The organism is Streptomyces sp. NPDC001843, from assembly GCF_042891955.1.
Taxonomy (GTDB): domain Bacteria; phylum Actinomycetota; class Actinomycetes; order Streptomycetales; family Streptomycetaceae; genus Streptomyces.
In genome coordinates, this window is the sequence record NZ_JBIATQ010000003.1 from 448,135 (window position 1) to 627,454 (window position 179,320).

Sequence of the window (179,320 nt, forward strand, 5' to 3'; positions counted from 1 at the left end):
AGACCGGCATGGTCGTCGGCACCCCGCAGTACCTGTCGCCGGAGCAGGCGCTGGGCCGGGGCGTGGACGCCCGCTCGGACCTGTATTCGGTCGGGATCATGCTGTTCCAGCTGGTCACCGGTCAGCTGCCGTTCAACGCCGACTCACCCCTGGCGATCGCGTACGCGCATGTGCAGGAGGAGCCGGTGGCCCCCTCCTCGATCAACCGTTCACTGCCGCCCGCGGTGGACGCGCTGGTCGCCCGCGCACTGAAGAAGAACCCGAACGAGCGGTTCCCGACCGCCGAGTCCATGCGCGACGAGTGCCTGCGTGTCGCCGCCTCCCTGCCGTCGGCCGCGCCGAGCATCGTGCCGGGCGCCGCTCCTGGACAGAGCGGCGCGGGCGTCGGCTCCGCGGTGTTCCCGCCGGTCGACCAGGCGGCCCCGGCGGCCCCCGGGCCCGTGCAGACCCCCTACCAGCCGGCTCCCGCCCCGAGCCCCTACGGCGCCCCGTCGTACGGCTATCCGCAGCAGGGCGGCTACCAGACCCCGCCCCCGGTGGGGTACGGGCAGCAGGCGCCCGCGACGCCGCCGCCGTACGACATCACGCCCCGGACCGCCGTGCAGCCCTCCGGGCCGGGCGGCGGCAAGGGCAACCGGCCGGTGATCATCGGCTCGGTCGCGGTGTCCCTGCTCGCGGTGGTCGGCCTGGTCGTCGCGCTGGTCGTGAACGGGGGCGGCAGCGACGACGACGCCAAGGGCGGCGGCTCCGGCTCCTCGGCCTCGGCCTCGCCGTCCCAGGCCTCGGGTCACCGCGGTCCGGACACCTCGAAGACGGTCGAGACCAGCGAGTGCACGGAGCCGGAGGAGTCGTACAACGACCCGGACAAGGTCCAGGTCCCGGACTTCAAGTTCAAGTACATCCAGTCGGTCAAAGAGTGCTTCCAGGCCGCGGGCTGGCAGATGAAGGAAGTCACGGTCGACGAGAACACCTACGGCCAGGGCGCGGTCATGGGGCAGTTCCCGACCGCCGGCACGGACGTCGACCCGAAGGACATGCCGACGATCGAGATCAGGGTGTCGACCGGCAACCCGCCCACCGGCTGAGCCCCGGCACGGCGAAGGGCCCGGCCTCCTGGCCGGGCCCTTCGCGGTGCGGACTCCTGCAGGCGGGGCGTGGGCGACCTACAGGTACGGGCCGCCGGTTCGGCCGCCGCCACGGGCCTCCTCGCCGCCGTCCAGGCTCACGCCGGGCGGGAGCGCGCGGCGCATCTGCTCCAGCTGGGCGCGCGCGGCCATCTGCTGCGCGAACAGGGTCGTCTGGATCCCGTGGAAGAGCCCCTCCAGCCAGCCCACCAACTGGGCCTGCGCAATACGCAGTTCCGCGTCGCTGGGGGTCGCCTCGTCGGTGAACGGCAGGGAGAGCCGCTCGAGCTCCTCGACGAGCTCCGGGGCCAGACCGTCCTCCAGCTCCTTCACCGAGCTCGCGTGGATCTCCTTGAGCCGGACCCGGCTGGCCTCGTCCAGAGGCGCCACCCGGACCTCCTCCAGCAGCTGCTTGATCATGCTGCCGATCCGCATGACCTTGGCCGGCTGCTCCACCTGCTCCGTCACCGGGGTCTCGCGGGAGTCGTCATCCCCACCACCGCCACCGAGTGCCATTCCGTCCTGGCCCACGACCAGGATCTGAGGGTTCTCCGGCGACCTATCGTTCCTCGGCATCTCCATGCCGCCATTCTCTCGCACGCCTGCACCTCACCACCGTGGTGCCCTCCCATGGAGCTGATCCACCCTTTAGACCCGTCGGCTCAATCCGGAATGCCGGGTTGGCAGGTGAATGTGACGCTTGTTCGCGACGGTCTTGCCGACTGGGCTCCGGGAGGTCACCGACGTGACTCCATGGCTGCGCTTCACATTCCGCGTGGCACCACTGCCGCTGCTCCTCGCCGCGGTCGTCCTGCTGTACGGCGCCACCGCGTCGCACGGCGCCGGGCCCACGCCCTCGGCCTCGGCCACGCGCTCCCCCAGCCCCTCGTCCTCCCCCTCCGCCAGTCCGTCCCGGGCCGGCAGCCGGGCCGGTGAAGGGCGCCAGCGGCCCGGACGACCGGAGGCGCCCGCCGTGGAGTTCGAGGGGGACGACGACACGACCTCCGTCCCGCAGGACACCGCTCAGGAAGACCCGGACGCGCAGGACGAGGCGGGCGACGAGGCGGGGGACACGCAGGAGCCGCCGGACGGCGGTGCGGACACCGCCGCCGCCTCCCAGTCTCCCGGGGATGCCGGTCTGGTCCCCTCCTCGCCGTCGTCGCGGCCCGGGGGCCGGACCGTCGCCGGCGGCGAGGACACCGTCGAGCCCCTGGTCCGGATCCTGCCGCTGGGCAGCGGCCTGGTCCTCATCGGGCTGGGGCTGGGGCTGGGGCTCCTGGGACTGCGGGTACGGCGCGATTAGGGCCCGTGCGGTCCTGGTTCCTGCCCGGTCAGGGCGTCACGAGCAGCACCTTGCCCATGTGGCCGCTCGCCTCCACCACCCGGTGCGCCTCGGCCGCCTCGGACATCGGCAGTTCGCGGTCGATGACGGGTCGGACATGGCCCCCGCCGAACAGCGGCCAGACGTGCTCGCGCACGGCGGCGACGATGGCCGCCTTCTCGTCGAGCGGGCGGGCCCGCAGTGAGGTGGCGCTGATCGCGGCCCGCTTGGTGAGCAGCGCGCCGAGGTTCAGCTCGCCCTTGGCGCCGCCCTGCAGGCCGATGACGGCGAGCCGGCCGTTGACGGCGAGGGCCTTGACGTTGCGGTCCAGGTACTTGGCGCCCATGTTGTCGAGGATGACGTCGGCACCCGCGCCGCCGGTGGCCTTCTTGACCTCGGCGACGAAATCCTGCTCCCGGTAGTTGATGAGGATGTCGGCGCCGAGCTCGGCGCAGAAGTCCAGCTTCTCCTTGGTGCCGGCCGTGACGGCGACCTTCGCGCCGACCGCCTTGGCGAGCTGGATCGCCATCGTGCCGATGCCGCTGGAACCGCCGTGCACGAGCAGCGTCTCGCCCGGGCGCAGATGGGCGACCATGAAGACGTTCGACCAGACCGTGCAAACCACCTCGGGCAGCGCGGCGGCCTGCTTCAGGCCGATGCCCTCGGGCAGGGGCAGCAGCTGCCCGGCCGGGACGACGACCTGCTCGGCGTAGCCGCCGCCCGCGAGCAGCGCACACACCTCGTCGCCGACCGACCAGCCACCGACGCCGGGCCCCAGCGCCGCGATCCGGCCGGAGCACTCCAGGCCCGGGTACACGGGCGCACCGGGAGGCGGATCGTAGTGGCCCTGCCGCTGCAGGATGTCCGCACGGTTGACGGCGCCGGCCACCACCTCGACCAGCACTTCGCCCTCTCCGGGCACCGGATCGGGGACTTCGTCCCACACCAGCGCCTCGGGCCCACCAGGTTCGGGAATCGTGATCGCATGCATAGCGGCGACGCTACTCCTCGCACCGGCCCCCGCCCGGTCCGGCCCGCGCAGTCGCGGTCGGCGCCGGCAGGACCCGCTGTTTCACGTGAAACACACCCCGATTCCGGCGGCCGCCCACGGCAGATCGAGCAGCTCCGTCTCCTGGTCCTGCCGTGCCCCGCCCGGGGGTACGACGGCGAGCGCGTCGGCGGCCGCGACGCCGCGCAGCATCGCCGGGCCGTTGTAGTGCAGCGGCACGGCGTGATCGCCGCGCAGCACGACGGGGATGAGCCGGGTGTCGTGCGGGTGGCCGTGCACCGTGTCCCGCAACGGCAGCGTGTAGGGCTCGGGGGCCGGGCGCGCGGCGAGGGTGCGCAGCAGTGGTTCGGCGAGCGTGAGCAGGCCGGAGACGGCCGCGAGGGGGTTGCCGGGCAGGCCGACGAGGTGCTGCCCCTCCTTGATGCGGGCCAGCAGCATGGGATGGCCGGGGCGCACCTCGACGCCGTCGACGAGGAGTTCGGCACCGATGCGGCGCAGCGTGGGGTGGACGTGGTCGACGGGGCCGGAGGCGGTGCCGCCGGTGGTCACGATGAGGTCGGCGTCGCAGGAGGTGACGGCCCTGTGCAGGGCCTTGGCGTCGTCGCCGAGCCGGCGCACCCGGGTGACCTCGGCGCCGAGGGCGCGCAGCCATGGCGGCAGCATCGGGCCGAGCGCGTCACGGATGAGCCCGTCGTGCGGAATGCCCTTGTCGAGCAGCTCGTCGCCGAGGACGAGGATCTCGGCGCTGGGGCGGGGAACGGCGGTGAGGGTGTCGTATCCGGCGGCGGCGGCCAGCCCCAGGACGGCGGGGGTGACCAGGGTGCCGACGGGCAGCAGTTGGTCGCCGCTGCGGCATTCCTGGCCGCGCGGGCGGATGTCCTGGCCGTGGTGCATTTCGCGCGTGGGGTGCAGCCGTCCCTTGGCGTCGGTGCGGCCGTGCTCGCTGCGCAGTACGGCGGTGGTGTCCGGCGGGATGCGGGCGCCGGTGGCGATCCGTACCGCCTCTCCGTCCGTCAGCGGCTCCGGCGGTGTGTGCCCGGCCAGGACGCCCTCCTCCCGGACGTGCCAGGGGCCCGGTCCCGCGACGGCCCAGCCATCCATCGCGGAGGTGTCGAAGGAGGGCAGGTCGGTGAGGGCGGTGAGAGGGGCGGCCAGTGCCAGGCCGAGAGCGTCCGCCAGGGAGACGGAGACCGGGGGGCGGCGGCCGCCTGTCCGGGCGGCGCGGGCGGCGGTCTCACGGGCCCGGTTCCAGGGAACGGCCTTGCGGTGACGGTCGTCGGTGGTGCGGCCGTCCTGGGCCGCGGGTGCGGGGGACTGGCCGCCGGGGGTGCGGTCGCCCTTGGCGGGACCGTTGTCTTCGCGGGGTTCCCTCACGAGGGCGAGCGCCTCCTCGACGTCGAGGTCGTCCGTTTCCTCGGCGTTCTCGGCGTTCCCGGCCCGCGTCGCGCGGGCGGTCATCCGGCGTCCGGGCCGGGGGCGGGCTGGGCGGGACTGTTCTCTTCCTCCCAGCGCAGGGCCAGCGCCGCGGCCTTGCGGGCGGCCTCGGCGACCGCTTCGGGGCCTCCCTCTCCCTGGGCGGCGGCATAGCCGACGAGGAAGGTGGTCAGCGGTGCGGCGGGCCGGGCCACGCCGTGCGCGGCGTCACGGGCGAGGTCGAGCAGGACGCCGGTGTCGACGTCCAGGTCGATGCCCAGCTCGTCCTTGACTGCGGAGATCCATTCATCCAACACGTGTCCATGCTCCCTGATCCGTGCCCTGGCGGCGGCGATGTCGTCCCAGGTGTCGCAGTCGAAGGAGGCGACCGGGTCCGGGACGCGGGTGAGTTCCAGCGCGCCGGTCAGCCGGCGCAGGGGCAGCCCGGCGAGACCGCCGTGGGCGCTCTTGAGGGCCGTCAGCTCGCGGCGCAGGACGGCCGTTCGGTACGCGGCCACGAGCGGCTGGTCACGGCCGTCCGCGTCGGTGAGCAGCGCGCCGTCAGCCGTGGTGGTGCGCAGGGCGGCCAGCAGCCGCCGCACCGTGGGCGTTTCGAGGAACGGCAGGTCGGCGGAGAGAACGACGAGGTGCTCGGCCGTGGTGTGCCGCAGCCCTGCGTCGAGCGCGGCCACCGGCCCGCCGCCGGGGGGTTCCTCGCGGGCCCACCGCACCGGCCGGGCGGTGGGGCGGGGGTCGGCCACGACCACGGTCACGGCGGCGTCGGCGCAGGCCGCGAGCACCCGGTCGAGCAGCGGGCGCCCCCCGACCCGCACAGCCGGCTTGTCGGCCCCGCCGAGCCGCCGGGCGGCCCCACCGGCGAGCACGACGGCGTCGTACGGCCCGGGGGGCCCGGCGGTGTCGTACGGCCCGGCGGCGGGGGCGTTGTCGGTCACTCCCCGAGTATGTCCCGTGCGTCCCTTCTTCCGGAGGTCCTGTCCGTCACAGGGTGCGCAGCAGCATCGCGGGCTGTTCCACGCAGTCCGCCACGTACCTCAGGAAGCCGCCGGCCGTGCCGCCGTCGCACACCCGGTGGTCGAAGGTGAGCGAGAGCTGGACGACCTGCCGCACCGCCAGCTCGCCCTCGTGCACCCAGGGCTTGGGCACGATACGGCCGACGCCGAGCATGGCAGCCTCGGGATGGTTGATGATCGGCGTGGAGCCGTCGACGCCGAACACTCCGTAGTTGTTCAGCGTGAAGGTCCCGCCGGTGAGTTCACCGGGTGTCAGCGTCCCGGCACGGCCCGCCTCGGTCAGCCGGGCGAACTCGGCGCTGAGGGACTCGGCGTCGCGCGTGTGGGCGTCCCGGACGACGGGCACCACCAGCCCGCGATCGGTCTGCGCGGCGAACCCGATGTGGACCTGCTCCAGCTGGACGACCTCGCGGGCGCCCGTGTCGACGTAGGAGTTCAGCTCGGGGTAGCGGGCGAGGGCCGCGGTGCAGATCCGGGCGAGCAGCGCGAGCAGGGAGATCTTCGGCCCCGTGCCCGCGTTCATCGCGGCGCGCGCCCGCATGAGTTCGGTCGCGTCCGCGTCGACCCAGCAGGTGGCGTCCGGGATCTCCCGACGGCTGCGGGAGAGCTTGTCGGCGACGGCACCGCGAACCCCCTTGAGAGGGGTGCGGACGCCGTCACGGACGGAGGAGACCCGGGTGGGCGATTCCTCCGCCACGGGGGCGGCGGGGGCGGCCTTGGTCCGCAGGGCGTTCTCGACATCGGCTCGCAGGATCAGCCCGTCGGGCCCGGATCCGGGCAGCTTGCGCAGGTCCAGGCCGTTGTCGCGGGCCAGCCGGCGCACCAGCGGGGAGATCACGGGGACCGGTCCCTCGACCGGCTCGGGGCCGACGGGGACGGGGGCGGCGGTGGCGAGAGGCTCCGGGTCGGAGTTCCTGGCCTTCCCGCCGGCCGTGACGACCGGCCGCACCCTGCGGCGCCGCGCCGGTGCCTCCGAAGTGCCGTAGCCGACCAGGACGTTGCCCGAGCCACCGCTGTTCGCGCCGTCGGCCGGGGGCCCGCCGTCGGCCGGGGTCCCCACGGCAACCGTCAACAGCGGCGCCCCCACGGGCAGTTCCGTGCCCTCCTCGCCGAAGCGGGCGGTGACCACGCCGCCGTACGGGCAGGGAACCTCGACCATCGCCTTGGCCGTCTCGACCTCGACGACCGGCTGGTCGACGGCGACGAGGTCTCCGACCTCCACAAGCCAACGTACGATCTCTGCCTCGGTCAGCCCCTCCCCGAGGTCGGGCAGCTTGAACTCCAGGCTGTGCATATGAGAAGCGTGTGCCATCAGCCCTCGGCCTCCCACTGCAGACGCGCCACGGCGTCCAGGATCCGGTCGACGCCGGGCAGGTGGTGCCGCTCCAGCATGGGCGGCGGGTAGGGGACGTCGAACCCGGCCACGCGCAGCACCGGTGCCTCCAGGTGGTGGAAGCAGCGTTCCGTGACGCGGGCCGCGATCTCCCCGCCCGGTCCGCCGAACCCGCCGGACTCGTGCACCACGACCGCGCGCCCGGTGCGCCGTACCGACGCGGCGACCGTCTCGTCGTCGAACGGCACCAGGGAGCGAAGGTCGACGACTTCGAGGTCCCAGCCCTCGGCCCGGGCCGCCTCGGCGGCCTCGAGGCAGACGGGCACGGACGGCCCGTAGGTGATGAGCGTGGCGCTCTGGCCCGCGCGCCGCACCACCGCGCGGCCGATCGGCCCGACGCTCTGCGGGTCCTCGGGGTTCCAGGAGTCCTTCGACCAGTACAGCCGCTTGGGTTCGAGGAAGAGCACCGGGTCGTCCGAGGCGATGGCCTCGCGCAGCAGCCCATAGGCGTCGGCGACGGTGGCGGGCGTGACGACATGCAGCCCCGGAGTCGCCATGTAGTACGCCTCGGAGGAGTCGCTGTGGTGCTCGACGCCGCCGATGCCGCCGCCGTAGGGGACGCGAACGGTGATCGGCAGGGGCATCCGGCCGCGGGTACGGTTTCGCATCCGCGAGACATGGCTGACCAACTGCTCGAACGCGGGGTACGCGAACGCGTCGAACTGCATCTCCACGACCGGGCGCAGCCCGTACATGGCCATGCCGACGGCCGTGCCGAGGATGCCCGCCTCGGCCAGCGGGGTGTCCGCGCAGCGGTCCTCGCCGAACTCCTTGGCGAGCCCGTCGGTGACCCGGAAGACCCCGCCGAGGGCGCCGACGTCCTCGCCCATGACGTGCACGGCGGGATCGGCGGCCATCGCGTCGCGCAGCGCGCGCGTGAGGGCCTGCGCCATGGTGGCGGGCTTGACGGCGACGGTGGTCATCGGTCACCGCCTTCCTGCTCGGCGTCCAGCTCGGCCCGCAGCAGGTCGCGCTGCTCCCGCAGTTGCGGAGTGGGCTCGGCGTACACGTGGGCGAACAGGTCCATGGGGTCCAGTTCCGGGTCACGGTTCATGCGTTCGCGCAGGTCGGCGGCCATCGCCTCGGCGTCCTCGCGTACGGCCCGGATGCCGTCCTCGTCGAGCAGGCCACGGGTGGTGAGCTCGCGTTCCAGCAGTTGGACCGGGTCGTGTTCGCGCCAGGCCGCCACCTCGGCGTCGCCGCGGTAGCGGGTGGCGTCGTCGGCGTTGGTGTGGGCGTCGATGCGGTACGTCACCGCCTCCACGAGCGTGGGACCGCCGCCCGCGCGCGCGTGCCGCACGGCGTCGCTGAGGACCTCGTGCACGGCGACCGCGTCGTTGCCGTCGACCAGGCGGCCCGGCATGCCGTACCCGATCGCCTTGTGGGCCAGGGAGGGCGCCGCGGTCTGCTTGGCGAGCGGTACCGAGATGGCGAAGCCGTTGTTCTGGACGAGGAAGACGACCGGGGCCTGCCAGACTGCGGCGAAGTTCAGCGCCTCGTGGAAGTCGCCCTCGCTGGTGCCGCCGTCGCCGACCAGGGCGAGCGCGACCACGTCGTCGCCCTTGAGCCGGGCGGCGTGCGCGAGGCCGACGGCGTGCGGGAGCTGGGTGGCGAGGGGGGTGCACAGCGGGGCGACGCGGTGCTCGTAGGGGTCGTAGCCGGTGTGCCAGTCGCCGCGCAGCAGGGTGAGGGCCTCGACGGGGTCGACGCCGCGGACCACGGCGGCCAGCGTGTCGCGGTAGCTCGGGAAGAGCCAGTCCTGTTCCCGCAGGGCGAGCGCGGCGGCGACCTCGCAGGCCTCCTGCCCGGTGCTGGAGGGGTAGACGGCGAGTCGGCCCTGCTTGGTGAGTGCGGTGGCCTGCGTGTTGTACCGCCGGCCTCGCACCAGGTGGGCGTAGAGCAGACGCAGCAGTTCCGGGTCGGTCTCGGCGGCGGCCCCGGTGCCGAGGACGCGGTAGGGCTCGGCGTCGGGCAGCAGCGGCGCGGGGTCCGTACGGGGCTGCCAGGCGGGCGGCGGCGATGGCCGGTACGCGCCTCGCTGCTCCATGACCGTCATGACGGCACCTCCTCGTGCGAGCTCGGGAGGCGCATCGGCTGTGACCCGCCTCACCTACCGATTGTTCGGTCGTCGGCACATTTTGGCTACAGGGCCCCCGAGGCTGTGGACAAACGGTTCTCCACAGCCTGCAATGAACGCAGGGCGTCCACGACGGGAAGGTGGGGGGACATGGCATCTGAACAAATGGCCTCAGGCCCGGAGTCCGATGCCGTCCTGCCGCCACCGCGTCCGCTGGACGCCGTCGACCAGGACATCCTGCGGATGCTCCAGGCGGACGGCCGCGCCTCGATACGGTCCGTCGCCGAGCGCGTCCACGTCTCCCGCGCCAACGCGTACGCGCGGATCAACCGCCTCATCGAGGACGGGGTGATCCGGGGTTTCGGCGCGCGCGTCGACCACGAGCGGGCGGGCCACGGCACGTCGGCGTACATCACCCTGAAGATCGTGCAGAACACCTGGCGCACCGTGCGCGAGCAGCTCAGGCAGCTGCCGGGCGCCTCGCACATCGCACTGGTGGGAGGCGACTTCGACGTTCTGCTCCTGGTGCACACGCCCGACAACAGGGCCCTGCGCGAGCTGGTGCTCACCCGGCTCCAGGCCATCCCGGAGGTGCTCAGCACCCGCACCCTGCTGGTGTTCGAGGAAGAGGACCTGGAGCCGGAGGGCTGACCCGGCGGGCCCGGGTGTCAGCGCTCGCTGCGCAGCCCCGAGAAGACCAGCCGCACCACCGCGTCGGACACCTCGCGCGCGCCCATGCCGTGCCCGTCGGGGCGGTACCACTCCACGATCGAGTTGATCATCCCGAAGACCAGCCGGGTCGCCAGGCGCACCTCCACGTCGCCGCGCACGTCCCCGTCGTTCGCGGCCGCCTTGAGCAGGTCGGCCACCCGGTGGTCGAAGTCGCGCCGCCGCTCCAGCGCCCAGCGCTCGGTGGCGGTGTTCCCGCGCACACGCAGCAGCAGCGTCACGTACGGCAGCTCGGCCAGCAGCACCTCGACCATGCGCCGGACGACGTGCTCCAGGCGGTCCGCGGGCCGCCCCTCGCGCGCGTGCTCCTCGTCGAGGATCCCGAAGAGGCCGTCCAGCGCCCGGCTGACGGCGCGGCGCAGCAGCTCCTCCTTGCCGGTCACGTGGTGGTAGATCGACGACTTGGAGATGCCGGCCGCCTTGGACAGGTGCTCCATGGAGGTGCCGTCGTAACCGCGCTCGTTGAAGACCCCCACGGCGACCGAGAGCAGGGTCTCGGGGGTGTACGGGTCGCGTTTGGCGGTGGTCATCACGCGCCCTCCCGCTTCTCGGTGGCGTACGCGTGCCGGTAGAGCGCGAGGGACGGTGCGTAGCGTCCGGAGGGGTCGCGCAGGTGCAGGTCGTCCAGCAGGTCGTAGGCCCAGCCGCGGCCGAGCCTGCGGCTCCACTCGAAGGGGCCGAGAGGGTAGTTGACGCCCAGGCACATCGCCGTGTCGATGTCCTCCTCGGTGGCCACGCCCTTGGCGACGGCGTCGTGCGCGAGGTCGACGATCCGGGCGACCGTACGGGCGACGATCATGCCGGGGACGTCACCGATGAGGCTGACGTCCTTGCCGAGCGCCTGGAAGAGGCCGGTGGCCTCCCTCAGGGTCTGCGGCGAGGTGTCCTGGGAGGCGGACAGGGCGACGCGGGTGGCGCGGCGGTAGTCGAGGGCGAGGTCGAAGTAGACGACGTCGCGGAACTCGACTGAGGTCTGCCCGTCGGCGAGCACCAGCTGGCCGCCGCTGGGCAGGAGCAGACGGGTGCCGTGGTCCTCGTCCTCCTCGCGGACCTGGATACCCGCCTCGCGGATCAGGGTGAGCAGCTCGGCCGCCGGGCCCAGGCCGCCCTCGGCGACCACGTAGGTGGGTGCCTGCTCCTTCTCGGCGGTGTGCGGCTCGGGACGCTCGGCGCCGTCGGCGTAGTCGTACCAGCCGTGCCCGGTCTTGCGGCCCAGCCGGCCGGACTCGACCAGGCGGCGCTGGGCGAGCGAGGGCGTGAACCGGACGTCCTGGAAGAAGGACTGCCACACGGAGTGCGTGACGGACTCGTTGACGTCCTGACCGATGAGGTCCGTCAGCTCGAAGGCGCCCATCCGGAAACCGCCGCACTCGCGCAGGACCGCGTCGATGGTCGCCGGGTCGGCGGCCTGGGCCTCCAGGACCGCGAACGCCTCCGCGTAGAACGGGCGGGCGATGCGGTTGACGATGAAGCCCGGGGTGTCGGCACAGGCCACCGGGGTCTTGCCCCAGGCGCGGGCGGTCTCGTACGCGCGCGTGGCCGAGGTGACGTCGGTGGCGAACCCGGAGACGACCTCCACCAGCGGCAGCAGCGGGGCGGGGTTGAAGAAGTGCAGGCCCACGAAACGCCCGGCGACCCGCAGCGCGCCGCCGATGGCCGTCACCGACAGGGAGGAGGTGTTGGTGGCGAGCAGGCAGTCCTCGGCGACGATGCCCTCCAGCTCGCGGAAGAGCTCCTGCTTGACGTCCAGCCGTTCCAGGACCGCTTCGACGACCAGGGTGCAGTCGGCGAGTTCGGCGAGGCTTCCGGCCGGCCGGAGCCGGTCGCGGGCGGCGTCCCGTTCGGCGCCGGTGAGCCGGCCCTTCGCCACGAGCCGGTCCAGACGCGCGCCGATCGCGGCGGCCGCCTCCTGGGCACGCCCGGGGACGGCGTCGTACAGCCGCACGGGTTGGCCCGCCACCAGCGCGACCTGGGCTATGCCCTGGCCCATGGTGCCGGCGCCGACCACGGCCACGGGGCTGCTGAGGTCGAGTGCTGTCATGGGCGCGATCCTCCCGCACGGGGTTTTCCACAGATGCGGCGGACCCCCTTGTCCCGACCGATCGTTCGGTTACTCTAACTCTGTCCGGCTGTTCCTGCCCATGGTTCTGCTGTTTCTGCCCAGGTCATGAGCTCGACGGAGAGCTCTTGAGACGAGGAGTTGGTCCCGCATGGCCGCCGAACTGAACGCGCACGATCTGATCGCCAAGCACCGGCCCACCCTCGACCAGGCGCTGAAGGCGATCCGCACCCGCGCGTACTGGTCCCCCCACCCCGAGCACCCGAAGGCGTACGGCGAGAACGGCAGCCTGGACGCGGCGGCGGGCAAGGCCGCCTTCGACGCCGTCCTGGGCAGCCGCATCGACCTCGGCCAGCCCGGCACGGACGACTGGGTGGGCGGCGAGGTCTCCCCCTACGGCATCGAGCTGGGCGTCACCTACCCGCACGCGGACGCCGACACCCTGCTGCCCGCCATGCGGGCCGGGCAGGGGGCGTGGCGGGACGCGGGCGCGGAGACCAGGGCCGTGGTCTGCCTGGAGATCCTCAAGCGGATCAGCGACCGGACGCACGAGTTCGCGCACGCGGTCATGCACACCTCCGGCCAGGCGTTCATGATGGCGTTCCAGGCGGGCGGCCCGCACGCCCAGGACCGCGGCCTGGAGGCGGTGGCGTACGCCTACGCGGAGCAGGTGCGCACCCCCGACACCGCGGAGTGGACCAAGCCGCAGGGCAAGCGCGACCCGCTGGTGCTCACCAAGCACTTCACGCCGGTCCCGCGCGGCGTCGCGCTGCTCATCGGCTGCAACACCTTCCCGACCTGGAACGGCTACCCGGGCCTGTTCGCCTCCCTGGCCACCGGCAACGCGGTCCTGGTCAAGCCTCACCCGCGCGCGGTACTGCCGCTCGCACTCACCGTCCAGGTCGCCCGCCAGGTGCTCGCCGAGACCGGCTTCGACCCGAACCTGGTCGCCCTGGCCGCGGAACGCCCCGGCGAGGGCATCGCCAAGACGCTGGCCACCCGCCCCGAGATCCGGATCATCGACTACACGGGCTCGACGGCGTTCGGCGACTGGCTCGAGGCCAACGCCCGCCAGGCGCAGGTGTACACCGAGAAGGCCGGCGTCAACACGGTGATCGTGGAGTCGACGGACGACTACAAGGGGATGCTCTCCAACCTGGCGTTCTCGTTGTCCCTGTACAGCGGCCAGATGTGCACCACCCCGCAGAACCTGCTCGTCCCGCGCGACGGCATCCGCACCGACCAGGGCCCCAAGACCTACGACGAGGTGGTCGCCGACCTCGCCCGCGCGGTCGACGGCCTGCTCGGGGACGACGCGCGGGCGAACGCCCTGCTCGGCGCGATCGTGAACCCGGACGTGAAGGCCCGTCTGGAGGCCGCGGCGGACCTCGGCGAGGTCGCTCTCGCCTCCCGCGAGGTCACCAACCCCGAATTCCCGGGGGCGGTCGTACGCACCCCGGTGATCGTCAAGCTGGACGGCGCGCGGAAATATTGGGAGGGGGCTGACGACGAGGCCGCCTACATGAGCGAGTGCTTCGGCCCCGTCTCCTTCGCCGTCGCCGTCGACTCGGCGACGGACGCGGTGGAACTGCTGCGGCGCACGGTCCGCGAGAAGGGCGCGATGACGGTCGGCGCGTACACCACCGACCAGGAGGTGGAGCACGCGATCGAGGAGGTGTGTCTGGACGAGGCCGCCCAGCTCTCCCTCAACCTCACCGGCGGGGTGTACGTCAACCAGACGGCCGCCTTCTCCGACTTCCACGGGTCGGGCGGCAACCCGTCGGCCAACGCCGCCCTGTGCGACGGAGCCTTCGTCGCGAACCGCTTCCGGGTGGTGGAGATCCGCCGCGAGGCGTAGGGCCTGATCTGGCCGGATCCGGCTCAGGCCGGTGCGCCCCCGGTGGCGCTCCAGTGGTACAGCGTCATGGCCACACTGGTCGCGAGGTTGTAGCTGGAGACCTGGGGGCGCATCGGCAGGGACACCAGGTGGTCGGTGCGGGCGCGCAGCTCGGCGGACAGGCCGCTGCGCTCCGAGCCGAAGGCGAGCACCGCGTCGTCCGGCAGCTTCAGGCCCCGGATGTCCTCGCCCTCCGGGTCGAGGGAGAACAGCGGCCCGGACGGCAGCTCGGGCACGGCCAGCCGTTCCACGGCGGTCGCGAAGTGCAGCCCCGCCCCGCCGCGCACGACCGTGGGGTGCCAGGGGTCGAGCGTGCCTGTGGTGACGACCCCGGTCGCCCCGAAGCCGGCGGCCAGCCGGATCACGGCGCCCGCGTTGCCCAGGTTGCGCGGGTTGTCGAGCACCACGACGGGCGCGCGGCGCGGGGCGTGCGCCAGCTTCTCCAGGTTGGCCGCACGGGACGGCCGTACGGCCAGGGCGGCCACGGCGGTGGGGTGCGGCCTCGGCACGAGGGACGCGTACACCGCCTCCGGCACCTCCGTCAGGAGCGTGTCCAGCGTGTCACGGACGTCCGGGGCCAGCTCGCCGGCGAGGGCGAGCGCCGCCGGCCGGTCCGTGGTGACCGCGACCGGCACCTCGGCCGCGAAGCGCACCGCGTGCTTGAGGGCGTGGAAGCCGTCGAGCAGGACACAGTCGGCGGCGCGCTCACGCCAGCGGGTCAGCGGGTCGGTCATGCCCCGAAGCCTACGTGGGCGGACTCGTGGCCCTCCGGGGAGCGTGGCGGAGGCAGGTGGCGGCCACCGCGCCGGGGCAGCCGCCCACGCGCTCGTGCCGCCCAGCCGCCGAGCCGGCGCAGGAACGACGTCGGCAGGAACACCGAGTCCGCGGCGATCATCGCCAGCGAGAAGAAGGGCAGCCCGAGAACGACCGCGATCACGGCGTGCTCGGTCATCATCGCGGCCAGCAGAACGTTCTTCACCCGCCGGTTGAACAGCGTGAACGGGAAGGCGACCTGCACGACGACCGTCCCGTAGGTGACCAGCATGACCAGGGTGCCGTTGGCCGACAGCAGGTCGGCGAGGGCCGGCCAGGGCGAGAAGTACTCCAGGTGCAGCGGGTAGTAGACGGCGGTGCCGTCCTGCCAGCGCGAGCCCTGGATCTTGTACCAGCCTGCCGTGGCGTAGATCAGGCACGCCTCCGCCATGATCACGAAGAGGGCACCGTTGTGCACGATGTTCGCGATCACGTCCAGCAGGATCCGGGGCTCCTGCGAGCGCGCCCTGCGCCCCACCGCCCACCACAGCCCCTGCGCCAGCCACACCGTCCACAGCAGCACGGGGACGAGCAGGGCGCTGTTCAGTCGGCCCACCACGGTCACCCCGGCCAGCGCGAGACCGAGCACCGCCCACAGGAGGGGGCCCGTCCGGTCGGCGACCCGCTCCCCACGCGCGCGTGCGGCCGCCGCACGCTCCTCCCGCCGGGCGTCCAGGGACCACACCCGGCCGCAGCGGGTGAACACCAGGTAGATGGACATCAGATGCAGGACGTTGTCGCCGCCGTCGCCCACGAAGACGCTGCGGTTCTGCAGCGAGAGCACGCCGACCATGAACAGCACGGACGCCGTACGGGTGCGCCAGCCCAGCAGGAGCAGGGCGCTCACCACGACGGCGAGCACGTAGAACACCTCGAACCAGGCCCGGCCGTCGGTCCACATCAGGGCCGTGAAGGCACCGTTGTCCGAGGTCAGCCTGTGGGCCATGGCCCAGCTCCAGGGACCGTCCGGGCCATAGAGCTGCTCCCGGTGGGGGAACTCGCGCAGCAGGAACAGCAGCCAGGTCCCGGCGAAGCCGATGCGGATCACGGCCGACTGGTAGAGGCCGAGGGGCGACTCGGTGACCCGGGAGATTCCGCGGGAGACCGACAGCACGAGACGGTTCACCGCACGCCCCCGGCGGTCTCGTCCCGCGTCACCGTCCACCAGGGCAGCAGCCGGTAGAAGGGCTTGTCGGAGGCCTGTTCACGGCTCCACGAGGGCGGCGGCACGTCGGTCGTGCGGGAGCGGACCTGTACGCGCCGGACGACGCCCTCTCCTGCGCCGTCCTCGGTGTACAGGCGCCTGACCACGATCCGGCGCAGGTACTCCTCGGAGAGGGAGCCGCGCAGGCCCACCGGGCGGTTGTCGGAGCCGTGCGTGGCGAGGAAGAAGTCCCAGGCCCGGCGCAGTTCGTTCTGCTCCGTGTGGCTGGGCAGCAGACTGCCGTCTATCGCCTCACCGTCCTGGGCCGACAGGTCGTACCAACCGGTGGTCGTCACGGTGCCGTCCGCCGCCCGCAGCTCCGCGCGGACCTCCACCGCTATGTTCTGCTGCAGCGGGTTGGGGGCGAACAGCTTCCAGTTCTGCTCGAACTCCGGGTAGATCCACTCGTCTATCGCCTTGCCGTGCTGCTTCGTCACCGTGTTCGCCGGTGCGACGTGCAGGAACACCATCCCGAGATGCACGCAGGCGGTCACCGCGACGACCGCGAGCGCCAGGGCGGCACCGACCTGGTAGCGGGGGGAGAGCGCGGCGACACCGGTGCGGGGGGTGACGGGGGCGGGGCCGGGGCGGCCGGGGTGATCTTCGACAGGGCCGGGACGGTCGGCACGGTCCTCGGCAGGGCCGGGACGGTCGGCACGGTCCTCGACGGGGCCGTCCGTGGTGTCCGGACCGGGCCGGGGGCGCGTCCTGTCCGACCCGTCCGGCCCCGGCGGGGCCGTCGAGTCCTCGTCGTGCGCGTCCATTCCGCCCCGTTCCCAGATCACCGGCCGAAGTCGCCGGCCGTCCCGCCACGGGCAGGCCACCGCCACGGGCGGGCCGGATCGGCCCACGAGCCCCGCACATGTCCGCGGCGCTCGCACGGAACGGTACTCAGCCTCACCCGTCCGGCGCAGCCCCGAGGCACAGCCGATGCGGTGCCGTACGGCGGAGGAGAGGGTGGCGAGCAAGGTACGGGCGAGGTTGTCCACAGGCTGTGGGTCCGGTTTTCCACAGCGGTTGACACCTCGCGGCAGCTCACCTCACCATTGAATCGCACGGACCGAACGATCGGTCGGGACAGTGTCCCAGCAGAGCCCGAGGTCAGGGGGACCGCATGGCGACAGCAGCCGCCCAGCGCACAGCCACCGGGGCGCAGCACGCCCAGGACACCGCCGACACGGCGGCGTACGAGCGCGCCTTCGAGGCCGCCGTGGCAGCGGACGAGCGCATCGAGCCCCGCGACTGGATGCCCGACGCCTACCGCGCGACGCTCGTCAGGCAGATCGCCCAGCACGCCCACTCCGAGATCATCGGCATGCAGCCGGAGGCCAACTGGATCACGCGCGCTCCCTCACTGCGCCGCAAGGCCATCCTCATGGCCAAGGTCCAGGACGAGGCGGGCCACGGCCTGTACCTGTACAGCGCGGCCGAGACCCTCGGCACCAGCCGGGAGGAACTCCTCGACAAGCTGCACAGCGGCCGCCAGAAGTACTCCTCGATCTTCAACTACCCCACCCTGACCTGGGCCGACGTCGGCGCGATCGGCTGGCTGGTGGACGGCGCCGCCATCACCAACCAGGTGCCGCTGTGCCGCTGCTCGTACGGCCCGTACGCACGCGCGATGGTCCGCATCTGCAAGGAGGAGTCCTTCCACCAGCGCCAGGGGTACGAGCTGCTGCTCGCCCTCAGCCGCGGCACTCCGGAGCAGCACGCGATGGCGCAGGACGCGGTGAACCGCTGGTGGTGGCCGTCCCTGATGATGTTCGGCCCGCCCGACGAGGCCTCGCGGCACTCCGCGCAGTCGATGGCGTGGAAGATCAAGCGTCACTCCAACGACGAGCTGCGCCAGCGCTTCGTCGACATCTGCGTCCCGCAGGCCGAGTCGCTGGGCCTCAGCCTGCCCGACCCGGACCTGAGGTGGAACGAGGAGCGCGGGCACCACGACTTCGGCGCGATCGACTGGACGGAGTTCCAGGAGGTCCTCAAGGGCAACGGCCCGTGCAACGAACAGCGGATCACCCAGCGCCGCCGGGCACACGACGAGGGCGCGTGGGTGCGGGAGGCGGCCGCGGCGTACGCGGCCAAGCACACCGGCGAGCAGACCGGTGGGACAGGAGCGAGCCGAGCATGACCCCTACCGACTGGCCCCTGTGGGAGGTCTTCGTGCGCTCCCGCCGCGGGCTCTCCCACACCCACGCCGGCAGCCTGCACGCACCGGACGCGGAGCTGGCCCTGCGCAACGCCCGCGACCTGTACACCCGGCGCGGCGAGGGCGTCTCCATATGGGTCGTCCCCGCGTCCGCGATCACGGCGTCCTCCCCCGACGAGAAGGACCCGTTCTTCGAACCCGCCGCCGACAAGCCGTACCGGCACCCCACGTTCTACGAGATCCCGGAAGGGGTGAAGCACCTGTGACGACGACCGCCGTGCCCCTGACGGCCGCCCTCGCCCTCGGCGACGACGCCCTGGTGCTCTCGCACCGCCTGGGCGAGTGGGCAGGACACGCGCCCGTCCTGGAGGAGGAGGTCGCCCTCGCCAACATCGCGCTGGACCTGCTGGGACAGGCCCGAGTGCTGCTGTCGATGGTCGGCGACGAGGACGAACTGGCCTTTCTGCGCGAGGAGCGCGCCTTCACCAACCTCCAGCTCGTGGAGCAGCCGAACGGCGACTTCGCCCACACCATCGCCCGCCAGCTCTACTTCTCCACCTACCAGCACCTGCTCCATGCCGAACTGGCCACCGGGGACGGTCCGTTCGCCCCGCTCGCGGCGAAGGCCGTCAAGGAGGTCGCCTACCACCGCGACCACGCCGAGCAGTGGACCCTGCGGCTCGGCGACGGCACCGAGGCCGGCCACGAGCGGATGCGGCGGGCGTGCGAGGCGCTGTGGCGGTTCACCGGCGAGATGTTCCAGCCCGTGGAGGGCCTGGAGGCGGACTGGGCGGGACTGGAGACGGCCTGGCTGGAGTCCATCGGGGACGTGCTGCGCCGGGCCACCCTGACGGTCCCCGAGGGGCCGCGGACCGGGGCGTGGTCGGCGGGCGCGGGCCGGCAGGGCCTGCACACCGAGCTGTTCGGGCGGATGCTCGCGGAGATGCAGCACCTGCACCGCAGCCATCCGGGGGCGTCATGGTGACGGCGGCGACTGTCCTCGAGACCGAGCTGCTCCGCATCGCGGGCTCGGTCCCCGACCCCGAGCTGCCCGTCCTCACCCTTCAGGAACTGGGCGTGGTGCGCGCGGTGCGCGTGCGCGGCACGGACGCCGTCGACGTCGAGCTGACACCGACCTACACCGGCTGCCCGGCGATCGAGGCGATGTCCCTGGACATAGAGCAGGCACTGCGCGCACACGGCATGCGCGAGGTCAGCGTCCGGACGGTGCTCACGCCCGCCTGGTCGACCGACGACATCACCGACGAAGGGCGGCGCAAGCTACGGGAGTTCGGGATAGCACCCCCACGGGTGCGCCGGGACGCCGGACCGGTCGCCGTGGCCCTGGGGCCGACCCGCACCCTCGTCGGCGAACCCGCCGCGACCGACGGACCCGAGCCCGTGCGCTGCCCGCACTGCGGATCCGCCGACACCGAGCTGCTGAGCCGGTTCTCCTCCACCGCCTGCAAGGCACTGCGGCGCTGTCTGGCCTGCCGGGAACCGTTCGACCACTTCAAGGAGCTCTGAATGGCCCGCTTCCACCCGCTCCCGGTGGCCGCGGTCGACCGGCTCACCGACGACTCCGTGGCCCTCACCTTCACCGTCCCGCCGGAGCTGCGCGAGGAGTACCGGTACGTGCCGGGCCAGCATCTCGCGTTGCGGCGCCGGGCCGACGGGGTCGAGACCCGGCGGACGTACTCGATCTGCTCACCGGCACCCGAGCCCGGCGGCGAGGGGCCGCGCACCCTGCGGGTCGGGGTGCGGCTGGTCGAGGGCGGGGCGTTCTCGTCGTACGCGCTGAAGGAGGTGAACGTCGGGGACGAACTGGAGGTGATGACCCCGGCCGGGCGATTCACCCTGGAGCCCGCTCCCGGTCTGTACGCGGCGGTCGTGGGCGGCAGCGGCATCACCCCGGTGCTGTCGATCGTCTCCACGCTGCTGGCCCGCGAGCCCCGCGCCCGGTTCTGCCTGATACGCGGTGACCGCACGGCCGCCTCCACCATGTTCCTGGAGGAGGTCGCCGACCTGAAGGACCGGTACCCCGAGCGGCTGCAGCTGGTGACCGTGCTGTCCCGGGAGGAACAGCAGGCGGGGCTGCCGTCCGGGCGGCTGGACCGGGAACGGCTGACAGGGCTGCTGCCGGCGCTGCTGCCGGTGGACGAGGTGGCGGGCTGGTTCCTGTGCGGGCCCTACGGGCTGGTGCAGGGCGCGGAGCGGGCGTTGCGGGAGCTCGGGGTGGAGCGGGCCCGTATCCACGAGGAGATCTTTCACGTGGACGCCGGTGCGGCACCGGCGACGGTCACCGTGGCCCCGGCGCACAGCACCGTGACCGCCCGGCTCGACGGGCGTGGCGGCACCTGGCCGGTCCAGGACGGCGAGTCCCTCCTGGAGACGGTGCTGCGCAACCGCCCCGACGCGCCGTACGCGTGCAAGGGCGGGGTGTGCGGTACGTGTCGGGCCTTCCTGGTGTCGGGCGAGGTGCGCATGGACCGCAACTTCGCACTGGAGGCGGAGGAGACGGAGGCCGGATATGTGCTGGCCTGTCAGTCGCATCCCGTGACGGAGAAGGTCGAACTGGACTTCGACCGCTGAAGCACCGCTCCTCGCCCACCGTTCTCCTCCCACCGCTCACCTCGCGCCGTTCCCTTCGCACCGTTCCCTTCTTCTAGAACCTGTTCTATCTTGACGGACCGTCAGGTCAGCACCGCCGGACGGGCGGATCCGCCAGGAGGACAGGACCGTGGACTTCACCTTCACCGAGGAGCAGCTGGCGGCGGCCGAGGCGGCCAGGGGGGTGTTCGCCGGCGTCGCGCCGGACGAGGTGCCGAGCCCGGCGCTCACCACGGGCGCCGTGGCCGAGGACTTCGACCGGGCGCTGTGGTCCAGGCTCGCCGACGCCGACCTGCTGAGCCTGCTGCTCGACCCCGGGTACGGCGGCGCGGACCTGGACGCCATCGCCCTGTGCCTCGTGCTGCGGGAGTCCGCGAAGGTGCTGGCCCGGGTGCCGCTGTTGGAGAGCAGTGCCGCGGCGGCTGCCGTACAGGCCTACGGCGGCGAGGAGCTGCGGGCCGGGCTGCTGCCGCGCGCCGGTCGGGGCGAGCTCGTACTCACCGTCGCCGCGCACGGCCGCACCGGTCATGACCCGGCCGAACTCGCCGTGACGGCACGGCGGGACGGCGACGGCTGGGTACTGGAGGGGGTGCAGACGGCGGTGCCGTGGGCGTACGGCGCGGACCTCGTCGTCGTGCCGGCGCACACCGAAGCCGACCGGACCGTCCTCGCGCTGGTCCCCCTCGGCCACGACGGCGTCGTGCTCGCCGAGCAGGTCTCCACCAGCGGGGAGCGGCTGGGCGAGCTGCGTCTGCAGTCCGCGCGGATCGCGGCCGGGGACATCATCGACACCGACGGCGCCTGGGAGTGGCTGCGCGCGCTGCTGACCACGGGGACGTGCGCGCTCGCGCTCGGGCTGGGCGAGCGGGTGCTCAGGATGACCAGCGACTACACCGGCAAGCGGGAGCAGTTCGGCCACCCGATCGCGACCTTCCAGGCGGTAGCGGTGCAGGCCGCCGACCGGTACATCGACCTGCGGGCCATGGAGGCCACACTGTGGCAGGCCGCGTGGCGCATCGCCTCCGGGGCGCCGGGAGCGCTGCCCGCCGCGGGGGACGTCGCCGTGGCGAAGATCTGGGCGGCGGACGGCGTACGGCGGGTCGTGCAGACCGCGCAGCACCTGCACGGCGGATTCGGCGCCGACACCGACTACCCCCTGCACCGGTACCACGCCTGGGCCAAGCAGCTTGAGCTGTCACTCGGCCCGGCGGCGGCGTACGAGGAGACACTGGGGGACCTGCTGGCGGCCCATCCCCTGGGCTGACCGCCCGACCCGACGCCGAGGCCCCCGGCGCCAGGCTACAGAACGTGCCCGGGCTGTCCCTGGTCGGTGACGACGGGACGGCCCGCGGCCGCCCAGACCTGCATACCGCCGTCCACGTTCACCGCGTCGATGCCCTGCTGGACCAGGTACATCGTGACCTGGGCCGAACGACCGCCGGAGCGGCAGATCACGTTCACCCGGCCGTCCTGCGGGGCCGCCTCGGTCAGCTCCCCGTACCGCGCCACGAACTCACTGATGGGGATGTGCAACGCCCCCTCGGCGTGACCCGCCTGCCACTCGTCGTCCTCACGGACGTCCAGCAGGAAGTCGCCGTCCTTGAGGTCCGTGACCCCGACCGTGGGCACACCAGCTGAGAAACTCATGTTCCAGACGCTACCCGAAGAGGCTCGCGGGACCGGCCGGGCTACCCCTGCGCCAGCAGCTCCGCCAGCTCCGCCTCGCGCTCCGCCACGTCCCTGCGGAGCTTCTCGGCGATCTCCTCCAGGAGGGCGTCGGGGTCGTCGGGGGCCAGGCGGAGCATGGAGGCGATCGCGCTGTCCTCCAGTTCACGGGCGACCATGGTGAGCAGTTCCTTGCGCTGCGCCAGCCACTCCAGGCGGGCGTACAGCTCCTCGGCGTGGCTCGGGAGCTGCTCGGCCAGGGCGGGTCCCGCGGCCCACTCCTCGGCCAGCTCCCGCAGCAGTGCTTCGTCGCCGCGGGCGTAGGCGGCGTTGACGCGGGTGATGAACTCCTCGCGCCGCGCCCGCTCGGGCTCCTCCTGCGCGAGGTCCGGGTGGGCCTTGCGGGCGAGTTCCCGGTAGAGCTTGCGGGCCTCCTCGCTGGGGCGGACCCGCTGCGGGGGCCGTACCTCCTGCCCGGTGAGCATCGCCGCGGCCTCCGGGAACAGACCGTGGCCGTCCATCCAGCCGTGCAGCAGTTCCTCGACGCCCGGGATGGGCATCACCCGGGCCCGCGCCTCCTCGGCCCGCCGTAGGTCCTCGGGGTCACCCGTGCGGGCGGCCCTGGCCTCGGCGATCTGCGCCTCGAGCTCCTCGAGCCGGGCGTACACCGGGCCGAGACGCTGCTCGTGCAGCCGGGAGAAGTTCTCGACCTCGACGCGGAAGGTCTCCACCGCGATCTCGAACTCGATCAGGGCCTGCTCGGCGGCCCTCACGGCCCTCTCCAGCCGCTCCTCGGGCCGGGACGGCTGGGACTGCTCAGCTTCCGGGGTCGTCACCCGACCAGCGTAGGCCACCGGGACCCGCGTCCGATCCCGGCGCCCGGCCGGCCCCGGACGGCACCCCTGACGTGCCTCACACTCCCAGCTCCGCCGCGATCCGCCCCGACCGCACCGCCGCGACCAGATCAGCGTGGTCCGCCTCCGTGCGGTCGGCGTAGGCGACGGCGAACGCGGCCATCGCCTCGTCCAGTTCCTCGTTCTTGCCGCAGTACCCGGCGATCAACCGGGGATCTGCGCTGTGGGAATGGGCGCGGGCCAGCAGGGCGCCGGTCATACGGCCGTAGTCGTCGACCTGGTCGGCGGCGAGCGCGGCGGGATCGACGCTGCCCTTGCGGTTGCGGAACTGCCGTACCTGGAAGGGCCGGCCGTCGACCGTCGTCCAGCCCAGCAGGATGTCGCTGACCACCTGCATGCGCTTCTGCCCCAGTACCACCCGGCGTCCCTCGTGGCCGGGGGACGGCGTCTCGAAACCGGCCGTCACCAGGTGCGGGACCAGCGCGGAGGGGCGGGCCTCCTTCACCTGCAGGACCAGTGGTTCACCGCGGTGGTCCAGGAGCAGCACGACGTACGACCGGGTGCCCACGCTGCCCGTGCCGACGACCCGGAACGCCACGTCGTGCACCGCGTGCCGGGACAGCAGCGGAAGCCGGTCCTCGGAGAGGGTCGTGACGTAATCCTCCAGGGACGCCGCCACCGCCGCAGCCTCCGCGTCCGGTATGCGGCGCAGCACCGGCGGCGCGTCGACGAAGCGGCGCCCGCCGCCCTCGACGGCCTCGGTCGACTTGGCCGCGAACCGCCCGCTGGTGTTTGCCCGCGCCTTCTCCGAGACCCGCTCCAGCGTGCCGAGCAGATCATGCGCGTCCGTGTGCGAGACGAGTTCCTCGTCGGCGATGGCGTTCCAGGCGTCCAGCACCGGCAACTTGGCGAGCAGTCGCATGGTGCGGCGGTAGGCGCCCACCGCGCCGTGCGCCGCCTGACGGCACATGTCCTCGTCGGCGCCCGCCTCCCGGCCCGCCAGCACCAGTGAGGCGGCGAGCCGCTTGAGGTCCCACTCCCAGGGGCCGTGCACCGTCTCGTCGAAGTCGTTGAGGTCGATGACCAGACCACCGCGCGCGTCGCCGTACAGGCCGAAGTTGGCCGCGTGCGCGTCACCGCATATCTGGGTGCCTATGCGGGTCGTGGGCGTGCGGGCCAGGTCGTACGCCATGAGCCCGGCCGAGCCGCGCAGGAAGGCGAACGGTGTCGCCGCCATCCTGCCGACCCGGATCGGCGTGAGCTCGGGGATCCGGCCGCGGCTCGACTCCTCCACGGCGCTCACCGCGTCCGGGCGGGATCCGTCGAGGTCGAGGGTGCTGTGCGCGCCGCGCGGCACGCCTGCCCGCAGCGCCTTGCCCTCCTGCTTCGGTGAACCCTGCGGCGGCCAGTCGGCGAATCCGCGCACCCGGGGCAGCCGACGCACCTCTCCGGTGCCCGCCCCCGCTCCGGTGCCCGCTCCCGTGTCCGCCCCCGTTCCGGTGTCCGTCCCCGCCACTGCAGCACCGGTCTCGGTCATAGCGACCGCCTCCCCCGAACCACTCTCATGAACATCAACGTCTGCAGACCGTACAGCCGGTGGCGGAAACGCGTCAGACCCTGTGGACAACCGCCCGCCTGTGGAAAACCGCCGGTCGGACCGCCGGGGCGGCACGGGGTGCCTTCACCCGCGCAGATACGCCAGCACCGCCAGCACCCTGCGGTGCGTCTCCTCCGCGGGCGGGAGGTCCAGCTTGGTGAGGATGCTGCCGATGTGCTTGCCGACGGCCGCCTCGGAGACCACCAGGTGCCGGGCGATCGAACTGTTCGACCTGCCCTCGGCGACGAGCGCGAGCACCTCCCGTTCGCGTGGAGTGAGCCGTTGCAGCGGGTCCCGGCGCCGGCGCAGCAACTGCCGTACGACCTCGGGGTCCACCACGGTGCCGCCGGACGCGACGTCCTTCAGCGCGGAGACGAACTCCTCGACCTCTCCGACGCGGTCCTTGAGCAGGTAGCCGACGCCGGTTCCGTCGCCGGAGTCGAGCAGTTCGGAGGCGTATGCCCGCTGCACGTACTGGCTCAGCACGAGGACGGGCAGCGTGGGCCGGTGCGCGCGCAGCCGGACCGCCGCGTGCAGGCCCTCGTCCTGGAATCCGGGAGGCATGCGGACGTCCGTCACCACGATGTCCGGGCCGTGCTCCGCCACCGCGGCGACGAGGGACTCCGCGTCACCGACGGCCGCCGCGACCTCGTGACCGAACCGGGTGAGCAGACCGGTCAGGCCCTCCCGCAGCAGCACGCTGTCCTCGGCCAGCACTACGCGCAGCGCTCGGCCCTCTCCCGGGGAGTGTGGGGCCGGCAGGGTTCGCAAGGAATCTCCACGTGCAGCAGGGTCGGTCCGCCCACCGGGCTGGACAGGGAGAGTGTGCCATCCAGGACCGACACCCGGTCCGCGAGTCCGGTCAGCCCGCTGCCCCGGCCGGCCTCGGCGCCGCCCCGGCCGTCGTCGTGCACCCGCAGGACCAGCCGTCCGGCGCGGTGCCCGCCGCTCACGCGCGCGTGCGTGGCCGCGCTGTGCCGGTCGACGTTGGCGAGGGCCTCGCACACCACGAAGTACGCGGCCGCCTCCACCGGTTGGGGCAGCCGTCCGGGCAGTTCCAGGTCCACGTCGACGGGGATCGCGCACCGGTCCGCCGCGTCGGCGACGGCGGCCTCGAGACCGTAGTCGGCCAGGACCTTGGGATGGATGCCGTGGATCAGCTCCCGGAGTTCGGCGAGCGCGGTGCCCGCTTCGGTGTGGGCCTTGGCGAGTTGGTCGGCCAGTGGACCGGGCGGAGCGTCCAGGCGGGCCAGACCGAGCGTCATCTTCAGGGCCACCAGGCGCTGTTGGGCCCCGTCGTGCAGATCCCGCTCGATGCGCCGCCGCTCCGCCTCGAAGGCGTCCACCAACCGCGCGCGTGAACGGGTGAGTTCGGTCACCGTGTCACTCGGCGCCGGGGACAGCAGCAGCCGGGCCAGCGCGGCCCGGGCACCCGCCGCGGCCCCCAGCGCATAGCCGCCCGCGGCCAGCAGCACCAGCCCGAGCAGAGCCACCGCGGACGCCTCGGGCCAGCCGGTCACCGTCCACTGCTTGAGCACCTTCGTCTCGCGCCCCTCGCCGACCGTGGCCATCAGCAGCGGAGTGGCGACCAGGGACAGCGGGCCGCCCAGGACGAGCGAGACCATGAGGGCGTCGACCGGCCACAGCAGGCCCGCGAACAGCAGCGTGTACCCGAGCTCCCGCCACGTGGCCCGCTCCCGCAACCGCGTCAGCAGCCAGGCCCGCAAACCAGTGGCCGCGGGCGCCCGGTGCGGGTCGGCGACGGGCACGGCATCGACCAGACGCAGCCTGCGCCGCTCCACCGCCGCCACCGGGACACCGGCGAGGGCGGCCGCGAGCAACAGCGGCAGCCCCACGAGGGCCACGGCCAGGGCAGCGCCGGTCACCGCCGTCACCACGAGCACGGCGAGGGTGACGGCGCCGGTCACCGCACCGGAGAGCAGGTAGCCGGCCGAGCGCCACGGCCAGGCCGACAGCGGGAAGCCGGGCCGGGTCATGGCCTGCCACACGTTGCTCACGTTCCTGGGCGGCTGCATGCGGATCACCGTAGGAGACCGGGGCGGGCCCGGCCATCCGGCCAGGCAGGGGGGTCGGGGTATGCCTGGCCCTACCCCGGGTCTCGGTCCTGCCGCACTGCGCCGAGGGGACCCCGGACGGTTTGGTGGAGCCACCGACTCACGGAAGCACCGGCTCACGAAGCCACCGACCGGCGACGACCCCAGGGGGACCGATGACCACCGACACGATCAGACTGCACGCCGTCAGCAGGCGCTACCGGACGGGCGACGAAGTGGTGACCGCGCTCGACGGGGTCAGCCTCGGCTTCCCGCGCGGCACCTTCACAGCCGTCATGGGCCCCTCCGGCTCGGGCAAGTCCACGCTGCTGCAGTGCGCGGCGGGTCTCGACCGGCCCACCTCCGGGTCGGTGACGGTCGGCGGGACCGAGCTCGCGGGGCTGAGCGACAGACGGCTGACCCTGTTGCGACGCGACCGCATCGGGTTCGTCTTCCAGGCGTTCAACCTGTTGCCGTCCCTGACCGCCGAGCAGAACGTGGCCCTCCCCCTGCGCCTGGCCGGCCGCCGCCCCTCCCACGCGCGCGTGCGTGAGGCCCTCGACCGGGTCGGGCTCGCCGACCGCGCCCGGCACCGCCCGGCCGAACTGTCCGGCGGACAGCAGCAGCGCGTCGCCCTGGCCCGTGCCCTCATCACCCGCCCCGAGGTGGTCTTCGGCGACGAACCGACCGGCGCCCTCGACTCCCGCGCCGGCCTCGAGGTGCTCCGCCTGCTGCGCGACATGGTCGACCAGGAGGGCCGGACGGTGGTCATGGTCACCCACGACCCGGTCGCCGCCTCCTGCGCGGACCGCGTGGTCTTCCTCGTCGACGGCCGCCTCACCGGCGAACTGGGCGGCGCCGACGCGGGCCGGATCGCCGCGCACCTGACCGGACTGGAGGCCGCAGCGTGCTGACCCTCGCCATGAACACCCTGCGCACCCGTCGGGCCGCGTTCACCGGCAGCTTCCTCGCCCTCTTCCTCGGCGTCACGCTGCTCACCATGACGGGCCTCACCCTCGCCGCGTCCCTGCACGCACCGCGCCGCGCCCCCGAGCGGTTCGCCGCCGCACCGGTCGTGGTCAAGGGAGCGGACACCCTGCGCATGCCCACCCCGGCCGGTGAACGGGTGCTCGCACTCGCCCGGCCGCGTCCCGTCCCCGCGCCGACCGTCACCCGGCTGAAGCGGCTGGGAACCGTCGTCGAGGACCGCTCGTTCCCCGTGGGAGCGGACAGCGGCCCCGGCGACCTGGTCGGCCATCCCTGGTCCACGGCCGCGTTCGCCCCGTACACCCTCGACGCGGGCCGCCCGCCCCGTGCCGCGGACGAGGTCGTCGTCAGCGGCGGCTGGGCACGTCCGGGCGAGCGCGTCCGCACCGGCCACGGCACCGTCCGGGTCGTGGGAACCGCCACCGCGCCCCACGACTTCGAGCACGCCGTCTTCTACACCGACGGCCGAGCCGCCCAACTGTCCCCGGCCAGCACCCAGTTGGTCGTCGACGCGACCCCGTCAGCCGTACATGAGGTAGTAAAAGCCACAGAAGCCACAAACGGCCCGGAAGACGCCCACGGCACGGACGGCACGCACCTCCAGGTCCTCACCGGCGACGCCCGCCGTCTCGCCGACGCCGATCCCGGCCGGGACCGTGAGGCCCTCACCGCGCTGAACGCCCTGTTCGGCACGGCCGGCGGGGTCACGGCGTTCGTGTCGGTGTTCGTGGTGGCGTCCACCTTCGCCTTCTGTGTCGCCCTGCGGCGCCGGGAGTTCGGGCTGCTGCGCGCCGTCGGGGCGACCGCCGGGCAGATCCGCCGGACGGTGCTCGCCGAGGCCCTGACGGTCGGCGTGCTCGCCTCGGCGGCCGGCTGCGCGGCCGGTGCGTACGCGGCTCCGTGGCTCGCCGGACGGGTCGTCGCCGAGGGACTCGCCCCGCCCTGGTTCACCGTCGGCGGCAGCGTGTGGCCGTACCACCTGGGCTTCTGGACGGGCCTGCTGGTCGCGGTCGGCGGGGCACTGGCAGCCGCCTGGCGGGCAGGACGGACCGGGCCGCTCCAGGCGCTGCGCGAGGCGTCCGTGGAAGGCCGGGCGATGACGCCGGGCCGCTGGCTGTGCGGTACGGCGCTGCTGCTGACGGCTGCCGTGACGCTGTGCCTGGTTCTGGTCGGCGACCCGGGCGGGCTGCTGCACCGCAAGTCGTACGTGAGCCGCCCCATGCTGCTGATCACCGCGGTGGCCCTGCTCGCGCCCGCCGTGGTGCGTCCCCTGGTGCGCGCGCTGGTCCGGCTGCCCGGCGTAACCGGCCTGCTGGTTCGGCAGAGCGCGGCCGCCGGTGTGCGGCGCACCGCCGCGGTCGCCGCCCCGGTGCTGGTCACGGTGGCCCTCGCCGGCTCGCTGCTGGGCGCCACCGAGACGCTCGACGCGACGAAGGCCGCCGAGATCCGCGCCCGGACGACCGCCACCTTCGTGATCACCCCGGGGACCGACGCCTCATCCGGCGGACCGGCCGACGGACCGACCCGCGAACCGGCCGACAGATCGACCGTCGGACCGACCACCGGCGCCGGCTTCGACGCGGCGACGCTGCGCCGCCTGCGCGCGGTGCCGGGCGCCCGCCTGACGACGATCTCCTCCAGCGCGGTGTACGTCCTCGAGGACGGCGTGGCCCTGATCAGGTCCGAGGCCCGCGCCGCCGACCCGGCACGGCTGGCGTCCACCACCCGGTTGCCGCTGGCCGCCGGACGCACCACCGACCTCGACGACGACTCGATCATCGTCAACCAGGAGTGGCGGCGGCACACCGTCGGGCAGCTCGTCCGCGTCCGGCTCGGCGACGGCACCCCGCGAGCCCTGCGGATCGCCGCCGTCATGACCACCGGCACCGGCGACAACGGCGTCTACGTCACCCCGCGCAACGCCCCCGGCGCACCGGTCGACCGCGTCGACGTCGCCCTCGCGCCCGGCGCCGACGCGCACACCGTGGCCACGGCACTGCGCACGGCCGTACGCGCCTCGGGCGGCCGGGTGCTGACCAGGGAGCAGTGGCTGCGGGCGACCGGTCCGGGCACCGACCGCACCACCCGCCTCGGACTCCTGCTGGTCCTTGGCATCGCCCTGCTGTACACCGCCGTCTCGGTGGCCAACACCGCGGTGCTGGCGGCCTCGGACCGGCGGCGTGACCTGGCCCTCCTGCGCCTGTCGGGGGCGACCCGGGCACAGGTGCTGCGGCTGGTCGCGGTGGAGGCCCTGGCGGTGGTCGCGGTCGGCACCCTGCTCGGGCTGCTGGTCACCGCACTCAACCTCGGGGCGCTCGGCGCCGCCCTGCACCTGCTGTCGGCCCCGGCCGCCCCGCGCCTGCCGTGGACCGCCCTCGGCACCACCACGGCCGCCTGCGCGCTGCTCACGGTGACGGCCTCCGTCGTACCGGCCGCACGCACACTGCGACCCCACACGACACGCACGCCGCGCCCCCGCATGGCCTGAGAGACTCGTCACACCGCGCGACGACCCAAGAAACGACTACGGGCCCACCGTGATGATCACGATGGGCCCGTAGCCACTGTGCGCGAGGGGGGAGTTGAACCCCCACGCCCTTGCGGGCACTGGAACCTGAATCCAGCGCGTCTGCCTATTCCGCCACCCGCGCATTGGGTGTGTCTTCCGGCTCCGGCCCCTGCGGGCCGTTCCCCTTCCGACACCCAGAACATTAGCACGTCGTACGGGGCGGATTCACATCCCTTCCATCCGCCCGGCCTGCGGGCGACGCCACCCGCGCCCCGGCCGCCGGCCGCCGCGCACGTATCAAGGAGTACCTGTTCACGTATCAACCTCGTACCGGTCCGGGCCGTCTCCCCAAGAGGCGGACCGGGTCCACAGCCGGGTGCGGGACACTGGCCTTCACACACCTCTACGATCCTTGACAAGAGGAGTTCGAAGGGGAGGCGCCCGGGGAACCGGCTCTTTGCCGGGCGCGTGGATACGATCAGTAAGCAGTACCAGGCAACGCAGCACGGCAAGCAGCACACAAGCAGCACGGCAAGACAGGACGACAGCGACGGAGGAGGTGCCCCATGGGAGTCCTGAAGAAGTTCGAGCAGCGCCTCGAAGGTCTGGTCAACGGCACCTTCGCCAAGGTGTTCAAGTCCGAGGTCCAGCCCGTGGAGATCGCCGGTGCGCTCCAGCGGGAGTGCGACAACAACGCCACCATCTGGAACCGCGAGCGGACCGTCGTACCCAACGACTTCATCGTGGAACTGAGCGCGCCGGACTACGAGCGCCTCAGCCCCTACTCCGGCCAGCTCGGCGACGAGCTCGCCGGCATGGTGCGCGACTACGCCAAGCAGCAGCGTTACACCTTCATGGGACCGATCAAGGTCAACCTGGAGAAGGCCGACGACCTCGACACCGGCCTGTACCGGGTGCGCAGCCGCACCCTCGCCTCCTCCAGCAGCCAGCAGTCCCCCTCGGCACCCGCCGCCCCCGCCGCGTCCCCGCCCACCGGACGGCCCGGCCAGGGCGCCCCCGGCGGCTACGGCTACCCGCCCGCCGCCGCCCCGCCCATGCCCGCCGCCCCGCCCCCCGGCGCCCGCCCGGGCGGATACGGCTACCCGCAGCCCGCCACCCAGCGGCCCGCGGCCGCCCCGATGAGCGGCGGACGCACCCGCTACTGGATCGAGATCAACGGCACCCGCCATCAGATCTCCCGCCCGACGCTCGTGCTGGGCCGCAGCACCGAAGCCGACGTGCGGATCGACGACCCCGGCGTCTCCCGCCGGCACTGCGAGATCCGGACCGGAACGCCCTCGACGATCCAGGATCTCGGCTCCACCAACGGCATCGTGGTGGACGGGCAGCACACCACCCGCGCTACGCTCCGCGACGGCTCGCGGATCGTCGTGGGCAGTACCACCATCATTTACCGGCAAGCCGAAGGGTGAAGCGGGGGCAATGTCAGAGCTGACCCTCACGGTCATGCGGCTGGGTTTCCTGGCCGTACTGTGGCTGTTCGTGATCGTGGCCGTGCAGGTCATCCGCAGCGACCTGTTCGGTACGCGCGTCACCCAGCGCGGAGCGCGCCGGGAGGCCGCGCGCCCGCAGCAGGCCGCGGCCCGGCAGCAGGCCGCGCCCCCGCAGCAGCGCGGCCAGCAGGCCGGCGGCCGGCAGCGCCGCAACGCCCCCTCCAAGCTGGTCGTCACCGAGGGGACCCTGACCGGCACCACCGTCGCGCTCCAGGGCCAGACCGTCACCCTGGGCCGCGCCCACGACTCCACGATCGTGCTGGACGACGACTACGCCTCCAGCCGCCATGCCAGGATCTACCCGGACCGCGACGGCCAGTGGATCGTCGAGGACCTCGGCTCCACCAACGGCACCTATCTGGACCGGTCCCGGCTGACGACTCCCACGCCGATCCCGCTGGGCGCGCCGATCCGCATCGGCAAGACCGTCATCGAGCTGCGGAAGTAGTGCTACATCATGACTGAGCGCGAGCGGAGCGAGCACGCAGCGGCGGACCGCACCACGGCCCCCGGCGCGCTCCCGACCGGAGGGTGGGCAGTGTGGCTCGACACGACCGGCTGTACCCGGAGCCGACAGGCGAGGTGCGCATGAGTCTGTCACTGCGCTTCGCCGCCGGATCGCACAGAGGCATGATCCGGGAGGGCAACGAGGACTCCGGTTACGCCGGTCCGCGCCTGCTCGCCATCGCCGACGGCATGGGCGGCCAGGCCGCCGGCGAGGTCGCCTCCTCCGAGGTCATCTCCACCCTGGTCACGCTCGACGACGACGTTCCCGGCTCCGACATCCTCACCTCCCTCGGCGCCGCCGTGCAGCGCGCCAACGACCAGCTGCGCTCCATGGTCGAGGAGGACCCTCAGCTCGAGGGCATGGGCACCACCCTGACCGCCCTGCTGTGGACCGGTCAGCGGCTCGGTCTCGTCCACGTCGGCGACTCCCGCGCCTACCTGCTGCGCGACGGCGTCCTCACCCAGATCACCCAGGACCACACCTGGGTCCAGCGCCTCGTCGACGAGGGCCGGATCACCGAGGAAGAGGCCACCACCCACCCGCAGCGGTCCCTGCTCATGCGGGCGCTCGGCAGCGGCGACCACGTCGAGCCCGACCTGTCCATCCGCGAGGTCCGGGCCGGCGACCGCTACCTGATCTGCTCCGACGGCCTCTCCGGCGTCGTCTCCCACCAGACGATGGAAGAGACCCTCGCCAGCTACCAGGGCCCGCAGGAGACCGTGCAGGAGCTGATCCAGCTCGCCCTGCGCGGCGGCGGCCCCGACAACATCACCGTCATCATCGCCGACGTCCTGGACCTGGACACCGGAGACACCCTCGCCGCACAGCTGTCCGACACCCCCGTCGTGGTCGGCGCCGTCGCCGAGAACCAGCACCACCTGCACGACAACGGCATCATGCAGACCCCGGCCGGCCGCGCCTCCGGCCTCGGCCGCCAGGGCCACGGCCAGGGCGGCGGCGAGTTCGGCCCGCCCGGCAGCGGCGACACCACCGGCTACATCCCGGGCGGCAGCTTCGGCGACTACACCGACGACGACTTCACCAAGCCCCGCAAGGGCCGCAGATGGCTCAAGCGGTCCCTGTACGGCACCCTCGCCCTCGCCGTCATCGGCGGCGGCCTCTACGGCGGCTACCGCTGGACCCAGACGCAGTACTACGTGGGCACCAAGGACGAGCACGTGGCGCTGTACCGGGGCATCAGCCAGGACCTGGCCTGGGTGTCGCTGTCGAAGGTGGAGAAGGACCACCCCGAGATCGAACTCAAGTACCTGCCGCCCTACCAGCAGAAGCAGGTCAAGAACACGATCGCGGAGGGCGGCCTGAAGGACGCCCAGTCGAAGATCGGCGAACTGTCCGTGCAGGCCTCCGCGTGCAAGAAGGAAGCCGAGCGCCAGACGGCCGCGAACAAGAGCAACTCCAAGACCGGCCAGGACAAGGCTTCGGGCACCACGGGAACCACCAACACCTCCTTCACGTCCAAGGCCTCGCCGACACCGAACCCGTCGGGCACGACGCCGTCCCCTTCGAATTCGAAGTCTCCGTCCACGACCCCGTCCGCGACCCCCAGCCCCGGCCCCACCCTCTCGGAGGATGAGCAGAAGGTCGTCTCGCTGTGCGGTAAGCAGTAGGCAAGCCGTGAGAGGCCCCGTCACACGATGAGCACTACCAACCAGTCGACGCACCACACGTCCACGATCGGCGCGATCGGCGCCCCCAGCCGCCGCAACACCGAACTGGCGCTCCTGGTCTTCGCCGTCGCCATCCCGGTGTTCGCCTACGCCAACGTGGGCCTGGCCATCAACGACCAGGTACCCGCGGGCCTGCTGAGCTACGGCCTCGGCCTCGGCCTGCTGGCCGGCGTCGCCCACCTCGTCGTCAGGAAGTTCGCCCCGTACGCGGACCCGCTGATGCTGCCGGTGGCCACCCTGCTGAACGGACTCGGCCTGGTCGTCATCTGGCGCCTGGACCAGTCCAAACTGCTGCAGCAGATCAACGTCGCGGGCGGCAAGGCGACCAACCAGCTGATCTACACCGCCCTGGGCATCGCGCTCTTCGTCGCCGTGCTGGTCTTCCTCAAGGACCACCGCACCCTGCAGCGCTACACCTACATCTCCATGGTCGGCGCGCTCGTACTGCTACTGCTCCCGCTGGTACCCGGCCTCGCCTACCCCGTGTACGGCGCGAAGATCTGGATCCACATCGGCAGCTTCACCATCCAGCCCGGCGAGTTCGCCAAGATCGTCCTGGCGGTCTTCTTCTCCGGCTACCTGATGGTCAAGCGGGACGCCCTCGCGCTCGCCAGCCGCCGTTTCATGGGTCTCTACCTGCCGCGCGGCCGCGACCTCGGCCCGATCCTGGTCGTCTGGTTCATCTCGATCCTCATCCTGGTCTTCGAGACCGACCTCGGCACCTCGCTGCTGTTCTTCGGCATGTTCGTGATCATGCTGTACGTCGCCACCGAGCGGACCAGCTGGATCGTCTTCGGTCTGCTGATGTCCGCGGCCGGCGCGGTCGGCGTGGCCAGCTTCGAGCCGCACATCCAGGTCCGCGTGCAGGCCTGGCTGAACCCGATGCACGAGTACCTGCTCAGCCGCACCCCGGGCGTCACCGGAACCCACTCCGACCAGCTCCAGCAGGCCCTGTGGGCGTTCGGCTCCGGCGGCACCCTCGGCACCGGCCTCGGCCAGGGCCACTCCGAGCTCATCCGCTTCGCCGCCAACTCCGACTTCATCCTCGCCACCTTCGGCGAGGAACTCGGCCTCGCCGGCATCATGGCGATCCTCCTGCTCTACGGCCTGATCGTGGAGCGCGGCGTACGCACCGCCCTCGCCGCCCGCGACCCCTTCGGCAAGCTGCTCGCCGTCGGCCTGTCCGGCGCCTTCGCGCTGCAGGTCTTCGTGGTGGCCGGCGGCGTGATGGGCCTGATCCCGCTGACCGGTATGACGATGCCGTTCCTGGCGTACGGCGGCTCCTCCGTCATCGCCAACTGGGCGCTCATCGGCGTACTGATCCGCATCAGCGACACCGCCAGACGACCGGCGCCCGCCCCCGCCAGCAACCCCGACGCCGAGATGACCCAGGTGGTCCGCCCGTCATGAACAAACCCCTGCGCCGGATCGCGATCTTCTGCGGCCTCCTCATCCTCACCCTCCTCATCCGGGACAACTGGCTGCAGTACGTCAGGGCCGACAGCCTCAAGAACGACACCAACAACCGCCGCGTCACCATCGCCCGCTACGCCACCCCGCGCGGCGACATCATCGTCGACGGCGACCCCATCACCGGGTCCACGGAGACGAAGAACAACGACCTGAAGTACAAGCGCACCTACAAGAACGGCCCCATGTGGGCGCCGGTCACCGGGTTCGCCTCCCAGGCCTTCGGCGCCACCCAGCTGGAGTCCATCGACGACGGCATCCTCACCGGCGACGACGACCGGCTCTTCTTCCGCAAGACCCTCGACATGATCACGGGCAAGCAGCAGCAGGGCGGAAACGTCGTCACCACCCTCAACGCCGCCGCTCAGAAGGCCGCGTACAACGGACTCAAGGCACAGGGCGGCAAGGGCGCCGTGGTCGCGCTCGAACCCTCCACCGGCAAGATCCTGGCCCTGGCCTCCTACCCGTCGTACGACCCGTCGTCCTTCGCGGGCAACAGCGACGCCGACGCCAAGGCCTGGAAGAGCCTGCTGAAGAAGAACAACCCCAACGACCCGATGCAGAACCGCGCGCTGCGCGAGACATACCCGCCGGGCTCCACCTTCAAGGTGGTCACCGCGGCGGCCGCGCTGGAGAACGGGTTGTACAAGTCGGCCGACGAGAACACCGACTCGCCGCTGCCGTACATCATGCCGGGCACCACGACCCCGCTGAAGAACGAGGGCAACATCCCCTGCAAGAACGCCACCCTGCGCGTGGCGCTGAAGGTGTCCTGCAACTCCGTCTTCGGCAAGATCGGCGCCGACCTCGGCAACGACAAGATGCTGGCCGAGGCGAAGAAGTTCGGCTTCGACGCCGAGCAGTTCACCCCGGTCCGCTCCAACGCCTCGGTGTTCTCCGACAAGATGGACCGGTCGCAGACCGCGCTGTCCTCGATCGGCCAGTTCAACACCGCCGCGACCCCGCTCCAGATGGCCATGGTCGCCTCCGCCGTCGCCAACGACGGCAAGCTGATGAAGCCGTACATGGTCGACGAACTGGAGTCCTCCGGCCTCGACCCGGTCGCCAAGACCGAACCGGAGGAGCTCAGCCGGCCCCTGACTCCGAAGAACGCGCAGATCCTGCAGTCCATGATGGAGACGGTCGTCAAGGAGGGCACCGGCCAGAAGGCGCAGATCGGCGGCGGTGTCACCGTGGGCGGCAAGACCGGTACCGCCCAGCACGGCGTCGAGAACAGCGCGAACCCGTACGCGTGGTTCATCTCCTACGCCAAGCTCGCCGACGGCAGCTCGCCGGTCGCCGTGGCCACGGTGATCGAGGACGACCAGGCAAACCGTGAGGACATCTCCGGCGGCGGCCTCGCGGCGCCGATCGCGAAGAGCGTGATGGAGGCGGTCATCAACTCCAAGAAGTGACTCCGCTCACGTCCCCCTCACATCGGTGCACGTTGCGATACCGGTCCTGTATCGGGTGACGGGCTTGGCCAGGTCACACAAAGCGAGCCGGGTACGGTAGGCCCGGACGACAGCCTCCGGCTGCACACACATGTGACGGCCGGGACCGACGGAGAGGGCTGGTAGGGAACTATGGAAGAGCCGCGTCGCCTCGGCGGCCGGTACGAGCTGGGCCAGGTGCTCGGCCGTGGTGGCATGGCCGAGGTCTACCTCGCTCATGACACGCGCCTCGGCCGCACCGTGGCGGTGAAGACGCTGCGCGCGGACCTCGCGCGCGACCCGTCCTTCCAGGCCCGGTTCCGCCGGGAGGCCCAGTCGGCCGCCTCACTCAACCATCCCGCGATCGTCGCGGTCTACGACACGGGCGAGGACTACATCGACGGGGTCTCGATCCCGTACATCGTGATGGAGTACGTCGACGGCTCCACGCTCCGTGAGCTTCTTCACAGCGGCCGCAAGCTGCTGCCGGAGCGGTCGATGGAGATGACCATCGGCATCCTCCAGGGCCTGGAGTACGCCCACCGCAGCGGCATCGTCCACCGCGACATCAAGCCGGCGAACGTCATGCTCACGCGCAACGGCCAGGTCAAGGTGATGGACTTCGGCATCGCCCGCGCCATGGGCGACTCCGGCATGACCATGACCCAGACGGCAGCGGTCATCGGCACCGCCCAGTACCTGTCGCCCGAGCAGGCCAAGGGCGAGCAGGTCGACGCCCGCTCGGACCTCTATTCGACCGGGTGTCTCCTCTACGAGCTGTTGACGGTCCGCCCGCCCTTCGTCGGCGACTCCCCCGTGGCCGTCGCCTACCAGCACGTCCGCGAGGAACCGCAGCCGCCGAGCGTCTTCGACCCCGAGATCACGCCCGAGATGGACGCGATCGTCCTCAAGGCCCTGGTCAAGGACCCCGACTACCGCTACCAGTCGGCCGACGAGATGCGCGCCGACATCGAGGCCTGCCTCGACGGCCAGCCCGTCGCGGCCACGGCGGCGCTGGGCTCGGTGGGCTACGGCGGCTACCCCGACGACCAGCCGACCACGGCCCTGCGCTCCGAAGCGGGCGCCGGCGCCACGACCATGCTGCCGCCGATGAACCCGGACGACGGCGGCTTCGGCTACGACGACCGCCCGGACCGGCGCCGCCAGCCGAAGAAGAACAACACCTCCACCATCCTGCTCGTCGTGGCGGGCATCCTGGTGCTGGTGGGCGCGATCCTGATCGGGAAGTACGCGTTCCCCGGGCACAACGCGGGTGACGAGACCTTCCCGGCTCCGAACTTCGTGGACCACACGCAGTCCGAAGCGGAAAGCATGGCCCAGAACCGCGACCTGAAGGTCTCGATCACCAAGAAGGCCTGCGGCAAACCGGCGAAGACGGTCTGCGCCCAGAACCCGACCGAGGGCACGGACGTGAAGAAGGGCGACACCGTCACCCTGACCGTGTCGACGGGCACGCCGAAGGTCCAGGTGCCGGACGTCCGCGGCATCCAGTTCGACCAGGCCGAGGCCCAGCTCAAGGAGAAGGGCTTCGAAGTCGACAAGAAGGTCGTGGTGTCCACCCAGCCCCCGGGCATCGTCACCGCCCAGAATCCGAAGGGCGGCACGACGCAGCAGAAGGGCACGACGATCACCCTCACCGTGGCCAAGGCCGAGGCGAAGGCGACCGTCCCCGACGCCACCGGCAAGTCCTGCGACGAGGCCAAGGCCCTGATGGCGTCCAACAACCTGGTCGGCAACTGCACCGACGTGGAGACCGACGACCAGTCCAAGGTCGACAAGGTCATCGCTACCGACCCGGCAGCCGGCACCCAGCTCAGCAAGAACTCCCCGGTGCAGATCCAGATCGGCAAGGCCAAGCAGAACCAGCAGACGCCGGTGCCGGACGTACGCGGGCAGAACGTGAAGCAGGCCAGGGAGACGTTGCAGAAGGCCGGGTTCACCAATATCCAGTTCGCCAACGGCAGCGACCAGAGCGACACGGCGATCGTCGTCAACCAAAACCCGCAGGGGAATTCCCAGGTGGGAGACCCCGGCAACACTCCGATCACCCTGCAGACCGTCGGCTTCGGCAACGGCAACAACGACGGTGGGAACAACGGCGGAAACAACGACGGCGGAAACAACGTCTTCGGCGGTGTGACCGGCTGACGTCCTGCCCGGCTCCACATCGTGCTCCTCGCCGACCGGTTCGGTGGGGAGCACGATGCTCACTCGTACGAGTCCGGCAGCAGCACCATCACCTGCGTCTGGAACCCGGCCGACACGACGGGCATGTCCGCCGACGGCAAGGTCGAGTACGACATCGCCGATGACGGAAAAGACCCGGTCGCCTTGCACCCTGGCCCGGGACACCGCCGCCGACCTGACCGGCACCGGCTGACCACGACCCGCTGACCACGGTCAGCCGGCGAACATACGAATGGCCCTGCGGACCGCTCCGCAGGGCCGTTCGCGGCTTGCACAGTGCTAGCCGCGCAGTTCCTTCGGCGGTGTCCGCTTGCCGTCCACCTTGTCCACGCGGACCAGTTCCCCCCACACCACGTACCGGTACCGGGACGTGAACACCGGCGTGCACGTCGTCAGGGTGATGTAGTGGCCGCGCTTCGTGACGCCCGACTCCTTCGGGACCGAGGTCAGGACCTTGACGTTGTACTTCGAGGTCTCCGGGAGGATGTCGAAGACCTTGTAGACGTACCACTTGTCCTTCGTCTCGAAGACGATCGGGTCGCCCACCCTCACCTTGTCGATGTTGTGGAACTTGGCGCCGTGGCCGTCACGGTGGGCCGCGAGGGCGAAATTGCCCGTCTTGCCGGAGGTCGGGAGCGTGGCCTTGACCGGGTCCGTGTAGTAGCCGGCCACACCGTCGTTCAGCACGTCCGTCGACGTGCCCTTCTCCACCAGGACCTCGCCGTTCCTCATCGCCGGGACGTGCAGGAAACCGATGCCGTCCTTGGTGTCCAGCGCCCCGGGCCCACCGGCGTTCGACGAGCCGTGGGCCCAGTCGTCACGGACCTTGTCGGCCTGCTTGTGCGCCGTGCGGTCGGCGACGACGTTCGTCCACCACAGGGAGTAGACGACGAAGAGGCCGAGCACCAGGCCCGCCGTGATGAGGAGTTCACCGAAGAAGCTGACCGCCATCGCGATCCGGCCCGTTCGCCGGCGCCGGGGAGTGCGCGCCGCCTCGGGCGCATCCGTGTGTGCTTCGGTGTCGTCGGCGGTCGCTGCCACTGTTCATCTGCCCTTACTCGACGAGCGCATCCGGCTTGCCCTTGCTGCGCGGCCGTTCCTCGACCATCTTGCCCCAGACGATCAGCCGGTACTTGCTGGTGAACTCCGGCGTGCACGTGGTCAGGGTTATGTAGCGGCCCGGCCCGGTGAAACCCGAGCCCTTCGGGATGGGATCCAGCACACTCGTGTTCGAGGGGGCCGTCACGGGCAGCATCGAGGTCATCTTGTAGACGTAGTAGGTGTCCTGCGTCTCCACGACCACCGCGTCACCCTTCTGCAGCCGGTTGATGTACCGGAAGGGCTCACCGTGCGTGTTGCGGTGGGCGGCCAGGCCGAAGTTGCCCGTCTTCGCGCTCGGCATCGCCGTCTTCAGCGCACCCTCGCCGTAGTGGCCCACCATGCCCTTGTCGAGCACCTTCTTGTTGCTGACGCCCTCCGCTATCGGCGCCACCACGTCCAGCTTGGGGATGTGCAGGATGGCGAAGCCCTGCCCCGGCTCGAAGGTCCCCGGGGCGCGCTTGCCGCTCGCCCAGTCCTGCTGGAGGGTGTCCGCCTCCTTGCCGGCCTGAGCGTGCGCACGCACGTTCGTCCACCACAGTTGGTAGGTGACGAACAGCAGCATCACCACGCCGGTGGTGATGAACACCTCGCCGATCACCCGGCTCGCGACGACGGCAGCGCCCGGTTTACGGGCCTTGGCCGCCCGCCGGGCCTCGACACGTGACAGCGGCGTCCCGGTCTTCGGCTCCTCCGGCGGCTCCTCCACGGCCTCCCGAGCGGCGCTATGGCGCCCACCACGACGCTTGGCGGCCTTTCTGCGGGCCGCCCGGCCACCGGACCGGGTTCGTGTGGCAGAAGTGGCGTAAGAGGCCTCAGAAGCCCGCCGGGGCAGCGGATCCGGTATCCGCAGCGCCATCGTCTCCTCGTCGACGGGACGCGGATACGGCTCCTCGTGCGCCCCCGGCCCGTACCAGTCCCCACGCGCACCGGAAGCCTCGTACGACTGATCCCCGTACGAGGCATCGGTCTCGCGCTCCGGGCGCAGCGCGGTCACGCCGTGGCCCTGCCCACCACCGGGGCGAGCCCCGCCGACCTGGCCACGGCCCCCTGGTCGCCGCACTCCGCCAGCCAGTTGGCCAGCATCCGGTGGCCGTGCTCGGTGAGCACCGACTCGGGATGGAACTGCACACCCTCGACGGGCAGTTCACGGTGGCGCAGCCCCATGATGATGCCGTCCTGCGTACGGGCGGTCACCTGGAGCTCGGTCGGCACCGTCGCCGGCTCGGCCGCCAGGGAGTGGTAGCGGGTCGCCGTGAACGGGGACGGCAGCCCCGCGAAGACACCCCGTCCCTCGTGCTCCACCAGCGAGGTCTTGCCGTGCAGCAGCTCCGGCGCGCGGTCCACCACACCGCCGTACGCCACCTGCATCGACTGCATGCCCAGACAGACACCGAACACCGGGACACCCGTCGAGGCGCAGTGCCGGACCATGTCCACGCACACCCCCGCCTCCTCCGGAGTTCCCGGTCCCGGCGACAGCAGCACCCCGTCGAAACCGTCCTGGGCGTGGGCCGTCGACACCTCGTCGTTGCGCAGCACCTCGCACTCGGCGCCCAGCTGGTACAGGTACTGGACCAGGTTGAAGACGAAGCTGTCGTAGTTGTCGACGACGAGAATCCGCGCACTCACTGGTTGTCCACCGTCACATCGTTGAAGGGCAGCAGCGGCTCGGCCCAGGGGAAGACGTACTGGAAGAGCACGTAGACCACGGCCAGCACCAGCAACAGTGAGATCAGCGCCTTCACCCACGCGCTTCCCGGCAGATGCCGCCAGATCCAGCCGTACATGCCGTCCCTTCCGTTCCACCCACGGCACCAGACTCACGCCGTACCTCACCAGACTAACGGCGCAGAGCCTTCGGTCTGCCTGCCTCCACAGGCTGTGTGGAGTCCAGGTGCGCCCAGACGATCAGCCGGTGACTGTGCCCCCATTCGGGATCGCACGTGGTCAGTGTCAGATACCGTCCCGGACGCGTGTACCCGGACTTACGTGGCACAGGGTCGATCACTTCAACATCACTCGGGACGGTTTTGTAAGGCCCTTTGTCGATCCGATACGTGAACCAGGTGGTTCCGTCCGTCAGCACGACCGCGTCCCCGGGCCGCAGCTCGGGAAAGTCCTTGAAGGGGTCGCCGTACGTACGCCGGTGACCCGCGACGGCGAAGTTGCCCTCCTGACCCAGCCGCGCGGTGCGCCCGTAGTGGGCGAGCCCCTTCTTCAGCACGTCCGTGCCGGTGCCCTCGAGCACGGGCTTGTTCCACGTGAAACCGAGCCGGGGGATGTACATGATCGCGAAGGGCTTGCCGTACGTGTAGGCCGCGGGTTTCGCGGGAGCGCGGGACGCGGGAGCACGGGAGCCTGAAGCCGACGCGGGGTTCGTGGGATGCACGGCCCCCTGCGACCACTGCCGCTGCAGCTGGTCGATCTGGTCGTTCATCACCCTGTCGGCCTTGACGCCGGTCCAGAACAGCACGTAGACCACGAACAGCACGATCAGGGTGCCCACGGTGATGCAGAGCTCGCTGACGGTCCTGACGATCACGCGCACCGGCGGCTCCTGGAGGGGGCACCTACTTCACGGGCTTCGCGTAGTGCAGGTCCACTGTGCCCGAGTAGCCCGGCAGAGTCACCGTCCCGTCCTCGGTGACTTTCCAGCCGAGGCCGTAGACGTTCACGTACACCATGTAGGTCTGGATCGCCTGGGAGTCCGACAGCGCCTGCTCCAGCTTCGTCGGATCTCCGACCGCCGTGATCTTGTACGGCGGCGAGTAGACCTGGCCCTGGAGGATCAGGGTGTTGCCCACGCAGCGCACCGCGCTGGTGGAGATCAGCCGCTGGTCCATGACCTTGATGCCCTTGGCCCCGCCCTGCCACAGGGCGTTCACCACGGCCTGCAGGTCCTGCTGGTGGATGACCAGGTAGTCGGGCTGAGGCTCGGGATAGCCGGGGAGCTTGGCGGTGGCGTTCGGCGGGGCGTCGTTGAGCGTGACCGTGATCGCCTTGCCCTTGAGCTTCTCCGTCCCCGCGTTCTTCTCCAGCCCGGAGAGCTTCTCGTCCTGCGCCTTGGTGCTGCCGTCGTCCCGCTCGGCCAGCGACTCGACGTCGTCCCGCAGGGCCGCGTTGGACTCGTCCAGCCCCTTGTTCTTGTGGCTGCGCTCCTGGATGAGGTCCGACAGCTTCAGCAAGGAGGAGTCCGTGCGGATGTCCGTGCCCTTGGCCGTGTCGAAGCTGGTGAAGAAGATCAGCCCGGCGAGGGCGAAGACCGCCGCGGTCAGGACCCGCACCGGCCGGAAACGGGAACCTCGCGCAGGCGGGACAGGGGGGACGATGGTGGCAGGCGGGACAGGGGCGTCGGGGCCGCCAGCGGTGGAACCCGTTGATCCCGTCCCGGGAGAGTCGGCAGAATTGCTCAACGTACCCTTATCTCCTTCGGCGCCGCGGAAGCACTACGCTAACGGACGCCCGGGGGAGCGCTCAGTGTGCCCTTGTACGCTGCCCCGGAGCCCGACCCAGCCACCTGCGCGGCCACGCAGCGCATCGACAGGAGAGACCCTCGTGCCGAAGTCACGTATCCGCAAGAAGGCCGACTACACGCCGCCGCCGTCGAAGCAGGCCACGGCCATCAAGCTGACCAACCGGGCCTGGGTCGCGCCCGTCATGTTGGCGATGTTCCTCATCGGCCTGGCCTGGATCGTCGTCTTCTACGTGACGGACGGGTCCCTGCCGATCGACAAGCTGGACAACTGGAACATCGTGGTCGGCTTCGGCTTCATCGCCGCGGGGTTCGGCGTCTCCACGCAGTGGAAGTAGCGCCTGCTTCCCGGTGAACGCAGCTCTGCCCAGGGTTATCCGTTGAGTTATCCACAGCCCCTGTCCACACGCTGGGGATAGAAAACGACGATCTGTGGATAACCCGTCGGACGTTGACGCCGGTACGACTGCCCTACTACCCGACGACCACACTCACGCCCCCTGTCTGACCTGGGAAAACTCACCTGAGCGGCAGGGGGCGCAGCTGTGTCCGCACCCTGTGCACCAGATCCACCACAGACTGTGGACAACGGTTCGGTATCAGGTGAGCTGAGCGGTCCTGACCAGCGTCAGCAGCACCACGACGGCCAGCACGAGCGCGCAGCTGCCGTACTGGATCAAGGCGCGCCGTCGGCGTGGGGCGTGAACCATGGCGTAACCGCATGCGAGGCCTGCCACGAGGCCGCCGATGTGGGCCTGCCAGGCGATGTTCATGCCCGGGTTGAAGGTGAAGACGAGGTTGATCACCAGCAGGGCGACGATCGGCCGCATGTCGTAGTTGAGCCGGCGCATCAGCACGGCGGTCGCACCGAAGAGGCCGAAGATCGCGCCGGAGGCGCCGAGCGAGGCCTGGTTGGGCTCGGCGATGAGATACGTGAGTGCGCTGCCGGCCAGTCCCGAGGTGAAGTAGAGGGCCAGGTAGCGGGCGCGGCCGAGGGCGGCCTCCAGAGGTGCTCCGATCCACCACAGGCTGAGCATGTTGAACAGGATGTGGATGTAGCCGCCGTGCAGGAACATGGCGGTCACGAGTCGGTACCACTGCCCCTGGGCGATGCCCTCGACGGAGCCGAGCAACGGTACATAGGCCTGGCCCAGGAGTTCGAACCGGTCGGTGAACCGGTTCCCGACGGACATCTGCACCAGGTACACGGCCAGGTTCAGGCCGATCAGCAGCTTGGTGACCAGCCGGGGGTCCGCGGTGACCGTGCCTCCGGCGAGGGTGCGGGGCCGGGAGGCGGACGGCGCCGGGCCCGTGCCGGAACCGCCGCGGACGCAGTCGGGGCACTGGAAGCCCACGGAGGCGCTGACCATGCACTCGGGGCAGATGGGGCGCTCGCACCGGGTGCAGCGGATGCCGGTCTCGCGATCCGGGTGCCGGTAGCACACGGGCACGCTCGCGGCGGCCTGCGCGCTGCCTGCGGCCTCCTGGTCCATGGGAGTCACCTCGGTCGTCTCGTGGCCACTGCGCCACCCCGCTCATCCTTACGGACGAGCGGGACTATTGGTTCCCCGGCCCGTCTCAGCCCTGGCGTCGCTCGATGACGACGGACTCGATGACGACGTCGTTGACCGGCCGGTCGTTGGGCTTGGTGGTGGGGACCGCGGCGATGGCGTCCACGACCTTCTGGCCGGCCGGGTCGGCGACCTCGCCGAAGATGGTGTGCTTGCGGTTCAGCCAGGTCGTCGGGGAGACGGTGATGAAGAACTGCGAGCCGTTGGTGCCGGGTCCGGCGTTGGCCATGGCGAGGAGGTAGGGCTTGTTGAAGGACAGGTCCGGGTGGAACTCGTCCTCGAACTCGTATCCGGGGCCGCCGATGCCGCTGCCGAGCGGGTCGCCGCCCTGGATCATGAAGCCGCTGATCACCCGGTGGAAGATCGTGCCGTCGTAGAGCTTGTCCTGGCTCGTCACGCCGGTGGCCGGGTGCTTCCACTCCCGCTCGCCCTGGGCGAGCTCGACGAAGTTCCTGACCGTCTTCGGCGCGTGGTTCGGGAAGAGCCGGACCTCGATGTCGCCGTGGTTGGTCTTCAGGGTGGCGTAGAGCTGCTCGGCCACGATCTGCCTTCCGTTGTCTTCCTGTGACCCCCTGATCCTTGCACGCTCCGGGCCGTGCGTGGTCCGACGGTGTCGTATGGGCGCGAATCGTTCCGGCACGGGCGCGCGCGACGGCGATCCGTGGCATTGTCGGCATTGTCGACGACAGGCGCTTGTTGCCCAGTATTCACCCGTTATGCATGCGGGGCACGGGGCGTGAGCGGTTCAGGGCGGCACCCGTATGCCCGTCCTCGCATGCCGCATGTCCCACCGACAGGCATGATCCGTAAAAGGGTGGAAAGTCGAAATACCGTACGCCACCGAGGAGGAGGAACCCGTGACCCGCATCGACAGCGTGCGCGCCGCGACCGGCTCGGCGAAGGACAGCGTGCTGCACGCCGCGGAAGTGGTGGCGCCCTACGCCGACACGGCCAAGGAGCGTGCCGCGCACTACGCGCAGGAGGCACGTGTACGGCTCGCGCCCAAGGTGACGCAGGCCGCCGGACAGGCCCGCGCCCAGTACGACGCCCGTCTCGCACCCCGGCTGGAAGTGGCCCGTACGCAGGCCATGTCCCATGTCCCACCGAAGGTCGACCAGGCGGCCCACCAAGCGGCCGTCCGGACCCGCAAGGCCGCTCGGCAGGCCGCCGACTACTCGCGGCCGAGGATCGAGCAGGCGGTGGCGGCCGCCGGGCCGGTACGCGACGAGGCCGCCGCGCGGGGTGCCGCCGCGCTGGCCGCGCTGCGCGGCCAGGTGACGCCGAAGGAGATCCAGAAGCTGGCCCGCAAGCACCGAAGGCGGGCCAGGGCGGGGCGCCTGGCCAAGGCACTGGCCGTGGTGGGCGCCGTGGCCGGCGGTGCCTTCGCCGCCTGGAAGTGGTGGGACAAGCAGGCCAACCCCGACTGGCTGGTGGAGCCGCCCGCCGCGACGGAGGTGCCCGAGTCGGGCCGACTGTCGTCGGTCGACGGCAGCGGTGAGGCCCCGCTCGACCCCGAGGTCCAGGCCAAAGCGGCCAAGGACGCCGAGGAGGACGCGGCGGACCGCGACGAGCGCGGCTGACGCCGCGCCGCCGGAGCCAGCGCCGCAGTCAGCGTCGGCGTCGGCGAAAACAGTGGGGCCGGAGACCCTGGTCTCCCGCCCCACTGTTTTTTCGCAAACATCTGCAAATCGCCGCAAACAGTGCGTATCGCCGCCGGGTGAGCCGTGGTGAGCCGCATCGGCCGCGAATACTGCCCGGAGAGGCACGGCGAGGGGCCGGTCCGGTGCCCGGACGGCTCCTGGACACGTGCCCGGCCGTACATCGCGCACCCAGCGCGGCCCGCGCACGCGAAAGCCCCTCCGATCTGCTGAGTCGCAGGCCGGAGGGGCTTTTGTGCTGTGGAGCCTAGGGGAGTCGAACCCCTGACATCTGCCATGCAAAGACAGCGCTCTACCAACTGAGCTAAGGCCCCGAATGCAGGCATCCCCCGGAAGAATCACACACCGGAGGGCGCCGCAGACCAGAGTACCGGGTCACCCCCGGGATCTCGCAAAAAAGTTGGGGTCCCCGTCGGCGACCACGCTCCGTAAGATGCCCCTCGTGGTTCGCTACAGCGAACCCACGTTCAGGGGAAGCGATGGGGAGACGCAATGGACGCCGCACAGCAGGAAGCCACCGCAAGAGCGCGGGAGCTGCAGCGGAACTGGTACGGGGAGCCGTTGGGGGCGCTCTTCCGTAAGCTCATCGACGATCTTGGTCTCAACCAGGCTCGTCTCGCGGCGGTTCTCGGACTGTCCGCGCCGATGCTGTCGCAGCTGATGAGCGGTCAGCGCGCGAAGATCGGCAATCCGGCGGTCGTCCAGCGGGTACAGCTGCTGCAGGACCTGGCGGGGCAGGTCGCCGACGGCAGTGTCAGCGCCGCGGAGGCGACCGAGCGGATGGACGAGATCAAGAAGTCCCAGGGGGGATCGGTGCTCAGCAACACCACGCAGACGACGAGCAGTTCGGGCGCGCCCACGGTGAAGCGGGTGGTCCGCGAGATCCAGTCGCTGCTGCGCTCGGTGGCCGCAGCCGGCGACATCATCGACGCCGCCGACACCCTGGCCCCGAGCCATCCGGAACTCGCGGAGTTCCTGCGGGTGTACGGCGCCGGCCGCACCTCCGACGCGGTGGCGCACTACCAGTCCCACCAGAGCTGATTCCACGGCCCGGGGAGGGGTCGTAGCTCTCGTCACGGGGGAAGCACGTCACGGGGGAAGCACGTCACGGGGGAAGCGCGTCACGGGGGAAGCGCACGGGGGCCGCAGGGGGAGGAGCGACGGACGGTCATGGGTGAGATCTTCGCCGGGCGGTACGAACTGGTCGACCCGATCGGACGCGGCGGAGTGGGCGCGGTCTGGCGTGCCTGGGACCAACGCCGTCGCCGTTACGTGGCCGCCAAGGTGCTGCAGCAGCGCGACGCCCACTCCCTCCTGCGCTTCGTGCGGGAGCAGGCCCTGCGGATCGACCACCCTCATGTGCTCGCTCCGGCGAGCTGGGCCGCGGACGACGACAAGGTCCTGTTCACCATGGACCTGGTCGCCGGCGGCTCACTGGTCCACCTGGTCGGGGACTACGGTCCCCTGCCGCCGCGGTTCGTCTGCACGCTCCTCGACCAACTTCTGGCCGGCCTGGCCGCGGTGCACGCCGAAGGGGTGATCCACCGGGACATCAAGCCCGCCAACATCCTTCTGGAGGCCACCGGTACCGGCCGTCCCCGGCTCCGCCTGTCCGACTTCGGCATCGCGATGCGGCTGGGCGAGCCGCGGCTGACGGAGACCAACCTCGTGGTGGGGACGCCCGGTTACCTCGCGCCGGAGCAGATGCTCGGCGCCGAACCGGACTTCCCCGCCGACCTGTTCGCCGTCGGCCTGGTCGCCCTGTACCTGCTCGAGGGCGCCAAGCCCGACGCGAAGGCCCTCATCCAGTACTTCGTGGAACACGGCACGCCCGCCGCGCCCAAAGGCGTTCCCGAGCCGTTGTGGCAGGTCGTGGCCGCCCTGCTGCAGCCGGACCCACAAGCCCGCTTCCGGACCGCCACGGGGGCGCGCAAGGCCCTCGTCGCCGCCGCGGAACTCCTGCCGGAGCCCGGCCCCGACGACGAACTGATCGAGATCTTCGACCAACTCGGCCCGTTGCCCCCGGGGTTCGGTCCGCGGGGGCCGTCGGGGGCGGGCTCGAAGCCGGGGGCGGACGAAGGCGCGTACACGGACGGGGAGCACGAGGGTACGAGCACGGGCGCGGGTCCGACGGACCGATCCGTCTCGGACACCGGCAGCTTCCGCCTGCCGCCCCCGCAGCATCCGCCGACGCGGACGCCCACGCCGACGCCGCCACAGGCGCCCATGCCCACGCCCACACCCACGACACAAAGCCACAGCCCCGCGCACGCCTCCCCGTACGCCCCGTACGCCCCGTCGGCCCCCTCGCCGTCGTACGCCGAGTCGGCGCCCCCGTACGCCCCGGGGCACCCGCCGACCCCCACCGCTCCGTACACCGCCCAAGTCCCCCACGTGCCCCAGGTCCCCCAGGTCCCCCGGGCCACGCGTGCCGCACACGCCGCACAGCCCCGGCGTCGGCCCGGGCCCACGCGGAGCGTCGTCGTCCCGGTCCTGCTGCTGGCGCTAGCCTGCTACGCGGTCGGGTTCTGGGCGCTGGCCCGCGTCTGAGCCGCGGCCCTGCGCCGGGCGGTCAGGGTCCACAGCCCGAGGCCTGTCAGCAGCAGCGTCCCGGCGCCGATGCCGCCGGCGGCGAGGGCCTTCATGGCGGTACCACTCCCGGGGGCCTCGCCCGTGATCGCGGCCTCCCGGTCGCCGGCGGTGACTTCGAAGAGCTTCGCGGGTTCGGACTGCCCGGCGTAGCCGGGGCCGGCGTGCGGTGTGCCCTCGACGCGGACGCGCAGTGTCAGCTCGTACGGCCCGTCGCCGAAGGTGGCGGCGACCTGTCCGCCCAGATGGACGGCGAGGTAGTAGTACCCGGCGAAGCGCATGGCGTTGACCTGGCCGCTCACGGCGTACCGGTTGGCGTACTCGACGGGCGGCAGGGGGTCGAGGGCGGCCGCCGTCTGGCGGCCGGTGTAGCCGTCCGCCGCGTCGGCGACGTCACCGCGGACGGGGTTGTACAGCGCCAGGCCGAGGGCGCCGGTCACATAGCCGTGCCCGGCGGTGGTGTTGCCGAGCTCGGCAGTGGCGTACAGCTGCTGGCCCCAGTCGACGGGGACCTTGTAGAAGAGGGTCTGGCCCGGCCGCACACGGGTGCCCCAGACGCCCTGTCCGAGGGACCGCGCACCGGCGAAGCCCGCGCCGCCGGTGCGCTCCTTGCGGGTGCCGGTGAGGGGCTCGGGGGAGGCGGAGTCCCAGTCCTCGGGTGCCGCGGTGCCGTCGGCCTTGGCTCTGGGTGGCTCGGTGACCGGGGCGATCTCGAGGCCCCATGCCTCGGTGGAGGACGCGCCGCCGGACCCGGATCCGGACCCGGACTTGGACCCGGAAGCGGTCGCGTCGAGGCGTTCGACGACCACGTAGTACGGACCCGCGCCCTGGCACTGCGTCCTGCCCGCCTCGCGCATGCCCAGCGCGGTGACGGGATGCGGGCTCAGGCCGCCGCCGAAGCGGGCGGAGGCGTAGGAGCAGGAGGTGCCGTGGGTGTCCTGCACCGACACGGTGATGCCGTCGGTGGCCGCGACGGTCGCGTCGGACGGGGGTACGGCGGTGACGGGGACGTAGGCGGTGTCCGGGGCGGTGAGGTCGATGCGGTAGTAGAGCGTGGCCTTCCTCGCCAGGGAGCTGCGGTAGGTCCGGCCGGGCTCGAGCTGTTCGGCGTCGGTGGTCCTCGCCGTGCCCTTCACGGACCGGGCCCCCGGGGCGAACGCGTAGCCGCCCGGCGACCCGGTCGCGGTGCCGTCGGCGGCCGCGACGCCCGGCAGGCCGGTCACCGCGCCGATCAGGGCCGTGGTGACGGCGAACCGTACCGCCGTCCGCCACCACGCCGTAGGCCACCGTCCCGTCCCCATGCCCGCCCCCTCGCGCTTGTACCGGACCGTCGCCCATCCTGCAACACGAAACCCCGACCGCGAGGGCGGTCGGGGCCTGCTCAGATTTCGGTGTTTCCGGTACTCACGAACCCGTGGGCACGGAGTCAGTCGCCTCCGTCCACAGATCCTGCTCGGCGCGATCCGCCTGGATCTGGCGGTACACGAGGAGCCCGCCGATGGCGGCCAGTGCGACCAGGAGAAGCTTCTTCACCGCGCGACCTCGTCTTTCGTTGACGTAGGGGACCTCTGGCGCCCGACTATACACACCGACCGATATCGATCGGTGACCTACATCCGGACCCCAACTTCGGTCCACGTGAGAACAATTTCTTTCTCTTACGCCCATCCGAGTGGTGTTCATCTGAACATCGCCGCGCCACGGGCGTCGGTCCACCACTTCGCGGCCCTCATACACATGATGAGCAAAGTACGCAAATCGCCCGACCCGAAAGTGAGGGGACCATGGCCGGCAACAGGGTCATGAAGCTGTGGACCGTCATCGTGACCGCCTTCCTCGCGCTGTGCACGGCGCTCGGATTCGTCACGGCGGCCACCGCCGCGGCCGCACCGCGGACCGAGGAACCGTGCAGCAGCCCCGCTGTCCAGGTGGCGGCCCAGCTGCTGACCCCCTGGTCCCGGTTGTACGCCGCGTCACTGCCCCCCACGATGAAGCAGCGCATCCAGGCCGAAGCCCACGGCAAGTCCCCCGGCTGCCGCCGCCGTCCCGTCCCCGACCACGAGGCGTCCGCCCCGTCCGAGCACACGGCCCCGCTGCAGACCTGACGCCCCCGGGCGGCACCCCGGCGACACATCGACACAACGGCGAGTTTGCGTACAGCACCCGCACAGAGAGACCCCCGACCGGCAGAACCGGTCGGGGGTCTCGTCGTATGCCACCGGACCTGCCACTGTCAGTAACGGCACTGCTCACTGTCCGTCGCCGGCATCACGACGCTTGGCGAACCCTCCACCCCGGATCTGAAGCACCGCGCCGAGCACGACGAGCCCCTGCGGCTGCCGGTCAGGGTCAACACGCCTAGGACTACGACAAAGCAGCCGGAGCCCAACATGATCCACGCCGACATGGCATCCCTCCGCAGGAAGCCTGTTTCGCTATGCCTGGCTGATCAGCACGCCAACAGCACACAGGGCGAATGCAAGCCCCATCAGGCTCTTCTTCCCGCTGCGGCTGGAAGCCTGCCGCTGGAGTTCCCGCGCACCGAGCGCCGCTCCGCAGAGCAGGAGAGTGCCGGCAACGACGCGTCTGATCACTTGCACGGGCACCCGCTCAACCCTTCACCGAGGTCTGCAGCGCTCACGGTACAGGCGGCCGACGAACGTTGCCCCCTGCACGCCTCCTGACGATTGGTGTCAACCGTGGGTGCCAAAAGACCCCCGGCCCTGTGGACCGGGGGTCTTTCTGCTGGTGGGGCTAACAGGATTTGAACCTGTGGCCTCATCCTTATCAGGGATGCGCTCTAACCAACTGAGCTATAGCCCCGCCGCGCTCTGCGGAGTGTGTCCCGCGCGCTGACTCCTGAAGATTAGCGCACGACCGGGGCAGTCCCAAAATCGGTTGTCGGGGGACCGTCAGCCGAGGTGGGACAGCGGATGGAAGGGGCGGATCACTCGTCCTCGGCGAGGGTCAGCTCGATACCACCGACGAAGCCCGCGGAGAGGTTGTAGATGAACGCGCCGAGCGTGGCGAGGGCGGTGGCCAGGACGACGTCGATGACCGCGATGATCGTGGCGAACGTCAGGACGTGCGGCAGCGAGAGGAAGGCCTGCAGGTCGAAGCCGCTGGACTCGGTGGAGCCGGTGGCCTCCGAGATCTGGCCGCCTACCGTCGAGAAGACGCCCATCGCGTCCAGGACCATCCACAGCACCGCGGACGCGACGACCGTGCAGATGCCGATCGCGATGGAGAGCAGGAAGCTGACCTTCATCACCGACCACGGGTCGGCCTTCGCCACCCGCAGCCGCGCCTTCCGCGTGCGGGGCGCCGTGCGCGCCGCTCCGGCACCGGCACCGGTGCGCGGACGGCGTACGGCCGCTCCGGTCGCCCCGGCGCCCTGTGCGGGGTAGGCCTGCGGCGGGTGGTACGGGCCGGAGGGCTGCTGAGGCTTTCGTTCCCCGGGCAGCGGCGAGGCCGCCTCGGGCGCCGGCTGGGCGTCACGGCCTCTGGTGTCCGACACGGTTCCCCCCTGGGATCCACGGGAGTCGGGCGAGGACGAGTCCGCCGCGGACGGCTTGACCGCTTTCAGATTGGTGGTCTGCGGATCCGACTGCGCGGCGCTCGCGGCGGAGCCACGGCCGCCGCCGCCCGTTTCCGTACCCGTGGAGGTACCGGCCGACCCGGCGCCCGTGGCTCCGCTCACGATGACTCACTCCTCGTGCTACTCGTCCGAGGGCGCCTCACCCTCGTCCGTGCCGGTGGTCGCGGCACCCTCGGCGGTCTCGTCGACGGCCACGTCGCCGTCGACCTCCTCCGCCTCGCGCCCCGCCTCGGCGTTACGAGCGATACCGACGACGGCATCGCGCTTGCCCAGGTTGATCAGTTGGACGCCCATGGTGTCACGGCCCGTCTCCCTGACCTCGTTGACTCGCGTACGAATCACACCGCCGGAGAGGGTGATGGCGAGGATCTCGTCGTTCTCCTCGACCACCAGCGCGCCCACGAGCGAACCGCGGTCCTCCACGATCTTGGCGGCCTTGATACCGAGGCCGCCGCGACCCTGGACGCGGTACTCGTCGACGCGGGTCCGCTTCGCGTACCCGCCGTCCGTGGCAGTGAACACGAACGTACCGGGTCGAACAACATTCATCGAGAGCAGCTCGTCGCCCTCGCGGAAACTCATCCCCTTGACACCCGAGGTGGCGCGGCCCATGGGGCGCAGGGTTTCGTCCGAGGCGGTGAACCTGATCGACTGCGCCTTCTTGCTGATCAGCAGCAGATCGTCGTCGGACGAGACGAGCTCGGCTCCGATCAGTTCGTCGTCGGAACCGTCCTCGCGCTCCCGCAGATTGATCGCGATGACACCGCCGGAGCGGGGCGAATCGTAATCCTTCAGAGGCGTCTTCTTGACCAGGCCGGCCTTGGTGGCCAGCACCAGGTACGGCGCCGCCTCGTAGTCCCGGATCGCGAGGATCTCGGCGATCGCCTCGTCCGGCTGGAAGGCGAGGAGGTTGGCGACGTGCTGTCCGCGCGCGTCCCGGCCGGCGTCGGGCAGCTCGTACGCCTTCGCCCGGTACACCCGGCCCTTGTTGGTGAAGAACAGCAGCCAGTGGTGCGTGGTCGAGACGAAGAAGTGGTCGACGATGTCGTCTTCCTTCAGCTTCGTGCCGCGCACGCCCTTGCCGCCGCGCTTCTGCGCCCGGTAGTCGTCCGTCTTCGTCCGCTTGACGTAGCCGCCGCGCGAGACGGTGACGACGATGTCCTCCTCGGCGATCAGGTCCTCGATGGACATGTCGCCGTCGTAGGGCACCAGCATGGTCTTGCGGTCGTCGCCGTACTTCTCGACGATCGCGGTCAGCTCCTCGCTGACGATGCCGCGCTGACGGACCGGGGAGGCGAGGATCTGGTTGTACTCGTTGATCTTCGCCTGGAGTTCGTCGTGCTCCTGGACGATCTTCTGGCGCTCCAGGGCGGCCAGTCGGCGCAGCTGCATCTCGAGGATGGCGTTGGCCTGGATCTCGTCGATCTCCAGGAGCTCCATCAGGCCGCCGCGCGCGACCTCGACGGTCTCACTGCGCCGGATCAGCGCGATGACCTCGTCGATGGCGTCCAGGGCCTTCAGCAGGCCCCGCAGGATGTGTGCCCGCTCCTCGGCCTTGCGCAGCCTGAAGCGCGTACGGCGGACGATGACCTCGATCTGGTGCGTCACCCAGTGACGAATGAAGGCGTCCAGCGACAGCGTCCGCGGCACACCGTCGACCAGGGCCAGCATGTTGGCGCCGAAGTTCGTCTGCAGGTCGGTGTGCTTGTAGAGGTTGTTCAGCACGACCTTGGCGACCGCGTCCCGCTTGAGCACGATGACCAGGCGCTGGCCCGTGCGCGACGACGTCTCGTCGCGGACGTCCGCGATCCCGCCGACCTTGCCGTCCTTCACCAGGTCGGCGATCTTCTGCGCGAGGTTGTCGGGGTTCACCTGGTACGGCAGCTCCGTGACCACCAGACACTGGCGGTTCTGGATCTCCTCGACCTCGACCACCGCGCGCATGGTGATCGAACCGCGGCCCGTCCGGTAGGCCTCCTCGATGCCCTTGCGGCCGACGACGAGCGCGCCGGTCGGGAAGTCCGGGCCCTTGATGCGCTCCATGAGCGCGTCCAGGAGCTCCTCGTGCGAGGCCTCCGGGTTCTCCAGGTACCACTGGGCGCCGGCCGCGACCTCGCGCAGGTTGTGCGGCGGGATGTTGGTCGCCATGCCGACCGCGATGCCGGCCGAGCCGTTGATCAGCAGGTTCGGGAAGCGGGCCGGCAGGACGGTCGGCTCCTGGGAGCGGCCGTCGTAGTTGTCCGTGAAGTCGACGGTCTCCTCGTCGATGTCACGGACCATCTCCATCGACAGCGGCGCCATCTTGCACTCGGTGTAGCGCATCGCCGCCGCCGGGTCGTTGCCCGGGGAGCCGAAGTTGCCGTTGGAGTCCACCAGCGGCATCCGCATCGCCCACGGCTGGGCGAGACGGACCAGGGCGTCGTAGATCGAGGAGTCGCCGTGGGGGTGGTAGTTGCCCATCACGTCGCCGACGACACGGGCGCACTTGTAGAAGCCGCGCTCGGGGCGGTAGCCGCCGTCGTACATGGCGTACAGGACGCGGCGGTGGACGGGCTTGAGACCGTCGCGGACGTCGGGCAGCGCACGGGACACGATGACGGACATCGCGTAGTCCAGGTACGAGCGCTGCATCTCCGTCTCGAGCCCGACGGGCTCGACGCGCATCGCGACTTCGCCGCCCTCTTCGGGGGTGACGGGAGTGTTCTCGTCGGCCATTGCTGGTGAGGATCCTTCCTGGTGCGGTCAGCTGAGACCGACTCAGATGTCGAGGAAGCGGACGTCCTTGGCGTTGCGCTGGATGAACTGGCGGCGGGCCTCCACGTCCTCGCCCATGAGGACCGAGAACAGGTCGTCGGCCTGGGCGGCGTCGTCGAGGGTGACCTGGCCGAGGACCCGGTGCTCCTGGTCCATCGTGGTCACGCGCAGCTCCTCGGCGTTCATCTCGCCGAGACCCTTGAAGCGCTGGATCGAGTCCTCGCGGACGCGCTTGCCGCGCTGCCGGCCCATCTCGATCAGCGCGTCGCGCTCACGGTCGGAGTACGCGTACTCGGTGTCGTCCCGGCCCCACTTGATCTTGTAGAGCGGCGGGCGGGAGAGGTACACGTGCCCGGCCTCGACCAGCGGCCGCATGAAGCGGAACAGGAAGGTCAACAGCAGGGTGCTGATGTGCTGGCCGTCGACGTCGGCGTCCGCCATCAGGATGATCTTGTGATAGCGGAGCTTCTCGATGTCGAAGTCCTCGTGCACGCCCGTGCCGAAGGCCGAGATCAGCGCCTGAATCTCCTGGTTCTGCAGGATCTTGTCGATCCTGGCCTTCTCGACGTTGAGGATCTTGCCGCGGATCGGAAGGATCGCCTGGTACTCCGGGTTGCGGCCGGACTTGGCCGAGCCGCCGGCGGAGTCACCCTCGACGATGAAGATCTCGCACTTGGTCGGGTCGTTCGACTGGCAGTCGGAGAGCTTGCCCGGCAGCGAGGCCGACTCCAGCAGACCCTTGCGGCGCGTCAGATCACGGGCCTTGCGGGCCGCCACGCGCGCGGTGGCCGCCTGAATGCCCTTGCGGATGATGTCCGCGGCCTCGACCGGGTTGCGGTCCAGCCAGTCGTTGAGGTGCTCGTAGACCGCCCGCTGCACGAAGGTCTTCGCCTCCGTGTTGCCCAGCTTGGTCTTGGTCTGGCCCTCGAACTGCGGCTCGCTCAGCTTGACCGAGATGATCGCCGTCAGACCCTCGCGGATGTCGTCACCCGTGAGGTTGTCGTCCTTGTCGCGCAGCAGCTTCTTGTCCCGCGCGTACTTGTTGATCAGCGAGGTCAGCGCCGCACGGAAGCCCTCCTCGTGCGTACCGCCCTCATGGGTGTGGATGATGTTGGCGAAGGAGTACACGCCCTCGCTGTAACCGCTGTTCCACTGCATCGCGACCTCGAGGGACAGGCTCTTGTCCTTGTCCTCGGCCTCCAGGTCGATGACCGTGGGGTGCACCAGGTCACCCTTGCGGGAGTTGAGGTACTTCACGAAGTCGACGATGCCGCCCTCGTAGTGGTACGTGACGGTCTTGACCTCGTCCTTCTCGTCGGTGCCCGCCTCGTCCGCACCGGTGACGGCCTTCGCCGACTCGCGCTCGTCGGTGAGCTTGATGGTCAAGCCCTTGTTGAGGAACGCCATCTCCTGGAAGCGCCGCGAGAGCGTCTCGAAGGAGTACTCGGTGGTCTCGAAGATGTCCGGGTCGGCCCAGAAGGTCACCGAGGTGCCGGTCGCCTCGATCGCCTCGTGCTTGGCGAGCGGGGCCGTGGGGACGCCCATCTTGTAGTCCTGCGTCCAGCGGTGGCCGTCCGTCCTGACCTCGACGGACACCTTCGACGACAGGGCGTTCACGACGGAGACGCCGACGCCGTGCAGACCGCCGGAGACCGCGTAACCGCCGCCGCCGAACTTGCCGCCCGCGTGCAGCACGGTCAGCACGACCTCCACGGCCGGCTTCCCCTCGGAGGGCACGATGCCCACCGGGATGCCACGGCCGTTGTCGACGACACGCACACCGCCGTCGGCCAGGATCGTCACGTCGATGGTGTCCGCGTGCCCGGCCAGCGCCTCGTCGACGGAGTTGTCGACCACCTCGTACACGAGGTGGTGCAGGCCGCGCTCCCCGGTCGAGCCGATGTACATACCGGGTCGCTTGCGGACCGCGTCCAGACCCTCGAGGACGGTGATGGCGCTGGCGTCGTACGAGGCCGTGACCTCCCCGTTCGAGGAGGTCGCCGGGCCGTTCGCGCCCGCGTCGGTGGACGGGATGTTCTCGTTGGGGTTGCCGGAATCGGCCACGAAGCGCCCTTTCTGGCACTGGCACAGCACGAGCCGGGCTCCTGTAGGTGCCCCCTCTGGGAGGGTTGCCGGAGCGGCTGCGGCATGTTGCGTTGGTCAAGCCCTGATCAGCGTTGCTCAGCTTTTCCCGGACGGTCCCCACGTTCGGGGCGGGATTGTCTTCCAGTCTACCGGTAGCGCCGACAGTGATGGGGGTTTGCCGGTACCTGAGTCCGCATGTGCCGCCCTCAACCGGTCTCGCCCGGGTCCCGATATACGGAAGGGGGCTCCAAGAGGCTCACAGCGGCACTCAGCGCTTCGGGGCGTCAACCCGTCGCTACTCCCCGGCCAGCCCAGGATTCGCAAGAGCGTGCGGGGAGCGTCCCGCCCGGCGCCGAACCGCCGCAACGCACCCGCAGCGGGCCCCCGTGACCTTCTGGTGTGAGTTCCGTCACCCGTAGGTGTCACCGGGTCCCGTGCTGCCCGGGGCACGCAGCGGACCATAGCGACGGGTGGGTCCACCGGGCCCGTACACCTTGATCAACCGGACCGCGCCATGCCCGAGATCCTCATTGAGACGGGCCACCAGCGTCGGCCCCAGCAGACGCAGATTCGTCGCCCAGGCCGTGGAGTCGCAGCGCACGACCAGTACCCGCTCGTCCTCGTCGTACTTCTCCGGAACGCAGTGCTTGGCCACGTCCTCGCCGACGATCTGCGGCCAGCGGCCCATGACACCGCCCACCGCCGCCGGAGTCTCCCAGCCCCGCTCGGTGATCAGCCGGTTGATCGCCGCGCCCAGCGCCATCGGATCACGGCCGTCCGCGCGCGCGCCGGAACGCAGACCGCCGCGCCGCGCCTGCTTCTTCTGCTGCGCCGCGTCACCACGCGCGCGTGCCTGCTCCTTCGCCGCGCGCAGCGCCACGCGCGCGAGATCGACACCCGAAGGCTCGCGCCCCTTCTCGCTCGCCTTCTCGGCGCCCTGCTGCGGACCCTTCTCGGAGCCGGGACCCTCGGTGCTCATACGCGCTCCACCGTCCCCCCGGACACGGCGTACCGGGCGCCCGCCAGCACATGCGGTACGTCGTCGTCGACCGCGGCCGTCACCAGCACCTGCTCACCCGGCGCGACCAGCTCGGCCAGACGCTCACGCCGCCGGGCGTCCAACTCGGCGAAGACGTCGTCGAGGACCAGCACCGGCTCATTGCCCTCCGCGCGCAGCAGGTCGTACGACGCCAGACGCAACGCCAGCGCGAAGGACCAGGACTCGCCGTGGGAGGCGTACCCCTTGGCGGGCAGCTCACCGAGCTTGAGAACCAGATCGTCCCGGTGCGGGCCCACGAGAGTGACACCCCGCTCGATCTCCTGCGTACGGGCGTCCGCCAGGGCCGCCATCAACTGCGCGTACAGATCCTCACGCGTGTGCGCCTCACCGGGCGCCGACGGCTTGTACTCCAGGGCGACCGGGCCACCGCCCGGAGCCAGCTGCTCGTACGCCTTGTCGGCCAACGGCCGGACCGCGGCGATCAGATCCAGCCGCTGGGCCAGCAACTCGGCGCCGGCCCGCGCCAGATGCTGGTCCCACACGTCCAGCGTGGACAGGTCCATCGAGCGACCACCGTGCCGACGGGCCAGCGCCGCCGACTTCAACAGCGTGTTGCGCTGCTTGAGCACCCGCTCGTAGTCGGAGCGCACCCCCGCCATGCGCGGAGAACGCGCGGTGATCATCTCGTCCAGGAAGCGGCGCCGCTCCCCGGGATCGCCCTTGACCAGGGCGAGGTCCTCGGGCGCGAACAGCACGGTCCGTACGATCCCCAGCACGTCCCGCGGCCTGACCTGCGAGGACCGGTTGATGCGGGCCCGGTTGGCCCGGCCGGGGTTCAGCTCCAGCTCGACCAGCTGCTGCCGCTCGCCCTGCCGGACCTGCGCGCGGACGACCGCGCGATCGGCGCCCATCCGCACCAGGGGCGCGTCGGAGGCGACACGGTGGCTGCCGAGCGTGGCCAGGTACCCGACCGCCTCCACGAGGTTCGTCTTGCCCTGTCCGTTCGGGCCGACGAAGGCCGTGACACCCGGGTCGAGCGGGACCTCGGCCCGGGCGTACGAGCGGAAGTCGGCCAGCGACAGGTGCGTGACGTGCATGGTCGTTCGCCGACCTCCCCCAGGGTTGTGGATCGCCGTGCGACCCTGTGGACAACTTCTTCGGTCTCCGTCGCTTTCCTCGGCCTTCGCCGAGCCCGCGCTACGGCTTCTTCTCGACCGCGTGGCCACCGAACTGGTTGCGCAGCGCGGCGACCATCTTCATCTGCGGCGAGTCCTCCTGACGGGAGGAGAACCGCGCGAACAGGGACGCGGTGATCGCCGGCAGCGGCACCGCGTTGTCGATGGCGGCTTCCACGGTCCAGCGCCCCTCGCCCGAGTCCTGTGCGTAACCCCGCAGCCCGGCCAGGTGCTCGTCCTCGTCGAGGGCGTTCACCGCTAGGTCGAGCAGCCAGGAACGGATGACCGTGCCCTCCTGCCAGGAGCGGAACACCTCGCGGACGTTCTCCACGGAGTGGACCTTCTCCAGCAGCTCCCAGCCCTCGGCGTAGGCCTGCATCATCGCGTACTCGATGCCGTTGTGGACCATCTTGGCGAAGTGCCCGGCACCCACCTTGCCCGCGTGCACCGCACCGGAGTCGCCCTCCGGCTTGAGCGCGTCGAAGACCGGCTGCACCTTGGCGACGTTCTCGGCGTCGCCGCCGTACATCAGCGCATAGCCGTTCTCCAGGCCCCAGACGCCGCCGGAGACCCCGCAGTCGACGAAGCCTATGCCCTTGGCGGCCAGCTCCTCGGCGTGCCTCTCGTCGTCCGTCCAGCGGGAGTTGCCGCCGTCCACGACCACGTCGCCGGGCTCCAGCAGCTCGGCGAGCCGGTCGATCGTCGACTGGGTGGGGGCACCGGCCGGGACCATCACCCAGACCACGCGCGGGCCCGAAAGCTTGCCCACAAGCTCTTCCAGGCTGTGGACATCCGCGAGGTCAGCGTTGCGGTCGTATCCGACGACGGTGTGGCCCGCGCGGCGGATCCGCTCGCGCATGTTGCCGCCCATCTTGCCGAGGCCGACGAGACCGAGCTCCATCAGTTGTGTTCCTTAGGTCGCTGTGTGGCGTGAGAGGCACTGTCGTACCTGTGTCCGAGCCTAAACCCGGACTCTCCCGCACAGCTGTGGGCATACGCGCTCATTCGTATGCCCTCACCTGCAGCTTTAGCCGTCGCACACGCGCGGTCGGCCGCAGCCTCAGCCGCTGAGCCGCACCGGCATGATCAGGTACTTGTAGGCCTCGTCCGCCTCGGCGTCCACCGCCGGCTTGCCGCTGAGCAGGGCGGGCTTGGTGGACGTCGTGAACGACAGCTGGGCCACCGGGGAGTCGATCGCGCTCAGGCCGTCCAGCAGGAAGGTCGGGTTGAAGGCGATGGAGATGTCGTCGCCCTCGAGCTGGGCGTCGACCCTTTCCACAGCCTGTGCGTCGTCGCTGGAGCCCGCCTCCAGGATGAGCACGCCCTGCTCGAAGCTGAGCCGCACCGGGGTGTTCCGCTCGGCGACCAGGGCAACACGCTTGACGGCCTCCACGAACGGGGCGGTCTCAATCACCGCGACGGAGTTGAACTCGGTCGGGAACAGCGTGCGGTACTTCGGGAGGTCGCCCTCCAGCAGGCGGGTCGTCGTACGGCGGCCGGCGCCCTCGAAACCGATCAGGCCCTCGCCCGCGCCCGACCCGGCCAGCGCCAGGATGACGTTGTCGCCGCTGGTCAGCGCCTTGGCGGTGTCCTGGAGCGTCTTGGCGGGGACCAGGGCCACCGCGGAGACGTCAGGGCTCTCCGGCTTCCACAGGAACTCGCGGACCGCGAAGCGGTAGCGGTCGGTGGAGGCCAGCGTCACCGTGTCGCCCTCGATCTCGATGCGCACACCGGTGAGCACGGGCAGTGTGTCGTCACGGCCGGCGGCGATGGCGACCTGCTGCACCGCGGAGGCGAAGACCTCGCCGGGGACCGTGCCGGTCGCGTTCGGCATCTGGGGCAGCGCCGGGTACTCCTCCACAGGCAGTGTGTGGAGGGTGAACCGGGAGGAGCCGCAGACCACGGTCGCCCGTACACCGTCTGTGGAGATCTCCACCGGGCGGTTGGGCAGGGCGCGGGAGATGTCGGCGAGCAGACGGCCCGAGACGAGGACCGTGCCCTCCTCCTCGACCTCCGCCTCGACGGACACCCGCGCGGAGACCTCGTAGTCGAAGCTGGACAGGCTCAGCTGGCCTTCCTCCGCCCTCAGCAGCAGGCCGGCGAGGACAGGCGCCGGCGGACGGGCCGGGAGGCTGCGTGCCGCCCAGGCCACTGCCTCCGCGAGTACGTCGCGTTCCACCCGGATCTTCACCGTAAGCCGCCTCCTGCTGCTGTTGCCTCTGAGTCCTCCGACTCGGTGTCACAGCCCACTGCGACGGGAAGGACACCGGGGACCAGTCTGACGCACCGCACTGACAGTAGGTGCCTGTCGGGGTCAAGTCGCTCCGAGGGGCAGCCGGGCTCGAGACGGCGAGTTGTGCACAGGCCCCGCTTCGAAACGGATTTCCCGCTCTCTCTAGTCGGGAGTAGTAGTAGGGCCTGTGGATACCGTGGATAACCACGTTTTCCCAGCTCAGAGGCTGGATTTTGTCCACTGGTCCTGTGGGTGACACCGGTGGACAACCGAGGCGTTCTGTGGAGAACAGAAAGTTCTGCACACAGCACCCACAGCCCGAGGCCGGTTCTCCCCAGCTGCGTCCCCAGATTTACCCACGTTTCCCACACCCCAATCCAGCACCTTGGTGTGACGGCTTTCACTCGAGGCGGTGATCGGGGGCGTCGCGTTGCCGAACAGTGGACAGCGATGTGGAGAAGCTGCCGATCGCTGGGGACAACGGCACCCAACCTGTGGGTTGCCGGTGGACAACTTCGTGCACAGCCTGTGGGTCCCCGCTTCGTCCACAGCCTGTGGAGATCCTTCGTCCACGGATCCACAGGGGCATGAGCTGGGCTGATGCCCTTTCAACCGCACAGCCTGTGGATGGTTTCGGGACAACTCCACGGTCCCCAGGATGTGGACGCAAGAAAGTGGCCCAATCTGTGGAAGGAGGCCGTAACCCGGCCGGTAATCGAACAGAGGATGGCCGCGCCATGACGAAGGGCGCCCCCGGGATCTGCCTCCCGGGGGCGCCCTCGGTGCCGTCGTACGGCTGCGTCAGCCGTTCTTGATGCGGTTGGTCAGCTCCGTCACCTGGTTGTAGATGGAGCGGCGCTCGGCCATCAGCGCGCGGATCTTGCGGTCGGCGTGCATGACGGTCGTGTGGTCGCGGCCACCGAACTGCGCGCCGATCTTCGGCAGCGACAGGTCGGTGAGCTCACGGCACAGGTACATGGCGATCTGGCGGGCGGTGACGAGCGCGCGGCCGCGCGAGGTCCCGCACAGGTCTTCCACCGTCAGCCCGAAGTAGTCGGCCGTCGCCGCCATGATCGCCGTCGCGGTGATCTCGGGGGCCGAGTCCTCGCCGCCGGGGATCAGGTCCTTCAGGACGATCTCCGTCAGGCCCAGGTCCACCGGCTGCCGGTTGAGCGAGGCGAACGCGGTCACCCGGATCAGCGCGCCCTCCAGCTCCCGGATGTTGCGGGAGATCCGGGAGGCGATGAACTCCAGCACCTCCGGCGGGGCGTTGAGCTGCTCCTGCACCGCCTTCTTGCGCAGGATCGCGATGCGCGTCTCCAGCTCGGGCGGCTGGACGTCGGTGATCAGGCCCCACTCGAAACGGTTCCGCAGCCGGTCCTCCAGCGTGACCAGCTGCTTGGGCGGCCGGTCGCTGGACAGCACGATCTGCTTGTTGGCGTTGTGGAGCGTGTTGAAGGTGTGGAAGAACTCCTCCTGCGTCGACTCCTTGTCCGCCAGGAACTGGATGTCGTCGACGAGGAGGATGTCCATCTCGCGGTAGCGCTTGCGGAAGCTGTCGCCCTTGCCGTCGCGGATCGAGTTGATGAACTCGTTGGTGAACTCCTCGGAGCTCACGTACCGCACGCGTGTGCCCGGGTAGAGGCTGCGGGCGTAGTGCCCGATCGCGTGCAGCAGGTGTGTCTTGCCGAGCCCGGACTCCCCGTAGATGAAGAGGGGGTTGTACGCCTTCGCCGGCGCCTCGGCGACGGCCACCGCGGCCGCGTGTGCGAAGCGGTTGGAGGCGCCGATGACGAAGGTGTCGAAGAGGTACTTCGGGTTCAGGCGCGCGGTCGGCTCGCCTGGGCCGGTCGCCGGTGCGGGCTGCGCGGCCAGCGGGCCGGGGGCGCCGGTCGTGGGCAGGTTCGGGCCCACGGGGCCGCCGCGGTGCACGTGGCCGGCGCCGGCCGGCGGCTCGGGCCGCTCACGGCGGGCGGGGTCGCGCTGGTCGTAGTCGACCCGGGAGGGGTCGTATTCGGAGCGCGGCTTGTCGTAGTCCGGGCGTGCCTGCTCGTAGTCGGAGCGCGGCTTGTCGTAGTCGGAGCGCGGCTTGTCGTACGACGCCTCATAGGACGGCTCGTAGGACGGGCGGTCCATCGCCTGGGGACGGTAGTCCTGCGGCGGGGTGCCGTAGGAGTCGCGGTGCGGCTCTGCGTAGGAGTCTCGTTTCGGCTCACCGTACGGGTCGCGGCGCGACTCCCCGTACGAGTCCTGCGACGGCGACGCGTACGGGTCCCGCTCGGGAAAGCCGAGGCGCTGTTGCTGCCAGCCGTACTCGTCGTGGGACGGGCGTGGCCAGGCGCCGGGCTCGGGTCGCTGGTACTCGGACGGGTAGGCGGGCCGGGCCGTGGGCAGCTGCTCGTCGGCCCGATGGCGGCCGTATCCCTCGTACTGTCCGGTGGGGAGCTCGGGCTCCTCGTAGCGCGGCTGCGGCTGGGCGGGGGGCGCGGGCAGGGCCGGGGGGTCGCCCGCGGAGTCGTCCACGGTGATCGCGATCCGGATCGGGCGGCCGCACTCGCGGCTCAGGGTCTCGCTGACGATCGGGGCGAGCCGCCCCTCCAGTACGCCCTTCGCGAATTCGTTCGGTACGGCGAGCAGGGCGGTGTCCGCGACCAGCGCGAGCGGCTGGCAGCGCCGGATCCAGTGCTCGTCCTTGGTCTCCACGCCCTGGCCGCGGCCCTCTCCGAGGAGCTGCTCAAGTACTCGTGGCCACACTGCGGCAAGATCGGCAGGTACGTCAGCCACAGGGACACGCTCTCTCACAGGTCCCACGAACGTGTGGTCACGGGACGGATCGGGATGTAAATCGGCGGGGCGGGGGACAAAGGAACGAATCGGAGTCCAGTCACGGTAGTCAGGGCGGCGGGTACGGTTCAAGTTGTTGTCCCCAGCCTGTGGATAGTGTCTCTGCGTGACTCCCGGTTTGACCGGATGGCCCAGCCCCGCGTACCGTAACCAGGTCGAGTTGTCGATGGCTGCTGCCGCCTGCCTCCGATGGGCACAGATCGCTGAAGGTGATCGGGAAGCGGTGCACTCGGGCGTGATGCGAGCTACTAGCTACTCGTGGGCGCACGGTGACAGCCAGGACGGCACCCCGCCACTACCGATTTCTTCTGGAGCCCCCGAGTGAGCAAGCGCACCTTCCAGCCGAACAACCGTCGTCGCGCGAAGACCCACGGCTTCCGCCTGCGGATGCGTACCCGTGCCGGCCGCGCGATTCTCGCGAACCGTCGCAGCAAGGGTCGCGCCACCCTGTCCGCCTGATCTGATCAGGTCATGACGTCGTGCTGCCTACCGAGCATCGGCTGAGGCGGCGCGAGGACTTCGCGACCGCGGTACGACGGGGTCGCCGGGCCGGCCGCCCGCTCCTCGTCGTCCACCTTCGTAGCGGTGCCACGGACCCGCACGCGCCTGGGGAGAGCGCTCCCCCGACGCGTGCGGGTTTCGTCGTGAGCAAGGCCGTGGGTGGCGCTGTCGTGCGGAACTCCGTGAAGCGCAGACTTCGCCATCTGATGCGTGACCGAGTCGCCCTGTTTCCCCCCGGTAGCCTGGTAGTCGTACGAGCGCTGCCCGGAGCGGGCGACGCAGACCACGCACAGCTGGCCCGAGACCTGGATGCCGCCCTTCAGCGGCTGCTGGGAGGGGGCGCGCGATGAAGTACCCGCTGCTGGCTCTGATCAAGCTGTACCAGTGGACGATCAGTCCACTGCTCGGGCCGGTGTGCAAGTACTACCCGTCGTGCTCCCACTATGGCTACACGGCCATCGACCGGCACGGTGCGATCAAGGGCACGGCACTCACCGCCTGGCGCATTCTGCGGTGCAATCCGTGGTCGCTGGGCGGGGTGGACCATGTTCCGCCGCGCAAGCGCCCGCGGTGGCACGAAATGCTGCGTGACGCCTGGCGGGCACGCAGGGGCGGGCCCTCCGCCGCCGAACCGGCCCTCGAGGGGAAGCTTCCTTCCGAGCCCCCTTCGAGCCCGGCCGCAGAGACCTCGTCCCATGCCCAAGGAGCATGATTAGTGGACACGATTGCCAGCCTCTTCAGCTTCATCACGACACCCGTTTCGTGGGTCATCGTCCAGTTCCACACGGTGTACGGCGCCATTTTCGGCCCTGACACCGGGTGGGCCTGGGGCTTGTCCATCGTCTCCTTGGTGATCCTGATCCGTATCTGCCTGATCCCGCTCTTCGTGAAGCAGATCAAGGCGACCCGGGCGATGCAGACGCTCCAGCCCGAGATGAAGAAGATCCAGGAGCGCTACAAGAACGACAAGCAGCGCCAGTCCGAAGAGATGATGAAGCTGTACAAGGAGTCGGGTACCAACCCGCTCTCCTCGTGCCTTCCCATCCTGGCGCAGTCCCCGTTCTTCTTCGCCCTGTACCACGTGCTCAACGGCATCGCGTCGGGTACGACCATCGGCGTCATCAACGAGTCGTTGCTCGCCAGTGCCCGTAAGGCGCACATCTTCGGAGCTCCGCTGGCGGCGAAGTTCAAGGATGGTTCCGCCACCGTCCAGGCCCTGGGTGCCACGGTCACGGATGTGCGGGTCGTCACCGCCCTCATGATCATCCTGATGTCCGCGTCGCAGTTCTATACGCAGCGTCAGTTGATGACGAAGAACGTCGACACGACCGTGAAGACGCCGTTCATGCAGCAGCAGAAGATGCTGATGTACGTCTTCCCCGTGATGTTCGCCGTCTTCGGTATCAACTTCCCGGTCGGTGTCCTCGTCTACTGGCTGACCACCAACGTGTGGACCATGGGCCAGCAGATGTACGTCATCCACAACAACCCGACCCCGGGTTCCAAGGCTCAGGCCGCCTACCTGGAGCGTCTGACCAAGCACGTCACGCACCACGGCAAGGTCAGCCGGCGCAGCGAGAAGGCGATCATCAAGGCGATCGTCGCCAAGGGCCGCGACCGCAACGAGTTCGAGCGCAAGTTCATCAACGGCCTGACCAAGGCCGGTCTCGCGGCCCAGGCCGACGGGTCCGTGGTGCAGAGCGAGGGTCAGGCCGTCGCGCAGACCGAGGACGGTGCGACCACCACCACCACCGCCACCGCTGCGAAGCGTCAGCAGCCCAAGCGCCAGTCCAAGTCCCAGCGTCAGTCTGGCGGGCCGAAGCAGGCGGGCGAGGCCGCGTCGTCCATGTCGCTCGAGAAGTCCGACGAGCCCGAGGACGCCAAGCCCGCCCCCGCCAAGAACGCCCCTCAGAAGCCCGGTAACGGCACCCGCAGCAGGGCCCAGTCCGGGCAGCGCAAGGGTGGCCCGCAGCGGCCCAAGTCCCCGTCCAAGAAGTAAGAAGGAGCCCATCCCGTGACGGAAGGCACCACCTCCGCCGCTGCCGAGGGTGCAGACACCCTCACCCGCCTGGAGCAGGAAGGCGAGATCGCGGCGGACTACCTCGAGGGTCTGCTGGACATCGCCGACCTCGACGGCGACATCGACATGGATGTCGAGGCCGACCGTGCCTCTGTGTCGATCATCAGCGACACGGGCAGCCGCGACCTGCAGAAGCTGGTCGGCCGGGACGGCGAGGTGCTGGAGGCGCTGCAGGAACTGACGCGGCTGGCTGTGCACCGGGAGACCGGGGACCGCAGCCGGCTCATGCTGGACATCGCCGGTTACCGGGCCAGGAAGCGCTCGGAGCTGTCCGAGCTGGGCGCCAAGGCCGCCGCGGAAGCCAAGAGCAGCGGTGAGCCCGTGAAGCTCAAGCCGATGACCCCGTTCGAGCGGAAGGTCGTGCACGACGCGGTCAAGACCGCGGGCCTGCGCAGCGAGTCCGAGGGCGAGGAGCCGCAGCGCTTCGTCGTCGTGCTGCCCAACTGATTCGGTTCGTACGTTCCCCCGGCCCCGTCTGTTGCGCAGGCGGGGCCGAATTTTGTCAGCCTGGTAGTTCTGGTGGTCGGCGCTGGTGCGCTGATGCGGTACGGAAGGACGGTCCCCGTGACGGAGGCAGCGGAGCTCCCCCCTGTGCCCGAGCAGGCGCGGGAGGTGTTTGGTGATCGCTTCGCCGATGCGGTGCGTTATGCGGAGCTGCTAGCCGAGGCGGGTGTGCAGCGCGGGCTGATCGGCCCTCGTGAGGTGCCCCGCCTGTGGGAGCGGCATCTGCTCAACTGCGCGGTGCTCTCGGAGGTGGTCCCCGAAGGCGTGACTGTGTGCGACGTCGGCTCGGGTGCCGGCCTGCCGGGGATTCCGCTGGCGCTCGTCAGAAACGACCTGAAGATCACTCTGCTGGAGCCGCTGCTTCGGCGGACGAATTTCCTGACCGAGGTCGTCGAGCTGCTGGGTCTGGACCATGTGACCGTTGTGCGTGGCCGTGCCGAAGAAGTCATGGGCAAGGTGCCGCCGGTGCATGTGGTGACGGCCCGCGCGGTCGCTCCCCTGGACCGACTGGCCACCTGGGGCATTCCGCTGCTGCGGCCGTACGGCGAGATGCTGGCGCTCAAGGGGGACACCGCGGAGGAGGAGCTGAAGGCTGCGGCCACGGCGCTGAGCAAGCTCGGTGCGGTGTCGACATCCGTCCTCCAGGTCGGTGAGGGAGTGGTGGATCCCATGTCCACCGTGGTGCGGGTGGAGGTCGGGGAGAGCCCTGGCGGTGTACGTTTCGCGGCCAAGCGGGCCAAGGCCGCCCGTACGGGGCGCACGCGCAGGCGTCGGTGAGACGTACTCCACACAAGCTGCCAAACCCACGCATGACGGAGTGTCGCGACAGTCCGGACGGCCTGGCTGTGCATCGTGTTTCACGTGAAACGTCGCTCACTGCTGCACGGCATCATCAGTCGCGGCCGCGCCGCGGCCGAACCGCGTGACCGGAAGCCTCTTGGTTCACTCGGAGAGGCAACGGAGTTGTCCACAGAGGTGGATTTCTCCACAGATCGCCAGGCCTCACTGGTTCACGACCCCGAAGACATGGCAGGCTCTGTTCATTGCGAGCCTGAAGTCGAGGAGAGTGAATCCTTGCGGTCCGACGCCAACATCGCGGGACCGATGACCGATCCGGTCCCCGGTCCCCGTACCGAGTCGATGGGGGCGGATGTTTCACGTGAAACACCGCCCCCGATGGACGACACTCCCATCGGTCGTGCTGCCCAGCTTGCGGTGGAGGCTCTGGGTCGTGCCGGTGAAGGCCTGCCACGGCCTGAACAGACCAGGGTCATCGTGGTCGCCAACCAAAAGGGCGGTGTCGGCAAGACGACGACGACCGTCAATCTTGCCGCTTCGCTGGCCCTGCACGGTGGTCGGGTCCTGGTGATCGACCTCGACCCCCAGGGCAACGCTTCCACTGCCTTGGGGATCGACCACCACGCCGAAGTCCCATCCATCTATGACGTGTTGGTCGAGAGCAAGCCCCTGGCGGAGGTCGTCCAGCCGGTCCCTGATGTGGAGGGCCTCTTCTGTGCCCCTGCCACGATCGATCTCGCCGGTGCGGAGATCGAGCTGGTGTCCCTGGTGGCTCGGGAGAGCCGACTGGACCGGGCGATCCGAGCCTACGAGCAGCCCCTGGACTACATCCTCATCGACTGCCCGCCCTCCCTCGGTCTGCTGACGGTCAACGCACTGGTGGCGGGCCAGGAGGTCCTCATCCCGATCCAGTGCGAGTACTACGCGCTGGAGGGCCTGGGACAGTTGCTGCGCAACGTCGACCTGGTGCGGGGTCACCTCAACCCCGCACTGCATGTGTCGACGATCCTCCTCACCATGTACGACGGCCGGACACGACTCGCGTCCCAGGTCGCAGACGAGGTGCGCACGCACTTCGGTGACGAGGTGCTGCGGACGAGCATTCCCCGCTCGGTACGTATCTCCGAGGCGCCGAGCTACGGGCAGACGGTGCTGACGTACGATCCAGGCTCGAGCGGTGCCCTCTCCTATCTTGAGGCGGCGCGAGAAATCGCCCTGAAGGGCGTCGGTGTCAGCTATGACCCGACCAACGCCCACATCGGCGCACAGAGCAACCCGAGCATGGTGGAGGGGATCCAGTGAGCGAGCGACGGAGGGGGCTGGGCCGTGGTCTCGGCGCACTGATCCCTGCTGCCCCGACGGAGAAGAACCCCGCTTCGGCCGCGGTGGGAGGTTCGGCGTCCACGTCCCCTGCGGCGGTGCCGGTCCTGACGACCGACCGGGGGGTGGCCGCCGCGAAGGTGGCTACGCTGCCGGCCGTCGCTGAGGAAACCGAGGAGCCGTCGGCGCCTGGCGTCGTGGAGGCGCACGCGGCTCCGATGGGGGCCCACTTCGCGGAGATCCCTCTCGATGCCATCTCGCCGAACCCTCGCCAGCCGCGCGAGGTGTTCGACGAGGACGCATTGCAGGAACTGGTCACCTCCATCAAGGAGGTCGGCCTCCTCCAGCCCGTCGTCGTACGGCAGCTGGGTTCCGACCGGTACGAGCTCATCATGGGCGAGCGACGCTGGCGGGCCTGCCGTGAGGCCGGGCTCGAGGCGATCCCGGCGATTGTGCGGGCCACGGACGACGAAAAGCTCCTCCTGGACGCGCTGCTGGAGAACCTGCACCGCGCTCAGCTGAACCCGATCGAAGAGGCGGCGGCCTACGATCAGCTGCTGAGGGACTTCAACTGCACACACGACCAACTGGCGGACCGGATCGGCCGTTCCCGCCCGCAGGTCTCCAACACCCTGCGCCTGCTGCGGCTCTCGCCGAAGGTCCAGAACCGAGTGGCCGCCGGCGTGCTCTCCGCCGGCCATGCGCGGGCTCTCCTGTCCGTCGAGGACCCGGAGGAGCAGGAGCGCCTTGCCTACCGGGTCGTGGCCGAGGGACTCTCTGTACGGTCCGTCGAGGAGATCGTGACCCTGATGGGCTCACGGCCGAAGAGGACCCAGCGGTCCAAGGGACCGCGGGCCGGTTCTGTCCTCTCCCCGGCCCTGAATGAGCTCGCCACGCGTCTGTCGGATCGTTTCGAGACCCGGGTGAAGGTAGACCTGGGTCAGCAGAAGGGAAAGATCACGGTCGAGTTTGCCTCGCCGGAGGATCTCGACCGGATCCTGAGCACGCTCGCTCCGGGCGAGAAGCTGAAGCTCCAGAGGAGTCTCTCGGAGGGGGATGCCGAGGACGCGGAGGGCTGAGCCTGCGCCCGGGCGGGGCCCCGCCCGGCTGACCGAGGGAGCGGGTCGTGTTCGGGTACACACCGGAACACGACCCGCTCTTTGCGTTCAGCCGGTGTCGAGTGAATCCCATCGTGGATACGATGCGATCAGGTATGGCGCATCCACCTGGTGGCACCTCTGAGGGGGAGGCGGAGGCCATGCGATCGGTGAGCCGGTCCGGATTGCTGAGGGCGGGCCTGGGCCTCGGCGCGGTCGGCGGGTTCGTCGGCAGCCTGCTCAGGGAACGGAGCGCACTGACAGCCGCTCGCGAGGCCGCGGGCGAAGGAAGTGAGGAACAGCCTTCATGGGGCGTCGGCTCGTACCGCTCACGCTGGACAACCTTCAGGACCTTCCTAAGCGCTGTCGCTCGTGCGTCTTCTGGGAGCTGGACCCGGTCAGCGGTGAAGCCGCGATAAAGGCGGGCACGGCCGCGTCGGAGAAGGAGGCGTGGATCTCCGCCGTGCTGTTGGACTGGGGATCCTGCGGCCGGGTCGTGTACGTCGACGACATCCCTGTCGGCTTCGTGCTCTACGCTCCCCCGGCCTATGTCCCGCGTTCCACGGCGTTTCCCACAAGCCCGGTCTCCCCGGACGCGGTGCAGTTGATCACCGGTTTCATCATGCCGGGCTATCAGGGACAGGGACTCGGCCGAGTGATGGTCCAGACGGTCGCCAAGGATCTCCTGCGTCGTGGATTCAAAGCGATCGAAGCGTTCGGTGATGTCCGCTGGAAGGAACCGGCCTGTCTGCTGCCGGCCGACCATCTGCTGGCCGTGGGCTTCAAGACGGTCCGGCAGCACCCGGCCCATCCTCGACTGCGGCTGGAGCTGAGGTCGACGCTCTCCTGGAAGGAAGATGTGGAAATGGCCATCGACCGGCTGCTGGGAGCCGTGCAGAAGGAACCGGCGCTGCGCCCCCTCTGAAAAAAATGGGCCAACCCCTCGGGGTTGGCCCATTCGTGTTTCACGTGAAACGTCACTCGGCGATGAAGTCCTCGAGGTCGCGGACGATCGCGGCCTTGGGCTTGGCGCCGACGATGGTCTTGGCGACCTCGCCGTGCTGGTACACGTTCAGTGTCGGGATCGACATGACGCCGTACTTCGCAGCCGTGCCCGGGTTCTCGTCGATGTTGAGCTTGACGACCTCGATCTTGTCGCCGTATTCAGCGGCGATCGCCTCGAGGGACGGCGCGATCTGACGGCAGGGACCGCACCAGGCGGCCCAGAAGTCCACGAGGACAGGCTTGTCGCTCTTGAGGACTTCCTGCTCGAAGGAGTCGTCGGTCACGTTCTTCAGGTCGGCCACGGATGGCTCCTAACTGGTGCGGTGGGGTGGAAGGGGGTCAGACGGCGGTCTTCTCGGGCTCGGCCGGCTCCTCGTCCGCGAGGGCGGAGAGGAAGCGCTCGGCGTCCAGGGCGGCAGAGCAACCCGTGCCGGCCGCGGTGATCGCCTGTCGGTAGGTGTGGTCGACCACGTCACCGGCGCCGAAGACACCGGTCAGGTTGGTCCGGGTGGAGGGCGCGGCGACCTGCAGGTAGCCCTCCTCGTCCAGGTCCAGCTGGCCCTTGAACAGCTCGGTGCGCGGGTCGTGGCCGATCGCGATGAACAGGCCGGTCACCGGCAGGTCCGAGAGCTCGCCGGTCTTGAGGTTGCGCAGCTTGAGTCCGGAGAGCTTCTGGTCGCCCTCGATCTCGGCGACCTCGCTGTCCCAGACGAACTTGATCTTCGGGTCGCCGAAGGCGCGCTCCTGCATGGCCTTGGAGGCGCGCAGGGTGTCCCGGCGGTGGACGATGGTCACGGACTTGGCGAAACGAGAGAGGAAGGTTGCCTCCTCCATCGCGGTGTCCCCGCCACCGATCACGGCGATGTCCTGGTCCTTGAAGAAGAACCCGTCACAGGTGGCGCACCAGGAGACACCCCGGCCGGAGAGCGCGTCCTCGTTCGGCAGCCCCAGCTTGCGGTGCTGTGAGCCGGTGGTGACGATGACGGCCTTGGCCCGGTGGACCGTGCCCGCGGTGTCCGTGACGGTCTTGATCTCTCCGGTCAGGTCGACCGAGACGATGTCGTCCGGGATGAGCTCGGCACCGAAGCGCTCCGCCTGGGCGCGCATGTTGTCCATGAGGTCGGGGCCCATGATGCCGTCGCGGAAGCCCGGGAAGTTCTCCACCTCGGTGGTGTTCATCAGCGCCCCGCCGGCGGTGACAGCTCCCTCGAACACCAGGGGCTTCAGCGACGCTCGAGCGGTGTAGAGCGCCGCCGTGTAGCCGGCGGGCCCGGAGCCGATGATGATCACGTTACGGACGTCGCTCACGGCTTGATTCCTCGTCTCTGGTCTGCGTCAGTCGACCGGTGGGAGTTCCTTTCGGACCTCTCACCCCACCCAACGGATCCTAAGGGGCGTGCATTCCCGGTGTGTCCGGGCACACGGGGTTCACGCACGGTACGGATAACCGCGTCGGGCCGGGACGAAGCGCCCTTTGCTCAGTGACGTGCGAACGACTGCTTGACCAGGACCTTGCCCGCCGAGACGGGCTGCCGACTGATACAGGAAGCGTCGATGACATAAGCCGTGACCCGGGCGCGGTCGGAGGGATCCGAGAGCACGACAAGGAAGGCGTTCTTTCCTTCGTACGTGCCCGTCTTCGCGCCGAGGATGTCGCCGTTGGCCTGGATGCCCTCTCGGACGCACCCCGGTACGGGGACGGAAGGCTGGATCAGGGTCTTCGCGCTCTCGCCCTGCTGCGGATTCTTCTTCGTCGACTTGTTCGAGAGGAGACCGTCCACCTGGCTCCTGATGTCGCTGCCGGAGAAGGTACCGACGGAGGTCGTCCTGGGACTCTGTGCGGTGGTGTTCGACCCGCCGAGTGACTGCAGGAAGAGGGCGAGGGAACCCAGGACGGCAGCGGTGAGGACGGAGCCCAGCACGACGAGCCTGCGGCGGCGGCCGCGTCCACGCCTCTGACGGCCCGGCCCGGTCGCCGCGCGGGAGTGTCCGGCGGGGCGGTCCGCAGCGACCTGTGTTTCACGTGAAACGTGAGCGTCGACGTCCGTGGCAATCGATCGCGCTTCGGCAGTGAGGGCGGCGTCGATGCGGTCGGCGACATCGACGGGCATGTGGGTCGTCCCCTGCAGGGTGCCCAGGAGGTCCCGGATCTCTTGGAGCGAGGCCTGGACGTCGGCGCAGAGCTCGCACTCCTGCAGATGACGGCGCAGATCATCGGTTCGGGACGCCGACAGGAGGCCTTCGGTGAGGTCGGAGATTTCGGCGATGTCCGGGTGCCCAGCCGTGTCTGTCGTGGAACTCACGCTCGCCCACCTCCACCCTTCACTGTGTCCTGAGGCCCCGCTGCGGGTGGGACGGATGTCTCCTGCGCTCGGTTCCGTGCCAGGTTCGGGTCTTTTCCGTCGTCGTCGCTGGAGCTCCCCGGCCGTAGATGGGAGAGCAACGGCAGGAGTCTGGCTCTGCCCCGGGCGCACCGGCTCTTCACCGTGCCCGTCGGCACGTCCAGGACACGGGCGGCTTCCGCGACGGGGTAGCCCTGCATGTCCACGAGGACGAGGGCGGCGCGCTGATCGGCGGGTAGGGTACCTAGCGCCTCCAGGAGCTGGCGGTGCAGATCATTGCGCTCGGCCGGGGCGGAGGCCTCCTCGTGCGGATCCAGCAGCTGTTCCAGGCGCTCGGTGTCGTCGACGGGAGCGGTCTTCCGGGAGGCCGCCTTGCGCGCACGGTCCAGGCAGGCGTTCACCGTGATCCGGTGCAGCCAGGTCGTGACGGCCGACTGCCCCCGGAAGGTGTGCGCGGCCCGGTAGGCCGAGACGAGAGCGTCCTGGACGGCGTCAGCGGCCTCCTCCCGGTCTCCCAGCGTCCGTAGGGCTACCGCCCAGAGCCGGTCCCGGTGCCGCCGAACGATCTCCCCGAAAGCGTCGGGATCACCTTCGACGTGGCGAGCGAGCAGGTCCGCGTCTGTTGCCTCGGTGTCGATGTGATCACCTCTCGACCGCCCCTGCTGTCAGGTAACAGTTTTTGTCCTCCCGTGAGGACAGTCAACTGAAACAAGGCCGGGACGTCTGTCCGGACGTATCGATCCGCAACAAGTACGGCGAGACAGCGCAGCGGCCCCCGGCGGTCGACACCTTGAGGAAGGCCATTGGGGAGCCCCCCCGCCTGGGGGGAGGGGGCCCCTCCTCGGATTTCAGGAGGGGCCCCACCCGTGCACGTCTCTCAGCCGGTCACCTTGATGTCAGCGACCCTGCCGCGCCAGTGACCATCGTCCGGCTGGAACGGCAGCTTGGTCAGCCACACCAGGAGGTACCGGGACTTGAGGGACTTGCCCGGCTTGAGTTCCACGGTGGTTCCCGAGCCTTGGGCGACCTTGGCGTAGGCGGAGAAGGATACCGGCCGCGATCCAGCGTCCGCGTTAGCGCTGCGGAGCTCGACCGAGGTATCCCCGAGGAAGGTGACGGTCACCTTCCCGACCTGCTGGGCCTTGCCGAGGTCGAGGATGACGCCCACGCCCGATTTCAGGTTGCCGAACTTGGAGCTCAGGTAGTAGTCCGTCTGCCAGTACGTGGCAGTGCTGTTGTCGTAGACCTTCCCTATGTCGGCCGGCTTCTCGGAGTGGTCTGTGCTGAAGGGGTCGAAGTCCCAGGCCTTGCTGATGGCGATCGGCTTGTTCGAGGTGATCGGTTTCTTCGTGCCGCTCTTACCGCCCCCGTCCGTCGTCTGCGTCGTCGGCGGGTCGTCGGACTTGCCGTTCTGGCCCAGCAGGGCGTCCGCGAGCTGCCAGCTGCCGAGGCCCAGGGCGGCGATGAGGAGGGCGGAGACCGCCCACTTCAGGGCCTTGCCGGTGCGGCTCTGCAGTGGCGGCGGTGGGGTCGTGAGCGGCTGGGTGACGCCCGGGTGCGTGGCAGGCCGGCCGTACGTGCCCTGCTGGTACGTGGTGCGCTGGTACTCCGGCGGTGCCGTGAAGGCGGGCTCCGGCGGCCGGATGCGGGGCATCTCGCCGATCGCCTTCACCAGCTCCTCCGGAGTGGTGCAAGGTGACTCGTGCCGGGAGGCCGTGGCGCCGTCGTTGGCCAGCGCCCGCATGGCGAGTTCGGACAGCCCCCGGTGGACGCCGGCCCGCACCTGGTCCGGCGGGATCAGCCCGATGTCCTTGGGCAGGCCGGACAGGCCGTAGGCGTCGTTCTCGTACGGCCAGCGCTGGGTGAGCGCCGCGTACAGCAGGGCACCGATCGCCTCGGTGTCGGTGCGCTGCGGGGTGTCGGAGCTGATGCCGCGCAGCGCCGCGTTGACGGCGAGGCCGCGGATGCGCCACTGGCCGGTGGAGGCGCGCAGTACGGCGTTGGGGTTGAGGCGCAGATGGGCGAGGCCCTCACGGTGGGCGGCAGCCATGGCGGAGGAGACCTGGCTGACCATCTGGTAGGCGTCGTGCGGTTCCAGTGGCCCGGCGGACAGCAGCGTGGACAGTTCCGTGGCGTCGGGCAGCCATTCGTGCACGACGTACACGAGGTCGTTCTCGTCGACGGCGTCCAGGACCTGGACGAACCGGGGATCGCCGAGCAGCGCGGAGGAGCGGGCGGCTGCCAGCACCGAACGGGCCCGTGCGTGCTCCGCGGGCAGGACATGGACGCCGACGGCGCGGCGGAGTTTCTCGTCCACCGCTCGCCAGCTGCTGAATCCGTCCAGACGGGTGACGCACTCCTCGAGGCGATAGCGTCTGGCCAGCTTGTGACCGCTGTGCAGTTCGGGAGGTGAGGCCTTCCCGCGGCCGTCCGTCCCGTTGCTCCCTTCCGCCTCGTCGCTGTCCGTGTCCCGCTCCGGGTTCTTGGCCACCCCGTCGGCCGTGGACTGGTCCGCCTTGGCGGTCAGCGGCTCGTCACCGCTGTTGTCTGCCACGTCGACGGCAGCCGTGCTCCGTTCTGCCACCGTCGTTCCCTGCCTCCCCATCCGTTGCACCCTGTCCGACGCCGAAACCAATTGTGCCCACAGTCCGCCGCTATGCACGACACGCGGCGGCGAACGATGGTTGTGCGCTTACCCTCGCCTCAGCGCCCCAGGCGCCCGCGCACCATGCCCACGAGGGAGTTGAGTTCCTCGATGCGCATGCGGCGGGCGGCGGCGAAGAAGACGCCCAGCAGGACGGCACCGCCGGCCAGCAGCGCGGCGAAGGAACCGAGAACGCCCTGCCCGAGAGTGTGGCCGATTCCGTAGCAGGCCGCACCACTGAGCAGCGCGGCGGGTACGGAGGCGATGCACAGCCGGGCGTAGGTCCTGATGACCCGGGAGCCGTCCAGGTCGCCGCCGAGCCGCTTGCGCAGCCGCTTCCAGGCGACGCCCACGCCGATGGCGTAGGCGAGGCCGTATGCGGCCGCCATGCCGGCCACCGCCCAGCGGGCGGGGAGCACGAAGTAACAGGCCCCCGAAGCGGCGGCGTTGACCGCGGCCACGATGACGGTGTTGTAGAAGGGCGTCCGGGTGTCCTCGTAGGCGTAGAAGGCACGCAGGACGACGTACTGCACGGAGTACGGGATAAGACCGAGGCCGAAGGCCATCAGCATGTAGCCCATGTTGACGGCCGAGCTCGTGCCCGCGGAACCGAAGATCAGCGTGCACATCGGGATGCCGAGCGCGAGGAAGCCGAAGGCGATGGGCACGATGGCGACCGCGGTGGTGCGCAGTCCCTGGGAGATGTCGTCGCGAATGGCGCCGGCGTCGTCCTCGGCGGCCGAGCGCGAGATGCGCGGCAGCAGGGCGGCCATCAGGGACACCGTGATGATGGCCTGTGGCAGGCCCCAGATCAGCTGGGCGTTGGCGTAGGCGGCGAAGCCCGTGCCCTTGACGCCGGAGTCCTTGCCGGCGGCGGTGGACAGCTGCGTGACGACCATGGCGCCCGCCTGGTTGGCGAGGACGAACAGGACCGTCCACTTGGCGAGCATCGCGGCCTTGCCCAGGCCATGGCCCTTCCAGTCGAACCGCAGCCGGATCCGGAAGCCGGTCTCGCGCAGGTAGGGGATCATCGCCAGCGCCTGGACGACCAGGCCGAGCAGCACGCCGACACCGAGGAGCCGCTGCCCCTCCGGCGGAATCGTGGTGACGTCCATGTGGGAGTTGGCGGCGGTGCCGTACACCCAGATGAACATGCCGAGCGTCACGATGATGACGATGTTGTTCAGGACCGGGGTCCACATCATCGCGCCGAACTTCCCGCGGGCGTTGAGGATCTGACCCATCACCACGTGGATGCCCATGAAGAAGATCGAGGGCAGGAAGTAGCGGGTGAAGGTGACCGCTACCTCGTTGGCCCCCGGGTTGTCGGCGATGGTGGGGGACAGCATCCGTACCAGCAACGGCGCAGCGAACATCGCGAGGCCGGTGAGCGCGGCCAGCGCCACCATGACCAGCGTCAGCAGACGGTTGGCGAACGCCTCGCCGCCGTCCTCGTCCTCCTTCATCGACCGCACCAGCTGGGGCACGAAGACGGAGTTGAGGCCGCCGCCGACGGTAAGGATGTAGATCATCGTCGGCAGCTGGTAGGCCACTTGGAAGGAGTCGGCGAGGAAGCCGAGGCCCAGGGCTGCGGCGATCAGCGCGGAGCGGATGAACCCGGTGAGGCGGGAGACCATCGTGCCCGCTGCCATGACGGCGCTGGACTTCAGCAGTCCGGCGGCCTTGCCGCCCTTCTTCCCGGCGGGAGCCGCGGGAGCGGCGGGAGCGGCGGCCTCCGGGGCCGCGGGGCCCGAGGGGGCGCCGGGGGCAGCCGGAGCAGCCGCGGAGGCGGAAGTGGCGGTGCCGAGAGCGATCGTGGAGTCGGCGCCGTAGCTCCCGGCCCCGGAGGGAGGAGCGGAGGGGTACGAGGCCGCCGGGTGCTGTCCCACGGGCCCCTGGGGCCCGCCCGGCGCTGAGGACGGACCGGGCACGGACGGCGGTTCCGTCGACGCGTGTCCGCCGCCCTGCTGCTGGTCCCTGAACAGGTGTGCGAAGGCGTCAGGCTGGTGCTGCTCCTCGCCGGAGTGTGTGACCAGGTCGTCGACGCCCACGAACTGGGTCGTGCGGGGATCGTCGCCGTACGGCAGGTACTGCGTCGGGCCGGACGGTTCCGGTGCCGGGGTCTGGGCCCACACATGGGGGTCGGGAGCGTACGGCGACCGGTCCGGCTGGGCGTACGGCTGCTGCTGCGGGTACGTGCCCGGTGGCGGCGGGGGGTGGGCGGCACGGTCGTAGAGCGCCTCGGCGACCGGGTCCTGGGCGGAGAGGTCCTGCGCCCGATAGGGGTCCTGGTCGTAGGCGTCCTGGAGATACATGTCCGCCGCGTGCTGCGGCGGCACCTGGCCGGGCTCGGGCGGCTCGGGGTAGCCCGAGCCGGCCGCGGCCTGGCCGCGGTCACCGTCGTACGGCGAATTCATGGTTACCCCACCTCATCGTCCCCGGGCCCACCGGCCACGACATCGCTCAACGGTCCACTCTCTCACCCGTCCCGGACGGGTCGGCGCTTTCCGGTGCGGTGTCCGGTGTCGGGTCACTCGGCTGCCCCTGGTCGTCTGCCCGGGAGCCGCCGCCGGACTCTTCCGTGGGATGGTCCTCGGGGCCTTCGGGGTTCTCCGGTCCGTCGGTGTCCTCCCCCGCCTCGTCGGGGCCGTCGTCCTCGGCCTGCCGGGCGGCCGCGCGCTTGCGCTGGGTGTACATACGGAATCCGGCGAGGACGAGCAGCAGGACGCCGCCGCCGATGACCAGCATCACCGTGGGGGTGACCTCGGTGACCTTCACGTCGAACGTGACCGGTGTGCCGTACTCCTGGCCGTCCTGCGTGTAGAGCTGGGCGATCACCGTCACCCGGCCGTTGGCGTTGGCGGAAGTGGGGAACTTCACGGACTGGCTGTGCCCGCCGGAGACGGTGACGGGCTGCTCCATATAGGCCTTGTCGCCGATCTTGAGGCGAGTCGGCATGGTGGAGGTGAGCCGCAGGACGAGGTGGTCGACCGGCTGCACCAGGTTGTTCTGGACGGTCACCGGGATCGTGGCGCTGCGGCCGGAGAGCTTCGTCTCCGACTTGTCGATCAACTTCACCTGCTGGGCGAGGTCGTCGATGTAGTTCTCCACGCCCTGCCGGAAGCCGTCCGCCTTGCTGCTGCTGCCCCGCCAGGACACGGACATCTCACGGTTCATGGCCCGCCCGAAGGGGGTCACCACCCGGGACTGGTCGGTGAGGATCACCTTGAAGTTCTCGAGCTTGTCCTCGGTCCGTGCGATCTGCTCGAAGGCCGACCGGGGCAGCTCCTGCTCGCGCAGCGACGAGGGGTAGGCGGACGTGGACGGGATCCTTGTGGTGGCGCCGGGGTCCGGCTTGGCCTTGGCCGCATCGGAGAGCCCCTGCGACTCTGACCAGTTGCTGTCCTGGAGACCCGTGAGCGCCTGGGCCATGGCCTGGGCCTGGCCGATGGACGGCATGCGCTGCGGGGCCACGACGATGCTGCGTTGCCTGTCCGTCTGGTTGCCGAGCTCCAGGCTCTGGGCCAGGAAGCGCTGCACCGCGAGTGTGGTGGAGCCGGCCTTCGTGAGGTCGCCCTCGAACGCCGTGGACAGCCGGGCGTCCGCGACCACCGCGGTGGTGCCGCCGCCGATCGGGCGGGCCGCGGAGGGCGTGTAGGACAGGCTGCCGGTCTCCTGCAGGCTGTCGCTGCGGGCGATCACCTTGTCCGCGCCGGCGGAGGTGGCGACCTTGATGATCGAGGGGTCGACGGCGCCGCCCACCGGCCACGCGAAGTCGGTGTCCGGTGTGACGTGGAGCACGGTCTTCACCGTGGTGGCGGCGACGTCCGTGGCGTCCTTGAGATGGCTCAGCGATCCGGTGACGCTCGTGCCGTTGTGCGCAAGGGAGGCCAGGTCCGGGTCGGCGAAGGGCAGGGCGACGACCTCCTTGCCCGCGACCGCTTCCTGCAGGTCGGCGAGCCACTGCTTGGCGACCGCCTGATGGGTTCCCGCCGTGGTGGTGTCGCCCGGGCCCTTGATCCTGTAGTTGCCCACCATCGCGTCGACGGAAGCCAGCAGGTCCGGATCGATCACCCAGGTGACGTCGAGGTCCTTGCCCAGCGCGACCATCTGCGCAAGGCGGCCACCGGGGGCGATCTCCTTGGCGAGGTCGTCGTTGCGGAAGACCGGTGTCTGCCGTTCACCTGCGCCGGTCTTCGCCATCACGTGCACGCTGGAGATCAGCGGCCACAGATACGTGGTCTTCGTCCTGGTGTCGGCCTCGCCCGGCTGCCAGGGCAGGAAGGTGCGCTGGATGCCCAGAACCTGGTCCCACGGCTGGGCGGAGGTCTTGCCGGAGAGGGAGACGTCGAACTCGTAGACGCCGTCCTGGCCGAGGTCGAGCTTGTCGACCGGCACGGAGATACTGAAGTGCTCGGCGACGCCCGGGGTGAGCTGTGCGAACTTCTCGACGTATTTGCCGCCGACCTCGGAGCCGACGGAGGCCTGGAGGTCGTCGGAGTGCTTGGCGGTGGTGTCGATCGCCGACCGGGTGTCCAGGTGGGGGCCCACACGCAGCCCCACGTGGGCGTTGGTGACCGCCTGCTTGCCGGTGTTGGTCACCGTGCCGGAGACGGTCAGTGTGTCACCGTCGGTCGGAGCGCTGGGGGTGAGGGAGTCCAGGGAGACGTCCACCGTGTCGGACGTGGCGGCCTGGGCGGGCGCGGCGGCGGGCAGCTGGAGCAGACCGGCCAGCAGCGGCACCCCGGCGAGCAGTGCGCCGGTGCGCCGCAGCCAGCGGCGGGCAGGTGAGGGACTCGTCCCCTGGAAGTCTGCCGCCTCGGCCACGCGCTCGCCCGTCCCTCGTCGTCGTCAGTGGTCGTCGGAATGTGCGTCCACGCATGGTAACGATGCGCGGTGAAGGGAAGTGCCGCGGTCTGCTCCGCAAGATCCGGAGCGCGGTGCTGTCCTGCCCCGTATTTCCGGCATCGAACGGAGAGTGGCGTACGCACTGAACGCTGGAATTGTGAGGAAACACATCCCTCTGTTCCTATGCGTGCTCCTCCGTGCTCAATGGAGGCGCTGCCCGGTGCCTGGGCCACGTACTCTCTTCTGTTGTGCCGAACGCCAACGAAGACACTTCGAACGCCCTGAGCCAGGCGCAGCAGCGCGCGGTGAGCGAACTGCTGCGGGTGGCCCCCGTCGCCGACGACCTTGCGCGTCGTTTCCAGGAGGCCGGGTTCTCACTCGCCCTGGTCGGCGGCTCGGTCCGGGACGCGCTCCTCGGCCGGCTCGGCAATGATCTGGACTTCACCACCGACGCCCGTCCCGAGGACGTACTGAAGATCATGCGGCCATGGGCGGACGCGGTCTGGGAGGTGGGGATCGCCTTCGGCACGGTCGGGGCGCAGAAGGACGCCCGTGTGGGAGAAGTCGATCGAAATTTCCAGATCGAGGTGACCACCTACCGTTCGGAGGCGTACGACCGCACCTCGCGCAAGCCCGAGGTGTCGTACGGCGACTCCATCGCGGAGGACCTCGTCAGGCGTGACTTCACGGTGAACGCGATGGCCGTGGCGCTGCCGGAGAAGGAGTTCATCGACCCGCACGGCGGTCTGCAGGATCTGGCGGCGCGGATGCTGCGCACTCCGGGGACGCCCGAGGAGTCCTTCTCGGACGATCCGCTACGGATGATGCGGGCCGCACGGTTCGCCGCCCAGCTCGACTTCGAGGTGGCCGACGAGGTCGTCACGGCCATGAAGGAGATGGCCGGGCGTATCGACATCGTGTCGGCCGAGCGGGTCCGGGACGAGCTGAACAAGCTGATCCTGTCCGCGAACCCTCGCAAGGGGCTGACGCTGCTGGTCGACACCGGTCTCGCGGACCGTGTACTGCCCGAGCTGCCCGCCCTGCGGCTGGAGAGCGACGAGCACCACCGGCACAAGGACGTCTACGAGCACACGCTGATCGTCCTGGAGCAGGCGATCGCGCTGGAGGAGAACGGCCCCGACCTGACTCTCCGCCTGGCCGCACTGCTGCACGACATCGGCAAGCCGCGCACCCGCCGCTTCGAGAAGGACGGCCGGGTCTCCTTCCACCACCACGAGGTGGTCGGTGCGAAGATGACCAAGAAGCGCATGACGGCCCTGAAGTACTCCAACGACCTGGTGAAGGACGTCTCGCGTCTGGTCGAGCTCCACCTGCGCTTCCACGGCTACGGCACCGGGGAGTGGACGGACTCCGCGGTCCGGCGCTATGTCCGTGACGCCGGCCCGCTTCTCGACCGTCTCCACAAGCTGACCCGCTCCGACTGCACCACCCGCAACAAGCGCAAGGCAGCCGCGCTGTCCCGTGCGTACGACGGCCTCGAAGAGCGCATCGCCCAGCTCCAGGAACAGGAGGAGCTCGACGCGATCCGCCCGGACCTCGACGGCAACCAGATCATGGAGATCCTGGGCGTCGGGCCCGGGCCGGTCATCGGTCGGGCGTACAAGCACATGCTGGAGCTGCGGCTGGAGAACGGGCCGATGGGTGAGGACGCGGCGACCGAGGCCCTCAAGGAATGGTGGGCCGATCAGCACTGAGGCCGAGATGGGCGGGCATGTTTCACGTGAAACATGCCCGCCCATGTTGCTGCCGTGGCAGCAGGCGAAGTCCGCGCTTCCGTAATGCGTTGCACCTACAGGTTCTGCAGGCTGCTCTGCGGCCTGAGGGTTTGAGTGACAAGAGAGCTGAGGTTGTTCAGAGCTCGGTTCATCGCGGCCCGGTGGAGTCGCTGTATGTGCAAGAGCGCGCATCGACTGTGTGCGATGCGCGCTCTTCGGTGCTCCTGGCGGCGTTTCACGTGAAACACCGCCCCTTCTCAAGTTGAGAAGCTACTTGTTGTCTCCGAGGCAGAGGACGAACGAGTCGCTGCCTTCTTTCCACTCGATGGCGGCCGTCGTTCCCTTGGTGGACTGACAGGCGAGCTGGGACAGGCTGGTGCTGCCGTCCTTCTTGAGTACCTTGTAGTCCGCCTTGGAGTTACTGCAGTCCAACTGCTCGATCTCGGGGGAGTTGTCGCTTCCCTTGTTCGTCAGGCAGTCACCGACAGCAAGCTTCTTGGTGTCGTCGCTGTTGTTGAAGTACCAGCCACCCGCTACGACGACGAGGCCGAGGATGATGCCGCCTATGCGCAGGTACTGCCTGATGCCGCGCTTCGGGGCCGGCGCCGGCACCGGAGCGTAGGGGGCGGTCGCCTGCTGCGGGTAGCCGGGCTGTGGCGGGTACGGAGCCTGACCTTGCGGCGGGTACGGAGCCTGGCCCTGTGGCGGGTACGGAGCCTGGCCCTGCGGCGGCGGAGTAGTCACTCGGGGTCCCCCTCGAACACGGATGCGCGTGGCGCGAAATAAGACCTCCGTAAGTTAACGGTTTCGACTGACAACCCTGTAATTCAAAGGCGTTCTGTGTCTTTGATGTGACACTTACCGATGTGCAAACCGGGCCATAGCCAGCGCAACCGCTCCGTAGAGCCCGGCGACCAGGACCACCAGGACCGTGGAGCGGCCGTCCGGCGGGAGCATCAGGGCGGCAACGGCCGCAGCCCCGACGAAGGCCACGTTGAAGAGCACGTCGTAAACGGAAAAGATCCGGCCGCGGAAGCCGTCGTCGACGGAGGACTGGACGACCGTGTCGGTGGCGATCTTCGCACCCTGGGTGGTCAGCCCCAGGACGAAGGAGGCGGCCATCAGGGGCGGGGTGGCGAAGGGGAGGCCGAGTGCGGGTTCCAGCACGGCCGCGGATCCGGCGCACACGGCGATCCAGCGTCCCGGGCCGAGCCGCCCGGCCGCCCAGGGGGTCACCACGGCCGCCGCGAAGAAACCCGCACCGGACAGCCCCAGCGCCAGCCCCAGCAGCCGGAGCCCGTCGTCAGGGCCCGGTGAGAGGGCGTACCGGCACAGCATCAGCAGCATGACGAGCAGCGCACCGTAGCAGAAGCGCATCAGCGTCATCGATGCCAGCGCCCACGCCGCATCTCGACGCGCGGGAGCAGCGAGGTGCCGTATGCCCGCCAGCAGATCGCGTGCGGTGCCGGCGAGCGCCGTGCGCAGGCGTGGCGGCGTAGCCGTGCGCTCGGGACCGAGCAGGTCGGGCGCCATGCTCAGCGACATGAGAGCCGCGGACAGGTACAGCACTGCACCCAGCAGGACCACCGCGGCGTTGGAGTCGGACACCACCAGCCGGACCGCGAGGGCGAGGCCGCCGCCGGCGGTCGCGGCGAGCGTTCCGGCGGTCGGGGAGACGGAGTTGGCCATCACCAGGCGATCGCTGTCGACGACACGGGGCAGCGCGGCGGACAGACCCGAGAGGACGAAGCGGTTGACGGCGGTGACGCACAGCGCGGAGACGTAGAACAAGGCGTCCGGGACGTCGTCGGACATCAGCAGGGCGGTGGCCGCCGCCAGCAGGGAGCGCAGCAGATTGCCGTACAGGAAGACCTGCCGGCGACGCCAGCGGTCCAGGAAGACCCCGGCGAAGGGGCCGATCAGGGAGTACGGCAGCAGCAGTACCGCCATCGCCGAGGCGATCGCGGCGGCCGAGGTCTGCTTCTCCGGGGAGAAGACGACATAGGCGGCGAGCGCGACCTGGTAGACGCCGTCGGCGCCCTGGGAGAGCAGGCGTACGGCGAGCAGGCGCCGGAAGTCGGGGAGGCGCAGCAGGACGCGCAGGTCACGGACGACGGGCATGGGGCACAGCCTCACATGAGGGAGGGTCCCCGGTGTGTGACACCCGGGGACCCTCTCAGCCCTGGCAGGAGCGTTTTCAGCGTGACCGGACGGTCAGCGCTCGACGTCGCCGCGGATGAACTTCTCGACGTTCTCGCGGGCTTCGTCGTCGAAGTACTGCACCGGCGGGGACTTCATGAAGTACGAGGAAGCCGACAGGATCGGGCCGCCGATGCCGCGGTCCTTGGCGATCTTCGCGGCGCGCAGGGCGTCGATGATGACACCGGCGGAGTTCGGGGAGTCCCAGACCTCGAGCTTGTACTCCAGGTTCAGCGGGACGTCGCCGAACGCGCGGCCCTCGAGGCGGACGTAGGCCCACTTGCGGTCGTCGAGCCAGGCGACGTAGTCGGAGGGGCCGATGTGGACGTTCTTCTCGCCGAGGTCCCGGTCGGGGATCTGCGAGGTGACGGCCTGCGTCTTGGAGATCTTCTTGGACTCCAGGCGGTCGCGCTCGAGCATGTTCTTGAAGTCCATGTTGCCGCCGACGTTCAGCTGCATCGTGCGGTCCAGGATGACGCCCCGGTCCTCGAACAGCTTCGCCATCACGCGGTGCGTGATGGTGGCGCCGACCTGCGACTTGATGTCGTCGCCGACGATCGGGACGCCCGCCTCGGTGAACTTGTCCGCCCATTCCTTGGTGCCGGCGATGAAGACCGGCAGGGCGTTGACGAAGGCGACCTTGGCGTCGATGGCGGCCTGGGCGTAGAACTTCGCCGCGTCCTCGGAGCCCACCGGCAGGTAGCAGACGAGGACGTCGACCTGCTTGTCCTTCAGGACCTGGACGACGTCGACCGGCTCGGCGTCGGACTCCTCGATGGTCTGGCGGTAGTACTTGCCGAGGCCGTCGAGGGTGTGGCCACGCTGGACGGTGACTCCGGTGGAGGGTACGTCGCAGATCTTGATGGTGTTGTTCTCGGAGGCGCCGATGGCGTCCGCGAGGTCGAGGCCGACCTTCTTCGCGTCGACGTCGAAGGCGGCGACGAACTCGATGTCCCGCACGTGGTAGTCACCGAACTGCACGTGCATCAGGCCGGGGACCCTGGACGCCGGGTCGGCGTCCTTGTAGTACTCGACTCCCTGCACCAGCGACGCGGCGCAGTTGCCGACGCCGACGATGGCTACGCGAACCGAACCCATTCCGGTTGCTCCCTGTGTGTACGAGTGAGGCCCTGAGTGGGTCTCACGTGGCGGTGTCGTCGGGCGTATCCGTCCCAGGGGTGTCCCCGGGACGGGGCAGGACGCCCGGCGATCCAGATGTCGTGTCCTGCTGAGCGGACCCCCCGGACGCGGAACCCTTCAGGTCCCGTCCGGCCCGCTCGCTCTCGATGAGCTCGTTCAGCCAGCGCACTTCGCGCTCCACGGACTCCATCCCGTGGCGCTGGAGCTCGAGCGTGTAGTCGTCGAGGCGCTCCCGGGTACGCGCCAGGGAGGCGCGCATCTTCTCCAGGCGTTCCTCCAGCCGGCTGCGGCGGCCCTCCAGGACGCGCATGCGCACATCGCGCGACGTCTGTCCGAAGAAGGCGAAGCGCGCTGCGAAGTGCTCGTCCTCGTAGGCGTCCGGGCCGGTCTGGGAGAGCAGTTCCTCGAAGTGCTCCTTACCTTCCGCCGTCAACCGATAGACGATCTTGGCGCGGCGTCCGGTCAGCGGAGCGGCGAGGGCGTCCTCGGGCGTGCTCCCCGGTTCCTCGATCAACCAGCCGTTCGCGACCAGCGTCTTGAGGCAGGGATACAGCGTTCCGTAGCTGAAGGCACGGAACACCCCGAGCGACGTGTTGAGACGTTTGCGCAGTTCATAGCCGTGCATCGGGGACTCGCGGAGCAGGCCGAGCACGGCGAACTCGAGAATCCCGGACCGTCGGCTCATCGTCGCCTCCTCTCGTCCCCGTGTCGCGCACCCGGTCACTTATCTCGCTCTGATGTATCGACTCGATACATCTCGACGATAGAACGGCCTTACGGGCGCGACAAGAGGGGGGTGGGTGGTCGGGATCACATCACCGATTCGTAGGAGATGAGTTGCCCGGTTTGAGGCGAATCCCGGGGCTGGGTGGGGTTTGGCGGTGCGTAGTCTGTGCGGCATGCACCACCACCGGGAACCAAGTGACGACTGGGGGGCGTCGTGTCCTCGGTGCGGTACGGGTGAATGCAGGAACGACCGCATCCGTACTTCGGGGGGACCGGAAACCAGCCGCCGTTTCCAGGCGCGCATGGGTGCGCCTGCCCGAGGAGTAATCGTTCGATGAGCGAGCACCGTCGCAAACCGCCGCAGCCGCAGGAAGGCGGACGTGCCGCGGCCCGACGCGGCCAGTCCGGCTCGTCCTCCGGCCGCCGTGCGGCTCCGCGTGGCGCCACCGGGTCTCCCTCCGATGCCTACGGCTTGGGAGGCGATGACCAGTACGGTGGCCGTGCCGAGGCCCGCCGCGCGGCCCAGAGAAACACTGGTGGGCGCCGCAGAGGGGCCGATGACACCGGTCCGGGCGGCCGGCGCGGAGGCCCCGGTGGGCCGACCGGTCCCGGGCGCGGCAGAGGCCGGGCGAGCGAGCCCGCCAGAAGGCGCTTCATCGACTACCCCCGGGCGGGCAAGTGGGGCTGGCGCCGATGGACGCCCTCCTGGAAGCTCGTCTCCGGGCTGTTCATCGGCTTCGTCGGCAGCCTGGTCGCCCTGGTCGGCATCAGCTACGCGATGGTCACGATCCCCAGTGAGAACGACGCGGCCAAGTCGCAGAACAACGTCTATTACTGGGGCAACGGCACGCAGATGGTGGCCACGGGCACGGGAGTGAACCGGCAGAACATCACCATCGACCACATCCCCGATGCCATGCAGTGGGCCGTGATCTCGGCCGAGAACAAGAGCTTCTACCAGGACTCCGGCGTCGACCCCATGGGCATCGCGCGTGCGGTGGTCAACATGGCGCGGGGCGGTCAGACGCAGGGTGGTTCGACGATCACCCAGCAGTTCGTCAAGAACACCTACCTCAGCCAGGAGCAGTCGCTCTCCCGGAAGTTCAAGGAGATGTTCATCTCCATCAAGGTGGGCAAGGAGCTCAAGAAGCCGCAGATCCTCCAGGGCTACCTGAACACCTCGTACTACGGTCGTGGTGCCTATGGCATCCAGGCCGCGGCGCAGACGTACTTCGGCAAGAATGCGGACAAGCTCCAGCCGAGCGAGTGTGCCTTCCTCGCGGCGCTGCTCAAGGGCCCGACGTACTACGACCCGGCGGGCAACCCGGATCTGGACAAGGCGGCGAACGCGTCGGCCAACCTCAAGCGCTCCAAGGAACGCTGGAGCTGGATCCTCGGCGAGATGCACAAGGACAAGCGCATCACCGACGCCCAGTACCAGGACGCGATCAAGAAGTACCCCACGCCCCAGGGCCGCAAGGCCAACAAGGGCATGACCGGCCAGATCAGTTACCTGGCCGACACCGCCAAGAGGTACGTCCTGGCGCACTCCAACATCACGGAGGCCCAGTTCGACCAGGGCGGCTACCAGATCTACACGACCTTCGACAAGGCCAAGGTCAACGCCCTGACCGCGGCAGTGAAGAAGATCCAGAAGTCGCGGCTCGACCCGAAGAAGCGGGACTTGGACAAGTACGTCCAGTTCGGCGCCGCCTCCGTGGTTCCCAAGGACGGGGCGATCGTCGCTCTCTACGGCGGTGACGGCTACGAGAACGGTCACTTCACCAACAACGCGGACACCTCAGGCGTTCCGGTCGGTTCGACGTGGAAACCGTTCGTGCTGGCCGCGGCGATGGAGTACGGGACGTACAGGACCGACGGTGTCCCTCTCTCGCCGCTGAGCAAGTACAACGGCGACGACCATCTCAAGGTCAAAAGGCCGGATGGCACCTTCCAGCTCAACAAGGACGGCTCGACCTTCTTCCAGAACAACGAGAGCGACCACCGCTGGGGCTACATCACCCTGCGCAAGGCCATGGAGCAGTCCATCAACACGCCGTTCGTGCAGCTTGGCGTCGATGTGGGCATGACCCATGTACGGGACGTCGCCCAGAAGGCCGGCATCCGGACCGGCTTCGCCGGACTCAACCCGTCCTTCGCCATCGGTACCTCCACCCCGAGCGCGATCCGCATGGCCGACGCCTACGCCACATTCGCCGGCTCCGGCAAGCAGGCGGACCCGTACTCCGTGGTCTCCGTCAAGCACGACGGCAAGGAGGAACCAGGCTTCACCAAGCCGGCGGTCAAGCAGGTGATGGACTCGAACGTGGCGAACAACGTCACGGACACGCTGGAGAACGTCATCCAGAACGGTACGGGTCAGAACGCCAAGGCCCTGGGCCGTACGGCGGCCGGCAAGACCGGTACCACCGACAGCAACAAGTCGGCCTGGTTCGTCGGCTACACCCAGCAGCTGTCGACCTCGGTCGCGATGTTCCGGGAGAACCCCAAGGACCACAGGCTGCTCTCCATGAACGGCACGGCAGGTGTTCCGTCCATCCACGGTGGTGACATTCCGACCTCCGTGTGGACCGAGTACATGAAGGTTGCGCTCAAGGGCGCAAACGACCCGGGCTTCCCGGAGGCGGAGAAGATCGGCGAGGTCTCGGACGAGGCGGGCGCTCCCACCCCGACGCCGACCCCCACGGTCACGCAGCCGAGCGAGACGCCGACCGAGTCCCCGAGCCCCACGCCGAGCGACACGCCTACCACGGAGTCGCCCTCGCCGACCGACACCTGCCAGTTCGGCTTCAACTGTGACAACACAGGCGGCGTCGACACCGGCGGCACGGACGGCGGGGTCACCGGTTCACCGACGCCCACGGACACCACGGGCAACGGCAACGGCAACGGCAACACCAGAGGCAATGGCAACGGAGGCCTCTTCGGTGGGCCGACGGGCTAGACCGGAGCTCCGACCGGTTGGTGGTCATTTCGCCCGCCGAGCGTGTTTCACGTGAAACATGGGCCGCCGCACCCACGAGGTGCGGCGGCCCTCGGCCTATTCCTAGACACGTACGGCAGGATGTGCTCCATGCCCAGTGCAGAAATGACGCCCGCGAGCGTGCACGAGCCCGAGCCGGTGCGAGCCGCTCGGGGAGAGCCCGTGCGGCCGACCAAGGAGGACGAGGTCGCCGCGGCCGGCAGTGAGCTGATCGGCGGACCCATCGGGCGGCGCGCCCTGCTCGGGACGTCCTGGTGGACGCCCGTACGGGTCGTGGCGCTCGTGGCCATCGGCATGTTCGCCCTCGGCCTGGTCCAGAAGGCCCCCTGCTACAACAGCGGCTGGTTCTTCGGCGCGAGTTCTCAGTACACGCACGCGTGCTACTCGGACATCCCGCACCTCTATCAGGGGCGAGGCTTCTCCGACGGGCTGGTGCCGTACTTCGACAAGCTCCAGGGCGACATGCAGTACCTCGAGTACCCGGTGCTGACCGGTGTGTTCATGGAGGTGGCCTCCTGGCTCACGCCCCACAGCGGCAGCATCCAGCACCAGGAGCGCTGGTACTGGTTCGCCAACGCCGGGATGCTGATGGCGTGCGCCGCCGTCATCGCCGTCTGCGTCGCGCGCACCCACGCCCGGCGCCCGTGGGACGGCCTCCTGGTCGCCCTGGCGCCCGCCTTCGTGCTGACCGCCACCATCAACTGGGACCTGCTGGCGGTGGCCCTGACGGCCGCGGCGATGCTGATGTGGGCCCGGGGGCGCACGCTGGCCTTCGGTATCCTGCTCGGACTCGCCACGGCCGCCAAGCTCTATCCCGTCTTCCTTCTCGGGCCGCTGCTCGTGCTGTGCTGGCGCGCGGGCAGGTGGCGGGAGTACTTCTCGGCCGTGGGCGGCGCGGTGGTCGCGTGGCTGGCCGTGAACCTGCCGGTGATGCTCTTCGCCTTCGACGGCTGGTCGAAGTTCTACACCTTCAGTCACGACCGGGGCGTCGACTTCGGGTCCTTCTGGCTGATCTGGGCCCAGAACTCCACCGACCCGCCGACCATCGACACGGTCAATCTCTTCGCCACGCTGCTGGTGGTGCTGTCGTTCGTGGGGATCGCGGTGCTCACGTTCACGGCTCCGCGCCGGCCGCGCTTCGCGCAGCTCGCCTTCCTGATGGTGGCGGCGTTCATCGTCACCAACAAGGTCTACTCGCCGCAGTACGTCCTGTGGCTGGTCCCGCTGGCCGTGCTGGCCCGGCCGAAGTGGCGGGACTTCCTGATCTGGCAGGCGTGCGAGGTCGCGTACTTCCTGGGCATCTGGATGTACCTCGCGTACACGACCAGCGGGGACGCCCACAAGGGACTGCCGACCCACGGTTACCAGTGGGCGATCGCCCTGCACCTGGTGGGCACGCTGTACCTGTGCGCCGTCGTGGTGCGGGACATTCTCATGCCGGAGCGGGACGTGGTGCGCCGCTCCGGGGACGACGACCCCTCGGGCGGGGTGCTCGACGGGGCGGAGGACGTGTTCGTCCTCGGCCCGGCGGCCCACCTGCCGGGGCACGCCGCCCACCTCGACGGGCCGCACGGCCCCCAGGTGGAGTGGGGCAGCCAGGGGCCGGCCGCCCCGGGGGCCGGTTCGCTCTGAGCGAACAGCCCCTGGGTCAGGCACAAGGAAGGCCGTACACGAACGGTCCGGGAGGACCCGTGTACGGCCTTCCGGCTGCCTGGGCGAGGGTCAGCGGTCGACGATCCGGTCGAACTGCGTGGTGGTGTGTCGCAGATGGGCCACCAACTCCTCGCCCACCTTCGGTTCGGGCGCGTCCGTCGGCACGAACAGGATCGACACCTGCATGTGCGGCGGCTCCGCGAACCAGCGCTGCTTGCCACCCCAGACGAACGGGGAGAGGTTCCGGTTCACCGTGGCGAGGCCGGCGCGTGCGACGCCCTTGGCGCGCGGCATGACGCCGTGCAGGGCCTTCGGGGCCTCCAGGCCCACACCGTGCGACGTACCGCCCGCCACGACCACCAGGAAGCCGTCCGAAGCCGCCTTCTGCTGGCGGTAGCCGAACCGGTCCCCCTTGGCGACGCGTGTGACGTCCAGGACGGCGCCGCGGTACTCGGTGGCCTCGTGGTCCCCCAGCCACAGCCGGGTGCCGATCCGGGCGCGGAAACGGGTCTGCGGGAACTGCTGCTGCAGCCGGGCGAGGTCCTCGGCCTTGAGATGGCTGACGAACATCGTGTGCAGCGGCAGCCGTGCCGCGCGCAGCCGGTCCATCCAGCCGATGACCTCCTCGACGGCGTCCGAGCCGTCGGTGCGGTCCAGCGGCAGGTGGATCGCGAAGCCCTCCAGCCGGACGTTCTCTATGGCGGAGTGCAGCTGCGGCAGGTCCTGCTCACTGATGCCGTGCCGCTTCATCGTGGACATCACCTCGATGACCACGCGGGCACCCACGAGCCCGTACACGCCGTCGATGGACGACACCGACCGGATGACCCGGTCGGGCAGCGGCACCGGCTCCTCGCCGCGGCGGTACGGCGTCAGCACCAGAAGGTCGCCGCCGAACCAGTCCTTTATGCGCGCGGCCTCGTACGTGGTGCCGACGGCGAGGACGTCCGCGCCCAGTCGCGTGGCCTCCTCCGCCAGGCGCTCGTGTCCGAAGCCGTAGCCGTTGCCCTTGCAGACCGGGACGAGCCCGGGGAACTGCTCCTGCACGTGCTTGTGGTGCGCCCGCCAGCGCGCGGTGTCGACGTAGAGCGTGAGCGCCATGGCCGGACCTGGGACCTTTCTCGTGGCTGCGGTGGGGCAGAGGTGTGGACGGTGTGAAGGCTATGGAATCAAACGGCCGTGGCTCAACGGCGCGACATGTAGATGTCGAGCGCCTTGTGGAGCAGCTTGTTCAGCGGGAAGTCCCACTCGCCGAGGTACTCCGCGGCCTGTCCACCGGTGCCCACCTTGAACTGGATCAGGCCGAAGAGGTGGTCGGTCTCGTCCAGGGAGTCGGAGATGCCGCGCAGGTCGTAGACGGTGGCGCCGAGTGCGTAGGCGTCGCGCAGCATCCGCCACTGCATCGCGTTGGAGGGCCGCACCTCACGGCCGATGTTGTCGGAGGCGCCGTAGGAGTACCAGACGTGCCCGCCGACGATCAGCATCGTGGCCGCCGAGAGGTTCACGCCGTTGTGCCGGGCGAAGTAGAGCCGCATCCGGTTGGGGTCCTCGGTGTTGAGGGCCGTCCACATGCGCTGGAAGTACGACAGCGGGCGGGGCCGGAAGTGGTCGCGCACGGCCGTGATCTCGTACAGCCGCTGCCATTCCGCGAGGTCCTGGTAGCCGCCCTGGACGACCTCGACGCCCGCCTTCTCGGCCTTCTTGATGTTGCGACGCCACAGCTGGTTGAAGTTCTTGTGGACCTCTTCCAGGGAGCGGTTGGCCAGCGGCACCTGGTAGACGTAGCGGGGCTGCACGTCGCCGAAGCCCGCGCCGCCGTCCTCGCCCTGCTGCCAGCCCATGCGGCGCAGCTTGTCGGCCACCTCGAAGGCGCGGGGCTCGATGAAGTCGGCCTCGATGTCCCGCAGACGTTTCACGTCCGGGTTCTGGATGCCGGCCTTGATCGAGTTGGCCTCCCAGCGCCGGATGATCACCGGCGGCCCCATCTTCACGGAGAACGCGCCCTGCTGCTTGAGGTGGGCCAGCATGGGCTGGATCCAGTCGTCCAGATTCGGCGCGAACCAGTTGATGACCGGGCCCTCGGGCAGGTACGCCAGGTAGCGCTTGATCTTGGGCAGCTGACGGTAGAGGACCAGGCCCGCACCGACCAGCTCGCCGGTCCGCTCATCGAACCAGCCCAGGTTCTCGGAGCGCCACTCCGCCTTCACATCTGCCCAGGCCGGGACCTGCATGTGGCTCGCCGACGGCAGGCTCTGGATGTAGGCCAGATGCTGCTCTCGACTGATGGTCCTCAGGGTCAGGCTCATTCAGGGCGCTCCTCGGGCTGGTGTGTCCCCATGGGTACAGGGGCTCCGGCTCTAGCGCCGAAGCCTACTGCGCCTTGCGAGCGCCCCGACTGGGCGTACGGAACCTTCGCCCCGGCCCTGGGCCGCCGGGGAGTTCCGGGTGTTCCCGATGATGTCGGACGAAGGGCGTCCGGAGGGTCAGCTGAAGAGGCCGCCGAACAGTCCGCCGTTCGCCATGCCGAGCATGAAGCCGACGCCGGAGGCACCGAGACCCACGATCAGACCGAAGCGCTCGCGTGTGGTCACCGAGATCCACTGGCCGTACGCGCCTACGACGATCCCCACCAGGCCGGCCCATGAGCTGAGCAGGTGCAGGCCGTGGAAGAACGAGGTGATGAAGGCTGTCACGCCGAGTACCAGCGTCACCGCCATCAGGGTGTCCTGGAGGGGATGGGGTTTGCCGTCGGTGGCGAAGAGGGATCCGGCGGTGTTGGGTCGCAATGCCTGTTGTGCCATGAGGCACCTCCTGCGTAACGCGGCGCACGGTAGCGCCGTCCGCACCCGATGTGTACAGATTGGCGGCCTCCCCGGGCGGATTTCAACCGCAAGCCGGGGTGCAGGTACTCTGTACCGTCTGCACCGGTGTCTGCCCAGTCCTGCCAGGCTGTAGTCGGGACTGCCGTATTTGGGAGTTACCGAAGCGGCCCCTGATTGTCGGTGGTGGCCGATACCGTTGCGTACGCATCACGACCCTCCTGCCACGGAACGACCGTGGCCGCTGAGTCCAAAGGAGGTGGGTTCCACATGCGTCACTACGAGGTGATGGTCATCCTCGACCCCGATCTGGAGGAGCGCGCTGTCTCCCCCCTGATCGAGAACTTCCTCTCCGTCGTCCGCGAGGGCAACGGCAAGGTGGAGAAGGTCGACACCTGGGGCCGTCGTCGTCTCGCTTACGAGATCAAGAAGAAGCCTGAGGGCATCTACTCGGTCATCGACCTGCAGGCCGAGCCTGCGGTCGTGAAGGAGCTCGACCGCCAGATGAACCTGAACGAGTCGGTCCTCCGGACCAAGGTCCTCCGCCCCGAGACCCACTGAGCTCTCCCGCTCGGTTGATCCCGGGATTCGAGTAGCACCAAGCAGCCAGCAGCAAACCCGCCGAGAGGTTCCCCCATGGCAGGCGAGACCGTCATCACGGTCGTCGGCAATCTCGTCGATGACCCCGAGCTGCGCTTCACCCCGTCCGGTGCGGCGGTCGCGAAGTTCCGCGTCGCGTCCACTCCCCGCACCTTCGACCGTCAGACCAACGAGTGGAAGGACGGCGAAAGCCTCTTCCTGACCTGCTCGGTCTGGCGTCAGGCGGCGGAGAACGTCGCCGAGTCGCTTCAGCGAGGCATGCGCGTCATCGTGCAGGGCCGGCTGAAGCAGCGGTCCTACGAGGACCGCGAGGGCGTCAAGCGCACGGTCTACGAGCTGGACGTCGAGGAAGTCGGCGCCAGCCTGCGCAACGCCACGGCCAAGGTCACCAAGACCGCCGGCCGCGGTGGCCAGGGTGGTTACGGCGGCGGTGGCGGCCAGCAAGGTGGCAGCGGCTGGGGCGGCGGCCCCGGTGGCGGCCAGCAGGGTGGCGGCGCTCCTGCCGACGACCCGTGGGCGACCGGCGCCCCCGCCGGTGGCCAGCAGGGTGGCGGCGGTGGCTGGGGCGGTGGCTCCGGCGGCGGTGGCGGCTACTCGGACGAGCCCCCCTTCTAGGCCTTCGGGCCCAAGGGCGGGTCGTACCCAAACTTCTTGATCACACAGGAGAAACACCATGGCGAAGCCGCCTGTGCGCAAGCCGAAGAAGAAGGTCTGCGCTTTCTGCAAGGACAAGGTCACGTACGTGGACTACAAGGACACGAACATGCTGCGGAAGTTCATTTCCGACCGCGGCAAGATCCGTGCCCGCCGCGTGACCGGCAACTGCACGCAGCACCAGCGTGACGTCGCCACGGCCGTGAAGAACAGCCGTGAGATGGCGCTGCTGCCCTACACGTCCACCGCGCGATAAGGGAAGGGTGACCGACACATGAAGATCATCCTCACCCACGAGGTCTCCGGCCTCGGCGCCGCGGGCGACGTCGTCGACGTCAAGGACGGTTACGCTCGCAACTACCTGATCCCGCGGAAGTTCGCGATCCGCTGGACCAAGGGTGGCGAGAAGGACGTCGAGCAGATCCGTCGTGCTCGCAAGATCCACGAGATCCAGACCATCGAGCAGGCCAACGCTGTGAAGGCCCAGCTCGAGGGTGTCAAGGTCCGTCTGGCCGTCCGCTCCGGCGACGCCGGTCGTCTCTTCGGTTCCGTCACCCCGGCCGACATCGCGTCCGCGATCAAGGCGTCCGGTGGCCCCGAGGTCGACAAGCGCCGCATCGAGCTGTCCGCTCCGATCAAGACCCTGGGCGCCCACGAGACGTCCGTGCGTCTGCACCCCGAGGTTGCCGCCAAGGTCAACATCGAGGTCATCGCCGCGTGATCGCTGCGCTCGGCTCGAAGAGCTGAGAGAAGGGGCCGCACCCGCCGGGTGCGGCCCCTTCTTCGTTGTGTTTCACGTGAAACGCCGATTTCCGTGAAACGTCAGCGCGTTGCGCCGGTGACGATCCAGCGGCCCGAGCGGCTGCGCAGCCACAGGGTCAGCATCCGTACGGTCATCATCAGTGTCATGGCCGCCCAGACCGCGGTGAGCCCGCCGCCGAAGACGGGCACCAGCAACGCCACCGGGGCGAAGACCGCAAGGGTCACCAGCATGGCCCCGGCCAGATACGGCCCGTCCCCGGCTCCCATGAGGACGCCGTCGAGGACGAAGACCACACCGCAGACCGGCTGGGAGGCGGCCACCATGAGCAGCGCCGGCAAGGCCGCGTCCTCCACGAAGGGGTCGCTGGTGAACAGTGGCAGAAAGAGGGGGCGCGTCACGATCACCAGCAGTCCGAGGAACACGCCGACCGCCACGCCCCACTGCACCATCCGGCGGCAGGCCTCCCGGGCACCCCGGGCATCGTCCGCCCCCAGATAGCGTCCGATGATTGCCTGTCCGGCGATCGCGATGGCGTCGAGGGCGAAGGCCAGCAGACTCCACAGGGACAGAATGATCTGGTGGGCCGCGATGTCGGCGTCACCGAGGCGGGCCGCGACTGCTGTGGCGATCATGAGGATCGCCCGCAGTGAGAGCGTCCGGATCAGCAGGGGGACACCTGCCTGGGCCGAGGCGCGAATGCCGGACGCGTCGGGGCACAGTGACGCCCCGTGGCGGCGGGCCCCTCGGACGACGACGCCGAGGTACACCAACGCCATCCCGCACTGGGCGATCACGGTGCCCCAGGCGGAACCGGCGATGCCGAGCCCGGCGCCGTAGACAAGCCCGACGTTGAGAGCGGCGTTGGCGACGAATCCCGCGATGGCGACGTACAGCGGTGTTCTGGTGTCCTGCAGCCCCCGCAGAACACCGGTGGCGGCGAGCACGGTCAGCATGGCCGGGATGCCCAGTGCGGAGATCCGCAGATAACTGGTCGCGTACGGGGCGGCTGTCGGCGAGGCGCCGAAGAGGGCGACGAGTGTGGGCGCCAGGGGCACCGTGAGGGCGATGACCGCAGCGCCCAGCATCAGCGCGAGCCAGATCCCGTCCATGCCCTGGCGGATGGCCGCTTGGTGGTCGCCCGCGCCCACCCGTCGGGCGACGGCCGCCGTGGTGGCGTAGGCGAGGAACACGAAGACGCTCACGGCTGTCGTGAGGAGGGCCGAGGCCACCCCTAGGCCGGCGAGCTGGGCTGTGCCGAGATGGCCGATGATCGCGCTGTCGACCATGACGAACAGGGGCTCGGCGACGAGTGCGCCGAAGGCGGGGACAGCGAGCGCGATGATCTCGCGGTCGTGTCGCCGCCGGTCGACGCTGGAGACCGCGGAAGCCTGTGTCATGACCGCCAATCTAATCGTCCACAGGTAATAGGTGCAAACCTCTTGTGTCCATTACTTTCAGTTGCGGGTCGCGTGTTCGTGCACACCATCGGGGGCGATCTTGGCCCGACTGGGCAAGTTTTTCTTCTGCACAGCCCGTGGACGGTGAAGCTGCAGGTCAGGGCGGCTTCAAGGGTGGAATCGAGGGCTTGTTCACAACGCTGTCCACCGGGTCGTGCACAGGTTTCGGTGAGTTCTCCACAGCATCGGGCCCGTCGTCCACATGGCCTGTGGATAACCAGATTGGCTGACGGTGCCGACAGGCCTACCGTTGTCCGGCGCCCGCTCCTTCTGTCGACGCTGGAAACCTCGCAAAACCGACACGACGGAACCGGAGTTGGGTCTCTCAGTTGTCAGTGTCGTGCCGTAGAAATGAGGGCACGGCGAGATCCGCCCCGGGCGGGTGGGAGGAGGTGGCTCGGTGAGCATTTCCGAGCCCTTGGACGATCCGTGGGCCGACAGCGGTCCCAGTGATCGCCTGCCCGCCTCCCGCCGCAGCAGCGGTGGCCGCGGCCGGGACGAGCAGCACGACCGGGGCGGCGACGGCGGCCCCTGGGACGGCGCTGGTTCTTCCTTCGAGAGGGTGCCGCCGCAGGACCTCGATGCCGAGCAGTCCGTGCTCGGCGGCATGCTGCTCTCCAAGGACGCCATCGCGGACGTCGTCGAGGTCCTCAAAGGCCACGACTTCTACAAGCCCGCGCACGAGACGATCTACCAGGCGATCCTCGACGTCTATGCCAAGGGTGAACCCGCCGACCCCATCACGATCGCCGCCGAGCTCACCAAGCGCGGTGAGATCAACAAGATCGGCGGAGCGGCGTATCTGCACACGCTGGTCCAGACCGTGCCGACGGCGGCGAACGCCGAGTACTACGCGGAGATCGTGCACGAGCGCGCGGTGCTGCGCCGTCTGGTCGAAGCCGGCACGCGCATCACGCAGATGGGATACGCGGCCGACGACGACGTCGACGAGATCGTCAACCGGGCCCAGGCCGAGATCTACGCCGTCACCGAGCAGCGCACCAGCGAGGACTACCTGCCGCTCGGCGACATCATGGAGGGCGCCCTCGACGAGATCGAGGCGATCGGCTCGCGCAGCGGCGAGATGACCGGCGTGCCCACCGGGTTCACCGACTTCGACTCGCTCACGAACGGCCTGCACCCCGGTCAGATGATCGTCATCGCTGCGCGTCCCGCCATGGGTAAGTCGACGCTGGCCCTGGACTTCGCGCGCGCCGCCTCCATCAAGAACAACCTGCCGAGCGTCATCTTCTCGCTTGAGATGGGGCGCAACGAGATCGCGATGCGTCTGCTGTCCGCCGAGGCACGCGTCGCCCTGCACCACATGCGTTCGGGCACGATGACCGACGAGGACTGGACGCGGCTGGCCCGCCGGATGCCGGACGTGTCGGCCGCGCCGCTCTTCATCGACGACTCCCCGAACCTGTCGATGATGGAGATCCGCGCCAAGTGCCGTCGTCTGAAGCAGCGCAACGACATCCGTCTGGTCGTCATCGACTACCTCCAGCTGATGCAGTCCGGCGGCTCCAAGCGGGCCGAGAGCCGTCAGCAGGAGGTCTCGGACATGTCCCGTAACCTGAAACTGCTCGCCAAGGAGCTGGAGATCCCGGTCATCGCGCTGTCCCAGCTCAACCGTGGTCCCGAGCAGCGCACCGACAAGAAGCCGATGGTCTCCGACCTGCGTGAGTCCGGGTCGATCGAGCAGGACGCCGACATGGTCATTCTGCTGCACCGCGAGGACGCCTACGAGAAGGAGTCCCCCCGCGCGGGCGAGGCCGACCTGATCGTCGCCAAGCACCGAAACGGCCCGACGGCCACGATCACGGTCGCCTTCCAGGGACACTACTCGCGGTTCGTGGACATGGCGCAGACCTGATCCACGGGCCCGGCCCAACCGGCTCGACGACCACGGGTCCCGCGAGATGAACTGGCGCCATGACGACATCTCAGGAAGAGCTACTGCCCGGCACCCGTCGTGCCTTGTTGCACCGGATCGCCGTGGCCCAGGCCGAAGGCCGCGCACCCTCGCTGGTCGCGGCGGTGGTGCGAGGCGGACGAGCGGTATGGCACGGCGCGCGGACCTGCGTGGACGGTCACGGGCCTGACGAGAACGTCCAGTACAGGATCGGGTCGATCACCAAGACCTTCACCGCCGTCCTGGTGCTGCGGCTGCGTGACGAGGGCGTGCTCGACCTCGGCGACCGGCTGGAGAAGTATCTGCCGGACACCGGTGCCGGGGAGGCCACCATCGCCGGACTGCTCGCGCACACCGGTGGGCTGGCGGCCGAGTCGCCCGCACCGTGGTGGGAGCGCACTCCCGGATCGCTGCGCCCCGAGGTGCATGACGTACTGGGCGAGCAGCCCCTGGTGCATCCGGTCGGCCGCCGGTTCCACTACTCGAACCCCGGCTACACACTGCTGGGTGCTCTGGTGGAGGAGCTGCGCCAAGCCCCCTGGGAGGAGGTGCTCCGGCGGGAGGTGCTCCAACCCTTGGGCCTGCACCGGACGAGCGCGCAGCCGCAGGCACCGCACGCGGGCGGCTGGGCGGTGCATCCGTGGGCCGACGCGCTGCTGCCGGAGCCTGTGGAGGACCTCGGCCGTATGGCGCCTGCCGGGCAACTGTGGTCGACCACCGGCGACTTGGCACGCTTCGCGGCCTTCCTGGCCAAGGGCGACGACCGTGTGCTGAGTGCGGAGTCGGTGCGGGAGATGCGGACGCCCGCGGCGCCGGCTGAGACCGCGGACGTGATGGACGGTGCGACCTACGGACTCGGCCTGCAGATTCAGCATCGTGACGGCAGGCTGCTCGTGGGGCACTCCGGCTCGTTGCCGGGCTTCGTGGCGAACCTCACCATCGGCGTGGCGGACGATGTCGCGGCGGTCGTGCTGGCCAACTGCACTTCCGGCCCGTTGCTGTCCGTGGTGGGCGCCGACCTCGTACGTATCGTCGCCGAGGCCGAGCCACGGATTCCCGAGCCCTGGCGACCGCTGCCCGAGGTCGACCGCTCGGTGCTGGAGCTGGCGGGGCAGTGGTACTGGGGCACACATGCCTTCGCACTGCGGGTGACAGCCGACGGGCTGGTCGCCTTGGGTCCGCTGTCCGGGAACGGCCGCAGCTCACGCTTCCGGGCCAACGGTGACGGTACCTGGACAGGGTTGGAGGGCTACTACGCCGGAGAGCTCCTGCGGCCCGTACGGCGCCCGGACGGAGCCCTCGGCCATCTTGACCTCGGGTCGTTCGTGTTCACCCGTCAGCCGTACGACGAGGGGGATCCTGTGCCCGGCGGTGTGGATCCCGAGGGCTGGCGGGGGATCCGCTAGCGGGCTTCGACTGGTGGCTTGTTTCACGTGAAACAAGCCACCAGGACGCTTTCAGAGCTGGAGTTTGAAGCCCACGTGTGAGGCCGCGAAGCCGAGCCGCTCGTAGAAGCGGTGGGCGTCGGCCCGTGTGTTGTCGGAAGTCAGCTGCACCAGATGGCAGTCCAGACGCCTGGATTCGTCGATCGCCCATTCGATGAGCCGGGTGCCCAGGCCACTGCCGCGTTCCTCCGCGTGGATGCGGACGCCCTCGATGATCGACCTGGTGGCCCCGCGCCTCGACAGGCCGGGAACGATCGTGAGCTGGAGCGTGCCGACGACTCGGCCCTCGCGTTCCGCGACGACCAGATGCTGGTTCGGATCCGCGTCGAGCCGCTTGAGGGCGGTGAAGTAGGGGCTCAGGTCCTCCGGTGACTCGCGCTGTGCGCCTAGCGGATCGTCGGCGAGCATGCCGACGATGGCGGGGATGTCCTCGGCGACGGCGGCCCGTATCTCGAAATGATCTCCCATGGGTGCACCCTATGTGGCCGCCACTGTGAGGGGCGCGAACCGGCGGGTCCAGTCCCCGGGCAGCTCAGTGGCGCCGTACGCCATGACGGAGTTGTGGGCGACGAACTCCAGCCCGCGTTCCTTCACCCACGCCAGCAGTGCTTCATGCCGCACGTCGATGTCAGTACGCAGCGGGCGGTCGGTGCGGGCGGCGAGCGAGGCGAAGAGGGCCTGAGCCGTCTCGGTGTCGCGGGCGATCAGCGGTCCGATGACCTGCGTGTCCATGTTGGGCCAGGCGCCCGCGTACCCGGTGATCCGGCCGTTCTCCTCGGCGACGCGCAACTGGTCGGTGAAGGCGGGCAGCCGCGTGATGATGTGCGTGCGATCTGCCCCGAACACCTCCTCGTCGAGCCGGAGGATGGCGGCGAGGTCCTCGGCGGTGGCCGCTCGCGTCGTAACCCCGTTTTCCGGCCCACGCGGCGTGAACGGTCCCATGACCATCTCCGCCCGTCCGATGACCTTGAAGCCGAGCTCCTCGTACAGTGGGCGGCCATACGGCGTCGCGTGCAGGGTGAGCGGTGTCGTCCCCATCGACGCGACGACATGACGCATCAGTCGGCGCCCGACGCCCCGGCGGGCATACCGCTCGGCCACCAGGACCATGCCGAGGGCCCCCAGGTCCGGGCGTTCCTGCGGACCGTACTGCGTGACGATGCACGCGGCGATCAGGCCGCCACTGGGATCATCGATGCCGTAGCCGCGTCCGGCGATGAGGAGGAAGCCCCACTTGTGCTCCTCCCGCGGCCACCCCCGGTCTTCGGACAAGTCGGCGCAGGCGGTGAGATCGCGCAGCGTCAGACGACGGATGGGCAGAGCGTCGAGGGATGGAGTTGGCACGCAGGCCAGGCTGTCCGACCATGGCCCTTGGCGTCCACCCGTTTCGGGCCACACGCAGATGCTTTTGGCCATGTCGTAGCCATCCGCACAGCCCATGGACAGGCTCCGGGTGTTTCACGTGAAACGTCGGCGAACGGTGAGCGTACGGCAGGTCGCCGAAGGGCGGGGGAAGTCTTCCGGTTGGAATGTGCCGCACGGTACGAGCGCACCCGTGAAGATTTCCCGTCAAGGCGGCCTGGAAGTGGACGCTATCGCGCTGATCCCTTGGTCGTGGCCAGGCGGATCGGTCCGTCGGAATACGCCTTGGCCGGCCCGTATCCGTGGGACCGAGGCATAGATCAGGAACACCGGCCATGGTGGTGCCGGTGCCACCACCGGCGCCGGCACCGATCGCGGTCAATGCGGACGTCGTTCTGAAGGATCTCGCGAAGCGCTTCCATACGGGGCGTGATCTGTGAGAGGCCTACCAATTGGCGGCCTCCGCCCGGTAATTGGAGAATAAGCGGTACAGCCCCGGCGGATTCGTGGGGGAGTGCGCGGAGGGCGGTGGCCGGTAGGGTCTCCGATTAGCTTGCGGGTGTGGCGCATTGAGCCGCATTTCCGGGTATGCGGCCATGGGTGACCACTCAGGGGGATGCTGCATCCGACCGCGGAGAAAGCAGGCACCTTCCGATTCCGGAAGTATGCGGACCGACCGAAAGATGTTCGAGGCGAGGCACATCATGGACGCTCCGACCACCACGTCGGCGGAAAACGGCACATCCGGCGGAGGCGGCTGGTTCACACCGCGCACCGCCGCGGCCCCCGTTCCAGAGACCAGTCCGGCCTCGTGCACCTCCTCACTCTTCGAACCGGGCGCCCCCGCCGAGCGCTCCGCGCCCGTCGCCCAGCAAGCCTCCCCGGACGCCCTCCTCATTCGTCGCACCATGGCCGAGGTCGCCCCGGTGGCCGACAAGGCCACCTCGTACTTCTACGCTCTGCTCTTCGTGCGCCATCCCGAGCTGCGGGCACTGTTCCCGCCGACGATGGACACCCAGCGGGACCGGCTGTTCAAGGCGCTGCTGACGGCCGTCGAGCAATTCGACAACACTCCCGTTCTCGTCGATTACCTGCAGAACCTCGGCCGCGGCCACCGCAAGTACGGCACGCGGCCCGAGCACTACCCCGCTCTGGGTGAGTGCCTCATCGGTGCGCTGAGCAGGTACGCCTCCGCCGTCTGGGACGGGGAGACAGAGGCGGCCTGGGTGCGGGCGTACACGACCATTTCCCAGGTCATGATCGACGCGGCGGCGGCCGACGAACTGCGCGCGCCGGCCTGGTGGCACGCCGAGGTCGTCGCACACGAACTCAGGACTCCGGACGTCGCGGTCCTCACCCTTCGCCCGGACCAGCCCTATCCCTTCCTCCCCGGTCAGTACACAAGCGTGGAGACACCCTGGTGGCCCCGCATCTGGCGGCACTATTCCTTCGCCTCCGCCCCGCGCTCCGACGGGCTGCTGACGTTCCACGTGAAGGCCGTCCCCGCGGGCTGGGTCTCCACTGCACTGGTGCGCCGCGCCCGACCCGGCGACGTCGTCCGGCTCGGGCCGTCGACCGGCTCGATGACCGTCGACCACAGCACTGACAGCAGCCTGGTCTGTCTCGGCGGCGGCACGGGCATAGCGCCCATCAAGGCGCTGGTCGAGGATGTCGCCGAGCACGGCGTGCGCCGCCGGGTCGAAGTGTTCTACGGTGCCCGATCCGATCACGACCTGTACGACATCGACACCATGCTCCGATTGCAGCAGAGCCACCCCTGGCTCTCCGTCCGCGCCGTCGTCGACCAGCCCCCCGCCCGTCTCCAGCTTCCGGACGCGGTGCGCGAGCACGGTCCGTGGAACGAGTACGAGGCGTATGTCTCGGGGCCGCCTGGGATGATCCGCAGCGGTGTCGACGCGCTCAGGGACGCCGGCATCCCGGCGCACCGGATACGCCACGACTCGCTCGAGGAACTCGTGGGCGTCGGAAACTGATCCGTCACCCCAGATCCGGGGCGTGCATGGCCCGGACGCCCTCGATATTGCCGTCGAGATAGTGCCGCAGGGACAGTGGAACCAGGTGCACGGACGCGATGCCGACCCGGGTGAAAGGCACACGGACGATCTCATACTCGCCGGTCGGCTCCTCCACCTCGGGGCCATGGCGAAGCGAAGGGTCCATGGACTCCAGTCGGCAGACGAAGAAGTGCTGCACTTTCACGCCGGTTGCGCCGCCGTCCTCACCGATGTGCTCCACGGTGTCCACGAAGCAGGGCACCACATCGGCGATCTTGGCGCCGAGCTCCTCGTACACCTCGCGGTGCAGGGCGTGCACGACAGTAGTGTCGCTCGGTTCGACCCCGCCACCTGGAGTAACCCAGTAGGGATCGACACCGGGCTTCGTGCGCTTGATCAGGATCAGGTCGTCACCGTCCAGGAGGACGGCGCGGGCGGTGCGCTTGACCACGGGTCGGACGGTCATGGGAGAAATGTGGCCCGGTTGGTTCCACGTGAAACATCGCAAAGGGCCACGGGACGAGCGCATGCCGTGACCTTCGGCGGGTCCCGGGTCAGCACCAGTCGGCGGCCGCCCGTTGAAGCCACTCGTACGCCCGGGCGATGTGCGGCATCGCGAGGGTGCCGGTACGCACCACCAGGAAGTACGTCCGCAGCGGGGGCACGGCGGGCTCGTGCAGAGCGACGACGTCACCGTGCTGGATGGCGCCGTCGCACAGATAACGGGGCAGTACCGCCAGACCCGCCCCCGCAGTCGCACAGGCAAGGACGGCGCGCAGATCGGGGACGATGACGGTGCCCGATGCCGAAGGGCGGGAGTCGAAGACGGAAGCCCAGTACCGGGAGACGAAGGGCAGGGACTCGTGCACCTCGACGACGGGCAGGTTCTCCAGGGCGGCCGCACCCTTGCGATGCGGGCTTCCCGAGCTGATCCGCTCGGCCCACCGCGGGGAGGCGATCAGGACATGTTCCTCGTCGCACAGCGGAGTCGCCGTGAGGAGGGCACCGCGCGGACGGGCGGTGCTGATGGCCAGATCATGATGTCCGGCGGCGAGTCCTTCCAGTATCGCCTCGGCGTTCCCGAAGGAGGCGCGCAGCTCGAAGCCCTGGCAGTCGTTCCCGGCCAGCCCGGTAAGTGCGGGAAGCGCGCGTTCGGCGGTGAACTCGGGAGGGCCGGCGAGGTGCAGGGTCCTCGACGAGGACTCCTCGTCGAGCCCGGTCTCGGCTATCTCCACCAGCGCGTCGAGATGCGGAGCGGCCTTGTGGGCCAGTTCGTCACCGATGGTGGTGGGGGTCACCCCGCGGGCCTGCCGAAGGAACAGCGGGCGGCCCAGCTGTCTTTCCAGGGTGCGGATCTGGGAGGTGACGGCCGGCTGGGAGAGGCCGAGAAGTGCGGCGGCGCGGGTGAAGGAACCGGCCCGGTGGACGGTCACGAAGGTGCGCAGCAAGGCCAGGTCCATGGAACGCCCTCCCCCTCCCCTTTCCCTGCCTTTCTCCCGTCCCCCCGGGACAAGGACCAACTATAAATAAGTCGATAGGTCTCTGTCGCTAGCGTGATTGGACACTGACGCAGAGTCAACTAGCCTGGTTCGCGCGGTTCTTCGCGCGCGGAACCGGGGCGGTCCGAGCCACGAGGGGGGAGGTTCGGACCGTCCGTCACACCTGGCCGGATCCTCTCGTGGGCCCGCGCAGCGGTCAGTCAGCCGACTCGTCCAGGGCGCGGAGCACGTCCGCCACCAGGTCCTCAGGGTCCTCGGCGCCGACGGACAGCCGCACGAAGCCCTCCGGTACCGCGTCCCCGCCCCAGCGGCCGCGCCGTTCCGCCGTGGAGCGAACACCGCCGAAGCTCGTGGCGGAGTCCACGAACCGCAGGGCGCCGAGGAAACGATCGGCACGCTCGCGCGAGGACAGCGTGAAGGAGACGACGCACCCGTAGCGGCGCATCTGCTGTGAGGCGATCTTGTGCGAGGGGTCGTCGGGCAGTCCCGGATACCGCAAGCCGGTCACCTCCGGCCGCTCCCGCAGGGCCTCGGCGAGGGTCAGGGCCGTTGCGTTCTGCCGGTCCACGCGCAGCTGCAGCGTGGCCAGGGAGCGGTGCGCGAGCCAGGCCTCCATGGGGCCGGCGATCGCACCGACGATCTTGCGCCAGCGGCGTACCGCGGTCATGGTGTCGCCGCTTCGACCGGTGACGTATCCGAGCAGCAGGTCCCCGTGCCCGGTCAACTGCTTGGTGCCGCTGGCTACGGAGAAGTCGGCGCCCAGTTCGAGCGGCCGCTGCCCGAGCGGTGTCGCGAGTGTGTTGTCGACGGCGACCAGGGCGCCACGCGCGTGTGCCGCGTCGGCCAGGCGCCGGATGTCGCAGACGTCGAGGCCGGGGTTGGACGGCGACTCGATCCACAGCAGCGCCGCCCCGTCGAGGGCCTCGAGCTGGGCGTCGCCACCGGTGGGCGCGGTGCGCACCTCGATGCCGTACGCCTCCAGCTGGGCGCGCACCAACGGCAGTGCCTGGTAGCCGTCGCTGGGCAGCACGACCGCGTCCCCCGCGCGCAACTGGGAGAACAGTACGGACGAGATGGCGGCCATGCCGGAGGAGAAGACCAGAGTCTCCACGCCGTCTCGGCCCGGTGCCTCCAGCTCGCCCACGGCACGCTCCAGCAGGCTCCACGTGGGGTTCTCGTCCCGGCCGTAGGTGTAGGGGCCGGTGGGGTCGCCCGGCAGGTGGTAGTGGGCTGCGAACACGGGGCCGGGCAGGGTCGGCTCGTGCTTGACCGGCTCGGGGAGCCCGGCACGCACCGCGCGGGTGCCCTCACCGACGGTGGTCAGACCGTGCTCGGCGCCTTCTGTGCCGTTCCGTGCCCTCCTGCCGCGGTCGTCCGCGGCCGACTCGCTCATGCCGCCCGTCCCTCCAGTTCGTTCCGCACCGCGGCGAGCAGACCGGTGCTCGCCGCCTCCACCATCTCAAGACACTCCTCGAAGCCGTCCATGCCCCCGTAGTACGGGTCCGGTACGTCGAGGTCGACACCCGCGTCCGGGTCGTAGGAGCGCAGCAGCCGGACCTTCCGCGCGTCCTCCTCCGTCGGCGCGAGGCGGCGCAGGGCCTTGAGGTGGCCGGTGTCCAGGGCTATGACGAGGTCGAGGCGGGGGAACCAGGCCGCCTGGAACTGGCGGGCGGTGTGGTCGCTGTCGTAGCCGTGTTCCTCCAGGACGGAGACGGTGCGCGGGTCGGCGCCGTCGCCCTCGTGCCAGCCGCCGGTGCCGGCGCTGTCGACCGTGACGAGATCCTCCAGTCCGGCCTCGGCCACGCGTGCGCGGAAGACGGACTCGGCCATCGGGGACCGGCAGATGTTGCCGGTGCAGACGAAGCAGACGCGGTAGGTCATGGCGGGCTCAGTCCTCGTCCGGCAGTACGACGTGCAGCGCCCAGGAGACTATCGAGATGATCAGACCGCCGAGCACAGCGGTCCAGAAGCCCTCGACATGGAAGCTCAGGTCCAGCTTGTCGCACACCCAGGAGGTCAGCAGCAGCATCAGCGCGTTGACCACCAGGGTGAACAGCCCGAGGGTGAGGATGAACAAGGGGAAGGTCAGGACCGTCAGGATCGGCTTGACCAGCCAGTTCACCACGCCGAACACCAGCGCGACCGCGATCAGTGTGCCGGCCTTCTTGCCGGTGCTGTCACCGGTCAGGGTGATCTTGTCGAGCAGCCATACGGCGACCGCCAGGGCGCCCGCGTTGGCGATCGTCTTGACTACGAAATTCTTCATGTGTCTGATCGTGGCAGACGGGAACGGCTGCGAGCAGTGGGGCGAGGGCGACAACAACGATGAAGGTATTCCGGCTGGACGAACTGGAGGCGGAGCGCGCCGCCAACGAGGGCGCCTACCTTCAGTTCCTGCGGGAACGGAACATGTCGGTCGGTCTGTACGCGCTCGACGCGGGCGATCACGACCGGCAGACGCCGCACAAGCAGGACGAGGTGTACTTCGTCGTCAGCGGCCGTGCCTCCATCACGGTCGGCCTGGAGACCACCCAGGTGGCGCGCGGCAGCGTGGTGTACGTACCGGCCGGGGTCGCCCACAAGTTCCACCACATCAGCGAGGACCTCCGGGTCCTGGTCGTGTTCTCTCCACCTGAGGCGTGAAGCCGTCCCCGACGATTCCCTAGGGGAACGGTCAGGGGAGGACAAGGGGTGCGAGGCCCCCGTCGGCCCCTTGGCGGACCTAGCATCGATGGCAGGACTTCAAGAGCACTTCGAGAGCAAGGGACAAGGGCAATGGGAGAGATCTTCGCGGGCCTGCCGTGGTGGGTGAAGTGGGTCGCGGTGCCCGTCATCGCCCTGGTCGTGTTCGGTGGCGTGATAGCCAGCGTGGTCGGTTTCGTGATCGGCCTGCTCTTCAAGGCGCTGGTCTTCGTCGCCCTGGTCGGCGGACTGATCTACATCGTGCGGAAGTTCATGGCGGGCTCCTCGTCGCGCGGCGACTGGTGAGCCGCCAGGGGAGCCGGTGACGGTAACAGGAATCGCCGGTTCCCTCGGGCGAGGGAAGTTTTCCGGGCGGGCCGTCCGCATGCGGTGGCGGACGGTTAGAGTCCGGAATTCGCCGCGGGGCGCAGCCCCGGGGACGGCGTACCCCAACCCCGTGTTCCTCCTGCACGGGCTGCCCCTCGCGCTTCGGGAGTGACCCTTTGGCCACGGTCGACACCGCACCCGCTGAACCGCACGCACCCCCCGGCCGGCCCCAGCCGCGTCCCGCCACGTCCCCGGCCCAGCGGCCTCCCTCCACGGCGATCCCCGAGCAACGGCAGCACTCCGGGACCCTCATCGGATCCGTGCAGCGCGCGATGCGCCTGCTGGAGACCGTCGCCGAGCACGAGTACGGCGCCCCCGCCAAGCAACTGGCCCGGGAGACCGGGCTCGCCCTGCCCACGGCGTACCACCTGCTGCGCACCCTGGTGCACGAGGGCTATCTGCGCCGTGACAAAGGACTGTTCTTCCTCGGTGAAGCGGCCGAACGGCTGAGCAGCAGCGGAGCGAAGCAGAAACGTCGCAGCACGGTCGCCGACGCGCTCGCGCACTGCAGGGATGCCATCGGTGTACCGGTGTACTACGCCATGTACCGCGAGGGTGACGTCGAGGTCATGTGTGTCTCCGACACCCCCGGCACCCCGGCGGTCGAGGAGTGGGCCGACTTCCGGGAGACCGGGCATGCGCATGCCATCGGCCAGTGTCTGCTGTCCCAGCTGGACGAGGACGCCCGCCGGGACCACCTGGACCGTTATCCCGTGCAGTCCCTCACGCCGTACACGGTGCGCGACGGCCGCACCCTGCTGCGGCGCCTGGAACGGATCCGGCGCATGGAACCGGTGACGGAGCGGCAGGAGTACGCGCTGGGCACGGTCTGCGCCGCGATCCCGATCACCGTGGGCACCACCGCGGCCACGATGGCCATCTCCCTGCCGTCCCACCAGGCGGACCGGCTGCTGCCCGCTGCCCAGCAGCTGCAGAGGGAGGTCGGACGGCATCTGGGCTCGATCGCGATCTCTATCAGTATCTGAAAACTCACTCCTTGTGATCTACCGTGCACATTCAGCAAGATTTCACCAGGGTCAAAGGGGTCATTACCGGCCAGTCGGTGTCCTATGACGGGATGGGCGATGCGCGAGTCCGTACAGGCAGAAGTCATGATGAGCTTTCTCGTGTCCGAGGAGCTCTCCTTCCGCATCCCGGTGGAACTGCGGTACGAGACGTGTGATCCCTATGCCGTGCGGCTGACCTTCCACCTTCCCGGTGACGCACCGGTGACCTGGGCCTTCGGACGTGAGCTGCTGATCGACGGAGTGGGCCGGCCCTGCGGCGACGGTGATGTCCGCATCGCACCCGCCGGCTCCGAGGCGCTGGGCGAGGTTCTGATCCGGCTTCAGGTCGGCGCCGACCAGGCCCTGTTCCGCTCCTCCACGCCCCCGCTGGTGGCCTTCCTCGACCGTACGGACAAGCTGGTGCCGCTGGGCCAGGAGGGAGCGCTCGCCGACTTCGACGCCCACCTCGACGAAGCCCTGGACCGTATCCTCGCCGAGGAGCAGAGCGCCGGATGAAGCGTTACGGCCAGAGCGCCAGGTCCTCCGGCGCCCCACGTCGGCACGGAGCAGTAACGCTTCTCCGTACCAGGCCGGCCAGTTGAGCTCACCGCTTCCGGCGTCGGCCCCGGCCGCCGCGCACCGGAGCCGACGGGGCCGCGGCGGCCGCCGCAGTCCCCTGCACCGGGCGGTCTGCCGCCACCACCAGCGCCGCGAGGGCGGTGGTGACCGGCACGGAAGCCACGAGGCCGATCGAGCCCACCAGCGTGCGCACGATCTCCTCCGCCACCAGCTCACTGTTGGCGACCGTGCCCACGCTGCTCTGCGCGATGGAGAACAGCAGCAGCAGCGGCAGCGCGGCACCCGCGTAGGCAAGCACGAGCGTGTTGACCACGGACGCGATGTGGTCGCGGCCGATGCGGATGCCCGCACGGTACAGTCCACGCCACCCCATCGACGGATTCGCCTCGTGCAGCTCCCACACGGCCGAGGTCTGCGTGACCGTCACGTCGTCCAGCACACCAAGTGAGCCGATGATGACACCGGCGAGCAGCAGACCGCTCATGTCGATCGACGGATAGAGGCCGTGGATGAGGCCGGTGCTGTCATCGGTGTTGCCGGTCAGCGCGGCCCAGCCGATGAAGAGCTTGCCGAGAACGCCGATCAGCGACAGCGAGATCAACGTGCCGAGGACCGCCACGGAGGTCCGGGCGGAGAGGCCGTGGCACATGTACAGCGCGATCAGCATGATGGCGCTGGAGCCGACCACCGCCACGGTCAGCGGATCCGACCCCTGCAGGATCGCGGGCACGATGAAGAAGTCGAGGACCAGGAAGCTGATGGCCAGCGCGATCAGTGCCATGACACCGCGCATCCGCCCGACGACCACGACGGCGAGTGCGAAGATCCCCGCCAGCAGCGCCATCGGCATGCGCCGGTTGACGTCGGTGACCGAGTACTGCAGGTCCTTCGGCGCCGAGGGCTCATAGGCGGCCACGACCTTCTCGCCCTCGTGCAACTGCCGCGACTGGTCCGGCTGCACGATCTCGATGAACGTGCGGCCCTTGTCCTTGCCGGTGTCGACCCGGACCGTCGCCTTCTTGCAGGTACTGCTCCCCTCCTGCTGCGCCGAACCGCCCCCGCCCGTCGAGGTGTCTCCGGCCGCGCTGCCGCCGGAGGCGTTCACCGAGTTGCAGCTGACCTCGATGACCCTGGTGACCGTGGCCTGCTGGGTCTGCCGGTCGAATCCGACCCCGGTCCGCTTGTGGGGCGGGGCACCGCCGGGCCACAGAACCACGAGCCCGACCACGACCGCCACGGTGAACGGGATCAGGACGGCGGCGATGACCTTGCGCAGATGCTTCGAGACGGGTGCGGCCGGTCCATGGCTGTGACTGTGTGAGTGCCCGTGTCCCTCACCGGTCGTGTGCGTGTGCCCCGGCGGATGCTGAGGCTCGTGTGTCGTGGTCACCGCCCGATCATTGCAAGAAGGGCACAAGGCGCACTGTTCACCGCGCCACACATGACGCTAGCGTGGAGGCACCTTTGCACACGCGGGAGCTCGGAGCAACGGGCTGAGAGGGCGCTGACCTCTGTCTTTGCGATGTTTCACGTGGAACGTCATTCAGTCGAGTGATGTCTCACAAGAAGCACCGACCGACGGAAACCGCTGCGTCGACCGCCGAACCTGTTACCGGGTAATGCCGGCGTAGGGAGTAGGTCTCATGACCAACAAGGACGTACGCACGCCTGCCTCCACGCAGATCTCCGACGGCCAGGAGGCCGGGAAGTCCATCGGCTGGCACAAGGGGTATGTCGAGGGATCACGCCCCGACCTGCGCGTGCCGGGCCGTCAGGTGCACCTCACCAACGGGCAGTCGGTCACGTTGTACGACACCTCCGGCCCGTACACCGATCCACTCGTCGAAACCGACGTCCGCAGGGGCCTGCCGCCGCTGCGGGAGAACTGGATCATCGCGCGTGGCGACACCGAGGAGTACGCGGGCCGGCCGGCCCGCCCCGAGGACGACGGGATCAAGCACACCTCGCCACGGGGCGGCCTGCGCAACCTCGACGCGGTCTTCCCCGGACGACCCCGTCAGCCGCGCAGGGGGCGCGACAGCAAGGCGGTCACGCAGCTCGCCTACGCCCGTCGTGGCGAGATCACACCCGAGATGGAGTTCGTGGCCCTGAGGGAGAACGTTTCCCCAGAGGTCGTCCGCGAGGAGATCGCGGCGGGCCGGGCCGTGCTGCCGGCCAACGTCAACCACCCGGAGATCGAGCCGATGATCATCGGCAAGCGGTTCCTGGTGAAGGTCAACGCCAACATCGGCAACTCGGCGGTGACCTCCTCCATCGAGGAGGAGGTCGAGAAGATGACCTGGGCGACCCGCTGGGGCGCCGACACGGTCATGGACCTGTCCACCGGCCGCAACATCCACACCACGCGCGAATGGGTGCTGCGCAACTCCCCCGTTCCGATCGGCACGGTGCCGCTCTACCAGGCGCTGGAGAAGGTCGACGGCCGCGCCGAGGAACTGACCTGGGAGATCTACAAGGACACGGTCATCGAGCAGGCCGAGCAGGGCGTGGACTACATGACCGTCCACGCCGGTGTGCGCCTGGCATACGTGCCGCTGACCGCGAACCGCAAGACCGGGATCGTCTCGCGCGGCGGCTCGATCATGGCGGCGTGGTGCCTGGCGCACCACAAGGAGTCGTTCCTGTACGAGAACTTCGAGGAGCTCTGCGAGATCCTCGCCGCCTACGACGTCACGTACTCGCTGGGCGACGGCCTCCGGCCCGGATCGATCGCGGACGCCAACGACGAGGCGCAGTTCGCGGAACTGCGAACTCTCGGGGAACTCAACCGGGTTGCCAAGCGTTTCCACGTACAGACCATGATCGAGGGCCCGGGCCACGTCCCGATGCACAAGATCAAGGAGAACATCGACCTTCAGCAGGAGATCTGCGATGAAGCTCCGTTCTATACGCTCGGCCCGCTGACCACGGACGTCGCACCGGCGTACGACCACATCACCTCCGGCATCGGTGCCGCGATGATCGCCTGGTGGGGCACGGCGATGCTCTGCTATGTCACGCCCAAGGAGCACCTGGGCCTGCCCAACCGTGACGACGTCAAGACCGGCGTCATCACCTACAAGATCGCCGCCCACGCAGCCGACCTCGCCAAGGGCCATCCGGACGCGCAGGAGTGGGACGACGCGCTGTCCGACGCCCGTTTCGAGTTCCGGTGGGAGGACCAGTTCAACCTCGCCCTGGATCCTGACACGGCACGGGAGTTCCACGACGAGACACTTCCGGCCGAGCCCGCCAAGACGGCCCACTTCTGCTCCATGTGCGGGCCGAAGTTCTGCAGCATGAAGATCAGTCAGAGCATCACCGAGCGGTTCGGTGGTGCGGCGGCCGAGGGGGCGTCGGCGGAGGAGGTCGCTGAGGGGATGCTCCAGAAGTCGAAGGAGTTCGCGGCGAGCGGGAACCGCGTGTACCTGCCGATCGCGGACTGAGCACGAACAGCGGGCGGTCCGTGCTGACGAATGGCCCGGGGCGGGCTGGGAGCACGGATCGCCCGGCCTTTCCCGGTGCAGTGTGGCCGACTTGGCTCCTTCGCCGAGGACCGCTCGCCATAACGGAAAGAGCAAGCCGCCGGTCGGCCCCCGGCAAGATCACTACTGTTTCCGGCATGGGCGGGATCGATGTTGCCAACGGAGTGGTGGGCGCCGTACTCGGCATGGTGTGCGCGGTGCTGTTCCAGCAGCCTTTGCAGGACGGCTGGTACCGGCTGCGCAGACGCTCGTCCAGCGCGATCCGCGGGCTGAGGCGCCGGGAGGAGTCGGGACCCGCCTGGCGGACGTTCTCGCTCGGACCCCTCCAGACGTCCGCCCTGATCGTGGAAGGCGACGGCGAGTTCCCGATCTCCGCGGAGACGGTCTTCGTGCATGTGCTCGACGAGGAGGTGGAACTGCCTGCGGACATGACGTCCTGGCGGGACGAGATCGCCGAGGAGAGCGAACGTCTGCGGGCCGAGGGACGCGTCCCGCTGTGGAACGGCCCGCGGTACGCGGTCGAGTCGTTCGACATCTCCCGGACCGCGCTGGAGGAGAAGCCCGAGGTCCATCTGAGGCTGCGCCCGACCGACTACTACACCTTCCTCGCCGCCCAGCAACTCGACCGCCGGCTGCCGGACGGCACGACACCGCGGTCGCGTTACCTGGATCCGGACCGGCCCCTGACGGCTCCGGCCTTCCTGCAGTGCAGCTTCGCCGTCAACGTCGCGGTGGTGACGGCCGACGACATGCTGGTGGTGAGCCGACGCAGCGAACGGGTGCGGATGGCTCCCGGTGTATGGAACTCCTCCGTCAACGAAGGGCTTTCCCGCCACATCGACTCCTCGGGGCGCAGCGCACCCGATCTGCACGCCGTGGCGTGCCGAGGCATGCGGGAGGAACTGTCACTGGAGCCCCATGAGTACTCGCTGGAGCTCCTGGCGTTCGTGCTGGACACGAACAAGCGCCACTGGAGCGGTCACTTCTACGCCCGGCTGAAGGAGCTCCGCAGCGAGGATCTCCAAGCACGGATGAGCCGGGGTGTCGCGGACCGATGGGAGCACGACACGATCGACTACGTACCCTTCCGCCCCGCGCCGGTGGTCAGGTACATGCTGCGGGAGGACCGCGTCCACCGGTGGGCGCCCCTGGCACCCGCCTTGTTCCATCTCTGCCTCGTTCACGTCTTCAGCCGTGCGAGCGTCGAACGCGTGGAGGCGCAGGTCCTCAGACGTCTGTAGTGCGCGGGTGTCCCGTCTCCGGCTTGCGCCCCCGCCGGGGGCGCAAGCCGGGGGTCATTCCGGCTGGTGCTCCGGGCCCCCGAAGTCCGGGCTCGTGTAGTCCGGGCTGGTGAAACTCGGGCGCGAGCCCGGGGCGGTGCCGTCATCGGGGCTGCTGAACCCCGGGCGGTCGTAGCCGAGCCGGGGCATGCGCCCGGTCGGCGCCGGCGGGGTCATGCGGTGCAGTGCGGCTGTGCCGGGGTCGGCGAGCGCCTCCTGCAGGAAGGGCACGATGCCGCGCTCCAGCAGCGCCTCGCGCCAGGCCTCCCTTGCCCGGTCCACTGCCTCGGTCGCCTCCGCGTGGGGTCCGCTCTCGAGCGAGGGGTTGTTGCGCAGGGCGGTGAGGAGCAGCCCGACGGCGGCGACCAGGATCGCGGCGGCCGCCATGGCGCCGAACACCCAGCCGGTGGTGATCATCGTCTGAGCGAAGGCCGGTGCCGGGTCGAGCATCCTCAGGATGTAGCCGACCAGTAGGAAGATCGCCGCGGCGGTGCCGGCGAGGACGGGTGTGAGGACCGCGACGACGGCGACGGCGCCCGCGCCGTTGGTCTCCGCGACCTCGCCGAGGGAGGCGGCGAGTGAAATCGGGTCCGTACCCGGTTCCGCGGGGTCGGGCGCGGTGACGGAGGTGGCGGCGGCCGGGGCCGGCCGTCGCAGTTCCTCGCGGACCTTCACGTAGTGCTGGTACTCGGTCGCCGCGGCCGCCGTGATGAGTGCCGAGGCGTTGAGCGCCATGGTGCGCAGCTGTTCCGGGTTGAGCCGCTGACCGACAGCGGCCAGTTCCGGGCGGTGTGGTGCGGAGCGCAGCGCCTCATCGAGGATCCGCTCGTATTCCTGGCGGTCCTCGTTCAGCAGGTGCTGCGGAACGCTGTTCATCTGCATCCCCCGATGCTCCGTAGGGCTTGGGGCTCGCACGTCGACGAGCCGTCGGGCAGAAACGGAGGGGAGCCTGCTACGGATAAGCCGATGGTAGAGCCGCGACGGCGCGCGGTGACAGGGGGTTGCCGGAAATTGGGTGTCTGCCTGCGTTTACGTCGCCGGTGGGACGCCTGCCCAGCGAACGCTCAGGAACGCGGGGGAAGTTGCTGGACCAGCAGCTTTCCGGCCATGGTCACTCCGCCGTCCATCGCGATGGCCAGTCCGTCGGCATAGACATGGGGTCCCTCGACCACCGGGTCCGTGCTCTCGTCCTCCTCCTCGGAGCCGACCTCGCCCAGGAGGTAGGGGATGGGGCTGTGGCCGTGAACGATGCGGGTGCCGCCGTACGTATCCAGAAGGGAACGCACTGCTTCGGCGCCGCCCTCGCGGAAGGAGAAGCGCTTGGTGAACTTGCGGAACAGGTCCCAGACTTCGTCCGCGTCGTTGCGCGTCAAGGTCTCGCGGACGGTGTCGTTGACCGCTTCGATGGAGTCGCCGTAGTCGAGATAGGCGGTGGTGTCGGAGTGCACGAGCAGGTAGCCGTCGACCTCCTCGACGGCGTCCAGGCGGGCCATCCACTGCAGATGGTGGTCCTGGAGGCGGTCCATGTCGGTCTTCTGGCCGCCGTTGAGCAGCCAGGCCGCCTGGAAGGTGGCGGTGCCGGCACCGGAGTTGACGGGGGTGTCGCCGAACCGCTTGGCGCCGAGCAGCAGCAGTTCGTGGTTGCCCATGAGCGCCTTGCAGTAGCCGCCTGCCGCGGCGGCCTCGGCGGACAGCCGCATCACCAGGTCGATGACGCCGATGCCGTCGGGGCCGCGGTCGGTGAAGTCGCCGAGGAACCACAGCCGGGCGGTGCCCGCGCACCACTGGCCGGCGGCGTCGATCAGCCCCTGCTCCCGGAGGGCGGCGAGCAGTTCGTCGAGGTAGCCGTGCACGTCGCCGACGACGTACAGCGGGCCGGGGCCGGTGCTGGGCTGCGCGGCCGGTGCGGGTACCGGTTGCGGGGTGCCCTGGAGGGAGTCGCCACGGTTGATGACGGGCAGGTCGCGCTCGGTGGGTGTGTACCCGTCGGGGTACGCCTCCTCGGCGGCCGGGACGGTGTCGCCGGGGTGGGTGCTGTGGGCGTACGGACCGGTCTCGTGGATGTACGCGGGCACCCGGAAGTCGCGCAACGTCGCCGTGCGCTCCACCTCGGGTCCCTGACCGGCCCCCTGAGTCATCAGACCCCTCCACCATCGCGCCGCATCTGCACCGCATCGGACTGCCTGGTCGCAGCGGCCCGCGGTGTCGTGGGCCCATCATAGGAATGCGGATCGCGCCATGTGATGACCCAGGGGTGGTGAATCGGAGCAAGACGCCAGTTCACCGCGGCTTTCGCCCCGTTTGGGCAGGGGTTAGGCCGCCTGCTGACTCCGGTGCCGACCGTCTGCCGCCCCCTCCGACCTCGTGGACGCGTCCCGGTGCGCTCCCCTCCCACGCCCGGCCGGGTCGGCCGTCAGCTTCTCTTCGGGGCGCGCGGCGGGCTGACGGTCGTGCGGGGCGGCCGGCGCTGCGAGGAGGTGCGCACGATCAGCTCCGTGGGTATCACCTGCTCCACCGGGTGGTCCGACTCCACCCCCTCGATGGCGTCGATGAGCAGCTGGACCACCGCCGTGCCGATGCGGCGGGGCTTGAGCGAGAGCGTCGTGACGGGCGGCTCGGTGTTGGCGTACACGGTCGACTCGCTGCAGCACACCAGCAGCAGGTCGTCCGGGACACGCAGGCCGTAGCGGCGGGCGGCCGCCAGTAAGTCGGTGCCGTTCGGGTCGAACAGACCGTAGACGGCGTCCGGCCGGTCGGGCCGGGCGAGCAGCCGGTCGGCGGCGACGGCGCCTGCGCAGGGGTCGTGGGCCGGGTATGCCTCGTACACCGGGTCCTGGCCGACCCGCTCGCACCAGTGCAGGTAGGCGGTGGTCGACAGGTGGGTGTAGGTGTCCGTGGTCGTGCCGGTGAGCAGACCGATCCGGCGGGCGCCGGCGGCGGCGAGGTGGTCGAGGATGTCGAGGACCGCGGCCTCGTGGTCGTTGTCGACCCAGGCGGTGACCGGCAGGGACCCGGCCGGGCGGCCGTCCGAGACCACCGGCAGGCCCTGCCGGACCAGCTCGCTGACCACGGGGTCCTGGTCGGAGGGGTCGATGACGACCGTGCCGTCCAGGGCGACGTTCGACCACACGTCGTGGCGGGAGGTGGCGGGCAGGATCACCAGGGCGTAGCCGCGGGCGAGCGCGGCCGAGGTGGCGGCGCGGGCCATCTCGGCGAAGTACGCGAACTCGGTGAAGGTGAAAGGTTCATCCCCGTAGGTCGTCACGGTCAGGCCGATCAGACCGGATTTGCCGGTGCGGAGTGTGCGGGCGGCGGCCGAGGGGCGGTATCCCAGCCGGTCGGCGACCTCGCGGACGTGGCGGCGGGTGGCGTCCGGGAGCCGGCCCTTGCCGTTGAGGGCATCGGAGACGGTCGTGATGGAGACCCCGGCGGCGGCGGCGACGTCTCTGATGCCCGCCCGGCCCGACCGGCTGCCTCGCCGTGAGGTTTCCGCGCGGCTCACCTGGTGCTTCCCTGCTGCTGTCATGGCGAGCCGATAGTAGGGCTCAGGCGGTGGGGTAGTGCGGACGCATATGCACGCCTTGGCAGGCACGTTTCTGCATGGCAAAAACGGGCCAAGTTCCTTAGAAACCAAGGTAGTTGAACGTTCTAAGGGCAGGACTTGACGTGTCGGCGGGCAGAGGCCTGTCAAATGTCCGATGTTTCGAAGAGGTCTCAACTCACCTTCATGGGTGACGCGCGCCAGGGCGTGAGTTACCGGCGCATAGATATATGTAGGGGGCGCCCCCCGATACGTATGCCTTCGTGTGGTGATGCCCCTGATGCCCCTGGTGCTGCTGGGTCTGGTGGGATCGATGAGCAGCTCGTACCAGGTCTTCGCTCAGCTGTACGCAGAGGCGTCGAATCCTCATAAGGTGAGCAGTATTGGAAGCGGGCGGCGCCGACGGTCCGCCGGTGGATGCGAGGAGGACTGCGGTGAGCGAGACGAGCCCCAAGCTGCGCGCCGAGCTGGAGGGTATCCCCACCTACAAGCCGGGCAAGCCTGCCGCGGCCGGCGGGCCGGTCGCCTACAAGCTGTCCTCCAACGAGAACCCCTACCCGCCACTGCCCGGGGTGATGGAGACCGTGACGGCGGCGGCCTGCTCCTTCAACCGCTACCCGGACATGGCGTGCAGCGGCCTGATGGACGAGCTGTCGGACCGCTTCGGCGTGCCGCTCTCCCACCTGGCCACCGGTACCGGCTCCGTCGGCGTCGCCCAGCAGCTGATCCAGGCCACCAGCGGACCGGGCGACGAGGTCGTCTACGCCTGGCGGTCCTTCGAGGCGTACCCGATCATCACGCAGATCAGCGGCGCGCGGTCGGTGCAGGTACCGCTCACGCCGGGCGACGTGCACGATCTGGACGCGATGGCGGACGCGGTCACCGACCGGACCCGCCTGGTCTTCGTCTGCAACCCCAACAACCCCACGGGCACGGTCGTCCGGCGGGCCGAGCTGGAACGCTTCCTCGACCGGGTGCCCAGGGACGTGCTGGTGGTGCTCGACGAGGCATACCGGGAGTTCGTGCGGGACCCGGAGGTACCCGACGGCGTCGAGTTCTACCGGAAGCGGCCGAACGTCTGCGTCCTGCGGACCTTCTCCAAGGCGTACGGCCTCGCAGGGCTGCGCGTCGGCTTCGCGATCGCCCATGAGCCGGTGGCGGCCGCACTGCGCAAGACGGCGGTCCCCTTCGGTGTGAGCCAGCTCGCGCAGGAGGCGGCGATCGCCTCGCTGCGTGCCGAGGACGAGCTGCTGGGCCGGGTCGGCTCGCTGGTGTGCGAGCGCACGCGCGTGGTCGACACGCTGCGCGCCCAGGGCTGGACCGTGCCCGAGACCCAGGCCAACTTCGTGTGGCTGCGGCTGGGGGAGCGCACGGTCGCGTTCGCGGAGGCCTGTGAGCGGCACGGCGTCGTGATCCGGCCGTTCCCCGGCGAGGGAGTGCGGGTGACGGTCGGGGAGACCGAGGCGAACGACATATTCCTGAAGGCGGCGGAGGAGTTCCGCAAGGAGTCCTAGCCCGGTGATCCCCTTGCCTGCCAGGGAGAATCCCTCGCGGGCAAGGGGCCAGCCGCATCCTGCCTGGTGGGGCCGTTCGGCCCGGGGAGGGACCCCCGCCTCTCCGATGCCGAACGGGTATGCGGCATAATGGCTTGTGAATGTGAACGCATTCACAAGCTCGCGTTCTCAAAGCCCGTGGAGTAAGGAGACCGGCGACGTGGACCTGGCTTTGGCGCCGGAGACGCTGGCGCGCTGGCAGTTCGGCATCACCACCGTCTACCACTTCCTGTTCGTCCCGCTGACGATCTCCCTGGCCGCCCTCACGGCCGGGCTGCAGACCGCGTGGGTGCGCACGGAGAAGGAGAAGTACCTCAGGGCGACGAAGTTCTGGGGCAAGCTGTTCCTGATCAACATCGCGATGGGCGTCGTCACCGGCATCGTGCAGGAGTTCCAGTTCGGCATGAACTGGTCGGACTACTCGCGCTTCGTCGGCGACATCTTCGGCGCCCCGCTCGCCTTCGAGGCCCTGATCGCGTTCTTCTTCGAGTCCACCTTCATAGGACTGTGGATCTTCGGCTGGGACAAACTGCCCAAGAAGATCCACCTGGCCTGCATCTGGATGGTCTCGATCGGCACGATCCTGTCGGCCTACTTCATCCTCGCGGCCAACTCATGGATGCAGCACCCCGTCGGCTATCGGATCAACAAGGCGAAGGGGCGCGCGGAACTCACCGACTTCTGGGCGGTGCTCACCCAGAACACCGCGCTCAGCCAGGCCTTCCACACCCTCTCCGCGGCCTTCCTGACCGGCGGCGCCTTCATGGTCGGCATCGCCGCCTTCCACCTGTCCCGCAAGAAGCACATACGGGAGATGAAGACCTCCCTGCGGCTCGGCCTGGTCACCGTCGTCATCGCGGGTCTGCTCACCGCGGTCAGCGGCGACGCACTCGGCAAGGTCATGTACAAGCAGCAGCCGATGAAGATGGCGGCCGCCGAGGCCCTGTGGGACGGCGAGAAGCCGGCGCCGTTCTCGATCTTCGCCTACGGCGATGTCGACAAGGGCCACAACACCGTCGCCATCGAGATACCCGGCCTGCTGTCCTTCCTCGCCAACGACGACTTCACCTCGTACGTGCCCGGCATCAACGACGTCAACAAGGCCGAGCAGCAGAAGTTCGGCCCCGGTGACTACCGGCCCAACATCCCCGTCGCCTTCTGGGGCTTCCGCTGGATGATCGGCTTCGGCATGGCGTCCTTCGCGATCGGGCTGGCCGGGCTGTGGCTGACCCGCAAGAAGTTCCTGCTGCCGCAGCACCTGCGGGTGGGCGACGACGAGGTGCCGCATCTCGTCCTGCTCCCGAACAAGGCGCTCGGCCCCCAGCTCACCACCTGGTACTGGCGCATCGCGATCTGGACGCTGGCCTTCCCGCTGATCGCCAACTCCTGGGGCTGGATCTTCACCGAGACGGGACGCCAGCCCTGGGCCGTCTACGGCGTCCTGCAGACCCGCCAGGCGGTCTCCCCCGGTGTCTCCCAGGGCGAGGTCCTCACCTCGATGATCGTCTTCACCGCGCTGTACGCCATCCTCGCCGTCGTCGAGGTCAGGCTGCTCGTGAAGTACGTGAAGGCCGGCCCGCCCGAGCTCACCGAGGCCGACCTCAACCCGCCCACGAAGATCGGCGGCGACACCCGTGACGCCGACAAGCCGATGGCCTTCTCCTACTAGGCATCGGGTCAAGGGAGCTGCACAGTCATGGAACTTCACGACGTCTGGTTCGTGCTCATCGCCGTCCTGTGGACCGGCTACTTCTTCCTCGAGGGCTTCGACTTCGGGGTCGGAATCCTCACCAAGCTGCTCGCCCGTGACCGGCCCGAGCGGCGCGTGCTGATCAACACCATCGGTCCCGTCTGGGACGGAAACGAGGTGTGGCTGCTCACCGCGGGCGGCGCGACCTTCGCCGCCTTCCCCGAGTGGTACGCCACCCTGTTCTCCGGCTTCTACCTGCCGCTGCTGGTCATCCTGGTCTGCCTGATCGTCCGGGGCGTCGCCTTCGAGTACCGCGCCAAGCGGCCCGAGGAGAACTGGCAGCGGAACTGGGAGACCGCGATCTTCTGGACCTCGCTGATCCCGGCCTTCCTGTGGGGCGTGGCCTTCGGCAACATCGTGCGGGGCGTGAAGATCGACCAGCACTTCGAGTACACCGGCAGCCTCCTGGACCTGCTGAACCCCTACGCGCTGCTCGGTGGACTGGTCACCCTGACTCTCTTCACCTTCCACGGCGCGGTGTTCACGGCCCTCAAGACGGTCGGGGACATCCGGGTCCGGGCGCGGAAGACAGCCCTGTGGGTCGGTCTCGTCACCGCCGTGCTGGCTTCGTCCTTCCTGCTCTGGACGCAGGCCCACAGCGGGGACGGCAAGAGCCTGGTCGCCCTGGTCGTGGCGGTCGTGGCACTGGTCGCGGCGCTCGTGGCCAACCAGAGGGGACGAGAAGGCTGGTCGTTCGCGCTGTCCGGACTCACCATCGTGGCCGCAGTGGCGATGCTCTTCCTGTCGCTCTTCCCGAACGTCATGCCGTCCACGCTCAACGAGGAGTGGAGCCTCACCGTCACCAACGCCTCGTCGAGCCAGTACACCCTGAAGATCATGACCTGGTGCGCGGCGGTCGCCACGCCGATCGTGCTGCTGTACCAGGGGTGGACGTACTGGGTGTTCCGGAAGCGGATCGGGACCCAGCACATCGCTGAAGCAGTGCACTGAGGTGTGTTTCACGTGAAACCAATCGACCCGCGTCTCCTTCGGTACGCCCGCGCGACCCGGCGCTTCCTGCTGGCCGTCGTCGGCCTTGGGGCAGTCGGGGCGGGACTGGTCGTCGCCCAGGCCATGCTCATCGCCGAGGTGGTGGTCGGAGCGTTCCAGCACGGTCGAACGGCTGGTGAACTGCGTACTCCGCTGATCCTGCTGGCGGCCGTGGCGGTAGGCCGGGCGCTGGTCTCCTGGCTCACCGAACTGGCCGCGCACCGGGCCGGAGCGGCGGTGAAGTCGGAGCTGCGGGGTCGGCTCCTCGAGCGGGCGTCGGCGCTCGGTCCCGGGTGGCTGAGCGGGCAGCGGACCGGCTCGCTGGTGACGCTGGCGACGCGTGGCGTCGATGCCCTGGACGACTACTTCTCGCGCTATCTGCCGCAGTTGGGCCTCGCGGTGGCCGTCCCGGCGGCGGTGCTGGCGCGGATCGTCACCGAGGACTGGGTGTCGGCGGCGATCATCGTCGGTACGCTGCCGCTGATCCCGCTCTTCATGGTGCTGATCGGCTGGGCCACCCAGTCCCGCATGGACCGGCAGTGGCGGCTGCTGTCCCGGCTGTCGGGGCACTTCCTGGACGTCGTGGCCGGGCTGCCCACACTGAAGGTGTTCGGGCGGGCCAAGGCACAGGCGGAGTCCATCCGGCGCATCACCGGTGAGTACCGGCAGGCGACCATGCGGACCCTGCGGGTCGCCTTCATCTCCTCCTTCGCGCTGGAACTGCTCGCCACGCTCTCCGTCGCGCTGGTCGCCGTGACCATCGGCATGCGGCTGGTCCACGGCGACATGGACCTGTACACCGGTCTGCTCATCCTGGTACTGGCACCCGAGGCCTATCTGCCGCTGCGCCAGGTCGGGGCGCAGTACCACGCGGCGGCGGAGGGACTCGCGGCCGCCGAGGACATCTTCGCCGTCCTTGAGACGCCTGTTCCGGCGCCCGGGACCGGTGCCGTGCCGTCGGCTGCCATGGGCCTCGAGTTGGCCTTCGAGGGGGTGACCGTCCGCTATCCGGGGCGGTCCGGGAACGCCGTGACGGACGTGTCCTTCACGGTCGGCCCCGGGGAGACCGTGGCGCTGGTCGGGCCGAGCGGTGCGGGCAAGTCGACGCTGCTGAACGTACTGCTGGGGTTCGTGCGGCCGGACGCCGGCCGGGTACGGATCGGGGGAGTCGATCTGGCCCGCCTCGATCCCGCGCAGTGGCGGTCGCGTATCGCGTGGGTGCCGCAGCGGCCCCATCTGTACGCCGGGACGATCGCGGAGAACGTGCGGCTGGCCCGGCCCGGGGCGAACGACGAGTCGGTACGGCGTGCGCTGCGGGACGCGGGCGCGCTGGAGTTCGTGGAGGCGTTGCCCGAGGGCACAGCGACGGTGCTGGGCGAGGACGGGGCCGGGCTGTCCGCCGGTCAGCGCCAGCGGCTGGCGCTCGCCCGGGCCTTCCTCGCCGACCGACCGGTGCTGCTGCTGGACGAGCCGACGGCCGCGCTGGACGGCGCGACCGAGGCCGAGGTGGTGGCGGCGGTGCGACGGCTGGCGGTGGGCCGGACCGTGCTGCTGGTGGTGCACCGGCCGGCCTTGCTGGGGGTGGCGGACCGGGTGGTGCGGCTGTCCCAGGCCGAGTCGCCGGACGCCGGGGCAGCCGGGGCGCGGGAGGTGGCCGCGGCGGGTGCCGGGGTGCCGGTGATCCAGGAGAGGGCGACCGGGGCACCGGTCACCGCGGACGCGTCGGTCACCGGACCGCTCGTCACCCGAGCCGGAACGGACCGCGTGGCCTCCCCCGCCGACGTCTTCAGCCGGATCCGCGCCCTCGCCGGGCCCCGGCGCGCACGGCTCGCGCTGGCCCTGTTGCTCGGCTGCCTGGCGCTGGGCAGTGCCGTGGGACTGATGGCGACCTCGGGCTGGCTCATCTCCCGGGCCTCGCAGCAGCCGCCCGTGCTGTATCTGATGGTGGCCGTCACGGCGACGCGGGCCTTCGGGATCGGGCGGGCGGTGTTCCGGTACGCGGAGCGGCTGGTGTCGCACGATGCGGTGCTGCGGATGCTGGCCGACACCCGGGTCGCCGTGTACCGGCGGCTGGAGCGGCTGGCGCCCGCAGGGCTGGGGCGGACCCGTCGGGGCGACCTGCTGACCCGGCTGGTCGCCGATGTGGACGCGCTCCAGGACTACTGGCTGCGCTGGCTGCTGCCCGCCGGCACCGCGGTGGCCGTCTCCGCCGCCTGTGTCGGCTTCACCGCGTGGCTGCTGCCCGCGGCCGGGGCCGCCCTCGCGGCAGGACTGCTGGCCGCCGGGGCCGGGGTGCCGCTGCTGACCGGTGCCGTGGCCCGGCGTGCCGAGCGGCGGCTGGCGCCCGCCCGGGGAGTGCTCGCGACCCGGGTGGCCGACCTGCTGACCGGCACCGCCGAGCTGACGGTCGCGGGCGCCCTGCCCGCCCGGGCGGAGGAGGCGCGGCGGGCCGACGGCACGCTCACCCGGATCGCCCGGCGGGCCGCCGTCGCCACGGCGCTCGGCGACGGGCTGACCGCGCTGTGCACCGGCCTGACCGTCACCGTCACCGCCCTGCTGGGCGCCCAGGCGGTCGCCGGGGGCCGGTTGAGCGGCGTGGCGGTGGCCGTGGTCGTCCTCACTCCGCTGGCCGCCTTCGAGGCGGTACTGGGCATGCCGCTCGCCGTGCGGTACCGGCAGCGGGTGCGCCGGAGCGCGGAACGCGTGTACGAGGTCCTGGACGCCCCCGAGCCCGTGCGGGAGCCCGAGCGGCCCCGGCAGGCGCCCGCATCGCCGTTCCCCGTCGTCCTCAGGGGGCTCGCCGCCCGTCATCCGGGAGCGGACCGGGACGCCTTCGCCGGGCTGGACCTGACGCTCGACCGGGGGCGGCGGGTGGCCGTCGTCGGGCCGTCCGGGGCCGGGAAGACGAGTGTCGCCCAGGTGCTGCTGCGGTTCCTCGACCCCCGGGCGGGCTCCTGCACGCTGGCCGGTGTCGACGCCCGCGCGCTCGACGGCGACGACGTGCGGCGGCTGATCGGGCTGTGCGCGCAGGACGCCCACCTCTTCGACAGTTCCGTACGCGAGAACCTGCTGCTGGCGAAGAAGGACGCCACCGAGGAAGAGCTCAGGGACGCGCTGCGGCGGGCCCGGCTGCTCGACTGGGTGGACGGACTGCCCCACGGACTGGACACACTGGTCGGTGAGCACGGGGCGCGGCTGTCCGGCGGGCAGCGGCAGCGGCTGGCGCTGGCCCGTGCGCTGCTGGCCGACTTCCCGGTGCTGGTCCTCGACGAGCCCGCGGAGCACCTGGACCTGCCGACGGCCGACGCGCTCACCGCGGATCTGCTGGCCGCCACCGAGGGTCGTACGACGTTGCTCATCACCCACCGGCTGGCCGGTCTGGAGGCGGTGGACGAGGTGATCGTGCTGGACGGCGGCCGGGTGGTGCAGCGCGGGCCGTACGCGGAACTGGCCGCCGTGGAGGGGCCGCTGCGCACCATGGCGGAACGGGAGGCGGCGGCGGAGTCACTGGCCGGCGCCCGCTGACGTGGGGCGCCGCCGCTCGCTACGGCCTTTCCGCCAGCAGGCGCTCGATGATGACCGCCACCCCGTCGTCGTTGTTGGCGACCGTCTGGCCCGAGGCGGCCGCCACGACGGCCGGGTGGGCGTTGCCCATGGCGTAGGACTGGCCGGCCCAGGTCAGCATCTCCACGTCGTTGGGCATGTCACCGAAGGCGACGACCTCCTCGTGAGAGATCCCGCGCTCGGCGCAGCACAGGGCGAGGGTGCTGGCCTTGGAGACGCCGGGACCGCTGATCTCCAGCAGGGCGCTGGGGCTGGAACGGGTGACGGTGGCCCGGTCACCGATGGCGAGGCGGGCAGCGGTGAGGAAGGCGTCGGGGTCCAGCGTGGGGTGGTAGGCGAGGATCTTCAGGACCGGCTCGTCGGGGGCGGCTCCGTCCGGGGCCAGCAGGTCCTCCGCGGGCGCGAGGTCGTCCGGTATCTCCATGTGCAGCTTCGGATAGTCCGGCTCCTGGTGGAAGCCGTACGTCTGCTCGACGGCGTACACCGTCCCCGGAGCCGCGTCGCGCAGCAGCCGTACGGCGTCGAGCGCGTTGGGCCTCGCGAGCTCGCGCACCTTCACGAACCGGTGGGCGCCGGGGCCGCCGTGCAGGTCGACCACGGCGGCGCCGTTGCCGCAGATCGCCAGGCCATGGCCGTGCACGTGGTCGCTGACGACGTCCATCCAGCGGGCGGGGCGGCCGGTGACGAAGAAGACCTCGACGCCCGCCTCCTCGGCGGCGGCCAGCGCGGCGACGGTGCGGGGGGAGACCGACTTGTCGTCGCGCAGCAGCGTGCCGTCGAGGTCGGTGGCGATCAGCCGTGGCGGGACGCTGCGGGCCGGGGTCTCGGGCTGTCGAGTCGCTGAGGTCACCCGGCCATTGTCGCGCATATGCCAGCACGGCCGTGCGGCACTTCGCACTGATGAGTCACGGCCGGCTCACGGACCGCACTCGGGCCGGGGTCAGCGCAGCTGCGCCGGGGCCTCCATGGCGATCTGCTCGAAGACCTTCTCGTCGGCGGCGAAGTCCGAGTCGGGAATGGGCCAGTGGACCACGATCTCGGTGAAGCCGAGCTCCCGGTGGCGGCCCGCGAAGTCCACGAAGGCGTCCAGGGACTGCAGCGGGCGGCCGCGGTCCGGGGTGAAGCCGGTGAGCAGGATCTTGTCGAGCCCGGTCACGTCCCGGCCGATCGCGGCGCAGGCGTCGGTGAGCTTGGCGACCTGCCCGCGCAGAGCCTCGACAGACTGCTCCGGGGTGCCGTTCTCGTACAGCTTGGGGTCACCGGTCGTCACCCACGCCTGTCCGTACCGAGCGGCGAGCCGCAGGCCGCGCGGGCCGGTCGCGGCCACCGCGAAGGGCAGCCGGGGGCGCTGCACACAGCCGGGTATGTTGCGGGCCTCGTGCGCCGAGTAGTGCTCACCCTGGTACGACACCCCCTCCGGGCCGTCCTCGGTCAGCAGCCGGTCCAGCAGCGGAACGAACTCGGCGAACCGGTCGGCCCGCTCGCGCGGGGCCCAGGGCTCGTGGCCCAGAGCGGTGGCGTCGAAGCCGGTGCCGCCCGCGCCGATGCCCAGGGTGACCCGGCCGCCCGAGATGTCGTCCAGGGAGATCAGCTCCTTGGCCAGCGTCACCGGGTGCCGGAAGTTCGGTGAGGTGACCAGCGTGCCGAGACGGAGCCGGTCGGTGACGCCCGCGGCGGCGGTCAGCGTCGGTATCGCACCGAACCAGGGGCCGTCACGGAAGCTGCGCCAGGACAGGTGGTCGTAGGTGTACCCCGTGTGGAAGCCCAGCTGTTCGGCCCGCATCCAGGCCGAACGGCCGCCCTCGCTCCAGCGGCGGTACGGAAGGATCACGGTGCTCAGACGCAGACTCATGGGCTCGAGCCTAGAGCCGGACGTCGTTCCACGTGAAACCGTCACCGCACGCGGCGGCTCAGCCACGGACTGAGGCCGAGCAGCACGTATTCCTTGTGCACACGGTCACGAGGGAGGGGCACCATCAGGAAGTAGCCCCGAGGGAAGCGGCGTGCCTTGACGTACGCCAGGCCGCCGAAGACGGAGCGGAGGAAGGCGGGCACGTCGTCGCGCAGGACGTCAGGGCACTCGATGCCGTCGACGGTGATCAGCGCGTCGTCATCGGGATACAGCCGCACGGTCACCTCGGGCACACCGCCGAACTCGACGAAGGCCTCGTGCGGGAGCGAGCCGTCGGCATCGGTGGTGACACCGACACCCGCCGCGGTGCGGCGCGAGGTCTGGTCGGCGCCGATGTCGTGAGTGACCTCCATCTCGCGCGCGTACTCGTCGGCGATCGCACGGCAGGCGGCGACGGCGGCTTCCGTCGTCGAGAGGTGTTCCGGGAGATGGTCCATACGACTGATCATGCCGGTCAGGGAATCAGTGCGTCCCGGGAAACCGCAGGTACTGCGGCGGCACGGCCTTGGTGAGCCATACCCCGTTGGCGCTGACGTGGAACACGTGCCCGTCGTGATGCATGGCGGCCGCGTCGACCGGGAGGACGACGGGCCGGCCGCGCCGGGCGCCGACCCGCTCGGCCGTCTCGCGGTCGGCCGACAGGTGGACGTCGTGCCGGTTCATCGGCCGCAGCCCCTCGGCGCGGATCGCGTCCAGGTTGCGGGCCACGGTCCCGTGGTAGAGGTACGCCGGCGGGGTCACCGGGGGCAGGCCGAGGTCCACGTCGATGCTGTGCCCCTGACTGGCGCGGATCCGGGTGCCCTCGACCGCGAAGCGCTTCTTGTCGTTGACGGCCACCACGTGGTCCAGTTCCTCGCGGGTGAAGCGGAACCCGTGCGTGGCGGCCGCGGCGATCAGCGTGTCGATCTCGACCCACCCGCCCTCGTCGAGCGCGAGACCGATTCTCTCGGGCTGGTGACGTAGATGCTTCGAAAGGTACTTCGACACCTTCATGGTGCGTCTTTCGTCCATTGCCTCAGCATGGACGGGGAGACGGGAATCACGCACTTTCTTTCGCCGCTGAGGTTTGATCCACAGCCAAGTGGGGTTATCCACAGGGAAGTTGGTGGTTCTGTGGACAACTGGCCGCCTTACAGGCGGAGTTCGCCGAGATCACCACTGCGGCTCCACCCGGGCCAAGGCCCGCAGAGCCCCGGGCAGGAACCGGGACAGCAGGCGCATACCGCGGGCCTCCGGGGTCACCGGGACCAGGGCCTTGTCACGGGCCACCGCGTCCAGGACGGCGTCGGCGACCTTCTCCGGCGGGTAGTTGCGCAGGCCGTACAGCCGGGCTGCCCTCTTGCGGCGCCTCTTCTGCTCCTCGGCGTCCACGCCCGCGAAGACGGCCGTCGACGTGATGCCCGTGTTGACGAAGCCCGGACAGGCCGCCGTCACCCCGATCCCCTGTCCGGCCAGCTCGGCCCGCAGGCACTCGCTCAGCATGAGCACCGCCGCCTTGGAGGTGCTGTAGGCGGGCAGCGCCCTGGACGGCTGGTACGCGGCCGCCGACGCGATGTTGACGATGTGGCCGCCCTGCCCGCGTTCTGCCATCCGCGCGCCGAAGAGGCGGCAACCGTGGATGACTCCCCACAGGTTGACGTCCAGGACCCTGCGCCAGTCGTCCGGTGTCGTGGCGAAGAACGAGCCGGACAGGCCGACGCCCGCGTTGTTGACCAGCACGTCGACCACCCCGTGCTCGGCGGCGACCTTCTCGGCCAGCTTCTCCATGGCCTGCTCGTCGGAGACGTCGACGCGTTCCGCCCAGGCGCCCGGGGCACCCAGCCGGCGGGACAGCTCGGCGGTGCGGGCGGCGGCCTCCGCGTCCCGGTCGACGGCCACCACGCGCGCGCCCGCCTCCGCGAACGCGCAGGCGGTGGCCCGTCCGATGCCGCCGCCCGCACCGGTCACCAGGACCAGCTGACCGGCGAACCGGTCGGCGTACCGACCGGTGGGCCGAGCCTGGGGCCGGCCGTCCTCGACGCCCGTGACGAACTCCTCGATCCAGGCCGCCAACCGGTCGGGCCGGGTACGCGGGATCCAGTGCCCGGCCGGGAGCGTCCGACGGGTCAGCTGCGGAACCCACTGCTCCAGGTCGTCGTACAGCCGCTCTGACAGGAACCTGTCCTCCAGGGGCGTGATGAGCTGCACGGGCGCGTGCGCGTATGCGTCCGGGCGCGGCCTGCGCAGCCGGAACCGTACGTTGTCCCGGTACAGCCAGGCACCGTGCGCCGCGTCCGTGGGCAGGGATCCGGTGGGATAGTCGTCGCCGGGCAGCTTCTCCACCCGCCGCAGGATCCTTGGCCAGTGCTTGGCCAGCGGGCTGCGCCAGGCCAGTTCGGGCAGGGCCGGGGCGTGCAGCAGGTACACGTACCAGGACCTGGCGCCCTGGCCGATGACCTGGACCGCGCGGCGGGGCGTGGGGCGCTTCACGCGCGCGTTGATCCAGTGCCCGAAGTGGTCCAGGGACGGCCCCGACATAGAGGTGAAGGAGGCGATCCGGCCCTCGGCGCGCTTGACGGTGACGAACTCCCAGGACTGCACCGACCCCCAGTCGTGCCCCACCAGGTGCACCGGCCGGTCCGGGCTGACCGCGTCCACGACCGCGAGGAAGTCGTCCGTGAGCTTCTCCAGGGTGAAGCCGCCGCGCAGCGGCCGGGGTGCCGTCGAACGGCCGTGGCCCCGGACGTCGTACAGCACCACGTGGAAACGCCCGGCGAGACGGGCGGCCACCTCCGACCAGACCTCCTTGCTGTCCGGGTAGCCGTGCACCAGCACCACCGTCGGCAGGTCCGGATCACCGAGCTCCGCCACGCACAGCTCGACCCCGCCCGTGCGCACCCGGCGCTCCCGCGCGCCCTCCAGCGTCGTCACTTCGCCTCCGCCCGCCGTCGGCTCCGGCCGCACCGTGTGCCTGCGGCCCGGTCCACGCGACTGTTCCAGTTGTTAGACCAAGCGTCAACAGGCGGGCCGGTCGTCCGACCTCAGGGTTACCCCTAGGAGCCCGTACTACTGGAGTCTGACGCCAAGACGGCTCTGCGGTCTGACGCCCGGCGTGGCCCGCGTCACTACCTTCGAAGACGTGACTGTGATCGCGACCGAAAGCCTGAGCAAGCGGTTCCCCCGGGTGACCGCGCTTGACCGGCTCTCCGTGGACGTCGGACCCGGTGTGACGGGGCTCGTCGGTGCCAACGGAGCCGGCAAGTCAACGTTGATCAAGATCCTGCTGGGTCTGTCCCCCGCCACGGAGGGCCGCGCCGAGGTGCTCGGCCTCGACGTCGCCACCAAGGGCGCCACCATCCGCGAGCGGGTCGGCTACATGCCGGAGCACGACTGCCTGCCGCCCGACGTCTCGGCCACCGAGTTCGTCGTGCACATGGCCCGCATCTCCGGCCTGCCCCCGGCCGCCGCCCGCGAGCGCACCGCCGACACCCTGCGCCACGTCGGCCTGTACGAGGAGCGCTACCGCCCCATCGGCGGCTACTCCACCGGCATGAAGCAGCGCGTGAAGCTCGCCCAGGCCCTCGTGCACGACCCGCAGCTGGTCTTCCTCGACGAGCCCACCAACGGCCTCGACCCGGTCGGCCGCGACGAGATGCTCGGCCTGATCCGCCGCATCCACACCGACTTCGGCATCTCGGTCCTGGTCACCTCCCACCTCCTGGGCGAACTGGAGCGCACCTGCGACCACGTCGTCGTCATCGACGGCGGCAAGCTCCTGCGCTCCAGCTCCACCACCGACTTCACCCAGACCACGACCACCCTCGCGATCGAGGTCACCGACAGCGACGACCACCCCGACGGCACCCGCGCGGTCCGCGAGGCGCTCCATGCACGCGGGGTGGACACCCACGCCGAGGGCGCCGGACTGCCCGGCGCCGGACACATCCTGCTGCTGACCGCCACCGGCGAGGACACGTACGACCTCGTGCGCGACGTCGTCGCCGACCTCGGACTCGGCCTGGTGCGCATGGAGCAGCGGCGGCACCACATCTCCGAGGTGTTCACCAGCAGCGACGAGCAGCGGAAGGAGGCCGTCGGTCATGGCGGTTGAGCATCCCCCGGCGACGCCGGGCGACCAGACCCGTATCCACAACATCGGCTACCGCAGCTACGACGGCCCCCGCCTCGGCCGCGCCTACGCCCGCCGCTCCCTGTACTCGCAGTCCCTGCGCGGCGCCTACGGCCTCGGCCGGTCGGCCAAGTCCAAGGTCCTGCCGATGCTGCTGTTCGCGGTGATGTGCGTGCCCGCGGCCATCATGGTCGCCGTGGCCGTCGCCACCAAGGCGCACGAACTGCCCTTGTCCTACACCCGCTACGCGATCGTCATGCAGGCCGTGATCAGCCTGTACGTCGCCTCGCAGGCACCCCAGTCCGTCTCGCGCGACCTGCGCTTCAAGACCGTGCCGCTGTACTTCTCGCGGCCCATCGAGACCGCCGACTACGTACAGGCCAAGTTCGCGGCGCTCGCCTCGGCGATGTTCATCCTCACCGGCGCCCCGTTGCTGGTGATGTACGTGGGCTCACTGCTCGCCAAGATGGGCTTCGCCCACCAGACCAAGGAATTCGCCCAGGGACTGGTAGCCGTGGCCCTGCTCTCGCTGCTCTTCGCCGGCATCGGCCTGGTCATCGCCGCCGCCACCCCGCGCCGCGGCTTCGGCATCGCCGCCGTGATCGCCGTGATGACCATCTCCTACGGCGCGGTCTCCACCCTCCAGGCCATCGCCGACTCCCAGGGCAGCAGCAGCGCCGTCCCGTGGATCGGCCTGTTCTCACCGGTCACCCTGATCGACGGGGTGCAGTCCGCCTTCCTCGGCGGCACCTCGGCCTTCCCGGGAGGGGTCGGCCCGTCCAACGGACAGGGCGCCGTGTACGTCCTCGTCGTCCTGGGCCTGATCGCCGCCGCCTACGGCCTCCTGATGCGCCGCTACAAGAAGGTGGGCCTCTGATGACCACGCTGTCCATCGACCACGTCTCCCGCTGGTTCGGCAACGTGGTCGCCGTCAACGACATCACCATGACCATCGGCCCCGGCGTCACCGGCCTGCTCGGCCCCAACGGCGCCGGCAAGTCCACCCTGATCAACATGATGGGCGGCTTCCTCGCCCCCTCCACCGGCACCGTCACCCTCGACGGGCAGCCGGTGTGGCGCAACGAGGAGATCTACAAGCACATCGGCATCGTCCCCGAGCGGGAGGCGATGTACGACTTCCTCACCGGCCGCGAGTTCGTCGTCGCCAACGCCGAAATGCACGGCCTCGGCGCGAAGGCCGCCCAGCGCGCCCTCGCCACGGTCGAGATGGAGTACGCCCAGGACCGGAAGATCTCCACCTACTCCAAGGGCATGCGACAGCGCGTGAAGATGGCCTCCGCGCTGGTCCACGACCCGTCCCTGCTCCTGCTGGACGAGCCCTTCAACGGCATGGACCCGCGCCAGCGCATGCAGCTGATGGAGCTGCTGCGGCGGATGGGCGACGAGGGCCGCACGGTCCTGTTCTCCTCCCACATCCTCGAAGAGGTCGAGCAACTCGCCTGGCACATCGAGGTCGTGGTCGCCGGACGGCACGCCGCGAGCGGCGACTTCCGCAAGATCCGCCGTCTGATGACGGACCGCCCGCACCGCTACCTGGTGCGCTCCAGCGACGACCGCGCCCTCGCGGCCGCGCTGATCGCCGACCCGTCGACCTCCGGCATCGAGGTCGACCTCACCGAGGGCGCACTGCGCATCCAGGCCGTCGACTTCGGCCGCTTCACCACCCTGCTGCCGAAGGTCGCCCGGGACCACGGCATCCGGCTGCTCACGGTCTCGCCGTCCGACGAGTCCCTCGAGTCCGTCTTCTCGTACCTGGTCGCGGCGTAGGAGGCCCATGATGTACGACCCCACAGTCGCCCGGCTCACCTACCGGGCCCTGCTCGGCCGTCGCCGGGCCCTCATCCTGGGCGCGCTGCCCCTGCTGCTGATCGTGATCTCCGTGGCCGTACGCGCCCTGACCGGAGCCGACGACCAGACGGCCTCCGACGTCCTCGGCGGCTTCGCGCTGGCCACGATGGTGCCGATCATCGGCGTCATCGCGGGCACGGGCGCCATCGGACCGGAGATCGACGACGGTTCCGTGGTGTACCTGCTGTCCAAGCCGCTGAAGCGACCGACGATCATCTTCACGAAGCTGATCGTGGCGATCGCGGTGACCATGGTGTTCTCCGCCGTACCGACCATGATCGCGGGCCTGATCCTGAACGGCAACGGCCAGCAGATAGCCGTCGCCTACACGGTGGCCGCGCTGGTCGCCTCGATCGCCTACGCGGCGCTCTTCCTGCTGCTCGGCACGGTGTCCCGGCACGCGGTGGTGTTCGGGCTCGTCTACGCACTGGTCTGGGAGGCGCTGTTCGGCTCCCTGGTGCCCGGCGCGCGCACGCTGAGCGTCCAGCAGTGGGCGCTGGCCGTGGCCCACAAGGTCGCCGGCGGGGACATGGTCACATCGGACGTCTCACTGACCACGGGGACCGTGCTGCTGGTGGCGGTCACCGTGCTCGCCACCTGGTACGCGGGACAGAAGCTGCGGTCGCTGACGCTGGCGGGCGAGGAGTAGGGCGCCGGGTCCGTCTTGACGGGGGCTTCACCCCCGTTCGCGCAGACTGGGTGAAAGCGGATGTACGGCTAGGAGGCCGGGGATGGCAGAGGAGACACCGCGGAGCGACGTCTGGGACGGCGTCGTCCTGGACGAGGAGTTCATACGGGCCGCCGAGACCTCCGAGCCGTCCGCCCGCGCCCGGATGCTCGCCGCCCGCTGGCGTGCCGGGTCGCCGGAGCCGCAGCCCTGGCGCTCCGACGAGCCGCCGGCGGGATGGTTCTTCAGCAAGGCGCGTCGGCGCAGGTGGCGCCGCCGGTAGCGGCCGGTAAATCAGTGGCGTCCAACTCGGTGTACCGGCACAGTGGTTGTGTCCACACCGCCGGTCCGGAGACCGGCGCCACATTCTGGGAGAGGAGCCGGGCGATGTCCATGCACGACAGTACGTCCGGTTCCCGACAGGGCAGCCAGCGGCAGGCTCCGGTGTAGTTACGCCACCGTGGAGCCCGCCCCGCACGGGGTGCTGCCCGGGGCGGTCGCTTCGAGCACGCGATGTCGCTCTCGCGTGGACCGCCCACCCGGAGGATTGGCCGAGTGGTAAGGCACCGGCTTGCTAAGCCGCGGTCGGGGGCAACCCCGCGCACGTTCGATCCGTGCATCCTCCGCAACAGACCGGGCTGAGAGATCAGCCCAGCAACCGCTCCAGCACCACCGCGACGCCGTCCTCCTCGTTGGAGGACGTCACCTCGTCCGCGACCGCCTTCAGTTCCCCGTGGGCGTTGGCCATCGCCACCCCCCGGGCGGACCAGGCGAACATCGGGATGTCGTTGGGCATGTCGCCGAAGGCGAGCGTGTCGGTGCCCTTCACGCCCAGGCGGCGGGCAGCCAGGGACAGGCCCGTGGCCTTGGACAGTCCCAGCGGCAGCAGTTCCACGATGCCCGCGCCCGCCATGGCGACGGTGACGAAGCCGCCCGCGGCCTGCTGGGCCGCCTCGGCCAGTTCGTCGTCGGACAGCTCGGGATGCTGGATGTAGATCTTGTTCAGCGGGGCGGTCCACAGGTCCGACGCGTCCGTGAACGGGACCGAGGGCAGTGTGCCGCCGACCGCGTAGCCCGGCCCCACCAGCACGTCACCGTCCAGGCCGTCGCGGCTCGCCGCCAGATACAGCGGGCCCACCTCGGCCTCGATCTTGGCCAGTGCCACACCCGCCAGCTGCCGGTCCAGGGTCACGGAGGTCAGCAGGCGGTGCTCGCCCGCGTGGTAGACCTGCGCGCCCTGGCCGCAGACGGCGAGGCCGTCGTAGCCGAGGTCGTCGAGGATGTGCCGGGTCCAGGGGACCGCCCGGCCCGTGACGACGATGTGCGCGGCGCCCGCCGCGGTGGCCGCGGCGAGCGCGTCACGTGTGCGCTGTGAGACCGACTCGTCGGAGCGCAGAAGCGTTCCGTCGAGGTCGGTGGCGACGAGCCGGTAGGGGAACCTCCCAGAGGGAGATACAGCGCTCACTTGGCCACCGGCTCCAGGACCTCCCGGCCGCCGAGGTACGGGCGCAGCACCTCGGGAACCCGCACCGAGCCGTCGGCCTGCTGGTGGTTCTCGAGGATCGCCACGATGGTGCGGGGTACGGCGCACAGCGTGCCGTTGAGCGTCGCCAGCGGGCGCACCTGCTTGCCCTCGCGGACGCGGATCGACAGGCGGCGGGACTGGAACTCGGTGCAGTCCGAGGTCGAGGTCAGCTCGCGGTACTTGCCCTGGGTCGGGATCCACGCCTCGCAGTCGAACTTGCGCGATGCCGAGGCGCCGAGGTCACCGGTGGCGACGTCGATGACGCGGAAGGGCAGTTCGAGCGAGGTCAGCCACTGCTTCTCCCAGTCCAGCAGGCGCTGGTGCTCCGCCTGCGAGTCCTCGGGAGTGACGTAGGAGAACATCTCGACCTTGTCGAACTGGTGGACGCGGAAGATGCCCTTGGTGTCCTTGCCGTGCGAGCCGGCCTCACGGCGGAAGCACGGCGAGAAGCCCGCGTAACGCAGCGGCAGCCGGTCCGCGTCGATGATCTCGTCCATGTGGTACGCGGCCAGCGGCACCTCGGACGTGCCGACCAGGTACAGGTCGTCCTTGTCGAGGTGGTAGACGTCCTGGGCAGCCTGGCCGAGGAAGCCGGTGCCCGCCATGGACTGCGGGCGGACGAGTGCCGGGGTCAGCATCGGGGTGAAGCCCGCGGCGGTGGCCTGGGCGATGGCCGCGTTCACCAGCGCGAGCTCCAGCAGGGCGCCGACGCCGGTCAGGAAGTAGAAGCGCGAGCCGGAGACCTTCGCGCCGCGCTCCACGTCGATCGCGCCGAGGAGCTGGCCCAGCTCGAGGTGGTCCTTGGGCTCGAAGCCCTCGGCCGTGAAGTCGCGGATCGTGCCGTGCGTCTCCAGCGTGGCGAAGTCCTCCTCGCCGCCGACGGGCACGTCCGGGTGGACGAGGTTGCCCAGCTGCTGGAGGAGTTGCTGGGTCTCGGCGTCGGCCGCGTCACGCTCGGCGTCGGCGGCCTTGACGTCGGCGGCCAGCTGGCTCGCCTTCTTCAGCAGCTCGGCCTTCTCGTCGCCGGTGGCCTTGGGGATGAGCTTGCCGAGCTGCTTCTGCTCGGCGCGCAGCTCGTCGAAGCGGACGCCGGACGACCTGCGCCGTTCGTCGGCGGACAGGAGGGAGTCGACGAGCGCGACGTCCTCTCCACGGGCGCGCTGGGAGGCGCGCACACGGTCGGGGTCCTCACGGAGCAGGCGAAGGTCAATCACGCGGTCAAGGCTACCGGTGCGACGTTCTGGCTCACGACCTGGTTTCCCGAACTACGACGAACTGCGGAATACCTACCGTTATGGGGTAAATGCCCAGCGTGTCAATAAACTCTGTCTCACTCCCCGGGACGGGGCATGTGAGGGACGCGACGTTGACTCGACTTCCTTGCGGCGAACGGGACTTGGGGACCGTGTTGTCCACAGGGATCCACACGCTCGGAAGAGTTATCCACAGGCTGTGCGGAACTTCTGTGGATGCCGGAACTGATCACTCCGGAAGTGGTGATCAGAGTGAGGAATTCCCGGTTCAAACCGACTCGACACCCACTTTCGGGTGGAAAAGGGTCGCCTCAAAAGATGAACCAAAGGAAACGGGTGGACGAAGGGCGAGGTGCTCGCTGCCGCCTCGGGGTGCGCCCTGTAGGGCGATTTGTCGACCGAGTGGCGCTTCGGTGTCGACTTGTCCCCAGGTCGAGAACTTGACCTGTGGATAACGTCTGTGGATAACTCTAGAACCGCCCGTCCTGGCAGCGCGCGACCCAGTCCGCCGCGGACACGAACTCCTCGTCCGACGTCCCGGGCAGCGTGGGCCGGGCTCCGCCCGGGGCGATGTCCGCACGCGGGTACGAGCCGAGGAACCGTACCTGCAGACAGATCCGCTTCAGCCCCATCAGCGCCTCGGCCACCCGCCGGTCGGAGATGTGGCCCTCGGCGTCGATGCAGAAGCAGTAGTTGCCGATGCCGGCGCCGGTCGGGCGGGACTGCAGCAGCATGAGGTTGATGCCCCGGGTCGCGAACTCGCCGAGGAGGTCGCGCAGGCCTCCGGGATGGTCGTCGCGCTGCCAGAGCACCACCGACGTCTTGTCCGCGCCGGTCGGGGCCGCGGGCCGGGCCGGGCGTCCCACCAGTACGAACCGGGTCTGCGCGTTCTCCGCGTCGTGAATCCCGGTCTCCAGGGCCGTCAGCCCGTACCGGGCGGCCGCGAACTCGCCGGCGAAGGCGGCGTCGTACCGGCCTTCCTGGACCAGCCGGGCGCCGTCCGCGTTGGAGGCGGCGGACTCCCAGACGGCCTCCGGGAGGTTGGCCTTGAGCCAGTTGCGGACCTGCGGCTGGGCGGCCGGGTGGGCGGTCACGGTCTTGATGTCGGACAGCTTCGTGCCCGGCCGGACCAGCAGTGCGAAGGTGATGGACAGCAGCACCTCGCGGTAGATCATCAGAGGCGTGCCCGCGACCAGCTCGTCCAAGGTGGTGGTGATGCCGCCCTCGACGGAGTTCTCGATCGGCACGAACGCGGCCTCGGCCTCTCCGGCGCGTACGGCGTCCAGTGCGGACTGCACCGACACGTACGGGATCAGCTCCCGAGTGGCCGCCTCCGGGAGGGTGCGCAGGGCGACTTCGGTGAAGGTGCCCTCGGGGCCGAGATACGCATAGCTCGCTGGCATGCCCTCACCCTAATGGCCGCACGGAAAGCCGGCCCAGATGTTCCGGGACTGCCCCCGCCCTGGGTGAACCGGCGTGACCTCACCCCTCCAGCAGGCGTTGCCCCACGTACTCCCCCTTCGCGGCACCGCCCGGCACCGCGAACAGACCGCTGGCCTCGTGCCGGATGTACTTCGACAGCGCGTCGCCCCGGTCGAGCTTGCGCTGCACGGGTACGAAGCCGCGCAGCGGGTCCGCCTGCCAGCAGACGAACAGCAGGCCGGCGTCGGGTGTCCCGTCGGCGTCGATGCCGTCGTGGTAGGAGAACGGCCGCCGGAGCATGGCGGCGCCCCCGTTCTGGTCGGGCCGGGTGATACGCGCGTGGGCGTTGAGCGGGACGACGTAGTCGCCCTTGGCGTCCGCCTTCTCCAGGTCCATCGCGGTCGTCTCGTCGCCGCCCGACAGGGGCGCTCCGTTGGACTTGCGGCGCCCGATGACCGCCTCCTGGGCCGACGTCGACAGTTTCTCCCAGTCGTCGAGGAGCATGCGGATCCGGCGTACGACCGCGTAGGAGCCGCCTGCCATCCAGGAGGGGTCGTTCGAGCCGGAGGCAGGGACGAAGATCCGTTTGTCGAAGTCGGCTTCGGCCGGCTTCGGATTGCGGGTGCCGTCGAGCTGGCCCATCAGGTTGCGGGCCGTCATGGGATGGGCGGTGGCGCCCGGGGTGCGGTTGAAGCCGTTCATCTGCCAGCGGACGCGGGCCGCGCTGCCGGCGTCCTTCTGGATCGCGCGCAGGGCGTGGAAGGCGACGAGGGCGTCGTCGGCGCCGATCTGGACCCACAGGTCGCCGTTGCTGCGCGCCTTGTCCAGGTGGTCGGAGGAGAAGTCGGGCAGCGGGTCGAGGGAGACCGGGCGCTGCTTCTCCAGTCCGGTCCGGCCGAAGAAGCTGTGCCCGAACCCGAAGGTGATCGTCAGCGACGACGGGCCGGCGTCCCGGGCCACGTCGGTGTCGTCGTGTGCGGCCGGTTCGCCGGCCATCAGCCGCTCGGCCGTCACCGACCAGCGGCGCAGCAGTGCGGCCGCCTCCTTGCGGCCCGCGCCCGCCGCCAGGTCGAATGCGACGAGGTGGCCGCGGGCCTGGAGGCCGTCGGTGATGCCGGGCTGATGTTTCCCGTGAAACATCACCCGGTCGGCACCGACCGAGGTCAGCGGTGTGGCTCCGGCGGGTGCGGCGGCGTATCCCACGGCCCCGCCGGCCGCACCGAGCACGAGACCGGTGGCGCCGGCGGTGCCGAGCAGCTTCCTGCGTGAGAGGCCGTCCCGCGAGGAGCCGTCGGAGGGGACGACCTCCTCCACGGCGGTGTCGGAAGGACGAGCCTTCGGGATGGACTGGTCAGCCATGGTGCGGTTCAGCCGATCTGCGCGTTCTTGTAGACGGTCACCTGGTCGATGTCGGAGGTGCGCACGGTCACGGCGATCTTCCATTCGCCGGCCATGGGGATCTGCACTCCGGTCGCGGCCCAGTGCCCGGTGGCGATGTGGTCGGGGGTCACGGGCAGCGGCCCGATCTTCTTGGCTTCGAGGGTGAAGGCGACCTTCACCTCGGGGACGTCGAAGGCCCGGCCGTTGGGCCGCTGGACGTAGACATGCATCTCGTTGCCGCCGACGCGCGCGGGGTCGAGGTCGAGCCGTACGACACCCTTGCCGTCCTGACCGCCGGTGTCGAACGGCATGTCGAGGGTGAGTGCCCCGGAGGAGGACGACGACGAGGCGGAGGACGAGGAGGCGGCCGCCTTGGCCTCCTGCTCGGTGCGGCCCGGTTCGGTCTGTGTCAGCACGGTGGTGACGGCGAGCAGGACGACGGCGACACCCGCCTCGGCCAGGACAGAGCGGCGCAGGCCGAAGCGGTTCGGGTCGGCGTCGCGCAGCCGCTTCCGCCGGGCGGAGTCCTGGGCGGCGCGCTGCCGGGCGAGCTGGGTGGCGCGCTGGGTGTCCGGGGCGGAGGCGGGTGCGGTCACACGCTCCTTCACCTCGGCCTGCACTTCGGCCTTCACTTCGGCCTCCGTCTCGGCCTCCGCCTGTGCCTCGGCGGTCTCGGACTGCTTCCCCTCCCTCGACGCGGGCGCCGTGTCGGCGAGCCGGGCCGTCCACCGCCGGGAGACCACCGCGATGCCGACCAGCAGTGTCACGAGCCCGATCTTGACCAGCAGCAACTGCCCGTAGCGGGTGTCGGTGAACGCCGACCAGGAGCCGAGCTGGCGCCAGGACTGGTAGACGCCGGTCGCGACGAGCACGGCGACGGATCCCATGGCGAGGCGGGAGAAGCGGCGGACGGCCGCGGTCTCCACCGGGGTCTCGGCGGGTGCCCGGTAGAGGGCGACCAGGAGGGCGGTGAGGCCACCCAGCCAGGTGGCGACGGCCAGCAGGTGCACCACGTCGACCGGCATGGCGATGCCCGGCTGGAGCCCGGTCGAGGCGTGCTCGGCCATCGCCCAGCTCGCCGCGAGTCCGGCGGCGACCACGGTGCCGCCGATCGCGAGACCGAAGGTGAGGTCGCGCTTCTCCTCGTCCTCCCGCTTGTCATACGCGCCGAACAGGACAGCGATGAACAGCGCCGCCGCGGCGAGCAGCAACAGTCGGGAGACGAGTGCCGCGCCGGTCTTGGTCTGCAGCACCTGGCCGAGCAGGTCCAGGTCGAAGACGGCGCCGATCTTCCCGGAGCTGGTGTAGGAACCGCGCAGGAGCAGCAGCCAGAGCGTGGCCGCGGTGAGCGTGAGCCAGCCGCCGACGACGACCCGCTGCACGGCCCGTACCCCGGAGCCACGCTGCCAGCAGGCGAGCACGAAGGCGGCGCCGCCCACGAGGACGATGTAGCCGGCGTACGACATGTAGCGGCCGAACCCGTACAGCCAGCCGACGGCGCTGTCGTTCGCGGTCCGTCCGGAGACGGAGACGGTGGTCTGGGAGGGGGCCCCGACGGAGAAGGTGTAGGCGCCGGAGACGGGGTGGCTGTCGGCCGAGACGACCTGGTAGGTGACGGTGTAGGTGCCGTCCTTCAGGCCGCTCTTGAGCTGTACGGCGTACGTCGTTCCGCTGATGTTGGACGGTTTGCCGACGTCGACCTTCTTGCCCGCGGGGTCGAGGACGTGCAGCGAGTCGTCGTTCATCGACACCTGCTCGGAGAAGGTGAGCGACACCTGCTCCGGCGCCTTCTTGACCACCACCCCCTGGGCGGGGTCGCTGCCGGTCAGCGCGGCGTGCGCGGAGGCAGGCCCTGCCCCGGCCAGCAGCGCGCCGGTGACGGCCAGGAACAGCAGCACCAGGGTGCGCAGGCGGGGGGTGATGGTCCGCGTCAAGGTGGTCCCTCCCTCAGTGTCCGGTCGACGGGTTGTACGTGGCGGACTTCACCGGCATCTCGACGGTGAGGGGCCCGGACTTGGCGAAGGTGAGTTTCAGGGTGATCGTCTGGCCCTGTTCCGGCCGGTGTTTCAGCTTCTCGAACATCAGGTGGTTGCCGCCGCTCTTGAAGACCAGCCGGCCGTGGGCGGGGACGGGGAAGGAGGTGACCTCCTCCATCGCACCGCCGACGGTGTCGTGCATGGTGACGTCACCGGCGACGTCGCTGGTGACCTTGGTCAGTTCGTCCTTCGTGCCGCCGTTGTTGACGATCGTCAGGAAGCCGGCCGCCATGTCGGCGGAGACGGGCTGCGGCATGTAGGACGAGCTGACCGACACTTCCGCCTTGGTGTCGCCTGACCCGCCGCAGCCGGCGAGCGCCACGGCGGCGGCTGTCGCCGCGACCGGCAGGGCGGAGCGCCTCATGGCGTGGCCCCCTTGATGATCTTGGGGAGGTCCTTCGTGTAGTCGTCGACCGTGGTGTCCTCGCCGTAGAGCAGGTATCCGCCGTCGTTCTTCGGGTTGAAGGCGATGACCTGGGTGCCGTGGACGGAGACGACCTTGCCGTTCTTGTCCTTCTTCGTCGGCTCGATGGAGATGCCCAGCGACCGGGCGCCGGCCTGGATGGTGGAGAAGTTGCCGGTCAGGCCTATGAACTGGGAGTCGATGCCCTTGAGCCACTTGCCGAGTTCGGCGGGGGTGTCGCGGCCGGGGTCGGTGGTGACGAAGACCACGCGCAGCTTCGCCTGCTCGGCCTTGGGCAGCGACTTCTTGGCGACCGCGATGTTGTTCATGGTCAGCGGGCAGATGTCGGGGCAGTGGGTGTAGCCGAAGTAGATGAGCGTCGGCTTGCCCTTGGTCTCCTTGCGGAGGTCGTACTTCTTGCCGTGGGTGTCGGTGAGGACGAGGTCCGGCTTCTCGAAGGGCTGGTCGAGGACGGTGGCGGCCTTGTCGGAGCCGGACTCCTCGGAGACCACGCTGACGGGCGACTTGCTGTCTTCGCTGCCGCAGGCGGTGAGGGTCAGGGTGGCGGCGGCGAACAGTGCGGCCGCCGCGAACGTCTTGTTGCGCATAGAGATATGTCCCGGATGTGAGAGCTCCGGCGCGCACCGGGGCCGTACGCAAGAGTGGCACGGCCCCCTGTGCGCGGTGCGGATGGGATGAGGTCAGGCGGAGCGCCGGCGCCCGGCGAGCACGCCGTACGCCACGCCTGCCACGCCGAGGGCGATGCCGACGGTGCCGAGCACGCGCGCGGTGGTGTCGCTGCCGCCGGAGGAGGAGCCGTCGGAGGCGGCCGCGGTCTCGGTCTTGCCGTCCGTCTTGTCGGAGGCGTCCTCGGCGCCGGACGAGCCGTGGGAGTGCTCGTCGGCGGAGGCGGCGGACAGTTCGAGCACCGGGGCCGGGTTCTCGGGTTCCTCCTGGCCGTCCTGCTGGGCCTCGATCCAGCGGACGACCTCCTTGTTGGAGTACGTCTGGATCGCCTTGAAGACCAGTTCGTCGGTGTCATCGGGCAGGGCGCCGATGGACAGGGGGAACTTCTGGAAGTAGCCGGGCTCGATGCCCTTGCCGTCGGCGGTCCAGGTGACCTTGGTGACCGCCTCGGTGATCTTCTCGCCGTGCATCTCCATCGGCTTGGCGAGCTTGGACCTGGTGACCTTCACCTTCCAGCCGTCGATCGGCTGCGGCATCACCGAGGCCAGCGGATGGTCGGCGGGGAGGTTGACCTCGAGCTTGGTGGTCGAGGCGTTGTCGCGCTCGTTGGGCACCTTGAAGTCGACGACCGCGTAGCCGCCCTTGGCGGGTGTGGTCTCCGGCTGCACGCTGACGTGCGCGAAGGCGGGCGCGGACAGGGCGAGCACGGAGAAGCCGGCGACGGCAGCGGCGGCGGCGAGACGGGAAGCCTTGATGGCCTTCATGGCAGACAGCACTCCACTCTGAGTGAGATCCGGGATGGGTCCCGGTGGTGAAGAGGGGGACGCGCGCGTGAAGCGACGGCGGCCCCTCTCCGCACGGATCCCGTGGGAGTGGCTTCGGTGTCGCGTCAGGCGGCGAGTTCGAGTGCGGCGGCGGGCGGCGGGCCGCGCCGGATCACCGTGTGCTGGAGTGCGGTGGTGTGCGGGGCTGGTGAGTCGCTCGGAGCGGTACGACGGACACGCGCGCGGGGGCCGGGAGTGCCGGGGAGACCGGCGCACAGGGCGCACGCCAGGGCGAGCGCCCCGCGCAGGGAACGTACGAGCGCCCCCTCGGCGACCCCGTGCACCGAGAGGTCCAGCAGCCGCAGCACCGCCAGGTCACCGCGGCGCAGCAGCCAGCCGACGGCGACGGCCGCGAGGAGGTGGCCGAGGAGCATCGGCAGGGACGGCAGCAGGGACGGCAACAGTGAGGCTGCCGAGCCGGTCGCGCCCGCAGCCTGCCGCGCGGTGCTCATGTCCGTGCCGGGCCGCACACCCGCCACGCCGGCCAGATGCGCGTCGGCGAGGACCTTGTAGGCGTGGGCGGGGCTGAGGCCGGCCGCGCCCGCCCCGCAGAGCAGCCGGGCGGCGCGGGCCACCAGGTCCTGGTCGCTCGTCCGGGACATCGTGCCCGTGGACATCGAGCCCATGGACGCCACCGACATACCGCCGGAGACCGTCGCGCGCTCGGCCAGCCCGAACAGCATGTGCAGCGCGGTCTGCCCGAAGGCGAGCAGCGCCGCGATCCCCGGCAGCGAGCGGTCCCGCCCGGTGAGCGGGGCCACCAGCAGCAGGGAGCCGAGGAATCCCGCGCCCAGCGTCCACAGCGGGACGGTGGCGCAGGCGGCCAGGGTGTGCCCCACCGCGGCCAGCACGACGCAGACCGCGGCGAAAACCGTGGCCCGCAGAATCCGGAGTTCCGCTCCGGAGCGTGTCGTGCGCGGGTGGGGGGCAGTCATGGCGGGCTCATCATCGCACTGCTCCCACCCGGGCCGTGCGGCAGGTCCGGGAGACGGGCCCTGCCGGGGCGTCCCTCATACACCGATTCGTCTGCGTCCGCATCCACCGTATGGGCGGTGTCACGCCGACGGTGTGCTTACACACGGCCACGGGCGGCAATACGTATCGGTATGTCGAGCCGCGGCCAGGAGGCTGGAGCATGAGCATCTGGTGGTCACTCCATCTGCGGCGCGACGCCGCGAGCGTGCCGCTCGCCCGACGCCTTCTCATGGGCGCGATGGAGACCGCGGGCGTGGACCCCGACATCTCCTACGACCTGTCCGTCGCCCTCAGTGAGGCCTGCGCGAACGCCGTCGAGCACGGCGGGGGCGGGGCGCTCGACGCCTCCTCGGAGGCGTACCGGGTGACGGCCTACCTCGACGGTGAGAAGTGCCGCATCGAGGTGACCGACTCCGGCCCGGGACTCGCCCGAGGCTCCGGCACCCGGCCGCCGCGCCTGGACGCCGAGCACGGACGCGGCCTGTGCCTCATCCGGGCACTCGCCGACCATGTCCACATCGGGCCCGAGCCGGGCCGTGCCGGCACGGTGGTCAGTTTCGACAAGATGCTCAAGTGGCGCGACGACGCGCCGCTCATAACGGTCTAGCCGAGTCGCGGTCCCGGCCTTCACAGCGCGGCAGTACCTGGCGCGGCAGTACCTGGCGCGGCAGTCACAGCGCGGCGTTCACAGCTCGTTGCCAGTCGTGACTCATGTCCCTGACAAGCCCGGTCCGTAGGTTCCCCGGTCATGACGGGAAAGCACAAGAACAAGATCACCCGGCGTCGCGTGATCGCGGTGACCGGCGGCACGGTCGCGGCCTCCGGCCTCGCCGCCGCCGGTTACCAGTCGGCCTTCGCGGACACGACCACCGGGGCCTCGGCGAGCGCCTCCGCCTCGGTCACCTCGACCAGCGGTACCTGCATGCAGCTGATGTCGAGTGTCACGGAAGGGCCCTACTACCTCGACGGTGCCTTGGTGCGCAAGGACATCACCGAGGGCAAGAACGGCGTCCCGCTGACGCTGCGCCTCACCGTGGTGGACGCCACCGACGGCTGCACCCCGGTCCCCGGCGCCGCCGTCGAGATCTGGCACTGCGACGCCTGGGGCTACTACTCCGGCTACACCACGGCCAACCCCGGAGGCTCGGCACCGGCCGAGAGCGAGGAGGGCGACAGCGCGAACGACAGCACCTATCTGCGCGGTTACCAGATCGCCAACGCGAACGGGGTCGTCAAGTTCGAGACGATCTTCCCCGGTTGGTACACGCCCCGCACCTGCCACATCCACGTCAAGGTGCACACCGGCGGCCAGAAGGCGGACGGCACCTACGAGGGCGGCAAGGTCAACTTCACCGGCCAGCTGTTCTTCGACGACGACATCGCCGAGGCGGTGTTCGCCCTGGAGCCGTACGCGAAGCACACCGGCACCTACACGGAGCTCGCCGACGACATGGTCTACGACGGCGGCGGCGCCTCCAGCGGCCTGCTGACCCTCGAGCCCGTGCACAAGAAGGACCCCTCCAAGGGCTACAAGGGCCACCTCACCCTGGGCATCGACCCCGACGCCGAGAACACCGGCGCGGGCAGCGGCGGCGGGGGCACACCCCCGAGCGGCGCGCCCGGCGACGCCCCGACGGGTACGCCGCCGAGCGGTGCCCCGACCGACAGTTCGTCCCCCTCGGCGTCCGCGTCCTCGTAAGGTACGGCCATGAGCAGCCGCGAGGACGACACGCTGGCCCAGGCCGCGGTGGACGCGCTCACCGGGCAGCTGGCGCTGGCTCCCAAGCCGGGACTGCCCGATCCCCGGGACCTGACCGCCCGGACCACCCGCCGGGACCACCGTGCCCTGCGCTGGTCGGCGAAGGCGCTGGCCCCCGGCCTCGCGGCGATGGCCGCCTCCGCCCGCCGGAGCGGCGACATCACGCCGGGACTGCGGGCGGAACTGGGCGCGATAGGCCGCTGCACCGAGCACTCGGTGGGACTGGCGGGCGGCGGCCACCGGGGCGCCCTGTGGACCCTGGGCCTGCTGGTCGCGGCGGCGGCGTCAGGACCGAGGCCCGGGGCGCGGGACGTCCTGACGGTCGCCAAGCGGATCGCCGCGCATCCCGACCGCCGCGCACCCCTCAGACCCTCGCGCGGCTCGTCCGTGTCGGCGAAGTACGGCGCGGCCGGGGCGCGCGGTGAGGCGAAGGCCGGCTTTCCGCACGTGCGGCGGGCGTTGGACGCGCTTGCCACCGCCCGTTCGGCCGGCGCCACCGAGGCCGAGGCCCGCCTGGACGCCCTGCTCACCGTGATGTCCACCCTCCAGGACACCGAACTGCTCTACACGGCGGGCCCCATGGGCCTGCGTCATGTGCAGGCGGGCGCGCGCGGGGTCCTGGAGGCGGGCGGCGCGGCGACGACCGGGGGCGCTCAGGCGCTGGCCGCCCTCGACGCCGACCTGCACGCGCGGGCGTGGAGCCCACGGGGCAGTGCGGGGCTGCTGGCGGGGGCGTTGTTCCTGGATTCGCTGCCGGTCGACTCCACGGGTTCCTGAGCCCGTTGCACGGCCACCCACACGGCCACCCACACGACTGCCTGCACGACTGCCTGCACGGCTCGCTGCACGACGACGATCGGGCTCCGTGAACGCGGCGAGGGTATGAGAACGGCCGGGCACCGCTCCCGGTGCCCGGCCGTCGGCCTCGTGTCAGCGCTTCAGCTCAGCGCTCCAGCTCAGCCCCTCGACTCAGCCCTTCAGCGACGCCATCCACGCCTCGACCTCGTCGGAGCGGCGCGGCAGGGCCGCCGACAGGTTCCGGTTGCCGTCCTCGGTGACGAGGATGTCGTCCTCGATCCGGACACCGATGCCCCGGTACTCCTCCGGCACGGTCAGGTCGTCGGCCTGGAAGTACAGGCCGGGCTCGACGGTGAGCACCATGCCGGGCTCCAGCGTGCCGTCCACGTACGTCTCCACGCGGGCGGCGGCGCAGTCGTGGACGTCCATGCCGAGCATGTGACCGGTGCCGTGCAGCGTCCAGCGGCGCTGCAGGCCGAGCTCCAGGACGCGCTCCACGGGGCCCTCGGCCAGGCCCCACTCGACGAGCCGCTCGGCGAGCACCCGCTGTGCGGCGTCGTGGAAGTCGCGGAACTTCCCGCCCGGCTTGACGGCCGCGATGCCGGCCTCCTGGGCGTCGTACACGGCGTCGTAGATCTTCTTCTGGATCTCGCTGTAGCGGCCGCTCACCGGCAGCGTGCGCGTGACGTCGGCGGTGTAGAGCGTGTGCGTCTCCACACCGGCGTCCAGCAGCAGCAGGTCCCCGGAGCGGACCGGGCCGTCGTTGCGCACCCAGTGCAGCGTGCAGGCGTGCGGGCCGGCGGCGGCGATGGTGCCGTAGCCGATGTCGTTGCCCTCCACGCGCGCGCGGAGGAAGAACGTGCCCTCGATGTAGCGCTCGCTCGTCGCCTCGGCCTTGTCGAGGACCTTCACCACGTCCTCGAAGCCGCGCACGGTGGAGTCGACGGCCTTCTGCAGCTCGCCGATCTCGAACTCGTCCTTGACCAGCCGCGCCTCGGAGAGGAAGACGCGCAGCTCCTCGTCGCGCTCGGCGGTGACCTTGTCGGTGAGGGCCGCCTCGATGGCCGCGTCGTGGCCGCGGACCACGCGGACCGGGCCGGTGGCCTCCTTGAGCTTCTCGGGCAGCTCGCGCACATCGGCGGCCGGGATGCCGTACAGGGCCTCGGACTCGGCGAGCGAGTGGCGGCGGCCGACCCACAGTTCGCCGTGGCCGGACAGCCAGAACTCACCGTTCTCCCGGTCGGAGCGCGGCAGGAGGTAGATGGTCTCCTTGTGACCGTCCGTCGTGGGCTCCAGCACCAGGACGCCGTCCTCGGTCTGGTTGCCGGTGAGGTACGTGTACTCGACCGACGACCGGAAGGCGTACTCCGTGTCGTTCGAGCGGGTCTTCAGATTGCCCGCCGGGATCACCAGGCGCTCGCCCGGGAAGCGGGCGGACAGCGCGGCACGGCGGCGCGCGGTGTGCTCGGCCTGCTCGATCGGCTTCAGATCGCGCAGCTCCGTGTCGGCCCAGCCGGACTTCATGTTCTCGGCGAGCTCGTCGGACACGCCCGGATACAGGCCGTTCTTGCGTTGCTTGATCGGCTCTTCCGTCTCCTCCGGGTCCGCTGCGGTAGCAGCAATGGACTCGGCCGGGGTGAGCTCGTCGGCCACGGTCATCCTCCTCGACACTGCACTGGATGCCGTCCATCGTACGGTCGTACCGAACAGGGCCACAGGGGCGAACGCTCATGACCGGGTGAGAGGGCCTTCTGACTGACCGGTCAGTCGAACCGGGCCGCCAGCAGCACCACGTCGTCCTCACTGTCCGCGGTGTCCAGCCCGTCCGGCAGGACCGTGCGCAGCACGTGGTCGGCGAGGGCGCCGGGGTCGTGGCGCAGTGCCCGGGGCGCGCTCGCCGCCGCAGAGTGCAGCCGGGCGAAGGCGCGGTCCATGGGGTCGCCCGTGCGGTGCAGCAGACCGTCCGTGTAGAGCAGGACGGTGTCCCCGGCCTCCGCCTGGATCTCCGCGCTCGGCGCCTCCCAGCAGGCCAGCATCCCCAGCGGCGCGGACACGGAGGTCTCCGCGAACTCGGTGCGCCGCTCGCCGATCAGCAGGGGCGGGCTGTGTCCGGCGCCGGCCAGGGTGACCCTGCGCAGCGCGGGCTCGCAGTAGGCGAACAGGGCCGTGGCCGAGCGGGCCGGCTCGGTCAGGCGCAGCAGCAGCTCGAGGTCGGACAGGACGGCGACCGGGTCCTCGCCCTCCATCACCGCGTACGCCCGCAAGCTGGCCCGCAGCCGTCCCATGGCGGCGACCGCGCTGGGCCCGGAGCCGGTCACCGAGCCGACCGCGAGACCGAGCGCGGCGTCGGGCAGCGGCAGCGCGTCGTACCAGTCGCCGCCGCCGCGCGGGCCGGTGCGGTGCCGGGCGGCGAGCTGCACACCTGCCACCCGCGGCAGCCGGGAGGGGAGCAGTTCCTCGGCGATCGTCGCCATGCACGCGCGCGTGCGCTCCAGTTCCAGCAGCCGGGCCAGGTGCTCGGTGGCGTGGCGGACGTACAGGCCGGCCAGGTGGCGGCGGCGCTCCTCAGGTTCGGCGGGCTCGTCGTAGAGCCACACGGCGGCGCCGAGACGGCCGGCGGTGCGGGTGATGAGGGGGAGGGCGTAGCTGGCGGCGTAGCCGAGGCGGGCGGCCACCTCGCGGTGCCGGGGATGGAGGCCGTCCTCGGCGAACAGGTCGGGGCGGACGCTCTCACCCCGGCCGCCGGGCAGTCCGGCGGCGGTGTCGAGGAGTTCGCCGTGGGGCTGGGCGACGCGCGGCACCGTCTCGAGGTGGCCGAGGTCGGCCCGGCCCAGTCCCAGGCCGATGGTCCTGCGGGGACCCAGGCCGTCGCCGGGTTCCAGGACGAGGAGACCGCGCCGGGCGCCGACCAGGGCGGCGCCGGCGCGCAGCAGTTCGGTCAGCGCCGCGTCGAGGGTGTCCCTGCGGGCCAGGCGTTCGGTGAGTTCGTGCAGGGTGGTGAGGTCCGAGACCCAGCCGGCCAGCCGGTCCTGGAGGAGGGCGCCGGGTCCGAGGGCGCTCGGCGGGGGCGGGCAGTTCGCGGCGGGGGCGGCGGTGACCGGTGGGGCCTCCGGGGCCTCTGGGACGGTCGGTGCTGGTGCGGCAGTGTGGGCGGGCGTGGGAAGCGTTGAATCGATTCCGGCCACTTTCGGGGGGTGGGGGGCGTTCATGGTGTCCGGCTTTCAGACCGGTGCGTATTGCTCAAAAGCATCGCGAACCCCCATGTCTTTCTGCGCTGCCAGCAGTGGCTCCACATGTACACGCACTCGTGAGGGGATGTCCAGCATTGTCCTGCCTGGATTCCTGGTGTCCCAGGGCTTCTTGTGGGTACCTGCTCAACATCTTGCATAACGACAAAGTTGGCTTAAAACTGCCTCAGGTAAAGGTTCATTGCGGTCGACTGGGCTCGCTCCACGGAGCGTCACAGCGGTCGTGATGGGTACGTACTCGGAGAAGGCCAGGGGTGGTTGGAGACCCGCCCGGAACCTGGCGACGGACCCGGGCGTCTTAACCACCGACGACCGTGCCCCATCCTCCCGTGGCGGAGGCGAAGAGAAATACGTGCGACGGCAAAACGCCAGTCTTCGCCACCCCCGCGCAGCGGCCGTGCTCTTCTGATGGACGCAGTATGGACGCGGACGCGGCCAACGCTCGACACCCTGGGGTTCCCCTTGTCGCGGCAGGGGTGTGATGCGCCAACAGGTACGCACAGTGAAGTGATCGACACATGATGTGATCCACGGTGTTGCCAGCGGTGCAACGGAAAGGAACGAGCGCTCATGCGCGAGATCCTCGGAAGGCGACGCAGGCTCCTGTCCGGGCGGGACGACGGGAGGCCCGAGCTGATCAGCGCGGCCCTGACCTTCGCGACGGAATGGCAGTGGCCCGTACTCCCGGGCGTGGCCCCGGATCCGCAGGGACGGCCCCGCTGTACCTGCTCCGACCCCGAGTGCACTGTGCCCGGCGCGCATCCCTTCGACCCGGGACTGCTCGCGGCCACCACCGACGAGCGCATGGTGCGCTGGTGGTGGACCAACCGGCCGGGCGCCCCCATCCTCCTCGCGACCGGCGGCAAGGCGCCCTGCGCGGTCAGCCTGCCGGCCACCGCCGCGGCCCGTGCCCTCGACGTCCTCGACCGCGCCGGCATGCGGCTGGGCCCGGTGATCGCCTCGCCCACCCGCTGGTCGCTGCTGGTCAAGCCTTATTCCATGGAGCAGTTGGGCGAGCTGCTGTACGCCAAGGACTTCGTCCCCGGCTCGCTCCGCTTCCACGGCGAGGGCGGTTACCTCGCCCTGCCCCCTTCCGAGACCGGCCAGGGCGACATCCACTGGGAGCGCGCCCCGTTGCCAGGCTCGGCCTCGCCGTGGGTGCCCGACGTGGAGGCCGTGGTGGACGCCGTGGTCGACGCCCTCACTCGTACGGGTGTGAGCGCACCCGAGTTGTAGGGGGTGTCGGGCGCGCACGGGCCCTGTGGCGTGCCTTTGGTCCTATCTTCCTGTTCATGAACGTTCGTCTGCTCGCCCTCGCGGGCGTCGTGGTGTGCGCGGTCGCGCTGCCGCTGACCGTGGCGTCCGCGGGGCAGGTGGGCGACGCGAGGCGCTCGGCCGTACGTACGCCCGAGCGCGGCGAGGGTACGGTTCCGCGCGCCGACGCCAAGGACCACTCCGCCGTGCCCGCCCCTTCCCGCTCTCCCCTGCTGCTCGGCCTGGGACTGGCCACCGCCGCCCGCTGCGGTCCCGAACTCACCTCGCCCGACGGAGTCGAGGCCCAGACCTGCGTCCTGACACAGGGACCGGAGACCTGGGCGCGCACCTATTACCGCAATGCCACCGGTCGGGCACTCGACGCCGTCCTGAGCTTCATGGGGCCCGGCGGGCGCACGGTGCAGATGCGCTGCGCCGTGGGCGCCGACGACGAGCCCGGCATGTGCGAGACACCCAGGGAGCGCAGCCGCGGCGGACCGGACGCCTACACGGCGGTCACGGAGTTCGCCACACGGGACGGCGACGGGCCCCTGCTGCTCCGCTCCGGGAGCAACTCCGAGGTATCCACGGGCAGTTGACGGACGGAAGCGTTCCGTACACCGGGGGCGGACATGGAAAGACCCGGTTGCTGGCGACGGGGGATGCACCAGCAACCGGGCTACTGGAACGGTAACAAGAGATCGCCGGTTCGCAAATTCGATCTCGGCTATTCGGACACGGATTTGCCTGTCACATCGGGGAGTTGTGACAGGAGTCACCTGTCCGGACGACCTGACCGCGGCTGTCCGACCGATCAGCCGCGGCCCGTGCGTCGCCTGTACGTCAGCTGAGTGTGACCTGCCGGTTGGTGAGTCCGCCGCGCGCCCGGCGCTCGTCCACGGTGAGCGGCGCGTCCGAGGCCAGGGCGGCGGCGAGGCGCTCGGCGAACTCCGCGGCCGGCTTCTCCACATCCTCCGCGGTGACCCCGCTCGGCAGGTCCCAGACCGGCACGGTGAGCCCGTGAGCACGGAAGGAACCGACCAGCCGGGTGCCCTCGCCGAGGCTCGAGCGGCCCGCCGCGTGCAGCCGGGCGAGAGCGTCCAGAAGCTGCTCCTCCGGGTGCGGCATGACCCAGCGAAGGTGGTTCTTCTCCGGCGTCTCGCACCAGTACGCGGCGTCCACACCGGTCAGCTTCACCGTGGGGATGGCGGCGGCGTTGGCCCGCTCGAGCGAGGCGGTCACCTCGGGCGTGGCGTTCTCCGAGTCCGGCACCCAGAACTCGAACCCGCTGTGCACCACTGGCTCGAACGCGCCTTCGGGATCGATCAGGTCCTGCAGCCGCGGCCCGTCGGCCGGGGCACGCCGGCCCTGCACCGGCGTTCCCGGCTCGGCGGTGAGCGCGCGCTGGAGGGTGTCGGCGAGGTCCCGGCTGATGTCACCGGACGGCGTGTCGTTCTGCAGTCCGAGCAGGACCGAGCCGTCGTCGCGGCGCAGAGCCGGCCAGGCCATCGGCAGCACCGTGGCGAGCGTGACGGACGGGACGTCCTCGGGCAGGCCGTCCTTCAGCGTCAGCCCGACCGTGGCGGCGGGCACCAGCTCGCGCAGCGCCACCCAGTCGCACTCACCCGGCAGTCCCTCGAAGGGCCGCTGCACCAGCTCGGTCGCGGCGTGCGACGCGGCCCGGCCGTGGCAGGCCTTGTAGCGGCGGCCGCTGCCGCACGGGCAGGGCTCGCGGGCGCCGACGACCGGGATCTGTCCGTCCGTGAGCTGCGGCCGCTTGGCCTTCGTCTGGGGTCGCTTCTTGGCCATCGTGCGTGTCTCCCGGTTACGGCTCGTCTCGTACTGCCGCGAGCCTAGCCGCTGCCGCTGCCGCCGACGGGAACCTGTGGACGACGCGAACACGAAGTCAACGGGCGGGACGACCGCGGGCGGTTCAGTCCAGGTCGGTGAAGGCGTCCCTGAAGTCCAGTTCGCCGGCGAGCGCCGAGACAGGAGGGGCCGTCACGCGTGAGGCGAAGTCGTCGCGGCGATGTCCGCGAGCCTGGGCGTGCACGTCGTCGTGGACCACCACCCAGACGGTGACCTCGCCCCGGGCGTCGTCGCGTACGCCCCAGTCGTCGGCCAGCGCGGTGATGATGTTCAGCCCGCGGCCGCCGTGCGCGGTCACCGACGGGGTCGACGGAGCCGGGCGGGTCGGACCCCCGCCGTCCGTGACCTCCACGATCAGCCGGCCGCGTGGATCCAGCTGCCACGCCGCCCGTACGTCACCGTCACCGACGGCGGCGTCACCGAGTGGACGACCGTGCTTGCAGGCGTTGCTCAAAAGTTCGGAAAGAATCAGCACGGCGTCGTCGATGACCGATTCCGACACCCCACCGCTGCGCAGCTGAGCACGCATCCGGTGCCTGGCCTTGCCCACGCCCGCAGGGCCATGGGGTACGGCCATGCTCGACGACGTGGGCACCTCGTGTGCCACCACCAACGCCACCCCCGAGACCTCCTTCGCCCCACGCCACGGTGTGGATGCCCCATTGGCCTGTACCGGAAACCGGCCAATCCTCTTCCGCTGACGCATTCGTCACGATCGAATACGGATCGAACGCGCCGGAGCACTCCCTGTAAGGGTGTGGCTGGATTTGTTCGGTGTGGCCGAGAAGGGAGGATGCTTCACAGCTGCGACATTGGTCAAGACCTTCGACCGAGCCGGTGCAGCACCGCGAGCGGGCGGTTGGTGATGATGGCGTCGACGCCCAGCTCGGCACAGAGGTCGACGTCCTCGGGTTCGTTCACCGTCCACACGTGCACCTGGTGTCCGGCTGCCTTCAGCCGCTCGATGTACGCCGGGTGGTTGCGCACGATCCGGATCGAGGGGCCCGCGATCCGGACGCCCGCGGGCAGCCGCCCGTCGCGCAGCCGCGGCGAGACGAACTGCATCAGGTACACCGTCGGCAGCGTCGGCGAGGCCGCCCGCACCCGGTGCAGCGAACGCGCCGAGAAGCTCATGATCCGCACCGGTGACGCGGCCGCCGACACCGGGGCGTCCAGACCGAACCGCTTCAGGAGCAGCAGCAGCCGCTCCTCGACCTGTCCCGCCCAGCGGGTGGGGTGCTTGGTCTCGATGGCCAGCTCCACCCGCCGCCCGGCGTCCGCGACCAGTTCCAGCAGCCGCTCCAGAGTCAGTACGGAGGTCTCCTCGCGGTCCTCGGGACGGTGCTCCCAGTCGGGTTCCTCGTCGCGGCCGCGCCAGCTGTCACGGGTCTTGTGCGAGCCGAAGTCCAGGGCGGCCAGATCGGCGAGCTCCAGGGCCGACACCGCCCCGCGGCCGTTGGACGTACGGTTGACGCGCCGGTCGTGGACGCACACCAGGTGGCCGTCCGCGGTCAGCCGGACGTCGCATTCGAGGGCGTCCGCGCCGTCCTCGATCGCCTTCCGGTAGGCGGCGAGGGTGTGCTCGGGCGCGTCCTCGGAGGCCCCCCGGTGGGCGACGACCTGGATGTGGTGCTGTCGTGCGTGGGTCACCGCGTCATGGTGCCACCGCCAAGGGGTACGCACGTATCTGAGAACCCCCTGAGATGTTCCGGGGATGCGGCCGTTCTGCTCCTAATGTCGGATATAAGGAATAGCCGTGGACCCACAGTCACCGCTTATGGTGCTCTGACGGCCCGTGGGAAAAGCTGAGACGTACGGAAAGCACATGCACAGCTGCCAGCGCGCCGGGTCGACGACGAGCGTGAACGAGCGTGACCGAGTGCGACCGAGAAAAACAGCCGTGGATCGAGGAGAGAAGCTGTGAGCACCGAGAACGAGGGCACCGCGGTACCCCCTGCCCCGTCCGCACCTCCAGTGCCGACGGCGGCTCCCGGTGCTTCCCAGCCGACCGCCGCGCCCGACGGGGGCGCGCCGACGACTCCGCTGCCGCCCATGCCCCAGGGAGCCGCCGGCACACCGGAGCAGAGCCCCGCGCAGCCGCCCCACGGCGCCGCGCAGGGACCGTACGCCTCCGGCCCGGCGCCCGCCGGCTCCTGGCCGCCCCCGCCCCCCGCGACGCCCTCGTACGCCGACGGCGGCGCGGGCGCGGGCTACGGCGGTGCCGGCTACGGCGGGGAAGGCGGAGGCTCCGGCTGGGGCTCCTCGTACCAGCAGCCCGCCCCGAAGTCCGGCCGCGGGCGTGGCGGCCTGGTCGCCGCGGTCCTGGTGGCCGCGCTGGTCGCGGGCGGCCTGGGCGGCGGCCTCGGCTACACCCTGGCCAAGAACAACGACGACAGCGGTTCCACCACCGTCTCCGCCTCCAGCAGCGCCTCCCAGGTCAAGCGTGCCCCCGGCACGGTCGCGAACGTCGCCGCGAGGGCGCTGCCCAGCACGGTCACCATCGAGGCGGAGAGCACCAGCGGCGAGGGCGGCACGGGCACCGGGTTCGTCTTCGACAAGCAGGGCCACATCGTCACCAACAACCACGTGGTGGCGGACGCGGTGGACGGCGGCAAGCTCACCGCCACCTTCCCGGACGGCAAGAAGTACGACGCGGAGGTCGTGGGCCACGCCCAGGGCTACGACGTGGCGGTCATCAAGCTCAAGAACGCCCCCTCCGGCCTGAACCCCCTGGCCCTCGGCGACTCCGACAAGGTGGCCGTCGGCGACGAGACGATCGCGATCGGCGCACCCTTCGGCCTGTCCAACACGGTCACGACGGGCATCATCAGCGCCAAGAACCGTCCGGTCGCCTCCAGCGACGGCAGCTCCACCAGCAAGGCGTCCTACATGAACGCCCTGCAGACGGACGCCTCCATCAACCCCGGCAACTCCGGCGGCCCCCTCCTGGACGCCTCCGGCGCGGTGATCGGCATCAACTCCGCGATCCAGTCCAGCGGCAGCGGCGGCGGCCTGGGCGGCTCCGGCCAGTCCGGCTCGATCGGCCTCGGCTTCGCCATCCCGATCAACCAGGCCAAGTACGTCGCCCAGCAGCTGATCAAGAACGGCAAGCCGGTGTACGCCAAGATCGGCGCTTCCGTCTCCCTGGAGGACAGCTCGGGTGGCGCGAAGATCACCGATCAGGGCACCGGCGGCGCCGCCGCGGTCGAGTCGGGCGGCCCCGCGGACAAGGCCGGCCTCAAGCCGGGCGACGTCATCACCAAGCTCGACGACACCGTGATCGACTCCGGCCCGACCCTGATCGGCGAGATCTGGACCCACAAGCCCGGCGACAAGGTCACGATCACCTACAAGCGCGACGGCAAGGAGCACACGGCCGATCTGACCCTCGGCTCCCGCGTGGGCGACAACTGACACCCACGCTCACGTGCCCACCGGTTACTCTTGTCCCCGCGCCGCCGATCTCGCGCGGCGCGGGGAGGCGTGCCCGAGCGGCCGAAGGGAACGGTCTTGAAAACCGTCGTGGCAGCGATGTCACCGTGGGTTCAAATCCCACCGCCTCCGCGCGATGAGCAGTGAGAACGGCCCCCGACCCGGTTGTCCGGTCGGGGGTCGTCCTTGTGGTCAGAGCTCCTCGTCCCGGGCCAGTTCGGCCCAGGGGAGGTCGCGCAGGCCACGGTCCGCATCGTGCCCCGTCGGGACCTGCGGGGTCGCCTGGAACCAGACGACGGTGAGGACGGAGCGGTACAGCACCGGATCGTGGTCCGGGTCGAGGGCTGTGGAGCGGAATGCGCCGACGCAGGCCACGGGCGGGAGTATCTCGACGGGGCCGAAGGGGCCTGTCTGCCCGTCGGGGCGTTCACGGGGTGGCGGGACGAGGTGGACCGGGGTGGCGCGGTACCCGGATTCCGTCGACCGCAGCAGGCCGCTGATCTTCATCTCGTTGACGCGCTCGCACGGATAGCCCTCCAGGAAGCCGCCGTACGTCGCCGACATCCGCAGGTCCATGAGGTCGATCGAGCGGCCGGCGGTGAGGGCGACGCGGGTGAGGGTCATGGGCCACACCCTAGGAACGCGGGGTGCGAGGGCGCCCGTGGTTTTCATGGGCGGTGGCCGGTCATCCGGGCCGCCGAGGCGATGGTCGCGCGGGCCTCGCGTTCGGACAGGCCGGTGTGGAGGGCCGCGTCGACCAGTGGGGCGACGAGGGCGGGGCCGATGCCGTTCTCGTAGGCGCGGCAGGCGGCCCAGAAGAGGCGGGTGTTGCGCTGGCCCTCGTGGGCGGCGAGGACGAACTGGACCAGGCCCTGGCCGTGGTGCCCGGTGGACGGCGCGGTGGGGTGCGGGGTGCGCGGCGGCGGGAGGAGCAGGCGGAGCAGGGCGGGCGGGCAGGCGGCGGGGGTGAGGTGGGCGGTGCCGGGGGCGGTGGAGTAGTGGCCGTGGTCGGTGCGGGAGCCGGGGCCGACGAGGTAGCCGCCGGCGCCGCGGATGTCGATGCCGGGGGCCAGGCGCCCGGCGGAGTTGGGGACGACGACGTCGGGCGGGCCGGTCAGCCAGAGGTGGCGGCCGCCACTGGGGGTGAGGACGACGACCGTCTCGGGGATCGTGAACAGGTGGCGCAGCGCCAGTTCGCGCAGGGCAGCCGAGGAGTCCGTGCCCGACTTGGTGTCGAGGTCGACGCCGATCAGGTGGTGCGGGGGCAGGCCGCAGGCGATGCCGTAGCCGGTGGCCCAGGGGGTGGCGGCGAACAGTTCGCGGATGCGTGCTGGGTCGGTGGAGGCGTCGTACACGCCGTGGCCGGGGCGGCCGCACTCGCCGTGACAGGCGGGGGCGGCGGGGTCGTCGCGGTGGGGGGAGCGCAGGGCCGGGAGTTTCGTCCGGGACAGGGGGATGACGGCCAGGCCGCGTTCGGCGGCTGACAGCGCGTGCGCGAGGGCCAGCGTCGTGGCCTGCCGGTCGGTGGTGGCCATGCGTCTATGTTCGTACTCATGTTCGAAAAAAGGAAGGGGGTGGGTGGGGCCCGGCCGGCCGGGTCGCTGTGTGGAGGGGGTGGTCAGAAAGCCGCCGGAACGAGGTTTATCGGCCTGTCGTCACGCTTGCGTGCGAATAGCGGCTTCCGGGGTAATTAGTGGGGATTCCGTGGGCAACTCTGGATTCGAGCATCGCGCACCGAAGTTCAAGCACTCGTTCTGCACGCACTCGTTCTGCACGCACTCGTTCTGCACGCACTCGTTCTGGAGGAGTCGCATGGCGATCATCCGTACCGCCCGTGTTCAACTCGTCCGCCACGCAACGGAAGGCGGTCGGCTCCGGCGTCCGGCGCCGGAGCGGCACCGCCCGGGACAGGGGCTCCGCTTCCGCTGCCCGCCGGAGGGGGGCAAGGAGAACGCCGCCGCCCGCTTCGCCCGGCTGGAGTGAGTCCGGACTGTCGACGCGGGGCTGAAGTCCCCAGTGGTGGACGCTCGATGGATCACTGACACATCTGCGCGGCGGTACCTCGGTGCCGTCGCGCAGGCGTCTGTCCTCGTCCGGACGGCCATCGGGGCGATCATTCTGACGACCTTGACACCCGACCTCATCTGACGGACAGTCAGAAACCATCGTCACGAGGCTCGTCCGAGGTCGGGAGGCCCTGCCGTGCACCTCGCCCCCACCGAGCGCCAGCAGCGGCTGCGCGCCGAACTGCGCGCCTACTTCCGGGCCTTGCTGCCCGAGGGGGCGCCCGGCGAAGCGGACCCCCGTGAGCGGCGCACACTGCTGCGCCGTATCGGCGCCGACGGCTGGCTGGGCCTCGGCTGGCCGGCCGAGTACGGCGGCCAGGGCCGGGGCGCGGACGAGCAGTTCGTGTTCTTCGACGAGGCGTACCGGGCGGGCGCCCCCGTCTCCATGGTCACGCTGAACACGGTCGGGCCCACGCTGATGAAGTACGGCAGCGAGGAGCAGAAGGCCCACTTCCTGCCCCGGATCCTGCGCGGTGAACTGGTCTTCGCGATCGGCTACAGCGAGCCGTCCGCCGGGACGGATCTGGCCTCGCTGCGGACCAGGGCCGTGCGGGAGGGCGACGGCTGGCTGATCGACGGGCAGAAGGTCTTCACCTCGGGCGCCCAGCACGCCGACTGGATCTGGCTGGCCTGCCGCACCGATCCCGACGCCCCCAAGCACCGGGGCATCTCCCTCCTCCTCGTGCCGACCGACGCGCCGGGTTTCTCCTGGACGCCGATCGAGACGGTGGGCGGCCAGACGACGACCGCCACCTACTACGACGGGGTCAGGGTCCCCGCCGGCAGCCTGGTCGGCGCCGAGAACGACGGCTGGTCGCTGATCACCAACCAGCTCAATCACGAGCGGGTCGCCCTCGCCGCGACAGGGATGCAGGCCGAGGAGTTCCTCGCGGCCGCGCTGACCGCCGCCCGTACCCCCGATCCGGTGACCGGCAGGCGTCGCATCGACGAGCCGTGGGTGCGTTTCCGGCTGGCCGAGGCGCATGCCCGGCTGGCGGCATCACGCCTGCTCAGCTGGCGTCTGGTGGCGGATGTCGGGGTCGGCCGGCTGGCCCCCGGCGACGCCAGTGGGGTGAAGTTCGCGGGTACGGAATCGGCTGTCGCGACGTATCGCATGTGTCAGCACATCGTGGGTGAGACGGGACTCGTCCGGTCCGGTTCCCCCGGGGTGTTCGGGGACGGCGAGTTGGAGCGGCTGAACAGGGCGGCGCAGATCAACACGTTCGGGGGCGGGGTGAGCGAGGTGCAGCGGGAGATCGTCGCGACGACGCGGCTCGGGATGACGAGGGGGCGGCGGTGAGCGCGCCGGCCGGGGAGCCGGGTGCCGGGCTGGAGCAGCGGCTCCGGACGTACGAGGGGCGCGCGGCCACCGTGGCCACGGTGGGCAAGGACCCGGTCAACACGCCGATGATCCGGCACTGGTGCGAGGCGATGGGCGACACCAGTCCGGCGTACACCGGTCCGGACGCCGTCGCCCCGCCCACCATGCTCCAGGTGTGGACCATGGGCGGCCTCTCGGGCCACGAGGGACGCACGGACGCGTACGACGAACTGCTCGGCCTGCTGGACGAGGCGGGCTGTACGTCGGTGGTCGCCACCGACTGCGAGCAGGAGTACCTCAGGCCACTGCGGCCGGGGGACGAGGTCACCTTCGACACGGTGATCGAGTCGGTGTCGGCGCGGAAGACGACGAAGCTGGGCACCGGGTACTTCGTCACGACCCGTACGAACGTGCGCGTGGCCGGTGATCTGGTGGGCACGCACCGCTTCCGCATCCTCAAGTACGCGCCGGCCCGGCGGAAATCCCCAGGGAAACAGGGGGCCCGCCGCCCACGCCCGGTGGTCAACCGCGACAACGCCGGCTTCTGGCAGGGCGTCGCCGAGCACCGGCTGCTCATCCAGCGCTGCACCGGGTGCGGCACCCTGCGCCACCCCTGGCTGCCGGGCTGCAACGCATGCGGCTGCCTGGACTGGGACACGGTCGAGGCGAGCGGTGAGGGCACGGTCTATTCGTACGTCGTGATGCACCACCCGCCCTTCCCGGCGTTCACAGAATCCGATCATGCCGCTGACGCGGCGGGCCCCTACGCGGTCGGCCTGGTCGAGCTGGCGGAGGGCGTGCGGATGGTGGCCAACGTGGTGGGGGTGCCGTACGACAAGGTGCGCATCGGGCTCCCGGTCCGGGTCGGGTTCCGGCGGTACGAGGACGACGGGGGTGCGCTGGTCCTGCCGGTGTTCCGGGCCGGCGAGAGCGAGGCCTGACATGGACTTCACGCCCACCGAGCCGCAGGCCGCCGCCCGTGAACTGGCGGCGCGGATCTTCGGCGACCTGGCCACGCACGAGCGGCTGGCGGCCGCCGGCACCGGCAGCGACCCGGAGCTGTGGAAGGCCCTGTGCGGAGCGGGACTGGTCGGCGCCGTGGAGGAACTCGGCCTGCTCGGCCTGGTGCTGCTGCTGGAGGAGCAGGGACGTACGACGGCCCAGGTGCCGTACGCGGCCGGCTGCGTGTATGGGCTGCTGGCGCTCACCGCCCACGGCACGCCGGAGCAGCGGGAGCGGCTGCTGCCGGGCGTCCGGGAGGGGTCGGTGGTGGTGAGCGGGGCGTTTCCGGCACAGGGGGGTGTACGGGTCGCCCCGCGGGAGGGGCCGGCGGAGCTGACCGGCGCCGTCCCCGTATTCCCCTGGCTGCAGGACGCCACGCACGCCCTGGTCGCCGACGGGGACCACCTGCTGTGGCTGGTGCCGCTCGCGGAGGGCACCGAGGTCACCCCGGTCGAGCTGACCGCACCCTGGTCGGCGGGGCGGCTCACGCTCCACGGGGCCCGCGCCGAGCGCCTCGGCGGACCTCGGGCGTACGACGACGTGCTGGCCACCGCCCGTACCGCGTTCGCCGGGCTCCAGGCGGGCGTGTGCGCGGGGTCCCTCGCCCGGGCCGTGGCGCACGTGGGCACCCGGGAGCAGTTCGGGCGTCCGCTCGCCACCCGGCAGGCCGTGCAGCTCAGGGCCGCCGACGCGTACATGGACACCGAGGCGATACGGGTCACGGCGTACGAGGCGGCCTGGCGGCGGGACGCCGGACTGCCGTACGCCACGCACGCGCTGACCGCCGCCTGGTGGGCGTCCGAGGCTGGGCAGCGCGTCGTCCACACCGGCCAGCATCTGCACGGCGGTGCGGGAGCCGATCTCGGCCACCCGGTCCACCGGCACTTCCTGTGGGGACGGCAGCTGGACGCGTATCTGGGGTGCGGTGGCGAAGTGCTGCAGGAACTGGGGGAGTTGATCGCGAGTGGGGAGTGAGGCATGACGGAGGTGAGGCCCGGCGCAAAGCTGCCGCCACTGGAGATCCCGATCACCCGGACGCTGATCGTGGCGGGTGCGATCGCGTCGCGGGACTACCAGGACGTGCACCACGATCCCGAGCTGGCGCGGCGCCGGGGATCCCCGGACGTCTTCATGAACATCCTGACGACCAACGGCCTGGTCGGCAGGTACATCACGGACCACTTCGGTCCCACGGCCGTGCTCCGCAAGGTGGCCATCCGGCTCGGGGCGCCCAACTACCCCGGGGACACCATGGTGCTGTCCGGCACGGTGGAGGAGGTGGACGGCGCCACGGCCACGGTCCGGGTCGTCGGTGAGAACGGCATGGGCCGCCATGTGACCGGCACGGTCACGGTCACGGTGCCGGCGGAGCGTACAGCCGTGGGCGCGCCGGATCGTACGGCCGCGGGCACGTCGGAGCGCGGAACCGCCGAGGCGCCGGATCGTACGCCCCCCGGCGCACCGGAGCGTACGGCATGAGCGCGCGGACACGGGACGGCCTCGGTGGGCGGGCGGCGATCGTCGGCACCGGGGCGACGGAGTTCTCCAAGGATTCGGGGCGCAGCGAGCTCAGGCTGGCGGTGGAGGCGGTGCGGGCCGCGCTGGACGACGCCGGGCTGACGCCCGGCGACGTGGACGGGATGGTGACGTTCACGATGGACACCAGCCCGGAGATCACCGTGGCCCAGGCCTGCGGGATGGGCGAGCTGTCCTTCTTCTCCCGCGTCCACTACGGCGGCGGGGCGGCCTGCGCGACCGTCCAGCAGGCGGCACTGGCCGTCGCCACCGGCGTGGCCGAGGTCGTGGTCTGCTACCGGGCCTTCAACGAGCGCTCGGGGCGCCGCTTCGGCTCGGGGGTGCAGCACCGGGAGCCGTCGGCCGAGGGCGCGGCGCTCGGCTGGACGCTGCCGTTCGGGCTGCTCACCCCGGCCTCCTGGGTGGCCATGGCGGCCCAGCGCTATCTGCACACCTACGGGCTGACACCCGAGGCCTTCGGGCAGGTGGCCGTCGTCGACCGCCGGTGGGCGGCGACCAACCCGGCGGCGTACTTCCACGGCCGCCCGATCACGCTCGCCGACCACGCCGCCTCGCGCTGGATCGCGGAGCCGCTGCGACTGCTGGACTGCTGCCAGGAGACGGACGGCGGGCAGGCGCTGGTGGTGACGTCCGTGGAGCGGGCCCGCGACCTGCCGCACCCGCCCGCCGTGATCGCGGCTGCCGCCCAGGGCGCGGGCCGGGCGCAGGAGCAGATGACCAGCTTCTACCGGGACGACCTCACCGGCCTGCCGGAGATGGGCGTGGTGGCCCGGCAGCTGTGGCGGACCTCGGGGCTTGCTCCGGCGGACATCGACGTGGGGATCCTGTACGACCACTTCACCCCCTTCGTGCTGATGCAGCTCGAGGAGTTCGGGTTCTGCGGCAGGGGGGAGGCGGCGGACTTCGTGGCCGGGGAGGAGCTGCCGCTCAACACCCACGGGGGCCAGCTGGGGGAGGCGTATCTGCACGGGATGAACGGCGTGGCGGAGGGCGTGCGCCAGCTGCGGGGTACGGCGGTCAACCGGATACCTGGGGCGGCCCGGGTCCTGGTGACCGCGGGGACGGGGGTGCCGACGTCGGGGCTGGTCCTGGCGGCGGACGACTGAACCCGGACGGGTGAACCCGTAGTACGACGGGACCCCCCGTCCACCTTCAGGAGGTGGGGCGGGCACCACCCCTACAACCTGAGGCGGACCCCGCTTATGGACCTGGGGCCGATCCGCGGCAACGGGGCCGCTCATAGCGTGGAGCCATGACCACACCCGTCTGCACCAGCGCGTCGGCCGTCGCTGCACCAGCGAGGCAGACCCGGCCCTACCCGTCGTTCTCGTCGTACGTCAGGGCCCGCCAGCCGGTGCTGCTGCGTACCGCCCGGTCGCTGACCGCGAACCCGAGCGACGCCGAGGACCTGCTGCAGACCGCGCTCGCGAAGACGTACGTGGCGTGGGAGCGGATCGAGGACCAGCGCGCGCTGGACGGCTATGTCCGCCGGGCGCTGCTGAACACGCGCACCTCGCAGTGGCGCAAGCGCAAGGTGGACGAGTTCGTGTGCGAGGAGCTGCCGGAGCCGGTGCCCGGCGGGGACGACCCGGCCGACCGGCAGGCGTTGCACGACGCGATGTGGCGGGCGATCGGGAAGCTGCCCGCCCGGCAGCGGGCGATGGTGGTCCTCAGGTACTACGAGGACCTGAGCGAGGCCCAGACGGCCGAGGTCCTCGGGGTGTCCGTCGGCACGGTGAAGTCGGCCGTGTCCCGGGCGCTCGGCAAACTGCGGGAGGACCCCGAGCTCGGACTCGTCCGCTAGGACCTGACGCGAACATCCTGGAACGTCCTCGGGTGGTTTCGCCTGGATCAGGCCTGGTCGTCCACGCTTTCGCCGCTCGAAAGTTTTCGGCCCCCTAGTGACATACCACGCGGTATGTGAGCAGAATCAGCGCAGCCCCTACCGCCGCACAGGCAATGTCGCCTTGGGAGGACGCCGTGCTGAGCACGATGCAGGACGTACCGCTGCTGATCTCGAGGATCCTGACCCACGGGTCGACGGTCCACGGCACGTCGCAGGTGACCACCTGGACGGGTGAGGGCGAGCCGCACCGCCGCAGCTACGCCGAGATCGGTGCCCGCGCCGCCCAGCTGGCCCATGCCCTGCGCGAGGACCTCGGCGTCCGGGACGACGACCGGGTCGCGACCCTCATGTGGAACAACGCGGAACACACCGAGGCGTACTTCGCGATCCCCTCCATGGGGGCCGTGCTGCACACGCTCAACCTGCGCCTGCCCGCCGAGCAACTGGTCTGGATCGTCAACCACGCCGCCGACCGGGTGGTGATCGCCAACGGCTCCCTGCTGCCACTGCTCGCCCCCCTGCTGCCGCACCTCAAGACCGTCGAGCACATCGTGGTCACGGGGCCGGGCGACCGTTCCCTGCTGGCGGACGCCGCGGTCCCCGTGCACGAGTACGAGGAGCTGATCGCCGGGAAGCCGGTCACGTACGACTGGCCGGAGCTGGACGAACGCCAGGCCGCGGCCATGTGCTACACCTCAGGAACCACCGGCGACCCCAAGGGCGTGGTGTACAGCCACCGTTCGATCTACCTGCACTCCATGCAGGTCAACATGACCCAGTCGATGGGCCTGACCGACCAGGACACGTCACTGGTCGTGGTCCCCCAGTTCCACGTCAACGCCTGGGGCCTGCCCCACGCCACCTTCATGACCGGCGTCAACCTGCTGATGCCGGACCGCTTCCTGCAGCCCGCCCCGCTCGCGGAGATGATCGAGCACGAGCGGCCGACGCACGCCGCCGCCGTCCCCACCATCTGGCAGGGCCTGCTCGCCGAGCTGACCGCACGCCCCCGTGACGTCTCCACCCTCACCCAGGTCACCATCGGCGGCTCCGCCTGCCCGCCCTCCCTCATGGAGGCCTTCGACAAGCTCGGCATGCGGGTCTGTCACGCCTGGGGCATGACGGAGACCTCCCCCCTGGGCACGGTCGCCCGCCCGCCGGCCCACGCCGTGGGCACGGCGGAGGAGCTCGCCTACCGGCTCACCCAGGGCCGTTTCCCGGCCGGCGTAGAGGCCCGCCTCACCGGCCCCGGCGGCGAGCGCCTGCCCTGGGACGGCGAGTCCGCCGGCGAGCTGGAGGTACGCGGCCCGTGGATCGCCGGCGCCTACTACAACGGCCCCGACGCCGAAGCCCTGCGCCCCGCCGACAAGTTCAGCGAGGACGGCTGGCTGAAGACGGGAGACGTGGGCACCATCTCCCCCGACGGCTTCCTCACCCTCACCGACCGTGCCAAGGACGTCATCAAGTCCGGCGGCGAGTGGATCTCCTCCGTCGAGCTGGAGAACGCCCTGATGTCCCACCCGGACGTCGCCGAGGCCGCGGTGGTCGCCGTCCCCGACGACAAGTGGGGCGAGCGCCCGCTGGCCACCGTCGTCCTCCGGGAGGGCGCCACCACCGGCTTCGAGGCCCTGCGCGCCTTCCTCGCCGCGGAGGCCCACATCGCCAAGTGGCAGCTCCCGGAGCGCTGGACGGTCATCGAGTCGGTGCCGAAGACGAGCGTGGGCAAGTTCGACAAGAAGGTGCTGCGGAAGCGCTACGCGGAGGGCGAGCTGGACGTCACCAAGCTCTGAACCGCGCCCGCCGGGCAGGGGACCGCGAATGTCTGCGGGCCGCCTCAGTCAAGGAGGCGGCCCGCAGACATTCGCGGGACGCTGTGCGCCCGGTCAACCCTCAGTTGATGCCGATGCGGGCCAGCAGGTCCACGATCCGGCTCTGCACCTCGCCGCTGGTGGACCGCTCCGCCAGGAACAGCACCGTCTCCCCCGAGGCCAGCCGCGGCAGGTCGGCCTGGTCGACCGCGGCGGTGTAGACGACCAGCGGGGTGCGGCTGAGCTGGCCGTTCGCGCGCAGCCAGTCCACGATGCCGGCCCGGCGCCGGTGCACCTGCATCAGATCCATCACGACCAGGTTCGGCCTGAGCTGACCGGCCAGCGTCACCGCGTCCGTGTCACTCGCGGCCCGCGCGACCTGCATCCCGCGCCGCTCCAGCGTCGCCGTCAGGGCCAGCGCGATCTCCGCGTGCTCCTCGATCAGCAGCACCCGCGGCGGGTGCTGCTCGCTGTCCCGCGGCGCGAGCGCCTTCAGCAGGACGGCGGGATCGGCACCGTACGCGGCCTCACGGGTCGCCTGCCCGAGCCCGGCCGTGACCAGCACCGGTACCTCAGCCGCGACCGCCGCCTGCCGCAGCGACTGCAGAGCGGTACGGGTGATCGGTCCGGTCAGCGGATCGACGAACAGCGCGGCGGGGAAGGCCGCGATCTGCGCGTCGACCTCCTCGCGCGAGTGCACGATCACCGGGCGGTAGCCGCGGTCGCTGAGCGCCTGCTGCGTGGTGACGTCCGGCGCGGGCCACACCAGCAGCCGACGCGGATTGTCCAGCGGCTCCGGTGGCAACTCGTCGTCCATCGGCTGCGGACGCGGCGTGTCCGCGACCTCGACCGCCCCGCCCGGGCCGTCCAGCGGCTCGGGTCCCTCGGCGGCGTTCTCGTCCGGGGCGCCTATCGCGTACGACCGTCCGGCTCCCTCGGTGGCCGGGGCGAGCCGCGACTGCCCGGCCAGGGACGGCTGGGGGACGGGGGGCGCGACCGGCTGCCCCTGCGGCTGCGCCGGCGGCTGCTCGGCGGGCGGATGCGGGCGGGCACCCTGCTCCGGGCGCTGCTCCGGGCGCTGCTCCGGGCGCGCGGCCGGGTCGGGCGGCGTACCCAGCTTGCGGCGCCGTCCGGAACCGCCGGGCTGGTGCGGGGTCGGCGTGGCCGTCGGCTGCTGCACCTGCGCGGCCTGCCTGCTGAACGGCACGCCCTGCCCCAGCGTCCGCACGCTGAAGCCCCGCCCCTGCGTCGAGTTCACGTCGGCCGGCACACCGGCCGTCTGCTCGGGCAGCGGCTGGGCCGCGGGGGACTGCACGGCGGCGTGCTCCGGGGGGAGAGGGGTGCCGGAGGCCGGGGTCGGAGCGCCGTTCGCCACCGGGCCGACGGGCGTTGCGTTCGCCGGTCCGGCGACGCCGGCGGCCGGAGCCGCCGGACCGGCGGGGGCCTGCGCGGGGACGGGCGCGGCCGGAGCCCGGCCCGCGGCGGTCTGACCGGGAGCCGCCTCCGCGGGCAGCGGCTGGGCGGCGGGCGACTGCCCCGCGTTCTGCGCCGGAACCGACGCGGCGGCGGGCACTGACTGCGGCGCCTGTCCGGGGGTGGCCTGCGCCGGGACCGGCTGGGCTGCCGGTGGCTGGGCGGGAGCGGGCTGGGCCGCGGCCGGGAGCTGACCGGGGGTGCTCTGGGCCGGGACCGTCTGGCTCAGGGCCGCCGGGACCGCGACCGGTTGGCCGGGAGCCATCTGGACCGAACTCCCCGGCACGGGCGCGGCCTGCACGCCCTGGCCGACGCCGCCCTGCGCGGGTACGGCGACACCGGGCTGCGCCTGCTGTGCGGGAACGGCCTGGGCCGGAATCTGCGCGGCCGGCCCAGCGGTCTCCGCCGGCTGCTGCGGCGGGGCCACGACGCGACGGCGGCGGCCGGTCGGCGCGCTGGTGGGATGCGGCTGGGGCGGGGTGTGGTCCTCCGCCTGGTCGTGGGCGACGGCGTCGTGCCGGCCTTCGTCCACCGGCGCACCGGCCGGTACGGCAGCCGGGCCACCCGGCACGGGCGCCGCGCCGTTCGCGACCGGCCCCGGCGCTTCCACGCCCGGCACCTGCGGCTGCCCAGCCGCCTGTGGCTGTCCCGCCGCCTGCGGCTGATCCATGGCCGCAGCCTGCCCAGGAACAGGAACAGGAGCCTGTACCTGGCCCGGCTCCACGGCCTGCGCCTGCCCCGGAACCTGTACCTGCACCGGCTCCACGGCCCGCGCCTGTCCCGGAACCGGCACCGAACCCTGCTCCTGCCCCTCGGCCGGGCGGTCCGCTTCCGCGGGCGGCAGGGCGAAGACCGTACGGGTGCCCGCCTCCTGCGCGGCGGCGCGCTCCGCCGCGGCGGCCAGCGCACGCCGACGACGCCCGGTCGGCTGCGTGGCCTCGGCACCGGTACCGGCCGCGGGCAGGGCGGGCGGCAGGGCCTGCCGTTCCCCGGCGTCACGCGGGATCTGCCGCGCGCCGGGCGAGGGAACGCCCTGCGGCGGCACGGTCCCGCCGAGTCCCGTACCCGAGGCGGCGGTCCCCGCGGCATGCTCGGCCGCCGTCATGACGGCACCCTCGGCGACCCCCTGGTCACCACCGGCACCGGCGTCCTCGGCGGGCCGTCCCCGCCGCCGCCCGGTGCCGCCGGAGACGTCCGTGCTCTCGGGCGCCGGCTGCGCCGCCTCCTCGACGGCACGCCTGCGGCGCCGCCCGGTCGGCGCGGGCGCCTGAGCACCGTCACCACCGGGCTCGCCCGGAACCTCGATCTCCAGGAAGGCGTCCGTGGAGCCCCGCCGGGCTCGTCGCCGCCCGCCGGAGCCGGGCTGCCCGCCGTCGGAGCCGACTTCGACAGCGGGCTCGACGGCGGCCTCGACTGCGGCATCCTCGGCGGCGGCGGAACCGCCCGCCAGTGCCAGCTGGGCACCCGGGACATGCGCCTGGTCCGGTGCCGGGACGGCCCCCGCCCCGCCTCCGATCGGCACCTCGAGCACGTACGCGCTGCCGCTCATCCCCGGCACGTCGTGCGTCTGCAGCACACCTCCGTGGGCCCGGACGATCCCGCGGACGATCGGCTCGTGCACCGGGTCTCCCCCGGAGTACGGTCCGCGGACCTCGATGCGTACGACCTCACCGCGCTGCGCGGCCGCCACGACGACCGTGTTGTCCATGTAACCGCCCGCCGAGACGGGCGTGTTGCCGGTCGCGTCGACGCCGGCCACGTCCGCGACGAGATGCGCCAGCGCGGTCGCGAGCCGCTGCGGGTCGACCTCGGCCTCGATGGGCGGCGCGTGCACGGCGAACTGCACCCGCCCCGGCCCGATCAGCTCGACGGCGCCGTCGACACCGGCGGCGACCACCGAGTCCAGCATCACCTTCGTCCGTACGACGTTCTCCGCGCCCGTGTCGAGCAGCTGGTAGGCGAGGACGTTGTCGATCAGCTGGGTGATGCGCGAGTAACCCGCCGAGAGATGGTGGAGCACCTGGTTGGCCTCGGGCCACAGCTGCCCGGCGTCGTCCGCGGCGAGCGCCGCCAGCTCCCGGCGCAACTCGTCCAGCGGTCCGCGCAGGGAACGCCCGAGCAGGGTGAGCAGCTGCTCGTGCCGCCCGGCCAGGGCCTCGTAGCGGTCCTTCTCCCGCTCCCCGAGCGCGGCGTACCGGTCCTCGCCGGCCGCCAGCTCCTCGGCGTGCCGCTCGCGCAGCTCCTCGACCTCGGTGACGTGCTGCTGGCGCAGCGCGGTCAGGTCGGACGCGTGCTCCTCGGAGAGCTTTTCCAGCTCCTCGGCGTGCGCCTTCTCCAGGGCGGCCTTCTCCTCGGCGAGCGCGTCGTACGGCCGCCGGTCGTTGAAGGTCATCACGGCGCCGACCAGCTGGTCGCCGTCGCGCACGGGCGCGGTGGTCAGGTCGACCGCGACCTTGTCCCCCGCCTTGGACCAGAGCACCTGTCCGCGCACCCGGTGCTTGCGCCCGGAGCGCAGGGTGTCGGCGAGCGGCGACTCGTCGTACGGGAAGGGGGCGCCGTCGGCACGGGAGTGCAGCACGAGGGTGTGCAGCTCCTTGCCGCCGAGCTCGCTGGCCCGGTAGCCGAGTATCTGCGCGGCGGCCGGATTGACGAGGACGATCCGCCCGTCGGTGTCCGTCCCCACGACGCCCTCGGAGGCGGCCCGGAGGATCATCTCGGTCTGCCGCTGCGAGCGGGCCAGCTCGGCCTCGGTGTCGACGGTGCCGGACAGGTCCCGTACGACGAGCATCAGCAGCTCGTCGCCGGTGTAGCCGTAACCGTCGTAGGCCTGCTGCCCGTTCTCCAGGTTCGCGCTGGTGACCTCGACCGGGAACTCGGTGCCGTCGGTCCGCCGGGCGACCATCCGCGTCGGCTTGGTCCGGCCTCGCGGATCCATGTGATCGGGCCGCCGCATGGAGCCCGGGATGAGCCTGGAATCGAAGTCGGGCAGCAGATCGAGCAGCCCGCGCCCCACCAGAGCCGTCCCCGGGGCCTCGAAGGCCTCCAACGCGATGGTGTTGGCGTTGACGACGGTCCCATTGGCGTTGACCAGCACCAACGCGTCGGGAAGAGCGTCGAGTATGGCTGCGAGGCGAGCAGCGCCTCGGGATGGCCTGCTGCTCACGAAACGCTTCCTCCCTGTTACCGCATATTGCCGACCGCTCGGGCCATCTTGCCAACCGGCCCGCGACGTGTCACGCGAGGGAGTCTAAGGGCACCGGTTGCGTCGGCGGCGCCGGATGAGAGGGAGGTCGCACGACGAAGTGAGGGGAACGTGTGACCGCCTGCCCCGGCCTCCGCCCTGCCTCGGGTTTTTGGGCGGCCGGACCTTCGCAGGACATTTACGGGACCGGGGATTCCGCCATGAAACGCCTGTGCGAGCGGGCGCTACGCACGCAGCTCGGGCAGCAGGGGCACGAGCCGGTCCCACCGCTCCACCTCACACCCGTTGCTCCGGTCGTACATCGCGTCGACGGGCCGCCCGGCCCAGGTCCCCGTGACGCGGGCGGTGGCCGGCCCCCCGTACTGCATGGTGCAGACACTGCCCGGCGCGACCGGCGCGAAGACGTCCCGGCCCCATCGCGTGTTCCGGTCCAGCGTCCGGCAGGCCCCGCCCGCGTCCGGATGGCTGCCGGCCTCCGGATGGCAGAACAGCTCGTACGTCCCGTCGCGGCCACCACCCACGTGCAGGGCGGTCACGGTGAGGTGATCCCCGGTGACGGCGACCCGATCCTCGGGACGCACGGGCGGAGGCACCGACACCACCCCGGGTACGGCGGGCACGGCGGGCACGGCGGGCACCGCGACGACGGCGGGCGCCGCGGCCAGGGGGGAGAGGGCGGCGACAGCGGCGGTGAGGGCAACGGCGGCGACGGTGACCACGGACGCCCGGCCCGCCGCACCCGCCCGCGAGATGACCAGCAACATGCCCTACCCAACGCTCCGCCCGCCAGGACGTTGCGCCCCCCCTGCCCCCGACCGCCGCGCGCCCGCCGCGCCGACACGAACGGCTTTGCCCTGCGACCCGCCTGCCTAGTACCGTGGGAGCCGGTTGGTGACACGACGCTCGACTGTGTCATCATCTGCACGCACCACTCACGCGCTCGCGTAGGGGTTGTGCTGGAGGCGTCGCCTAGTCCGGTCTATGGCGCCGCACTGCTAATGCGGTTTGGGCCTTACAGCCCATCGAGGGTTCAAATCCCTCCGCCTCCGCACCTGATCACCGAAGCCCCGGTCCCCACGGACCGGGGCTTCGGTTCTTTGGCGTTTCCGCAGGTCACAAGGGGTGCGCGGAACGGATTTCACATGGCGGCGGCAGTCATGTAATGTTCTTCCTGTCGCCGCGAGCGGGCAGGAAGAGCCGGGAGCGGAGACGAAAACAAAACAAGCACTCGTAGCTTAACGGATAGAGCATCTGACTACGGATCAGAAGGTTGCAGGTTCGAATCCTGCCGAGTGCACACAGGTTAGAGGCCCCGGATCACTCCGGGGCCTCTAGCGTTTCAGGGGCGTACTGCAGCGAAGTGCAGCAACGGGGTCCGAGTCAGCCGGAGTCGGCCCCGCCCATTGCCGCGGACAGCTTGCCGACCGCCGCGCGGATCTCCTCCTCGCTCGCTTCGGCGTAGACCTCCATTCCGGAGCGGGATCACTCGGAGGCCGGCGCGGCGGGCCCGCAGGGCGGTCATGCGGGTGAGGTTCCCCGGCTCGATCGGTGTCCGTACTTCGTGGTGAAGATCAGCTCGCGAGTGTCCTGCCACAGCTCACCGGCTTCGAAGTCGATCTACTTCCAGGTGAGGCCCAGGGTCTCGTGCGGGTTGATGTACAGCCGTACGGAGCCCTCGTACGAGACGTACGACAGCGGGGGCCAGATACAGCGACCCCAGCAACCGCCCCCGACCACCAGCCCCCTCAGGCACCCCGGACCAACCGGTATGACCGTCCCCGACGGATCTCTGTAGAGCTACGGATCAGAAGGTCACCGTGCCCCACGCGTGCCCGATCGAGCGGGATACCACGGGGAACAGCGGGGAGTCACGGTAGCTGAGCACAAGAGCGGCGCTGACCAAATACCAAGGTCAGGGGCCGTTCTCACTGCTCATCTCGCAGGCGGTGGGATGTGAACCCACGGTGACATCGCTGCCACGACGGTTTTCAAGACCGTGTACGGATCGACGCTCCCAGAGCGTCGAGTGCACCCACGGCCGCGTGGATATGAGCCGGGCCGCGACGCAACCGTTCTCCCGCGCACCACCAGAACAGTCGCTCCTGTGCATCCTCCCTTGGATGCATGCCCAGGCCATGCTCAGGGCACAGGGGCCACGCCTGCCACAGAAACTCCATGACGATCTCCTGCGCGGCATCGGCAACGCTCGCCAGCGCAGAGGCAAGGCTGCCCTGCGAGTTCGAGTCCAGGTAATTGCCGTGCCACTCGCCGTTGGCCATGGCGACGTAGACGTTCTCCGGCTCATCCGCATCGTAGGACGGAAGGGCCAGCAGTTGCAGGGGCTCCAGCTGGGGAAGCGTCACCGCCAGGTCCCGGTTCAGAAGGGCGAGCGCCTGGTCCCACACTGGGTACTCGCCCGGCGAGACGCGGCGAGGCTCAGGGGGGTCGAAAAGAGCGCACATGAGCACCATCCTCCGCCACGCCAGGGACAGCCCTCATCGCTCAACAGCGTCGCCCCCCTGCAAAGACCGCGTGCGGCGGCTGACATCAGCGGCTGACATCAACGACGCTGGACGGGTGCGTACACCAGCACCTCTGCCCGGCCGTCGCACCATTCGACGAAAGCCGCCGCAGCGGGCCCGGATCGAACTCCTGAAGCGGTGGTCGGCAGTGATTACGTTGGTCATGATGGCGCCGACACCGGGCAATACCGCTGGTGACCGGCAGGCAGACGACAGTGCACACAATGGGGGCTGTCAGAGGGGAGAGGGAGAAGGATGATGGCGGAGGTGCACGACCTGCTGTGCTGGCGAGGTCCGGTCTCGGTGAACGTGTTCGTCATCGGATCCGGCAACACCCCCTTGCCGAAGGAGGCTTTTCACCTCGAGGGGATGGTCCCCGACGCCTTCCTGCCGTTCCCTCTGTTGGAGCAGCCCGCAGCCGTTGAGCGGCTCGGTCTGGTGTCGTACGACCTCGACTTCGATGACCTCTCGCTCGATCTGCGCCAGTACACGCGAGCAGTACTTCGACGTGTCTGCGCAGACACCCGGGCAGTGGCCTGGACGGCTTTCGAGGGGACGTTCCACTACGACGAACTTCTCACCGACGAGGTGGCCCACCAGGTCTACGGCTACTGCACGACCGGCGCCGAACCGGTGGTCGAGTGGGACACCGCGGCCCTGCGAAGCGAAGAGTGGCGCCGTGGAATCGCCGGGGCCCGAGCGGCTTTGCACGCCTTGCTGTCCGCCTCGGAGACTGCGAGGCAGGAAGAGCAGCACCGACCGAGTGTCTGACTGCGTGACAACGCCGACGAACACCGGCGAACGAGCGCGGACACCCACGGGCTGTCGCCGCAGGTGATTGGCTCGCCAGTCCAAGAATCAGCCCCCGCCCAAGTTGCTTCGGGACCAAGCGGTCGTCCTCCAAAGCTCGGCGTTACGCTCCCGCCGGCCCAGCTCCCTCATGTGGAGTTGCCGGCAGCGAGGCTGGGGCTGGACTGTGCTGACGCAGTCGATGCCCTCCGCTACGGTCCGAGCCATGGTGAATGGCAACGGTGTGCCGGAGAAGGTGGCGTGGGTCCTGGTTCGGGACGACCGGGTATTGGTGACGCGTAGTCACGGCAGAGATCGCTTCTACTTCCCGGGCGGTCATCGTGAGCTGGGCGAGTCCGACGCAGAGACCCTGGTGCGGGAGATCGACGAAGAACTGCAGGCGACGATCGACCCCGGTTCCATGGTGCACTTCGGCACGTTCGAGATCGGCGAGGGCCATCCGGATCACGGCCCCTTCAGGATGATCTGTTATACCGCCGATCACGACGGTGAGCTGACCCCGTCGAGGGAGATCGTCGAGAAGGCGTGGTTCCGCTACGCCGATCGGGACCGGGTCTCGGCCGTCGACGCGATGGTCTTCGACGCACTGCACGAGGCCGCGCGGCTTTCCTGATCCCGTGACCGCTGAACAGCAGCGGGGTACAACCACCACCGTGACCGCAGCTGACTGCCAACACCCCTTGATGGCCGACTGGCCAGCCCATCAGCGTCTCAATGATCTCCCAGCCGAGAGTTCGGGACGAAGAGGTCGTGCCAGACGCGTGCCAGATCGTGCGGGGAACCCCGGGGAACACCGGGCAACCAGCCGGCCTCGCTCCACACACCGATTCCGCTCATCAGCATGTCAGCCGTGGATTAGGCCCCAGATCACCTCAGCTTCCCAAGCTCAGAGCTCATCCGCTCCGCTGAAGAGCCATGTGGACCCCCGCCTCGTCGAGGGGGCGGGGGTTCCAGTTCTATGGGGCGGGTTCGTAGGTCACGGTGGTGCCTGGGCACGCTTCCGCGAGTTGGATGAGTGCTTCGAGTTCGACGGCGTCGACGGTGAGTCCCCAGCGGAGTTTCGTGGCGATCCACTCCGAGGCATAGCGGCATGTGACGTCGACGGCCGGCGGCAGCCACTGGGCCGGGTCCTGGTCGGCCTTGCTGCGGTTGGAGGCCGCGGAGACGGCGACGAGGGAGGCCGGGGCGCCCAGGTCGTTGGCGTACGCCTCACGTCGCTGCGCGGTCCATTGCGATGCTCCGGAGTCCCAGGCCTCCGCGAGCGGCACCATGTGGTCGATGTCCAGTGCGGAGGCCGGGGTCATCCACTTGGCGTCGTAGTACGACCACCAGAGCCCTCCCGACAGCTTGCAGCCGGGGAGCACCTCGGGCGGGACGATCGCCTCGGAGATGAGCACCTCCGCTCGGGTGTTGCAGCCGTCGGTGGGGTTCTCGCCCGCGTTCCAGTGCTTGAAGCTCGTGCGCTGGTAGCCGTCCCTCACCTCCGCGGCGAGCGGGAGGGCGTGGACCGCAGCCGTCATCGGAAGTGTGTTCGATTCGGCCGAACGATTCTGCGCGTGCGCCGGGGTGGGTGCCGCGAGGGGCACAACGAGGAGTGCCGCCGCGATCGCGGCACGTCTGAGGTTCTTGATCACACACAGCAGACTCGAGTGCGTGAATCTAATATGACTGATTCAACTCGAACGAATGAGCCATATGGATGCCTGGATTCACCGGCAGGCGTGCCATGAGACACCTGTGCTCTCGCCTACGTTCGAGAAGCCGCCGCGGCTGTACAGCGATCAGATACAGCAACCCCAGCACCCGACCCCGACGTGCAGCGTCCCCTTGACACTCCCGAACAACCGGGATGACCCTCAGCGACCGATCCACATAGAGCTAGTAGTGCTTCGTTACGTTGGGTGATCTCGGCTGGTGGTGGGCATTGTCCTGGTATGAGGTTGGGGGAGGTGGAACGGCTCCGGGGTGAGTTA

Annotated in this window: 159 protein-coding genes, 8 tRNA genes, 1 pseudogene and 1 riboswitch (1 of these 169 cut by a window edge); of the genes and pseudogenes, 78 read left to right on the plus strand and 90 right to left on the minus strand. The window is 70.3% G+C overall.

Annotated features, from left to right (window positions below; translation table 11 throughout):
• Nucleotides 1–1,085, plus strand: the 3' portion of a protein-coding gene (locus ACFYZQ_RS10545) for a protein kinase (protein WP_389144308.1). It extends 553 nt beyond the left edge of the window; only the last 1,085 of its 1,638 coding nucleotides appear in the window; the start codon falls outside the window, past its left edge; its stop codon occupies nt 1,083–1,085.
• A 78-nt stretch (nt 1,086–1,163) separates the two neighbouring features.
• On the opposite strand, the gene ACFYZQ_RS10550 is transcribed toward ACFYZQ_RS10545, so the two are convergent.
• Nucleotides 1,164–1,706 carry a bacterial proteasome activator family protein gene (locus ACFYZQ_RS10550; RefSeq protein ID WP_389144310.1) on the minus strand — a complete coding sequence of 181 codons (543 nt, stop codon included), beginning with the start codon at nt 1,704–1,706 and terminating at the stop codon, nt 1,164–1,166.
• Nucleotides 1,707–1,899: 193 nt separating this feature from the next.
• On the opposite strand from ACFYZQ_RS10550, the gene ACFYZQ_RS10555 reads away from it, so the two are divergent.
• Nucleotides 1,900–2,427, plus strand: a complete 528-nt coding sequence (locus tag ACFYZQ_RS10555; protein ID WP_389144312.1) for a hypothetical protein — start codon at nt 1,900–1,902, stop codon at nt 2,425–2,427.
• 28 nt (nt 2,428–2,455) lie between these two features.
• On the opposite strand, the gene ACFYZQ_RS10560 is transcribed toward ACFYZQ_RS10555, so the two are convergent.
• From ACFYZQ_RS10560 to pdhA, 6 genes are all read right to left on the minus strand, one after another.
• Nucleotides 2,456–3,436, minus strand: coding sequence for an NAD(P)H-quinone oxidoreductase (locus ACFYZQ_RS10560; protein ID WP_389144314.1), 981 nt, complete (start codon nt 3,434–3,436; stop codon nt 2,456–2,458).
• A gap of 81 nt (nt 3,437–3,517) precedes the next feature.
• Complete coding sequence (locus ACFYZQ_RS10565; RefSeq protein ID WP_389144317.1) at nt 3,518–4,912, minus strand: molybdopterin molybdotransferase MoeA; 1,395 nt, start codon at nt 4,910–4,912, stop codon at nt 3,518–3,520.
• On the minus strand, nt 4,909–5,820 hold the full coding sequence (locus ACFYZQ_RS10570; protein ID WP_389144320.1) for an NTP transferase domain-containing protein: 912 nt from the start codon (nt 5,818–5,820) through the stop codon (nt 4,909–4,911). Before ACFYZQ_RS10570 ends, ACFYZQ_RS10565 begins: the two co-directional genes overlap by 4 nt.
• A gap of 46 nt (nt 5,821–5,866) precedes the next feature.
• Nucleotides 5,867–7,210: a dihydrolipoamide acetyltransferase family protein gene (locus ACFYZQ_RS10575; protein WP_389144323.1), complete on the minus strand. Its 1,344-nt coding sequence runs from the start codon at nt 7,208–7,210 to the stop codon at nt 5,867–5,869.
• The gene (locus ACFYZQ_RS10580) at nt 7,210–8,214 is read right to left on the minus strand and encodes an alpha-ketoacid dehydrogenase subunit beta (protein ID WP_389144326.1); all 1,005 of its coding nucleotides are present in this window, start codon (nt 8,212–8,214) and stop codon (nt 7,210–7,212) included. Before ACFYZQ_RS10580 ends, ACFYZQ_RS10575 begins: the two co-directional genes overlap by 1 nt.
• Nucleotides 8,211–9,347, minus strand: coding sequence for a pyruvate dehydrogenase (acetyl-transferring) E1 component subunit alpha (gene pdhA, locus ACFYZQ_RS10585; RefSeq protein ID WP_389144329.1), 1,137 nt, complete (start codon nt 9,345–9,347; stop codon nt 8,211–8,213). Before pdhA ends, ACFYZQ_RS10580 begins: the two co-directional genes overlap by 4 nt.
• A gap of 171 nt (nt 9,348–9,518) precedes the next feature.
• Between pdhA and ACFYZQ_RS10590 the strand changes: the two genes are divergently transcribed.
• Nucleotides 9,519–10,019: an Lrp/AsnC family transcriptional regulator gene (locus ACFYZQ_RS10590; RefSeq protein WP_389144332.1), complete on the plus strand. Its 501-nt coding sequence runs from the start codon at nt 9,519–9,521 to the stop codon at nt 10,017–10,019.
• Between the two features lie 17 nt (nt 10,020–10,036).
• Here the strand turns inward: ACFYZQ_RS10590 and ACFYZQ_RS10595 are convergent, their stop codons facing one another.
• Nucleotides 10,037–10,627, minus strand: a complete 591-nt coding sequence (locus ACFYZQ_RS10595; protein ID WP_389144335.1) for a TetR/AcrR family transcriptional regulator — start codon at nt 10,625–10,627, stop codon at nt 10,037–10,039.
• A complete protein-coding gene (locus ACFYZQ_RS10600; protein ID WP_389144338.1) occupies nt 10,627–12,138 on the minus strand; it encodes a 3-hydroxyacyl-CoA dehydrogenase in 1,512 nt (503 codons plus the stop codon). Before ACFYZQ_RS10600 ends, ACFYZQ_RS10595 begins: the two co-directional genes overlap by 1 nt.
• 169 nt (nt 12,139–12,307) lie before the next feature.
• Here ACFYZQ_RS10600 and paaN point away from each other — a divergent pair, with 169 nt between their 5' ends.
• A complete protein-coding gene (gene paaN, locus ACFYZQ_RS10605; protein ID WP_389144340.1) occupies nt 12,308–14,014 on the plus strand; it encodes a phenylacetic acid degradation protein PaaN in 1,707 nt (568 codons plus the stop codon).
• Nucleotides 14,015–14,037: 23 nt separating this feature from the next.
• Here paaN and ACFYZQ_RS10610 read toward each other — a convergent pair whose 3' ends face one another.
• Genes ACFYZQ_RS10610 through ACFYZQ_RS10620 form a run of 3 tightly spaced genes read right to left on the minus strand, consistent with a single transcriptional unit; the run spans nt 14,038 to nt 16,834 of the window.
• Complete coding sequence (locus ACFYZQ_RS10610; protein WP_389144343.1) at nt 14,038–14,787, minus strand: TrmH family RNA methyltransferase; 750 nt, start codon at nt 14,785–14,787, stop codon at nt 14,038–14,040.
• Nucleotides 14,784–15,992, minus strand: coding sequence for an HTTM domain-containing protein (locus ACFYZQ_RS10615; RefSeq protein WP_389144345.1), 1,209 nt, complete (start codon nt 15,990–15,992; stop codon nt 14,784–14,786). The genes ACFYZQ_RS10610 and ACFYZQ_RS10615 overlap by 4 nt, the downstream gene beginning before the upstream one ends.
• On the minus strand, nt 15,989–16,834 hold the full coding sequence (locus ACFYZQ_RS10620; protein ID WP_389144347.1) for a DUF5819 family protein: 846 nt from the start codon (nt 16,832–16,834) through the stop codon (nt 15,989–15,991). The genes ACFYZQ_RS10615 and ACFYZQ_RS10620 overlap by 4 nt, the downstream gene beginning before the upstream one ends.
• A 350-nt stretch (nt 16,835–17,184) precedes the next feature.
• On the opposite strand from ACFYZQ_RS10620, the gene paaA reads away from it, so the two are divergent.
• From paaA to ACFYZQ_RS10650, 6 genes are all read left to right on the plus strand, one after another.
• Nucleotides 17,185–18,201, plus strand: coding sequence for a 1,2-phenylacetyl-CoA epoxidase subunit PaaA (gene paaA, locus ACFYZQ_RS10625; RefSeq protein ID WP_389144350.1), 1,017 nt, complete (start codon nt 17,185–17,187; stop codon nt 18,199–18,201).
• The gene (paaB, locus tag ACFYZQ_RS10630; RefSeq protein ID WP_389144353.1) at nt 18,198–18,485 is read left to right on the plus strand and encodes a 1,2-phenylacetyl-CoA epoxidase subunit PaaB; all 288 of its coding nucleotides are present in this window, start codon (nt 18,198–18,200) and stop codon (nt 18,483–18,485) included. Before paaA ends, paaB begins: the two co-directional genes overlap by 4 nt.
• Nucleotides 18,482–19,204, plus strand: coding sequence for a 1,2-phenylacetyl-CoA epoxidase subunit PaaC (gene paaC, locus ACFYZQ_RS10635; protein ID WP_389144356.1), 723 nt, complete (start codon nt 18,482–18,484; stop codon nt 19,202–19,204). The genes paaB and paaC overlap by 4 nt, the downstream gene beginning before the upstream one ends.
• Nucleotides 19,198–19,746, plus strand: a complete 549-nt coding sequence (paaD, locus tag ACFYZQ_RS10640) for a 1,2-phenylacetyl-CoA epoxidase subunit PaaD (RefSeq protein ID WP_389144359.1) — start codon at nt 19,198–19,200, stop codon at nt 19,744–19,746. The genes paaC and paaD overlap by 7 nt, the downstream gene beginning before the upstream one ends.
• The gene (locus ACFYZQ_RS10645; RefSeq protein ID WP_389144362.1) at nt 19,747–20,811 is read left to right on the plus strand and encodes a 2Fe-2S iron-sulfur cluster-binding protein; all 1,065 of its coding nucleotides are present in this window, start codon (nt 19,747–19,749) and stop codon (nt 20,809–20,811) included.
• Between the two features lie 148 nt (nt 20,812–20,959).
• On the plus strand, nt 20,960–22,093 hold the full coding sequence (locus ACFYZQ_RS10650) for an acyl-CoA dehydrogenase family protein (RefSeq protein ID WP_389144365.1): 1,134 nt from the start codon (nt 20,960–20,962) through the stop codon (nt 22,091–22,093).
• A gap of 35 nt (nt 22,094–22,128) precedes the next feature.
• Here ACFYZQ_RS10650 and ACFYZQ_RS10655 read toward each other — a convergent pair whose 3' ends face one another.
• The 5 genes from ACFYZQ_RS10655 to ACFYZQ_RS10675 all read right to left on the minus strand — a co-directional run bounded on the left by ACFYZQ_RS10655 (nt 22,129) and on the right by ACFYZQ_RS10675 (nt 26,942).
• Nucleotides 22,129–22,458, minus strand: coding sequence for a rhodanese-like domain-containing protein (locus tag ACFYZQ_RS10655; protein WP_388793208.1), 330 nt, complete (start codon nt 22,456–22,458; stop codon nt 22,129–22,131).
• 59 nt (nt 22,459–22,517) lie between these two features.
• Nucleotides 22,518–23,330 carry a hypothetical protein gene (locus ACFYZQ_RS10660; RefSeq protein WP_389144367.1) on the minus strand — a complete coding sequence of 271 codons (813 nt, stop codon included), beginning with the start codon at nt 23,328–23,330 and terminating at the stop codon, nt 22,518–22,520.
• 76 nt (nt 23,331–23,406) lie between these two features.
• Nucleotides 23,407–24,885 carry a DUF2252 domain-containing protein gene (locus tag ACFYZQ_RS10665; RefSeq protein WP_389144370.1) on the minus strand — a complete coding sequence of 493 codons (1,479 nt, stop codon included), beginning with the start codon at nt 24,883–24,885 and terminating at the stop codon, nt 23,407–23,409.
• Nucleotides 24,886–25,029: 144 nt separating this feature from the next.
• Nucleotides 25,030–25,662, minus strand: a complete 633-nt coding sequence (locus tag ACFYZQ_RS10670; protein WP_389144373.1) for a response regulator — start codon at nt 25,660–25,662, stop codon at nt 25,030–25,032.
• Entirely contained in the window at nt 25,662–26,942 is a 1,281-nt protein-coding gene (locus tag ACFYZQ_RS10675; RefSeq protein WP_389144758.1) for a sensor histidine kinase, read from the minus strand. The genes ACFYZQ_RS10670 and ACFYZQ_RS10675 overlap by 1 nt, the downstream gene beginning before the upstream one ends.
• 233 nt (nt 26,943–27,175) lie before the next feature.
• Here ACFYZQ_RS10675 and ACFYZQ_RS10680 point away from each other — a divergent pair, with 233 nt between their 5' ends.
• On the plus strand, nt 27,176–27,913 hold the full coding sequence (locus ACFYZQ_RS10680) for an ABC transporter ATP-binding protein (protein ID WP_389144375.1): 738 nt from the start codon (nt 27,176–27,178) through the stop codon (nt 27,911–27,913).
• Nucleotides 27,907–30,474, plus strand: a complete 2,568-nt coding sequence (locus ACFYZQ_RS10685) for an FtsX-like permease family protein (RefSeq protein WP_389144378.1) — start codon at nt 27,907–27,909, stop codon at nt 30,472–30,474. Before ACFYZQ_RS10680 ends, ACFYZQ_RS10685 begins: the two co-directional genes overlap by 7 nt.
• A gap of 79 nt (nt 30,475–30,553) precedes the next feature.
• Here the strand turns inward: ACFYZQ_RS10685 and ACFYZQ_RS10690 are convergent.
• Nucleotides 30,554–30,637: transfer RNA gene (locus ACFYZQ_RS10690), tRNA-Leu, on the minus strand.
• Between the two features lie 424 nt (nt 30,638–31,061).
• Here ACFYZQ_RS10690 and ACFYZQ_RS10695 point away from each other — a divergent pair.
• From ACFYZQ_RS10695 to ACFYZQ_RS10725, 7 genes are all read left to right on the plus strand, one after another.
• Nucleotides 31,062–31,928, plus strand: a complete 867-nt coding sequence (locus ACFYZQ_RS10695) for an FhaA domain-containing protein (protein WP_389144381.1) — start codon at nt 31,062–31,064, stop codon at nt 31,926–31,928.
• A gap of 10 nt (nt 31,929–31,938) precedes the next feature.
• Entirely contained in the window at nt 31,939–32,457 is a 519-nt protein-coding gene (locus ACFYZQ_RS10700; protein ID WP_389144384.1) for an FHA domain-containing protein, read from the plus strand.
• 140 nt (nt 32,458–32,597) lie between these two features.
• The gene (locus tag ACFYZQ_RS10705) at nt 32,598–34,145 is read left to right on the plus strand and encodes a Stp1/IreP family PP2C-type Ser/Thr phosphatase (RefSeq protein WP_389144387.1); all 1,548 of its coding nucleotides are present in this window, start codon (nt 32,598–32,600) and stop codon (nt 34,143–34,145) included.
• Between the two features lie 27 nt (nt 34,146–34,172).
• Nucleotides 34,173–35,615, plus strand: a complete 1,443-nt coding sequence (locus ACFYZQ_RS10710; RefSeq protein WP_389144390.1) for an FtsW/RodA/SpoVE family cell cycle protein — start codon at nt 34,173–34,175, stop codon at nt 35,613–35,615.
• The gene (locus tag ACFYZQ_RS10715; protein WP_389144393.1) at nt 35,612–37,090 is read left to right on the plus strand and encodes a penicillin-binding transpeptidase domain-containing protein; all 1,479 of its coding nucleotides are present in this window, start codon (nt 35,612–35,614) and stop codon (nt 37,088–37,090) included. The genes ACFYZQ_RS10710 and ACFYZQ_RS10715 overlap by 4 nt, the downstream gene beginning before the upstream one ends.
• Nucleotides 37,091–37,261: 171 nt before the next feature.
• Nucleotides 37,262–39,277, plus strand: coding sequence for a Stk1 family PASTA domain-containing Ser/Thr kinase (gene pknB / locus ACFYZQ_RS10720; protein WP_389144396.1), 2,016 nt, complete (start codon nt 37,262–37,264; stop codon nt 39,275–39,277).
• Nucleotides 39,278–39,298: 21 nt separating this feature from the next.
• Nucleotides 39,299–39,523, plus strand: a complete 225-nt coding sequence (locus ACFYZQ_RS10725) for a hypothetical protein (protein ID WP_389144399.1) — start codon at nt 39,299–39,301, stop codon at nt 39,521–39,523.
• Between the two features lie 72 nt (nt 39,524–39,595).
• Here the strand turns inward: ACFYZQ_RS10725 and ACFYZQ_RS10730 are convergent, their stop codons facing one another.
• From ACFYZQ_RS10730 to ACFYZQ_RS10755, 6 genes are read right to left on the minus strand one after another with little or no spacing between them, the layout of a single operon-like run.
• Nucleotides 39,596–40,357, minus strand: coding sequence for a class E sortase (locus ACFYZQ_RS10730; RefSeq protein WP_389144401.1), 762 nt, complete (start codon nt 40,355–40,357; stop codon nt 39,596–39,598).
• A gap of 13 nt (nt 40,358–40,370) precedes the next feature.
• Nucleotides 40,371–41,411 (minus strand): class E sortase, encoded by a 1,041-nt coding sequence (locus ACFYZQ_RS10735; RefSeq protein WP_389144404.1) that lies wholly within the window; start codon nt 41,409–41,411, stop codon nt 40,371–40,373.
• Nucleotides 41,408–42,046 carry an aminodeoxychorismate/anthranilate synthase component II gene (locus ACFYZQ_RS10740; RefSeq protein ID WP_389144407.1) on the minus strand — a complete coding sequence of 213 codons (639 nt, stop codon included), beginning with the start codon at nt 42,044–42,046 and terminating at the stop codon, nt 41,408–41,410. The genes ACFYZQ_RS10735 and ACFYZQ_RS10740 overlap by 4 nt, the downstream gene beginning before the upstream one ends.
• On the minus strand, nt 42,043–42,204 hold the full coding sequence (locus ACFYZQ_RS10745; RefSeq protein WP_037674919.1) for a hypothetical protein: 162 nt from the start codon (nt 42,202–42,204) through the stop codon (nt 42,043–42,045). The genes ACFYZQ_RS10740 and ACFYZQ_RS10745 overlap by 4 nt, the downstream gene beginning before the upstream one ends.
• Before the next feature lie 53 nt (nt 42,205–42,257).
• The gene (locus tag ACFYZQ_RS10750; RefSeq protein ID WP_389144410.1) at nt 42,258–42,965 is read right to left on the minus strand and encodes a class E sortase; all 708 of its coding nucleotides are present in this window, start codon (nt 42,963–42,965) and stop codon (nt 42,258–42,260) included.
• Nucleotides 42,966–42,987: 22 nt separating this feature from the next.
• Nucleotides 42,988–43,830, minus strand: a complete 843-nt coding sequence (locus ACFYZQ_RS10755) for a DUF881 domain-containing protein (RefSeq protein WP_389144412.1) — start codon at nt 43,828–43,830, stop codon at nt 42,988–42,990.
• Nucleotides 43,831–43,972: 142 nt separating this feature from the next.
• Here ACFYZQ_RS10755 and crgA point away from each other — a divergent pair, with 142 nt between their 5' ends.
• Nucleotides 43,973–44,227 carry a cell division protein CrgA gene (crgA, locus tag ACFYZQ_RS10760; protein ID WP_132855222.1) on the plus strand — a complete coding sequence of 85 codons (255 nt, stop codon included), beginning with the start codon at nt 43,973–43,975 and terminating at the stop codon, nt 44,225–44,227.
• Between the two features lie 261 nt (nt 44,228–44,488).
• On the opposite strand, the gene ACFYZQ_RS10765 is transcribed toward crgA, so the two are convergent.
• Entirely contained in the window at nt 44,489–45,382 is an 894-nt protein-coding gene (locus tag ACFYZQ_RS10765; protein WP_389144415.1) for a rhomboid family intramembrane serine protease, read from the minus strand.
• Nucleotides 45,383–45,467: 85 nt separating this feature from the next.
• On the minus strand, nt 45,468–46,001 hold the full coding sequence (locus tag ACFYZQ_RS10770; protein WP_389144418.1) for a peptidylprolyl isomerase: 534 nt from the start codon (nt 45,999–46,001) through the stop codon (nt 45,468–45,470).
• A gap of 316 nt (nt 46,002–46,317) precedes the next feature.
• On the opposite strand from ACFYZQ_RS10770, the gene ACFYZQ_RS10775 reads away from it, so the two are divergent.
• Entirely contained in the window at nt 46,318–47,040 is a 723-nt protein-coding gene (locus ACFYZQ_RS10775) for a DUF5324 family protein (protein WP_389144421.1), read from the plus strand.
• 319 nt (nt 47,041–47,359) lie between these two features.
• Here ACFYZQ_RS10775 and ACFYZQ_RS10780 read toward each other — a convergent pair.
• Nucleotides 47,360–47,432, minus strand: a tRNA-Ala gene (locus tag ACFYZQ_RS10780).
• Between the two features lie 178 nt (nt 47,433–47,610).
• Here ACFYZQ_RS10780 and ACFYZQ_RS10785 point away from each other — a divergent pair.
• Nucleotides 47,611–48,159, plus strand: coding sequence for a helix-turn-helix domain-containing protein (locus tag ACFYZQ_RS10785; protein WP_388792565.1), 549 nt, complete (start codon nt 47,611–47,613; stop codon nt 48,157–48,159).
• A 129-nt stretch (nt 48,160–48,288) separates the two neighbouring features.
• On the plus strand, nt 48,289–49,668 hold the full coding sequence (locus tag ACFYZQ_RS10790) for a protein kinase (protein ID WP_389144424.1): 1,380 nt from the start codon (nt 48,289–48,291) through the stop codon (nt 49,666–49,668).
• Here the strand turns inward: ACFYZQ_RS10790 and ACFYZQ_RS10795 are convergent.
• Together ACFYZQ_RS10795 and ACFYZQ_RS10800 are read right to left on the minus strand one after the other, a co-directional pair.
• On the minus strand, nt 49,632–51,008 hold the full coding sequence (locus ACFYZQ_RS10795; RefSeq protein WP_389144427.1) for a hypothetical protein: 1,377 nt from the start codon (nt 51,006–51,008) through the stop codon (nt 49,632–49,634). The genes ACFYZQ_RS10790 and ACFYZQ_RS10795 overlap by 37 nt on opposite strands.
• A gap of 103 nt (nt 51,009–51,111) precedes the next feature.
• A complete protein-coding gene (locus ACFYZQ_RS10800; RefSeq protein WP_003999697.1) occupies nt 51,112–51,240 on the minus strand; it encodes a DLW-39 family protein in 129 nt (42 codons plus the stop codon).
• Between the two features lie 251 nt (nt 51,241–51,491).
• On the opposite strand from ACFYZQ_RS10800, the gene ACFYZQ_RS10805 reads away from it, so the two are divergent.
• On the plus strand, nt 51,492–51,812 hold the full coding sequence (locus ACFYZQ_RS10805; RefSeq protein WP_389144430.1) for a DUF6344 domain-containing protein: 321 nt from the start codon (nt 51,492–51,494) through the stop codon (nt 51,810–51,812).
• Between the two features lie 641 nt (nt 51,813–52,453).
• Here the strand turns inward: ACFYZQ_RS10805 and ACFYZQ_RS10810 are convergent.
• The 9 genes from ACFYZQ_RS10810 to dnaA form a co-directional block, all read right to left on the minus strand.
• Nucleotides 52,454–52,530: transfer RNA gene (locus ACFYZQ_RS10810), tRNA-Ile, on the minus strand.
• Nucleotides 52,531–52,654: 124 nt separating this feature from the next.
• Nucleotides 52,655–53,407, minus strand: a complete 753-nt coding sequence (locus ACFYZQ_RS10815) for a DUF3566 domain-containing protein (protein WP_389144432.1) — start codon at nt 53,405–53,407, stop codon at nt 52,655–52,657.
• A gap of 18 nt (nt 53,408–53,425) precedes the next feature.
• Nucleotides 53,426–56,020, minus strand: a complete 2,595-nt coding sequence (gyrA, locus tag ACFYZQ_RS10820) for a DNA gyrase subunit A (protein WP_389144435.1) — start codon at nt 56,018–56,020, stop codon at nt 53,426–53,428.
• Between the two features lie 42 nt (nt 56,021–56,062).
• On the minus strand, nt 56,063–58,123 hold the full coding sequence (gene gyrB / locus ACFYZQ_RS10825; protein ID WP_389144438.1) for a DNA topoisomerase (ATP-hydrolyzing) subunit B: 2,061 nt from the start codon (nt 58,121–58,123) through the stop codon (nt 56,063–56,065).
• A gap of 430 nt (nt 58,124–58,553) precedes the next feature.
• Nucleotides 58,554–59,123, minus strand: coding sequence for a DUF721 domain-containing protein (locus tag ACFYZQ_RS10830; protein WP_389144440.1), 570 nt, complete (start codon nt 59,121–59,123; stop codon nt 58,554–58,556).
• Nucleotides 59,120–60,241 (minus strand): DNA replication/repair protein RecF, encoded by a 1,122-nt coding sequence (gene recF / locus ACFYZQ_RS10835; RefSeq protein ID WP_389144443.1) that lies wholly within the window; start codon nt 60,239–60,241, stop codon nt 59,120–59,122. Before recF ends, ACFYZQ_RS10830 begins: the two co-directional genes overlap by 4 nt.
• Nucleotides 60,242–60,341: 100 nt before the next feature.
• Entirely contained in the window at nt 60,342–61,220 is an 879-nt protein-coding gene (gene gnd / locus ACFYZQ_RS10840) for a phosphogluconate dehydrogenase (NAD(+)-dependent, decarboxylating) (RefSeq protein WP_389144446.1), read from the minus strand.
• A 159-nt stretch (nt 61,221–61,379) separates the two neighbouring features.
• On the minus strand, nt 61,380–62,510 hold the full coding sequence (gene dnaN / locus ACFYZQ_RS10845; RefSeq protein ID WP_388792545.1) for a DNA polymerase III subunit beta: 1,131 nt from the start codon (nt 62,508–62,510) through the stop codon (nt 61,380–61,382).
• An 843-nt stretch (nt 62,511–63,353) separates the two neighbouring features.
• Entirely contained in the window at nt 63,354–65,336 is a 1,983-nt protein-coding gene (gene dnaA, locus ACFYZQ_RS10850) for a chromosomal replication initiator protein DnaA (RefSeq protein WP_389144449.1), read from the minus strand.
• Nucleotides 65,337–65,717: 381 nt separating this feature from the next.
• Between dnaA and rpmH the strand changes: the two genes are divergently transcribed.
• The 9 genes from rpmH (at nt 65,718) to ACFYZQ_RS10895 (ending at nt 72,621) form a co-directional block, all read left to right on the plus strand.
• The gene (rpmH, locus tag ACFYZQ_RS10855; protein WP_389144452.1) at nt 65,718–65,855 is read left to right on the plus strand and encodes a 50S ribosomal protein L34; all 138 of its coding nucleotides are present in this window, start codon (nt 65,718–65,720) and stop codon (nt 65,853–65,855) included.
• 20 nt (nt 65,856–65,875) lie between these two features.
• Entirely contained in the window at nt 65,876–66,247 is a 372-nt protein-coding gene (rnpA, locus tag ACFYZQ_RS10860; protein ID WP_389144454.1) for a ribonuclease P protein component, read from the plus strand.
• Entirely contained in the window at nt 66,244–66,609 is a 366-nt protein-coding gene (gene yidD / locus ACFYZQ_RS10865; RefSeq protein ID WP_388792539.1) for a membrane protein insertion efficiency factor YidD, read from the plus strand. The genes rnpA and yidD overlap by 4 nt, the downstream gene beginning before the upstream one ends.
• A 3-nt stretch (nt 66,610–66,612) precedes the next feature.
• Nucleotides 66,613–67,896: a membrane protein insertase YidC gene (gene yidC, locus ACFYZQ_RS10870; RefSeq protein WP_389144457.1), complete on the plus strand. Its 1,284-nt coding sequence runs from the start codon at nt 66,613–66,615 to the stop codon at nt 67,894–67,896.
• A gap of 15 nt (nt 67,897–67,911) precedes the next feature.
• Entirely contained in the window at nt 67,912–68,424 is a 513-nt protein-coding gene (locus ACFYZQ_RS10875) for a protein jag (RefSeq protein ID WP_388792535.1), read from the plus strand.
• A gap of 117 nt (nt 68,425–68,541) precedes the next feature.
• Nucleotides 68,542–69,258 (plus strand): 16S rRNA (guanine(527)-N(7))-methyltransferase RsmG, encoded by a 717-nt coding sequence (rsmG, locus tag ACFYZQ_RS10880; RefSeq protein ID WP_389144460.1) that lies wholly within the window; start codon nt 68,542–68,544, stop codon nt 69,256–69,258.
• A gap of 249 nt (nt 69,259–69,507) precedes the next feature.
• Complete coding sequence (locus tag ACFYZQ_RS10885; protein ID WP_389144761.1) at nt 69,508–70,581, plus strand: ParA family protein; 1,074 nt, start codon at nt 69,508–69,510, stop codon at nt 70,579–70,581.
• A complete protein-coding gene (locus tag ACFYZQ_RS10890) occupies nt 70,578–71,678 on the plus strand; it encodes a ParB/RepB/Spo0J family partition protein (RefSeq protein WP_389144463.1) in 1,101 nt (366 codons plus the stop codon). The genes ACFYZQ_RS10885 and ACFYZQ_RS10890 overlap by 4 nt, the downstream gene beginning before the upstream one ends.
• A gap of 325 nt (nt 71,679–72,003) precedes the next feature.
• Nucleotides 72,004–72,621, plus strand: coding sequence for a GNAT family N-acetyltransferase (locus ACFYZQ_RS10895; protein ID WP_389144466.1), 618 nt, complete (start codon nt 72,004–72,006; stop codon nt 72,619–72,621).
• Between the two features lie 52 nt (nt 72,622–72,673).
• On the opposite strand, the gene trxA is transcribed toward ACFYZQ_RS10895, so the two are convergent.
• From trxA to ACFYZQ_RS10930, 7 genes are all read right to left on the minus strand, one after another.
• Complete coding sequence (gene trxA / locus ACFYZQ_RS10900) at nt 72,674–73,003, minus strand: thioredoxin (protein ID WP_389144469.1); 330 nt, start codon at nt 73,001–73,003, stop codon at nt 72,674–72,676.
• 37 nt (nt 73,004–73,040) lie between these two features.
• On the minus strand, nt 73,041–74,009 hold the full coding sequence (gene trxB, locus ACFYZQ_RS10905; RefSeq protein ID WP_389144471.1) for a thioredoxin-disulfide reductase: 969 nt from the start codon (nt 74,007–74,009) through the stop codon (nt 73,041–73,043).
• A 170-nt stretch (nt 74,010–74,179) separates the two neighbouring features.
• Nucleotides 74,180–75,004 carry a hypothetical protein gene (locus ACFYZQ_RS10910; RefSeq protein WP_389144473.1) on the minus strand — a complete coding sequence of 275 codons (825 nt, stop codon included), beginning with the start codon at nt 75,002–75,004 and terminating at the stop codon, nt 74,180–74,182.
• Nucleotides 75,001–75,681, minus strand: coding sequence for an RNA polymerase sigma factor SigM (gene sigM, locus ACFYZQ_RS10915; RefSeq protein ID WP_389144764.1), 681 nt, complete (start codon nt 75,679–75,681; stop codon nt 75,001–75,003). Before sigM ends, ACFYZQ_RS10910 begins: the two co-directional genes overlap by 4 nt.
• Before the next feature lie 239 nt (nt 75,682–75,920).
• Nucleotides 75,921–77,627, minus strand: a complete 1,707-nt coding sequence (locus ACFYZQ_RS10920; RefSeq protein ID WP_389144476.1) for a protein kinase family protein — start codon at nt 77,625–77,627, stop codon at nt 75,921–75,923.
• A gap of 119 nt (nt 77,628–77,746) precedes the next feature.
• Nucleotides 77,747–80,104 carry a murein biosynthesis integral membrane protein MurJ gene (gene murJ, locus ACFYZQ_RS10925; RefSeq protein WP_389144479.1) on the minus strand — a complete coding sequence of 786 codons (2,358 nt, stop codon included), beginning with the start codon at nt 80,102–80,104 and terminating at the stop codon, nt 77,747–77,749.
• A 46-nt stretch (nt 80,105–80,150) separates the two neighbouring features.
• Nucleotides 80,151–82,514, minus strand: a complete 2,364-nt coding sequence (locus tag ACFYZQ_RS10930) for a DUF6049 family protein (RefSeq protein ID WP_389144482.1) — start codon at nt 82,512–82,514, stop codon at nt 80,151–80,153.
• A 269-nt stretch (nt 82,515–82,783) separates the two neighbouring features.
• On the opposite strand from ACFYZQ_RS10930, the gene ACFYZQ_RS10935 reads away from it, so the two are divergent.
• Nucleotides 82,784–84,250 (plus strand): CCA tRNA nucleotidyltransferase, encoded by a 1,467-nt coding sequence (locus tag ACFYZQ_RS10935; RefSeq protein WP_389144485.1) that lies wholly within the window; start codon nt 82,784–82,786, stop codon nt 84,248–84,250.
• A 291-nt stretch (nt 84,251–84,541) separates the two neighbouring features.
• Here ACFYZQ_RS10935 and ACFYZQ_RS10940 read toward each other — a convergent pair whose 3' ends face one another.
• The 4 genes from ACFYZQ_RS10940 to ACFYZQ_RS10955 all read right to left on the minus strand — a co-directional run bounded on the left by ACFYZQ_RS10940 (nt 84,542) and on the right by ACFYZQ_RS10955 (nt 88,295).
• The gene (locus tag ACFYZQ_RS10940; protein WP_389144488.1) at nt 84,542–85,015 is read right to left on the minus strand and encodes a hypothetical protein; all 474 of its coding nucleotides are present in this window, start codon (nt 85,013–85,015) and stop codon (nt 84,542–84,544) included.
• A gap of 114 nt (nt 85,016–85,129) precedes the next feature.
• Nucleotides 85,130–86,392 (minus strand): MFS transporter, encoded by a 1,263-nt coding sequence (locus ACFYZQ_RS10945; protein WP_389144491.1) that lies wholly within the window; start codon nt 86,390–86,392, stop codon nt 85,130–85,132.
• 93 nt (nt 86,393–86,485) lie between these two features.
• Nucleotides 86,486–87,568 carry an inositol-3-phosphate synthase gene (locus tag ACFYZQ_RS10950; RefSeq protein ID WP_389144494.1) on the minus strand — a complete coding sequence of 361 codons (1,083 nt, stop codon included), beginning with the start codon at nt 87,566–87,568 and terminating at the stop codon, nt 86,486–86,488.
• Between the two features lie 43 nt (nt 87,569–87,611).
• Entirely contained in the window at nt 87,612–88,295 is a 684-nt protein-coding gene (locus tag ACFYZQ_RS10955; protein ID WP_389144497.1) for a helix-turn-helix transcriptional regulator, read from the minus strand.
• A gap of 375 nt (nt 88,296–88,670) precedes the next feature.
• Here ACFYZQ_RS10955 and ACFYZQ_RS10960 point away from each other — a divergent pair, with 375 nt between their 5' ends.
• Nucleotides 88,671–91,301: a transglycosylase domain-containing protein gene (locus ACFYZQ_RS10960; protein WP_389144500.1), complete on the plus strand. Its 2,631-nt coding sequence runs from the start codon at nt 88,671–88,673 to the stop codon at nt 91,299–91,301.
• 129 nt (nt 91,302–91,430) lie between these two features.
• Nucleotides 91,431–92,972, plus strand: coding sequence for a glycosyltransferase family 87 protein (locus tag ACFYZQ_RS10965; RefSeq protein ID WP_389144503.1), 1,542 nt, complete (start codon nt 91,431–91,433; stop codon nt 92,970–92,972).
• A 90-nt stretch (nt 92,973–93,062) separates the two neighbouring features.
• Here the strand turns inward: ACFYZQ_RS10965 and ACFYZQ_RS10970 are convergent, their stop codons facing one another.
• The 3 genes from ACFYZQ_RS10970 to ACFYZQ_RS10980 all read right to left on the minus strand — a co-directional run bounded on the left by ACFYZQ_RS10970 (nt 93,063) and on the right by ACFYZQ_RS10980 (nt 95,794).
• The gene (locus ACFYZQ_RS10970; protein ID WP_388792498.1) at nt 93,063–94,094 is read right to left on the minus strand and encodes an alanine racemase; all 1,032 of its coding nucleotides are present in this window, start codon (nt 94,092–94,094) and stop codon (nt 93,063–93,065) included.
• Between the two features lie 83 nt (nt 94,095–94,177).
• Nucleotides 94,178–95,299: a peptidoglycan bridge formation glycyltransferase FemX gene (gene femX, locus ACFYZQ_RS10975; RefSeq protein WP_389144506.1), complete on the minus strand. Its 1,122-nt coding sequence runs from the start codon at nt 95,297–95,299 to the stop codon at nt 94,178–94,180.
• 177 nt (nt 95,300–95,476) lie between these two features.
• Complete coding sequence (locus ACFYZQ_RS10980) at nt 95,477–95,794, minus strand: hypothetical protein (RefSeq protein WP_389144509.1); 318 nt, start codon at nt 95,792–95,794, stop codon at nt 95,477–95,479.
• Nucleotides 95,795–96,082: 288 nt separating this feature from the next.
• On the opposite strand from ACFYZQ_RS10980, the gene rpsF reads away from it, so the two are divergent.
• From rpsF to rplI, 4 genes are all read left to right on the plus strand, one after another.
• Nucleotides 96,083–96,373, plus strand: a complete 291-nt coding sequence (gene rpsF / locus ACFYZQ_RS10985; protein WP_004950685.1) for a 30S ribosomal protein S6 — start codon at nt 96,083–96,085, stop codon at nt 96,371–96,373.
• 75 nt (nt 96,374–96,448) lie between these two features.
• The gene (locus ACFYZQ_RS10990) at nt 96,449–97,027 is read left to right on the plus strand and encodes a single-stranded DNA-binding protein (RefSeq protein ID WP_389144512.1); all 579 of its coding nucleotides are present in this window, start codon (nt 96,449–96,451) and stop codon (nt 97,025–97,027) included.
• A gap of 58 nt (nt 97,028–97,085) precedes the next feature.
• Complete coding sequence (rpsR, locus tag ACFYZQ_RS10995) at nt 97,086–97,322, plus strand: 30S ribosomal protein S18 (protein WP_003949403.1); 237 nt, start codon at nt 97,086–97,088, stop codon at nt 97,320–97,322.
• A gap of 18 nt (nt 97,323–97,340) precedes the next feature.
• Complete coding sequence (gene rplI, locus ACFYZQ_RS11000) at nt 97,341–97,787, plus strand: 50S ribosomal protein L9 (protein ID WP_388792490.1); 447 nt, start codon at nt 97,341–97,343, stop codon at nt 97,785–97,787.
• 101 nt (nt 97,788–97,888) lie between these two features.
• On the opposite strand, the gene ACFYZQ_RS11005 is transcribed toward rplI, so the two are convergent.
• A complete protein-coding gene (locus ACFYZQ_RS11005; protein WP_389144515.1) occupies nt 97,889–99,226 on the minus strand; it encodes an MATE family efflux transporter in 1,338 nt (445 codons plus the stop codon).
• A gap of 460 nt (nt 99,227–99,686) precedes the next feature.
• On the opposite strand from ACFYZQ_RS11005, the gene dnaB reads away from it, so the two are divergent.
• A complete protein-coding gene (dnaB, locus tag ACFYZQ_RS11010; protein ID WP_389144517.1) occupies nt 99,687–101,162 on the plus strand; it encodes a replicative DNA helicase in 1,476 nt (491 codons plus the stop codon).
• A 59-nt stretch (nt 101,163–101,221) separates the two neighbouring features.
• A complete protein-coding gene (locus ACFYZQ_RS11015; protein ID WP_389144520.1) occupies nt 101,222–102,607 on the plus strand; it encodes a serine hydrolase domain-containing protein in 1,386 nt (461 codons plus the stop codon).
• Between the two features lie 51 nt (nt 102,608–102,658).
• Here ACFYZQ_RS11015 and ACFYZQ_RS11020 read toward each other — a convergent pair whose 3' ends face one another.
• Together ACFYZQ_RS11020 and ACFYZQ_RS11025 are read right to left on the minus strand one after the other, a co-directional pair.
• Nucleotides 102,659–103,114 carry a GNAT family N-acetyltransferase gene (locus ACFYZQ_RS11020; protein ID WP_389144523.1) on the minus strand — a complete coding sequence of 152 codons (456 nt, stop codon included), beginning with the start codon at nt 103,112–103,114 and terminating at the stop codon, nt 102,659–102,661.
• Nucleotides 103,115–103,123: 9 nt separating this feature from the next.
• Nucleotides 103,124–103,990, minus strand: coding sequence for a GNAT family N-acetyltransferase (locus ACFYZQ_RS11025; RefSeq protein WP_389144526.1), 867 nt, complete (start codon nt 103,988–103,990; stop codon nt 103,124–103,126).
• Between the two features lie 722 nt (nt 103,991–104,712).
• Between ACFYZQ_RS11025 and ACFYZQ_RS11030 the strand changes: the two genes are divergently transcribed.
• A complete protein-coding gene (locus ACFYZQ_RS11030; protein ID WP_389144528.1) occupies nt 104,713–106,002 on the plus strand; it encodes a globin domain-containing protein in 1,290 nt (429 codons plus the stop codon).
• A 4-nt stretch (nt 106,003–106,006) separates the two neighbouring features.
• Here the strand turns inward: ACFYZQ_RS11030 and ACFYZQ_RS11035 are convergent, their stop codons facing one another.
• From ACFYZQ_RS11035 to ACFYZQ_RS11055, 5 genes are all read right to left on the minus strand, one after another.
• Nucleotides 106,007–106,489, minus strand: coding sequence for an NUDIX domain-containing protein (locus ACFYZQ_RS11035; RefSeq protein WP_389144531.1), 483 nt, complete (start codon nt 106,487–106,489; stop codon nt 106,007–106,009).
• A gap of 88 nt (nt 106,490–106,577) precedes the next feature.
• Nucleotides 106,578–107,483 (minus strand): LysR family transcriptional regulator, encoded by a 906-nt coding sequence (locus tag ACFYZQ_RS11040; protein WP_389144534.1) that lies wholly within the window; start codon nt 107,481–107,483, stop codon nt 106,578–106,580.
• 235 nt (nt 107,484–107,718) lie between these two features.
• Entirely contained in the window at nt 107,719–108,915 is a 1,197-nt protein-coding gene (locus tag ACFYZQ_RS11045; RefSeq protein ID WP_389144537.1) for a cystathionine gamma-lyase, read from the minus strand.
• The gene (locus tag ACFYZQ_RS11050; RefSeq protein ID WP_389144540.1) at nt 108,912–109,403 is read right to left on the minus strand and encodes a low molecular weight protein-tyrosine-phosphatase; all 492 of its coding nucleotides are present in this window, start codon (nt 109,401–109,403) and stop codon (nt 108,912–108,914) included. The genes ACFYZQ_RS11045 and ACFYZQ_RS11050 overlap by 4 nt, the downstream gene beginning before the upstream one ends.
• A gap of 7 nt (nt 109,404–109,410) precedes the next feature.
• Nucleotides 109,411–109,788 (minus strand): phage holin family protein, encoded by a 378-nt coding sequence (locus ACFYZQ_RS11055; RefSeq protein ID WP_388792469.1) that lies wholly within the window; start codon nt 109,786–109,788, stop codon nt 109,411–109,413.
• Nucleotides 109,789–109,847: 59 nt separating this feature from the next.
• Here ACFYZQ_RS11055 and ACFYZQ_RS11060 point away from each other — a divergent pair, with 59 nt between their 5' ends.
• The 4 genes from ACFYZQ_RS11060 to ACFYZQ_RS11075 all read left to right on the plus strand — a co-directional run bounded on the left by ACFYZQ_RS11060 (nt 109,848) and on the right by ACFYZQ_RS11075 (nt 112,114).
• Nucleotides 109,848–110,165, plus strand: a complete 318-nt coding sequence (locus ACFYZQ_RS11060) for a cupin domain-containing protein (RefSeq protein ID WP_389144543.1) — start codon at nt 109,848–109,850, stop codon at nt 110,163–110,165.
• Nucleotides 110,166–110,297: 132 nt separating this feature from the next.
• Nucleotides 110,298–110,510: a DUF5326 family protein gene (locus ACFYZQ_RS11065; RefSeq protein ID WP_388792465.1), complete on the plus strand. Its 213-nt coding sequence runs from the start codon at nt 110,298–110,300 to the stop codon at nt 110,508–110,510.
• Nucleotides 110,511–110,707: 197 nt separating this feature from the next.
• Nucleotides 110,708–111,577, plus strand: a complete 870-nt coding sequence (locus ACFYZQ_RS11070) for an IclR family transcriptional regulator (RefSeq protein WP_389144546.1) — start codon at nt 110,708–110,710, stop codon at nt 111,575–111,577.
• A gap of 99 nt (nt 111,578–111,676) precedes the next feature.
• Nucleotides 111,677–112,114, plus strand: a complete 438-nt coding sequence (locus ACFYZQ_RS11075; RefSeq protein ID WP_388792461.1) for an SsgA family sporulation/cell division regulator — start codon at nt 111,677–111,679, stop codon at nt 112,112–112,114.
• An 88-nt stretch (nt 112,115–112,202) separates the two neighbouring features.
• Here ACFYZQ_RS11075 and ACFYZQ_RS11080 read toward each other — a convergent pair whose 3' ends face one another.
• On the minus strand, nt 112,203–113,567 hold the full coding sequence (locus ACFYZQ_RS11080) for a YibE/F family protein (protein WP_389144549.1): 1,365 nt from the start codon (nt 113,565–113,567) through the stop codon (nt 112,203–112,205).
• Between the two features lie 72 nt (nt 113,568–113,639).
• Nucleotides 113,640–113,828, plus strand: a riboswitch (TPP riboswitch).
• On the opposite strand from ACFYZQ_RS11080, the gene thiC reads away from it, so the two are divergent.
• On the plus strand, nt 113,821–115,623 hold the full coding sequence (gene thiC, locus ACFYZQ_RS11085; RefSeq protein ID WP_389144552.1) for a phosphomethylpyrimidine synthase ThiC: 1,803 nt from the start codon (nt 113,821–113,823) through the stop codon (nt 115,621–115,623). (Overlaps the previous riboswitch by 8 nt.)
• Before the next feature lie 176 nt (nt 115,624–115,799).
• Nucleotides 115,800–116,903, plus strand: a complete 1,104-nt coding sequence (locus ACFYZQ_RS11090) for a hypothetical protein (RefSeq protein ID WP_389144555.1) — start codon at nt 115,800–115,802, stop codon at nt 116,901–116,903.
• Between the two features lie 54 nt (nt 116,904–116,957).
• On the opposite strand, the gene ACFYZQ_RS11095 is transcribed toward ACFYZQ_RS11090, so the two are convergent.
• From ACFYZQ_RS11095 to ACFYZQ_RS11105, 3 genes are all read right to left on the minus strand, one after another.
• The gene (locus tag ACFYZQ_RS11095) at nt 116,958–117,824 is read right to left on the minus strand and encodes a hypothetical protein (protein ID WP_389144558.1); all 867 of its coding nucleotides are present in this window, start codon (nt 117,822–117,824) and stop codon (nt 116,958–116,960) included.
• Between the two features lie 182 nt (nt 117,825–118,006).
• Nucleotides 118,007–119,080, minus strand: coding sequence for a metallophosphoesterase family protein (locus ACFYZQ_RS11100; protein WP_389144561.1), 1,074 nt, complete (start codon nt 119,078–119,080; stop codon nt 118,007–118,009).
• 275 nt (nt 119,081–119,355) lie between these two features.
• On the minus strand, nt 119,356–120,468 hold the full coding sequence (locus ACFYZQ_RS11105) for a LacI family DNA-binding transcriptional regulator (RefSeq protein ID WP_389144565.1): 1,113 nt from the start codon (nt 120,466–120,468) through the stop codon (nt 119,356–119,358).
• Nucleotides 120,469–120,917: 449 nt separating this feature from the next.
• Here ACFYZQ_RS11105 and hisC point away from each other — a divergent pair, with 449 nt between their 5' ends.
• The 4 genes from hisC (at nt 120,918) to cydD (ending at nt 128,301) form a co-directional block, all read left to right on the plus strand.
• Nucleotides 120,918–121,997 (plus strand): histidinol-phosphate transaminase, encoded by a 1,080-nt coding sequence (hisC, locus tag ACFYZQ_RS11110; protein ID WP_389144568.1) that lies wholly within the window; start codon nt 120,918–120,920, stop codon nt 121,995–121,997.
• A 199-nt stretch (nt 121,998–122,196) separates the two neighbouring features.
• Nucleotides 122,197–123,705 carry a cytochrome ubiquinol oxidase subunit I gene (locus ACFYZQ_RS11115; RefSeq protein ID WP_389144571.1) on the plus strand — a complete coding sequence of 503 codons (1,509 nt, stop codon included), beginning with the start codon at nt 122,197–122,199 and terminating at the stop codon, nt 123,703–123,705.
• Nucleotides 123,706–123,732: 27 nt separating this feature from the next.
• Nucleotides 123,733–124,737, plus strand: coding sequence for a cytochrome d ubiquinol oxidase subunit II (gene cydB / locus ACFYZQ_RS11120; RefSeq protein WP_389144574.1), 1,005 nt, complete (start codon nt 123,733–123,735; stop codon nt 124,735–124,737).
• Between the two features lie 12 nt (nt 124,738–124,749).
• Complete coding sequence (cydD, locus tag ACFYZQ_RS11125) at nt 124,750–128,301, plus strand: thiol reductant ABC exporter subunit CydD (protein ID WP_389144577.1); 3,552 nt, start codon at nt 124,750–124,752, stop codon at nt 128,299–128,301.
• Between the two features lie 19 nt (nt 128,302–128,320).
• Here the strand turns inward: cydD and ACFYZQ_RS11130 are convergent, their stop codons facing one another.
• The 5 genes from ACFYZQ_RS11130 to ACFYZQ_RS11150 form a co-directional block, all read right to left on the minus strand.
• Nucleotides 128,321–129,208, minus strand: a complete 888-nt coding sequence (locus ACFYZQ_RS11130) for an HAD hydrolase family protein (protein ID WP_389144580.1) — start codon at nt 129,206–129,208, stop codon at nt 128,321–128,323.
• 72 nt (nt 129,209–129,280) lie between these two features.
• Complete coding sequence (locus ACFYZQ_RS11135) at nt 129,281–130,192, minus strand: LLM class flavin-dependent oxidoreductase (RefSeq protein ID WP_389144583.1); 912 nt, start codon at nt 130,190–130,192, stop codon at nt 129,281–129,283.
• Nucleotides 130,193–130,233: 41 nt separating this feature from the next.
• The gene (locus ACFYZQ_RS11140; protein WP_389144585.1) at nt 130,234–130,701 is read right to left on the minus strand and encodes a hypothetical protein; all 468 of its coding nucleotides are present in this window, start codon (nt 130,699–130,701) and stop codon (nt 130,234–130,236) included.
• Between the two features lie 13 nt (nt 130,702–130,714).
• On the minus strand, nt 130,715–131,263 hold the full coding sequence (locus ACFYZQ_RS11145) for an RNA 2'-phosphotransferase (protein WP_389144588.1): 549 nt from the start codon (nt 131,261–131,263) through the stop codon (nt 130,715–130,717).
• A 141-nt stretch (nt 131,264–131,404) separates the two neighbouring features.
• The gene (locus ACFYZQ_RS11150) at nt 131,405–133,162 is read right to left on the minus strand and encodes an SDR family oxidoreductase (protein WP_389144591.1); all 1,758 of its coding nucleotides are present in this window, start codon (nt 133,160–133,162) and stop codon (nt 131,405–131,407) included.
• 214 nt (nt 133,163–133,376) lie between these two features.
• Between ACFYZQ_RS11150 and ACFYZQ_RS11155 the strand changes: the two genes are divergently transcribed.
• The 6 genes from ACFYZQ_RS11155 to ACFYZQ_RS11180 all read left to right on the plus strand — a co-directional run bounded on the left by ACFYZQ_RS11155 (nt 133,377) and on the right by ACFYZQ_RS11180 (nt 137,522).
• Entirely contained in the window at nt 133,377–134,342 is a 966-nt protein-coding gene (locus ACFYZQ_RS11155) for an ABC transporter ATP-binding protein (RefSeq protein ID WP_389144766.1), read from the plus strand.
• Entirely contained in the window at nt 134,332–135,237 is a 906-nt protein-coding gene (locus tag ACFYZQ_RS11160; RefSeq protein ID WP_389144594.1) for an ABC transporter permease, read from the plus strand. The genes ACFYZQ_RS11155 and ACFYZQ_RS11160 overlap by 11 nt, the downstream gene beginning before the upstream one ends.
• Nucleotides 135,237–136,148: an ABC transporter ATP-binding protein gene (locus ACFYZQ_RS11165; RefSeq protein WP_389144597.1), complete on the plus strand. Its 912-nt coding sequence runs from the start codon at nt 135,237–135,239 to the stop codon at nt 136,146–136,148. The genes ACFYZQ_RS11160 and ACFYZQ_RS11165 overlap by 1 nt, the downstream gene beginning before the upstream one ends.
• A 10-nt stretch (nt 136,149–136,158) precedes the next feature.
• Nucleotides 136,159–136,878: an ABC transporter permease subunit gene (locus ACFYZQ_RS11170; protein WP_388802694.1), complete on the plus strand. Its 720-nt coding sequence runs from the start codon at nt 136,159–136,161 to the stop codon at nt 136,876–136,878.
• Nucleotides 136,879–136,960: 82 nt separating this feature from the next.
• Nucleotides 136,961–137,179: a hypothetical protein gene (locus ACFYZQ_RS11175; protein ID WP_389144600.1), complete on the plus strand. Its 219-nt coding sequence runs from the start codon at nt 136,961–136,963 to the stop codon at nt 137,177–137,179.
• 258 nt (nt 137,180–137,437) lie between these two features.
• Nucleotides 137,438–137,522: transfer RNA gene (locus tag ACFYZQ_RS11180), tRNA-Ser, on the plus strand.
• A 20-nt stretch (nt 137,523–137,542) separates the two neighbouring features.
• Here ACFYZQ_RS11180 and ACFYZQ_RS11185 read toward each other — a convergent pair.
• From ACFYZQ_RS11185 to ACFYZQ_RS11225, 9 genes are all read right to left on the minus strand, one after another.
• Nucleotides 137,543–138,361, minus strand: coding sequence for an HAD family hydrolase (locus ACFYZQ_RS11185; RefSeq protein WP_389144603.1), 819 nt, complete (start codon nt 138,359–138,361; stop codon nt 137,543–137,545).
• Nucleotides 138,358–139,635 (minus strand): serine--tRNA ligase, encoded by a 1,278-nt coding sequence (gene serS, locus ACFYZQ_RS11190; RefSeq protein ID WP_389144606.1) that lies wholly within the window; start codon nt 139,633–139,635, stop codon nt 138,358–138,360. Before serS ends, ACFYZQ_RS11185 begins: the two co-directional genes overlap by 4 nt.
• A 509-nt stretch (nt 139,636–140,144) precedes the next feature.
• Nucleotides 140,145–141,077, minus strand: a complete 933-nt coding sequence (pheA, locus tag ACFYZQ_RS11195) for a prephenate dehydratase (RefSeq protein WP_389144609.1) — start codon at nt 141,075–141,077, stop codon at nt 140,145–140,147.
• Between the two features lie 79 nt (nt 141,078–141,156).
• The gene (gene efeB / locus ACFYZQ_RS11200; RefSeq protein WP_389144612.1) at nt 141,157–142,455 is read right to left on the minus strand and encodes an iron uptake transporter deferrochelatase/peroxidase subunit; all 1,299 of its coding nucleotides are present in this window, start codon (nt 142,453–142,455) and stop codon (nt 141,157–141,159) included.
• An 8-nt stretch (nt 142,456–142,463) separates the two neighbouring features.
• Nucleotides 142,464–144,410, minus strand: coding sequence for a copper resistance CopC/CopD family protein (locus ACFYZQ_RS11205; protein WP_389144615.1), 1,947 nt, complete (start codon nt 144,408–144,410; stop codon nt 142,464–142,466).
• Nucleotides 144,411–144,423: 13 nt separating this feature from the next.
• Nucleotides 144,424–144,876, minus strand: coding sequence for a copper chaperone PCu(A)C (locus ACFYZQ_RS11210; protein WP_389144617.1), 453 nt, complete (start codon nt 144,874–144,876; stop codon nt 144,424–144,426).
• A complete protein-coding gene (locus tag ACFYZQ_RS11215; protein WP_389144620.1) occupies nt 144,873–145,523 on the minus strand; it encodes an SCO family protein in 651 nt (216 codons plus the stop codon). The genes ACFYZQ_RS11210 and ACFYZQ_RS11215 overlap by 4 nt, the downstream gene beginning before the upstream one ends.
• Nucleotides 145,524–145,616: 93 nt before the next feature.
• Nucleotides 145,617–146,357 carry a YcnI family protein gene (locus tag ACFYZQ_RS11220; protein ID WP_389144769.1) on the minus strand — a complete coding sequence of 247 codons (741 nt, stop codon included), beginning with the start codon at nt 146,355–146,357 and terminating at the stop codon, nt 145,617–145,619.
• Nucleotides 146,358–146,491: 134 nt separating this feature from the next.
• Nucleotides 146,492–147,361 (minus strand): hypothetical protein, encoded by an 870-nt coding sequence (locus tag ACFYZQ_RS11225; RefSeq protein ID WP_389144622.1) that lies wholly within the window; start codon nt 147,359–147,361, stop codon nt 146,492–146,494.
• A gap of 200 nt (nt 147,362–147,561) precedes the next feature.
• On the opposite strand from ACFYZQ_RS11225, the gene ACFYZQ_RS11230 reads away from it, so the two are divergent.
• The 3 genes from ACFYZQ_RS11230 to ACFYZQ_RS11240 all read left to right on the plus strand — a co-directional run bounded on the left by ACFYZQ_RS11230 (nt 147,562) and on the right by ACFYZQ_RS11240 (nt 149,937).
• Nucleotides 147,562–148,008: an ATP-binding protein gene (locus ACFYZQ_RS11230; protein ID WP_389144624.1), complete on the plus strand. Its 447-nt coding sequence runs from the start codon at nt 147,562–147,564 to the stop codon at nt 148,006–148,008.
• Between the two features lie 141 nt (nt 148,009–148,149).
• Nucleotides 148,150–149,100 carry an intradiol ring-cleavage dioxygenase gene (locus ACFYZQ_RS11235; protein ID WP_389144627.1) on the plus strand — a complete coding sequence of 317 codons (951 nt, stop codon included), beginning with the start codon at nt 148,150–148,152 and terminating at the stop codon, nt 149,098–149,100.
• A 9-nt stretch (nt 149,101–149,109) separates the two neighbouring features.
• Complete coding sequence (locus ACFYZQ_RS11240; protein ID WP_389144630.1) at nt 149,110–149,937, plus strand: triphosphoribosyl-dephospho-CoA synthase; 828 nt, start codon at nt 149,110–149,112, stop codon at nt 149,935–149,937.
• A gap of 192 nt (nt 149,938–150,129) precedes the next feature.
• Here the strand turns inward: ACFYZQ_RS11240 and ACFYZQ_RS11245 are convergent, their stop codons facing one another.
• A complete protein-coding gene (locus ACFYZQ_RS11245) occupies nt 150,130–151,617 on the minus strand; it encodes an aminopeptidase P family protein (RefSeq protein WP_389144633.1) in 1,488 nt (495 codons plus the stop codon).
• A 104-nt stretch (nt 151,618–151,721) separates the two neighbouring features.
• Nucleotides 151,722–153,167: a PP2C family protein-serine/threonine phosphatase gene (locus tag ACFYZQ_RS11250; RefSeq protein ID WP_389144636.1), complete on the minus strand. Its 1,446-nt coding sequence runs from the start codon at nt 153,165–153,167 to the stop codon at nt 151,722–151,724.
• A gap of 609 nt (nt 153,168–153,776) precedes the next feature.
• Between ACFYZQ_RS11250 and ACFYZQ_RS11255 the strand changes: the two genes are divergently transcribed.
• Together ACFYZQ_RS11255 and ACFYZQ_RS11260 are read left to right on the plus strand one after the other, a co-directional pair.
• Nucleotides 153,777–154,442, plus strand: coding sequence for a bifunctional DNA primase/polymerase (locus ACFYZQ_RS11255; RefSeq protein WP_389144639.1), 666 nt, complete (start codon nt 153,777–153,779; stop codon nt 154,440–154,442).
• Between the two features lie 56 nt (nt 154,443–154,498).
• Nucleotides 154,499–155,059, plus strand: coding sequence for a hypothetical protein (locus ACFYZQ_RS11260; protein ID WP_389144642.1), 561 nt, complete (start codon nt 154,499–154,501; stop codon nt 155,057–155,059).
• Between the two features lie 244 nt (nt 155,060–155,303).
• On the opposite strand, the gene ACFYZQ_RS11265 is transcribed toward ACFYZQ_RS11260, so the two are convergent.
• From ACFYZQ_RS11265 to ACFYZQ_RS11275, 3 genes are all read right to left on the minus strand, one after another.
• The gene (locus ACFYZQ_RS11265) at nt 155,304–156,269 is read right to left on the minus strand and encodes a DUF5926 family protein (protein WP_389144644.1); all 966 of its coding nucleotides are present in this window, start codon (nt 156,267–156,269) and stop codon (nt 155,304–155,306) included.
• A gap of 124 nt (nt 156,270–156,393) precedes the next feature.
• Nucleotides 156,394–157,035: an ATP-binding protein gene (locus ACFYZQ_RS11270; RefSeq protein WP_389144647.1), complete on the minus strand. Its 642-nt coding sequence runs from the start codon at nt 157,033–157,035 to the stop codon at nt 156,394–156,396.
• A gap of 110 nt (nt 157,036–157,145) precedes the next feature.
• The gene (locus ACFYZQ_RS11275; RefSeq protein ID WP_389144649.1) at nt 157,146–157,979 is read right to left on the minus strand and encodes a glycerophosphodiester phosphodiesterase; all 834 of its coding nucleotides are present in this window, start codon (nt 157,977–157,979) and stop codon (nt 157,146–157,148) included.
• A 270-nt stretch (nt 157,980–158,249) separates the two neighbouring features.
• Between ACFYZQ_RS11275 and ACFYZQ_RS11280 the strand changes: the two genes are divergently transcribed.
• The gene (locus ACFYZQ_RS11280; RefSeq protein WP_389144652.1) at nt 158,250–159,743 is read left to right on the plus strand and encodes a S1C family serine protease; all 1,494 of its coding nucleotides are present in this window, start codon (nt 158,250–158,252) and stop codon (nt 159,741–159,743) included.
• A 63-nt stretch (nt 159,744–159,806) separates the two neighbouring features.
• Nucleotides 159,807–159,893: transfer RNA gene (locus ACFYZQ_RS11285), tRNA-Ser, on the plus strand.
• A gap of 60 nt (nt 159,894–159,953) precedes the next feature.
• Here the strand turns inward: ACFYZQ_RS11285 and ACFYZQ_RS11290 are convergent.
• Both ACFYZQ_RS11290 and ACFYZQ_RS11295 read right to left on the minus strand, forming a co-directional pair.
• Nucleotides 159,954–160,385: a hypothetical protein gene (locus tag ACFYZQ_RS11290; protein WP_389144655.1), complete on the minus strand. Its 432-nt coding sequence runs from the start codon at nt 160,383–160,385 to the stop codon at nt 159,954–159,956.
• 44 nt (nt 160,386–160,429) lie between these two features.
• Nucleotides 160,430–161,296, minus strand: a complete 867-nt coding sequence (locus ACFYZQ_RS11295; protein ID WP_389144657.1) for a bifunctional DNA primase/polymerase — start codon at nt 161,294–161,296, stop codon at nt 160,430–160,432.
• A gap of 277 nt (nt 161,297–161,573) precedes the next feature.
• Between ACFYZQ_RS11295 and ACFYZQ_RS11300 the strand changes: the two genes are divergently transcribed.
• From ACFYZQ_RS11300 to ACFYZQ_RS11335, 8 genes are all read left to right on the plus strand, one after another.
• Nucleotides 161,574–161,744: a hypothetical protein gene (locus ACFYZQ_RS11300; protein ID WP_389144660.1), complete on the plus strand. Its 171-nt coding sequence runs from the start codon at nt 161,574–161,576 to the stop codon at nt 161,742–161,744.
• A gap of 219 nt (nt 161,745–161,963) precedes the next feature.
• Nucleotides 161,964–163,127, plus strand: a complete 1,164-nt coding sequence (locus tag ACFYZQ_RS11305) for an acyl-CoA dehydrogenase family protein (RefSeq protein WP_389144663.1) — start codon at nt 161,964–161,966, stop codon at nt 163,125–163,127.
• Entirely contained in the window at nt 163,124–164,089 is a 966-nt protein-coding gene (locus ACFYZQ_RS11310) for a bifunctional MaoC family dehydratase N-terminal/OB-fold nucleic acid binding domain-containing protein (RefSeq protein WP_389144665.1), read from the plus strand. The genes ACFYZQ_RS11305 and ACFYZQ_RS11310 overlap by 4 nt, the downstream gene beginning before the upstream one ends.
• 1 nt (nt 164,090) lies before the next feature.
• A complete protein-coding gene (locus ACFYZQ_RS11315) occupies nt 164,091–165,125 on the plus strand; it encodes an acyl-CoA dehydrogenase family protein (protein ID WP_389144668.1) in 1,035 nt (344 codons plus the stop codon).
• A gap of 3 nt (nt 165,126–165,128) precedes the next feature.
• Entirely contained in the window at nt 165,129–165,629 is a 501-nt protein-coding gene (locus ACFYZQ_RS11320; protein ID WP_389144671.1) for a MaoC family dehydratase, read from the plus strand.
• Entirely contained in the window at nt 165,626–166,792 is a 1,167-nt protein-coding gene (locus ACFYZQ_RS11325) for a lipid-transfer protein (RefSeq protein ID WP_389144674.1), read from the plus strand. The genes ACFYZQ_RS11320 and ACFYZQ_RS11325 overlap by 4 nt, the downstream gene beginning before the upstream one ends.
• A 146-nt stretch (nt 166,793–166,938) precedes the next feature.
• Nucleotides 166,939–167,490, plus strand: coding sequence for a SigE family RNA polymerase sigma factor (locus tag ACFYZQ_RS11330; RefSeq protein WP_389144677.1), 552 nt, complete (start codon nt 166,939–166,941; stop codon nt 167,488–167,490).
• Nucleotides 167,491–167,645: 155 nt separating this feature from the next.
• Nucleotides 167,646–169,322, plus strand: coding sequence for a long-chain fatty acid--CoA ligase (locus tag ACFYZQ_RS11335; RefSeq protein WP_389144680.1), 1,677 nt, complete (start codon nt 167,646–167,648; stop codon nt 169,320–169,322).
• Between the two features lie 100 nt (nt 169,323–169,422).
• Here the strand turns inward: ACFYZQ_RS11335 and ACFYZQ_RS11340 are convergent, their stop codons facing one another.
• Together ACFYZQ_RS11340 and ACFYZQ_RS11345 are read right to left on the minus strand one after the other, a co-directional pair.
• Nucleotides 169,423–173,976, minus strand: coding sequence for a PAS domain-containing protein (locus ACFYZQ_RS11340; protein WP_389144683.1), 4,554 nt, complete (start codon nt 173,974–173,976; stop codon nt 169,423–169,425).
• Between the two features lie 263 nt (nt 173,977–174,239).
• The gene (locus ACFYZQ_RS11345) at nt 174,240–174,779 is read right to left on the minus strand and encodes an SSI family serine proteinase inhibitor (RefSeq protein ID WP_389144686.1); all 540 of its coding nucleotides are present in this window, start codon (nt 174,777–174,779) and stop codon (nt 174,240–174,242) included.
• 194 nt (nt 174,780–174,973) lie between these two features.
• On the opposite strand from ACFYZQ_RS11345, the gene ACFYZQ_RS11350 reads away from it, so the two are divergent.
• Together ACFYZQ_RS11350 and ACFYZQ_RS11355 are read left to right on the plus strand one after the other, a co-directional pair.
• Nucleotides 174,974–175,064: transfer RNA gene (locus ACFYZQ_RS11350), tRNA-Ser, on the plus strand.
• A gap of 175 nt (nt 175,065–175,239) precedes the next feature.
• A tRNA-Arg gene (locus ACFYZQ_RS11355) sits at nt 175,240–175,312 on the plus strand.
• An 83-nt stretch (nt 175,313–175,395) separates the two neighbouring features.
• Here the strand turns inward: ACFYZQ_RS11355 and ACFYZQ_RS11360 are convergent.
• Together ACFYZQ_RS11360 and ACFYZQ_RS11365 are read right to left on the minus strand one after the other, a co-directional pair.
• Nucleotides 175,396–175,620, minus strand: a pseudogene (locus tag ACFYZQ_RS11360) (site-specific integrase); the annotation flags it as partial.
• 333 nt (nt 175,621–175,953) lie between these two features.
• Nucleotides 175,954–176,057 (minus strand) — tRNA-OTHER (locus ACFYZQ_RS11365).
• A gap of 747 nt (nt 176,058–176,804) precedes the next feature.
• Here ACFYZQ_RS11365 and ACFYZQ_RS11370 point away from each other — a divergent pair.
• Nucleotides 176,805–177,308 carry a hypothetical protein gene (locus ACFYZQ_RS11370; protein WP_389144689.1) on the plus strand — a complete coding sequence of 168 codons (504 nt, stop codon included), beginning with the start codon at nt 176,805–176,807 and terminating at the stop codon, nt 177,306–177,308.
• 244 nt (nt 177,309–177,552) lie between these two features.
• The gene (locus tag ACFYZQ_RS11375; protein ID WP_389144692.1) at nt 177,553–177,960 is read left to right on the plus strand and encodes an NUDIX domain-containing protein; all 408 of its coding nucleotides are present in this window, start codon (nt 177,553–177,555) and stop codon (nt 177,958–177,960) included.
• Between the two features lie 343 nt (nt 177,961–178,303).
• On the opposite strand, the gene ACFYZQ_RS11380 is transcribed toward ACFYZQ_RS11375, so the two are convergent.
• Nucleotides 178,304–178,981 (minus strand): HNH endonuclease family protein, encoded by a 678-nt coding sequence (locus ACFYZQ_RS11380; protein ID WP_389144695.1) that lies wholly within the window; start codon nt 178,979–178,981, stop codon nt 178,304–178,306.
• Nucleotides 178,982–179,320 lie beyond the last annotated feature (339 nt).

What these genes read in the sequence shown, in the direction of transcription:
- ACFYZQ_RS10550 (WP_389144310.1), bottom strand. Translation starts at nt 1,706, where the DNA reads ATGGAGATGCCGAGGAACGATAGGTCGCCGGAGAACCCTCAGATCCTG.
- ACFYZQ_RS10560 (WP_389144314.1), bottom strand. Translation starts at nt 3,436, where the DNA reads ATGCATGCGATCACGATTCCCGAACCTGGTGGGCCCGAGGCGCTGGTG.
- ACFYZQ_RS10565 (WP_389144317.1), bottom strand. Translation starts at nt 4,912, where the DNA reads ATGACCGCCCGCGCGACGCGGGCCGGGAACGCCGAGAACGCCGAGGAA.
- ACFYZQ_RS10575 (WP_389144323.1), bottom strand. Translation starts at nt 7,210, where the DNA reads ATGGCACACGCTTCTCATATGCACAGCCTGGAGTTCAAGCTGCCCGAC.
- ACFYZQ_RS10580 (WP_389144326.1), bottom strand. Translation starts at nt 8,214, where the DNA reads ATGACCACCGTCGCCGTCAAGCCCGCCACCATGGCGCAGGCCCTCACG.
- pdhA (WP_389144329.1), bottom strand. Translation starts at nt 9,347, where the DNA reads ATGACGGTCATGGAGCAGCGAGGCGCGTACCGGCCATCGCCGCCGCCC.
- ACFYZQ_RS10590 (WP_389144332.1), top strand. Translation starts at nt 9,519, where the DNA reads ATGGCATCTGAACAAATGGCCTCAGGCCCGGAGTCCGATGCCGTCCTG.
- ACFYZQ_RS10595 (WP_389144335.1), bottom strand. Translation starts at nt 10,627, where the DNA reads ATGACCACCGCCAAACGCGACCCGTACACCCCCGAGACCCTGCTCTCG.
- ACFYZQ_RS10600 (WP_389144338.1), bottom strand. Translation starts at nt 12,138, where the DNA reads ATGACAGCACTCGACCTCAGCAGCCCCGTGGCCGTGGTCGGCGCCGGC.
- paaN (WP_389144340.1), top strand. Translation starts at nt 12,308, where the DNA reads ATGGCCGCCGAACTGAACGCGCACGATCTGATCGCCAAGCACCGGCCC.
- ACFYZQ_RS10610 (WP_389144343.1), bottom strand. Translation starts at nt 14,787, where the DNA reads ATGACCGACCCGCTGACCCGCTGGCGTGAGCGCGCCGCCGACTGTGTC.
- ACFYZQ_RS10620 (WP_389144347.1), bottom strand. Translation starts at nt 16,834, where the DNA reads ATGGACGCGCACGACGAGGACTCGACGGCCCCGCCGGGGCCGGACGGG.
- paaA (WP_389144350.1), top strand. Translation starts at nt 17,185, where the DNA reads ATGGCGACAGCAGCCGCCCAGCGCACAGCCACCGGGGCGCAGCACGCC.
- paaB (WP_389144353.1), top strand. Translation starts at nt 18,198, where the DNA reads ATGACCCCTACCGACTGGCCCCTGTGGGAGGTCTTCGTGCGCTCCCGC.
- paaD (WP_389144359.1), top strand. Translation starts at nt 19,198, where the DNA reads ATGGTGACGGCGGCGACTGTCCTCGAGACCGAGCTGCTCCGCATCGCG.
- ACFYZQ_RS10645 (WP_389144362.1), top strand. Translation starts at nt 19,747, where the DNA reads ATGGCCCGCTTCCACCCGCTCCCGGTGGCCGCGGTCGACCGGCTCACC.
- ACFYZQ_RS10665 (WP_389144370.1), bottom strand. Translation starts at nt 24,885, where the DNA reads ATGACCGAGACCGGTGCTGCAGTGGCGGGGACGGACACCGGAACGGGG.
- ACFYZQ_RS10675 (WP_389144758.1), bottom strand. Translation starts at nt 26,942, where the DNA reads ATGACCCGGCCCGGCTTCCCGCTGTCGGCCTGGCCGTGGCGCTCGGCC.
- ACFYZQ_RS10680 (WP_389144375.1), top strand. Translation starts at nt 27,176, where the DNA reads ATGACCACCGACACGATCAGACTGCACGCCGTCAGCAGGCGCTACCGG.
- ACFYZQ_RS10695 (WP_389144381.1), top strand. Translation starts at nt 31,062, where the DNA reads ATGGGAGTCCTGAAGAAGTTCGAGCAGCGCCTCGAAGGTCTGGTCAAC.
- ACFYZQ_RS10700 (WP_389144384.1), top strand. Translation starts at nt 31,939, where the DNA reads ATGTCAGAGCTGACCCTCACGGTCATGCGGCTGGGTTTCCTGGCCGTA.
- ACFYZQ_RS10705 (WP_389144387.1), top strand. Translation starts at nt 32,598, where the DNA reads ATGAGTCTGTCACTGCGCTTCGCCGCCGGATCGCACAGAGGCATGATC.
- ACFYZQ_RS10710 (WP_389144390.1), top strand. Translation starts at nt 34,173, where the DNA reads ATGAGCACTACCAACCAGTCGACGCACCACACGTCCACGATCGGCGCG.
- ACFYZQ_RS10715 (WP_389144393.1), top strand. Translation starts at nt 35,612, where the DNA reads ATGAACAAACCCCTGCGCCGGATCGCGATCTTCTGCGGCCTCCTCATC.
- pknB (WP_389144396.1), top strand. Translation starts at nt 37,262, where the DNA reads ATGGAAGAGCCGCGTCGCCTCGGCGGCCGGTACGAGCTGGGCCAGGTG.
- ACFYZQ_RS10745 (WP_037674919.1), bottom strand. Translation starts at nt 42,204, where the DNA reads ATGTACGGCTGGATCTGGCGGCATCTGCCGGGAAGCGCGTGGGTGAAG.
- ACFYZQ_RS10765 (WP_389144415.1), bottom strand. Translation starts at nt 45,382, where the DNA reads ATGGACCAGGAGGCCGCAGGCAGCGCGCAGGCCGCCGCGAGCGTGCCC.
- ACFYZQ_RS10785 (WP_388792565.1), top strand. Translation starts at nt 47,611, where the DNA reads ATGGACGCCGCACAGCAGGAAGCCACCGCAAGAGCGCGGGAGCTGCAG.
- ACFYZQ_RS10790 (WP_389144424.1), top strand. Translation starts at nt 48,289, where the DNA reads ATGGGTGAGATCTTCGCCGGGCGGTACGAACTGGTCGACCCGATCGGA.
- ACFYZQ_RS10795 (WP_389144427.1), bottom strand. Translation starts at nt 51,008, where the DNA reads ATGGGGACGGGACGGTGGCCTACGGCGTGGTGGCGGACGGCGGTACGG.
- ACFYZQ_RS10805 (WP_389144430.1), top strand. Translation starts at nt 51,492, where the DNA reads ATGGCCGGCAACAGGGTCATGAAGCTGTGGACCGTCATCGTGACCGCC.
- gyrA (WP_389144435.1), bottom strand. Translation starts at nt 56,020, where the DNA reads ATGGCCGACGAGAACACTCCCGTCACCCCCGAAGAGGGCGGCGAAGTC.
- ACFYZQ_RS10830 (WP_389144440.1), bottom strand. Translation starts at nt 59,123, where the DNA reads ATGAGCACCGAGGGTCCCGGCTCCGAGAAGGGTCCGCAGCAGGGCGCC.
- recF (WP_389144443.1), bottom strand. Translation starts at nt 60,241, where the DNA reads ATGCACGTCACGCACCTGTCGCTGGCCGACTTCCGCTCGTACGCCCGG.
- gnd (WP_389144446.1), bottom strand. Translation starts at nt 61,220, where the DNA reads ATGGAGCTCGGTCTCGTCGGCCTCGGCAAGATGGGCGGCAACATGCGC.
- yidD (WP_388792539.1), top strand. Translation starts at nt 66,244, where the DNA reads ATGAAGTACCCGCTGCTGGCTCTGATCAAGCTGTACCAGTGGACGATC.
- ACFYZQ_RS10885 (WP_389144761.1), top strand. Translation starts at nt 69,508, where the DNA reads ATGGCAGGCTCTGTTCATTGCGAGCCTGAAGTCGAGGAGAGTGAATCC.
- ACFYZQ_RS10895 (WP_389144466.1), top strand. Translation starts at nt 72,004, where the DNA reads ATGGGGCGTCGGCTCGTACCGCTCACGCTGGACAACCTTCAGGACCTT.
- murJ (WP_389144479.1), bottom strand. Translation starts at nt 80,104, where the DNA reads ATGAATTCGCCGTACGACGGTGACCGCGGCCAGGCCGCGGCCGGCTCG.
- ACFYZQ_RS10945 (WP_389144491.1), bottom strand. Translation starts at nt 86,392, where the DNA reads ATGCCCGTCGTCCGTGACCTGCGCGTCCTGCTGCGCCTCCCCGACTTC.
- ACFYZQ_RS10950 (WP_389144494.1), bottom strand. Translation starts at nt 87,568, where the DNA reads ATGGGTTCGGTTCGCGTAGCCATCGTCGGCGTCGGCAACTGCGCCGCG.
- ACFYZQ_RS10955 (WP_389144497.1), bottom strand. Translation starts at nt 88,295, where the DNA reads ATGAGCCGACGGTCCGGGATTCTCGAGTTCGCCGTGCTCGGCCTGCTC.
- ACFYZQ_RS10960 (WP_389144500.1), top strand. Translation starts at nt 88,671, where the DNA reads ATGAGCGAGCACCGTCGCAAACCGCCGCAGCCGCAGGAAGGCGGACGT.
- ACFYZQ_RS10965 (WP_389144503.1), top strand. Translation starts at nt 91,431, where the DNA reads ATGCCCAGTGCAGAAATGACGCCCGCGAGCGTGCACGAGCCCGAGCCG.
- ACFYZQ_RS10970 (WP_388792498.1), bottom strand. Translation starts at nt 94,094, where the DNA reads ATGGCGCTCACGCTCTACGTCGACACCGCGCGCTGGCGGGCGCACCAC.
- femX (WP_389144506.1), bottom strand. Translation starts at nt 95,299, where the DNA reads ATGAGCCTGACCCTGAGGACCATCAGTCGAGAGCAGCATCTGGCCTAC.
- ACFYZQ_RS10980 (WP_389144509.1), bottom strand. Translation starts at nt 95,794, where the DNA reads ATGGCACAACAGGCATTGCGACCCAACACCGCCGGATCCCTCTTCGCC.
- rpsF (WP_004950685.1), top strand. Translation starts at nt 96,083, where the DNA reads ATGCGTCACTACGAGGTGATGGTCATCCTCGACCCCGATCTGGAGGAG.
- ACFYZQ_RS10990 (WP_389144512.1), top strand. Translation starts at nt 96,449, where the DNA reads ATGGCAGGCGAGACCGTCATCACGGTCGTCGGCAATCTCGTCGATGAC.
- rpsR (WP_003949403.1), top strand. Translation starts at nt 97,086, where the DNA reads ATGGCGAAGCCGCCTGTGCGCAAGCCGAAGAAGAAGGTCTGCGCTTTC.
- rplI (WP_388792490.1), top strand. Translation starts at nt 97,341, where the DNA reads ATGAAGATCATCCTCACCCACGAGGTCTCCGGCCTCGGCGCCGCGGGC.
- ACFYZQ_RS11005 (WP_389144515.1), bottom strand. Translation starts at nt 99,226, where the DNA reads ATGACACAGGCTTCCGCGGTCTCCAGCGTCGACCGGCGGCGACACGAC.
- ACFYZQ_RS11015 (WP_389144520.1), top strand. Translation starts at nt 101,222, where the DNA reads ATGACGACATCTCAGGAAGAGCTACTGCCCGGCACCCGTCGTGCCTTG.
- ACFYZQ_RS11020 (WP_389144523.1), bottom strand. Translation starts at nt 103,114, where the DNA reads ATGGGAGATCATTTCGAGATACGGGCCGCCGTCGCCGAGGACATCCCC.
- ACFYZQ_RS11030 (WP_389144528.1), top strand. Translation starts at nt 104,713, where the DNA reads ATGGACGCTCCGACCACCACGTCGGCGGAAAACGGCACATCCGGCGGA.
- ACFYZQ_RS11035 (WP_389144531.1), bottom strand. Translation starts at nt 106,489, where the DNA reads ATGACCGTCCGACCCGTGGTCAAGCGCACCGCCCGCGCCGTCCTCCTG.
- ACFYZQ_RS11040 (WP_389144534.1), bottom strand. Translation starts at nt 107,483, where the DNA reads ATGGACCTGGCCTTGCTGCGCACCTTCGTGACCGTCCACCGGGCCGGT.
- ACFYZQ_RS11045 (WP_389144537.1), bottom strand. Translation starts at nt 108,915, where the DNA reads ATGAGCGAGTCGGCCGCGGACGACCGCGGCAGGAGGGCACGGAACGGC.
- ACFYZQ_RS11050 (WP_389144540.1), bottom strand. Translation starts at nt 109,403, where the DNA reads ATGACCTACCGCGTCTGCTTCGTCTGCACCGGCAACATCTGCCGGTCC.
- ACFYZQ_RS11055 (WP_388792469.1), bottom strand. Translation starts at nt 109,788, where the DNA reads ATGAAGAATTTCGTAGTCAAGACGATCGCCAACGCGGGCGCCCTGGCG.
- ACFYZQ_RS11060 (WP_389144543.1), top strand. Translation starts at nt 109,848, where the DNA reads ATGAAGGTATTCCGGCTGGACGAACTGGAGGCGGAGCGCGCCGCCAAC.
- ACFYZQ_RS11065 (WP_388792465.1), top strand. Translation starts at nt 110,298, where the DNA reads ATGGGAGAGATCTTCGCGGGCCTGCCGTGGTGGGTGAAGTGGGTCGCG.
- ACFYZQ_RS11075 (WP_388792461.1), top strand. Translation starts at nt 111,677, where the DNA reads ATGCGCGAGTCCGTACAGGCAGAAGTCATGATGAGCTTTCTCGTGTCC.
- thiC (WP_389144552.1), top strand. Translation starts at nt 113,821, where the DNA reads ATGACCAACAAGGACGTACGCACGCCTGCCTCCACGCAGATCTCCGAC.
- ACFYZQ_RS11090 (WP_389144555.1), top strand. Translation starts at nt 115,800, where the DNA reads ATGGGCGGGATCGATGTTGCCAACGGAGTGGTGGGCGCCGTACTCGGC.
- ACFYZQ_RS11095 (WP_389144558.1), bottom strand. Translation starts at nt 117,824, where the DNA reads ATGCAGATGAACAGCGTTCCGCAGCACCTGCTGAACGAGGACCGCCAG.
- ACFYZQ_RS11100 (WP_389144561.1), bottom strand. Translation starts at nt 119,080, where the DNA reads ATGACTCAGGGGGCCGGTCAGGGACCCGAGGTGGAGCGCACGGCGACG.
- ACFYZQ_RS11105 (WP_389144565.1), bottom strand. Translation starts at nt 120,468, where the DNA reads ATGACAGCAGCAGGGAAGCACCAGGTGAGCCGCGCGGAAACCTCACGG.
- cydB (WP_389144574.1), top strand. Translation starts at nt 123,733, where the DNA reads ATGGAACTTCACGACGTCTGGTTCGTGCTCATCGCCGTCCTGTGGACC.
- ACFYZQ_RS11130 (WP_389144580.1), bottom strand. Translation starts at nt 129,208, where the DNA reads ATGCGCGACAATGGCCGGGTGACCTCAGCGACTCGACAGCCCGAGACC.
- ACFYZQ_RS11135 (WP_389144583.1), bottom strand. Translation starts at nt 130,192, where the DNA reads ATGAGTCTGCGTCTGAGCACCGTGATCCTTCCGTACCGCCGCTGGAGC.
- ACFYZQ_RS11140 (WP_389144585.1), bottom strand. Translation starts at nt 130,701, where the DNA reads ATGATCAGTCGTATGGACCATCTCCCGGAACACCTCTCGACGACGGAA.
- ACFYZQ_RS11145 (WP_389144588.1), bottom strand. Translation starts at nt 131,263, where the DNA reads ATGGACGAAAGACGCACCATGAAGGTGTCGAAGTACCTTTCGAAGCAT.
- ACFYZQ_RS11160 (WP_389144594.1), top strand. Translation starts at nt 134,332, where the DNA reads ATGGCGGTTGAGCATCCCCCGGCGACGCCGGGCGACCAGACCCGTATC.
- ACFYZQ_RS11165 (WP_389144597.1), top strand. Translation starts at nt 135,237, where the DNA reads ATGACCACGCTGTCCATCGACCACGTCTCCCGCTGGTTCGGCAACGTG.
- ACFYZQ_RS11170 (WP_388802694.1), top strand. Translation starts at nt 136,159, where the DNA reads ATGTACGACCCCACAGTCGCCCGGCTCACCTACCGGGCCCTGCTCGGC.
- ACFYZQ_RS11175 (WP_389144600.1), top strand. Translation starts at nt 136,961, where the DNA reads ATGGCAGAGGAGACACCGCGGAGCGACGTCTGGGACGGCGTCGTCCTG.
- pheA (WP_389144609.1), bottom strand. Translation starts at nt 141,077, where the DNA reads ATGCCAGCGAGCTATGCGTATCTCGGCCCCGAGGGCACCTTCACCGAA.
- efeB (WP_389144612.1), bottom strand. Translation starts at nt 142,455, where the DNA reads ATGGCTGACCAGTCCATCCCGAAGGCTCGTCCTTCCGACACCGCCGTG.
- ACFYZQ_RS11210 (WP_389144617.1), bottom strand. Translation starts at nt 144,876, where the DNA reads ATGAGGCGCTCCGCCCTGCCGGTCGCGGCGACAGCCGCCGCCGTGGCG.
- ACFYZQ_RS11215 (WP_389144620.1), bottom strand. Translation starts at nt 145,523, where the DNA reads ATGCGCAACAAGACGTTCGCGGCGGCCGCACTGTTCGCCGCCGCCACC.
- ACFYZQ_RS11225 (WP_389144622.1), bottom strand. Translation starts at nt 147,361, where the DNA reads ATGACTGCCCCCCACCCGCGCACGACACGCTCCGGAGCGGAACTCCGG.
- ACFYZQ_RS11230 (WP_389144624.1), top strand. Translation starts at nt 147,562, where the DNA reads ATGAGCATCTGGTGGTCACTCCATCTGCGGCGCGACGCCGCGAGCGTG.
- ACFYZQ_RS11235 (WP_389144627.1), top strand. Translation starts at nt 148,150, where the DNA reads ATGACGGGAAAGCACAAGAACAAGATCACCCGGCGTCGCGTGATCGCG.
- ACFYZQ_RS11240 (WP_389144630.1), top strand. Translation starts at nt 149,110, where the DNA reads ATGAGCAGCCGCGAGGACGACACGCTGGCCCAGGCCGCGGTGGACGCG.
- ACFYZQ_RS11245 (WP_389144633.1), bottom strand. Translation starts at nt 151,617, where the DNA reads ATGACCGTGGCCGACGAGCTCACCCCGGCCGAGTCCATTGCTGCTACC.
- ACFYZQ_RS11250 (WP_389144636.1), bottom strand. Translation starts at nt 153,167, where the DNA reads ATGAACGCCCCCCACCCCCCGAAAGTGGCCGGAATCGATTCAACGCTT.
- ACFYZQ_RS11255 (WP_389144639.1), top strand. Translation starts at nt 153,777, where the DNA reads ATGCGCGAGATCCTCGGAAGGCGACGCAGGCTCCTGTCCGGGCGGGAC.
- ACFYZQ_RS11260 (WP_389144642.1), top strand. Translation starts at nt 154,499, where the DNA reads ATGAACGTTCGTCTGCTCGCCCTCGCGGGCGTCGTGGTGTGCGCGGTC.
- ACFYZQ_RS11265 (WP_389144644.1), bottom strand. Translation starts at nt 156,269, where the DNA reads ATGGCCAAGAAGCGACCCCAGACGAAGGCCAAGCGGCCGCAGCTCACG.
- ACFYZQ_RS11270 (WP_389144647.1), bottom strand. Translation starts at nt 157,035, where the DNA reads ATGCGTCAGCGGAAGAGGATTGGCCGGTTTCCGGTACAGGCCAATGGG.
- ACFYZQ_RS11290 (WP_389144655.1), bottom strand. Translation starts at nt 160,385, where the DNA reads ATGACCCTCACCCGCGTCGCCCTCACCGCCGGCCGCTCGATCGACCTC.
- ACFYZQ_RS11295 (WP_389144657.1), bottom strand. Translation starts at nt 161,296, where the DNA reads ATGGCCACCACCGACCGGCAGGCCACGACGCTGGCCCTCGCGCACGCG.
- ACFYZQ_RS11300 (WP_389144660.1), top strand. Translation starts at nt 161,574, where the DNA reads ATGGCGATCATCCGTACCGCCCGTGTTCAACTCGTCCGCCACGCAACG.
- ACFYZQ_RS11315 (WP_389144668.1), top strand. Translation starts at nt 164,091, where the DNA reads ATGGACTTCACGCCCACCGAGCCGCAGGCCGCCGCCCGTGAACTGGCG.
- ACFYZQ_RS11320 (WP_389144671.1), top strand. Translation starts at nt 165,129, where the DNA reads ATGACGGAGGTGAGGCCCGGCGCAAAGCTGCCGCCACTGGAGATCCCG.
- ACFYZQ_RS11325 (WP_389144674.1), top strand. Translation starts at nt 165,626, where the DNA reads ATGAGCGCGCGGACACGGGACGGCCTCGGTGGGCGGGCGGCGATCGTC.
- ACFYZQ_RS11330 (WP_389144677.1), top strand. Translation starts at nt 166,939, where the DNA reads ATGACCACACCCGTCTGCACCAGCGCGTCGGCCGTCGCTGCACCAGCG.
- ACFYZQ_RS11335 (WP_389144680.1), top strand. Translation starts at nt 167,646, where the DNA reads ATGTCGCCTTGGGAGGACGCCGTGCTGAGCACGATGCAGGACGTACCG.
- ACFYZQ_RS11345 (WP_389144686.1), bottom strand. Translation starts at nt 174,779, where the DNA reads ATGTTGCTGGTCATCTCGCGGGCGGGTGCGGCGGGCCGGGCGTCCGTG.
- ACFYZQ_RS11375 (WP_389144692.1), top strand. Translation starts at nt 177,553, where the DNA reads ATGGTGAATGGCAACGGTGTGCCGGAGAAGGTGGCGTGGGTCCTGGTT.